The organism is Mesorhizobium sp. WSM3860 (genome assembly GCF_002294995.1).
Taxonomy (GTDB): domain Bacteria; phylum Pseudomonadota; class Alphaproteobacteria; order Rhizobiales; family Rhizobiaceae; genus Mesorhizobium.
This window is the reverse complement of the sequence record NZ_NSGF01000001.1, coordinates 447,874-669,216: the sequence shown is the minus strand read 5'-3', so window position 1 is coordinate 669,216 and position 221,343 is coordinate 447,874. Positions and strand designations below refer to the sequence as shown.

Sequence of the window (221,343 nt, the reverse complement as noted above, 5' to 3'; positions counted from 1 at the left end):
GGCCTGGAGGTGATCGTGCGCGGCGAGGAGCGTTACGCGCGCGTCGGTTCAGGTGCGGCGCGCCAGCAGCAGCGCGCCCGACTCGGCCGCGCCACGCTGCCTTGCCTGCTGCTGCCCGCCGGCACTGCGCTGCTCACGCTCGGCGTGCCCTTTGTGACCGTCGGCCGCTGGCTGCTTGCCGGTGGCGCGGACGTCTGGCGTTGGGACGAGATCAGCCTGGCGCTCGGCCAGACGCTGGTCCTCGCCGTCGCCGGTGCGCTGCTTGCCACGGTCGCCGCGATGCCGATGGCCTGGATCTCGATCCGTGCGCCGGGCCGTTTGCAGCGCCTGCTCGAGAGCTGCAACTACATCGTCGGCTCGCTGCCGGGTGTGGTCGTCGCGCTGGCGCTGGTGACCATCACCGTACGCATCGCCTTGCCGCTCTATCAGACGCTCTTCACCATCCTCTTCGGCTATGCGCTGATGTTCCTGCCGCGCGCGCTGGTCAGCCTGCGCGCCTCGATCGCCCAGGCGCCGGTGGAACTCGAGCGCGCGGCCTCGAGCCTCGGCCGTCCGCCGCTCAGGGCGCTATGGTCGACCACGATCCGGCTGTCGGCGCCGGGTGCGGCGGCCGGCATGGCGATGGTGGCGCTCGGCATCACCAATGAACTGACCGCGACCCAGATGCTGGCGCCGAACGGCACCCGCACGCTGGCGATGGCGTTCTGGTCCTACAGCGGCGAGATCGACTACGCCTCGGCCGCCCCTTACGCCTTGATCATGGTGGCGATGTCGCTGCCGATGACCTGGGTGCTCTACGTCCAGTCGAAGCGGATGGCCGGCCGATGAGCTTCCTCGAACTCCGCGACGTAGCGAAACATTATGGCCCGGTGGCAGCACTTGCCGGCGTCGACCTCACCGTCGAAAGCGGCAGCCGCACCGCAATCGTCGGACCCTCCGGCTGCGGCAAGACCACCTTGCTGAGGCTGATCGCCGGCTTCGAGGCGCCAGACCGCGGCCGCATCGCGCTCGACGGCAAGCTGCTCGCCAATGGCGGGGCGGCGGTTCCGGCGCATCGCCGCGGCATCGGCGTGGTGGCGCAGGACGGCGCCCTCTTCCCGCATCTCACCATCGCCGACAATATCGGCTTCGGCATGCCCCGCAGCGCCGAGAAGCGCGCCGAGCACATCGTCGAGCTCGCCTATATCGTCGGGCTGGACAAGGCGATCCTGAAGCGCCGTCCGCACGAGCTTTCCGGCGGCCAGCAGCAGCGTGTCGCGCTTGCGCGCGCCATGGCGATGAAACCCCGGCTGATGCTGCTCGACGAGCCGTTCTCGGCGCTCGACACCGGTCTGCGGGCCTCGATGCGCAAGGCTGTGGCCGAGCTTCTGGAGGATGCGGGCATCACCACCATCCTGGTCACCCATGATCAGGCCGAGGCGCTGTCCTTCGCCGGCCAGGTGGCCGTCATGCGCGACGGCCTGTTCTCGCAAGTCGGCACGCCGCGCGAGCTCTATTTCCAGCCCAGGGACAGGATGGTTGCCGAGTTCCTCGGCGACGCCATCATCGTGCCGGCCAAGATCGCCGACGGCTTTGCCATATCGCCACTCGGCCGCATCGCCGTCGACACCGCCGAGCGGCGCGACGTCGCCCGTATCATGCTCAGACCCGAGCAGGTGGTGCTTAAACGAACCTCCCGCGAAGGCATGTCGGGGACGCCGGACATGCTGTTCGGCGAGGTGACGGACTCCGAATTCGCCGGCTCGGTCTGCACCATCGCGGTGCGGCTGCTCAATAGCCCGGATCCGCCGGATGCGGCCGCAATCGGCAACACACCGCTCGTCCTGCGCAAGACCGGCATGGACGTGCCGGAGGTCGGCGAGATCGTGCGCCTTACCGTGACCGGCAAGGCGCATGTGTTTGCCTGAAGCTGGGTCAAAAGGAGGGGCTTGCGCTGTCGAGGCGCCTGCCGCCCTGATCGAACCAGTGCAGCTTCTCGGCTGTGGCGGTGATGCGCAACTTGTCGCCGGGCTTTGCCGTCGTGCGGCCGCCAACCCGTATCACGATCCTATTGCCGGCAGCCGAGCAGTGCAGGAAGCTTTCCGCGCCGACCGGCTCCACGGCCTCGACCGTTGCGGGCAGCATCAGCGCCCCGGATCGGTCCTCGGCATCGGCGACGAGTTCGGCGTCCTCCGGCCTGAAGCCCAGCGTCGCGGCCCGCCCGCCGGGCGGGGCAAGCCCAAGCAACTTTCTTTCCAGCTCAGTTGCAGAGCTCCCTGTGCTCAGTGAGAGCAGGTTCATCGGCGGCGCGCCAATGAAGGACGCGACGAATGTCGAGGCCGGCTTCTCATAGATGTCTAGGGGAGCGCCGGTCTGCTCGACCAGCCCGGCATTCATGACGACAAGCATGTCGGCTAGCGTCATCGCCTCGAGCTGGTCGTGGGTCACATAGACCGAAGTCACTCCGAGCCTGCGCTGCAGGCTCTTGATCTCGACCCGCATCTGGCCGCGCAGCTTGGCGTCGAGATTGGAGAGCGGTTCGTCGAACAGGAAGACTTTCGGATTGCGCACGATGGCCCGGCCCATGGCGACGCGCTGTCGCTGGCCGCCGGAAAGCTCGCGTGGGCGCCGGTCGAGCAGTCCCGACAATTCCAGCACCTTGGCGGTCGAACGCACTCTGCTGTCGATCTCGGCTTTCGGCGTGCCGCGATTGCGCAGGCCATAGGCCATGTTGTCGTAGACTTTCATATGCGGGTAGAGCGCGTAATTCTGGAAGACCATGGCGATGTCGCGTTCGGTCGGACCGATGGCATTGACGATCTTGCCGTCGATCGCAATCGTTCCGGACGAGATGGTCTCCAGTCCGGCGATCATCCTGAGCAACGTCGATTTGCCGCATCCGGAGGGACCGACCAGCACGCAAAGCTGCTTGTCCGGAATGGCGATGGACACGCCTTTCACGGCCTCGACGCCGCCGGCATAGACCTTCCTCACATCATTGAGATCAACCGTCGCCATCGCTGCTCACTTCTCGGATTCGACCAGGCCGCGCACGAACCAGCGCTGCATCAGCACCACGACAAGGATCGGCGGCACGATGGCCAGCATCGCGGTGACCATCACAAGGTGCCACTGGGTATCGGCATCAGCGAAGGAAACCATCTTTTTCAGTGCGATGACGATGGTGTTCATGTCGTTGCTGTTGGTGACCAGCAGCGGCCACAGATATTGCGTCCAGCCATAGATGAAGAGGATGACGAACAGCGCAGCGATGTTGGTGCGCGACAGCGGCAGGAGGATGTCGAAGAAGAAGCGCCACGGCCCGGCGCCATCGACGCGCGCCGCCTCGACGAGCTCGCCCGGGATTGTCATGAAGAACTGCCTGAACAACAGCGTGGCCGTGGCCGAGGCGATCAGCGGGACGATCAGACCGGCATAGGTGTCGATCATGCCGAGGTCGACCATCACCTTGTAGGTCGGCAGGATGCGGACCTCGACGGGCAGCATCAGGGTGATGAAGATCAGCCAGAAGAAGGTCATGCGCAGAGGAAAACGAAAGAACACGATGGCATAGGCCGACAGGATCGATATGAAGATCTTCCCGACCGCGACGCCGAGCGCCATGACCGTCGTGTTGAGAAGCAGCCTGCCGACGCTGACGCCGCCGATGCGCCCGACACCGCCGAACAGGGCCTCGCTGTAATTGTTCCAGAACTGGTCGCCGGGCAGCAGCGGCAAGGGCGGCTTCAGGATCGTCTGCAGCGTCTGCGTCGAGGCCACGAACGTGTAGTAGATCGGAAATGCAACGATCAGAATGCCGAGGATGAGCGCGGCATGGGCGATCAGGATACGCAACGGAGACTGGCCGATCATCGCTTGCCTCAGCCGTAGTGAACCTTGCGTTCCACATAGCGGAACTGGATGGCGGTGAGCGCGATGACGATGACCATCAGGATCACCGACTGCGCCGCCGAGTCCCCGAGGATCAGGTTGACGAAGCCGTCATTGTAGACCTTGTAGACCAACGTCTCGGTGGTCTTGCCCGGTCCGCCGCCGGTGACGGCATGGACGATGCCGAACGTGTCGAACAGGGCATAGACCGTGTTGACGACCAGCAGGAAGAAGGTCGTCGGCGCGAGCAGCGGGAAGATGATGGTCCAGAAACGCTTGGTCTCGCGAGCGCCGTCGATCGCCGCCGCCTCTATCAGGGTCTTCGGCACCGCCTGCAGGCCGGCGACGAAGAACAGGAAATTGTAGCTGATCTGCTTCCATGCGGCGGCGGAAACCAGAAGGATCATGGCGTGACTGCCGTTGAGCAACGGGTCCCAGGCTATGCCGAGACTTCTCAGCACGTAGGATAGCGAGCCGATCGACGGGTTGAACAGGAACAGCCACAACATGCCGGCGATCGCCGGCGCCACCGCATAGGGCCAGATCATCAGCGTGCGGTAGAGCGCTTTGCCGCGCACCACTTTTTCCGCCATTACGGCAAGCAGCAACGCCACGGCCATCGCCACGATTGCGGTGGCAAGCGAAAATGCCACCGTTACCTTGATCGAGTTGAGATAGGCCGGGTCGGCAAGCACTTTGCGGAAATTGGCAAACCAGACGAACTTGCTCTTCAGCCCGAATGGATCCTGCCTCAGCATCGACTGGTAGAGCGCCTGCCCGGCCGGCCAGTAGAAGAAAACCAGTGTTATGGCGAGTTGCGGCGCCACAAGCAGGTAAGGCAGGACTTTGTTGGGGAAAACGACGCGCGGGGTCAGCTTGGTTTCCTCGTCAAGCAAGGATCGCCCGCGCGGGTCCGCGCGGGCGACGTTTCATCCTCGGCCAGGTCTAGTTGCCCAACGCGTCCTTGATCGCCGCGTTGCCGCGCGAGACGGCATTGTCGAGCGCCTGCTGGGCCGTTTCCTGGCCGGCCAGCATCTTCTCGAACTCCTCGTTCTGGATATCGCGCACCTGCGGCAGATTGGGCAGGCGCACACCCTTCGAATTTTCGGTCGGCGCCTTGCCGGTCATCTGCAGGATCGGTGTCTCGCGGCCCGGGTTCTTGTCGTAGAAGCCGGACTTTTTGGTCGCCTCATAGGCGGCCAGCGTCACCGGCAGGTAGCCCGACTTCTGGTGCAGATATTCCTGCACCTCGGTCTTGGAGAGATAGGCGAAGAAGGCCGCGACGCCCTTGTACTCCGCATCGGATTTGCCGCTGAAAACCCAGAGGCTTGCGCCGCCGGGCGTCGTGTTCTGCGGCGCACCCTTGGCATCGCTGTCATACGGCAGTTGGCCGATGCCGTAGTTCATGCCCGACTTGACGATATCGCCGAGCCCGCCCGACGACTCGGTAAAGATGCCGCATTCCCCGGCGAGGAAGATCTGCTTGGCCTCGGAGGTGCGCCCGCCATATTTGAAAGTGCCGTCCTTGGCGAGGTCAGCCAGCGCCTGAAAATGGTTGACGAAAATCGGCGCGTTGATCTTGAGCTCGACGTCGCCGCCGGCCAGTCCGTTCTGCTGGGTCGCCCAGGAAACATTGTTCCAGGCGGCAAAATTCTCCAGATGGATCCAGGTCAGCCAGGTCGAGGTGTAGCCGCAAGGGGCCGCGCCGCTCGCCTTGATCTTCTTTGCCGCTTCCCAGACCTCGTTCCAGGTCTTGGGCGGGTTGTTCACGTCGAGGCCGGCCTTCTGGAAGATGTCCTTGTTGTAATAGAGGATCGGCGAGGAGGAATTGTAAGGGAAAGACAACATCGTGCCGTCCGGCTTCGAATAATAGCCGACTATGCCGGGCAGATACTGGCTCTTCTCGAAGGTCATTCCGGCGCCCGTCAAAACTTCGGCGACGGGTTTGATCGCGCTCTCGGCCGCCATCATGACGCCGGTGCCGACGTCGAACACCTGGAGGATGTCCGGCGCCTGGCCGGCACGGAACGCGGCGATGCCTGCATTCAGCGTCTCGGGATAGGTGCCCTTGAAGACCGGAACGATCTGATAGTCGCTCTGGCTGGCGTTGAAGTCCTTCGATATCTTGTCGACGACCTCCGCATTGGCGCCCGTCATCGCATGCCACCAGCTGATCTGCGTGACAGCGAAAGCGGACGTGGTGGAAAGCAGGGTCAAGGTAGCGGCAACACCCGCCGCGAAGCCGAAGAGCTTCATGTTTCATCTCCCGTTGTGATTGGCGAAAGGGGGGCTTCCGCAGAAGCAGTATGTGTTGCGCATGACAATCGGACAACGATTTTGTTATGGGTCGATGAACATCATCTGATCCTAAAGCAACGTGCATCAATCCCGGGCCGGCAAATTGCTTGCCGGCTTAGGATTTGAGTAACTCGGACCGTGGCGTGCGACAGCCGGCCAAACCTTATCCGTCCCTACAACCTGAGACACACGCTTCGGTTGCAGGCCCACTAATCGATTCTTCAGCCGTCGGGCCTTAATCAATCTTAACTTGATTGATGCGGGAAGATCAGGTGAAGCCAAATGTTGACTGTCTATAATTGCATCGTGCACGAGCACGATCTGAGGTTGGTCGCGCTTGCGGCGCTCATCTGCGGAATTTCGTCCTTCTCAGCGGTCAATCTTCTTCGTCATGTCGAGCAATCGACCAGTCGAAATCGCTACGCATGGCTGATGATTGCAGCCACGGCCACCGGATTCGGCATCTGGGCGACGCATTTCATCGCCATGATCGCCTTCACGCCGGGAATACCCAATGCCTATAACGCGGAGCTTTCCGCGCTTTCGCTGGCCGCCTCCGTAGTTTTGACGGCGGCCGGAATGTGGATCGCCACCATTCGCGGCGGAATTGATCACTACCTTGTCGGCGGCGCGGTGCTCGGCGCCGGCATCGCCGTGATGCACTATACCGGTATGGCGGCATTCGAGGTCCAGGGCAGGATCGTCTGGAACGAGCTGCTCGTCGCTCTTTCGCTGGCGGCGGGCATCACGCTTGCCGCGCTTTCGCTGCTTGTCGTACTTCGCCGCCCGTCGACGCTTACGACCATCGCTGCCGCCGTCTTGCTCACACTGGCGATCTGCACACTGCATTTTATCGCCATGGCGGCGGTCTCGATCTATCCGGACACCTCCATAGAGATCTCAAAATTCACCATCGCGCCGATGTCGCAAGCCTTTGCCGCCGCGGCGGCAAGCCTGGTCATCCTGGTGCTCTCGGCCGCGGCGCTCCGCATCGACCTGCGCTTCCGCCGCCACCAGGCGGAAGCGCAGCGCATGCACGGCTTGGCCAACGCGGCGGTCGAGGGGCTGATCGTCTGCGACGGCAGCCGCATCGTCAGCGCCAACGACAGCATCGCGGCGCTGAGCGGAATCGCGCCCGGCACGCTGAACATGATCACGCTTGGCGACCTCTTCGGCGAACGCATCGCCTCAGCCATCGGCGGCGGCAGCGGCCAGGCGCAGGAAGCCGAGCTGCGCAGCCAGGACGGAACACGCATCCCCGTCGAGCTGATCGCCCGCAGCATCGACTATTGCGGCAAGCCTCACGACGTCGTCGCCGTCCGCGACATGCGCGAGCGCAAGAAGGCCGAGCAGGAGATCCTTCGCCTGGCGCATTTCGATCCGCTGACCGGGCTTGCCAATCGCCGCAGCTTCACCAGCCGGCTCGAGGCTGAGATCGCCACGGCGAGCCTCGACGGCAAGGGCGGGCAGCTCGCGCTGATGCTTCTCGACCTCGACCGCTTCAAGGAAGTCAACGACCTTTTCGGTCACGCCGCCGGCGACGCCGTGCTGCAGAGGGTGGCGCAATGCGCTTCGACCGTGCTCCGCCACGGGCAGATGCTCGCCCGTCTCGGCGGCGACGAATTCGCCATCATCGCCCCGAACCTTCCCGACCCGCAGGCCGCCGGCCGCATCGCCGAGGCGGTGCTTTCCAAGCTGCGCCAGGAGAGCCAACTGTCGCCCGGCGGTGAGTTGGTGTCGGCCAGCATCGGCATTGCTCTTTACCCGCTGGATGCCGACGACCAGGCGGCACTGGTCAGCCATGCCGACACTGCGCTCTACCGCGCCAAGGCCGAGGGCAAGGACACTTATCGCTATTTCGAGGCTTCGATGGGCGCCGAGACGCGCGACAGGCGCGCCATGGAGCACGATCTGCGCCAGGCGGTTGCGCGCGGCGAGTTCCGGCTGGTCTATCAGCCGCAAAAGGAGATCAGCAGCGGCAAGATGATCGGTTTCGAAGCCTTGATCCGCTGGCATCATCCGGAGCGCGGCAACATTCCGCCTTCGGTCTTCATCCCGGTCGCCGAAGACAGCGGCGCCATCGCCCAGATCGGCGAATGGGTGCTGGCGACGGCCTGCGAGGAAGCCGTGCGCTGGAAAAATCCGCTGACCATCGCCGTCAATGTCTCGGCAGTGCAGCTCCACAACCCGAATTTCAGTCGCAAAGTGCACGAGATCCTGCTGCGTTCGGGACTTCCGGCCGGACGGCTGGAGCTTGAAGTAACGGAGCCGGCGCTTATCAAGGATATGCCGCGGGCACTGGCGACCCTGCGGCAGGTCAAGGCGCTTGGTATCCGCGTCGCGATGGACGATTTTGGAACCGGCTATTCATCGCTTTCCAATCTCCGCGCTTTCCCTTTCGACAAGATCAAGATCGACGGGTCGTTCATCAAATCGGTCGACAGGAATGGCCAGGTCGCGGCCATCGTGCGCGCCGTGCTGGGTCTGGGGCGCGGCCTCGGCCTGCCGGTGCTGGCCGAGGGCGTCGAGACGCTGGACGAACTGCGCTTCCTCGATGCCGAAGACTGCGAGATCGGCCAGGGATACTATCTCGGCAGGCCAGGCCCGATCGAAACCTTCAGCGAGCTGACCGGCGTGCCGGCGCCGGCGGCCATGGATGCTGTCGAGGCCCGCGGCGGCAGCATCCTCATGCTCGAGCCGGCCGCCGCGCTGCGCTCAGCTTGATGGACCGAGCGCGGCTTCCACCAGCCGCTTGGCGTCGGGGCTCGACCATTCCGCCGGGCCGTTCATATGTGCGATCAGGCAGCCCTCGGCGTCGATCAGCATCGTCACCGGCAGGCCAAGCGCCAGCCCGCGCGTCTTGGCCTCGTTGAACAGGCCCATCGTCGCATCCCGGTAGTAGCCGAGCGTCTCGATGCCGATCTCCTTCAGGAACTTTTTCGGCTTGGCGTCGTCCCCGGTATCGACATTGACCGCGACGACCTCGAAAGCGTTGCCGCCTTTTTCCTTCTGCAATGCGTCGAGCGCCGGCATTTCGGCGCGACAGGGCGCGCACCATGTCGCCCACAGATTGAGCAGCACCGTCTTGCCGGCATGGTCGGCGATCGTCATCGGCTTGCCGTCGGGTCCGTTGAAGGCGAGGCTCTTCATCGATTGCGGCGGATCCGCCGGCTGCAGCGCCGCGACCTGGCCGACCGCCTTTGCCGCAACCTGCTTGGCCCTCTCGGCCTTCGCTTTGCAGGCGACGTCGTCCTTGCTGCTGCCGGCCGCGGCAACCTGATCCGGCGCGTTGTTGCCAGAACCGCTCTCGCTGACATATACCGCGACCGCGCCGGCCAGCACGCCCGCCACAAGCGCGGCGAGGATGAGGCGCGGGGCCGGGAAGAATCTATTGCCGTCTGCCATTTTCTTAAAAACTGCTCCGGAGCACGGGTTATAGCGATGAGCGACAAGAAGGCCAGCAACCAGATGTGGGGCGGACGTTTTGCCTCGGGTCCGGCCGCGATCATGGAAGCGATCAACGCGTCGATCGCCTTCGACCGCAAGCTCTACGCGCAGGACATCCGCGGCTCGATCGCCCACAGCGAGATGTTGGCTGAAACGGGCATTATTTCGGCGGCCGATCAAGAAAAAATCGCTCACGGCCTGAACACGATCCTGAAAGAGATCGAGGCCGGGAAATTCGAATTCTCGACCAGGCTCGAAGACATCCACATGAATGTCGAGGCGCGTTTGGCCGATCTGATCGGGTCGGCCGCCGGCCGCCTGCATACCGCCCGCTCGCGCAACGACCAGGTGGCGGTCGATCTGAGACTCTGGGTCAAGGAGGAATGCCAGCGCGTCGCCCAGGCGCTGAAGGACCTGATCGCGGCCTTCCTCGAGCGCGCCGAGGAGCACGCCGCGACGGTGATGCCCGGCTTCACCCATATGCAGGCCGCGCAGCCGGTGACCTTCGGCCACCATTGCATGGCCTATGTCGAGATGTTCGGCCGCGATCTCTCGCGTGTCCGCGACGCCATCGAGCGCATGGACGAAAGCCCGCTGGGCGCCGCGGCGCTGGCCGGCACCAGCTTTTCGATCGACCGCCATATGACGGCGAAGGCGCTCGGCTTCCGCGAGCCGATGCGCAATTCGCTGGACAGCGTGTCGGACCGCGACTTCGCCCTCGAATTCCTCTCGATCGCCGCGATCTGCGGCACGCATCTGTCGCGGCTCGCCGAAGAGATCATCATCTGGTCAACGCCGCAATTCGGCTTCATCCGGCTGTCGGATTCCTTCTCCACCGGCTCTTCGATCATGCCGCAGAAGAAGAACCCCGACGCCGCCGAATTGGTGCGCGGCAAGACCGGCCGCATCAACGGCCATCTGGTCGGCCTGCTGACGGTGATGAAAGGCATGCCGCTGACCTACGGCAAGGACATGCAGGAGGACAAGGAATCGGTCTTCGACGCCGCCGAAACGCTCGACCTGATGCTGGCGGCGACCACCGGCATGGTCCGCGACATGACCGTCAACGCCATCTCCATGAAAAAGGCCGCCGGTGCCGGCCATGCCACCGCCACCGACCTTGCCGACTGGCTGGTGCGCAACCTGGGTCTTCCCTTCCGCGAGGCCCATCACGTCACCGGCCGCGCCGTCGCGCTCGCCGAGGAGAAAAAGGTCGGCCTGGAAAAGCTCTCGCTGGAGGACCTCCGCTCGATCCATCCCGGTATCACCGACGGCATCTTCTCCGTGCTTGCGGTGCAGAATTCGGTGAAGAGCCGGACCAGCTTCGGCGGCACCGCGCCCTCGGAGGTGAAGAAGCAGATCCGCTATTGGAAAAAGCGGCTCGCCAAGGCGTGATGCCGGGATGCAATGCGCCGAAAACTCGGCTAAAAGCGCGGCTGGACAAAACAGTTTCGAACGGATGGATCGATGACCCGAGGCAGGATTTTGGTGACGCTCGCGCTGCTGGCGGCGGTTGTCACCGTCACGGCCTGCGGCAGGAGAGGCGGCCTCGATACGCCTTACGAGGCTGCCGTGCAGGCGCGCAAGGATGCGGAGCGAGCCAAACAGCCGCTGCCGCCCGAGCCTGAGAAACCGGTCAAGGACAAGAAGTTCATTCTCGACCCCTTGCTCTAGAGCCGACGAGATCATCGGATCTCATCGCGCTCCAATTTTCGGACCTCTCCCCGTGAACCATTTCGACTATCGCGACGGCGTGCTCTACGCCGAGAATGTGGCAATCCCCGATATCGCCGCCAGCCTCGGCACGCCGTTTTACTGCTATTCGACCGCGACGCTGAGCAGGCATTTCCGCGTCTTCAAGGAAGCGTTTGCCGGCCTCGATGCGCTGGTCTGCTACGCCATGAAGGCGAACTCCAACCAGGCGGTGCTGACGACCCTGGCAAGGCAGGGCGCCGGCGCCGACGTGGTGTCGGAAGGTGAATTGCGCCGCGCTTTGGCCGCCGGCATCCCCGCGAGCAAGATCCTGTTTTCCGGCGTCGGCAAGACCGCTCGGGAGATGGATTTTGCCCTCAATGCCGGCATCCTCTGCTTCAACGTCGAATCCGAACCCGAGCTCGAACTGCTGTCGGCGCGCGCCACAGCGCTCGGCAAGGTGGCGCCCGTCTCGCTGCGCATCAACCCGGATGTCGACGCCAGGACCCACAAGAAGATCTCCACCGGCAAGGCCGAGAACAAGTTCGGTATCCCGTGGCAGCGGGCGCGCCAGGTCTATGCCTGCGCGGCGGGGCTGCCGGGCATCCGGGTGACCGGTATCGACACCCATATCGGCAGCCAGATCACCGAGCTGCAGCCTTTCGACGACGCTTTCGCGCTCTTGGTGGAACTCGTCGGCGTGCTGCGCGCCGACGGGCATGCCATCGAGCATGTCGATCTCGGCGGCGGCCTCGGCATTCCGTACCGCATCGACAACAGCCCGCCGCCCCTGCCCGACGCCTATGCCGAGATCGTCCGCAGGCACGTCACCCCGCTCGGCCTGAAGGTGATGTTCGAGCCTGGCCGGCTGATCGTCGGCAATGCCGGCATCCTGGTCTCGGAAGTCATCTATGTGAAGGAAGGCGACGCCAAGAATTTCCTCGTCGTCGACGCCGCCATGAACGACCTGATCCGGCCGACGCTCTACGACGCCTTCCACGACATCAAGCCGGTGGTGCAGCCGCCGGCCGCCACGCCGCGCATGAAGGTCGATATCGTCGGGCCGGTCTGTGAGACAGGCGATTTCCTCGGCCTCGATCGCGACCTCCCCAGGCTGAAGTGCGGCGACCTCATCGCCGTCGGCACCGCCGGCGCCTATGGGGCGGTGCAGGCCGGCACCTACAACACCCGGCTGCTGGTGCCGGAAGTGCTGGTCGACGGCGACCGTTTTCACGTCGTGCGGCCTCGCCAGACCTATGAGGAGCTGATCGGGCTGGATTCATTGCCCGAGTGGCTGAAGTAGAAGCACGATGGTGCGCCCCCGCGCTCAAAGGAGCAAGCCATGCTGGAGACTGGAGCTATCACGCGCGATCGCATCGCCGCGGTGGAGCCGCATATCCGCCCGTTCGTCCGCCACACGCCGGTAATGCGCGTCGACATGGCTGATTTCGGCCGCCCGGCCTTTCCGGTCGACCTGAAACTTGAATGCCTGCAGCATTCCGGTTCGTTCAAGGCGCGCGGCGCCTTCACCAACCTGCTCGAGCGGCAGGTGCCCGAGGCGGGTGTGGTCGCCGCCTCCGGCGGCAATCATGGCGCCGCGGTCGCCTATGCCGCCATGAAGCTCGGGCACAAGGCCACCATCTTCGTGCCCGAGGTCAGCCCGCCGGCAAAGCTCGAGCGCATCCGCGGCTACGGCGCAGAGCTGGTGGTCGGCGGTGCGCGCTATGCCGAGGCGCTGGCCGCCAGCGAGGATTTTGCCGAAAGAACCGGCGCCCTGCAGATCCACGCCTTCAACCAGGAAGAGACGCTCATCGGCCAAGGCACCCTCGGCCTCGAGATCGAAGCCGATCTGCCGGAGATCCACACGCTGCTTGTCGCGGTCGGCGGCGGCGGCCTGATCGGCGGCATCGCCGCCTGGTTCGCTGGCCGCATCCGCATCGTCGCCGTCGAGCCCGAGGGCGCGCCGACGCTTCACCGCGCCTTCGAGGCCGGCAAGCCGGTCGATGCGCCGGCCGAGGGCATCGCCGCCGATTCGCTGGCGCCGAAGCGCGTCGGCGAAATGATGTTCCCGATCGCGAAAGCCTTCGTCGAGGGCTCGATCCTGGTCAGCGACGACGACATCGTGGCGGCGCAGAAAGCGCTCTGGGACCGCACGCGAATCATCGCCGAGCCGGGCGGAGCCGCTGCCTTTGCCGCGATGCTTTCCGGCCGCTACGCGCCGGCTCCCAGCGAGCGCGTGGCCGTCCTGGTCTGCGGTTCCAATACGAATCCCGCGAATTTCTGATCGTAAAGGCGGCGAAACCCTTCACAGATTTTGGAACCCGCCTCGCCTTCGCCGTGTTTGGTGTTATCCTCTGCTCATGAGGTCCGGGCTATCCTTGCCCGGGCAGGAAGGGCCGATGACGGAACGACCCATTTCCAGCGGCGAACGCGGTCTGGCCGGGCGCCTTGCCCTGAGCCGGCTGGCGACGCGGGCCTCGATGATCTTCGAGCGCGGCTGGCCGTTGCTGCTGCCGCTGGCGGTGGTCGCCGGCCTGTTCCTCAGTATCTCGTGGCTGGGCTTGTTCCAGCGCCTGCCGGATCTGGCGCGGATCGGCCTCCTGATCCTCTTCTCCATCTCAGCGCTGGCGGCGCTCTTTGCGCTGCGCTTCTTCCGCATTCCATCCGCCGCCGAGGTCGACCGGCGCATTGAGGCAGCGAACGAGCTGCTGCACAGCCCCGTCCAGGTGCAGACCGACCGGCCGAGCGGCGCAGAGAGCCTCTTCTCGCAGGCGCTGTGGCGCGAGCACCAGAAGCGCATGGCCGAGCGGCTCTCCAGCCTTGGCGCCGACAGGCCGCGCACAAGCGTGCCGGATTACGACCGCTGGGGCCTGCGGGCCGTGGTGGGGCTGCTGTTCGTCACCGCCTTTGCCTTCTCGTTCGGACCTTTCGGCGGCAGGATCAGCGACGGCTTCGTCGCCGGCGCCGCGCGCGATACCGTGCCGCCGCGCATCGATGCTTGGGTGACGCCGCCGTCCTATACCGGCAAGCCGCCGCTGTTCTTGACCGCCGACGTCAACCAGGCCGCGCAGGTCTTCAGCGTCCCGCAGGGCAGCGACGTCTCGCTGCGCGTCACCGGCGGAAGCGGCGAAGAGACGCTGAGCTATGCCGACGCGAACGGCAATGATCGCGCCATCGAGCCGGCTGCGCCGAAGGGCGCCACGCCAGCCGCGGCGCAGCCGGGGTCCCCGGCCGGGCTCAAAGTGCGCCAGTTCTCCGGCAAGCTGAACACCAACGGCACGCTGCGGCTCAAGTCCGGCGAGGACGACCTCGGCCACTGGGCTTTTGCCATCATCCTGGACAAACCGCCGGCGATCCGTTTCGTCGGCGAGCCGAAGCGTGCCGTCAATGGCGCCATCGAGCTCAACTACCAGATCGACGACGACTATGGCGCGGCCTCCGCCAAGGCCGTCTTCGAGCTGTCTGACCCACCGCCGGCCAATGCGCATCCGCTCTATGGCCCGCCCGACATGCCGCTGACGCTGCCGCGCCGCGGCGGCAAAGCGAACGCGGCCAAGACGACCAAGGATCTGACCGAGCATGTCTGGGCCGGCAGCACCATCAAGCTGACGCTCACCGCCACCGACGATGCCGGCCATACCGCCACCAGTGAGACCAAGACGCTGGTGATGCCGGAGCGGCCCTTCTCCAATCCCCTGGCCCGCGCCGTGATCGAGCAGCGCCGCCTGTTGGCGCTCGACACCAACGCCAAGCCGCGCGTGCTCGACCTGATGGACGCGATCACCCTGCGCCCCGAGGATACTTTCGACAACATGTCGCATTACCTCGCGATCATGAGCGCGAGGAGCCGGCTGAAACTTGCCGAGAACGACGACCAGCTGCGCAACGAGGTGGCTTATCTGTGGGAGATCGCGCTCGGCATCGAAGAAGGCAATCTGTCGGCCGCCGAGCGCCGGCTGCGCCAGGCGCAGCAGGCGCTACAGGACGCCATCAAGAACGGCGCCAGCGACGAAGAACTCGAAAAGGCGATGAAGGAACTGCGCGAGGCGATGAACCAGTTCCTGCAGGAATTCGCCCAGCGCGCCCAGCAGAACCCGAACGCGCCGCAGATGCAGCAGAACGGTCGGGAACTGCGCCAGAGCGACATCAACCGGATGATGGACGAGATCGAGAATCTCGCCAAATCCGGCGACCGAGACCGGGCCCAGCAGTTGCTGTCGGAACTGCAGGACATGATGAACAACCTGCAGGCCGGCCGCCAGCAGCAGGCTGGCGAGCAGGACAGCGAGATGCGCCAGCAGATGGACAAGCTGGGCGAGATCATGCGGCGCCAGCAGGAGATGATGAACGATACCTTCCGCCTCGACCAGATGCAGCGCGGCGATCGGCAGCGCGGTGCAAATCGCGACGAGCAGCTGGGCGAGGATGGCGAGCAGTCGCAGGATGGGCAGAAGCCCGGCGATGACCGCGACCCGCTCGGCCGGCCGAAGCAGATGACGCCGCAGGAATTCGCGGATGCGCTGAAGCAGCTGCAGGAGGGTCAGGGCCAGCTGCAGAGCGAGCTCGACAAGCTGAAGAAGGGCCTCGAAGGCATGGGCATGCAGCCCAATGAAGGCTTCGGCGAGGCCGGCAAATCCATGGGCGATGCCGAGCAGGCGCTGGGCGAAGGCGAAGGCGACCAGGCGGTCGGCCATCAGGGCCGTGCGCTGGAGGCGCTGCGCCGCGGCGCCAAGGACATGATGAAGCAGATGCAGGCCATGCAGGGCGACGAGGGCGGCAGCGAACAAGGCGGACGTCAGCAGGACGCCGACCGCGACCCGCTCGGCCGGCCGCGCGCCACGAAGGGCCCCGACGACGGCAACTCGGTCAAGGTGCCCGACGAGATCGATGTGCAGCGCGCCCGCCAGATCCTCGAAGCGATCCGCAAGCGGCTCGGCAACGCGCTCAGCCCGGACATCGAGCGCAGCTATCTCGAACGCCTGCTCGAATTGAAATAGCGCCCACGCCGGTCACCACCGCCATGCCGAAGCTTGGAACCGTCACCCCGATCCTGCGCATGTTCGATATCGTCAAGGCGCGGGAGTTCTACCTCGACTTCCTCGGTTTCGAGGTCCGCTTCGAGCATCGCTTTGACGAAAACGCGCCGCTCTACATGGGCATCGTCCGCGACGGCTGCGAGCTGCATTTAAGCGAGCACCATGGCGACGGCTCGCCCGGTGCGAATGTCCGCATCGAAACGGCCGGCCTCGTTGAGCTGCATCGCGAATTCAAGGCCAAGAACTACCGCTTCAACAAGCCGGGCCTTGAGAAGACGCCTTGGCAGACGAAGGAGGTCACGGTGAGCGATCCGTTCGGCAACCGCCTGACCTTTTTCGAAAGAGACTGAGCCAGCGGGCAGCCGCAGGGCGCTCCCGGCTCACGCATTGCAGGCCGCGCGTCCTGCCGGTATCGTCATCACCGCGAGGACATGGCGATGATCGACTTCTGGTTCTCCATCGGCAGCACCTACACCTATCTTTCGGTGATGCGTCTCGCCGAGGTCGCGGCTGAGACCGGCATCGAGTTCCGCTGGCGACCCTTCAATGTGCGCGCCATCATGATCGAGATGGACAACATTCCCTTTGCCAAGAAGCCGGCGAAGGCCGCCTATATGTGGCGCGACATCGAGCGCCGAGCGGCGATGTACGGGATGGTGCCGAAACTGCCGGCCCCCTACCCGCTGGCCGAGCTCGAACGCGCCAATCGCGTGGCTCTCATCGCGGCGCGCGAGGGCTGGTGCGAAGCCTATGCTCGCGAAAGCTACCGGCGCTGGTTCGAAATGGGTGAGCCAGCGGATAGTGAGCCGAACATTTCGGCGAGCATCGAGAAAGCCGGACAGACAGCGGAGCCGGTCCTTCGGCGGGCCGACAGCGATGACGCCAAGGCCGACCTCGCGGCCGCGACGGAGCAGGCGAAGGCGCTCGGCATCTTCGGCTCGCCGAGCTTCGTCGTCGACGGCGAGCTGTTCTGGGGCGACGATCGCCTTGAGGATGCCATGCGCTGGCTCAAGCAGATGGAGAGCGGACCGCCGGATTGAGCCGACCGTTTTCGTAAGTCAAAGACTGACCGTTGCCTGTGCCTGCCTGGTCAGCATGAAAGCCTCGCGGATCGCGTTCTCCATGCCGTCGATCGCTTCGCCAGTCGCCAGCGGATTGCGGTGCAGCACCACATTCGAGGAATCGATGTCACCGAAGCCGTCGGCGGCGGTCAGCTCGCGGCAGTCGGGCGGGATGTTGCTGCGCGAGATCGGTGCGATCGCCAGGCCGGAAGTGACCGCCAGCGTCAGGCCGCCATTGGTGTCGCTGGTGTAGGCGACGCGGTAGTCGAGGCCGCGCTGCTGCAGCGACTTGATCGCGAAGTCGCGGCACCAGCCGGTGCGGCTGTAAAGCGCGATCGGCACCGGCCGTTCCTCATGCATGTGGTGCAGCATCGACGTCACCCATACCGTGGGGTCGTGCATCAGCACCTCGCCGCCGGAAGAGCCTTCCCACTCGAACACGACGGCGAGATCAAGTTCGCCGGCCGCAAGCGCCCTCACCTGCGAGTCCGAATGGGCGTAGCGCACCGTGACTTCCACGCGCGGGTGGCGTTTGGCGAATTCGCCAAGTGCCCGCGATAAGATCGACCGCCCGTATTCGGCTGGAATGCCGATGCGCACCAGTCCGCCGAGCGGCGGCGCCACCAACGATGCCGCCGTCTCGTCGAGCAGCGAGACGATGCGGCGGGCGTTGGCGATGAGTTCGCCGCCGCGACGCGTCAGCGCCACCCCGCGCGAGCCGCGCTCGAACAGACCGTCGCCTACCATGTCCTCCAGCTTCTTCATCTGCATAGAGACCGCCGACTGGGTGCGCCCGGCCTTTTCGGCCGCCTTGGTGAAATTGCCCGTCTCGGCCACCGCCACGAAGGTGCGCAGGAGGTCGCTGTCGAGGGTGGGCTTCATCGGATGCCGCCATAAGAAATTTTGATTGCTGGTATCATTCCAATTCGTTTGCAACATGTCAAACGCCGCAGGATAGTGCTCTACCCATTGGATATGCGGCCGTGAGATTCGGCCGCGGACCAATTCGAAGAGTCCTCACTCGTGCCCGCTGCCCGAAACGGTAGCGGGCTCTTTTTCGCTGGAACGAACATGCAGAACCGGATGGTGCTTGGCATTGTGAGCCTCTGCCTCGGCGTTCTCGTCTTTTCGTTGCAGGACCCGCTGGTGAAGGCGGTTTCGGGCAGCTACCCGGTGACGGAAGTGATGGCGATCCGCGCCCTCGTGGCGCTGCCGATCCTGATCGTTATCGTCCAGGCCGATGTCGGCCTGATAGCCTTGCTGTCGAAACGAGCGGGCATGCTGACGCTGCGCGGCTTCATCCAATTCAGCTCCTACACCGTCTACTATCTGGCTATTGCCGCCCTGTCGCTGGCCGACGCGATAGCGCTCTATTTCATGGCGCCGCTCTTCATCATGGCGCTTGCAGGGCCCTATCTCGGCGAGCACGTCTCCTGGCGGACGCTGACGACGGTGCTGATCGGCCTGGTCGGCGTGGTCGTGATGCTGCGGCCGGGCGCCGGATTGTTCGACTGGGCAGCACTGCTGTCGCTTGGCTCGGCATCCCTCTACGGCTTCTCGCAGCTGATGGCGCGCCGGATCGGCGAGACCGAATCCTCCACCGTCATGGCCTTCTACCAGAATGGCGCCTATCTCACCGGCGCTGTAGCGGTCGCCGCGATGTTTCATCTTGCCGGCATCACCCATGCGGGCCACCCGAGCCTCGATTTCCTGGTGCGGCCCTGGGTCTGGCCGGCGCTGCCGGATTTCCTGAAGATGGCCGCTTGCGGCTTCGTCGCCTCCGCCGGCATGATCTTGCTGTCGCAAGCCTACCGGATGGCGCCTGCCAACCGTGTCGCCACATTCGAATATACGGGCATCCTCTGGTCGCCGCTGTGGGGCTTCCTGTTCTTCGCCGAAGTCCCGCGGTCAACGACGGTGCTGGGCGCGACGCTGATCATCGGCGCCGGTCTGGTCGCACTCAATGGTGAGCGCCGACGCAGCGCAGCGCCTGCAATCGCAGCGACCGGCGATGCTGTCTAAACAGTCAGGCGAAGCAGCTTAATGCCCGTCCGACGCGGGCGCGTATCTCGGCAAGCGTGAACGGCTTCTGCACGACGTCGAGGATGATGCCGTTCAATTCCTCGGCGCGCTCGCGCTGGTCGGCATAGCCGGTCATCAGCATGATCTTCATCGTCGGAAACTGTTTTGCAGCCGCGGTCGCCATCTCGATGCCGTCCATCTCCGGCATGCGGATATCCGACACCACGAGATCGTAGCTGCCGCGCTGCTGGCGGATCAGCGTGAGCCCCTGCGCGCCGTCGGCGGCGATGGTGACACTGTGCCCGTCACGCTCCAGCGCGCGGGCAGCGAGGGTACGGACGGATTCATCGTCCTCGACGATCAAAAGCTTTGCCATGCCGAGATAGATGCCGCCGAAACGTTGACGTTTTCTGAAAATTTGAAACGCCCGTGCGGCCTTTTCGGTGCGGCCTTACTTGTCCCCTTTCACGATCCCGACAAACGGCAATTCCCGGAACGCATGCGCGACGTCCATGCCATAGCCGACGACGAAATAATCGGGGCAGTCAAAGCCGACATAATCGGCGTTGAGCGTGGTCTGGCGGCGCATGCGCTTGTCGAGCAGCACGGCGATGGCGCAACTCCTGGCGCCGCGCGACAGCATCAGGTCGCGGGTGAAGGAAAGCGTCTTGCCGGATTCGAGGATGTCGTCGATCAAAAGTACGTCGCGGCCGGCGACCTCGTTGTCGATGTCGCGCAGCACCTTGACCTCGCCGCTTGTGGTGCCGGCGCCGTAGCTGGAGATGAAGATGAATTCGACCTCGGGCGACAGTCCGACATCGTGCATGGCGCGGATGAGATCGGCGGCAAACACGAACGAGCCTTTCAGGATCGAGATCACAAGCAGGTCGTGATAGTCGCGTCCGGCGATGTCCTTGGCAAGCTCGAGATTGCGCCGGGCGATCGCCGATGCCGAAAACAGGACCTCGATGTCCTTGCCGCGTACAACTGGCATAGTTTCTTCCTTCAGAATCACCTGCAACGCCGGAACGGTTAGCTGTGTCGAGATTCAGGTTCAGGCCGAGCCCAAAATAGTGGATTCCGAGAACCGGAACGGAGCGAGTACGTGAGCACCCTAAGCGTAGGAAACCACTATTTGCAGGCCGGCATCACCTGAAATATCGATGCACCTACCCGGCGAACGTGACCGATATGGCCTTCACGCCGTTTCTAGGCACATCGAGCCGGCTGGAAAAGCCGAATCTTTCGCCGGGCGCCAGCGAGCGGTTGGATGTCCCCAGCCTGTAGCGGACGACATTGCTGGCATTGTCGGTGACGCGGATCTCGAGCGGCGGCAGCGACTCCGCCCGTGCGCCGTCATTGGCGGCCTCACCGTCGATGAACAGGACGGGCTTCAGCCCCGACGCATCGATTCGCGACGTTACACCGGAAATGCTGAGCGCGCTTGCCGGCTGCGCAGCCGCCCAGAAGGGGCTCTGACGCACCAGAGCATGTCCGCCCGACACCCAGAAAGCCACGAGTACGGCGCCCACCCCGGCGGTCCAGAAGGCCGGACCGCCACGCGAGGCCGGCCGCGCTGGCGCGGCCTCTGGTTTGCGCAGCATGCCCATGCCTTCGATGGAGGGCATCGAGGGCGCCTGCGGCGGCAACGGCGCCCCGATTGGTGCCGAGCGAGCGGCGAATCGCGGCAGCACCACATAGTCGGCATCGACGATATCGGCGCGCGCGTCGAGCATGACGCGCTCCGGCGCCGCATTTGTCGCCGTGCCGGTCATGATTTCGCCGGAAACAGGGCGCGCGGTTCTATCCTCAGCCATTACGGCCCCAGTGCAATCTTCGTTGCTTTTGGGTAAACGCAAATGGTTAACGCTTCCCCACCGGAACGGCTGTTAAACGTCGAAAACGCGCAGAAATTAACCAACGATTAACCATGCCGGCCGATGGTCTTGGCAGAGAACAGGCCGGCGGGATGCCGCCTAAGGTTTCAGGTCGCCGAACGTGATCCGCTTCGAAAATGTCGGCCTCCGCTATGGCATGGGTCCGGAGATCCTCCGCGACATTTCCCTGCACATTCCGGAGCGCTCCTTTCAGTTCCTGAGCGGCCCCTCGGGCGCCGGCAAGACCACCTTGCTGCGCTTGCTCTTCATGTCGCTGAAGCCGACGCGCGGCCTGATCACCATTTTCGGCAAGGATCGTTCGCGCATCTCGCGCGGCGAGCTGCCGCTGCTCAGGCGCCGCATCGGCGTGGTGTTCCAGGATTTCCGCCTGCTCGACCACATGACCACCTATGAGAATGTGGCGCTGCCGTTGCGCGTGCGCGGGCGCGAGGAGGCAAGCTATCGCACCGACGTCACCGAGCTGCTGAAATGGGTTGGCCTCGGCGACCGCATGCATGTGCTGCCGCCGGTGCTGTCGGGCGGCGAGAAGCAGCGTGCTGCGATCGCTCGCGCTCTGATCGAGCAGCCGGAGATCCTGCTTGCCGACGAGCCGACCGGCAATGTCGATCCGCCGCTGGCGCGCCGGCTGCTGAGGCTCTTCATCGAGCTCAACCGGCTCGGCACTGCCGTGGTGATCGCAACCCACGACCTCGGCCTGATGGAGCAGGTCGATGCGCGGCGCATGATTCTCGCCGGCGGAAGGCTGGACGTCTATGACTGATCTTCCGGCCGAACACCTGCACGAGGAAGCCGTCGAGACGACGACTGCCGTTCTGCGCGTCCAGCGCAAGATGGCGCCGATCGTGCCGGCGCACAACATCGCCGGCCGGGCGCTGGTGCTGGTCATCGCCATCATGACGTTCCTGTCCTGCCTGACTTTCGGCGCCGTGACGCTGGTGCGCGACACCGCCTCGGTGTGGGAGAACCAGATCTCGCGCGAGGCGACGATCCAGATCAAGCCGGTCGATGGCCTCGACATGGAAGCAGCCCTCGCGCAGGCCTCTGAGATCGCCAGCGAGTTCTCGGGCGTGAAGGGCGCGAAGATCGTCGACCGCGATGCGACGGCGCGCCTTTTGGAGCCGTGGCTGGGCACCGGCCTCAACATCGATGAACTGCCGGTGCCGCGCCTCATCGTCGTCACCATTGACGAAGCCAATCCGCCCGACTTCGCCGCCATGCGCGCCGCGATTACGCCCAAGCTGCCGAGCGCCGCGCTCGACGACCATCGCACCTGGGTCGACCGGCTGGTCGCAATGGCGCATACGACGGTGACGATCGGCTTTGCCGTGCTGGCGCTGATATTGTCGGCGACGGTGCTGACGGTGGTGTTCGCCACGCGCGGCGCCATGGCCGGCAACGGCCACATCATCGAGGTCCTGCATTTCGTCGGCGCCGAAGCCCGCTTCATCGCGCGCGAATTCCGCTGGCATTTCCTGGTCACCGGCATGAAAGGCGCCGCCGCCGGAGGTGCCGTCGCTATTTTGGTCTTCATCGTCTTTTCCTGGTGGTCGTCGCGCAACATGGCGACGCCTGAGGCCGACCAGGCGACCGCGCTGTTTGGCAATTTCGCGATCGGCTCCGCCGGCTATCTCGGTGTCGGCCTGATGGTGCTGGTGATGGGCGCGCTGACGGCGGCGACCTCACATGCCACGGTCGTCGCCTATCTCAGCGATATCGACATCCGGCAGCCGGAGGCGGGCTGATGATGACGCGAAACCAACGCTGGCGCGAATGCAAAAGGTGGCAACTTGGGTTTCCGATGCGATCCGGACTCCACAAGTGCATGATCACGCAAGGGAAACTGCCGTAACGCAATGTGCGCCGTGCTATCTATGAAAGGCGACGTTTCAGAGTTAACCATTGGATGTTTTCAGGATTAACCTGGGGATGATGGACGCGCGGGACTCGATCGGAACGGCTGGACGGATGCCAGCGGCGCTTGCGCGCGGTGCTGCGTCTGCAAGGACCGGTCGTCTCAGATTTGCGCTTCGTCTCTGCGGTTTCTTCGTGCTTGCGCTGCTGGCGCTTTTCGCCGGCGGCTTCGGGTGGTTTGCCGGCAAGGTCAGCAACATGACGACGCCGGTCAATCCGGCCAGGGCCGACGCAATCATCGTGCTCACCGGTGGCCAGTCGCGCCTCGACGCCGCCATGGAACTGCTGGCATCAGGCAAGGGCGAGCGGCTCTTGATCAGCGGCGTTCACCCCACGGCCAGCCGCCGCCAACTGCAAGCGGCAATGGGCGGCGACAAACAGCTGTTCTCCTGCTGCGTCGACATCGACCGCGCCGCGCTCGACACGATCGGCAATGCCGAGGAGAGCGCCAAATGGGTGGAAAGCCACGCCTATGGCAGCATCATCGTCGTCACCAACAACTACCACATGCCACGCAGCCTGCTCGAGATGGGCCGGCTGCTGCATGGCGCGCGGCTTGAGCCCTATCCGGTGGTCAACACCAAGCTCGGCAATGGCAGCTGGCTGACCAAGCCGGAAGCGCTGCGCGTGCTGCTCACCGAATACAGCAAATATGTGTTGGCGCTGGCGCGCGGCATCGTTCCGCTTCGCCCGACCGCCGAGGGCGTCACGCTCGCCGAAGCCTCTACGGTGAGCAAGAACTAAGCTTCGCCAGACGCGCTGTTGCGCTGGCGTGCGATCTCCTGTTCCAGACCAGCAATGCGCCTATCCCGCTCGGCAAGCGCCGCGGCCACATCCGCCGCCTCGAAGCGCTGCGGGATGTGCTGGGGGCAATTTGCATCCCAGGCCGTCACGCTGAACAGGATCGCCTGCTCCGGCCGCGCCTTGTAGTTGGCCGGCACCAGTCTCGCCGTCAGTTCCGCATTATCTTCGACGACGCGCGCCGTGCCCCAGATCTTGATGCGCTGCCGAAGCATGTAGTCAATCAGGAACAGGAAGGCCTTGCGATTGTCTTGAAGATTGCCCTGGGTGATGAACTGCCGGTTCCCCGAGAAATCGGCAAAGCCGATCGTATGCTCGTCCAGCACCCTGAGGAAGCCGGCGGGGCCGCCGCGATGCTGGATATAGGGCTGACCTGCGCCATTGGCCGTCGCCAGGAACACGCTGGGCTGCGCCTCGATGAAGGCGGCGAGGTCGGGCGTGATCGTTGCCCGCCAGCCGCCGCGCTCCTCGACACGAGCGTAAGAGTCGCGCGAGCCCTTGCGGGACTGGATGGCCTTGACCGTAGGGGTAAAGGCGACATCGCTGGTGAAGGCGTCCATGCGGAGGTCCTCTGCCACAGTGGAACGACATTTTAGCCCCTTCCGAAATCCGGAGGTAGAAGGCATATTTGCAATCTATCCTTCCACATTTCGGAAGAATAAATGGATCGCCTCGACGCCATGTCCTTGTTCGTAGCCACGGTGGAGACCGGCAGCCTTTCCGCCGTTGCGCGGCGCGCCGGCGTGCCGCTCGCCACCGTCAGCCGCAAGCTCTCCGAACTGGAGAGGCACCTCAAGACGCGTCTGCTCAACCGCTCGACGCGGCGCCTTACCCTGACAGACGCTGGTCGTTCTTATCTCGCCGCCTGCCGCCGTATCCTCGATGAGGTGGGCGAAGCCGAGCGCGCCGCCGCTGGCGAATACTTGAGCCCGACCGGCGAGCTGGTAATCACTGCGCCGGTCGTCTTCGGTCGCTTGCATGTGCTGCCGATCGTCACCGATTTTCTGGCCGCCTATCCCGACGTCGACATCCGCCTGACGCTGTCCGATCGGATCACGCAACTCGTCGAGGAGCATATCGATGTGGCCGTGCGCATCGGCGAGCTGCCGGATTCGGCCATGGTCGCGGCGCGCGTTGGCCAAATCCGCCGCATCGTCTGCGCTAGCCCGGCCTATCTTGCGAAGCATGGCACGCCGTTCGAACTTCGCGGCCTTTCAGGCCACAACTGCATCACCTTCGAAGGGCTTGCCTCTCCTGCGACGTGGAGCTTCGGCACGGGCAAGAGCGAAACCGTGGTTCCGGTCCGCTCGCGGCTGCAGGTCAACACCGCCGAGGCAGCAATCGATGCGGCGATCGCCGGCCTCGGCCTGACGAGGGTGCTCTCCTATCAGGCGGACGCCGCGGTGCGCGCGGGCGCGCTTCATGTCGTGCTCGAGCCATTCGAGCCACCGCCATGGCCGGTCAGCTTGGTGCATGCCGGTCAGGGCCTGCTGCCGGTGAAGCTGCGCGCCTTCCTCGATTTCGCCGCGCCCCGCCTGAAGCAGCGGCTGGCGCGCTCGCTATGATGCGGCTCGACCGTCGCGCCGTTTCCTTTTTGCCCGCGCTTGGTGTAACCAACGCTCACTTCCACACCGGGCCCTTTCCCGCATGCTCATTATCCGCTCGCTGGCGTTCAACCTTGCCTTCTATCTCAGCCTGGTCGTCCAGATGATCTTCTGGACGCCCTTCTATTTCCTGTCGCCGCGCCACCACGCCTGGTTTGTGCCGAAATTCTGGTCGCGCACCTCGATGTGGCTTTACGACAAGATCGCCGGCACAAGGAGCGAAATCACAGGCGCCGAGAACCTGCCTGAAGGGTCCTTCATTCTGGCGCCTAAGCATCAGTCCTTCTGGGACGCGATCGCGTTTTTCCCTTATCTCGACGACGCCTTGTATATCCTGAAGCGGGAGCTGACCTGGATCCCCTTCTTCGGCTGGTACATCATGAAGATGCGCATGATCCCGGTCGACCGCGGCAGCCGCTCCAAGGCGCTGAAAGCGGTCGTAGCCGCGACCAGGCAGGAGATGGCGCGCAATCCCCGACAACTCATCATCTACCCGGAAGGCACCCGCCGCCCGCCGGGCGCCGAGCCGTCCTACAAATATGGCATCGTCGAGCTCTATACCCAGCTTGGTGTTCCCGTGGTGCCGGTCGCCCATGTCGCCGGCCTCTACTGGCCGCGCCGCAAGTTCATGCGTTATCCCGGCACCATCAAGGCCCGCTTCCTGCCGCCGATTCCTCCGGGGCTCGACAAGGAGGAGTTCATACAGCGGCTGATCGGCGAGACCGAAGCCGCCTGCGACGAGTTGCTGGTCGACGCCTCGCGCGCGCCGAACCCGCCACCCTTGCCGCCGACCGCGGTGAAGCGGCTTGCTGAGCTCGGCGCTGCAGCGAAGGCCTGAGCTCCCCTTACGGCAGCGCGGCCAGGGCAGTGGTCAGCACCAGCGCCGCCGCGAAGACGAGATTGATGATCCGCGACGCCAATGGATCGCGCAGCAGCCTCGCGAAAACGGTTCCAGCGAGAAGCCAGAGCACATGAATGGCGACGATCATCGCTGCGAGCACCAAAAGCTTGGTCGAAAGCCCGAGCCCGTCGACCGTGGATGAAGCTCCCGCGAATACCGCGCCGATCGCCACATAGGCCTTCGGATTGGCGACGGCGAGCATGAAGCCGCCGAAGAAGGTGGGACGCGCCGCCGCATTTCCACCTGCGGCAAGCGGCGGCGCCGTCGCGATCCTGAAGGCGAGATACAGGATGTAGAGGGCCGAAGCGACCGTCAGCAACGGCGCCAGCCCCGGCACCGAGGCGAGCACGCCGAATATGCCGGCGGCCACAACCAGGAGCACGGCGGTCGTTCCAAGCACGACGCCGGACGTATAACCCAGCGAGGGCCGCAGCCCGAAGGCGGCCCCTACGGCGGTGACGCTGATCGTAGCCGGGCCGGGACTGCCCATGACGACAGTCGCCGCCATGACCAGCACCAGCACCTGCTGCCAGGACTGCGCTTCAGACAGAACGTCTCCGACCATGCCGAACCTCAATTCCTGCCGCGATCGGCCAGGAATTATCGCGAGATTTCGGTAAGGTCTTGGACGATCGTGCGCTGGACCTGCTGCATTAAGGCATGTTGAGATCCAGGTCAGGCCGGCATCGCCTGAATCGACACGCGCCTTAAGCGCTGGCGCGATCGAGCGCTGCGATGTCGTCGGCGGAAAGCTTGAGCGATGCGGCGCGGATCAGGCTTTCCATCTGTGCGGGCGTCGTGGCACTGGCAATCGGCGCGGTTACACCCGGCCGCGCCATGATCCAGGCGAGCGCCACTTCAGCCTGCTTGGCCGAATGGCGCCCGGCCACGGCATCGAGAGCGGAGAGGATGCGCATGCCGCGCTCGTTGAGATACTCGGCCACGCCTCCGCCGCGCGTGCTTTGGCCGAGATCGGCCTTGCTGCGATACTTGCCGGTGAGAAATCCCTTCGCGAGGCCGTAATAGGTGATGACGCCGATATCCTCCGCCTTGCACAGGTCGAGCAGCGGGCCGTCCAGTGAAGAGCGATCGTACAAATTGTATTCGGGCTGCAGAACCTCGTAACGCGGCAGGCCCCGCAGGCTGGCGACATTGAGGGCCGCGCGCAATTGCCCCGCATCGAGATTGGAGCAGCCCGGATACCGGATCTTGCCCTTCTCGAGCAGGCGCTGATAGGCGCCGAGCGTTTCTTCATAAGGCGTGGCCGGGTCCGGCCAGTGCGACAGATAGAGGTCGATGACGTCGGTCTGCAGCCGCCTGAGCGATTGATCGACCGCCTTTTCGATATAGGCTGCGGAGAGGTCCAGCCTGCCCTGTCCCATGTCGGAGCCGACCTTGGTGATGACGACGATGCTGTCCCGGTTGCCGCGGCTCTTCATCCAGTTGCCGATGATGGTTTCGGATTCGCCGCCTTTGTTGCCCGGCGCCCAGCGCGAATAGGCGTCCGCCGTGTCGACGGCATTAAAGCCGGCCTCGGCAAAGCGGTCGAGCAGGTCGAAAGAGGTCTTCTCGTCGGCGGTCCAGCCGAAGACGTTGCCTCCAAGGACCAGCGGCGCGATGGAAAGGTCGGTGCGACCGAGACGTCGTTTCTGCAAGACTGATCTCCGTGATGCTGGGAAGGGCCTGGATGCCCAGAGGATGGATTGCGGCTAAGCTAGGTCGTGCCTCGCCTAGGTCAAAGGCATGGTTTTGCTTTTTGATCGGGCCAGATCTTCACGAAGGCGCGACCTGGCGCCCCACCTCTTCCAGCCAGTGGTCGCGGATGCCGAGCGCCTTCAGATGCTCCACCGTGCTCAAGACATAGTCTTCGTTCCTGCCCGATTGGCCCACGGCGCCGCGCACGACTTTTGCCGCATGCCCGGCGTCGAGCCCGCCGGCATATTGCTCATGCGCGCGGTCGACGATGTAGGCGACCGCTTCGACCGTTCCGCCTTGTCCCGCCCCATCCAGCCGGACGTCGAGGGTGCGCTCGAGATAGACGCTGGTCACCAACTCGCGCTCGCGCAGATAGGAAAGCACCTCATCGCGCAAATTGCCGGGGACACGATAAGCGAGGCCGATGCAGGAGCCGCCGCGGTCGAGGCCGAGCACCAGGCCCGGCCGCTCACGCGTGCCGCGATGGACGAAGGAATAGACGCAGAGCGCCCGGCGAAAGCCGTAAAGACGGGCGCGCCGCGTCTCGACATGTGCGAATCCCGGCCGCCAGATCAGCGACCCATAGCCAAAAACCCAAAAATCGCCCATATCGCCAAGCCTGATTGCATTCGAGTGACGACATCGCACCGGTAAGGTGTTTCTTCAGTCCCCGCTTGTCGTGCGTAAGAACAACAGCCCGTTCGCCGCATGAGGGGTTAACGAGAGCCGCAGCATGACGTCAAGTGACGAGCGATTGCGCAAACCTCGCCGCCGGCTGTTCTGGCTTGCGGCGTTCATCCTGGTGCTGTTCGCGCTATACAGCGGCGGATGGTTCTATCTGGCAGGCCGGGTCAAGGGCGAGGCGGAGCGGGCCGTGGCCGAACTCGGAGGCAAAGGCATCAAGGCCGACTGCGCAAGTCTCGCGGTCAGCGGCTATCCGCTGAGCTTCGCTGTCTCCTGCGACAGCCTGGCCTATCAGGACGATGCCAGGAACGTAGCGGCATCGACCGGCGACTTTAACGCCGTCGCTCGGATCACCCAGCCTCTGTCGCCCGTGGCGAATCTGCGCGGGCCGTTGCGGACCGTGGCGCCGGGCATGCCGCCACTTTGGCTCGACTGGGACAAGCTGCACGCCACGGTTAAGCTATCATGGCCGCTTCCGCGGCGCCTTTCGCTTCAGGCGGAGGGGCTGTCCGGACAGACCGATCCGGCCGACGATACCGATCCCGTGCAGCTGTTCAGCGCCGGCCAGGCGGCCGGCCAGCTGCAGCCGAACGGCCAGGACCTCGTCTATACCGGCAGCTTTGGCGATCTGAAGATCGACGCCGACGCGATCGGCGGACGCGTGCTGCCGGAACTCGACGGCGCCGGCGAAGCGACAGTGAAGAACGGCGTCGCGCTGATCAAGGCGCCGCCGAAAAGCCTGCGCGGCCAGTCGGTCGACATCGCCAGGCTCGACGTGTCATCGGGAGCGGCGCGCGTGACTGTGTCCGGGCCGATCTCGATCGACGCCGACGGCCTGATCGATGCAAATCTGTCGATCAAGCTAAAGGACCCCAAGGCCGTAGCGGCCATCCTCGCCGGGGCGATTCCCGAGCACAAGAGCGAGATCGAGCAGGGTTTTGCCGGCATTGCCATGCTCGGCAACGAACCGTCCATGCCGCTCAAGATCGTGAAGGGCAAGGCTTCGCTTGGCTTCATCCCGCTCGGCAAGATCAAGCCGGTCGACTGAGACTGCGATGGCCGGACCGATCAAACTGCTCAGCGTCGGCGCGTTCACCCTCGACACGATCCTGCGTGTCGAGACGCTTCCCGCGCATCAGGGCAAGTTCATCGCCAGCGACGGTGTCCAGATCGCCTCCGGCATGGCGACGAGTGCGGCCTGCGCCGCGCATCGCCTCGGCGCCAACGTGTCGCTCTGGGCGAGCGCGGGAGACGATGCGGTCGGCGACCGGCTGATCGCCGAGATCGAGGCGGAAGGCGTCGACTGCAGCCTGGTCCGCCGCGTCGCCGGCGCGCGCTCGGCACTGGCCGCGATCCTGGTGGATGCCCATGGCGAGCGCATCATCGTGCCGTTCTATGACAGCAGGGCGCAAGCCGATCCCGACACGCTGCCGCTTGCCGATCTTTCCGCCTTCGACGCCGTGCTGGTGGACGTGCGCTGGCCGGGCGCCGCCGCGCTTGCCTTGGCGGCCGCGCGGGACGCCGGCCGTCCGGCGATCCTCGACGCCGACACCGCGCCGGTCGAAGTGCTGGAGCGGCTCTTGCCGCTGGCCTCGCACATCGTCGCCTCGGAGCCGGCGGCGCGGATCGTCTGCGGCCATGCGCTCGATCCGGAAAGCGCATGCGCCGATCTCGCCTCGCGCACTGACGCCTTCGTCGCGGTGACGGGCGGCGCTGCCGGAACCTGGTGGCATGATCGGGGAGCCGGCCGCGTCCGCCATGTCGAGGCGCCGAAGGTCAAGGCGATCGACACGCTCGCCGCCGGCGACGTCTTCCACGGCGCCTTCGCCGTCGGCCTTGCCGAAGCCATGCCGCCCGAGCTGGCGCTGCGCTTTGCCAGCGCCGCCGCCGCGCTTAAATGCCTGCGCTTCGGCGGCCGGCTCGGCGCTCCGGACAGAGCCGAGACAATGGCTATGATGGCGGCGCACTGGCCTCCATCGGAACAGATCGAGCAAAAGGCCTAGAGCATGATGCCGAAAAGTGTGAAGCGGTTTTCGGACGACATCATGCTCTATCTTTTTGATTTAGAGCCGGATTCAGATTTCAGGCCGATTCGACCTGAAATCATCCGGCTCTAGGGCTTGGCCCCCGGGTGCTCTACGGCCTGACGGCCGAAATCCGGCACATCGATATCCTGGCCGGCCTCGATGATCGAGCGGCGGATGGCGCGCGTGCGCGTGAAGAGGTCGAACAGCTTTTCGCCGTCGCCCCAGCGGATCGCCCGCTGCAACGAGGCCAGATCCTCAGAGAAGCGCGCCAGCATTTCCAGGATCGCATCCTTGTTGTGCAGGCACACGTCCCGCCACATGGTCGGGTCGGAAGCGGCCAGTCGGGTAAAGTCGCGAAAACCGGAAGCGGAATATTTAATGACTTCCGTCTTGGTCACCGATTCCAGGTCGTCGGCGGTGCCGACGATGTTGTAGGCGATGATATGCGGCAGATGCGAGACGATGGCCAAGGTCATGTCGTGATGCTGCGGGTCCATCGTATCGATGTTGGAGCCGCAGCGCCGCCAGAATTCGGAGAGCTTTTCCAGCGCCTCCGGATCCGTGCCCGGCAGCGGCGTGAAGATGCACCAGCGGTTGTCGAAGAGATCGGCGAAGCCGGCATCCGGCCCGGACTTCTCCGTGCCCGCCAGCGGGTGGCCGGGGATGAAATGCACACCGTCGGGCACATGCGGCTGCATTTGCGCGATCACCGAAGCTTTGGTCGAGCCGACATCGGTGAGGATCGCGCCTTTCTTCAGCGCCGGCGCGATCTCGGCCGCGACCTCGCCGGACGAGCCGACCGGAACCGAGACGATGACCAGTTCCGCGTCGCGCACCGCCTCCTTGGCCTCGGCCGTGTAGGAATCGCCGAGACCGAGTTCCTCGGCCCGCTTGAGCGTCGATTGGCTGCGCGTCGCGATAGAGATATGGCGCGCCAGGCCTTCACGGCGGATAACGCGGGCGAGCGACGAACCGATCAGGCCGATGCCGACCAGCGCTATTCTTTCGAACATCGGTGCTGTCATGATGCTTCAGCTTTTCAGGAATGTCTTGAGCGCATCGACGACGCCGCGATTGGCCTCCTCGGTGCCGATGCTCATGCGCAGCGCGTTGGGAAAGCCGTAGCCGGTGACGCGCCGCAGGATGTAGCCGCGCGCGCTGAGATAGTCGTCCGCGACCGCTGCCGCATGCTTTTTTTCGTCGGGAAAATGGATCAGCACGAAATTGCCGACGCTGGGCGTCACCCGCAGCCCGAGCCCGGTCAGTTCCTCGCTGACCCAGGCAAGCCACTTCTCGTTATGCGCCACGCTGCGCTCGATATGGGCGCGGTCCCGGATGGCCGCGATGCCGGCCTCGATCGCGGTAGCATTGACGTTGAAGGGGCCGCGCACCCGGTTGATCGCATCGACGATATGCGCCGGTCCGTACATCCAGCCGATGCGTGCGCCGCCGAGGCCGAGCTTGGAGAAGGTGCGGGTCATGACCACGTTCTCGGAGCTCCCGGCCAGCTCGATGCCGGCTTCATAGTCGTTGCGCCGCACATATTCGGCATAGGCCGCGTCGAGCACCAGGAGCACGCTCTGGGGCAGTCCGGCATGCAGCCGGCGCACCTCCTGGAACGGCACGTAAGTGCCGGTCGGATTGTTGGGGTTGGCGAGGAACACGATCCGCGTCGCCGGCGTCACCGCGGCGAGGATCGCGTCGATATCGGCGCGCTCGTCGGTCTCGTTGACCGCCACCGGCTTGGCGCCGGCGGCTTGGATGTAGATCTTGTAGACCATGAAGGCGTGTTCGGTGAACACGGCCTCGTCTCCGGGCGCCAGATAGGTCTGCGCCAAGAGGCCCAGGATCTCGTCTGAGCCATTGGAGCAGATGATGTTTGCCGGATTTAGGCCGTACACCTCGGCGATCGCCTCGCGCAACCGGCGGGCGGAGCCGTCGGGATAGACGTCGAGCTTCGCCGCCACCTCCCGGGCGGCCTCGATCGCTTTCGGCGAGGGCCCGAGCGGATTCTCATTGGATGACAGCTTATGGACCTTCGTTACGCCGGCCGGCGCGGTGCTTTTACCCGGCACATAGGCCTCGATGTCCATGATGCCCGCGCGGGGCGTCGGACGTGGCTGATCCTGCTTCATGTCACAAATCCGTCGAGAGGCCCTGGTTCGAGGCCGCAGCGGAAATACAGGCCGTGGCCCCGAATGTCGAGTGCCGGTGCGCTCGCGCCAGTAGGCAGACCGTTGACGAAGCGCTGCGCTGGCCCTAGAAGAACAGCCGGATCTCCCGTGGTGATTTGGCCGGTCGGCTTGCAGCCACGTTAAACAATTCGCTAAAGGGCCGTTTGCAACCTGTAACCGGCTTTGCGAAGGCAGGCCGGTTTTTTGTTGTCCGTTGCCGGCCGGACGCCGTATCGCGAGATCGATGCGGACTGGATGGGGAATGCAATGGCCGCTCAGCGCGCTCCAAGGACCAACAACGAAGCCGACCAACCGTCGAGCCCGGTGTTGCAGTTCGGTCCCGACAAGCCACTGAAACTCGATGCGGGGACGGTGTTGTCGCCGTTCCAGGTCGCTTACCAGACCTACGGCGCCCTCAACGACGCCCGCTCCAATGCCATCCTCGTCTGCCACGCGCTGACCGGCGACCAGCATGTCGCCAGCACGAATCCGGTGACCGGCAAACCGGGCTGGTGGGAGGTGCTGATCGGCCCCGGCAGGATCATCGACACCAGCCGCTTTTTCGTCATCTGCGCCAATGTCATCGGCGGCTGCCTCGGCTCCACCGGCCCGGCCTCGACCGATCCGGCGACAGGCAGGCCCTATGGGCTCGACCTGCCGATCATCACCATCCGTGACATGGTGCGGGCGCAGCTGATGCTGGTCGATCATTTCGGCATCGAGAAGCTGTTCTGCGTGCTCGGCGGCTCGATGGGCGGCATGCAGGTGCTGCAATGGGCCGCAAGCTACCCGGAACGCGTCTTCTCCGCATTGCCCATCGCCACCGGCGCCCGCCATTCCTCGCAGAACATCGCTTTCCACGAGGTCGGGCGGCAGGCCGTCATGGCCGATCCGGACTGGCACGGCGGCAAATATCTCGATTTCGGCAGACGGCCGGAAAAGGGACTCGCCGTGGCGCGCATGGCGGCGCATATCACTTACCTCTCGGAAGCAGCGCTGCACCGCAAGTTCGGCCGCAACCTGCAGGATCGCGAGGCGCTGACCTTCGGCTTCGACGCCGATTTCCAGATCGAAAGCTATCTGCGCCATCAGGGCATGACCTTCGTCGATCGCTTCGACGCCAACTCCTACCTCTATCTGACCCGCGCGATGGACTATTTCGACCTCGCCGCCGACCATGGCGGACGGCTGGCCGATGCCTTCGCCGGCACCAAGACGCGCTTCTGCCTGGTGTCGTTCACAAGCGATTGGCTGTTCCCGACCGAGGAAAGCCGCTCGATCGTACATGCGCTGAACGCCGCCGGCGCCTCCGTCTCCTTCGTCGAGATCGAGACCGATCGCGGCCATGACGCGTTCCTGCTCGACGAGCCGGAACTGTTCGCGGCCATCAACGGCTTCATCGCTTCCGCCGCCCGCGCCAGGGGGCTCAGCCTATGAGCGGCGCGCGATCCCTTTGTTTTAGCCGCATTTTTGCGACGCCAAGCGAATTCCGCTTGGCTGCAAATGCTCTAAGGCCGCAGGTGTTCCCATGAGCGTCAATCGTGCCCAACGCGTCGATCTCGAGGTTATCAACGATCTCATCCCGTCGCATTCGCGTGTCCTCGATGTCGGCTCGGGCGACGGCCTGTTGCTGGAGCTTCTCCAGGAGATCAAGCAGGTCGACGGCCGCGGACTGGAACTGTCGCAGCGCGGCGTCAACGAATGCGTGGCGCGCGGCCTTTCCGTCGTTCAGGGCGATGCCGACAAGGACCTCGAATTCTATCCCGACAAGGGCTTCGATTTCGTCGTCCTGTCGCAAACCCTGCAGGCGACCCGCAACCCGAAACTGGTGCTCGACGAGCTGCTTCGAATCGGCAACCGCGCCATCGTCTCCTTCCCCAATTTCGGCCATTGGCGCGTGCGCTTCTCGCTGCTGATCAAGGGCAGGATGCCGGTCACCAAGGACCTGCCCTATTCCTGGTACGACACGCCGAACATCCATTTCTGCACCATCCGCGACTTCGTCAATCTGTGCGAGGAGCTCGGCGCGACGGTCGAGAAGGCGACCGCGCTCGACGCCAACGGCCAGAAGATCGGCCTGTCCATGCCCTGGTGGTTCTGGAACTTCTTCGGCCAGCAGGCGGTGTTCTTGCTGAAACGATGATCTCGATAGATCTCTTTCGCGGCCGGCCGGCCGTGGTTCAAATCCCGTCGGAAATTCTGTCGGAGATAAGCGCTGGAATTCTTGTCTGCACTTCGCCGCGTACCGGCAGCAACCATCTTGCAGGACTGATGGCTTCCGCCGGGCTGGGCAATCCACTGGAGTGGTTTGGCGGGCGCCGGCTGCTCGAACTGCCAGACTATCCGCGCGATCCCCGAGCGCAGCTTCTGAGGGCGCTGACGGAGGGACGGTGCTCTTCCGGAATCTATGCGATCAAGCTTTTTGCGAGTCAATTCGCTCAACTTGCCAAGAAGGTGAACCTGCCCGCCAGCCTTCCCAACCTTCACTATGTGCGCCTGACGCGTAGCGATCTGCTGGGTCAGGCGATCTCATGGGCGCGTGCGCGCCAAACCCGCAGATTCCGCTCTACCGAGGTCAATCGCGCATCCCCACGCTATGATGGTGAGGCTATCGCCGAATCGCTTGAAAAGATTCTGATGGAAAATCTGGCGTGGGATGGGTGGTTCGCGAAAAACGGGCTGCCTTTCCTTGCGCTGACTTACGAGCAGGTCCAGCAAGACCCGAGAGGAAGTCTCGAGAAAATTGCCCAGTTGGCCGGTGTGAAGCCTGTCTGGGGAACGAACCTCGGGTCAGGTCTCGAAGTCCAGCGCGACGCGACCAATGACGAATGGAGAGAACGCTTCCTGTCTGAATATGCCGACCCGTCGAGCTTCCGGCACGGAAAAAAGCGGGGCTTCTTGAAGATTTAAACTGGAGGCTCATGCGATCGAAGCGCAAATTTGCAAATAGAATGGCACCGAGAATCGGTTGACGGCATACTCCGCAGGGCTATAGCGACTGTACCGGCAAAACTGGTGGTGATTATCTATGGCTGAACACCCGATCTATTCGATCATCGTGGAGATGGAGAACGCCAAGTCCATCGACTGGGACGAGATCGGCCTGGGGCTGAAGTCCCTGGCGCGAGAAATCGCGATTGTTTCCGCTGCCGGTTTTACAAGGCCGAAAGTAGTCGTGTCGCATGGCGGGCCCGATTCGGACGCCAGCTTGCTGCAAGCGAGCATTGAAGCGGAAGCGCCTCAGTTAATGCAGGTTGCCGACCTGACAATCGCAGCTTGCCCCGGCGGCCGCTATTACGAGCTCAAGAACAACGGCGTACCTTTGACCGAAGGAGACATCGTCGTTTTCCTGGATTCGGATACCGTCCCTCAGCTAGGTTGGCTTTCAAATCTGCTGCAGCCGTTTCAACAGCCGCAAACGGTCTGCGTGAACGGGCATACCTACCTGTCCTACGACGACTTCTTCTCGAGAACCTTCGCCTTGATCTGGTTCTTCCCGATGGCCCGTGGAGACGAAAGATTCGCCTCCAAGCGGGCGATCAACGCCAACAATGTCGCCTTCCGGCGAGATTGGATCGCCAGCCACCCTTTTCCGGCCCACAACGGCTTCAAGGTGTCCTGCACGCTGCTGATGCACCAGCTTCGGCGCGAGGGCCACAAGATCGTCAACGTCGATGCGCGCGTCTATCACTACTCTCCGCGCGGCTGGCGGTTCTTCTATTGGCGCGCGTTGGTGACCGGCAGGGATGCCGACCGCAAATTCGTCGCGCTTCATGCCCCCAGTCGCAGCCAGCGGATCGTCAAGTCGTTCAGTCGCTGGTGGACCATGTCGTGGCGCACGACGCGACGCGTGCTCAGCCACGCGCCGCAAACGGGTATGCCGCTCTGGCAGATCCCGTTTTCACTGGCGGTAGGCCTGGCCTTTTATACCTTGGCCTTTCTTGGTCATTTCAGCCTCGCTGCCGGTCTCGTGAGCGACGAGATCGAAACCGTGCCTGACTATGTCGGGCATAGTTGAAGGATAAATCGCCGCGAAGTGTGGCTTGCAAACCGCATGACTTTGAGGAAACACGCTCTGAACTTGACCCGGACGCGACGCCTCAGGTGACATAGGCGGCTCTTTTCTGTAGCGTTTGCCGAATCCATCCGGGGGCGGACATGGAGGGCAAGTGGTGCGAGCTTCTTACGGTCATCGTTTATCTGCCCCATAACGAAAGTTAGATGCCGACTGCCTCCGACACAGCTCCGCTGATCACCGTGATCACGCCGACGCACAATCGGCGAAGCCAGGTCGTGCGCGCGGTGGAAAGTGTTCTTGCCCAGACACTTACCCGCTTCGAACACATCATTGTCGACGACGGTTCGACCGACGGAACGGCCTTGGCGCTCGCCGAGATTCGCGATCCCAGACTGATCTATGTCGGCGCGAAATGGCGCGGCGCCAATGCCGCGCGCAACGCGGGCATCGAGCGCGCGCGGGCGCCGATCGTGACCTTCCTTGATTCGGACGATGTCTATCTGCCGGACCGCCTGGACCGGACGCTGTCGCACTTCGACAAGAACCCCTCGCTCGAAGTGCTGATCAGTTCCTTCATCTCGGTCAAGGGCGGCCGCAGCACCAAATGCATCAATCGCCAGGCCTTGCTCGACAAAAGCAGGCTGCAGCGCGCCCTGGTCTCGCAGACGATTTTCATCGCCGGCTCGGCGATCACCGCGCGGCACGAATCGCTGCTTGCGATCGGCGGCTTTGACAGCGACATCACGCGCATGCAGGACCGCGAATTGCTGCTGCGTTTTGCCAACCGCGGCGGCGCCTTGCTGTCGGATGATATCGACTGGAAGAAATACAATTCGGAAAATTCGATTTCCGGCCGGCGCGACGGCTATGTCGAGGCCTACGCCAACCTGATCGGCAAACACCCTTACATTGCCGACCGCTATCCCGAGGTGCCGCCCTACATGATCGCGCGGCAGATCATCGCCGACATATTGAAGGGCAGGCTGCCGCAGGCATTTTCGGGTTATCTCGCCAATCGGTCGTCAAAGGCGCTCGGCTACTCGCCAACCGAACTGCTGCGCGGCTATGTTGTCGGCCGGCGCTGGCGCCGCGATTGCTATGACGAGTTCCGCGCCAAATACGGCGCCCGGGCGGCCTGAGGCACAGCGCGGCGTTCTGGCCGAAACAGTGCAAATTGTACCTCACCGGTCCAGCTCCGGAAAATACGGATCGGAGAACCGCTGCCGCAGCCGTTCGCCAAGCAGACAGTCGATCGGCGCCTCCGCGTCGACGCGGATCTCTCCGGCGTCGCCGATGCCGCTCACCTCCTGGATCAGCTTGCGGCGGATAGCCGTCGAGAATTCCGACGCCGCATAGATCGGCAGCACGAACGAACCGGGGCCGCCGGTGACGCAATCGGCATAGTAGCGGTCGAGACGGGTGACGCTCGGCGACGGACTGATCAGGATCGGCAGGCCGTTGACCACGATGCCCTTGGCCAAAGCCGCATCACGGATCATCGCGACGGGCAGCCCGGCATTGTTGGGCCCATCCCCCGATACATCGATGACCCGGCGCGGCGCCGAATAGCTGTTTTTGTCCAGAAGCCCGGCGCCGAACCCGATAGCGCCGGAAATCGAGGTGCCGCGAAAGCTCCGGAACGGACGACCCGCGACCTTGTCGGCGAAGGCGTTGGCGCTGTCCGCGCCGTCGATCACTTGCCAGCCAATCACGCCGTCGTCGCGCACGACGCCCGCCCATTCGAAATAGGCGAGCGCGATGCGGCCCCTCGGGCCCGAGCGCACGGCGCTGATGAAGTCGGGATGGCGTAGCGCCTCGACATAGCCGGCGCGCTGCAGGGCGAACTCCCCTTCGTCCATCGATTGCGAGATGTCGACGGCCAGCACGAGTTCGACATCGACGGCAGTGCCGCCGATTGCAGGCATTGGCGCGGCCTCGGCGCAGGCAAGGCATGCAAGCAGGCTGAACAGCTTGAGCATGGCAGGCTCCACTACGCCGGGATTCTTCCCGGCGATCGCGGCGAAATAAAGCTATTTCTTGGCGCGCGCGGCAGCAGGCGGGGGTTCGATCGCCCCGGCGCGAAGACGGGCCGGCTTGAGCGCCGATCCGCCGCTGTCCTTGACGATGGTGAGCGCGCGCGGGAAGAACTGGTTGTTGTGCAGACCGCGCCCGATATTGAGGATGGCGGCGTGCGGCAGTCTGGCCTGCAGCATCGCCAGCACGCGCCGCAGCGTGGCGCCGTCGAACGTATCCAGCGCTTCGTCGATGATCACCCAGTTCGGCTTTCTCAGCGCCAGCCGGGCAAAGGCGAGCAGCCGCTGCTCGTCGTCGGCCAGCTCATGCTCCCAGCGCGCCGAGCGGTCGAGCTGGGATGACAGGCGCCCGAGTCCGACTTCGCCGAGCACGGCGGAAATCTCGGCGTCGTCGATCTTGGCGCCTTCGGCATGGTTGAGCACGTCGCGCAGCGTGCCGAGCGGGAAATAGGGCGTGCGCGGCACGAAGAAAGGTGTCTCTCCGGCCGGCATGCCGATGCGGCCGCCGCCCCATGGCCAGAGGCCGGCGATGGCGCGGAAGAACAGCGTCTTGCCGGCGCGCGGATCGCCGGTGATCATGACGCGCTCGCCGGCTTTTATCTCGACCTCCGTCTCGGCAAGCCTGGTGCACCCGTCGGGCGAGGCGACTTCGAGCTTGCCGAAGGTCAGCGTGCCATTCGCGTTTTCGCCGAACGCGATACGCTTTTCCTTGGCATGCAGGATGTCCGTTTCGCCGAGCGCGATGCGGAAGTCGGCGACGCGCATCAGCGTTGCCCGCCAATCGGCGATGGCGCCGATATTGTTGATGAACCAGCGCAGCGAGGAATTCACCTGGTTGAAGGCGCCGACCGCCATCATCAAACCGCCGAAGCTGATGTCACCCGCGAAATAGACCGGTGCCGCGACCAGGATCGGCGCCACCACGGTGATCCAGCCATAGGCGTCGGTAACCCAGGACAGGTTGATCTGGGCGCTGTAGATGCGCCGCATAGCGCCGAGCACGCTGCCGAGGTCGAGCTCAAGCTGCCGCCTGGCATCCGCCTCGCCATGGGCGAGCGCGATGGCGTCGACATTCTCGTTGACGCGGACCATGGAGGAACGCAGCACGGCCTCCCGCGTGTAGCGATCGCTGTTGAAGCGGATCAGCGGCCGGCCTACCAGCCAGCTCAGCCAGGAGGCAATGCCGGCATAGAGGATCGCCGCCCAGACCATGTAGCCCGGTATTTCCAGCGAATGGCCGCCGACATGGAAGACGAAGCCGGAAGAGAGCTCCCACAGCACGCCGATGAAGGACACCAGCAGGATGAAGGATTGCAGCAGGCCGACGCCGAGATCGGTCGACAGGTCGGAGAGATGCCCCGCGTCCTGCTGCATGCGTTGGTCGGGATTGACGCCGATCGCGCCCGCATGGGTGAGCCGGAAGGCACGCGCCGGCCGCATCCATTCATCGATCAGGTCGAGCGTCAGCGCCTCGCGCAACTTCAGCCGGATTGTCTGGTTGAGCCAGGTCTGGCCGACATTGAGCACCAGGAGGCTGCCGGCGATTGCGGCAAACACCATCAGCTGATGCAGGAAGCCCGGCAGGTCGCGCCGCGCCAGGGCATCGTAGAAAGGCTGGTTCCAGCGGTTGAGCAGCACCTGCCCGATCGAGGTCGCGACGATGACGCCGACAATGCCGATCGAGGCCCACAGGAGCCGCCTGCGCACCGGCGATATCTTCAGCCCCAGCCTGATCGCCGCCAGCTGGTCTGAGAGGCTGCTCGACTCGACCGAGAACGCAGCCTGTTCGATACTGGGCGTGTCATCCATATGCGAGATCCCTGCTGTCGGGAACGGTCGTCGGCGTCGATGCCGCACTCCGAACCCGCCCCTGAGATAGGGTGACGATCGCCATGCGACGCAAGGCTTGGCCCCGATCACGAACGCGTCATCCGCCTGCCCGGCGGCACTGGGCCGGCGGCCCGGCGCCCGAGCGTCGTTGCGCCCTGTGGCGAGAACACCGGCACGAAGACGCGGCGCGAGGCGCGCTGCGCGACAGGCACGCCCTGGTAGAGCCGCTTCTGCGCTTCGACGACGATGACCCCGGAAAAGATCGGCCAGAGCCGCCGGCCGGCGCGCTCCAGCACGTTGTGGAACTGCATCATGGAGCGCCGCGGCGATGGCGGGAAGAACAGCGCGTCCGACCATGCGGCCGGCGTGAAATTGGCCTCGCGCAGCAATTCGGTGAGCTGGCCGCGCGAGAACGGCCGGCCGTTGCCGAAGGGTGTGTGCTCGAAACGCGCCCAGACGCCGCGCCGGTTGGGCACGACGATGACGACCCTGCCCGCCGGCGACAGCACGCGCCAGATCTCGTTCAGCGTCTCGCGCGGATTTTCGACATGTTCGAGCGAGTGGACGAGCAGCATGCGGTCGATGCAGGAATCGACCAGCGGCAGCTCCTCGTCGAAGACCAGCGCCGTCGCCGTCGGTCCCGTCGCCGGCCAGACCACCGCCCCTTGCGTCGCCGGCATGAAAGCAAAGACGCGCTCGGCATCGGCCCCGAACCGCTCCAGCCACGGCAGCGTGTAGCCGAGGCCGACCAGGCGTTCGTTCGGAACGGTCGCCCATATCGACGACAGCGACATGGTGATCGCGCGCTCGGCGAGGCGCCCGAGCGTGGTCGAATAGAAGGACCGGAGATCGACGATATCGGAATGCATGCGCCGGACGGTAACCGCGATATCCGGCGAGTTCAACAAAGGCGGATGACAGCGGCGGCCGGGCGCCCTATGTCTGCGGCCATAACGGAGAGCGACGAGATGCCGGTCGAAATCGAACAGTTCATGTGCCGCACCGACAATTTCGGCGTGCTGGTGCATGACCCCAGAAGCGGGCAGACGGCGATCATCGACGCCCCGGAAGAAGCGCCGATCCTGGCCGCGATCAAGCGCACCGGCTGGACCCCGACGATGATCCTGACCACGCATCATCATGGCGACCATGTCGAGGCCAATCTGTCCCTGAAGGAGCGCTTCAAGCTCACCATCGTCGGACCCGAGGCGGAAAAGGCGAAGATCCCCGGCATCGACGAGACGGTCAGCCAAGGTTCCGTCATCCGCCTCGGCGAGGAAGAGATCGAGGTCATCGAGACGCCTGGCCATACCGCCGGCCATGTCTCTTACCATTTGCCGGCCTCGAAGGTGGCCTTCACCGCCGACACCCTGTTTGCCCTGGGCTGCGGCCGGCTCTTCGAATGCAAGCCGCCGGTGATGCACGAATCGCTGAAGAAGCTTGCCGCCCTTCCGGCCGAGACCGTCATCTATTGCGGCCACGAATACACATTGGCCAACGCGCGTTTCGCGCTGACCGTCGACCCCAGCAATTCAGCTTTGAAGGAGCGCGCCGCCAGGATCGAGAAGCTGCGCGCCGACAACAAGCCGACGCTGCCGACGACGATCGGCGAGGAACTGTCGACCAATCCGTTCCTGCGCTCGCATGACCCGGCGATCCGCAGGCATCTCGGCATGGAGAGGGCGAGCGATACGGACGTGTTCGCCGAAATCCGCAAGCGCAAGGATAATTTCTGAGCGCTCCTGTGACCAGCGCCGCCGAAATCATCGCCACGCTCGGCCTCGAGCCGCACCCTGAGGGCGGCTGGTATGCCGAGACGTTTCGCGACGCGGAGGCTGGCACGCGCGGCCATTCGACCGCGATCTATTTCCTTCTGGAGCATGGCCAGCATTCGGCCTGGCACCGGGTCAAGGACGCGGCGGAGGTCTGGCATTTCTATGCCGGCGCGCCGCTGGCGCTCGCCATGCATGAGGAAGGCTCCGGCACCGTCGTCGAACATCTATTGGGCGCGGCACTCGCCGCCGGCGAGCGGCCGCAGATCGTGGTCCCGGCCGGCTGTTGGCAGTCGGCGCGCAGCCTCGGCGAATGGACGCTGGTCGGCTGCACGGTGGCACCGGGCTTCGATTTCGCCGCCTTCGAGCTGGCCGAGCCGGGCTGGCAGCCGAAAACAGCCTAAGCCAGCAGGAAACCAAGCGTGATGCCCAGCTGGGCTGTATAATAGAGCACCCAGACCGCGTAGCGCATCCAGAGGCGATGCGGCGAGATCGCGGCCAGCGGGAAACGCTCTGCCGCCAACAGCCCGTCCGATATGATGAAAAGCACGGCTCCGGCGATGACCCAGGGAAGGAAGGTCGTAAGCGCCGAAACACCCATGGCGAGGATCGCCCCGGCATAGACGGCGACCGGAACGCGCAGGGCAGGTCCGACGCGCCGCCAGAGGGCGCCGACCATCACGATAACGAAAACCGCCAGCGCCAGCGCAATGGCGCCGCGCCAGGACTCGGCGGTGAGAAGACCGATTCCGCCACCGGCGTTCAGCAACAAGGCGACATAGGCGACATGCGCAGCAAGAAAGCTCGCCAGCCCGCCAAGGAAGGCCTTTTCACCGTCTTGCGAGAGGAACGCGTCGCCGGCGGCGCTGAGCGCCAACGCTGCGACGAGCAGCGGCGGACCGCCCTGCATGACGGCGAGCGCCGCCAGCAAGGCGACGGCCAGCGTCTTCGCGGCGGAACGCGCGAGGCGCGGCGACAGCTCGAGCGCAAAAACATAGATCGCGGCGGCGGCGATCGAGAACAAAAGCGTCGCATTCGGATTGGCGTCGATGCCGCCCGGAAACGGCATCATGCGCGCGCTCCGCCGGTCGTCGCCTTGCGCAGCAAGAGCGACTTCGCGGCGAGCGCCGCTCCGCCGGTGATGAGCACGCAGGCCGTGACGATGCGCAGCGACGGCTCGGCAACGCCCGCCGCGATCAGCACCAGTGTCGACAAAAGCGGCGCGGCACAGCTTGCCGCCCCCAGCACCTGGATGTCGATCAGTGTTGCGCGCCCCATGCCTATCCCCGGCGGCGCGCGGTGGCGCCCAACTTATTCGGCTGCTTCGAACCGTCTTGCGCTGATGGTCAACGGGCCGATCTGGGTCCCGACCGTGGCGCGGATCGGCGCATATACGCCGGATTGGCCGACGGGTGCAAATGTCACCATCATGCGGCTTTTGTTCTTCAGGAAGTCCAGCGCCTTGCGGCCCTTGCGATAGCCCGCCACCGGCTCGAAGCCCATCTTGCAGGTGACGGTGTCGCCCTTGTAGCCCGGCACCGAGATCGAGCCTTTCGAGGCATAGGTCAGCGACAGGTTGGCGCGCATCTCGCCATCGTAGAATTTGACGGTCCGCCCGCAGACCTTGTCCAGGCTGTCGGCATGGACGACGGTCGCCGCCATCGGGTCGACCACCGATTTCAGGTCGCCGGAGCCGACCGGCACCCAATTCTTGGGATCGCGCTTGCCGGGCTCCGGAACGACCTTCGTCGAGGAGACGTCGCCATCGGCGAAGCGTATGTCGACCACCGATGCCTTTTTGCCGGAAGTATAGTCGGCCCGGAAGGCCCGCGGCCGCATCTGCTGGCCCGAAATCGTACCCTTCGACGAGATCGTGCCTTTCGTATCGTCGAACAGCTTGGCGATGCCGGCGGCCGAGACGGTGCCGTTGATCGCATAGGTGTCGCCGTCGTAACGGCTCGAAAACGTCGCCCTGGCGACCGAAAGGCCCAGGAACGACACGGTATACTCACCCTTGAAGGACTGCGGCGAGGCAGCGGCGAAGCCGGTCGTAGGCACAGCGACGGCGAGCAGCGCGGCAAGGGCATGGGATGGGCGAAGCATGGCGGCGGCAGGTCCTTGAAACTGGCGGAAACGCAACGGTTCCAGCCTGGCAATCCCTTCGCGAAGGGCTTATACGACGAATTCCGGCCTTTATATGGAGCGAGCTTGGCCGCCGCGTAGGTGCCGGAGCTTGACGTAGTGACGAAATGCAACTAAGGAACGCCAACTTTTCCAAAGGCCGCCTGACCGAGACCGCGCGCCGCCTGGCGCGGGCAGAATGGTTTGGCAGGTTTAGAACTGAAGGTTAGACAAGATGTCCCGCACCTGCGAGCTCACTGCCAAGGCAGTCCAGACCGGCCACAATGTGAGCCATGCCAACAACAAGACCAAGCGTCGCTTCCTGCCGAACCTGGTCAATGTGACGCTGATTTCCGAAGTGCTGAACCAGAACGTTCGCCTGCGCATTTCGGCCAACGCGCTGCGTTCGGTCGAGCATCGCGGCGGCCTCGACGCATTCCTGGCCAAGGCCGACGCCAAGGAGCTGTCGCAGCGCGCTCGCCTGCTGAAGAAGCAGATCGCGAAGAAGCTCGCCGAGCAGTCGGCCGCCTAAAGCACCCTTTCAGGCGGGGGACGACCGCCTTCGAGCACCGGCTCCAAACTGGTGCTCGGACAGTGAGCGCCGTCATGACGCTCAGCTGGTTCCATTACCCAGGATAAAAAAATGAACTTCGTTTCACGATACCTGCCGTTCGTGGCCGCCATGGCGCTTGTCGTCGTCGCATCCAACATCCTTGTCCAGTTCCCGATGCAGGGCCAGATCGGCGGCCTGTCGCTGGCCGACCTGCTCACCTGGGGCGCCTTCACCTATCCTTTCTCCTTCCTGGTCACCGACCTTGCCAATCGCCGCTACGGCCCGGCGGTGGCGCGCAAGGTGGTCTTCGTCGGCTTCATGACGGCGGTCATCTGCTCGATCCTCGTTCCGCCCCTCCTGTTCCGCCACGGTCTGATCGCGTTCGAGACCGCCGCTGACCGGCTGGTGCGGATCGCGGCCGCGTCCGGCGCCGCTTTCCTCGCCGCGCAGCTGCTCGACGTAACCGTGTTCAACCGTCTGCGCCGGCAAAGCTGGTGGCGCGCGCCGATCGTCGGCACGCTGGTCGGCTCTGTCTTCGACACGGTGGTGTTCTTCGGCGTCGCCTTCTCCGCCGCCTTCGCCTTTGTCGGGCCGAACGACGGCTTCGCGCTGGAGACGGCACCGCTGATGGGCGTGCTGCCTGTCGAAACCATGCGCTGGGTGTCCTGGGCGCTGGGCGATCTCTCGGTCAAGCTGATTATCGCGGTGGTGGCGCTGATCCCCTACCGGCTGCTTGCCGCCCGCTGGAGCCAGCCGGCCATCGCCTGACCCTTGGAGCCGCCTTTCGCGGCTTTACGCTTTGTTACGGTCATTGGTGCAGGATCGCGAAAACGATCCAGGACATTGCCATCAGCATGACCATCCAGGGCACCGGTTGGAAACATGACCTTCTGCTTGCGCTCTGCGCGACGCTGCTCGTGCTGGCGATCAATGCGATCTCCGGCTTCCCGACGATCGCGGACCTTGGCGCCGACAATGACAGCATGCTGAGGCTGGTCGAAGTTCGCGACCTCTTGGCTGGACAGGGCTGGTTCGATCTTCATCAGTATAGGATGGGCCTGACCGGCGGCTTCGTCATGCACTGGTCGCGGCTGGTCGACACCCCGATCGCGCTGATCATCTTCACCTTCCATGCGCTGGGCGCCAGCACGGCTGCCGCTGAAAGGGCAGCGCAGATCATCTGGCCGCTTTCCCTTTATGGACTCACCATATTCGTCATCCTGCGCGCCTCCCGGCGTTTCGCCGGTACGGACGTGGGGATGCCTGCGCTGGTCCTGTCCACTGCGGCGCTGTTCTTTCTCGGCATTTTCCAACCTGGCGCGCTCGACCACCACAACGTCCAGCTCCTGCTCACGGCAGCCAGTCTCTGGCTCATGACGGAGGCCCCCTTTCGGCGGTCAGCCGCCCTTCTGTCCGGCCTGTGCGCAGGCCTCACCCTTGCCGTCGGCATGGAGACGGCGCCTTATGTGGCCGCACTAGGCGCCTGCGCCGCCGTGCTCTTCATCTTCGATGAAAGGGAGCGCCAGACCGCGCGCGGCTTCGGCATCGGCTTTGCCGCGATAGCCTTGGTGGTTCTCGTTGCCACCATACCGCCGTCGGCCTGGGGCGTGGCCCAGTGCGACGCCTTCTCGGCTTTCCAGGTCGTCATCGCGGCGCTGTCAGGCTTCGGCCTCGCCGTGATTTCCGGCCTATCCGGACAGTCCACGGCTAAGAGGCGGTTCCTCTCAATGTCCGCGTTGGCCGTTGCAATTGCCGCCGTGGCGCTCCTGTTCTTCCCGCAATGCCTGGCCTCGCCCTATGCCGGCATGGATGAGCGCATTCGCACCTATTGGCTGAACGACGTCGTCGAGGCGCAGCCCTTCCTCAGCGTGGCCGTCAACGAGCCGAAGCTGATGGCGGCGCGCTATGTGACGCCCTTCATCGCAATCCTGTTGATTGGCCTTCAGCTGCGCAGCCGCCGCCTGCGCCGCGAGGAAGCCCTTACCGCCGTGCTGCTGATCGTCGCTTTCATCGTCAGTCTCTGGCAGGTCCGCGGCTCGACCTTCTCGGTTGCCTTCGCGGTGCTGCCGCTCTCGACCTGGATCGCCGGGGTTCGCCTGCAGGCAAGCGCCGCGCAGTCGTGGCGCGTCTCCACCCGCATCGCGGCGGCATGGCTGGTGTCGCTCAACGCGACCTGGGCCGGCGTCGCCGTCGCCGCGCAGTCCGCGGTTCAAAAGGCACCCACAGCGATCAATTCCGATGCCGATCATGCACTGACCTGCGGCAAGGCCTCAGACTTCAGCGACCTGGCCGGCATGCCGGCAACGACGGTGCTCGCGTCCTCCAATCTCGGCGCCGCCATCTTGATGTTTACCGGCCATAGGGCGTTGGCCGGCCCGTATCATCGCAATGTCGGCGGCAATCTCGCCATGCTCGACGCCTTCATGGGAACCTCGGATGCCGCCCGCGCCATCATCGAGCGCGAACATGTCGGGCTGGTCGCCATATGCCGCGGCAATTCGGAAGAGCTTTCCCTCGCCGCCCAAGCTCCCACGGGCTTGGCCGCGCGGCTGCTGAAGCGGGACGTTCCCGCTTGGCTGGAACTGGACAGCGCGACGGCGAGCAAGCCGGTCGAGATCTATAAAGTCCGCTGAGGTGGGCAATTTCGGGAAAATACGCAGCGGTTTTTCCGTCCCGAATTGGACAAAACCAAACACCGCTCAGTCCTGGTGCAGGATGAATTCCAGGTAGAGGTTCCGCTGCAGGATCGATTGGTTGTCGTCCGACACCAGCGACACCATCAGCGCGCCGTCGTCGCGGGTCCATACGTCGAGCCCTTCCATATTGTCGATCTGGTAGCCCATATCGGCTTCGATCAGCACCGGGCCGTCGGCGACGGCGCCCCTCTCGATGCTCTCGCCATAGATACGCCTCAGCCGCATCTTCACCCCGCGCGCCATCGAGAAGCTGCGTTCGAGCAGAAGCAGGTCGCCATCGGGCAGGAAGGCGCCGTCGGTGATGTCGAAACTGCCGTTGCGCTTGACGGTGAAGACGCCCTTCCTCGGTGCCCTCGATGATGGCCGCATAGATGTTGCCGGCCTTGTCGAGGCTCTTTTCCGACACCACGACCAGGCCGCCCTCGTGCTGGCCGTAGGGATTGGCGTGCGTGACCGTCTCGAAGCCACGGTTCTGGCGCAGCTCCCGGGCCGGGACCAGATAGTCGAGCGTCTTGAACGGCGCCTTCATATTGTCCGGCTCGACCTTGAACTGTACGACGCGCTGGTCGCGCTCGAAACCGACGGTGGCGATGCCGTCCTTGACCGCGAGGCCTTCGGCGTCGACCTCCCATTTCTTCTCGATCGGCTGGCCCGAGGCATCGACCATCTGCTGCATGCGGAAATTCGACACGCCCAAGGGGCGCTTGTCGGCATCGTGCGTGATGGTGCCGAAGAACCAGAAGCCGGTATCGGCGACACCGATGAAATCGCTGCCTGATTTGAGGAAGCGGAAAGCCGACAGCGCGCCGAAATCGCGCGACGGCGAGGTCATCTCCAGCCCGCCGACGAACTCGAGCGGCCCGAACTGTTTCCGGTCGCGGCCGATATGGAACTCGGTGATCGGCCGCGCTGAAACTTCGATCGTCTCGACCGCAGCGCCTCCCTCGGAGAAGACCGGAGAGGCGGCCGAACAGACCAGCGCGCAAACAACAGCCGTCCGCCGGAATCCGCCCCGCGAGAAGATCATCCGGCGCGCCGCAAGCCACCGCGCCGCGTGTCGCGCGCGTTCTCCTCGCCGAACAGCGATGCCAATTGCTCCGTCATGGCGCCGGCCAGCTCTTCGGCATCGACGATGGTGACGGCGCGGCGATAGTAGCGCGTGACATCGTGGCCGATGCCGATGGCTAAAAGCTCCACCGGCGAGCGCGTCTCGATGAGGTCGATCACGGCGCGCAGATGGCGCTCCAGATAGTTGCCGGGATTGACCGAGAGCGTGGAATCGTCGACCGGCGCGCCGTCCGAGATCATCATCAGGATCTTGCGCTGTTCCGGCCGGCCGATCAGCCGGTTGTGCGCCCAAAGCAGCGCCTCGCCGTCGATATTCTCCTTGAGCAGGCCCTCGCGCATCATCAGGCCGAGATTGCGGCGGGCGCGCCGCCACGGATGGTCGGCGGACTTGTAGATGATGTGGCGCAGATCGTTGAGCCGGCCCGGATTCGGCGGCTTGCCGTCCTTCAGCCACTTCTCGCGCGCCTGCCCACCTTTCCACGCACGTGTGGTGAAGCCGAGGATTTCCACCGAAACCCCGCAGCGCTCCAGGGTGCGCGCCAGGATGTCGGCGCAGGTCGCGGCAACCGTGATCGGCCGCCCGCGCATCGAGCCCGAATTGTCCAGCACCAGCGACACCACCGTGTCGCGGAACTTGGTGTCGCGCTCCTGCTTGAAGGACAGCGGCTGCATCGGATCGATGACGACGCGCACCAACCTGGATGGATCGAGATAGCCTTCCTCCAGGTCGAAGTCCCAGGAACGGTTCTGCTGCGCCATTAGGCGGCGCTGCAGCCGGTTGGCCAGGCGGCCGACGACGCCGGAGAGATTGGCGAGCTGCTTGTCGAGGAAGGCGCGCAGCCGGTCGAGCTCCTCCTCCTCGCAAAGGTCCTCGGCGCCGACCGTCTCGTCGAACGCGGTGGTGAAGACCTTGTAGTCGATGTCTTTCGGCAGGTTCAGGAAGGGATTGTCGTTGCGACGCGCCTCGCCTGGCGTCTCGGCATCGGAATCATCCTCGTCGGAAAGGTCGTCCGATGTGGCGTCGGTCGCCTCCGTTTCGGCCGACTCTTCCTCGTCTGCGGAAGCCTCCGCGTCCTCGGACTGCGACTGTTCGGAGCCGGAATCGTCCTCGCCGCCTTCCTCGCTCTGCTCCTCGCCCTGCTGCTCGTTTTCCTCGTTATCCTCGGAGTCTTCCGTCTCCTGGTCGTCGCCGAGCTCCTCGGCCATCTCCATCGAGACGAGCATGTCGCGCACGATGCGCGCGAAGGCTTGCTGGTCATCGAGCTTGGACGACAGGCCGTCGAGGTCGCTGCCGGCCTTTTCCTCGACCCAGGGCCGCCACAGATCGACCATTCGCTCGCCGCTGTTCGGCACGGCCCGGCCGGTGAGCTTTTCGCGCACCATCAGCGCCACCGCCTCTTCCAGCGGGGCGTCGGCCTTGTCCTTGACGTCGACGAGATTTGCCTTGGCGTATTTGTCCTCGAGCATCGAGCCGATATTGTCGGCCACGCCCTGCATGGCGCGGCTGCCGATCGCCTCGACACGGGCCTGCTCGACGGCATCGAAAATAGCCCGCGCGAGCTTGCCCTCCGGCGCCAGCTTCGAGTGGATGCGCTGATCGTGGCAGGCGCGCTTCAGCGCCATGGAATCGCCGATGCCGCGGGTGATCGCGATATCGGTGCGGGAAGCCTTCTTCGGCAGTTCGGGCAGGCGGGCGCGGTTGCCCGCCAGCGCCGGCCGATCCTTGGCGAAACCGACCTCGAGATCCTTGTCGCCGGCAACGGCGCGCATGCAGACGGTGACGGCGCGCTTGAAGCTGTCCGCTTCAGACCCGTTCTTCGGCTTGTTGCGCGTATTGTCGCCTGGACCCGCCATCGATCATTCCCTGCGCGTTTTGGTCCGAAAGGCCAAGCCTTCCGGCACGCGCCTAGCCCAGCACCACGTTGGCGGCGCTCTCCGGCAGATCCTCGCCGAAGGCGCGCTGGTAAAATTCGGCGACCACCGAACGCTCCAGCTCGTCGCATTTGTTGAGGAAGGTCAGCCGGAACGCCATGCCGATATCGCCGAAGATCTCGGCGTTCTCGGCCCAGGTGATGACCGTGCGCGGGCTCATCACCGTCGACAGGTCGCCATTGATGAAGGCCGAGCGCGTCATGTCGGCGACGCGCACCATCTTGTTGACGATCTCTTTGCCCTTGCTGTCGCGATAGTGCTTGGCCTTGGCCAGCACGATCGACACCTCGTTGTCGTGCGGCAGGTAGTTGAGCGTGGTGACGATCGACCAGCGGTCCATCTGCGCCTGGTTGATCTGCTGCGTGCCGTGATAGAGGCCGGTGGTGTCGCCCAGCCCCACCGTGTTGGCGGTGGCGAACAGGCGGAAGGCCGGATGCGGGCGTATGACACGGCTCTGGTCGAGCAGCGTCAGCCGGCCCGACGATTCCAGCACGCGCTGGATGACGAACATCACGTCCGGGCGGCCGGCATCGTACTCGTCGAAGCAGAGCGCCACGTTGTGCTGATAGGCCCAGGGCAGGATGCCGTCGCGGAACTCCGTGACCTGCAGCCCTTCCTTGACGACGATGGCGTCCTTGCCGACGAGATCGATGCGGCTGACATGGCTGTCGAGATTGACGCGCACGCAGGGCCAGTTGAGGCGCGCGGCGACCTGCTCGATATGGGTGGACTTGCCGGTGCCGTGATAGCCCGACACCATGACGCGGCGGTTGTAGGCGAAGCCGGCGAGGATCGCCAAAGTCGTCGCCTTGTCGAACAGATAGTCCGGGTCGATGTCGGGCACGTGCTCGGTCGCCGCCGAATAGGCCGGAACCACCATCTTGGAGTCGAAGCCGAATTTCTCCTTCACCGGCACCGTCGTATCGGGCAGGTTGGCGATGTCGCGATCGACCTTGTTCATCTCTATCAACGTCTCCACTGGCGAAACGCCGCGTTTCGCCGGCAATCGATTTTGTTCGGGGGCGGTCTTAGAGCCTTTTCCAACCTTATGAAAGTTGGAAAACGACATGGACCATAGGGTCGCTCAGCACAATCCTGCTTGCTTGAGCACGCGATAGGCCTGCAGCACATCGCGGAACCGGTCTTCCGAACCTCTGTCGCCGCCATTCGCATCCGGATGGTGGCGCTTTACGAGTTCCTTATAGCGCGCCTTGATATCCTTGCCAGTCGCCTTTGTATCAAGGCCAAGCGTTTCCAGCGCCTTGGCCTCAAGCGGCTTTGCCTTGCGCTCGCGCACTTCGCGCGTTCCGCCGCCGAACAGATTGAAGGGATCGCGCATGCGATTGTAGTAGCCTGCACGCCCGGAGCGCTGCTGCGCGAAATCGGGTGCCGAACGCATGCCGCCGCCATTGGCACCCATGCGCCAGGTCGGCCGGTGTCCGGTCAGCGCCTCTTTCTGGAAGCGGGCGATCTCGCTGTCCGACACGCCCGAGAAGTAGTTGAAGCTCTTGTTGTATTCGCGCACATGCTCAAAGCAGAAGCGGAAATACTCGCCTTCCTTCAGGCGCCCGACCGGCGCGCGATGCGTACCGGCCTCGCTGCAACCGTCCCACTGGCAGATCGGCGCGCGCGACTTCAGCTCCGCGTCCTTTTCCGGCCGGATGCGAATTTTCTCGAAATATTTGGGATATGGTTTCATCCTCACCCATTTATGGGCTGTTCGCTACGGCGAAACAAGAATTGACATTTCGCCGATGATCGCCCTAACCGCTGAATCGCGGCTTAAAGCGGTCGAAAGCGCAGATTTGCGGCGGTACCGCAGATGTGGTGAAGGGAAGCCCCGATGTCCATACAGTCGACGATGGAAAACAAGCTGAAGGCGGCATTTTCGCCGGAAAGGCTCACCGTCATCAACGAAAGCCATCTTCACGCCGGCCATCACCACGTCGAGCACGGCCACGAGGGCGTCTTCGACGGCACCGGCGAGACGCATTTCCGCGTCCGTATCGTCTCGCAGAATTTTGCCGGCATGAACCGCATCGAACGCCACCGCGCCGTCAATCAACTCCTTGCCGACGAACTGAAGGCCGGCGTGCACGCGCTGGCGATCGAGCCGGCAGCACCTGGTGAGAAGACGCGCTGGTAAGCTCAGCGGGCCGGGGCCGCTCAGATCACCGCTTCGATAAGGAACGGCCCCGGACGCGACAGCGCGCTGTCGAGCAGCGCGTCGAAGCGCTCGCATGTGTCGGCGCGGGCTGCTTCCACCCCCATGCCGCTTGCCAGCGAAACCCAGTCCAGAGCCGGTTGATCAAGGTCGAGCATTCGCCTGGCATTCTCGCCGATCGCGTTCACCCCGACATTGCGCATCTCGCCGTGCAGGATGGCGTAGGTCCGGTTGGAAAAGACGATCGTCACCACGTCGAGCTTTTCCCGCGACTGGGTCCATAGTCCCTGCACCGTGTACATGCCGCTGCCGTCCGCCTCCAGATTCAGCACCTTGCGGCCAGGACAGGCGATGGCTGCGCCAGTCGCCATTGGAATGCCGCCGCCGATAGATCCGCCTGTGCCCATCATGTAATCGTGCGGGGCGGCAAAGGCCGAGAGCGCAAAATAGCGCCGCGCCGAGGTGACGGCCTCGTCGCACACGATCGCATTCTCCGGCAGCTTCCGCGCTACCGAAAGTGCAATCGCGTCGTCCGTCAGCTTGCCGCGCGGGGCCGGCTCATTGGGAATTGCCGTGATGACGGGCACCGGCTGCGACGGTTCGATGCCCAGTTCGTCGCGAAGCGCAGCGAGTGCCGCCTTCAAATTCTCGCCATGCTCGGCCAGCGACATCACTTCACAGCCTTCGCTCACAAGCCGGCCCGGCTTTCCGGGATGGGCAAAGAACGCCACCGGTTCCTTGGCTCCGACGAGGATCAGGAGATCGATGTCGGCAAGAAGGCTGCGCGCGGAGTCGATCGGATATGGAACGCGGGTAGGCGCAACGCGGCCGCGGCCGCGCTGCATCCGGGCAATCAGAACGTCGCTGAACAGCCGGACGTCCGAAACCGCCGATATCTGTCCGGCGATTTGCAAGGCATCCTCACGCGCGGCCGGCCCACGCAGGATCATGCCGACGCGACCGGGCGCGGCGCGAATGGCTCCGGCAATCTTGCGCACGATAGCTGCGTCGACCGAAGGCGGCGCCGCAAGCTCCACCTTGGCCGACAGGAGCGGACTGGCCTCTCCCCACGCCGCGTCCGCCGGCAGGATCAGCGTAGCGATGCCGGGAGGCGTCAGCGAAGCGCGAAAAGCCGCCTGCGCGGCCGGCGCGATGTCGGCCGGACCGGCGACGCGGCGGACCCAGTTCGACATCGGCGCGGCGAGACCTTCAATGTCGCTGGTGAGCGGCGCGTCCAGCGGCAGGTGATAGGAGGCATGGTCGCCGACGATGTTGATCATCGGCACGCGGGCGCGCCGGGCATTGTGGATGTTGGCCAGGCCATTGGCCAATCCGGGGCCGGTGTGAAGCAACGTCGCGGCCGGCCGGTCGGTCATCCTGGCATAGCCGTCGGCGGCACCCGTCACCACGCCCTCGGCAAGACCGAGCACGCAGCGCATCTCCGGCTTGCGGTCGAGCGCGGCGACGAAGTGCATTTCCGAGGTACCGGGATTGGCGAAGCAGACATTCACGCCATTCGCCAGCAGCACATCGCAAAGCACATCGGCGCCATTCATCGCGTTCCCTCTCGTCCGATTGTCGCCGGACAATTGAGCCGACAAGTGTTCATGCCGCAATGTCCGGTCAACGACTTTGAAGTGATCCAGTTTCAGGAGTGCCGGCGCGTTCAGGCGAGCGTCGCCCTCAGGAAAGCCATGACAGCGGCGGTCAGCGCATCGCCGTCCCCCCGAAGGTGGTGATCGCCATATGAGAATAGGCGCTACCCTGGACCAGGGTTATTTTGGTTCCCCTGCCCGTAGCCGGTCCGCGGGATCGTGGGCCGCGGCTGCATGGGCCGGCGCGCACGCCGACCGGGGGGAGCAGCATGGAACATTTGCCTGATCTGGCGGTTTGATGCAGGCCCAGCCCAATGCTGGGCGGATTGCTAGTCGGACCGGAGAACCGATGCCCTCGGCCGGCGCTTCCGAACGGGTGACCACCAATGAGGACGACGTATCGACCTCCAGCCGCGCCGCCCAATGGGCGCTCAAGCCGTTCAGAACCTCTGCGCCTGTTTGCGGCAATTGCGCTGGCGGTATTTCTTGCGGCTCCGGCGGCTGCCCATCAGGCGCCCAAGGGCTGGCAGTATGACAGCTCATGCTGTTCGGGAATGGACTGCTATCAAGCACCCACGGCCGACGTGAAGGAAACGAAATATGGATACCAGCTCTCAACCGGAGAGCTCATTCCCTACTCCGATAGTCGGATCAAGCGTTCGCGTGACGAGTTCTTTCACGAGTGTAAGCCCGGTGGCGACGCGAATTCTCAGCATTCCTTCTGCCTCTACGTTCCCGACCACGACATGTGAGTGGAAAACCTAAGATTTTCCTTGAAGCTCTCCCGGCCATCACCACCTAATTATCATGGGTGAGCATTCCGTCCGAATCGGGTGCTGTGAGTCGTCAATGCCCGATTGCAGGCGCTCTCTCTCATATGAGGGAACCACAATGCTTTCCGGCAGTTGAATACGAGACGAGCCGACTGGCCGACTGGCAACCAGAGCGGCTCTGAGGGCAGAATATCATGCGAGAGAACCAATCCGACGTCTTCGATCTGTTTTCGGAGATATATTCCAACGCGGCCCAGGAAGAGATGAGCCTCCAGCAGTATCTGCTTGGCTGCCGCGAAGACAGATCCATGTATGCCTCGGCGCCCGAACGGATGGTCGAGGCCATCGGCGAGCCCAATCTGGTCGACACCAGCAAGGATGAGCGGCTCGGTCGCATTTTCTCGAACCGGACCATCAAGGTCTATCCCTCCTTCTCCGATTTCTACGGGATGGAGGATACGATCGAGCGCATCGCCGGATATTTCCGCTATGCCTCCCAGGGTCTCGAGGAGCGCAAGCAGATCCTTTACCTGCTCGGGCCGGTCGGCGGCGGCAAGTCCTCGCTTGCCGAACGGCTGAAGAAGCTTATGGAACAGCGCCCGATCTACACGCTGAAGGTCGGCAATCAGATCAGCCCTATTTTCGAATCGCCGCTTGGCCTTTTCCATCCAGACCGGATGGGCGATCTGCTGGAAGAAAAATACGGGATAGCCCGCCGCCGCCTCAATGGGCTCATCTCGCCTTGGGCGGCCAAACGGCTCGACGAACTCTCCGGCGACATTTCCAAATTCAGCGTGGTCAAGCTGTCGCCATCGCGTCTGCGTCAGATCGCCATCGCCAAGACCGAGCCCGGCGACGAGAACAACCAGGACGTCTCGGCCCTGGTCGGCAAGGTCGACATCAGGCAGTTGGAACATTTCAGCCAATCCGATCCGGATGCCTATTCCTACAGCGGCGGCTTGAACCGGACGACGCAGGGCCTGCTCGAATTCGTCGAGATGTTCAAGGCGCCCATCAAGGTCCTGCACCCGCTGCTGACGGCAACCCAGGAAGGCAGCTATAACGGCACCGAGAATTTCGGCTCCTTCCCCTATCAGGGCATCGTCGTTGCTCATTCCAACGAATCGGAATGGCAGCAATTCAAGAACAACAAGAACAATGAGGCCTTCCTCGACCGCATCCTTGTGGTCAAGGTTCCGTATTGCCTTCGCATCACCGAAGAGAGGCAGATTTACGAGAAACTTCTGCGCGAGAGCGATCTGGCAAACAGTCCCTGCGCGCCTGAAGTGCTGGACATCCTCAGCCGTTTCACCGTCTCGACGCGCCTTGCCGAGCACGAGAATTCGCCGCTTTACACCAAGATGCGCGCCTATGACGGCGAGAACCTCAAGGAGATCGACCCGAAGGCGAAGTCGGTCCAGGAATATCGCGATGCCGCCGGCGTCGACGAAGGCATGACCGGGGTCAGCACGCGCTTCGCCTTCAAGATCCTGTCGCAGACTTTCAACTACGACACCAAGGAGGTCGCCGCCGATCCCGTGCACTTGATGTACATCCTCGAGGAGGCGATCAAACGCGAGCAATTCCCGAAGGAAACCGAGGCCGCGTACCTCGAGTTCATCAAATCGGAACTTGCAGCGCGCTATGCCGAGTTCATCGGCCACGAGATCCAGAAGGCTTACCTGGAATCGTATAGCGAGTACGGCCAGAACCTTTTCGACCGCTACATCGCCTATGCCGATGCCTGGATCGAGGATCAGGACTACAAGGATCCCGATACCGGCCAGATCCTCAATCGCGAGGTCCTGGACAAGGAATTGTCGCAGGTTGAAAAGCCGGCCGGCATCGCCAATCCCAAGGATTTCCGCAACGAGGTGGTCAAGTTCACCTTGCGCGCCCGGGCGCGCAACCATGGCCGCAATCCGTCCTGGACGAGCTATGAAAAGCTTCGCGAGGTGATCGAGAAGCGCATGTTCGGTCAGGTCGAGGATTTGTTGCCGGTGATCAGCTTTGGCTCCAAGCAGGACAGCGTCACCGAGAAGCGGCACAACGAATTCGTGCAGCGTATGGTGGAGCGCGGCTACACTCAGCGGCAGGTGCGCCGGCTGGTCGACTGGTACATGCGCGTGAACAAGGCTGGCTGACCAAAGCCCGAAGGGTTCCATGCCGATCTTCATCGACCGCCGCCTGAATCCGAAGGACAAGAGCCTGAGCAATCGTCAGCGCTTCCTCAAGCGCGCCCGGGAAGAGCTCAAGCGCAGCATCCGCGACCATGTCCGCACAGGCCGCATCGCCGAGGTCGACCGCGAGCATGCCGTTCCGATGCCCCGGAAAGGCACCAGCGAACCGAACTTCAGCGACGCCAGGGACAGCGGGCAGCGCCAGCACATACTGCCCGGCAACAAATCGTTCAGTCCCGGTGATCTGATTCCCAAGCCTGGCGGCGGCGGCGCCGGCTCTTCGGCGCCGGGAACCACGCAATCCGAGGATGACTTTCGCTTCGTGCTGTCGCGCGAGGAAGTGCTCGACCTCTTCTTCGAAGACCTCGAACTGCCCGATATGGTCAAGCTCAATCTCAAGCAGATCCTAAGCTTCAAGCCAAGACGGGCGGGCTTTACGGCAAGCGGCGCGCCGACCAACGTCAATGTCGGACGCACCATGCGAAACAGCCACGGCCGCCGCATCGCGCTCAGGCGCCCCAAGCAGGCGGAGCTGGACGCCATCTCAACGCAGATCGCCGAGTTGGAATCGAAGCCGCCAAACCAGGCAATACGCGAACGAATCGCTGCTCTGCGCGAGGAAGTTGAACGGCTTGAACGCCGGCGCAGGCGGATTGCCTATGTCGATCCGGTCGACATTCGGTTCAACCGCTTCGACCCCCAGCCGGTGCCGAATGCCAGCGCTGTCATGTTTTGCCTGATGGACGTGTCGGGATCGATGGGAGAGCGCGAGAAGGATCTGGCCAAACGCTTTTTCGTGCTGCTGCATCTGTTCCTGACGCGGCGCTACGAAAGGACGGACATCGTTTTCATCCGCCACACCCATGAGGCCAAGGAGGTGGACGAGCACACCTTCTTCTACCACACCGAGAGCGGCGGTACCGTCGTCTCGACGGCACTCGAGGAAATGCATCGCATCATAGAGCAGCGCTATCCGGTCGCGGAATGGAATATCTATGCCGCCCAGGCCTCCGACGGCGACAATTTCGCAACCGATTCCGAGCGCTGCATAGAACTCCTCGATCGCAAGCTCATGCGCCTTTGCCAGTATTTCGCCTATGTGGAAATCATCGACGAACGCGAAAGCCACATTTTCGGCTCTACCGAGAACGGAACGTCGCTCTGGCGCGCCTACAACGCCGTCGACGGCAAATGGCCGAATTTCCAGATGAGGCGCATCGCTGCTCCGGCCGATATCTATCCGGTCTTTCGCGAGCTCTTCGCCAGGCAGCCTGCTCTGCGCAAGAGTGCGTGAGAACGCGGGCGGATGGGACATAGGCCGATGGTCAGTCAGGCGCGCAAATCCGAACTGTTATTTTCCGGATCGGACTGGGATTTCGCGAAACTGTCGCGCGTCTACGATGAGATCGAGGCGATCGGGGTTGAAGAGCTTCACCTCGACATCTATCCGGTGCAGATGGAGGTCATTTCCTCCGAGCAGATGCTCGACGCTTATTCCTCGGTCGGCATGCCGCTGATGTATCGGCATTGGTCGTTCGGCAAGCATTTCCTTTATAACGAGCTTCTCTACCGCAAGGGCGCGCGCGGTCTGGCCTATGAACTGGTCATCAACTCCAATCCTTGCATCGTCTACCTCATGGAGGAAAACACCATGGCCTTGCAGGCCCTGGTGACCGCCCATGCCGCGCTTGGCCACAACCATTTCTTCAAAAACAATCATCTCTTCCGGCAGTGGACGGACGCCGGAGGCATCCTGAGCTATCTGGACTTCGCCAAGGGCTACATCGCCCGCTGCGAGGAACGGCACGGACTGCAGGCCGTGGAGGCGGTGCTCGATGCCGCCCACGCGCTGATGGAGCAAGGCGTGTTCCGTTACCATCGGCCGCCGAAGCTGTCATCGGAGCAGCAGCGCGAGGGCCTTCGCGAGCGCCTCGAATATGAGGAGCGTTCCTACAATGATTTGTGGCGCACGCTGCCGCCCGCGCAGGACAAGAACAAGCCCGAGGCAGGGGACGAAAGCTTGGCCGAGCGGAAGAAATCGCTCAAGCTGCCCGAGGAGAACCTGCTCTACTTTCTCGAGAAGAACAGCCTGGTGCTTGAGCCCTGGCAGCGCGAGATCATCAGGATCGTGCGTGTGATTGCGCAATATTTTTACCCGCAGCGGCAAACCCAGGTGATGAACGAAGGCTGCGCCACCTTCGTCCACTACACCCTGATGAACATGCTTTTCGATCGCGGCCGCATCAGCGAAGGCGCCATGCTCGAGATCTTGCGTAACCATTCGAACGTGGTTTTCCAGCCCGCCTATGACGATCCGCGTTATTCGGGCATCAATCCCTATGCGCTGGGCCTCGGCATGATGCAGGACATCCAGCGCATCTCGACCGAGCCGACCGCGGAGGACCGCGACTGGTTTCCGGACATCGCCGGCCGTGGCGACTGGCGCGACACCTTGCTCGATGCCTGGGCCAACCACCGTGACGAATCCTTCATCCGCCAGTATCTTAGCCCCGCTTTGATCCGGAAATGGCGGCTCTTCGTGCTGGCCGACGGCGCCGACGAGCCGCATTACGAGGTCGCCTCGATCCATAATGAGCGCGGCTACAGCAAGGTACGGTCCGCGCTGGCCCGAAGCTACGATGTGGGGGCGAGCCGGCCCGACATCCAGGTGGTCGACGTGGATCTTCTGGGAGACCGGCATCTGCGTTTGCAGCACAAGGTCAAGGACGGCATCCAGCTAGAGGACGAGAGCCGCGACGCGACCTTGCGCCACATCCGGAGCCTATGGGGTTATGACGTCAGCCTGGCGGCAATGGATGCCGAAACCGGCGCCGTGCTCAGCGAGCGCTCGACGAAGGAACTTTGAGCACCGGCAGGGAGCCGCCCTTTGCAGGCCGGTCTCACCTGAATATCGGCACACCTTAACCTTCGCCGGCGGGCCGGATCCTCAATCTTGCGATGCGGTTCTTGTCGCGCTTCATCACCACGAAACGCTTGCCGTGGAAGGTGAAGGCCTGCTTCTCGTCTGGTATCGTCTGCGTCTCGTGGATGACCAGGCCGGCGATCGTCGTCGCCTCCTCGTCCGGCAGATCCCAGTCGAGTGCCCGATTGAGGTCGCGAATTGCCACCGTGCCGTCGACGACGACCGAGCCGTCGGCCTCCTGCTTGACGCCTTGCATGTCGACATCGTGCTCGTCCGCGATCTCGCCGACGATCTCCTCGATGATGTCTTCCAGCGTCACCAGCCCTTCCATCTCGCCATACTCGTCGACGACGATGGCGAAATGCGCCTTGCGGCGCAGGAAGGCGTTGAGCTGATCCTGCAAGGTGGTGGTATCGGGCACGAACCATGGCTTCGACGCGATTTTTGTGACGTCGATCTTGGAAAAGTCGTTGCCGACCTCGTTGAGCGCCCTCAGCAGATCCTTGGCATGCAGCACGCCGACGATGTTGTCGAGCGAGCCTTTCCAGAGCGGCATGCGGGTATGCGGGCTCTGCAGAATCTCGCGCACCACCATTTCCGGCGGATCGTCGGCGTTGACCGAGCGCATGTTGGTGCGGTGGACCATCACGTCCGACACCTCGAGCTCCTCGAGTTCGAAAAGCGCGCCCAGGCGGTTGCGATCCTCGCGCGCCTGCCCGTTGCGGCGGGTGTCGTCACCGTTCTCGTCCGGCTCATCGTGCTCGGGCGCCGTCGTCTCGATCGGCCGCAGACTGTAGCCGAGCGCCGCGAAGAGCCGCGTGCGCAAGAGAAACGCCAGCACGATGACGGCGGCAAGGACGGCTGCGGCGATCCAGCCGGCGTCAATCATCCGGGATGGCTCGCCTTCAGGAAGGACAGCACTTCGGAGGGCGGCACGTCCTTGGCGATGAAGGCTTGGCCGACGCCGCGAGTCAGAATGAAGGTAAGCGCGCCGCGCGATACCTTCTTGTCCTGTGTGATAAAGCCGAGCAGCGCCTCGGCATCCGGCAGTTGGCCCGATATGTCGGCCATCCGCCAGGGCAGGCCGACGGCACGAAGATGCGCCTCGACGCGCTCCGCGTCGTCCGGGCTCGCCAGATTGAGGCGCGCCGAGAAGCGGTGAGCCAGCGCCATGCCGATGGCGACGCCCTCGCCATGGACGAGACGGGCGCCGTCATAATTCGTCGCGGCTTCGAGCGCATGGCCGAATGTGTGGCCGAGATTGAGCAGCGCGCGGTCGCCGGTCTCGAACTCGTCGCGGGCGACCACATCCGCCTTGGCGCGGCAGGCCTCCGCGATGGCTTCGGTCCGCTCCGGGCCGCCGGCGAACACCTTTTGCCAGTTCTCCTCCAGCCAGGCGAAGAAGCCGGGACGGTCGATCAGCCCGTATTTGGCGAGCTCGGCATAGCCGGCGCGGAATTCGCGCATCGGCAAAGTGTCGAGCACGCCGGTGTCGGCAAGGACCAGTTTTGGCTGGTTGAAGACCCCGACCAGGTTCTTGCCGCGCGCGCTGTTGATGCCGGTCTTGCCGCCGACGGAAGAATCGACCTGCGCCAGCAGCGACGTCGGCACCTGCACGAAATTCATCCCGCGCCGCACGATGCCGGCGGCGAAGCCGGCAAGGTCGCCGATGACGCCGCCGCCAAGTGCCACGACGACATCGCGCCGTTCGAGCTTGGCGGCGAGCACGCCGTCGACGACCTCTTCGAGGTGGGTGAAGCTCTTGGTCTTTTCGCCGGCCGGCAGGGTGATGACGGCGGCCTCAATGCCGCCTTTTTCCAGGCCGGCCTGCAGCGTTTCGAGATGCGCTGCGGCGACATTCTCGTCGGTGACGATGGCCGCGCGCGTGCCGGGAAGGCGGCCTGCGATTTCGGTTCCTGAGCCGGAAAGCAGGCCGGGCCCGATCAGTATGTCATAGGCACGGTCGCCGAGCCCGACCTCGACCTTCACCGGTTCGGTATGGCTCACGGCTCTACCTCGTCGTCGCTGGTGGCGATTGGCGCGATCCCGAGGTAAGAGCAAAGCGCGCATACCACCTCGCTCGCGATGACTTCTTTGCGGTCGTCGCGGGTCGAAACCGTGAGGTCGGCGGTGGCATAGACCGGGTAGCGCTCGCCCATCAGCTTCTCCAGCACGCCGCGCGGATCCGGATTCTTCAACAGCGGCCGGTTCTGCTTTTTCGAAACCCGCTCCATCAGGAGATCGAGATCGGCCTTCAGCCAAACCGAGACGCCATGCGCCTCGATCGCCTCGCGCGTCTGCGCGTTCATGAAGGCGCCGCCGCCGGTGGAAAGCACCTGCGGGCCGTTTTCGAGCAGACGCAAGATCACCCGCTGCTCCAGGGCCCGGAACTCAGGCTCGCCATAACGCTCGAACAGCTCCGGCACGGTCATGCGCGATACGCTCTCGATCTCCTGGTCGCTGTCGATGAAGGGCAGCGAAAGCACGGTCGCCACCTTGCGGCCGATTGCCGTCTTGCCGGCGCCCATCAGGCCGACGAAAACGATCGAGCGGCTGCCGAGCCGCTCGAGCAGCGCGACACGGCCTTCGTCCGGCGGATTTGCTGGCAGCGCGTTCATGCGGAACCCTCTTTGCGCCGTATCGACATCAAAAGCCTGTTTGCGTCAAGCAGGCCGCCGCAGGCAGGCCTGATCGCCCCCTTCCGTCGAGAAGCTTCCTCGACAAATCCTCCGCCCAGACCTTCGTCCTTGAATTGGCCGGAATGGCGTCCCATAAGGGCACAGGGTTTGGAATCGCAGAACAAGAAGACGGGCGAAGACTGAATGCCGACATTGTTTCGCTTTGTCGTGACGCTGGCGGTTCTTGCAGGCGTCGCTTATGGCGCGATGTTCGCGCTGGCGATGTTCGTAGAGCCGAAAAAGGCCGAAATGAGCGTGCGCATCCCCGCGGAAAAGCTCAATCCGAAGAAGAACTGAGCCGGCCAAATGAACAGCGCGGCCCGCATCGAAGCCTTTCTGGAGATGATGAGCGCCGAGCGCGGTGCGGCCGAGAACACGCTTTCCTCCTACCGCCGCGATCTCGAAGACGCCTCCGAAGCTATCGGCGGCGGGCTGGCGGGAGCGGCAGCCGCCGACATCCGCGCCTATCTCGACGACATCGCGGCGCGTGGCTTTGCGTCGACCTCGCAGGCGCGCAAATTGTCGGCGATCCGCCAATTCTTCAAATTCCTCTATGCCGAAGGCCTGCGCGGCGACGACCCGACCGGCACGCTGGACAGCCCGAAGAAGGGCCGGCCGCTGCCGAAGACCATGACCGAAGCCGAGACCGGCCGCCTGCTCGACCGCGCGGCCGAGGAGGCGGGCGGGGCCGCGCCCGACGGCGACAGGCTGGCGGCGCTGCGCCTGCACGCGCTGGTCGAGGTGCTCTATGCCACGGGCCTGCGCGTTTCCGAGCTTGTCGGCCTGTCGGTGACGGTGGCGCTGCGCGACGACCGTTTCTTCATGGTGCGCGGCAAGGGCGACAAGGAGCGCATGGTGCCGCTGTCGGCCAAGGCGCGCTCCGCGATGCGCGCGTGGCTTGCCGCCAGGGCGGAGGTGCCGGCCTATGCCGAGAGCCCGTTCCTGTTCCCAGCCTCATCCGACAGCGGCCATCTCTCCCGGCAGGTTTTCGCGCGCGATCTCAAAGGCTTGGCGGCGCGAGCCGGCATCGCCTCGACCAAGATCTCGCCGCATGTGCTGCGCCACGCCTTCGCCAGCCATCTCCTGCAGAACGGTGCGGATCTCAGGGCTGTGCAGCAACTGCTTGGCCACGCCGATATCTCCACCACGCAGATCTACACTCATGTGCTGGAGGAGCGGCTGGTGCGGCTGGTCAACGATCATCATCCGCTTGCCGACTAGGCTTCATACCGCTATGTGAGGGCGACGTTCCACCGCCCGGAGCCAGCATTTCCAGGGTTCCGCCAGCCATTGCCTTCCGACGGATCGGTCCGCCCCAGCATGTACAATTACCTCGATTTCGAAAAGCCGGTGCAGGATCTGGAGCTCAAGATCCTTGAGCTGAAGAAGCTCGCGGAGAACGGCGAGGCGGTCGATGTCGCCGACGAGATCAGCAGGCTGGAGAAGCGTTCGCGCGATGCGCTGCGCGATCTCTACAGGGCGCTCACCCCTTGGCAGAAGGTGCAGGTGGCCCGCCATCCGGACCGGCCGCACTGCCTCGACTACATCAAGGGCTTGTTCAGCGATTTCACGCCTTTGGCCGGCGACCGCAATTTCGGCGACGACCAGGCGATCGTCGGCGGTCTCGCCCGCTTCCGCGGCGAGCCGGTGGCGGTGATCGGCCAGGAGAAGGGCTCCGACACGGCAAGCCGCATCAAGCACAATTTCGGTTCGGTAAGGCCCGAGGGTTACCGCAAGGCGGTTCGGCTGATGGAGCTCGCCGACCGCTTCAGCATCCCGCTTTTGACGCTGGTCGACACCGCCGGCGCCTATCCCGGCGTCGGTGCAGAGGAGCGCGGCCAGGCCGAGGCCATCGCGCGCTCCACCTCCGCCTGCCTGGCGCTCAAAGTGCCGTCGATCTCGGTCGTCATCGGCGAAGGCGGCTCGGGCGGCGCCATCGCGATCGCTACCGCCAACCGCGTCTACATGCTGGAGCACGCCATCTATTCGGTAATCTCGCCCGAGGGCGCGGCCTCGATTCTTTGGCGCGACACCACCCGTTCCAAGGACGCGGCGACCAATATGAAGATCACCGCCCAGGATCTTCTCGAAATGAAGGTCATCGATGCCATCGTCCCCGAGCCGATGGGCGGTGCCCAGCGTGCGCCGGAAACGGTGATAGCCGCCACCGGAGACCTGATCGCCAAGACGATGAGGGACTTTGCCGGCGCCAACACCGACTTCCGCGAGCAGCGCCGCGAGAAATATCTGGCGATGGGCCGCAGCCTTTAATGCATGTCGCGCAAAACTGTGCAGCGGTTTTGCGAAAAGGACATGCATGAAAACAAAGCACGCGAGTCTGCCTCAGCGCCACCCGCTTTAATCGGCCGCTCGCCGAAACTATGGCGTCAGTTTACAATTTCGCCACAAAAATGCCGCCGCATTCGGCTCAATGAAAATATCCGCGAGGGGTTGGCTATTGCTTGCGGTAAGGAATTTTCAAGGTTAACGGGCTTACGGTCCATTGGTGTTGAGCCTGCGGGCCGGCCATGCCGAGACCGTTGGCCTGAGAGAAAAGACAAAGCCGTAGCGATGTTTGCCAAGCTTGCCCGCACCGGAGTCCTTGTCGCCGCGATAGGCCTCGCCGGCTGCAATGATTCGTCGATGAAGGATTTTGCGCCGGAGGCCAACAAGCCGCTGCCGGATAAGATTCTCGCCGACATGAAGGCCAAGGGCATGGTGCGCACCTCCTCGGTGATGGCGCGCATCTTCAAGGAAGAAGGCAAGCTGGAGATCTGGAAGGCCAAGACCAACGGCCGCTACGATCTCGTCGCCAGCTACGACATCTGCAAATGGTCGGGCAAGCTCGGCCCCAAATACACCGAGGGCGACCGCCAGGCGCCGGAAGGCTTCTACACGGTGCGTCCGTCGCAGATGAATCCGCGCTCGAACTACCATCTGTCCTTCAACATCGGCTATCCCAACGCCTACGACAGGGCCAACGGCCGCACCGGTTCCAATCTGATGGTGCACGGCGCCTGCTCCTCGTCCGGCTGCTATTCGATGACCGACGCCCAGATCGAGCAGATCTATGCTTTCGGCCGCGATGCCTTCCAGGGCGGCCAGACCGAGTTCCAGATCCAGGCCTTCCCGTTCCGCATGACCGCCGCCAATATGGCGCGCTACCGCAACGACCCGAACTACGAGTTCTGGAAGATGCTGAAGGTCGGCTACGACAATTTCGAGATCACCAAGGTGCCGCCGAAAGTCGACGTCTGCGAGAAGCGCTACGTCTTCAATCAGGCAGCGCCCGAAGGCACCACCTTCGACCCGACAGGGCCCTGCCCGGCAATGACACAGCCTGATTCGTTGAAAACGGCCTACGCCGACTACGAAAAGCGCTATGACGCCGCCTTCAACTCCGCGGTCAAGGGAAGCATACTACCGCCTAAGCCGGCCATCGCCGGCATCAAGGAAGCCAGCATCGTTTCCGACTGGTCGAAGCGCCGCGCCCGCGGCGAGCGCGTACCGATCGACCCGCCATCGATGAATGCGGACGGCTCGGTAAGCGAGACGACGCGCATGGGCCGCATCGATTCCCCGCTCGGCCGCAAGATGGCCGCGCTCGACGCCGAGAAGGAGGCCAAGCGCAAGGCCGAGGAGCAGCGGCTTGCGGCGATCGAGGCAGCCAAGGCCGCCAAGGCGCAAGCGCAGGCTGAAAAGGAAGCTGCCAAGGCGCAGGCTCTGGCCGAAAAGGAAGCCGCCAAGCAGGCGGCTCAGCAGCCGGTGGTCACCGCAGGCGTCGAGGCGGCTCCCGCGCAACCGGCGCCCGAAACGCAGCAGGCGGCAAGTGCCGACGAAGGCACGGTCTCGAAGCTGAAGAAGAAACTGCTCGGCATGTTCGGCGGCTGAGATTTCTCGATCTTGGCCGGATCCGCCGCTACCTACGATCTGAAGGGCCTGAATTGCCCGCTGCCGGTGCTGAAGGCGCGCAAGCGCCTGGCCGCGATGCGGCCTGGCAGCCGTCTGTGGCTGGAAACCACCGACCCGCTGGCCGTTATCGACATTCCGGCCTTCTGCGCCGATGCCGGCCACCAGCTGATCGAGACGGCGGCGGTCGACGGCGGCCATCGCTTCCTGGTCGAGCGCGGCGGCGCGGCTTAGGCCAACCGCACCTCTGAGCTACAGCCCGGCGATCGCCAGCGGATTGGCCTCGAGCGCCGCCCGGTCGGGCGTGTCGATCGACGGCTTGTTGGTGAAGGCGGAAAACAGCCTCTGGACATAATCTTCCGGCATGTCGAGCGTGATCAGCACCAGCCGGGTGCCGCGCCGTCCGTCCGGCCACGACGGCAGCCTGGCCGGCGGATGCAGGATCTTCTGCACGCCGTGGATCACCAGCGGCCGTGACGGATCCTCCTGAAGTTCGATGACGCCCTTCATGCGCAGCAGCTTCTCGCCATGCGTCGAGCGCAGCAAATCGAGGAACATCTCGATCGCCGAGAACGGCACCGGCCCGTCATGGACCAGCGAGTGGGAGCGCACGCGGCCGTCGTGGCGGTGGTCGTAATGATGGTGGCCGTGATCATGACCCTCATCGTGGTGATGATGATCATGCGCCGCCTCCTCTCCGAGCCAGCGCCGCACGTCCGCGCTCTTGGTTTCGGGATTGTAGAGGCCGCAATCGAACAGGGACGCTGCCCCGGTAGCGGGATCATTGACGTCGAGCAGGACGGCGCTCGGATTTATCTGATGAAGTCGCGCCCGCAGAGCCTCGACGTCGCTGGCCTCGGCGAGATCGGTCTTGGTCAGCACGATGCGGTCGGCGACGGCCGCCTGCTTCACCGCTTCGACATGGCCATCGAGCGTGGCCTCGCCGTTGACGCCGTCGACCAGCGTGATGACGCCGTCGAGCCGGAAAGCCTGCACCAACGCCGGATGCGCCATGATCGACTGCAGCACCGGTGCAGGATCGGCAAGACCGGTGGTTTCGACCACAACGCGCGCCAGCCTGGCGATGCGCCCGGTCTGCAGCCGGTCGACGAGGTCGGCCAGCGTATCGACGAGTTCGCCGCGCACCGTGCAGCAAAGGCAGCCGTCGGAAAGCTGGATGATGCCGTCTGAGGCTTGCTCAACGAGCAGATGGTCGATCGCCACCTCGCCGAACTCGTTGATGATGACGGCCGTGTCGGCAAGCGCCGGGTCCTTGAGCAGCCGGTTGAGCAGCGTCGTCTTGCCGGCCCCGAGAAAGCCGGTGAGAACCGAGACGGGTATGGGAAAGCCGCTGCGCGTCTGCCCGCTCATGGCTGGTTTGCCGCCTTGGCCGGCTGATCCCCCTGGGCTGCAGTGGCAGCGGTGGCGGCAGGTGTGGCGCCGGTCGGCAGGGGCTTGTCGGGCCGCCAGCTGGGCAGCGGCACATCGGCATAGTTCTGATCGGTCTGGTCGACGAAAGCCTTGGGTGCCGGTCCGGTGGCGCCGCCAAGGCCGACCGCGATCAGCGTCGGGTGATCGAGTTTCACCTGATAGGGCGATTTGGCCTTGCCCTTGGCGGCGGCGACCGGTGCTGCCTCGGACTGCTGTTCCTTCGGCTTCTTCCTGCAGATCTCGTCATTCAGGTCGTTGGGCGACAGCGTGTCGCCATAAGGCTTGAGCGCCGCGAGGGTCGTCGACCCAGTTGTCGACGCGTCAAAACCCTGGTCGAGCAGCCTCGCCGCCGCTTCGGCGCGGCTGATGGCGGATTTTTCGCCAAGCACGACGGCAACCAGTGTGCGGCCATCGCGCGTCGCCGAGCCGATCATGTTGAAGCCCGACGAGCAGACGAAGCCGGTTTTCATGCCATCGGCGCCGGGATAGCGGCCGATCAGCAGATTGTAGTTCGGGATCGCCTTCTTTCCGACGGCAAGGCCCTCGATGGAGAACCACGGCGCATATTGCGGGAAGTCGTTGCGAAGTGCCGTCACCAGGACGGCAAGGTCGCGCGCGGTCGTGTATTGGTCCGGCGAGAAGAGCCCGTTCGGATTGACGAAATGCGTTCCGACCATGCCCAGCCTGGCGGCCTCGGCATTCATGCGGTCGGCGAAGGCGGCCTGCGATCCGCCGATATTCTCTCCGACGGCCATCGCGATGTCGTTGGCCGACTTGACCAGCATCATCTTCAGCGCATTGTCGAGCCGCATGACCGAGCCCGGCTTGAAGCCCATCTTGCTCGGCGGCTCGCCGGCCGAATGTTTCGTCACCTTGATCGGCGAATCGAGCGCCACCTCGCCGGCGGCGATCGCCCGGAACGTTACATAGGCCGTCATCAGCTTGCTCAGCGAGGCCGGGTACCAGCGCTTGAAGGCGTCCTGATGCTCCAGCACCTTGCCGCTCTTCAGGTCGAACAGCACCACCGGATTGGCGCGCGCAGTGCCGGAAAGCATCGGCAGCGCCAGCGCCCCCGCAAGCAATAGGTTGAGGAAATGCCTTTGCCGCATGATCAATTCCGAAATCGCCTCTTGCCGTAGTTGCCGCTGGCTCCGTAAGATTTCGCTACGCGATGGCCAGCATAGTGCGGACCGACCCTCGACCCCGGGCCGCATTATGCGGTGCTATTTACCTTATGTGACGTCAAAATGGCAAAGCGCCAGACGATCACACTTGCCGGGCAGCGGCCCTGAACCGCCTGCCCCAACAAAGAAATGGAACGATTATGCCAATTCTCAACCGTGCCGCGGAAATGCAGGAAGAAGTCGCGGGCTGGCGGCGCCATCTGCACCAGACGCCGGAACTGAACTTCGACGTTTTCCAGACCGCCGCCTTCGTCACCGACAAGTTGCAGGGTTTCGGTTGCGACGAGGTTGTGACTGGCCTCGGCAAAACCGGCGTCGTCGGCATCATCCGCGGCCGCAAGGGCGAGGGTCCGGCCATCGGCCTGCGCGCCGACATGGACGCTTTGCCGATCAACGAGATCACCGGCAAGCCCTACGCGTCGGGCGTTCCCGGCAAAATGCATGCCTGCGGCCATGACGGCCACACCGCCATGCTGCTCGGCGCAGCCAAATATCTCGCCGAAACGCGCAATTTCGCCGGCTCCGTGGCGGTGATCTTCCAGCCCGCAGAGGAAGGCGGCGGCGGCGGCAACGAAATGGTTAAGGACGGCATGATGGAACGGTTCGGCATCTCAAGGGTGTTCGGCATGCATAACATGCCCGGCCTTCCCGTCGGCGAGTTCGCCATCAAGCCCGGCCCGATCATGGCGGCGACCGCCGAATTCACCATCACCGTCAAGGGGCATGGCGGCCATGCGGCGATGCCGCACGCCACGATCGACCCGATCGTAGTTACCAGCCAGTTGGTGAGCGCTTTGCAGACCATTGCCTCACGCAGCACCGATCCGGTCGAGGCCGTCGTCGTGTCGGTGACCAAATTCCATGCCGGCGATGCCTACAACGTGATACCGGAAAAAGCCGAGATCGCCGGCACGGTGCGCACGCTGAAAAAGGAAGTGGCCAGGAAAGCGGAAGAGCGAATCCGCGCCATTTGCGCTGGCCTCGCATCCGCCTTCGGCGCGACGATCGAGGTCGACTACGACCCCAACTATCCCGTCACTTTCAACCATCCGGAAGAGACGGCCTTCGCCAGCGATATTGCCGCCGAAGTCGCCGGCGACGCGAATGTCTACCGCGCCATCCAGCCGGTGATGGGCGGTGAGGATTTTTCCTACATGCTGGAAGCGCGCCCCGGCGCCTTCATCTTCATCGGCAACGGCGACAGCGCCGGCCTTCACCATCCGGCCTATGACTTCAACGACGAGGTCATCCCGCACGGCATGAGCTATTGGGTCAGGCTGGCGGAGACGGCGCTGGCCGCCTGACCGCTTTGCACCGAGGCGACCTCCCCGCGCCGATTGGCGCCATGGAGCAAGGCGCCGCGCCGATCGGCCGGTAACGCCTCTTGGCGAACCGGCCCGAAGCGTTTATGTGTCGGGCGGCGTGGTCCCGTAGCTCAGTAGGATAGAGCGGCAGATTCCTAATCTGTAGGTCACAGGTTCGATTCCTGTCGGGATCACCAACTAAATCAAAGGGTTGGCTGACTTTTGCAATGCTCCCATGTTGCATTTTCTTGCAACTGGGTCCCGTCGCTTTCCGTTCGCTCGAATCGTCAAGCACTCCCCTCGCGGGGGTGTTACTTGCAGACGCGTCGTTGGTGCGCGATGTTTCGGCCGGGAACGGGAGGGGCTAATGACATGTACACACCAGAACAAGCGGCACATATAGAGCGCCTCAAAAAGAAGCGTCCGCAGGCTCTTGGAATTCTTCTGATTGGGCTTCCCTTGGCTCTCTTGCTTGTAAGGTTCTGCAAGGCCGAAGGCTGGAATGGAAGGGTATATGTGCCCATCGTAACCAGCATCGGTATCCTGGTCGGCCGTATCTCTACGGTGATCGTTCAGCGATTGATGGCCAAGAAGTAGGTAAGTCCCTCTTCGCCTGAAATCGTCAAGAACTTCCCTGACGAGCGCCGTGCGCTCTGCATCCGAGATCGCCCAGTAGGAGAAGGCATCGTCGGTCCGGTGGACCAGCAAGAACCCGCCCGCCGCGAGTCGTCCGCCACCGATTTGTCTTCGTTCTGCCAAGGCGCCGCCACCAGGTGATCAGATGTTCATGGTGGCGATAGACCAGCGCCGGAATCGGTCTGTCGCCGATGGCCTCGACGCGGCCGCCGAGGTGAGCGCGCGCGGACAGCAGCAATCAGATGCGCCGGCCGGTCTTGGCGTCGAACAGATGCGCCGAGGCGCGGCCGATCTCGATCCGCACGCTCTCGCCTTGCTTCAACGCCAGCCGCTCGCGGAAAAGGCAGGAGATCACCTCTCCGCCGCAGTCGACCGTGGCGAAGATTTCCGAGCCGGTCGCCTCCATGAGCGTGACTGTGCCGGAGAGACCCTGGCCGGTCACCCGGATATGCTCGGGACGAATGCCGTAGACCAGTTCCCTTCCCGCGGCCTCGCTCGGCCGGATGCCTTCCGGCAGCGGCAGTGTCAGCCCACCGGCGCTGCGGAAGATGCCCTCCTCGATATGGCCGTGGATGAAGTTCATGGCGGGCGAGCCGATGAAGCCGGCAACGAACAGATTGGCCGGGCGGTCATAAAGATCGAGCGGCGCGCCGATCTGCTCGACCAGGCCATCATGCAGCACGACGATCTTGTCGGCCATGGTCATCGCCTCGATCTGGTCGTGCGTGACATAGATGGTGGTGGTGCCGAGCCGCTGATGCAGCGCCTTGATCTCGCCGCGCATCTGCACGCGCAATTTGGCGTCGAGATTGGAGAGCGGCTCGTCAAACAGAAACACCTGCGGATCGCGCACGATGGCGCGGCCCATGGCGACGCGCTGGCGCTGGCCGCCGGAGAGCTGGCGCGGATAGCGGTCGAGCAGCTTCTCGAGGCCGAGAATGCCGGCTGCCCGCTTCACCCGGCTCGCGGTATCGGCCGGATCGGCTTTCTTGATCTTGAGCGCGAAGCCCATGTTGTCCGCCACCGTCATGTGCGGGTAGAGCGCGTAGTTCTGGAACACCATCGCGATGTTGCGGTCCCGTGCCCTGAGGTTGTTCACGGTGCGCTCGCCGATTGCGATCTTTCCGGCCGAGATCGTTTCCAGCCCCGCGATCATGCGCAGCAGCGTTGACTTTCCGCAGCCAGAAGGCCCGACCAGGATGACGAACTCGCCATCGGCGATATCGACGCTCACATCGTGGATGATCCGAGTGGCTCCGAAAGCCTTCTGCACATTGTTGATGCTTACCGATGCCATACGTACCTCCAAAAGAATGAGGCGGATCAGGTCCTCAGCCGCCCTTGACCGCGCCGGCAGTCAGCCCGGCGACGATCTGCCGTTGCGCGAACATGGTCAGCACCAGCACCGGCAGCGTCACCACAAGCGCCGCGGCGGCGAGCGGCCCCCAGCTCACCTGCTCGTAGGACAGCATGTTGTAGACCGCGACCGGCAATGTCCGCGTCTCGCGGCTGGCGAGCACCACGCCGAAGACGAAGTTGTTCCACGAGAAGATGATCGACAGGATGAAGGCGACGACGATGCCAGGCTTGGCGATCGGCAGCGCGACCAAGCGAAACACCTGCCACGAACTGGCGCCGTCGATGTTGGCGGCCTCCTCCAATTCCATCGGTGTCGTCTCGAAATAGCCGATCATCACCCAGACCACGATCGGCACCGTCACCACCAGATGGATGATGATCTGCGGCCAGAGCGTGCCGAGGATGCCCAGCCACTGAAACAGGAGGAACAGCGGGATGAGATAGGAAAGCCCCGGCGTCATCCGCGCGATCATGATGACGATCGCCGAGCGTTCCGCCTTGAGCCTGGCGATGCCATAGCCGGCCGGCACGCCGATCAGCAGCGCCAGCAGCGTCGCCGTGCCGGTCACCAGCACCGAGTTCCAGAGATAGAGCAGGAAATTGTTCTCCTCGAACACCTTTGCGTAGTTCGACCAGGCGAAGCGCTCCGGGATCAGGATCGGCGGATAGGCGCCGTTGTCGATCTCGAACTTCAGCGACAGTGAGATCATCCAGAGGAAGAACAGGATCGCCGGCGAGACCAGCACCAGCGCCGCGAAGAACAGGCCTATCTTATTGAGCAGCCGCGAGCTCATCTATTGCCCTCCGTCTCGACCCATTGCGAGCGCTGGCGCAGCATCAGGAGGATGAAGGACAGGGCCACGATGACGATGAAGAAGACCACGGCCATGGCCGAGCCATAGCCCATGTCGTAGTAGGAGAAGGCAGTGTTGTAGAGATAGATGTTGATCGTTTCCGATGCCGTGCCGGGCCCGCCCTGGGTCATGGCGTAAATGATATCGAAGCTCTTCAGCGCATCGATCGTGCGGATGATGACCGCGATCATCAGAAACGGCGCGATCATCGGCAAGGTGAGGTAGCGGAACTGCTGCCAGGCATTGGCGCCGTCGATCTCGGCGCTTTCGAACGGCTCGCGCGGCACGGATGCCAGCCCACCCAGCACGATCAGCATCACCAGCGGCGTCCACTGCCAGGTCTCGACCGCGACCAGCGAAGGAATGACGGTGTTGGCGTTGAAGATCCACTCCTGCGCCGGAATGCCGATCAGCGACAAGAGATAATTGAGCACGCCGAGCTGCGGATGGAACATCATGGTCCAGACCAATGCCACGGCAACGGGTGTGGCCATCATCGGCATCACGAAGACGCCGCGCAGCAGGCCGCGCAAGGCAAACCTGGCGTCGAAGATGAGCGCGGCTACGGTGCCGAAAAACATCGGCGCGACCACCGACAGGAAAGTATAGATCAAGGTATGCCAGAGCGATTCCCAGAACCGCGGATCGCTCGCCAGGCGCAGATAATTTTCCATCCCGGCAAAGCTTCGCGACTGTCCGAGCGTCCAGCTGTTGACGCTCATCCACAACGTGAAGGCCCAGGGAAAGACGATCACGGCGCCGACGACGACGAGCGCAGGAATGACGAAAGGCCAATAGTTGGGAGCCAGCCGGATCGGCTGGCTCTCTTCGCTGGCTTGCGTCGTCACCCCTGCGCGTTCCGGGGCGATGGCCGACATCAGCCTTGCTCGCTCCTGTCGAGAACCGGCTGGAATTGCTCGGTGGCCTTCTTCAGTTCGTCGGCCGGATCGGCGCCGGCGATCATGTTTGTCAGCGCCACGCCATAGATGTCGCGGAACTCGGTGACCGGGATGATGACCGGCAGCGCCAGCCGGCTGATATTGCCTGAGCCGACCACGGCATCCAGCCAGCTCGGCGGCATGGTGACGCCTTCGCGCACCTTGGGGTCTTCCAGCACCGACTTGCGGAACGGCACGCCGGCGCCGGCCTGCAGGAGGCGCGCGCCCATGGCCGGCGAAACCGCCCACTGGCAGAACAGATAGGCCGCTTCCTTCTTCGTGCTGGCAGACGTGACACCGATGCCGTCGCCGAACGTGCCTGCGGCATGCGCCTTGGGACCCTTCGGCATGACGCCATAGCCGACCTTGCCGACCACCCGCGACTTCTCCGGATTTTCCATCGGCGGTGCGAAGCCCACGCCATCGAACCACATGCCGATCTTGCCCTGCAGGAAAGCGGATTGCGCCTCGGCCCAGTTGAAGCCGGTGACGCCGGGAGGCGCGGCCTTGGTCATCAGCCGCTGATAGAGGCCGGCGGCTTCGATCGCCTCCGGCGATGTGGTACGCAGCTTGCCGTCGCTGCCGAGCGGCGTCATGTCGTAGCCGAGCATCAGCGACGTCCACACCGGCGTGTTGGCGTTCTTGAGGCCGCGTGCGACGAAACCGAAGGTGTTGCTTGAGGGATCCGTCAGCGCTTCGGCTGCAGCCACCAGCTGCTCGAAGCTCTCGGGATATTTTACGCCTTTGGCGTCGAACAGCTCCTTGTTCCAGTAGAGGATCCAGTAGTCGACCGAGAATGGCAGCGAGCGCAGCACGCCTTGGCCGTCCTTGGCGAACTGGATGCCGGCCTCGGCGAAGTCGCTTTCAGTCAGGCCTGGATCGGTGAGGCCCGGATCGGCAAGGAAGCCGGAAATGTCGGCCAGCCAGCCGCCCTTCTCGAACTGGCGCTTCTGCACATGATAGCTCAGATGCACGACGTCGAAGCTCGGCTTGCCGGAACTGAGCTCGATCACCGTCTTCTGGCGCTGCTGCTGTTCGGGTGTAGCCTCCGCATTGACCTTGATGCCGGTCAGTTCCTCGAACTCGGCGAGATTTTTCAAGATGGTGTCGCTGCGCGGGCTCTTGACCAGGTTGACGTCGAGTGTCGTGCCGGCAAAGCGCTTCCAGTCGACGCCCGCGGCGAAGCTCGGACGAAGACCAGCGAGTCCGGCGGCGGCGAGAGCCGCGGTTCCCTGGAGCAACTGCCTCCTGGTTGGACTGAATGGATTGGACGACATTTCTTCCTCCCGGTTGTCGTTGTCGATTACGCCGCGACGATTGCGGCGCGGTTTTGCTTCCTCAAATCTGCAGCGCCAGCCGGCGCGCATTGTCGATGTGCTGGCTGATCGCCTCGACCGCCATCTGCGGATCGCGTTTCTCCAGGGCCTCGATCACCGCAAGATGCTCGCGCATGACCGGCACGACGCGACCGTCGATGCGGAACCGCTCCTGGTGGATGAGCCTGATCTTCACCGAATTGACCAAGTAGGCCTTGGCGATGATCTCGTTGCCCAGCGCGCTGATGAAGGTGTCATGCATGGCCCAGTCGATGTTCTGGGCGTTGCCTTCCATTTCCGGCGTCGGGGTCTGCGCCAGCGCCTGGGCGAGCATGTCCTCGTGCTCGCGCCTGAGACCCGCAATCTCGGCGTCGGACGCGTTGACGGCAAACAGCGCGACCGCCTCGCGCTCCATGAACAGGCGGAACTGGAAAGCCTCGCGGATCAGGCTGATGTCGATATGCGCGATCTGCATGCCGCGTTGCGGTATCGTGGTCAGCAGCCCCTCGGCCTCGAGCCGCGGCACGATCTCGCGGATGGCTCCGAGCGGCAGGCCGGTGAAGGCGACCAGCTCGCGCTGCGAAACGAACTGGCCGGGCCTGAGGTCGCGGGCCAGCAGATGCCGCGTGAAGCTGGCATAGGCCTTCTCCCTGAGGGTTGCCGGTTCGCTCGTGTCGTCCATGGCGATCAGCGCCCTCCCCGGTTCAGGCTGCCTGTGTCGCAAGCAGCCTGTCGTAAGCGGCGCCAAGCTGCTGCCGTTCCTGCAAGGCTACCGGCTCCAGCGGCGGCCGAACCGCCAGCCAGCGTTCGTCGCCGGTCTGGCGCGCAACCATGGCCTTCACCGCCGGGATGACCGGATGCCGGAGCAGTTCGAGGACGAAACTTTCCACGCGGGAGTCGTCGCGTCCGCTCTCGATCATGGCGCGAAGTTGGCCGGCGGCGAAATTGGCCATTCCGGAAATCGCGCCCTGGCCGCCGATCCGCACCGCCGGCGCCAGATGCCGTTCGTCGCCGATGAGGATGATCAGGTCGCCATGCGTCTCGAGCAGCGCTTCGCTGTAGCCCCAGTCTCCACCGGAATCCTTGACCCCGGCGACCACGCCCGGATACGCCTTGCGAAGCCGGCCGATCAGATCGAGCGACAGCTGCACCGTCGTGACCGAGGGGATGTTGTAGAGCAGCATGCCGCGGGCCAGCGGACCGAGCGCGGCGAACACGGCGCCGAACCAGCCGAACAGCCCGTCGTCACCGACATTCTTGAAATAGCTCGGCGGCGCCAGAAGGATGTTGCGGGCGCCGCGCTGCAAGGCCTGGCGGCACTGCTCAGCAGCGTCCTCCGCCGCATCGACCAGCACGCCGGCAACGAGTTGGTCGGCGGAGATGCCCGCCGCAAGCATGGCATCGATGACCGCCTGCCGCTCCGCCGTACCGACCGAAGCGCCTTCGCCGGTGGTGCCGAACAGCGTCACGCTGCTGCAGCCGGCATCGAGACAGGCCCGAGCATGCGCGGTCATCAGTGGGACGGCGATCCGCCCCGCTTCATCAAAGGGCGTTGTGAGCGCAACCGACAGACCAAAGCGCGAACCCACCTGGAATCTCTCCGTTCATCAATATGCAGGCAGACGTAGCATGCTGACATGTTAGCTGTAAACAAAGTTCTCGATCACGCTTGGCTGCGAACGGAAACAATTCACAATGCCTGTAGAGCCAGTCCCGCCAGCGCGGATGCCGCGAGCGTCGGCAGCATGCCGGCCTTCAGCCTGAGCATGGCGACCATCGCCGCCCCCGACAGCAGCGCCGCGCGCCAGTCGAGCGAGGCGACGACCGGAACCTCGACGCCAAAGCCGACGCTCTCGACCTTGCCGAAGACGACATGCAGCGCGAACCACAGCGCAAGGTTCATCACCACGCCGACGACGGCCGCCGTGATCGCGCCGAGCGCCGCCGACAGAGCCTTGTTCTGCCGCAGCTGCTCGATGTAGGGCGCGCCGAGGAATATCCAGAAGAAGCAGGGCACGAAGGTCGCCCAGAGCGTCAGCGCCGCCCCCAGCGACCCTGCAAGCAAAGGGCTGAGCGTGCCCGCATGGCGATAGGCGGCAGCGAAACCGACGAATTGCAGCACCAGGATCAGCGGTCCGGGTGTCGTCTCGGCAAGTCCGAGCCCATCGACCATTTCTCCGGGCGAAAGCCAGCCGAACGAGGTCACCGCGGCTTGCGCGACATAGGCGAGGACCGCATAGGCGCCGCCGAAGGTGACGACCGCCATCAGGCTGAAGAAGCCACCGATCTGCGCCCATACGCTCCCCGGCCCTGCCAGCGCCGCGATCAGCGCTATCGGTCCGAGCCAGACCGGCAGCCAGATGGCGATGGTGCGGGCCGCGTGCCATCTGGTCGGCACGGTGTGGTCGAGCTCGCCGCGCTCGAACATCAGGTCGACCACGCCGCCGCTGTCGGCAGCGGCGCCGCCTTTTCCATGCGCCGAGGCCGAAAACAGCCCTGGCGCGAAGCGATTGCCGATCCAGCCGATGAGGCCTGCAGCAAGCACGATCAGCGGGAACGGCAGCTTGAGCACATAGATGGCGAGGAAGGCCGCCACCGCGATCGTCACCATGGCCCGGTTCTTCAGCGCTCGCTTGCCGATGCGGATCACCGCCTCGACGACGACCGCCAGCACCGCCGCCTTGACGCCGAAGAACAGCGCCTCGATGACCGGCGCGTCGTTGTAGAGCATGTAGAAGCTGCTCAGGGCGAGCATGACCAGTGCGCCCGGGAGCACGAACAATGTTCCGGCGACGAGGCCGCCGGCCGTCCGGTGCAGCAGCCAGCCGATATAGACGGCAAGCTGCTGCGCCTCGGGCCCCGGAAGCAGCATGCAGTAGTTGAGCGCATGCAGGAACCGCTCCTCGCCGATCCAGCGGCGCTCCTCGACCAGTTCCTTGTGCATCAGCGCGATCTGCCCGGCCGGCCCGCCGAAAGAGAGCAGGCCGATCTTGGCCCACAGCCGCGTCGCTTCACTGAAGGTCGGCACAGCCGGGACATCGGCCGGCTGCGCAGCGCTGTCTTTGGCAAGCACGGTCATTGTTGCTTGCCCCCGGCCGGCCAGTTATGCGTCTCGTCCGTGGCGTCGCGGCACCAGCGGAAGAAAGCGTCGTAGACCAGCATGCCGGCTTCGAGCTGTTCCAGGTCGTCGCGGAACATGCGCGACAGGCCGAGTGACGCGGCGAGGAACCCGGCCGCCTGCGGCACGAGGTCAAGCCGTGCCGTGTCCGCTCCGCGCACGATCAGCGCCAGGCGATCGAGCGCCTCGCTGCGCAGGCCGAACTCCTCGATCATCGTGTCGAAAGTGCAATGATCGCCGCGATGGCTCCAGAACACACCTTCGATGTCGAAAGGCACCGCGGCGAAGCGATCCGCGACCAGGGGCACCTCGGCCGGGTCGACGAATAGGAACACCGCATCGGGATCGACGAAGCGGCGGATCAGCCAGGGGCAGGCGATGCGATCCACCTTCGGCCGGGAACGCGTGACCCATACGGTGCGGCCCTTCCCATCGCGGGGCGGAATCGCGCCGGCCGCGACCAACGGCGCCTTGGCGGCGACCCAGGCCTCGAAGCCGCCTTCGAGCGACTCCGCCGCAATGCCCTCGTGGCGCAGCCACGCGGCGACGCCTTGTGAGAGCTTCGCGCCCCGCTGGCAGATGACCACCACTTTTGATCCGGAAAACTCGGCCGCCCAGGTCGAGACGGTTCTGAATTCGCGCCGGTAAGAAGCCGGCAGCAGCCGCGGATCGGCTTGAAAGTCGTCGTCGATGCGCACGTCGACGAGACGAGGTGCATCCGGCAGCCCGACGAGCCGGGCAAGCTGCGGCACTGTGATCTGAGTTGTTGATGGCATGGCGTCCACCTCCTGAATGAAGAGAGTTTGGACGCGATCGTTGGGCTGACGCCTCACGGGGTCGTCGCGGGGAACCCCTTAGCCAGGATGCTCTATCGGCCTCTGCAAATTGTCAAGCAAGGCTCGCACAATTGGACAGCGCCATGATACCTTACCCTCGGGCGAAGGGGCGAAACAATGACGCAAGCGAGCTCAAGCAAGCCTTTGCCGTGGACGGCGTTCCGGTTGTTCGTCGCCCTGCTGATGGTCAACTTCGTTTGGCACCTGTGCCTGCCCGGCAATAAACATGATCCCCATGGCGCCGTGATGGCCGACACACTGATCACCGTCGGCCTGCTCCTGAACCTATACGTCACGAAGCGCACGCTCAGCCAACGTGCGCCTGGCGATGTTCGTTGGAAATTGGGAGCGCCGCTCTATTGGGCAGCGCTGATCTCCGGCGTTGGCGTTCTTCTCATCCGCTTCTGGTCGATTGCCCGTTGATGGTCAGCTAGCCGGCTCCGCCGGGACTGACAAGGCCCGGCTTGCGCGCCACGAACAAGCCGGCCTTACTGCGCCGTCCAGCCGCCATCCATCGGCAGGGTCGTGCCGGTCATCTGCTTGGCGGCATCCGAGCACAGGAACAGCGCCAGTGCCGCCAGTTCCTCGACGGTAACGAACTCTTTGGTTGGCTGCGCGGCAAGCAGCACATCGTGCTTTACCTGCTCCTCGGTCATGCCGCGCGCCTTCATCGTGTCGGGGATCTGCTTCTCGACCAGCGGCGTCCAGACATAGCCGGGCGCGATCGCATTGACGGTGATACCATCCTGCGCGACTTCCAGCGCCACCGTCTTGGTCAGGCCGGCAATGCCGTGCTTGGCCGAGACATAGGCCGACTTGAACGGCGAGGCGACCAGCGCATGCGCCGAGGCCGTGTTGATGATGCGGCCCCATTTGCGGCTCTTCATGCCGGGCACCGCCGCCTTGATCGCATAGAAGGCGGCAAGCAGGTTGATGCGGATGATCGCTTCCCACTTCTCATCGGGAAATTCGTCGATCGGCGCGACATGCTGGATGCCGGCGTTGTTGACCAGGATGTCGAGGCTGCCGAACGCCTCCTCGGCCTCGCGGATCATGGCGGTGACCGCCGCGCCGTCCATCATGTTGGCGTCTGAATAGCGGCATTTGACGCCGAATTCCCTCTCGATGCCGGCGCGCTCCTTTTCGATCGCCGCGGCATCGCCCAGGCCGTTGATGGTGACGTTGGCACCCTCGGCGGCAAAGGCGCGGGCGATCGCAAGGCCGATGCCGCTGGTCGAGCCGGTGACGAGCGCATTCTTCGAAGACAGGGAACCCATGGCAGATCTCGCAACAGCTGGAAAGGAGGACTATGGGGCAAATAGTTTGTGCGTCGCAACATAACAATGCCATGGCCGTATTTCGGTGCGATTACAATGTTGTGATGCAGTTTGAGCGACGGGAAGCTGGCGGTCGTAGGACGTACATGGCACTGTCATGGTGCCGTGCAACATAGTCCTCCTGCGCGTGTCGCGTGTGTCATTTCTGAAGGGTGAACAGCTTGGAAATCGCCGACGTCGTGAAACGCGCCTATGCGATGCCGCTTACCAACCCCTCTTTCCCGCCAGGCCCATACCGTTTCTTCGATCGCGAATACATCATCATCACCTACCGCACGACACGCGAGGCGCTGGAAGCCGTCGTGCCGAAGCCACTCGAGATCGATGAGCCGCTGGTCAAGTATGAGTTCATCCGCATGCCGGATTCGACCGGCTTCGGGGACTATACCGAGACCGGTCAGGTGATCCCCGTGCGCTTCGGCGGACAACACGGCGGCTACGTCCATTCCATGTATCTCGACGACGACGCGCCGATCGCCGGCGGCCGCGAGCTCTGGGGATTCCCCAAGAAGCTGGCCAGCCCCAAGATCGTGCATGAGGGCGAAGTGGTGGTCGGCACCCTCCACTATGGCAGCGTGCTCTGCGCCACCGGCACCATCGGCTACAAGCACCGCGAGGCCGACCACGACCAAGTGCTCGCATCGCTCGCCGCGCCCAATTTTCTGATCAAGATCATCCCGCATGTCGACGGCAGCCCGCGCATCTGCGAGCTGGTCCGTTACTACCTCACCGACGTGACGCTGAAGGAAGCCTGGACGGCGCCGGCCGCGCTCGACCTTCGGCCGCATGTCATGGCCGACGTCGCGAAGCTGCCGGTGCTGGAGGTGGTCTCGGCCGTCCACTTCACCGCCGATCTGACGCTCGGACTGGGCGAGGTCGTTCACGACTATCTCGACGACCGGTCCGCGACCAGTGCAATCCAGCCGGAGAAGGCTCGTGCTTGAACGCACCCCACAAAAGGCGGCAGCCGCCACCATCGAGGAAATAACGGCGCAATACGACCGCATCGCCCTGGTGTTCCAGGGGGGCGGCGCGCTGGGCGCCTATCAGGCCGGTGTCTATCAGGCGCTCTCCGACGCCGGCTGCGAGCCGACTTGGCTGTCCGGCGTCTCGATCGGCGCGATCAACGCATCGATCATCGCCGGCAACGAGCCGAGCCGTCGCCTGCAGCGGCTGGAGCAGTTCTGGCAGACGGTCTCAGGCCGCAAGATCTGGGCCTATACGCCCGAAGGCGACATCTATCGCGACATCCGCAACCGCACTTCTTCGTGGATGACGATGACTATGGGCCAGCCCGGCTTCTTCAAGCCGCGCAATCCCAATCCCTGGTTCCAGCTGTCGGGGGCGGAAGGCGCTACCAGCTTCTACGACACCGCCGAGCTGAAGGACACGCTGGAAAGCCTGATCGACTTCGACATTCTGAACGACGGCAAAAAGCGGTTGAGTGTCGGCGCCGTCAATGTCAGGACCGGCAACTTCGCCTATTTCGACACCGACAAGGTGCGCATCGGACCGGAGCACATCATGGCGAGCGGCGCGCTGCCGCCGGCTTTCCCCTCGATCCGCATCGAGGGCGAGTACTACTGGGACGGCGGCATCGTCTCCAACACGCCGCTGCAATATCTGCTTGACCAGGAAGAGGACCGCACCTCGCTGGTCTTCCAGGTCGATCTGTTCAGCGCTCGCGGCGTGCTGCCGCGCGGCATGGCCGACGTGCTGTCGCGTCACAAGGACATCATGTATTCCAGCCGCACGCGCCAGAACACCGACAATTTCCAGCGCATCCATGCGCTCAAGATGAAGCTGCTCGATGCACTGAAGCGCGTTCCGCCGGAACTTCTGATAGAGGGCGAGAAGGAATTGATCGCCGACTATTCCGACGCCGGCGTGGTCAACATCGTCCACCTGATCTACCAGCACAAAGGCTACGAAGGCCACGCCAAGGACTATGAGTTCTCGGGCACCTCGATGCGCGAGCACTGGGAGATGGGCCTCGAAGACACCGAACGCACGCTGCGCCACAAGCAGTGGCTGATGCTGCCGACCAATGTCGAAGGCGTCGCCATCCACGACCTGCATCGCGAAGACCCGACCTGATAACCTTTCCTCGGCAAAAAGACCCGCCGTCGGAAACGCCCGGCGGGTCTTTTTGCGTGAGCGCTCGCTCCACGCACTGGATACAATGAAAACTGCGCCGTGAACGCCGCCGTCTTTGTCTCAGCGTGTTTGCCGCCCCTGGTGTGACGCCTGCAACCTATCCGGCTATCTTCAGAAGCGAGGAAACCAGGAGCTCGCGCTCCTCCGGCGCGAGCACGTCGGAATCGAAGAGATTCATGCTGCGCAGGCCTTCGATGGCGAGGAAACAGATCAGCAGTGAGCCGAGATCGTCCGTTTCCGCCTTTAGCCGTTCGAACAGCTGCCGCTTGAACGTTTTTATCGGCGTCAGGAAGTCCGGGTCCTCGGCGATCGCCGAGAAAATCCATGACGCCGAGGGCTGCGGCTCCTCGCATTCGTCAGCGGAAAGCCTGACATAGGCTGAGAGCGCATGTTCGTGACCGGTCTCGGCGATGCGCGCTTCGAGCGCCTGCTCGAATTCGTTGAGATAGTTCTCGACCAGCCCCTGCATCAGCTTGGCCTTGGTCGGGAAATTGTAGAGCAGGCCGCCCTTCGACACGCCGGCGCGGTTGGCGACGGCGTCGAGCGAAAGGCTTCCAGGGCCCGCTTCGCGCGCCACGTCGGCTGCCGCTGCAAGTATCCTGTCGCGCGAGTTTGCCCTGCGAGCTTTCATCACGCCTCCCCTTACATTAGCCCTTATGGAATTGACAAGACCGTCCAGACGGTACAGTAAAGCGCCCGCCATTTGAAATCGGGATTTATCGTCGATATGTGTCCCGGCAATTGACGTTGCCGGTTGCCGGCTCGAGGGGAACTATCCGTGAAGCGCTTCTTCATCATCACCGGAATTCTGCTGCTGCTAGCCGTGGTGTGCGCCGGCATCGTCGGCTTCAACCTGTTTCGCGACAATGCGATCAAGCAGTTTTTCGCCACCATGAAACCGCCGGCGGCGACAGTGTCGACCATCGTGGCGAAGCCTTCGAACTGGACGCCTGGTGTAGAGGCGATCGGCACCGTCAACGCCGTGCGCGGTGTCGACCTGACCGTCGAGACGGCCGGCATCGTCAAGGACATCCTCTTCCACGCCAACCAGAAGGTCGCGGCCGACGCTGTGCTTCTGCAACTCGACGACGCCGTCGAGAAGGCCGATCTGGTGGCGCAGAAGGCGCAGGCCGCATCCGACCAGGCGGCGCTGACCCGCGCGCTGGAATTGCAGCGGCGTGGCGTCGGCACCGACGCTACGCTTGATGCCGCGCGTGCGGCGGCGACCGCATCGGCCGCTCAAGTGAACAAGCTGCAAGCCGTGCTCGACCAGAAGCAACTCGCGGCGCCCTTCACCGGCACGGTCGGCATTCCGAAGATCGACATTGGCCAGTATCTGGCGCCCGGCAACTCGGTTGTGACGATCCAGGATCTGGACACGATGCGGGTCGACTTCACCGTGCCCGAGCAGCAGTTGCCGCTGCTGAAGATCGGCCAGACGGTGCGGATCGGCAGCAATGCTGCCGATATGTCCTTTGCCGGCTCCATCCGCGGCATCGACCCCAAGATCGACCCGGCAAGCCGGCTGGTTTCGATCCGCGGCGAGGTCGCCAACCCGGAGGGTAAGCTGACGCCTGGCCAGTTCGTGCAGATCCGCGTCGAGTTGCCGGAGGAAAGCAACGTCATCTCGGTGCCGCAGACGGCGGTCACGTCAAGCCTCTATGGCGACTATGTCTTCGTGGTGGTGCCGGCCAAGCCCGCTGATGCCGGCGCTGCCGCGCCCGCAAAACCGGAAGACCAGACGGCCGGCGCGGAGAAGCCTGCCGACGATGCAGCCAAGCCGCAAGCCGATGCCTCGAAGCCGGCCTCCGCTACGGCAAAGGCCGCCGACAGCACCAAGCCGGCTGACAACGCTCAAAAGCCGGCCGAAACCGGCCAGCAGCCGGCGCCCGTTCTGTCGCAGGTCTTTGTCAAGCTCGGCCGCCGCAATAACGGCATGGTCGAGATCGTCGAAGGCCTGAAGGCCGGCGACCAGGTCGTCACCGCGGGTCAGAACCGGCTCTTCAACGGCATGTCCGTTGCCGTCGACAACACCGTTGATCCCAGCAAATCGGCGAACAAGCAGGTTCAGCAATGAGCTTTTCCGATATCTTCATTCGCCGCCCCGTCCTCTCGACGGTGCTGGCCTGCATGATCCTGCTCCTGGGTTTCCAGGCCATCTTCAACCTGTCGATCCGCCAGTATCCGAAGGTTGACGAGACGGCGATCACCATCACCACGGCCTATCCTGGCGCCAGCGCCGACCTGATCCAGGGCTTCATCTCCGCGCCGATCGCGCGCGCCGTCGCGTCGACGGAAAACATCGACTACGTCACCTCGTCGAGCCGCCCGTCTTCGAGCACCGTGACCGTGCAGATGAAGCTCGGTTCCAATCCCGATGTTGCGTTGACCGAGGTGCTGTCCAAGGTTCAGGGCGTGCGCGGCACCTTGCCGGATGCCGCCAAGGATCCGGTGATCGTCAAGGGCACCGGCCAGCAGTTCGCGATGATGTATATCTCGATGCAGAATCCGAACATGACGAAGGAGCAGCTGACCGAGTACATCGAGCGGGTCGTACGGCCGCGCATCTCGACGGTGGAAGGCGTCGCCGACGTCCAGATCTTCGGCGCCGAGGAATATTCGATGCGGGTCTGGATCGACCCGGTCAGGCTCGCCGCCCGCGGCGCCACGGCCGCCGACGTGCTGACTGCGATCAACAATTCCAATTTCCTGTCCGCGCCCGGCAACACCCAGAACGAGTATGTGGTCTCCTCGATCGCGGTTCACTCGACCCTGCAGACACCGGAAGCCTTCGCCCAGCTCCCCATTCGTTCGACCGATGGCCAGGTGGTGCGCCTCCGCGACGTGGCGCGCGTCGAGCTTGGCGCCGCCAACACCGACACAAGGGTGAGCTTCAATGGCAAGCCGGGCACCTTCCTCGCCATCTTCCCGACGCCGGCCGCCAACCCGCTGACGACGGCCGAGGCGATCCACAAGATCGTGCCGGTGATCCAGGATACCTTGCCGAAGGGCATGACGATCGAGATCGTCTACGATTCCACCGAGCAGATCAGCGCCTCGATCGAAGAGGTGTTCAAGACCATCGGCGAGGCTGTCGCCATCGTTATTCTCGTCATCCTGCTCTTCCTCGGATCCTTCCGCTCGGTGATGATGCCGATCGTGACCATTCCTCTGTCGCTGATCGGCGTCTGTTTCATTCTGTTTGCGGTAGGCTATTCGATCAACCTTCTGTCGCTGCTTGCCATGGTGCTGGCGATCGGCCTCGTCGTCGACGACGCCATCGTGGTGGTGGAGAACATCCATCGCCACATGGAAGAAGACCACATGTCGCCGATGCAGGCAGCCTTCAACGGCATGCGCGAGATCTTCTCGGCGATCGTCGCCATGACCATCACGCTGGCCGCCGTCTTCGCGCCGCTTGCCTTCACCGGCGGCCTGACCGGCGCGCTCTTCCGCGAGTTCGCGGTCACGCTGGCCGGCTCCGTGGTGCTGTCCGGCCTGATCGCGGTGACCATTACGCCGATGATGTCGGCTCGCCTATTGAAGGCCGGCGCGCACGGCCGCTTCCAGCGCATCGTCGACGGCACCTTCAGCCGTGTCGAACGCGTCTACGAGCGAGCCGTGACGGCTTCGCTCAGAAACAGGCCGGTTACCTTTATCATCGTCGTCGCGCTGGTCGCGCTCACCGGCTTCATGTTCACCAAGACCTCGACCGAACTGGCGCCGGAAGAAGACCAGGGCTTCCTGCTCTCGATCGTAACCGCCCCGCGCTACGCAACCTCGGACTACACCGAGACCTACGTCAACCAGATCCTCGGTCTTGTTAAGGACATTCCAGAAACGCGGGCACAGTTCTCGGCGGTCGCCTTCGGCGGTGCCACCAACGGCGCCTTTGTCGGCTTCGCCTTCAAGGACTGGGCTGAACGCCAGCGCAGCTCGAAGGAGATCCAGGCCGACATCACCGGTCGCTTGGCCAAGGTAGCCGGCGTCGAGGCTTTCGTCTTCGCGCCACCGACACTGCCCGGCTCGGGCGGCGGCCTGCCGATCTCGATGGTGGTTCGCTCGACCGGCGATCCCTCGGAAGTCTTCGACCAGGCCGAGAAGATCAAGAACAAGGCGCAGGCTTCCGGCCGCTTCATCGTCGTGCAGAACTCGATGTCCTATGACGCGCCGCAGGTCACCGTCACCATCGACCGCGAGCGCGCGGCGGCGCTGAACCTGCCTATCGCTGACATCGGCAACACGCTGACGCTGCTGGTCGGCGGCGCCGAAGTGGCGCAGTTCGATCGCGACTCCAACAGCTATGACATCATCCCGCAGGTACCGCAGGAGTTCCGCGACAATCCGGCGAAGCTCGGCGAGTATTTCGTGCGCAGCGTCGATGGCAAGATGGTGCCGCTGTCGGCGGTGGTGCATATCTCGACCAACGCCTCGCCGGCAGCGATCGAGCAGTTCAACCAGCTGAACTCGGCCACGATCTCGGCCCTGCCCTTGCCAGGCGTGACCACCGGCGACGGGCTGAAAGTGCTGGAGGATCTTGCCAGGGAAACGCTGCCCGACACCTTCTTCATCGACTATTCCGGCCAGTCGCGGCAGGAAAAGGAGCAGGGCAACACCATCCTGATCGCCTTCGCGGCCGCCGTGATCGTGATCTACTTGGTTCTGGCCGCTCAGTTCGAGAGCTTCCGCGATCCGCTGATCATCATGATGGCGGTGCCGCTTTCGATCTTTGGTGCCATCGTGCCGCTCAATATCGGCCTCGGAACGCTCAACATCTACACCCAGGTCGGACTGATCACGCTGATCGGCCTCATCACCAAGCACGGCATCCTTTTGGTGGAATTCGCCAATCAGCAGCGCGAAATTCATGGCATGCGGCGCCGCGATGCGATCATCGCCTCGGCCAAGGTGCGCCTGCGGCCGATCCTGATGACGACGGCGGCGATGGCGCTGGGCGTCGTGCCGCTGATCGTCTCCAGCGGCGCGGGCGCCGCAGCCCGCTACTCGATGGGCCTCGTCATCTTCACCGGCATTCTGGTCGGCACGATGTTCACGCTGTTCGTCGTGCCCATGTTCTACACCTTCATCGCCAGCAAGGATGTGCCGCATCTCGCCGAGAAGCCCGATCCGAAGCTGATGCCGGCGCTGCCGACCTGAAGCAATCACGGACTGCTCCAAAAACAAAAAAGAGGCCGGAACATCCCGGCCTCTTTTTTAGGCGGTCGCCCCACGGCTTCGGCGCCAGAGCAATTCCAGGGAAAGTGTAGAACGGTTGGGCTCGGCGACTTTGCCGTGGCCTTCCGTCCGGAATTGCGTCAAACTTGGCCCGGAGGCGGCAATCCGCCCGCTACTTGACCCTGCCCGTTACTTAACGATGAGGATGCTGGTGTTGCCCGGGCCGAAGGCCTCGACGAGCTGATAGAAGTCGGCCGCGGCATCGGGATGCAGGCGCACGCAGCCATGCGAGGCCGGCCGGCCAAGATGCTTGATGGCATAGGTAGCATGCACCGCATAGCCGCCGCTGAAGAAGACCGAATGCGGCATCGGCGCATTGTCGTACTTCTTCGAATACCACATCTCATGCATGCGGGTCGGCTTGAACGACCCTGTCGGCGTGATGTGCCCCCTGTCGCCCGTCGACACTTTCCAGGTGAAGGTCGGCCGGCCATCGACCGTGACTTCCATGATCTGCTGCGAGAGCGAAACGCGGGCGACGACCTGGTTGGCATGAGCGGCGTTGCTGCCGAAGAGCAAAGCCGCACCGGTGAGCGCGGCGGCGGCGACGTTGATGAGCTTGGCTGAAATGGCGGTATGCATGACGATCCCTCTCTCTTTGCCGGTCGGGCCGGCTTCAATTTCGATGGGTCGTTTTATCGGGATGACCTGTTTCCGGCCTATTTCGCTTAATACGCGTTAATGTTTCGATTTTGTTTCTCTAAGTTAACGGCCTTCTCCGAGCGACCCCTGTCCTTAGACCGCTGTCGGCGACGCCAAGTAGGCGAAAATCGGCGGACCAGAGCGCAGATAGCTTTGATATGAAAGCGTTTTTCCTGATCTGGAAACCGAACTGCAACAAAACGCGACTTGCGCGGCATGATGCGGATACAGGCCCGCAGCAATGTCGTGGCCACGGGAACAGACATCAGCAAACGAAAATGGGCAGGAAATCGAAAGTTCGCACCTGGTTTCTCAGGATCGGCGTCTCGGCAGTCATCCTAGGTGCTGCCGGCTCTGTCGCCGGCAACCCTGCGGCGGCGCTTGGCGCCATGCATTCCGGCGAGGTTTCGACACTGCACACTGCACTGTTCATCGCCACGGTCTGGATTGTCTCCAGCCTGCGCGTCAATCGGCTGAGGGCCCTCTGGCGGGTCGGTCTTCGGCTGATAGCGATGCGCGGCCCCTCCGGCTACTTGCTGCCGAGAGGACCGAAGGCCCGCGCCGCAGCGGGGGGCTCCGTCAGCGGCGCGGGCGCTTCGGGAGTTTCCTGAAGCATCGACGACCATCGAATTGGGGATTGAGTTATGAAGACGAAATTTGCCGCTTCGGTGCTGTCCGCACTGCTTTATGCCCAAGGGCTGCTTGGCTTTGCTGCGCTTGCAACGGTGCTGCTCAAGGAGCGCGCCCACGCCGAGATCGCCGCCAGCGCCGAAATGCCGTCCGGCCCCTCGGTCCTCGTGGTGCGCTAAGCACTGGCGTCGGATCCAAAAGTGCGAAGCGGTTTTGGAAATCCGATGCAAGATCGAGGCAAAGACCTGGTGCCCCTCGCCTCAGTCGGTGCGCGGCGTCGGCGGATCGAAGCGATAACCGGCACCCCTAATCGTGGTGATGGTCTCCGTATCGAGCTTACGGCGCAGCCTCACAATGCGCGAATCGATCGAGCGGTCGAAAGCGTCGGCATTCTCGGCGGGCGCGGCGGCAATGATGTCGTCGCGCGTCAGCACCTTTCGCGGGCTCGCCAGAAACAATCTCAACAGCGCCACCTGCCCCGGCGACAGCTGATCCTCGGCGCCGGAACGATGCATGACCATGGCCGACCTCAAGTCGACGGTCGCATTCTCCAGCACGATCAGTTCCTGGGGGTTGCGGCCGCGCCGCGTCAGCAGGCCGCCGATGCGCGCCGCCAGCTCGCGCACATTGAGAGGGCTTTCGATCACGTCGGCAGCGCCGAGCTCCAGCGCCAGCACCTTGTCGACGAGATCGGCGGGCCGGCAGATCAAGATGAAGTCGGAGCCACCCTCGCCGCCCCCGCCTTGGCTGCCATAGCGCTTGAGCAGTTCGCGCCCCTCCGCCTGGGTCACGTCGTCACCGACGACCACGACGTCGATACCGCCTGCCGAAAGCAGCGACTCAGCTTCCCAGGGCTGGCGCGCCCTACGCACATCGTGCCCACGCCGCTCAAGATGGTCGGCCAGGTCGCCGGCCACCACTTCGGCAACCGACACAAGCGCGACGACGGATCGTGCTGCCATTTTCTCCACTCCGTCACAGACAACTCAAGATGAGCGCTGGACATCATGTTTATACCCAATCTACTTTCCGCTGAAAGCGGGAGCGAGACCATTGTGAAGGCGCGCATCATTGTCGTCGAGGACGAGCCGGATCTGAGGGAAGCGGTGGCCGAGTATCTCGGCGCCAGCGGCTATGACGTTGCCACGGCCGAGAATGCTTCGGCGGCGCGGAGCCTGCTTGAGGCGCAACCCTTCCACCTCGCCATCCTCGACATCGCCATGCCCGGCGAGGACGGCCTGTCGCTCGGCCGCTGGCTGCGTTCCAAGACGCAGATCGGCATCATCTATGCCACCGCCGCCGGCACCGCGCTCGACCGCATCGTCGGGCTGGAGCTCGGCGCCGACGACTATATCGTCAAGCCCTATGAGTTGCGCGAAGTGCTGGCGAGGGTCCGCAGCGTGCTGCGCCGCGTGCCGCAGCCGGTCGCCCCGCAGGCCGCGAAGCCCGAGACCGGCACGCGCCGCTTCATGAATTTCGGCAGCTTCCAGGCCGATTTCGACGGCAGGCTGGTGACCGGCGCCAATGGTGCGGTCATCGAGATGGCCAAGAGCGAGTTCGACGTGCTGGAAGTTTTCCTCACCCGCGCCAACCGGCTCTTGACGCGGGCGGCGATCTCGGAGGCGATCGGCTTCGTGGAAGACCCGGAATCGTCGCGCGCTGTCGACATCCGCATCATGCGTCTAAGGAAGAAAATCGAGGCGGACCCCGCCAATCCGAAATTCCTGCGCACGGTACGCGGCGAAGGCTATATCTTCTCGCTGCCGGCTGGCGATGGCAACTGACTCCCGCGCCGCGCATCCTTCCGGATACGCGATGGACGCTGTAGCATTCTGGTCGGGCGCATGACCCCCAGAAAACCGTCGTCGATTTTCGGGCTTGTGTGCTGGATTTCATGGTTTACCGATATGGCCCGGGGATGACGATCGACGATGACAGCTGAGGCCGCACGGACGGAAATGCACGGCTCCCGCCAGGGCGCCGCGATGGCGGCCGTCCATGTCGTTCGCCGCCTGCGCGAAGCAGGCGACTGGCAGCGCGAGATGGACAGCATACTGGAGGCACTGTGCCGTTCGTTGGACTGCCAGCGCGGCATTCTCTTCCGTCTGCGCGAGTTGCCGGGCGAGGGCTTCGCCCAGTCGGTGGCCTCCTACTGGATCGACCCTGCTTTTGGTGGCGAACTCGCATCGCCTACGGTGATCATGCAGTCGATCATCAACTCCGATCCGCTGCTGGAGCAGTTGCAGGAGGATGAGCGCCAGGGCAAGGTCTTCGCCGGCCACACGCGCGACCTCGAGGGTTTCCTGCGGGCCGATTTCGAGAAGCAGAGCATAAAATCCTTCATTTCGGTGTCGGTCTTCGCCCACGGCCATCTCTGGGGCACTCTGGCAGTCAATGACTGCGCGACCGAACGCGAATGGACGGATGAAGAGGAGGCGACGCTTCACATCATCGCGCTCGCCATCGGCGACGCCATCGAGCGCTCGCCCTCCGAGGCGCATGCCAGCGAGGTCATCCGCCGCACCATGCTGCAGGCTTCGCTCGACGCCATCATCGTCATCGACGAGGCGGGCTCCATCATCGAATTCAATCCGGCCGCCGAGAAGATGTTCGGCTTCAAGCGCAGTGACATCCTCGGCAAGGATCTGATCGACACGATCGTGCCGCACTATTACCGCAAGGGTTATGCGTCGGGCGCCGAATACATGGCCGGACGGGGCGCGCCGATGGTTGGCCAGCGGCTGGAGACAGTGACCCAGAACGCGGCCGGCGAGATCTTTCCGATCGAGCTGACCGCAACGGAGATGCGGGTTGCCGACCGCCGGCTCATCTTCGGCTCGATCCGCGACCTGCGCGAGAAGCTGCACGCCGAAGAAGAGATCAACCGCCAGCGCGAGAAACTGCACCAGAATGAAAAGATGGCGGCAATGGGCTCGCTGCTCGCCGGCGTCTCGCATGAGCTCAACAACCCCCTGGCGGTGGTGGTCGCGCAATCGACCCTGCTGCATGAATTCGCGGCCGACCCGCAGACCAAGGTGCGCGCCGAAAAGGTGCGCGCGGCCGCCGAACGCTGCGGTCGCATCGTCAAGAGCTTCCTGTCGATGGTGCGCCTGCATCCGACCGAGCAGGCCGAAACCGACCTTAACCAGGTGATGCGCTCGGCGCTCGAAGTGACCGCGTATGGTGCGCGCTCCAGCGGCATCATCATCGACACCGACTTCGCCAACGGCCCGTTGCTTGCCATGGCCGACGCCGACCATGTCACGCAGGTCGCGGCCAATTTCCTCATCAACAGCCAGCACGCGCTGGCCGGCATCACCGGCGAGCGGCGCATCAAGGTGCGGACCTTTCGCAGCGAGCGCGGCAATCCCGGCTTCTCCGTCGAGGACAACGGACCCGGCATTCCCGATGCGATCCGCTCACGCATCTTCGAATCCTACTTCACCACCAAGCCGGTCGGCGTCGGTACCGGCATCGGGCTCTCGATTTCGAAATCGATCGTCGAGCGCCACAACGGCAACATCTGGTTCGAAGAGGTGCTGCCGCACGGCGCGCGCTTCGTCGTCCAGTTGCCGGCGATTACCGGCGATGCGGCAAAGGCCGGCGAAGGTCCATCGCGATCGAGCGGGCTGCGCCATGCGCTGATCATCGACGATGAGCCCGACGTCGCCGGTTCGCTGTCGGACATATTGGAGCTCATGGGGCTCAAGTCGCGTCTCGTGCCAAGCTGGACGTCCGCCGGCGAGGTGCTGAGCGGGCAGATGCCGCCGGACATCGTGTTTTCCGACCTGCGCATGCCGGGCACCAGCGGCATATCGATCTACCGTGAATTGCTGGCGGAACGGCCGGGGCTGGCGCAGCGTTTCGTGCTGGTCACCGGCGACCTTATCGGCGCCAAGGCGGAGATCGAGGCCCTGCCGCCGCAGCAGCGGCCGCAGATCCTGGAGAAGCCCTTCTCGACGCTCGACGTCCGCGGCATCCTCGCGATTGTGGCCGATGTCGCGGCGGCCGACAACGGCGCCCACATCTGAAATTGCGCCCTCGCCGGCTTCGAAAAAAGAGGCTCCCGACCGACTTTGCGGCGGGAGCCTGACTGGAGCGCGGAGGGTGCGCTCAGGGGAGCCTTAAAAGACGTTGGGGGTGTTGGTCAGCGGCGCGGCATTGGCGATCATGCGCACAGCTCGGGCCCGGTGCTGACCGGACTGTTCGGCAATGGCACGCAGGCATTCGGCGTTCTCGGCGCCCCAGTTCTGCCCTTTGCAGGCGAACTCGACCTGCGACTGCGGCAGGCGCGCGGTTTTGAGAGTCGTCAGCGCGCCCTCCACGACATTGGCCGGAGGATTGATCGAAGCGAAAGCGGGACCCGCGGTTGGCGCAAGCACCATGCTGGCGAAGGCGGCTGCGCTCAGCAGCATGAACATCGCCATCGGATGGTCGCTGGCGCGCTGGCGCAACGCCAGCTTCGGACGGCGATCATTGCGCTCGGGACCGTGTGAGCGGCGGCTGGCTTCGGCGATCCGGACTTTGGCAAACATCGGCTGTTCCCTTCGTTATCTTTCTTTCCTTTGAAACGAACTTAACCGCACCACGTAACGGCCGAATGATCGGGCGCGATGGCCCATGTAACAGGACTGAAACCGGGATCGCTTCTGTCCCTTTTGCTCCTGTCGGATGCGGCGGACTGTAAGCGACCTCACACAGGCGCAGAATTGGCATGGCTGTCGCGATCGTCCGATGCGCGAAGCGCGTCGAAACGGTGCCCTCACAAACTGCGAATCCGAAGCTGGACCGCCGCTGGTTAAGGCTCGGATTTTCCGGGATTTTCTCGGCTCGGATTGCTGCAACCCGCTCGCCATGAATTTTCCACACTTTCGCAAGCCATTGCATTTTAATGGAAAATGTGCTTTTATTGAATGAGCATTCAACAAAACGAGAGCATTTTATGAACCCGCACCTCCGTGACGTGGCGATCCCCAACGATTGGGACCGGCGAGGTTTGCCGGGGTGGAGTTACCACTCCAACGCCCTGCTTGAGCTTGAGAAGGAATACGTCTTCCGCAATCACTGGCAGATCGCCGGCCATGTCGCCGACGTGCCAAATCCGGGCGACTATCTGACCATGGACGTCGTCGGCGAGCGGGCGCTGATCGTGCGCGGCAAGGACGGCGTCGTGCGTGCCTTCAATAACATGTGCCGCCATCGCGGCAGCCGCGTCGTCGCCGACAGCCAGGGCACTTGCAAGAACGCGCTGATCTGCCCTTTCCACGGCTGGGTCTACAATCTCGACGGCACATTGCGGGGTGCTGCCCGTCCGCGCTCCTTCCCGGAACTCGACAAGACCGAGTTCGGCCTGATGCCGCTCGACCTCGAAATCTGGATGGGCTTCATCTTCATCCGCTTCCGCAAGGGCGGCCCGCAGCCTTCCGTGGCCGAGCTCTTGAAGCCGATCGAAGCGGAGATCGCCCATTACAATGTTGCCGACATGGTGCCGTGCTGGGGCATCTGGACCCAGAAATCACCCGTCAACTGGAAATCGGTGCGCGACGTGGACAACGAGGGCTATCACGTCGCCATGGCGCATCCGGCGCTGCAGGATCTCTACGGCGCGACCTATTTCGACGAACCCTTCGTCAACGGCGTGTCGCGGTCCTTCGCCACCTATAATCCGCACGCCGGGCGGCGCTGGAGCGTCAACCGGTACATCAAAATAGCGCCCGAGCCGACGCATCTGCCGGAGCATCTGCGCAAAGCCTGGATCTATTACGGCATCTTCCCCAACAACGCGCTGTCGATCATGCCGGAATCGGTGCAGTTCTATCAGGAGTTCCCGCTGTCCACCGGCGAGACGCTGCTGCGCGGCGCGATCTATCGCTATAAGGACGAGACGCGGGAGCAGGCGGCGGCGCGCTACCTTGCCTACCGCATCGACCGCGACACCATGAACGAGGATGTCAAGCTCTCCGTCTGGTCGAACGAATCCATGCTCTCTGAGGCGTTCGGGGGCTTCTACCTCTCGGATCTCGAATATGGCGTGCGCACCCACCACGACCATCTGCGCAGGCAGGTGCCGGTGCTGAACTTGGAGACCGCACCGCAGGAAAAGGACATGTGGGGATTGAACGACGCGCTGCGGTCGAGGGGATAGGTGAGGCGCTGGAACTGCCAATCTCCCCCCTCGTGGGGGAGATCAGCAAATCACCCCCGCCAAACCCCTTCCTTGCGCAAATCATCCATCGTCCTTGAAATCCCTTCGCGCAGGATCGCGACCATGTCGTCGACCTGCTCGCGGCTGATGATGAGCGGCGGCGACATCACGCACATATTGATCAGCGGCCGCACCAAGAGACCGAGCTCGTGGCAATGCGCGTCGATACGCTTTCCCACATCCTTATCGAGCTGCAGCGGATCCTTGCTCTCGCGGTCGGCGACGCATTCGACGCACGCCATCAGGCCGGCGCCGCGCACCTCGCCGACCAGAGGCAAGTCCTCGAGGCTCTTCAGCCGCGCCTGGAAATAAGGCGCGATCTCGCGCGCATGCTGGAGCACGCCCTCTTCCAAAAGATCGAGGTTCTTCAGCGCGACGGCGCAGCCGATCGGGTGGCTGGTGTAGGTGAGGCCATGGCCGAACAGGGCGCCGGGATGGTTGGAGCGGCGCAGTTGCTCCAGCAGCCGCTCGGAGATGATGACGCCGCCAAGCGGGAAATAGCCCGAGGTCACCCCCTTGGCGAAGGTGATCATGTCCGGGTCGAGGCCGAACACGTCGCCCGAGGCAAAGACATGGCCGAGCCGTCCGAAGCCGGTCACCACCTCGTCCGAGACATAGAGGATGTCGTTCTCGCGGCAGATCTCACGGATGCGGTTCAGGTATCCGTCCGGCGGCAGGACGACGCCGCCCGAAGCTTGCACCGGCTCGCCGACAAAGGCGCCGATGCGATCGGCGCCGACGCGCGCGACGGTGTCGCGGAACTGGTCGACGAGGAAATCGGTGAAGGCGTCGATGCTCATCTCCTTCGGCCGCCGGAACGGATCGGGCGAGGAGAGCTTGATCACCAGCTCGTCGGCGCCGTCCATCCAGTGCCGGTCGCGCGGGCGGCCGTTGAGCGAAGCCGACAGGTAGGTCGAGCCGTGATAGGCGCCGCTGCGGCTGAGGATCAGCTTCTTCTCCGGCCTGCCGCGCACATTGTTGTAGAACTGCATGAAGCGCAGTGCGGTCTCCACCGCCGACGAGCCGCCGGTGGTGAAGAAGGTGTGGCTGAGATCGCCCGGCGCGGCATCCGCGATGCGCCTCGCAAGCTCGGCCGAGGGCGCGTTCATTGTGTACCAAGGCGTGTTGTAGGACAGCGCCATTGCCTGGTCGTACATCACCCTTGCCAGTTCCTCGCGGCGATGCCCGACATTGATGCACCACATGCCGGCCGGACCGTCGATCAGCCGCTTGCCGGATGCGTCGGTTATGTAGATGCCCTCGCCCTCGCCGATCAGCGCCCGCGCCTCGGCGCCGACCGAACCGGCATAGGGCCAGGGCTGGATCAGATGGCGCTTGGCCAGCTCGACCGCATCGTCGTCCGCGGGCTCGACAATTTCCCTCGCCTTGATCTCTCGTGCAGCCGCCATCTTAGCCTCGCATCGTCCGGTTGCGGTATTTTCCAGAGACATGAAACGAAGCGGAAGACCATGAAAATTCGGCTTTTCGTCACTTCATTCTGAATGTCCATTCAATCAATATTGCAGAAACAGCGCTTGATTTCAATCGGCGGATGCGCTCATGATGAAAGAAAGCCGGCAAGTCTGGAGTGATCGCTCCAGGCACGCAAAATGGGAACAGGCAGTCGGCGCCAATCAATGGGAAGGCCGCATGGCGGGACAGTCCGAGCCGGCAACTGCAATCACGCGCGGAGCGCTGCAATGACGGCCGCCGCGGAAGGGTCGCCCCCGCTGCGCATGGCGGGGGGCAGACGAAATGCCCTTCTGCAATCGGAAGCCGTCCAGGGCGTTGCGCTGATCAGCCCGACCTTCCTCTACGCGCTCATCCTTCTCGTCCTGCCGATCCTGGTCGTTATCGCCCATTCCTTCTGGACGCAGGACTACCTCACCATCGATCACACATTTACGCTGGAGAATTATCGGATCGCGCTGACCGAGCCGATCTACCGCGACCTGCTCTGGCGCTCGCTCTACATCTCGCTGACGGTCAGCCTGCTCACCGTGCTGCTCGCCTATCCGATCGCCTATTTCATTTCCTTCCATGGCGGCCGCCACAAGAGCCTCTGGCTGTTCCTCATCACCATCCCGTTCTGGACCAGCTACCTGCTGCGCGTGATGTCGTGGAAGGTGATCCTCGGCTACAACGGCGTGCTCAATTCCGGCCTGATGGGCCTCGGCATCATCGACGAGCCGTCGACCGCGCTGCTCTACAATTCCAGCGCCGTCATCATCACGCTGACTCACGCCTGGGCGACCTTCGCCGTCCTGCCGATCTTCGTTTCCCTGGAGAAAGTCGACCGCACCCTGGTCGAAGCGGCGACCGACCTCGGCGACGGGCCGCTGCGCTCCTTCCTGCGCGTGACCTTGCCGCTGTCGGCGCCGGGCGTCATCTCGGCGGCGCTGATCGTCATGATCCCGACCGTCGGCGACTATGTCACGCCGAAGCTGGTCGGCGGCAAAGACGGCGTCATGATCGCCAACGCCATCCAGGCGCAATTCGGCAAGGCGTCGAACTGGCCGCTCGGCGCAGCACTCTCTGTCACCACCATGATCATCGTCTCGCTGATGGCCGGCGCCGCGGTGCTGGTCATCCGCGCGCTGCAGAGGCTGGCGCGATGACGGCGATCAGACGCTACCTGCCAAGCTGGCTGTCGAGCTACGCCGCGCTCTACATCCTCTTCCTCTATTTGCCGGTGATCTTCCTGCCGATCTTCTCGATCAACACCGCGGCGACGCCGAAATTCCCGCTCTCCGGCGTCACACTGCATTGGTATGAGGACTTGCCGCGCACGCCGGCGCTGATCGACGCCACCTGGAACAGCTTGGCTGTCGGCGTCTCGGCCGCAATCCTGTCGACCGTGTTCGGCATTCTCGCCGCTCGTTCGATCACCCGCTACCGCTATCCCGGCCGCCGCACCGTCAACGGGCTGATCATGGCACCGCTGGTGCTGCCCGAGGTCATCGTCGCCATCTCGATGCTCTTGGTGATGCTGCAACTGGGCTTGAGCCTGTCGCTGTTCACCGTCGTGCTTGGGCATGTGCTGGTCTGCATCCCCTACTCGATGACGGTGCTGACCTCCGGCTTCGAAGGGTTCGACCGCAGCCTCGAGGAAGCCTCTGCCGATCTCGGTGAAAGCGCCTTCGGCACCTTCCGGCGGGTGACGCTGCCGATGGTGGCGCCGGCGATCATCTCCAGCCTGCTGGTCTGCTTCACCATCTCGCTCGACGAGTTCATCATCGCCTTCTTCCTCACCGGCACCGAGGCGACGCTGCCGATCTACATCTGGGGTCAGTTGCGCTTCGCGGCCAAGCTCCCCGGCGTGCTGGCGCTCGGCACCCTGCTGCTGGTGGCGTCTTTCGTGCTGATGACCGTTGCCGAAATCCTGCGCCGCCGCGCGGCGAGACGCACCCAGAACCAGGGAGGCCTCTATGCTTGAGCGGGTCCAGTCCGAGCGCATCCAAACCGATTGTACCATTATCGACATCCGCGACGTCACGCGCAGCTACGGCGCATTCAAGGCGCTGGACAATGCCTCGCTCAGCATTGGGAAAGGCGAGTTCTTCTCGCTGCTCGGGCCGTCCGGCTGCGGCAAGACCACGCTTTTGCGCATGATCGCCGGGTTCGATACGCCGACCAGCGGCTCGATCGCCGTCGACGGCCAGCCGATGGACGGCATCCCCGCCAACCGGCGTCCGACCAACATGGTCTTCCAGAGCTACGCGATCTTTCCGCATCTCAACGTCGAGCAGAATGTCGCCTATGGGCTGAAGCGGCTGAAACTCCAAAGCGGCGAAGAAAAGCGCCGCGTCGAGGAGGCGCTGGAGCAGGTGTCGCTGACCGGCCTGGGCAAGCGCCGCGCCACCGAACTCTCCGGCGGCCAGCGTCAGCGCGTGGCGCTCGCCCGCGCGCTGGTCATGCGTCCGAAGGTGTTGCTGCTCGACGAGCCGCTTTCGGCACTCGACAAGAAGCTGCGCGAGCAGATGCAGGTCGAGTTGCGCCGGCTGCAGCAGGCGGTCGGCATCACCTTCGTGCTTGTCACGCACGACCAGTATGAGGCTTTGGCCATGTCGGATCGCATCGCCGTCATGTTCGGCGGTCGTATCGCGCAGGTCGCCTCGCCCAAGGAAATCTACCAGCGCCCGGTCAACCGCCAGGTCGCCGACTTCCTCGGCGGCATGAATTTCGTCAAGGCCGAGATCGTCGAGGAGAACGACGCGTCCTTGGTTGTCGACACGCTTGGCTTCGGGCGTGTGAGGACCGACAAGCCGAAGGCCTTCGTGCGCAACGGCGGCGCGGCGACGCTTGGCATCCGGCCGGAGCGGCTGCGCGTGCTCTGGGACAATGCGACGGCGAAGTTCGAGGTCGCCGGCAAGGTGGTCGAGCGCCACTATTTCGGCGAGATCACGCATCTGATCGTCGAAATACCGGGGCTGGAAAAGCCGCTCTCGGTGACCGAGACCAATGATTTCGGCGCCGACGACATTCCGGTCGGCGCGCCGATCCGCCTCGCCTACGACCCAGAGGCTCTGGTGGCGATGGCGGACTGAAGCCGCGCCAAGATCTTCCCGGCGGCGATGCGCCCGGCCACGATCGCGCCCTCGACATAGGCAGGGAAGGACGGCGACAATTCCGAAGACGCAAAATGGATCGGCGGCGCGCCGGCAAGGATCGTGCGCTCGGCATCTCTTGCCGTCACGTCGACGATGAGATCGCTATAGGCGCCGCCGCTCCAGCGGTCATCCGCCCAGTCGCGCTGGTTGAAATCGAGGATTTCGGCCGCGTCCGGACCGAGCGCATCAGCGAGTTTCGCCGTGACCTCGGCGCGCAACGCCGCAGCGCTCAGCTTGCGGCAGCGCAGCGCCAGCGGCCCACCGATGAAGACGACGAGCGCTGCATGCTCAGCATCCCTGCTGGCGTCGCAGGCAAACAGGCCCGGCATGTCGCGCCACATCACCATGCCGCTCAGGTCGCGCTCGCGCCAGAACGGCCTGGCATAGCGGACGAGGATCTTGACCACCGCGCCGCTCTCCCAGACGCCGAGCGCCTTCTTCAAGGGCGCCGGCAAGGCAGGCCGAAAGTCTAGCCTGTTGGCCGTCGCAGGCGGCAGCGCGACCAGGACCTCGCGCGCCTCGACGGCGCGGCTGCCGGACACAACACGAACGCCAGACGGCCCGCGCTCGATGCGAATGATCGGCTCGTTCAGCCGCAGCCGGTCACCGAGATCGCCCGCCAGGTCCTCGGCCAGCGACTGCATGGTCTCGCGCAGAGAATATTGCAGTTCCGGCACTTCGTTGGTGATGCGGCGATCATTGTCGATCAGGTACCAGAGCGGCACCTTTTCCAGCGCCAGGCACCACAGTCCTTCGATCATCGAGCGGAAGGCGGCCTTGGCATCGACCGGGTCCGTCTGACGTTCGAGCCAGGAGGCGACGGTCAGCCCGGAGATCGCGGGATCGTCTGGCTCGATCCAGTTCATGCGGTCGCGGATCGCCATCGCGGTCACATAGGTCCGCCCGGCCTGGTCGACCGACATCGGCGGATGGGTGATGAAATCGCCATCGACATAGGTTTTGACGAAGGTCTTGCCGCGCGCCCTGGCGAGCGCCATCAGCTCCGGCATGTCCTCGCACAGGAATTGGCCGCCGCTGTCGATCAGTTCGCCGAGCCCGTTTCGCATACCTTCCACACGGCCGCCGACGCGGTCGCGTGCCTCCAGGACAAGGAAATCGACGCCGGCGCGCTTCAATTCGAGCGCGGCCGACAGGCCGGTGAAGCCGGCGCCGACGGTTGCGACGTCGGTTCTTTCGATCTTGCTGTTCAATAGCCGGCCTTGATCTTCTCGAACTCGGCGATCATCTTCAGCTTGAGCTCGGAAGGCAGCGGCTGCTGGAACAACGTCTTGTCGACCCATTTTTCCACGTTGTCGTAGCCCTTTTCCTTGAGCACCGCCTGGTCGACACCGGCCATGCCCTTGGCATTGGCTTGGCCGTAGCCCCAGTCCTTGACCAGCACCTTGGCGACCTCCGGGTCATTGACGGCGTTGAGATAATCATAGGCCTTGTCAACGTTGCCGGGCGCGTCCTTGAACAGCACATAGCCACATACCCAGGTCGAAATGCCCTCGTCGGTATCCTTCTTGGACTTGATCGGCACGCCAGCGGCCTGCGATTGCACCGCCGCGTCGTTCCAGGCCCAGGCCAGATCGACCTCGCCGCCGGAGAGCAGTTGCACGATGTCGGTGGTGTCGGTCCAGTAGGAGCGCACGTTCTTGTGCACCTGGCGCAGGAAATCGGACGCCTGCTTGAACTGCTCGTCCGTCATCTTTGTCCAGTCTTTGAGCCCGATGGCGAGACTGGCCAGCGCATAGGCGTCGTCGACATTGTCGCCGATCGAGACACGTCCCTTGTACTTGGGATCGGCGAAGGCCTTCAGCGACTGCACATCCTTCTCGGCGATCTTGTCGGAGTTGAAGGTGAGCTGCGTGTCACCCCAGTCCCAAGGCATGAACCAAGCTTTGCCGTCAGGAGTGGTGGCAAGATCCTTCATCGCCATGATGCCGGGGTTGAGGTCCTTCCAGCCGGCGATCCTGGAGGTGTCGAGCGGCTGCAGCAGTCCCGCCTCGCGCCACTTCACCACGCTTTGCGAGCAGGGATGGCCGAGGTCGGCCTTGAAGCCGGAGCGGATCTTCTCGAATGCCTCGTCCTCGTCGCCGAAGAAGGCGAAGGTCGGCGAGTCGCCGTCCTTCTCGACATATTTGCCATGGAAGCTCGGGTCCTCATAGCCGGACCAGTCGAACACGATGAGGTCGTTGTCGGCGGCAACGGCGAACGCCGCCGCTGAAGCCGCCAGCGCGCCGGCGAGCGCCAATGTCAGTGTCAGGCGTCGGCTGAGTTTCTTCATGCTGTTCCATCCTCTTGGTCTTGCCGGTCTTGCTGGCCGGCTGTTGCGAACCCCGGGCTGTCGTTAACCGTAGTGTTTCGGAAAGGCGGCGGCCAAGAACGCGTTGGCCGCCTGCAGCGCGGTCTCGCGGGTGGTGTCTTCTGTGCCCATCATCAACCGCAGCCACAGGCCCTCGAGCATGGCCGATAGCGCCAGCGCCATGACCTGCGGCTCATAGGCATAGCCGCCGCTTTGCTTGAGCGTCGCGCAGAGGTCGATGAACACCTGCTGGTAGTAGGCATCGCGCGAGCTGCTCAGAGCCTGGTAGGTCGGCCGCGATTTGGCCTCACCCCAGAAGGCGCACCAGGCGGCGAGCTTGCGCTTGTTGCAGATCGAGCGGTCGAAGTCGGCCCACACCAGCGCCTGCAGCTGCCGCGCCGGATCGTTGCCGGCCTTCTGCAACGCGGCGCGCCAATGCGCCGAATACTCGTCATACATATATTGCAGCGTGGCGACGAGCAGCTTCTCCTTGCTTTCGAAATGGAAGTTGACGATGCCGCGCGACAGGCCTGCGCCGTCGGCGACATCGGCCATCGTCGTTTCCGCATAGCCGCGCTTGGCCAGTGAATCGATCGTCGCCTCGATCAACTGGAGCTGCCTGACTTCTTTCGAAGCCTTGCGGCCGCGCTTCTCGGCGTCTCCTTTTCGTGCCGGTTCGGGCAAGGCTTCCCTGGCCTCTGCGTTCTTCATGAGCGTGACGGTCTCCAGCATTGCCGGCTATCCGACCGGCTTCCAACCGCGCAGATGAGTGGGGCGGTGCTCACCACTGTCAAGCACCTTCTGCATCGCCTCCCAGGTCCAGATGTTCTTGTCGACATAGGCCGCGCCGACCGCGGCGGCGACCGCTTGATAGAGTGGCCCCTTCAGGCGCTCCAGTTCCTCCCGCGCCACCTCGCGGTACCATGCGTTGCGGTCGCGGACGCTGATGTCGCGGAAGCCAGCACAACGCATCGCTTCGGCGTAGCGCGCCGGTGAAGCCATAGCAAAGGACAAGTCTTCCGCCGCGAGATAGGCCTTCATGTCCGCAGACGGCTCACCGTCATGCGAGATCATCCAGTTCGACGCGGCGAAGACGCCGCCGGGCTTGAGCACGCGGAAGATCTCGGCGAACAGCGCATCCTTGTCCCGCACATGCAGCAGCGCGTCCTTGGAGAAGACGACGTCGAAGGAAGCATCCGCGAACGGCAGCGGTCCAGGCGGCGCCTGAACGAAGCTGACGCGGTCTTCGAGCTTTTGCGTGATGGCGCGTCGCCTTGCCGTCTCGATCACCGGCCTCTCGACATCGAAACCGGTCGCAAGCGCCGCACCATGGCGCGCGACCAGATGCAGCGTGATGCCGCCAGCGCCGCAGCCGATATCGAGGATCGTCTTGCCCTTGAGCGAGAGGCCTTCGACCACGCGGTCCACTTCGTCCGGGCCGCCCGGCGACAGGTAGCCATTGCCCCAGAGCGCTTCGAGGAAGCGAATGGCCGCGTCGTCATATTCCGGCTCGGCGTTAGCCGTTTCGATCATCGGATCTCAGCCTCAAATGCCGAAGTGGCCCTGCGCTAATGAAGGGCCAGAAATGCGGGGCAAAGCCTAGCGCATCAACGCAAAAACGCAACACCATTTGTTGAACATTCATTCAAAATGGCTGGACAAAAAACCGTGGCCCGTGCCAAATTCGGCTGATCAGGAACAAATCGCACCCAAAATCGGGCGGCCGGAGGGAGGTTGAGCGCACATGAAGGCATGGGACGCGATCGTCATCGGCGGCGGCCACAACGGACTGGTTAACGCCTGCTATCTGCAGCGCGGCGGGCTCGACGTGCTGGTGGTCGAGAAGAACGACTGGGTCGGCGGTGCGGCTACCAGCCGCGAGCTGACGCCGGGCTTTCTCTACTCCAACTGCTCCTATGTCTGCTCGCTGTTCCGGCCCGAGATCATGCGCGATCTGGAACTGCCGCGCTTCGGCCTGCAGGTGATCTCCTATGAAGGCGGCGCGGTGTTCACGCGCGACGGCGATTATCTCGCCAACTACCGCGACCACGATGCGCATCGCCGCGAATTCGCCCGTTTCTCCAAGCGCGACGCCGAGGCCTACGACCGCTACGCGCGTGACGTCAGCCGGCAATGCCGCTTCATCCAGCCGCTGTTGATGCGCACCGCGCCCGATCCCACCAGCTTCAAGCCGCGCGATCTTGGCGAGTTGCTCTATCTCGGCAGGAAATTCGCCGGTCTCACCGCCGAGGAAATGGCGCTGACCCTGCGCTTCTGGACGATGTCGATCTCCGACTTCCTCGACGAGTATTTCGAGACCGACGTTATCAAGGCGAACTTTGCGCTCTCCGGCATCATCGGCACGGCGCTTGGGCCCATGTCGCCCGGCACGGCCTATGTCCTTCTCCACCACTATATGGGCGAGGTCGATGGCTCGGTGGGCGCCTGGGGCTATGCGCGTGGCGGTATGGGTGCCGTGACCAAGGCGCTCGCCGCCTCATTCAAGGCCTCCGGCGGCACGATCCGCACCGGCGCCGAGGTCGAGCGCGTGCTGATCAGGAACGGCAGGGCCAAGGGCGTCGTGCTGGCCGGCGGCGACGAGATCCACGGCAAGCTCGTCGTCTCAAACGCCGACGTGAAGCGCACCTTCCTGAAGCTGGTCGAGGAGAAGGAGCTGCCCGACATCTTCCTTCGGCGCGTCAGGAACTTCAAGATCAGGGGTTCGTCCGGCAAGGTCAACATCGCGCTCGATTCGCTTCCGGAATTCCCGGCTCTGCCGAAGGACCCGCCGGTCTACCGCGCCGACATGCACTTCACCGATTCCATCGAGCGCATGGAGCGCGCCTACGACGACTGGAAGGCCGGACGCTGGTCGGCCGATCCCTTCCTCGACATGGTGATCCCGACCACGCTCGACCCGACCATGGCGCCGCCGGGCAAGCATTTCATGAGCTGCTTCGTGCAATATGCGCCACCCAAGATCGCCGGGCGCGACTGGACCGACGCCGACCGCGACGGCTTCGCCGAAAGCGTGATTGCGCAGATCGCCGAATATTCGCCCGGCTTCCGCGACCGCATCGTCCATATGGAGGTGCGCACGCCGCGCGAGATCGAGGCCGAGGTCGGCCTCACCGAAGGCAATATTTTTCATGGCGAGCTGACCTTTGATCAGTTGCTCTTCAATCGCCCGGTGCCGGGCTACGCGCAATACCGCTCGCCGGTCGGCGGGCTCTATATGTGCGGCTCCTCCACTCATCCGGGCGGCGGCGTCATGGGCGCGCCTGGACGCAACGCCGCCGCCGAGATCCTGCGCGACCTCGCCAAGCCAACTTTGCATATGAGCCCGGCCCATGACGTCATCTAATCTGAACTGGGACGCGATCGTCATCGGCGGCGGCCACAACGGCCTGGTTGCCGCCGCCACGCTGGCGAAATCGGGACGCAAGGTGCTGCTGCTCGAGGCCGGCAACGAGGTCGGCGGCGCGGCGCGCACCGAAGAATTCGCGCCGGGCTTTCGCGTCTCCTCGGTCGCTCATCTGCTCAATCGCCTGCATCCCGATGTGGTGAAGACGCTGGAGCTCGAGCGCCACGGGCTGAAGATCGAGCGCGGCGATTTCGTGCCGTCGGTCGCATTGTCGAAAGACGGCCCGCTGGTGCTGCACGGCGCCTATGGCGAGGCGCTGACCGGCGCCAGCCCGTCGGAGCAATCGGCTTGGCGGGACCTGCGCGCGCAGCTGTTGCGCTACGCCGGCGTGCTGAAACCCTTCCTGTCGCGCCGCCCACCGGACCTTGCCGGCATGTCGCTCGCCGAAATGACCGGGCTCGGCCAGACCGCGCTGGCGCTGAAAAAGCTCGGCAAGGAGGATATGCGCGACTTCCTGCGCATACTCTTGATGAATGTCTACGACCTGCTCGACGAGCAGCTTTCCGACGACAGGCTGAAAGGCCTGCTCGCTTTCGACGCGACACTGGGCAGCCATCTCGGGCCGCGCTCGCCGACATCGCTGCTCGGCCTCTACTATCGGCTGGCCGGCGAGATCGGCGGCCTCGCCGGCGCGCAGATACAGCCCAAAGGTGGCATGGGCGCGGTCGTTGCCGCCATCCGCTCGGCGGCCGAGAAAGCGGGCGTTTCGATCCGCCAGGCTTCGCCGGTCGCCAACGTCATCGTCGAGACGGGGCGCGTCGTCGGTGTCCTCACACAGGACGGCGAAGCGCTGCGCGCAAAAAGCGTCGTCTCGGCCATCAATCCCGCAACCACGATCCTCGATCTGGTCGGGCCGCGCGAGGTCGACACCGGTTTCATGCGCAAGGTGAAGAATATCCGCATGAAGGGCGATGCGGCGAAGCTGCATCTGGCGCTGGACCGGCCGCCGCAATTCGCCGGCGTCGACGACGCTGGCCACGAGGGGCGCCTCGTCATCGCGCCCTCGCCCGACCATGTCGAGCGCGCCTTCAATCCGTCGAAATATGGCGCGTTCTCGCCCGAGCCGGTGATGGAAATCACGCTGCCCAGTCTTGCTGATCCTTCGCTCGCGCCGTCCGGCGCCTGCGTGCTCTCCGCGGTGGTGCAATACGCGCCCTATGCGCTGAGAGAAGGCTGGGCCGCCGGCAAGCCGCGATTCCTCGAGGCGATCATGGCGCAGCTCGAGGCGTATGCGCCTGGCATCGGCGCCACGGTGCGCCATGCCGAGTTGCTGACTCCGGCCGACCTCGAGGCACGCTACCGCATGCCCGGCGGCCACTGGCACCACGGCGAATTGCAGGCCGACCAGATGCTGATGTCGCGGCCGGTCTCCGGCTGGTCGGGCTACGACACGCCGCTCGAAGGGCTGTTCCTTGCCGGCGCCGGCTCGCATCCGGGCGGCGGCATCTCCGGCGCCCCCGGCCTCAACGCCGCCCGCCGCATCATCGCGATGAGGGCGTAGAGATGTTTTTGCAAATCGCTGAATTCACGCCCTACGGCGCCCCCCTCTGGCCTGCCGGCCATCTCCCCCACGAGGGGGGAGATCAGCTGTCCACACGCCTGGCCCACCCCTTGCAACGTTGGCGATTGGTGAAAGCTGGCGTGACGGCCGATCTCCCCCCTTGTGGGGGAGATGTCCGGCAGGACACAGGGGGGCGCGAAGGAACGCCGTCATGAATCGTCATGTGAAAATCAATTCCGCCCGCACGCTTGCGCAAGCCCACTTCCGCACGCTGCGGCTCGGCACACCTTTCCAGCCGCGCATCGACGCGCTGGCGCTGACAAACGACTGGTACAACTGGGCCGGCTACCGCGCGCCGCATTCGCTGTGGGACGAGGAGCTGGAATATTTTGCCATTCGCAGCCAGGCGGCACTCTTCGACATCTCGCCGATGACCAAATACCGGATCGAGGGTCCGGACGCCGAAGCCTATCTCGACCGTGTCACGCTGCGCGACGTGACGAGGCTGAAGCCTGGCCGCGTTCACTACACCGCTTGGTGCGACGACGAGGGTTTCGTGCTCGATGACGGCACGCTGTTCCGGCTGTCGCCGACGCGCTTTCGGCTGTGCTCGCAGGAGCGGCATCTGCCCTGGCTGCTCGATAGCGCCATCGGCTATGAGGTGAGCGTCGAGGAAGAAACCGAAGCGGTCGCCGGGCTCGCGCTGCAAGGCCCGACCTCCTTCGCCATCCTTCGCCACGCGGGCTTTGCCGGCGTCGAGCGGTTGAAGATCTTCGACCTTGCCGAATTCGCGCATGACGGCGCTGCCGTCACCATCTCGCGCACCGGCTTCACTGGCGATCTCGGCTACGAGCTGTTCGTGCCGGCGGACAATGCGTTGAGCCTATGGGACCGGCTGATGGCGGCGGGCGAGCTGCGCGGCATCCGCGCCATCGGTTACACGGCGCTGAACGGGGCGCGGCTCGAAGCCGGGCTGATCGTCGCAAATGCCGACTTCACCACCGCCGAGCATGCCATCCGTGCCGACCGCCTGCGCATGCCGGACGAGATCGGCCTCGGCTTCATGATCGATCCGGACAAAGGCCACTTCAACGGGCGCCGCGCAATCTTCGAAGCGCGCGCGAAGAAGAAGCTGCGCCATGTGCTGGTCGGGCTGGAGATCGAAGGCAACATTCCGGCCGAGCACGCCATCGTCTACTGCAAGAAGAGCCGGGAGGTCGGGCTGGTCAGCGCGGCGATGTGGTCCCCCATGGCCAAGCGCAACGTCGCCATCGCCTCCTTGCAACGGCCCTACGGCGATACGGTCGTCGACGACCTCTGGGTCGAGATCTATGCCATGCGCGAGCTGCAGTACCAGAAGCTGATGAAGCGGGCGAAAGTGGTGCCGCGGCCTTTCATCAAGCTCGACCGCCGCACCGCCAACCCGCCGGCGGATTTTTGACGTGGAAGGGGATGCGGACAGGCTGGACGCGGAGGCGGAAGCGGCCGAGCAGTGGAGCTGGTCAACACGCCGCTCGGCGAGATGTGGTCCGGCCGCACCCGCTATGCGGCGGCGATGTTCTTCTTCAAGCGCGGCGAGATGGATGCCGAGACGCTGGAGGTCTACCGCATCTGCGCCCGGCTCGACCATGAAGACCCCTTGCCGATCATCCGCGACCGCGGTGTCGGCAGGGAATGGCTTAAGCGGATGGGCTACGGCTGACAGCGCGCCAAGCCCTGTCGAGATTCAGGTCAGGCCAAGTCGAAAACAGTGGCTCTCGAGAACCGGAGCGGAGCGTACTTAAGTACGTGAGCACCGGAAGCGCAGAGAGCCACTGTTTGCAGGCCGGCATCACCTGAATATCGACAGGGTCTCAACCGATCGTCCTTTCAAGGACACTCAGCCAATTCCGATAAGCGATCTTCTCGATCAGCGCGCGCCCGAAGCCGCGAGCGGCGAGGGCGTCGAGGAGCTTCGGCAAGCCTGCCACGTCGCCGATCACGGCAGGGATCATGGCACCGTCGAAATCGGATCCGAGACCCACGCCGTCCTCGCCCAGCGCCTGCAACAGAGACTCGATGTGGCGCAGCATGATGTCGAGGCTGGTGTCGGCATTCATGCGGCCGTCCTCGCGCAGGAAGCCGGTGGCGAAATTCAGGCCCACCATTCCGCCCGTTTCGCGGATCGCACCGAGCTGCCAGTCGGTGAGGTTGCGCGAATGGCCGCAGATCGCATGGACGTTGGAGTGGGTCGCGACCAGCGGCGCATCGCTGAGCGCGGCGACATCGCGAAAACCCTTTTCGTTGAGATGCGAGAGGTCGATCATGATCCTGAGCTGGTTGCACGCCTTGACCAGCGCCTTGCCGGCGTCGGTCAGGCCCGGCCCGGTATCGGGCGACGAGGGAAAGCGGAACGGGACGCCGTTGCCGAAGGCGTTCGGCCGGCTCCAGACGATGCCCAGCGAGCGGAGCCCGGCGGCATGAAGCACGTCGAGCATGGCAAGCTCGGGATCGATCGCCTCGACGCCTTCGATATGGAACACCGCGGCGATCGAGCCATTCGCCATCGCCTTGCGCACATCACCGGCACTGCGGCAGACGGTCAGCGCGCCGGCGCGCTCGAGCCTGAACAGGATCGAGGCCATGCCGATGGTCGAAGCGACCGCCTCGGCGCGCGGCAGTTCCGGCGGCAGCGGTTCGTTGTCGCTCGGCGCCGGCGGCACGGCGCTGCGCTTGGTCTTTTCGATCGGCGGCGGAAAGATCGCGAACATGCCGCCGGCAAAACCGCCCTTTTTGGCGCGCGGCATGTCGATGTGACCGCCCGGCGTGCCCTCGATGAACAGCTTTTCGACATCCGCTTCCTTCGACTGGTAGAGCCTAAGCAGCGTGTCGTTGTGGCCGTCGAAAACGGGTATGAGGTCGGATTCGGTCATCAAGCCATTCGCTTTTTGAGGTGGCGGATCGGGGCGGGAGAATCCCAGGTGATCTGTCAAATTAGGCAAGATGGCCGAACTGCGCAAATGCCAGACGCGTGTTCGCATTTATGGCTGGGCGGCTCTCTTCCTTCTCCCCTTGCGAGAGAAGGTGGATCGGCGCGCAGCGCCGACGGTTGGGGGATGCTTCAGCGCAGTGAGACGTCGGTTTTCCCTGAAACTCCCCTCATCCGGCCGCTCCGCGGCCACCTTCTCCACGGGGGAGAAGGGGCAGACGGTCCTACTGTTTCAGCACGTCGGCCCATTCTGGATGGCGGCGAAACTGGGCGTTGGCGAAGGGGCAGAGCGGGATGATCTTCTTGCCCGCCGCGCGCGCGTCCTCGACGGCGCGGGTTACCAGGCGAAGCCCGGCGCCCTGGCCGCGAAAGACATCCGGCACCTCGGTGTGATCGATGATGAGCTGGTGCTCTCCGATCTTGGTGAAGGTCATTTCGGCCTCGGCGCCGCCCGGTCCGCGCAGCAGGTAGCGACCCTTGGAGCCGCGATCTTCCAGTTCGATCTCGGGCAGTTGGTCAGCCATTTCTTGCGCCTCCTTCGCCGGCGGGCGAGAGAGCAAAGAGCCGCCGCGCCCCTTCGATTTCATTCGGCCTCACCTCGTGCCCGCCATCGTGCCATTCCACTGTGACATCGGCCCCGACGGCGCGCAAATAGGCTTCCAGCCGCGTTGTCAGGTTCGGCGGGCAGATCGGGTCGCGCCTGCCGGCCGTGATCAGGATGCGGCGCCCGGCAAGGCTGCCCTGCACCTGCGGCTCGAACGGGATCAGCGGATGCATCAGCGCTGCGGCATCGAACAGGGCCGGCTCCGCGAACACCACCGATGCCAGGATGTTGGCGCCGTTGGAATAGCCGAGCCCCAACACCGCCGAGGGCTTTGCTGCCTCGACATGCGCCTTGACGAAGCCGGCCATCTTGGCCGTCGCCCGCGCGAGGTCGTCCATGTCGTAGACGCCCTCGCCGGTGCGGCGGAAGAAGCGGGCTGCACCTTGCTCAGACACATCCCCGCGCGGCGAGATTATCGTCCCCGAAGGCGCGAGCTCGCGACCGAAGGACAGAAGCTGGTTCTCGTCGCCTCCGGTCCCGTGGAAGACGAACAGCAGCGGGCTGCCCGGCGAACCGGGCAGCACTTTGTGGATGTAGGCGTCCTTGCTCATGGCGTCAGTCTTCCAGCTTCTGCAGGTGCTGTTCGAGATAGGGTCTCAGATGCTGATGCTGCGTCGGCAGCTTCAGCGCCTCGCCGAGATGCGCGGTGTCCTCGTCGCGGTTGAAGCCCGGCTCGTTGGTCGACACCTCGAACAGCACGCCACCCGGCGTGCGAAAATAGATCGCCCAGAAATAGTCGCGATCGATGACCGGCGTCACGCCGTAACCCGTGTCGACAAGCGCCGTGCGCACTTCGAGCTGCCGCGCGCGATCCTCGACCGCGAAGGCGACATGGTGCACCGAGCCGGCGCCGAGATTGGCAAAGCCGGCGCCCGGCAGCGATTCGATGTCGACGATGTCGGCGCCGTTGCCGTTCTTGATCGCCATCCGGCGGATGTTGCCGGACTTGTCGACCTCTTCGTAGCCCATGAAGTTCAGCAATTCCTCGGTGGCGCCGCCGTCCTTCAGTCTCAGCGCGACCGAGTGAAAGCCGCGGATCGCCTCATCGGCGGGGACGCCGCCCTTCACCCAGGGGGCTCTGCTGTCGGCCTTGTCTTCGACCAGCGCAAAACTGTCGCCATCAGGACCGGTGAAGGCAAGCCGTTTCTCACCGAAGCTTTCGCTGCGGGCAACACCGCCCACGCCCTCATCGGTGAAGCGCTTTTCCCAATAGCCGAGCGTGCCTTCCGGCACCGAGAAGACGGTGGTGCCGACCTCACCCACCCCATGCCGGCCCTTCCCGATGTCGGGGAACGGGAAATAGGTCATCACCGAGCCAGGCGTGCCGAACTCGTCGGCATAGTAGAGGTGATAGACGTCCGGTGCGTCGAAATTGACGGTCTTCTTCACCCGGCGCAGGCCGAGCTTCTTGGTAAAGAATTCATTGTTGCGGCGCGCATCGCTTGCCATCGAGGTGACGTGATGCAGGCCTTTGAGCTGATTGAGCATGGTCTTGCTCCTTCCCTGTCCTTGCTGCGGCCCTTGCCGCTGTCCACCGCAATATGAGGATAGCGCCTGGCCAGGCAAAGCGGCCAAACTCAGAATGGACTGTATCATAAAAGTGAACGTCTATAGGGCCTATGTTCACCAATCGATGTAGCTGCCCTCCTTGCGCCGATCGGGAATTTCGGCTCCATGAGCGGCGCGCCGTCTTGAGGAGAAGAGTTTTGGACAACCGAGTGAGCCGCCCGAATGTTCTTCTCATCACCTGCGACCAGTGGCGTGGCGATTGTCTGTCGGCGGCGGGCCATCCGGTGGTGAAAACGCCGAATGTGGATGCGCTTGCCGGCGAGGGCGTGCTGTTCCGGCGTCACTACGGCGGAGCGGCGCCCTGCTCGCCGGCGCGTGCCTGCCTCTATACCGGCCTCTACCAGATGAACAACCGTGTCTGCCGCAACGGCTCGCCGCTCGACGCCCGCCATGGCAACGTCGCGCTCTCGGCACGCGCGGCAGGTTATGACCCGACGCTGTTCGGTTATACCGATGTGGCGCCGGACCCCCGCCGGCTTGCGCCCGACGATCCGCGGCTCAGGAGTTATGAAGGCGTGCTGCCCGGCTTCAGCCTACGGCAGTTGCTGCCCGAACATCAGAAGCAGTGGCTGTCCTGGCTGCGCACGCAAGCCATCGACACCGGCCTCGGCAGCCCTGGCATCCATTATCCGGCGAACGCGCAAGGCAAGGTCGGCGATGATGTAAGCAACGCGCCCCCGGTCTATTCGAAGGACCAGACACCGGCGGCTTTCCTGGCCGGCGAATTCATCCGCTGGCTCGGCGAGCAGGAGAACAGCGCACCGTGGTTCGGGCACATCTCCTTCATCAGCCCGCACCCGCCTTTCATCGCGCCGGAGCCCTACAACACCATGTACGACCCGGCCGACGGCGCCGCCTTCCGGCGCGCGGCGAACTGGCAGGCCGAGGCGCAAAGCCACCCCTACCTCGCTTATGATCTTGGCTTGCAGAAGCGGACGAAGTTCGTTCCCGGCATCGACGGCAACGTGCGGGATTGGAGCGAGGAGAATTTCCGCCGTATCCGTGCGCTCTATTACGGCATGATCTCCGAGCTCGACGCGCAGCTCGGCCGCATCTGGGAAGCGCTGAAGGCGGCCGGCAGTTGGGATGACACTGTGGTTGTGCTCACCTCCGACCATGCCGAGATGATGGGCGACCATTTCATGCTCGGCAAAGGCGGCTTCTTCGACGCCAGCTACCACATCCCGCTGATCGTCCGCGATCCGCGCCGGCCGAGAGCGGCCGGTTCTTTCGTCGACAGCTTTACCGAGGCTGTCGACGTCTTTCCGACCTTGCTCGACCTGATCGGCGCAGCACCCGAACCGCACCTCGACGGCAGGTCGCTAGCGCACTGGCTCGACGGCGAGGAGCCGGCGGACTGGCGCGACGCCGCGCATTGGGAATTCGATTTCCGCTCGATCGCCGACGGCGAAGCCGAGCGTCATTTCGGGATCGGCTCACGCGACTGCAACCTGGCCGTCCTTCGCACCGAGGAGTTCAAATATGTCCATTTCGGCGGCGGCCTGCCGCCGCTTCTGTTCGACCTGGCTGAGGATCCGGACGAGTTGAGCAACGTTGCGCACGACCCCGCCTATCTGCCGGTGCGCCTGGAATTCGCCGAGAAGATGCTCGCCTGGCGCGCCAACCATCTCGACCAGTCGCTGGCGCTGGCGGAGCTGACAAAGGACGGAGTCGTCGGCCACGTGAGCAAGACAGCAGGCAGCAGGGAATAGCGACACGCGTATTCCCTGCTGCCTGCTGCCCGCTGCCTGATCCCTTACTGCAGGATCATCCTCTGCTTGTCGCGGTTTGCGGCATAGGTGCTCTTGTCGTAGGCCGCCTGCGACTCCAACTGCTCCTTGGTGAAGTTGGTGTAGAGATATTTGTTGCCGTCCTTGTCGGTCATGAACTTCAGCTTATCCATGCCGAGGGCCACTTCCTTCTCGCCGATGCCGAGGAAACCGCCGACATCGATAACCACCGCATCCGGCTTGTTGTCGGGCGTCAGCACGACGTCGCCAATCTCGCCGATTTCGGCATCGTTGGCCCCGTAGACCGTGGTGCCCTTCAGGTCGTCGACTCTGATGTTGCCCATCGGCATTTCGTTCAACGTCGATTTGTCGATCGAGGCTGTCTTGGTCGTGTCGGTGGTTGCTGTGCCGGTATCGGCCGGCTTGTTCTCAGCCGTATTCGCGGCCGGCGCCGCAGGCTTGTTCTCAGCCGTCGTCTGGGCCGGCTCAGCTGGTTTGGCTTCCTTGTCGGCCGTGGTGTCGGACGAGGCCACGGCAGGGGTGGTCGTTGCCGGAGCGTTGTTCGATGCCGCGGTGGCTGCCGCCGGCGCCGGATCGTAAGCCTTACGGTCGAAGTCCGGCTGGGCTTGCAGTTGTTCCTTTGTGGTCTCGGCGATCAACCAGCGATCGCCATTCTTCTCCGCCCATTTGGCCTTGGCGAAGTCGAAGGTAACATTCTTCTCGCCAATGCCCAGGAAGCCGCCGACGCCGATCACGAGGGACTCGGCCTTGCCGTCCTTGGCAAGCACGATGTCGTTGACGTCGCCGATCTTTTGGGCGTCGTCGGCGGTGCCGTTATAGACCGACTCGCCCATGATGTTGGTGGCGAGATTGCCTTCAGCCTTCTCTACCGGCTGGGCCGGCTGGGCCGGCTGCGCGGGCGCTTGCGCCGTTCCACTGTCGGTGGTCGCAGGCTGCGTGGCATCCGTCGTTTGCGCCGGGGCCGGATCATAGGCCTTGCGATCGAAGGCCGCCTGCGCGTTCAGCTCGTCCTTGGTCGTCTTCGCTACGAGCCAGCGGTCGCCGTTCTTTTCGGCCCATTCCAGCTTGCTGTAATCGAAGGCGACATCCTTGGTGCCGACGCCAAGAAAGCCGCCGACGCCAATGATGACAGACTTTACGTTGCCGCTTGCATCGAAGACGACATCGTCGACCTTACCGATGTCTTCGGCATCGTCGCCGGTCCCATTATAGACGGACTCACCGATGATGTTGGTCATCAGCGCCCCGTCCGCGCGCACTACTGGAGCTTGGGTCTCGGCCGCGGGCGCGGGGTTTTCGGTGGCGGGCGCCTGCGCCGGTGCAGGCGTTGTGTTCTGCGCAAAGGCCCCGGTTGCAAGGAGTGTCGCAAGCGCGGTCGTTGCAAAAAGAGTGCGGATCATGATCGTCTCTCCTCGTGCCTGATTTCGTACACGCCGCGTTCGCGGCCTCGGACAAGGCAAGGGCGAGCGCGGCAATATTCCACGATTTCACAACGTCGTGAGGGGAGCCTTGTTCCAAACAGCCCGTCCACGGCGGTTGAGTTGCGCGCTGGCGCGGAACCTTCGGCGGCCCCTTTCCGTTTCAGCCTCCGGCTGAGAGTTCGTTTTTTGGCCTAACAATAGCAGGACGGAGAGGGGTATGCGGTTTGCTGCGGTGCTGAACAAGGACGGGGGCACCTTGCGCACGACCGATGTTCCAGCCTTTGCCGACCGGGTCCGCGAGCTTTTGGAGGGCGCCGGTCATTCGGTTCAGATCGACATCGTTGCGGGCAGCGAAATCGCCACGGCTTTGGAAAAGGCCATAGCCAGGCGCAACGTCGATGTCCTGCTGGCCGGAGGCGGCGACGGAACAGTTTCCACCGCCGCCTCCCTTCTCATGAACAAGAAGAAGGCGTTGGCCATATTGCCGGCCGGTACGATGAACCTCTTCGCGCGCAGCCTTGGCATTCCCCAAACACTGGAGGCCGCCCTGAAGGCCTTTACCGAGGGCGAGGTCAGGTCGGTCGATATGGCCACCGCGAATGGCCGTCCCTTCGTGCATCAGTTTTCAATCGGTATGCATGCCAGAATGGTCCAGCTCCGCGAGAAGATGGATTTTGGCTCGCGGCTGGGAAAGATGCAGGCGTCGGTTCGCGCCGCATGGGCAACGATCAAGAACCCGCACACCCTCAAGGTGACCTTGACTATCGGCAAGACCGACATCATCACCCGCGCGACCGGAATTGGCATCAGCAACAATCTGTTCGGCGAGGGTCATCTGCCTTACGCGGACAATCCGGCGGGCGGCGTGCTTGGCATCTATGTCAGCGTTGCGCGCCGGCGCCGTGACTTGGTGAAATTGCTGCTTGCCATGCTGCGCGGCCGGTGGCGCCAAAGCGAACATGTCGAAATCCACCAGGCTGACAAGGCCGTGCTGAAAATTCATTCGTCGCCCGCAAAATTCAAGGCGGTGATGGACGGAGAGTTGGTCAAGTTGGAACGCGAAACTACGGTCGAGATCCATCCAGCGACCCTTAACGTGCTCGTTCCCAGAAGCAGCGCGCAGGCAAAGGCAGCCTGAAATGGCGCGCGGACTTCAAAACTACTGCGTCTGACCGCTGGGAGCAGGCGCCTGCTCGGTCCCTGGAGGTTGTGGGACGTGCTGCTGCTCAGTGCTCGGCTCTTTGATCAACACGCCATAGATCTCGGCTACGCCCCAGGCGATGAATACCAGCAGCAGCCCGGCGATGAGAATCCTGAGCGCATGCCAGCCCCAGTGCCCCTGGCGGGCTTCGTTTTCAGGAACGGTCTTGGGCATTTTCGGTCTCCAGTGTGGGGCGGGCACGCCAAGCACGGCATGGTCGGGTAACGGACCCTTTCCGCGAAAGTTCCCACCTACGGCGTTTCGCTGCGATCCTTGTCTCGAGGCCCGCTCTTCATATTCTCGCGGTAGATGGCGTAGGCGGTGAGCGCGATCGCGGGCGCGAGAAGCGTGCCCAGGCCGCCCTTGCTTTTCGCGAGCGCGGGGAGCAGCGCGAGCGCCGCGGTAACGCCAACCGCCGTCATGTCGGCCTTTCGCCTTCGCGCGCGCCGCCGCGCCCGCATGCTGCTGGTCAGCTTGTGGATCACGACAATCAGCCCGGCGATCACCAGGGAGCCGATGCCGAAGCCGAAGCTGGTCGCCAACGGCCCGTAGCGCGCCGCCAGCCAGATATAGGCCGCGCCGATGAGGAAACCGACGCCGCACAGGGCAAAAACACCGGCAAGCCCGTAGAGGATTGCGGTCAGCCGCGCTCTTTGCAAAGCCGCCACCGCCTCGCCGGAGGCAAGGGCGGAAATAAGCGAAACCAGCGTCCCCATATGAGGACTAGCGGCGCGAGAGCAGCGCGAACAGGAAGCCCACTCCCGCGGCAATCGCCAGCGACGTCACCGGCTTTTCGCGAACGCTGGCTATCAACTGCGCTTCCAAATCCTGAGCACTTCCGCGCATGCTTTCGAACGCTGCCTCGCCGTGCGCGCGCAGCTGCTCGACGCCTTCGGCGGCCGCGCGACGCGCTGCGCCGTAGCTGTCGTCGCGGGTCTTGGCCAATTGCCTGGTGAGCTCTTCGATATCGGCTTTCAATTGCCGGATGTCGGCTTCGAGGTCGGCGCTGGGGGGAGTATCTGTTGCGGATCTGCCTGCGGCGGTCGCCATTGCGTAACTCCTTAAGTTTGCTTCCATTTCAACGCTTGGGCGAGACCGGGGTTCCGTTCTCCCGGTCGGGCTCCTTGTCAGATCAGCGGTCTGAGCTCCTCACCCAAACCTTGCCAGCCAGCCAGCTCCGTCAGCCCCTCATGGCTGATAACTTCGCAACCACCGTCACGCCATACAATCAGCTTGCGGTCCATCAGCTTTCGGATCGTCTTGTTGGTGTGCACCAGCGACAGGCCGAGCGTATCGGCGATGTGCTGCTGCGTGATCGGGATCTGCACCGGCCGCTTGCCGTTCAGGCCTGCGCTCCGGGCACGGCTGGAGATGAAGGCGACAAGATAGGCCGTGCGCTCCAGCGCGGAACGGCGACCGATGCTGAGCAGGTTTTCATCGAGCATGCGCTCCTCGCGCGATGCCAGCCAGGTGATGTCATAGGCCAGGCCAGGGTAGTTGCGGTAAAGCTCGTGCAATTGGTCGCGCTCGAAGACGCACAGCAGCATCGGCGACAAGGCCTCGACGGAATGCTGCATCTCGCCCATCAAGCTGCCTTGCAGCCCGATGAGATCGCCCGGCATGGAATAGTTGAGGATTTGCCGCCGCCCGTCGGGCAACAGCTTGTAGCGGAATGCCCAGCCTGAAAGTATGGTGTAGAGATGCGCGCTGTGGCTGCCTTCGACCAGCACGGTCGCCCCCTTGTCGACCGCAAGCTCTCCTTTCTTGAAGCCGCTGACGAACAACAGCTCCTGGCTCTCGAATTCGCGAAAGACTGGCAGCGGCCGCAGCGGGCATTTGCCGCAAGGGTATTGGCGGTTGGCAACGGAATATGCGCTCTGGCCGGACATTTCGACCCCTCTTCGAAACCGCCTGCCCCGATCGGGCGAATAGAAACGCTTCACCCGGACCGAGGTTCCGCCGGTCACGGCAATGCATCGCCGGTCATGTCTTTTTTAAATGACAGAGGGCCAAATACCGCGCATGACTGCGGTCTTATAGGAGTCGCCGACACGTGCCCCCATTGCTAGACGGATTGCGTATCCTGGTCTTGGAAGACGAGTTCCTGATAGCGATGGATGTCGAGCAACTATGCCGCGACCAGGGCGCCGCCGAGGTCACGATTGTTTGCGATCTGGCCGAAATGGACCTGCGTGATGGGTTGTCGTGGTTCGACGCCGCTATCGTCGACCTGATGCTCGGCGGCACCTCGACACTCGACTTCGCCGAGCGGCTGCGCAGCGCCGGCATTCCATTCGTCTTTGCGTCTGGCTACTCCGACGCCGAGGATCTCGAGGGCTCTTTTCCGGAGATTCAGCTGGTCACCAAACCCTACTCGGGAGACGATCTGATCGAGGCCCTGGCGCGCGCCTGCAGGCGCGCGAAAGCGGCGTGACGACGTGGTTTCGAAAGAGCCGGAGGTCGGTGTCAGGCGGCGTTTGATCCGGTCACCTGGGCCGAGATCGCATCGGGGCCGTACTCGTCCTCGCCGGAAATCTTCAGGATGTCCTGCAGCCGGGCGCGCGCGCGGCTGACCCGGCTCTTGATCGTGCCGACCGCGCAGCCGCAGATCTCCGCCGCCTCTTCGTAGGAGAAGCCGGACGCGCCGATCAGGATGATGGCTTCGCGCTGATCCTCCGGCAACTGCTCCAGCGCGCCGCGAAAATCCTTGAGGTCGAGCTGGCCATGCTGGGCCGGGTGGACAGCAAGCCTGGCAGTCATGATGCCGTCGCTGTCCTGCACCTCGCGGCCGCGCTTGCGCATCTGCGAATAGAATTCGTTGCGCAGAATGGTGAACAGCCAGGCCTTGAGGTTGGTGCCCAGCTGGAAACTCTCATGTTTGTCCCAGGCCTTGACCAGGGTTTCTTGGACGAGGTCGTCGGCCTTGTCGGCATTCTGCGTCAGTGACACCGCAAAGGCGCGCAGGCTCGGGATCGCGCCGAGCAGCTCGGTCTTGAAGCTCTGGGAGACCGCCGCCATGTCTCAGTCCTTTTTCTCGGCGGGTTCGGCCTTTTCCAGTTGGCTGAGCAACTGAGCGAATCGATCCGGCACCTGATCGGAGACCAGCTCGTCGTAATATTGCTTAAGTTTGCGGGCGATTTCGGAGTTCGGTCCGAGCGGATTGCCACCCCCGTTCCGGTGCCTGCTCGGGGCGCCAGTTATTGAATTCTTTGACATTTCTTTCATGTTTGCCCTAAGTCCCAGCACCCGAAACCGCTTAAAAACCATAGATCGCGACGCAAGCGGCACCCTTGTCTGGTTGCCCATCCCAAAGCCGGAAACGCCCGCTTCCTAATTTAGTTCCCTGCCCGGCGGAACTTTTTCAGAAAGCCGACGTTGGTTTTGCCGGGACTTCCAGTGAGTCTAGCCTTTGCAACAACGTCATCTGAGGGAGACGTCAAATATGAGCCTGTCCGCAACCATCGCTCCTCACCTGCCTTTCCTTCGCCGTTTCTCGCGCGCCGTGTCGGGATCGCAGGAAAGCGGTGACGCTCTGGTTGCTGCGATGCTGGAAGCCATCATCGCCGACACCGAAGTTTTCCCCAAGGCATCGAGCGATCGTATCGCACTGTACAAGGTCTTTGCCAGGCTTTTCACCTCGATTGCCATCCGCGTGCCGCAGGAGCATGCGCAGACAGCCTGGGAGCAGCGGGCGGCCGCCAATCTGAACGCAATCGCGCCGCGGCCGAGGCAGGCTTTCCTGCTGGTCGCCGTAGAGGGTTTCAGCGAGGATGAAGCGGCGGAAATCCTCGATGCCGACGAACAGGAGTTCTCCGAATTGCTTGCCCAGGCAAGCAGCGAGATTTCCCGCCAGGTCGCGACCGACGTGCTGATTATCGAGGACGAGCCGCTGATCGCCATGGATATCGAGGAGATGGTCGAAAGCCTCGGCCATCGCGTTGTCGGCACCGCGCGCACGCACGCCGAGGCGGTCGCCGTTTTCGGCAAGACGCGTCCGAAAATGGTCCTCGCCGACATCCAGCTCGCCGATGGCAGCTCGGGCATAGAGGCGGTTAACGAGATCTTGTCCTCGACGCCGGTGCCGGTGATCTTCATCACCGCTTTCCCTGAACGCCTGTTGACCGGCGAGCGTCCCGAACCGGCGTTTCTGGTGACCAAGCCGTTCAATCCAGACATGGTCAAGGCCCTTATCAGTCAGGCGCTTTTCTTCGACCGGCAGGCGAAAGCCGCGGCCTGACCGCAGCAACGTCCGATGAGTTCTCATGCGAGGCTCCAGGGCCACGCACGATGCGCCGCGGAATCCGTTTTCAATCCGTTTTCAGGGGATCGTCTTTTTCGGCAAATGGTGGAACAAACGCTATCCAGCCACGTTTTTTCCAAGACGTTAGAAGGAGAGATATCATGCTGTACTGGGCGCTCGTTTTTCTTGTGGTCGCGATCATCGCCGGCGCGCTTGGGTTCGGCGGCATCGCCGGCACATCGGCTGGCATCGCGCAGATATTGTTCTTCGTCTTCCTTGCTTTCCTGGTGATCTCACTCATCGCCGGCCTCGTCAGGAGAACCTGACGCGGGGGAGTGCCGAACACTGGAAGCCGCACCCCTCAAACGGTTTCCAGCCACCGCCGGGCGATGTCCCCAAAAGGATGTCGTCCGGCGGACCGCTTTTGGGCTGCGTAAGCCCCAGTAGGCCAAGACCGGGCAGCAATCCATCGTAAGCATTCGCGCCTGGATGCGGGAAATATCGGATGCGTTCCAAAGTCTCAGAGAAGGACTATACGCAAGAACGCAGCGACGAGGTGATCGCAATGCATCCGGCGGAAAGCGGGATGCAGGTCGGGCGCGCGTTGCTCCACGCGCTTCACAATGCTGGAATTTCGGTCCTCTACCAGGATCGTGAAATGAAGACCGTCTGGGCGCGCAACATGCGCTCCCCGTGGGCCTGCGAAACGGCCGACGGCAGCGATCTGCTTTCCCCCGCGCAGGCCGAGCGAATAGGCGCAGCCAAGCGCACGGCGATTGAAACCGGCAACCCGGATCGCCTCGAGCTCGGCATTCCCGACAGTGACGGCGTGCGCTGGTTCCATATCTGGATCGATGCCGATCGCAGCGACTCCGGTGAGGTCCAGGGCGTCGTCACCACCATGGTCGAGACGACCGAGCAGAAGCGCCGCGAGCAGACGCTGAAAACGCTGCTGCGGGAGGTCAGCCATCGCTCGAAGAATCTTCTGGCCATCATTCAGAGCATAGCCACCCAGACCGGACGCTACTCGGAGACGCTCGGCGATTTCCTGACGCGCTTTCGCGGCCGCATCCAATCGCTCGCCTCGTCCCAGGATCTGGTGACATCCTCCAACTGGCGGGGAGCAGCGCTTCGCGAGCTCGTGTCCGGCCAGGTCGGCCGCTACAGCGCCGATCCAAGTCGCAGCTTGCGTTTCGATGGGGAGAACCCTTACCTCAACCCGAACGCCGCTCTTCATGTCGGGCTGGCCATGCACGAGCTGGCCGTGAACTCGGTAAGCTACGGCGCCCTGTCGCAGCCTGACGGACGGGTCAAGGTAAGCGCCAGGATCGCCGCCGGCAGCGAGGCTTCGCCTGGCCTCTTGCTGATTTGGACAGAAAGGATCGGCGCCGGTCGGCGCACCGAAAATCGCTTTGGCAGCGTCGCCCTCGAACGCGTCGTGCCGACGTCGCTGAACGGCTCTGCCAGTCTCGATATCGACGAGGATCGCCTCGAATATCGCCTCACCATTCCGCGCGGCAATTTCGAGATAGAATGAACAACCACGTCTCGGGCAACGGACAGCCGTCGGCGAGGCGCTTAACCTGCTGTTCACCATAAAGTCCGATTCTGTTCCCCGTTGAAAGGAACTCCAGGACAGCGCGCAACGCCCTTCCGAGTTGCGTAAACCTTGGAGCTGATCGGCGGTCCCGTCAGACGCTGAACCGCTCGCGACGGCGCGAACCCAGCCGCGCAGTCACACGATCTGACATGCGATTTGCGAGGAACCGAATGATGATTGCCGAGATGAACAGGCTGGAGCAGGCCGCCCGCGTCTCGATGAGCGTCTTCCAGGACGCCGAAGCGCCACCCTCGCCCCGTTCCTTTCATCTGTCGCTTCGCCTCGGCGCCGTCGCGCTCGGTGCCGCTCTCGTGCTGGCGGCGGCCTGGCAATTGACCTGATCTTGCCGATCGAGCAATTCGGCCGGCGCCAGGGGCTCGCGCCATTGAGCCGACTCGAGCAGGAACTTTTGAGCGGCAACAATCGTTCTTTGCGGCGGGAGGATTCACCCGTGGAACACGTCGCCGCTTTGCTTCTCGTCATTGGCTGCTCGGACACCATGACTGATTGCCGCGAACTGTCGGTGCCGGTCAGCGTCTTCGAGACCTTCGAGGCTTGCCTCGCCGAACGGCCGTTTGCGCTGGGCGACCTGCAGGGCCGCACGCCGCGTGTCATGGGCGAGTGCCTTGCCGTCGATCCGGCGCTTGAAGACGACTACGATCAACTGCTGTGGACCGTGCGTCCCGACGGCAGGCTCGTCGCGTCGCTGGAGATCTCCGGCGCGCTTGTCGCGTCAAACGGCGCACGCCCGGAAAAACCCTATCTTCAGCAATAATAAGATCGGACAGGCAAAGCCCGTTTTTTCGTGCTAAACGGCGGTTGGCACTGCCAAAAGTGAGGACAAACTGAGGAGCAATTTATGCGGAAGATGATCATTGCAATGGTTGCTGTGGTCGCCGTCAGCGGCTGCACCACGACCGAGCAGGATGTCGTCGGGGGCGGCCTGATTGGCGCCGGCGTGGGCGGCTTGGTCGGCGGCGGCAGGGGCGCGCTTATCGGCGCGGCTGTCGGCGCCGGGTCGGGCCTGCTGGTCCGCAACCTGCGCAATGGCCAGTGCGTATATCGCCGCTCTGACGGCACGCACTACAAGGCCCGCTGCAACTGATCTCGCGACAGAGCAATCCAATGGAGGCCGGCCTGCCGGCCTCCATTTCTTTGCCTGAACGGCCCGCCGCTGCTCATCCGGTGAGCGGAATCCTTATTTCCACCTTCAGCCCGTCGGCCTGAAAATCGCGCTTGATCGTGCCGCGCAATTCGCGCGTGACGTTGAGATCGATCAGCTTGGTGCCGAAGCCAGTCCTCGCCGGCGCCTCAAGTTTTTCCTGCCCTGTCTCGCACCAGGTGAGCACAAGCGTTCGGCCTTGTTCTTCGACCCTCCAGTCGACCTTCAGGGCGCCGACCGAGTTGCCGGCCTCGCCATATTTCAGCGCATTGGTGGCAAGCTCGTGGAAGGTCAGGCCGAGCGCCTGCGTCGTCGTCTCGTCAAGCAATACCTCCGGCCCGGACAGTATGCCTTCGGGAAGCTCCTTGCCGAACACCTGCCCGAGCTCGGTGTGCAGGAGGTCGCCAAGGTCCGCCTTCTGCCAGCGCGAGCGTGTCAGCATATCCTGCGACGCAGCCATCGCCTGCAGCCGCGCCGAGAACGATGCCGAGAACTCCTTCACGTCGGTGGCCTGGGAAGCCGTCTGGCGCGCGATCGCCAGCACCCTGGTGATCGAATTTTTGATGCGGTGCTTCATCTCCTGCAGGATCAGCTCCTTTTCCAGCAGGCTCTTCTCCGTCGCCTCATGCAGCAGCGACTTCGCCTCGTAGGCGCGCTCCTGATAGCGGGCCACCAGCGCGATCGCCCCGGCGAGCAGCAGGCCGAACAGACCGAGCATCACCGGAATGGCGCGCGAGGAAGGCAGCGCAAAGGCGCTCGTCGGCCGAAACAGGACAGTCCAGGGTCGGCCGGCCACGACGATATCTCGACGCGCCAAAAGCCTTCCGCCGAGCGATTCGGCCGGCGGCGCCTCCGAGCGGAACAGGAGATTGTCGGCTCCCGGCTCGCCGTCGAAGATCTCGACGTTGACCGGCAGCAGCGGAGCCTTGCTGAGCGCCACCTGGAACAAATCGCGCGCGCGGAAGGAGGCGTAGAGGAAGCCGGCGGTCGAGGACCGGCTGGCATTGATGACGTCCGGAGCGGTTTCCACGTTCAGCCGCACGAAGACCAGGAAACCGGGGAAAGTCTGCTCCAGCCCTTGTCCCTGGCCAAGTTGAACGAGCCCACTGGCATGCTGCTGGTCGTCGGCCATTGCCTTCTCGATCGCCGCCCGCCGTACCGGGTCGGTGAACATGTCGAAGCCTATGATCGACTGGTTGGATGTATCGAGCGGCTCGAAAAGCACGATTGGCGTGCGCCATTGCTGCTGCGTGATGGCCGGATAGACCGGGTGGGCCGAACCGTGATCGCGCAGGATGTCGCGCTCGAGCGTGGCCTCGTCGCCGGTCTTGGCCAGCCTCAGGAAGCCGATCCCGCGCAGTCCGGCGAAATTGTCGTCGATGTCGAGCGCGGCGAAGAAGGCCTTGAACTCGCCGCGCGTGATATCGCCGTTACGGGCATCGAAAAGCGCCTGGGTCGAGCGCAGCAGCGACAGATGCAGGTCGATGCGGCTCTCAATCCGGTTGAGCGCATCGTCGGCGGTTCCCTCGAACTTGATGCGTGCCGCCTCTTGGGTCGCGAAATAGGCGAACCCCGCCATCGTCAAGCTGATGAGCGCGACGGCGATGAAGGCGACGATCGGAAAAAGCTTTTTCAATGCAGGGTGCGGCCCATGGATGGTTGGCCACCTTTATGAGCAAGTCTCCGCGCCAATACAATGGCAAGGCCAAACCAACGCCGCGATTGGCTCATCATCCCGTCGCAAATTAGCCAACTAATTTATGGTCTTAGGCCGCGATTTTCAGCGCTCCCGGACCTGGCGTGGCGCCCGGCGGGCACTTGCCTAGAATGATCATGCCGAGCACCTCGTCCTGGGTCACGTCGCTGGTGCGCGCCGTGCCGACGACCTGACCGTTCTTCATCACACAGACCCTGTCCGCCAGCTCGAACACGTCATGGATGTCGTGGCTGATCAGGAAGATGCCGATGCCGTCGGCCTTGAGCTGCCGCACCAGTTCGCCGACCTGGGCCGTCTCCTGAGGGCCGAGCGCCGCCGTCGGCTCGTCCATGATCAAGATTCGCGCGTTGAACAGGATCGCACGCGCGATCGCCACCGACTGCCTCTGTCCGCCGGACAGCTTGATCACCGGCTCCTTGAAGCGCTGGAAGCGCGGATTGAGACGGCCCATCACCTTGCGCGCATCGGCCTCCATGGCGACATCGTCGAGCGTGCCCCAGGCGGTCATCAGCTCGCGGCCGAGGAAAAGATTGGCGGCGGCGTCGACATTGTCGGCAAGCGCCAGCGTCTGATAGATCGTCTCGATGCCGTATCTCTTGGCGTCGCGCGGGTTGGAGATCGCTGCCTCCTCGCCGTTGACGAAGATCTGCCCGGCATCGCGCTTATAGGCGCCGGACAGTATCTTGATCAGCGTCGACTTGCCGGCGCCGTTGTGGCCGAGCAGCGCCACCACTTCGCCGGGGAAGAGATCGATGGAGGCGTCGTCGACGGCGCGGATGCCGCCGAAGGCGATCGAGATGTTGCGCATGTCGACCAGCGGGGCGCCGACGGGAGCGTTCTTGTCTGCCATGATGCTGCCTCCTTCAGACCCGCTTGCGGTAGATGGTGTCGAGCCAGACCGCGATGACCAGCACGGCGCCGACGACGATGCTTTGGAGCGGCGAATCGACGCCGAGGAGCACCATGCCGGACTGCAGCGACTGCATCAGCAGCGCCCCAAGCATGGCGCCGAGTACGGTTCCCGAGCCGCCGGCGAGCGAGGTGCCGCCGATGACCGCCGCGGCGATGACCAGAAGCTCGTCCAGCGTGCCCAACGCATTGGTCGATGAATTCTGCCGCGCTGACGATATCGCCGCGGCGATCGTCGCCAGCACGCCCATGATCATGAACACCTTCATGGTGATCCAGCGCGTGTTGATGCCGGCAAGATTGGCCGCTTCCGGGTTGCCGCCGATGGCAAAGACATAGCGGCCGAATCGGGTGCGCTTGGTGATGAAAGTCATGACGAGGCCAACCGCGATCGCCATCAGCACCGGAATGGCGATGCCGTGGGCGATGAACAGGCCGCCTTCGGGGACTGTGATGTTGTTGGCGGCGGCGTAGCGGTTCACGATGCCGACCGGCCAGGGATAGGAATTGGCCAGCCACACCGCGCCCATGATGACCGCGCAGGTGACCGCGCCGAGCAGCGTCTCGGCCCAGATCGGACGCAGCGGGAAACGGAAGCGCTTGCGCTGCACCCTGCCGTTGAACAGCGCAAACACCACGGCAAGGCAGGCGACGATGCCGACGATCCAGCTCCATCTGGCGCCGATCGAGCCGGCCGGTCCGCCCCCCATCAGCTGGAAGGTGGCGTCGAGCGGCGCCACCGTCTGGCCGCTGGTGACCCACCAGGCGGCGCCCCGCCAGACCAGCAGCCCGCCCAGCGTCACGATGAAGGCCGGCACTTCGAGATAGGCGATGACGAAGCCCTGGAAGGCGCCGATCAGCAGACCGAGCGCCAGGCCGATCAACAGCGCCAACACCCAGATCCAGGGATTGCCAAGCTCAAGCCCAACCATCCGCACCAGGAAATGCACTTGGGCAAAGCCCATGACCATGCCGATCAGACCCTCGGCGGATCCGACGGAGAGGTCGATGTTGCGCATGACGATGACCAGCACCATGCCGGAAGCCATGATGGCCACGGCCGAGGTCTGCACCGAAAGGTTCCACAGGTTGCGCGGCGTCAGGAACGTGCGGCTGTCGAAATCAAGCGGATTGACGCCGAGCCGCAGGCTCGAGATGACATGCAGGCCGATCCAGATGATCAGCAGCGCGCCGACCATGCCGAGCATGCGAGTGTCGAGTTCGGTCGCCTTGAAGAAGCGCCCGATGGCGCTGAGTTCGGATGCACGCGCGCGATCCGCGGCCGGGTTGGCCGGCGTATCAGAGGTCGTATCGGTCATGATCTCCTCCACCGGCTTGCCGTCTGGCGCGGATGCCGGACCACGATGCTAGAGCAATTCCAGGAAAAGTGTGTAGCCCGCCTGGAATTGCGCGGAAACAAACGGCTGGAGCGGTTCGGCGATCCTGCCGGACGATCAACTGCCCCAATGGTCTCCGGCTTCAGTACAGTCGAAAGCCTTTGGAGAAACGCCGCGGCTGTTGGGCCGCGGCGCTGCCTTTGAACTTGACGGCCAGCCTAGTTGCAGACCGCGACGCTGCCGGCGGCAACGCCCGCGCAGACTTCGTCCTTCTTGATCCAACCCGCGTCGATGACGACGTTGAGATTGTCCTTGGTGATCGCGACCGGCGTCAGGAACAGCGACTTGACGGTGTTGCCGCCAGGCGTCGTGAAGTCCTTGGCGCCCGCGATGTCGGTCATCTTCTTGCCGTCGGCGAGCTGCGAGGCGATGTCGGCGGCGTTCTTGCCGAGCTCGCGCGCGTCCTTCCACACCGACACCGTCTGGGTGCCGAGCGCGATGCGGTTGAGCGCGGCATGGTCGCCGTCCTGGCCCGAGACCGGAACGGTGCCGGCCAGGCCTTGCGCCGTGAGCGCCGCGACGACGCCGCCGGCGGTGCCGTCATTGGCCGCCACTACGGCATCGACCTTGTTGTCGTTGGCGGTCAGGAACTGCTCCATGTTCTTCTGCGCATTGGCGGGCAGCCAGCCGTCGGTATAGGCCTCGCCGACATTCTTGACCTTGCCGCTGTCGATGGCTTCCTTCAGCACTTCCATCGAGCCGGAGAACAGGAAGTCGGCATTCGGGTCGGCGCCCGAGCCCTTGATGAAGACGTAATTGCCCTCGGGCTTGGCCTTGAACACCTCGCGGGCCTGCATGCGACCGACTTCCTTGTTGTCGAAGGTCAGATAAAACACATCCTTGTTCTCGATCAGGCGGTCGTAGCCGACGACCGGAATGCCTTCGTCGAGCGCCTTCTGCACCGCCGGCCCGATCGCCGAGGCGTCCTGCGCCAGGATGATCAGCGCATTGGCGCCCTGCGAGATCAGGCTTTCGACGTCGGTCAGCTGCTTGCCTGGATTGGACTGTGCGTCGGCGGAAATGTACTTGTCGCCGGCGGCCTCGATCGCCTTCTTCATCGCCGCTTCGTCGGTCTTCCAGCGCTCTTCCTGGAAATTGGACCACGAAACGCCGATCACCTTGTCCTTCGCCTCGGCGACCGACGCCAACGTCAGCGACATGGCGACGCCCGCCAGCATGGCGGCTGCGAATCTCTTCATGATTTCCTCCCTGCGCCCTCGCGGCGCGACCCAAACTGGCCCGAAGGCCATATAGAGGCTTTTTTTCGAGCCTCGAAAAAATACTGGTCGAACGCTAAAGCGCTGTCAACTGCAATTCTGATGGTTTTCGAGGTGTCGCGGACTTTTTTCGAGACCCGCAATAAATAATGACAGTGCCGACCGCTTCTGCCACTATCGCAGAACAGTTCGGAGCAAGCGCAGACCGCGTCACCGAAATTGTAAAAAACCAGGACGGCTCGGGTGCCCGTGTCCGGAACTTAACCGATCTGGCGCGTCGCCGAGGCCCATGAATTATCTAGAGGCCGCGCTGACCGGGAGGAGACAAGATGTCGGTCGGAATCCGTCACGACGATCTGCGCCGCCGCAACCGCGCCATGGTGCTCTCGGCCGTGCGCCGGACCGGCCAACCGTCGCGGACGGAAATCGCGGCGACCACCGGGCTCAGCCATTCGACCATTTCGGCGATCTCTTCCGACCTGATCCAGGAAGGCATCCTGGCCGAGAGCAAGCCGAGCGAGACCGCGTCTCTGAAGCGCGGTCGGCCACAGGTCGGCCTCGCGCTCAAGCCGGAGGCGGCGGCGGTGGTGACGGTGGTGCTGTCGCTGAATTTCCTCTCGGTCGCAGTTATCGATTATGCCGGCCAGGTCATCGCCGAGGAGCAGCGCCGCCTCGACACCCTTACCATGCCACGCGACGAACTGATCGGCGAATGCACGGCGATCGTCCGGCGCCGGCTGGACGATCCTGACCTCGATGTCGGCAGCGTCGCCCGCATCGCCATGGGCATCCAGGGCATCACCGATTCCCATGCCCGCGCCATGCTGTGGTCGCCGATCACGCCGCTCACCGACATTCCCTTCGCCGACATCCTGGAAAAGGAATTCGGCATTCCGGCCACCATGGAGAACGACTGCAACATGATGGCGGTGGCGCTGCAGTGGCGCGATCCCGAGCGCTATCGCGACAATTTCATCGCCATCCTGCTGTCCCACGGCATCGGCATGGGCCTGGTGCTGAAGGGCGAGTTGTTCACCGGCACACATTCTTCGGGCGGCGAGTTCGGCCACATGATCCATCGCCCCGGCGGCGCGCTTTGCCGCTGCGGACGCCGCGGCTGCGTCGAGGCCTATGCCGGCAACTACGCCATCTGGCGCAGCGCCATGAAGATGAGCGAGGACGCCGAGCCGGTCGATGTCGGCGACGCCGACATGCGGGCGCTCGCCGCCAAGGCGCGCGAGACAGACGGCGCGGAGCGCGAGGCCTATCGCCGGGCGGGCGAAGCGCTGGGTTTCGGCCTCGGCAGCCTGTTCGCGCTCATCGACCCGGCGCCGGTCGCCATGGTCGGCGTCAGCGCCGCCGCCTTCGACCTGATCGAGCCGGCTCTGCGCGAGGCCATCGCCCAGACCGCCGGCGGCCAGCATTCGAAGTCGATCTCCTTCGACACCGAACCCAACGAATTGCCGCTGATCCGCGAGGGCTGCGCCATTCGCGCGCTGACCTTTGTCGACCAGGAGATTTTCGCCTCAGGCGTCCAGGCGCGAGCAGGCGGAAAGAACGTCGCCTGATCAATCTTCCCTGATCGCGTATCCCGCCCCGCGGATGGTGCGGATCACATCGGGCATGCGGCCGTTGTTGACCGCCTTGCGCAGGCGTCCGACATGCACGTCCACGGTGCGCTCGTCGATATAGATCGTCTCGCCCCAGACATTGTCGAGCAGCTGGCTGCGCGAGAACACCCGGCCGGGATGCCGCATCATGAATTCGAGCAGCCGGAACTCGGTCGGACCAAGCCGGATCTCGCTCTTCTTGCGGTAGACGCGGTGCGATTCGCGGTCGAGGACGATGTCGCCGACCTTGAGCACGCTGGACAGCACCTCCGGCTTGGCGCGGCGCAGCAGCGCCTTGACCCTGGCCATGAATTCCGGCGTCGAGAACGGCTTGACCAGATAGTCGTCGGCGCCGGTCGAGAGGCCGCGCACCCTGTCGCTTTCCTCGCCGCGCGCGGTCAGCATGATGATCGGCAGCCGCTCGGTCTCGGGCCGCATCCGAAGACGCCGGCAGAGCTCGATGCCGGACACCGCCGGCACCATCCAGTCAAGGACTAGCAGGTCGGGCACATTCTCCTGCAGGCGGATTTCGGCCTCGTCGCCGCGGGTCACCACCTCGACCTGATAGCCCTCGGATTCGAGGTTGTAGCGGAGCAGCACCCCCAGCGGCTCCTCGTCCTCCACCACCATGATGCGTGGCGCGATCATATAGCAGGCACCTTCGCTGTCAGGCCGCCGGCGCCGACATCGCCGTCTCGTCCTGCTTAGGACGATTCGCGGGCAATTGCGTGCCGGTCAGCACATAGTAGGCGTTCTCGGCGATGTTGGTGACGTGGTCGCCGATGCGCTCCAGATTCTTGGCGCAGAACAACAGATGCGTGCAAGCCGTGATGTTGCGCGGATCCTCCATCATATAAGTCAGGAGCTCGCGGAAGACGGAGGTGTATTTGACGTCGATGCGCTCGTCGTCGTTGCGGAGCTTGGCGAGCGCCGTGGCGTCGCCGGCCGCGTATTCCTCGATCACGCCCTGCACCTGGATCAGCACCAGCTGCGCCATCGAGTCGATTGAGTGCGAAAGGTCGCGCGGCGCGGCGCTGACGCCGACCGAGCCGACGCGCTTGGCGATGTTCTTGGCAAGGTCGCCGATGCGCTCGAGATCGCCGGCCATGCGGATGGCGCCGACCACGCTGCGCAGGTCGTCGGCCATCGGCTGGCGTTTGGCGATCAGCGTGATGGCGCGATCGTCGAGCTCGCGCTGGCGCGCGTCCATGATGGCATCGTCGGAGACCACGCGCTGCGCCAAAGCGTTGTCGGAATTCAGCAGAGCCTTTGTCGAGGCGCCGACCATCGAGCCGGCAAGGTCGCCCATGTCGCGGATGAGCTGGCTGATCTGCCTCAGATCCTCGTCGAAGGAAGCGACCGTATGGGCCATGGTTATGTCCTCGTATGAACTCAGCCGAAGCGGCCGGTGATGTAGTCCTGCGTGCGCTTCTCGCGGGGCGAGGTGAAGATCTTTTCGGTCCGGTCGAATTCGACCAGTTCGCCGAGATACATGAACGCCGTCTGCCGCGACACGCGCGCCGCCTGCTGCATGTTGTGGGTGACGATCACGATCGTGTAGTCGGCCTGCAACTCGTCGATCAGCTCCTCGATCTTGGCGGTCGACAGCGGATCGAGCGCCGATGCCGGCTCGTCGAGCAGGATGACCTCCGGCTTCACCGCCACCGTGCGGGCGATGCAGAGCCGCTGCTGCTGGCCGCCGGAAAGGCTCTGGCCGCTGGCGTTGAGCTTGTCCTTGACCTCGTTCCACAGCGCCGCGCGCTTCAGCGCCTGTTCGACCCGGTTGTCCATCTCGGCTTTGCTGATCTTCTCATACAGCCTGACGCCGAAGGCGATGTTCTCGTAGATCGACATCGGGAACGGCGTCGGCTTCTGGAACACCATGCCGATCTTGGTCCTGAGCAGGTTCAAGTCCTGCGAGCGGTCGAGGATGTTCTTGCCGTCGAGCAGCACCTGGCCTTCGGCGCTCTGCTTCGGGTAGAGCTCGTAGATGCGGTTGAGCACGCGCAGCAGCGTCGACTTCCCGCAGCCCGAAGGTCCGATGAAGGCGGTGACGCTGCGCTCGGGCAGCGACAGGTTGATGTCCTTCAGCGCCTTCGACTGGCCATAGTAGAAGTTGAGGTTCTTGACCTCGATCTTGGCCTTCTCGACGGCCGTCTCGGCTACGTTCAGGTCGGTGGACAACATCGGTTTCATCTGTCCTCTCTGCGTCCGGTAAGGCTGCGGGCGAAGATGCTCAGCCCGAGAACCGTCAGGGTGATTATGAGTGCGCCCGTCCAGGCCAGTTGCTGCCATTCCTCATAAGGGCTCAGCGCAAACTGGAAGATCGTCACCGGCAGGCTGGCCATCGGCGCGTTGAGATTGCTCGACCAGAACTGGTTGTTGAGCGCGGTGAACAGCAGCGGCGCCGTCTCGCCCGAAATGCGGGCGATCGCCAGCAATATGCCGGTGACGATGCCGGACAGTGCGGCGCGATAGGCGACCGAGCGGATCACCACCCAGCGCGGCGCGCCGATGGCGGTGCCGGCCTCGCGCAGTGCGTTGGGCACAAGGTTCAGCATGTCCTCGGTGGTGCGCACGACGACGGGGATCACCAGGATCGACAAGGCCACCGCGCCGGCGATCGCCGAGAAATGACCCATCGGCCGCACCATCAGCTCATAGACGAACAGGCCGACGATGATCGACGGCGCCGACAACAGGATGTCGTTGATGAAGCGCACCACCGTCGTGAGACGCGAGAAGCGCCCGTACTCGGCCATATAGGTTCCGGCGAGCACGCCGATCGGCGTGCCGACGACGATGCCGATGATGGTCATCACGATGCTGCCGTAGATGGCGTTGAGCAGGCCGCCGGCGTCGCCGGGCGGCGGTGTCATTTCCGTGAACACCGAAAGCGAGAGACCCGAGATCCCCTTGTAGAGAAGGGCGCCGAGGATCAGCGCCAGCCAGACGAGGCCGATGCCCGCCGCTATGGTGCACAGTGCCATCATCACGGCGTTCTTGCGCTTGCGGCTTCGGTGGAGCGATGCGGCTGTCGACATCGGTCAGGCTCCCGTGCGGCTATCGATGCGCAACAGCATGTAGCGTGCGAGCGCGAGGATGATGAAGGTGATGATGAACAGGATCAGGCCGAGCGCGACCAGCGAGGACGTGTAAAGCTCGCCGTCGGCCTCGGTGAATTCGTTGGCGATGGTTGCCGAGATCGTCGTGCCGGGCGCAAACAGCGAGGCGCTGATGCGGTGCGCGTTGCCGATGACGAAGGTGACTGCCATCGTCTCGCCGAGCGCGCGGCCGAGACCGAGCATGACGCCGCCCATGATGCCGACCCGTGTATAGGGGATGGTCACGCGGCGGGTCACTTCCCAGGTCGTGCAGCCGATGCCGTAGGCCGATTCCTTCAGCACCGCCGGCACCGTATCGAACACGTCCTTGGTGATCGAGGTGATGAAGGGCAGCACCATGATGGCGAGGATCAGCGACGACGTCAGCAGGCCGATGCCGTAGGGCGGACCGGCAAACAGGCTGGAGAGGCCCGGTATGCCGTGGAAAAGCTTGATGATGAACGGCTGTATCGTCGTCTGCAGGAATGGCGCGAAGACGAACAGGCCCCAGATGCCGTAGATGATCGAGGGAATGCCGGCGAGCAGCTCGACCGCGATGCCGATCGGGCGCCTGAACGGGCGCGGGCAGAGCTCGGTCAGGAACACGGCGATGCCGATGCCGATCGGCACGGCAATGAGGATGGCGATGGCGGAGGTGACGATGGTCCCGTAGATGGGCGCGAGCGCGCCGAAATTCTCGGTGACCGGATTCCACGATTCGGTAGTCAGGAAGGAGAAGCCGAACTTCGACAGCGCCTCCCACGAGCCGGCGATCAGCGAGACCGCGACGCCGCCGAGAAGAACCAGCACGAGTATGGCGGAAAGGCGCGTGGCCGTTCGGAAGATCGTGTCGGTCAGGGCGAAGCGGCGCACTGTCGCTTCCCTGGTCCGCATGGCGGACGATGTCACGGCTTCGGAAACGGCTGTCATTTCGCCCCTCGCATTTCGAAAGAGACAGGAGGGCGCCGGATGCGCCCTCCCTATTCCCTAGGAATTACATGCCGGAGTAGAGCGGCTTGCCGTTCCCGTCGACGATGTCCTTGCTCCACATTTCCTCGACGCTCTTCACGACCGCGTCGGGCATCGGAACATAGTCCAGCTCGGCGGCCATGTCGTCGCCCTTGGCGTAGGACCAGGCGAAGAACTTGAGCGCTTCGGTGGTGGCCGCCGCATCGTCGGGCTTTTGGTAGACGAGGATCCAGGTCGCGGAGGTCATCGGCCAGCTTTCAGCACCAGCCTGGTTTGCCAGGATGACGCCGTAGCCAGGCTTCGAGCTCCAGTCGGCATTGGCCGCAGCAGCGGAGAACGCGGCAGCGGTCGGCTCGACCTTCTTGCCGTCCTTATTGATCAGGTCGGTATAGGTGAGCTTGTTCTGCTTGGCGTAGGCATACTCGACATAGCCGATCGCGCCACCGGTCTGCGCCACGTTGTTGGCGACGCCTTCGTTGCCCTTGGCGCCGATGCCCACCGGCCACTCGAGCGCGGTATTGACGCCGACCTTCGACTTCCAGTCGGCGCTGACGTCGGCCAGATAGTAGCTGAAGTTGAACGTGGTGCCCGAGCCGTCCGAACGGTGGACGACCGCGATCGCCTGGTCGGGCAGCTTGACGTCGGGGTTGAGCTTCTTGATCGCCTCGTCGTTCCAGTTGGTGATCTTGCCGACGAAGATGTCGGCCAGCGTCGGGCCGTCGAGCACCAGTTCGCCCGGCTTGACGCCTTCGAGGTTGACGACCGGAACGATGCCGCCCATCACCATCGGGAACTGCGCGAGCCCGGTCGACTTGAGATCGTCGCCCTTGAGCGGCGCGTCCGAGGCGCCGAAGGTCACGGTCTTGGCCTTGATCTGCTTGATGCCGCCGCCGGAGCCGATCGACTGATAGTTGAGACCGATGCCGGTCTCCTTTTTGTAGGCGTCGGCCCACTTGGCATAGATCGGATAGGGGAAGGTAGCACCGGCGCCGGAGATGTCGGCCGCCATAGCGGCGGAGAGGGAAAGCGTGGATGCCGCAGCCATTGCAATCGCAACGGCCGCCGAGCGGATGAAATGTCTCATGTGGCCTGCTCCTGTTCGGAATATGGTCTCTCGGCACCCTTTTTTAGTGGCGCCTGGTGAGCGCAATAGACTTCGATTATTACAGTCGCATGACAGTTTCGTGTCAGCCCGGTAACGCCTGAACGGGGATGACTGGGGGCCTACGGCCGCCATTTGCGGACCAAGCCGAAGTTGCCGCGGGAATCAGTAGCTTGTCTGACTTTTGAATCAAAAATTATCCCGGCGGCCGGATCTCCGGCCGCCGGGAAATAAAATCCGGACGAGAGCGCGTTGCCTGTGCGCCAGAGCGGATCATGGCCTGGCCATCGCCGAAAACAGGTCCGTTGGGGTAGAGTCGACGCTGTTCCTTGCCGGCGGTCGCTGCTCCCGCCCGTAACCGAAGGGCGGAATCGACAGCAACCATTGTCCTGACCTGGCCTTCGTTTTGTATGGTGCGATCACACCATATGTCTGCGTTGGACGCAGACAACGGACCTCGTCGACGACGCCGTGAACGGCCGCGCAGAAAGGCTGTTATCCGACGCTGCGGCGGACTTCCGCACCGGACCCGAGCCATCTTTCAAGCTTCTCGAGCAGCGCCTTCGGGCTGATCGGCTTCGGCAGGTAATCGTCCATGCCGGCTTCCAGGCAGCGCTCGCGGTCGCCCTTCAGCGCATGCGCGGTGACGCCGACGATCGGCACATGCGTGCCCATCTCGGCTTCGAGCCGGCGGATGGCCGCGGTCGCCTCCAGGCCGCTCATCTCGGGCATCGACACATCCATCAGGATCATGCGGGGGTTGAGCTTGCCCAAGGCGTCCAGTGCCTTGCGGCCGTTGCCGACGATTTCGAACTGATAGCCGGTCTCGCCCAGGATTTGCGTGAACACCATCTGGTTCACTTCGTTATCCTCGGCGACGAGGATGTCGAGCCCGCGCTCCGCGCCGGCCAGGCGTGGACGGGCACGTGCCGGCGGCGGCTGCAGCAGGACGCGATCCGCCGCCGTCGCCGGCGCGGTGGACGCTTGCGGCGCGCCGGAGCCGGTCTCGACGCCGCCGGTCAACGGCGGATGGATGGCCGCCGTGCTGTGGCGATGACGCTGGATGGTGGCGACCAGCGTCTCCAGCAAGATCGAGGAGCGCGCCGGCTTGATCAGCTGCGCGTCGATGCCGAGATTGCGGTAAGCGGCGCTGGCGAGCGACTGGTCGACCGAGGTCAGCATGATGATCGGCGTGTGCGCGAGGCCGGCGGTGTCGCGCACGATGCGCGCCATTTCGGCGCCGGTCATGACCGGCATCTGGTAGTCAAGCACGACGCAGTCGACAGGCACGCCGTAGGCGGCAGCCGCAATCAGCACCTTCAGTCCCTCGGCGCCGCTTTCGGCCGCGCAGGAATCGAAGCTCCACGAGGCCATCTGCTCGCTGAGGATCGAGCGGTTGACGGCATTGTCGTCGACGATCAGCACGCGCGCGCCGGTCACGTCGACCGGCATGATCCGCTGCCCGCCTCGCTCGGCCCGCGGCAGCGTGACGGTGAACCAGAAGGTCGAGCCCTTGCCCTCGGCGCTGTCGACGCCGATCTCGCCGCCCATCAGCTCGACCAGCCGCGAGGTGATGGCAAGGCCGAGCCCGGTGCCCTCGTGCCGTCTTGTCGAGGAGGTATCGACCTGGCTGAACTTCTCGAACACCAGCTTCAGCTTGTCTTCCGGAATGCCGATGCCGGTATCGGTGACCGAGATGGCGAGCTTCGTCCCCGACGGAACGCGCTCGCCGGTCACGTCGACGAGCACATGGCCCTCGTCGGTGAACTTCACCGCATTGCCGAGCAGGTTGGTGACGATCTGCCGGATCCGGCCGACATCGCCGACGAACTGCCCGTCGAGCCCGGGCTGGACGCGAACGATGAGCTCGAGGTCCTTTTCCTTGGCGCGCGTCGACACCAGCGTCGCCACATCCTCGATCGCCTCGGCAAGGTTGAAGGGCGCCGGGTCGAGCACGAGCTGGCCGGCATCGATCTTGGAGAAGTCGAGGATGTCGTTGATGATGGTGAGCAGCGCGTTGCCCGATTTGACGATGATGTCGGTGAACGTCTTCTGCTTTGGGTCGAGATCCGACTTGGCGAGCAGCTCGGCCATGCCGAGCACGCCATTCATCGGCGTACGGATCTCGTGGCTCATATTGGCGAGGAACTCGGACTTGGCGCGGTCGGCAAGCACGGCGCGCCGGCGCGCCTCGCTAAGCTCGGCCTCGCGCTGTTTCAGTTCCGTTATGTCCGTGGTCGACCCGATCAGATAGAGCGAACCGTCGGACGCGATCATCGCGCCCTTGCGCGCGAACTGGTGACGCACGCTGCCGTCGGGCAGCGTCACCTGTTCTTCGATCTCCTGCGTCTCGCCGGTGCGCAGCACCGCCAGGTCGCCGGCGACGAAAGCTTCGCCGTCCGCGCCGAAGATCTCGACGTCGGTCCTGCCGATCGCCTCTTGCTTGCTGAAGCCGGTGAGATCGCACCAACCCTTGTTGACGTAGAATTGCCTTAGATCCGAACGCTTCGCGTAGATCGACACCGGCACGTTGTCGATCAGGTTGCGGAACACCTCGTTCTCGCTCATGCTTTCCTTGAGCACCCGCTCGCGCGCCTTGACCTCGGTGATGTCGGTGCTGGAACCGACCAGATGCACCGATCCGTCGGTCGCGACGAGGCGGCTCTTGCGCGTCATCAGCTGCCGCACCGTGCCGTCGCGATGGGTGACAGGCTCCTCGACTTCGCGCCCCTTGCCGGTCGCGATGACCTCGGCGTCGTCATGGCTGTAGGTTTCGGCGTCCTCGGCGCCGAAAAGCTGCCGGTCCGTCTTGCCGATGACGTCTTCCTTGGCAATGCCGGTCAGCGAGCACCAGGCCTTGTTGACGAACTCGATCGTAAGATCCTCGGCCTTGATGAACGCCGCCACCGGCAATTCGTCCATGACATGCCGGTAAAGGTCGATCTGCCGCATCGAGTCGCGCAGCGCCTCCTCGCGGGCCTTGATGTCGGAAATGTCGACGCGCACGCCTATGAACGTGCCGTCTTCCGCTCTCATATCGTAGACCTGGGACCAGCGACCGTCGGGATTGAGCCGCTCATAGGACGAATTGGGCAGCTGGTAACGCTTCAGCATGGCGTCGAGCCAGCGTTCTTTGTCGACAGCGTAGAGATTGTCGATCTCGACGTCGCCGCTCGTCCGGAAATAGCCGGCGGCATGACCGAGAGCGAGCGCCTCGCGCAACGTGACGCCCGGCTGCCAGGCCGGCTTCAGCGCCGGCAAACTGTCATGCAGCTTGCGGTTGGCGAAGACGAATCTATCGTCGCGGTCATAGATGATGACGCCGGCCGGCAGCGACTCCAGCACGGTGGCGAGATTCTTGCGCGCATCCTCTGCCTCGGTCTCGCGATGCTTCATGTCGGTGATGTCGACATAGGAGATCAGACGCTTGCCGCCGGCAAGCGGTGCCAGCGAGGCGATCAGCATGCGGCCGTCATTGCGCGGCAACTGCCGGGAACCGGCAACGCCTGCCCGAATTTCCGCCTCGCGCTCGGCGATGTGGCGTTGCCAGCGCGCCTCGTCGGCACCATAGGGGTCGGCGTCGCGGCTGGCCTCCATCAGCTCGCGGAAGCCGCAGCCGGCAGTGGCGCGGCGCGGATCGATCTTCCAGAAGTCGTAGAAGGCGCGGTTGATGATCTCGGCCCTGAGGTCGGCATCGAGGACGATGACGCCGATCGGCATCGAATCGACCATCAGGCGAAGATTGGCGAGCGCTTCCGAAGTCGCCGCCGCATGCTGATCGGGGGCGCGAGGGACCGCCGCCTCGCCGCGCTCGACCGCGCCTTCGAAATAACGGGCGGCGCCCATCTCGAAAGTACCGTCCGTATCCGCCATCCCTACCCCCAGGCCGAACCCTCCCGGTTCGTCGGCGGAATGTGCCCGACAAGCATTAACGATCGGCTAACCTTAACGATTCGCAACCGAACACGCCCGATGCCGTTAACGGACGCCGGTCCGATCTCGCTGCGGTAATCCGTCCGTTGGCGAACCCACCGCTGCCGGGCTATAAAATCGGTGGGGGTATAGCTGATGCTTGGTCGAATGCTCGCTTTTGTTCTCTGTCCGGCGCTGCTCGCGACAAGCGGCTGCACGCGGAGCGACGACGGAACCGTCATCATTCCCAGCCGGATGGACGTCAGGCGCATTTGGGACAAGGCCCCGCCAGGAACAACAGCCTCGAGGCAGGTTGCAACGGACGTGTTTCCTCAGCCGCCGAGCGCGCCGGTGAGTTCCCCCAGCCGAAGACGGGTTTCGACGGCCCCTTCCTTTCAGCCGGATTTGGCCGATGCGTCCTCCCAGCCGCAGAAGGCGCTCGCCTGCCGGAATGTCAGCGAACCCGGCAAGCGCTATCGCGTCGTCTGCGAGTAGAGTCGCGACTAAGATCAAGATCGCGTGTTTTCTCATTGCGCGCGTGAAACCTTTGTGTGGCGTCTGGCGTTATCGGCGCAGCACGAAGGGGAGCGAAGATGTCTGTTCATTTCACCGTCTCAGGCCTGACCAGAAACCTGATCCATTCGCTTGGACTGGATCACGAGCGGGCCCCGAGGCGTCTGACACCCGAGCAAAATCTGCTGCTGGAATGCTATCTGGCCGGACAAATTCCGGAATCGGCCTGGAGCGACTACATCTTCGAGATGCCGCAACTGGAAAAACACGCCAATGCCCGCCGCGGGCGCAATCCGGCGTAACGCGGCCCGGCCACAGAACGCCCCTTAGAAAGCATAGCCAAAGGCGAAGTTGAGCAGTTCGGCAGTTCTACTGCTGAACTCCTTTGGCGTTGTCCTTCGGCGAATTGAACTGAAGCGTAAAGATCTTCCCGGGAATTCCTTTGGCGAGGTCCGGCGAAAAGCTGAGCGGCAGGCAGTTCCGCAGGGCGGCGGTCGCCGCGTCGACATAGGCCTGACGCGCCTTGTCATCCCCGTTGACCTTGATGGCCGTTGGCCTCGGCGGGCCGATCAGCGTGCCGTCGCGCTTGAAGCTGAAGCTCAAGGTGACCGAGGCAGTTCCGGAATCGGCCGGCGGCGTCCAGCACGCCTGCAGCGCGGCGCCGACCTCGTTCATCGTGTTGAGCGATGTGGCATCTGCCGGAAAAGGCATCGCCAGCAGCGCGCCTGCGATCGCTGAAAGTCTAGCCGTGCTTCTCATGGCTCTGTCCTCGCCGCTTTCGCCCGTTCGCATGGTACGATCAACGACGCGGATGACAATAGAATTCCAACCGCGCCGGCACCCGACAAAATCAAGGTGTCGTGACGCTGGCGCGCCACCGGAAAGCAAAAAGGCCGGCGTTGAGCCGACCTTTCCTTCGCCTCGGCAATCGCGCCAGTACATCCGTGGTCGCAGCGAGGACCGAGACACTAGACAAGGCTTTGGTTAACGAAACCCTAACCTCGGATTTCTTAAGCCGTGGCCTGGGCCTTCACATGGGCGATGTAGCCGCGCACGTCGTCGGCCGGCTCCGCGTAGGCCTTGCCGAGCTTCTTCTCGATCGCAGCCATATAGTCCTTCGCCCATTTGGGCAGCGCGTAGTCGATGACCGCGAGGAACTCGAGTGTCGCCGCCAGGCGGATGTCGGCGATCGACGGGTTGTTGCCGCCGATGAACGGCTTGCCGTCCCTGAAGAAGCTATGAAAGACCTCCAACGGCTCGGCGATTGCGGCGATGGCAGCCTTCTGCGCCTCCGATTTCTTGTCGGGATGGGCATCGCTGTGGCCGACCTCGCCGGCATATTGCGGAAAGCCGAGTGCCGGATAAGTGGCTCTGGCCACATAGGGATAGAGCGTTCCGACCAGGTAGAACATGGCGCTGTCGACCATCGCCCGCTTGGCCGGCGCCTTTGGATAGAACTTGTCCAGCCCGTGCTTGTTGGCGAGGTACTGCATGATGGCGCAGCTTTCCCAAAGCACGCCTCTGGGAAGTCCCTTGTCCTCGATCATCGGCGTCAGATGCGCCGGGTTTCGTGCCAGGAATTCGGGCGTGCGCGTCTGGCCCCAGGCGTCGGTCTCGGCATGGTCGAGCCCGGCCGCTCGCGTGAACACCCGGACCGTCATGTTGTTGACGCTGGGCCTCAGCATGCTGAGCTTCACGGCGGGTCTGTTGGCCGGCCTCGGCTTGGCTTTAAGCGCGGCCTTTGCCGTCGCTTTAGGCGCGGCTTTTGCCGTCGCTTTAGGCGCGGCTTTTGCCGTCGCTTTAGGCGCGGCTTTTGCCGTCGCTTTAGGCGCAGCCTTTGCGGCCGGCTTGACTGCCTTGGCCGACATCTTGGCGGCAGTCACCTTTGCTGCCGGCTTTGCCATCTTCGCTGCCGGCTTGGCGGCGGCCTTGTTCGTTCCCTTCGTTGCAGCCTTTGCCATCTGATCCTCCCTCTGACCTGTTCAGTATGGATTTTTCGCCGCCCGGTTCTCGGACAATGTCTCGCGCGATCGCTCGACCAGCGCCTGGATGGCGTCGGCAAGGTGCGCCTCGGCGATATTGTAGTCGCCGCGCGCAACGCGGATCTTGTGCGCCGCCATCAGCACGTCGGCATGACTGAAGCCCGCAGGCGGCTCGAACCGGTAGTAGGCAAGCTCGATCAGCAGCCCAAGCGGATCCTCGAAATAGATCGAATCCATGAAGCCGCGATCTTTGACGCCGCTGTGCTTGATGCTGCACTCGTCGAGCCGGGCGACCGCCTGCAGGAACGTCACGCGCGACACCGAGAACGCGATGTGGTGGACACAACCCGTATCGGTCGGCGTGCGCCGCTTGACGGGGCTGCGGCTCTCATCGGTGAAGACCGTGATCAGCCGGCCATCGCCGGGGTCGAAATAGAGGTGGCTTTCGCTCGCCTTGTCGAGATTGGGCTGCTCGAAGATGAATGGCATGCCGAGCACGCCTTCCCAGAAATCGATGGAAGTCTGGCGATTGGCGCCGACCAGCGTGATGTGATGGACACCTTGCGACTGCAGTTTTTGCATTGGCTCCTCCCGACCCCGCCGCGCCTGCCGCCGGACGACATGGCCAGGTTCCGTTAAATCGGCGCCGGGCAGGCGACCGCCGCACGGCTTCGCTCCCCTGGGTTCCGCATTCCGCATCCTGCCGGATCGCGGCCGAAACCTTGATTATCGGATGCTAATTCAATCCGAGGCGTTGCGCCAGAAGCGGCGACACGGCATCGCACCAGCACGTCATCGGCGGCCGCAAGGAGGATGCGCAAGACTCTGTTCACCATGCTTGATGGCCGACCGGGCCAGCGGAACCGCCTGCCCGGCACCACCGTTTACAACCATGGCATTGGCCGACGACATCCAAATGGCGGAACGCCATGTTCTGCAGGCCGAGCAGCACATCAAGCGCCAGCGCGCGCGCATCGCTGCGCTAAAGCGCCGTCGGTTGCCGCGAGGCAAGGCGTCCAGCTTTCTGCAGTTGCTTGAAGACGCCCAATCGACGCACCTGAATCATCTGTCGCTGTTGCTGGAGAGGGCGTCCCGTGAACGGACCCGAGCCGGCATTTAGACTTGGACGCCTGGTTCAGCGCCGGCAGCCTACCGAAGCCTTGTTTGTAGGCCATCGTGCCGTCCTTGAGGACGCCCGAAATGGCGACAGCGCTACGCTTTACGTCGCCGATGAGCGCGTATTCGGCTACCTGCTGATCGATAGCTTCTCAGCGATAGCGGCGACGTTCACGCTGTCCTCGCGCAGCATGGCTCTTCACGATAGCCGGCTTTCGGGTGTTACTACCCACAGCGCGGACTCTCTAGAAATCTCGTTCTACCCTCGAAGAAGAAGCACTACTCCGCCTTCGCCGGCGTTTCTTTCTTGATTTCCGTCGATGTCGACGTGTCGGCCTTGTCAACGCTCGCCGTCTGCTGCGCGTCGACTGAGGCCTGATCCTTCGCGTGTGCGGGGCAATTGGCTGATGCTGCAGAGACCGACAGGCCCAGCGCGAAGATCGTTGCGAGGAAGGCTTTCATCATCATCCTCCTTTTGGCAAGTGACATAGCGTAACCCGCTCGTTGCGCGCCGCAAAATCACTTTTCACTCCCCGGATCACAGCTGGGTCGCGCGCCGAGGCGGCAGAGAACCTTACTGACGGCTAACGGGACGCTTGCTCCCATGCGATATTGAATCAATTCGAGGTGTTGCGTTGGGTTTCGAATGCGCAAGCCCGGGACGACGTGATGACTGGGTCCGTGACCTGAAAGACAGCGTCTCTACGCTGCATGAGCGGATGGACCGAACTCCGTTGCTCCGGCAGTAGGCGCTGTCTAGGCGCCAGAGCGTGAAGCCCCCAGGCCTTTCGCCTGGGGGCGATATGGTCAAACGCGGTTTGCGTAGCGCGCTCGATCGCGCTCGATCTCGTCGGCGGTGTAGTTTTCGGCGCCAGCGTCAAAACTCGTCCAACCGTCCGCTTCGTAGGCGCTGCGGCGATCTTCCAAGTTCACTGATCTTGATTGCCCGAGGATTCTCTCGGCTTCGCCGGCCAACGCGTCGCCGACCCTCGCCGTGACCAACGTCCCGCCGCGGCGCACACCCTCGGCGTAGACATGAGCATCCTTTTCCGGGACCCCGGAGTCGGTAAGGGCTCCGACGATGCCGCCGGCGGCCCCGCCGACGACTGCGCCTCCCAATGCGCCTGCAGCAGTAGCGGCGAGCCACCCTGCGGCGACAACAGGGCCCACGCCTGGGATAGCCATGATCCCAAGCCCCGTCAGCAACCCGCCGGTGCCGCCAATGAGGGCACCCACACCGGCGCCGCCAGCCGCATCTTCGGCGGCATCCGAGCGGTCGTCTTGGTACCAGCCGGTCGAATTATTGGCGACGATGCTGATGTCGGAATGCGGAACGCCGATGGCTTCAAGTTCACTGACGGCATCGGAAGCGTTGTCATAATTGTCAAATAGTCCGGTCACGGTTCTCATGGTTGAACTCCAATCCGTTTCAGTTGCTGCCGGCAACGACGTTGCCTTGATAATCGAGCGCCACGGTTGTCTTCTTTCCATCCTTAGTGGCTTGACCGCGCCAGATGCCTTGATCGTCCTTGGTTAGCGCTGAGACATCCGAGAAGCCGGCATCCTGGATCCGGCTCTTGGCCTGGTCTTCCGTGAAGCTATTGGCGCCGGGCACCGGAGCGGCCGGATTTTTGGTGTCGGTCGTGGTGACGGCCGGAGTTGTCGAACTCGTCGTCGTGCCGGATTCGTCGTCCATGGTGGAAGCGATCTTCTCGATCATTTCCTTATGCATTTTGAGTGTGGGCAAGGTCTCCGATGCGAACGCCTTGAGCTGAGCATTGTCGCCCCCCTTGGCATAGCTCTCGAACAGCTTCACGGCGTCCGCGTGGGCATCACGCTGCATCTGCACATAGGTCTTTTCGACCGGATCCTTGCCATTCTGAAGGGCGTCGAGGTCGCTCTTGTGCTTGGCATCCGTCTCGGCGGGCACTTTGAGCTTCTGCTCGCCGGCAATCGTTTCGAGCTTTGCATTGGCCGCCCCATGATCGTCGATCATCTTTTGGGCGAAGTCTTTGACCGCCTGATCCTGGGCTTTTCCTTGGGCGATCTTACTCGACTCGACCTCGAACATGCCCGCGTTGGCAGCCTTGTCGACGAATCCCTGGGCATCCTCGGCGCCAAGGGCAGGCACTGCAAATGTGATGGCGGCGGCTGTGGTCAGCGCAACCAGTAGATGGCGATTTTTCATGGAGAAGTTCCTAGTTGGGCACAGATCGTGCTGCAAACCCAACAAGCGTCCGACACCTTTGTTCCGAGCGCGGTTTGATTTAGCGAGGAGTACCGGCAGTCTCTTCACTAGGACCCAGGTGCCGGCTTTTCAGTCCCGGCACGCTCGGTCCTATGAGCGGAACAAAAGCCGACAGGGATCGAGGCCAGCAAGGTTCCTTCAGCATGGCTTGTCGCCAGTGGCAGGCGGGTCGAGGAGGTGCCACCCGCGATTTTTGCGGCTTTTCGAGCGGCCTTCGTCATGGATCTCATGCGTCTAAATCAAGCGGCTAGTGAGCCAGCTGTTGATGCCAGATGACTTGGCGCAAGTCGCGTGATCGGCACAGATGGAAATGATCGACCCTCGCTCGCCGGCTCACCCCTATCCCATTTCCGACAATTGGCGGGCCCAGATCTGAAATCCTTGGCGCTTCATCGATCCTTGCTGGCCTCCCGGCAAACTTTTCACGTTAGACGGAACCTTTGTGATTACCGGCTCTTCCCTTGTAATTGCTGGGAGGAAATCAATGGCAAATCTGGGAAGACTGGCTGTCGCCATATTGGGCATTCTCGCCTACCAAAATCGCGACAAGATCGGAGAGCTGCTCCGTGGTGCGGGAAATCGCGATCCAAGCAATCCGCAGGGAGGGATCTTGGATCAGCTGTCCAAAGGCGTATCGGGGACGGCGCTTGGAGATATTGTCGACCGCTTCAGAAATGCGGGAGCGGGTTCCAAGGTGGATTCTTGGGTTAGTTCCGGACCCAACCAGCCGATCGAGCCGAAAGAGGTCGAGGCGGCAATAGACGATGAAACGCTCGCTTCTCTTTCGTTGCAGACCGGCTTGTCCCGCGATGAGCTGATAGCCAGGATAACCAGGGACTTGCCCAAGCTGACGCCAAATGGCGAACTGCCACCCGCGGGCCCCGACGATGTCACCCTTCTCGATCCGGCGCCACCACAGCGCTAGTGCCGTCGCTGCAAGGCCACACTCCAAGTCCGTCGCTAATGTACGATCACTTGATATGTCCCGAAGGGCTTGGCACCTCCAAGATCATCGGGGGATGCGAAATGAAGAAGATCTACGAGAGCCTGTCCTGAGAAAGCGCGCGGCACCGATGTCAGCCGACGAAAGGTGGCGCATAGACTTGCCCCTTGCCCACATGGGGTAAAAGGCCGGTCTGTCTGCCTAGGTCCCCCGATACCGCACAGGCCGGGCGCCCTCATCGCTAGGCTGCACTGTTCCGCGCCGCCTTTTCTAGCAAGCGCGATAGATGCACGTCGTGAAGCTCCTGCATGCTTTGAAGAGGTTTCGAGGGATTCAGGCGCCTTGCGGTGGGCAATTCGAGGCGCTGTAGTTCGGCTGGGGAGGAAAGGGGCGTTAGCCCGCATGGTGGAGGTCACTGAACAGGCGAGGGGCTAATCCGTCTTTGCGCCTACTGCACATAGATGAGCCGCTTCTCCGATCGATACGATGAAACCCATCATTGCCCGATGCTACTTTGAGGAGGCAACCGGTTTTGCAGCCCTAGCAGCCAGTAGGCTTGAGGGGTTGGATATGAGCAGAACGACTCTCGTTGCGATTGCTTTCCTCGTCATCAGCATCGGCCCGACCGAAGCCAAGGGCCATAAAGTTTCGCCGGTTTGCACCGCGTCGAGCTCACTGTCCGAGGTCTTGCATGGCAAGTGTTTTCTCGTCAAAGGCTCGATGATCTATGGCGACATCGCCGATCTTTCCCAAATAGTCCAATTGGGATGGTAGCCAAGGCCAAATCGGTGCCTACGCTATCCCATGACTGAGCCACGCCCGTTTCTTACCGGGAAATAGCGGAGCGCCACTGCTCATGGTACAGCGGGGAAACAGTGGCTTCAAAGCCCATGGGCGAAAAGCGCCACTCCGATAACATCAAGTATAACGCCAGGCGCGCGCCAGTGGCGGATTCGTGCGGTTATCTTCCATCGCGGCGCGTGACGCGTTGCCGCCGCAACTGGCGCAGTCATCCTGGCCGCGATCCCTAGGTGGGTGCCTGGTTGCAGTCCAGCCTGGAGGCTGCTGTATCAACCGAGAATTTCGCCAGTATCAAGCACGAATATCGCGGCCGACGGCGTCCTGTCGCGATCCGCCCCTAAAGGTCGACCTTGGCGACATTCTCCGTGTATTCCTGCTTCGGGTCATATCCGAGCAGCATCTTGATGCCCGAGACCACGCTCGACGCATCGAGCCAGATTTCGGCTCGGTCCGGATCGAAGCGCAACAGAGTGAGTTTCGGATCATCTTTGCCGCCCTCGAACCATGCTTCGACATAGGGGTTCCAGAGCCGATCGATCACAGCCCGATCATTGTCGACGCGAAGCTTGCCCTGCACCGTTGCGAAGAGGTCATGTCCCTTCGAGACGAAGGTGGCCGTTGCCTGGTCGCCGCCGGAAAGGCCCATCGGAAGCTCCGTGTCCTTCGCCGTGAAGAACCAGATCGGACCGGTATCGTCCTTCTCCAGCTGTGCCGTCATGGGCCGAGGGATGATGTTGGAGCCGTCGAGGCCGATCATCATCGTCATGTCAGATTTCAGCGCTTTCCAGAATTTCGCTTCGAGCTCGGCGGGTCTCGGCATGTCTCATCCTTTCACTGAAAGAAAGGCAAACGGCCGACGGTGCCGTGTGTTCCTTCGCGCGGGTTCACCCGCGACGGGCGACTTGCCTGGCCAAGGCCTATTCGATCGTTATTCGACGCGCCGTCGTTCAAAGCAGCTAAATTATTGGGATCATTGGTACGCCCAAGGGGAATCGAACCCCTGTTCCCGCCGTGAGAGGGCGGTGTCCTGACCGCTAGACGATGGGCGCGCTCAAGAACCGGCTACATAGGATGAAGGCCGGGAAAAAGCAACTGGGCTTTCGGACTGTTCGCGGCCTTTGCGGACTGCCCTCGTCAGCCCCGCCGTTTCGGCTCGATAAGATCCCAGAGATTGCCGTAGAGATCGGCAAACACCGCCACCGTGCCATAGGGCTCGAAGCGCGGCGCCTCACGGAATTCGACGCCCTTGGCAAGCATCGCCTGGTGGTCGCGGGCGAAGTCGTCCGTCTCAAGGAAAAGAAACACCCGGCCGCCGGTCTGGTCGCCGACGCGGCTTGCCTGCCTCTCGCCGGAGGCTTCCGCCAACAGCAGCCGCGCGCCCTGCCTGTTTGCCGGCGTGATCGTCACCCAGCGCTTGCCGCCGCCGAGATCGACATCCTCGCTCAGCACAAAGCCAAGCCGCTCGACATACCAGCCTATCGCCTCGTCATAGTTTTCGACGACGAGCGCCACTGTCGCAATGCTGCGGTTATCGGCAAAGCCGCTCATTTGTTGCGAATCGCGAACTGGCCGATCACGCGGCGCTCGGCAATGTCGTAGAGGAAGATGGACCGGCTGCCGTCCGCGAGCTCGGCATCGATTGACAGGCGGTTGCCGGATAGTGCCTGGCTGACCACCTTGGCGCCGACCGGCAGCACGATATCTCCGGAGAGCGGCGCGCCGCCCGCAGCTTGGACTTCATCGGCAGGCACCGATCCGGCGCCGGGCGCATTGCGGGCTTTGTAGACAAGGGCTCCGATCACCACCATAAGGGCGAGAAACAAGAGGCCAAGATTGACGATCATGAAGCGGATGAGCTTCCGGCGCACCTTTTCGGCCGCAGGGTCGAGCGGCTTCTCCTCATCCTCTTCGGCGATCGGCCGGACCATGGCTAAACATTCCGCAACGGGTTTCGATGAGCGCTCATAACGAAGAGACCTCGATTTTGATAGGGCCCCGATTTTGATACAGGATGAATTGCCGGATGAGTTGGATGGAGCGGTCGAGCTGGAAGCCGGCGCCGATGCCGCAGGCCAGCGCCTCGACCAGTGGCTCACCGCCCAGCTCGGCCCGGAGATCTCACGCAGCCGCGTGCAGGCCCTCATCAAGCAGGGTGCGGTTTCGATCGCCGGCAAGCCGGTCGAGGAGGCAAAGCGCAAGATGGCGCCGGGCGAGCGCGTCGCGGTCGTCATGCCGGAGCCGGAGCCTGCCGAGCCGCAAGGCGAGGCCATTGCTCTCGACATCCTTTACGAGGACGACGAGCTGATCGTCATCAACAAGCCGGCGGGGCTGGTCGTCCATCCCGGCGCCGGCAACTGGAGCGGCACGCTGGTCAACGCGCTGATCCATCATTGCGGCGACAGTCTTTCCGGCATCGGCGGCGTCAGGCGACCGGGCATCGTCCACCGGCTGGACAAGGAAACCAGCGGCGTCATGGTGGTGGCCAAGACCGACCGCGCCCACAAGGCGCTGTCCGAAGCCTTCGCCGATCATGGCCGGACGGGCGACCTCGAACGCGCCTATCTGGCGCTGGTCTGGGGCATTCCGCAGCGGCCGACCGGCACCGTCGAGGCCGCGCTCGGCCGCGCCGCCGATCGGGTGCGGCGCGCGGTGGTTCCCGAAGGCCGGGACGACGCCCGGCATGCCGTCACCCATTTCACCGTCGTCGAGCGTTTCGGCGAGCGACAAAAGGAATTCACCACCGCAAGCCTGATCGAATGCCGGCTGGAGACGGGCCGCACGCACCAGATCAGGGTGCACATGGCGCATATCGGCCATCCGGTGATCGGCGATCCGGACTACGGCCAGGCCTTCCGCACCAAGGCCAACCGGCTGCCGGAACCGCTGAAAAGTGAGGTCAAGGCATTTTCCAGACAGGCGCTCCATGCCTGGCTGCTTGAATTCCGGCACCCGACCACCCATCTTTCGATGAGGTTCGAGGCGCCGATGCCGAGGGATCTGGAGGAACTCGTCGGCGGCTTTCGACAGCTCTAAACCGCCATCAAGACGCTTCAACCAGCCATCAAAAAACCTGACTGGCGTTGTTCACTTCAGCGTGACACACTGTTTCGTGTTGAACAAATGCCTGTCCTTTCTGGTTTTGTTCCTATATACAGCAGTTGCCGCGAATGAGCCGATTGGCATTCGCGTCACATGCCCGCCGCGTTACGGGGGCATCACTCCAATAGAGAGGGGGCGCTATCATGGCCCAGTCACTACCCAGTATCGTTTCCGGTGAAGGCGGTCTCGCCCGTTACCTGGAAGAAATCCGTCGCTTTCCGATGCTTCAGCCCCAGGAAGAGTACATGCTCGCCAAGCGTTATGCCGAGCATCAGGACACTTCCGCCGCGCACAAGCTCGTCACCAGCCATTTGCGGCTCGTCGCCAAGATCGCCATGGGCTATCGCGGCTACGGCCTGCCGATCGGCGAGGTGATCTCGGAAGGCAATGTCGGCCTCATGCAGGCTGTCAAGAAATTCGAACCGGAGCGCGGCTTCCGGCTCGCCACCTACGCGATGTGGTGGATCAAGGCCTCGATCCAGGAATACATCCTGCGCTCGTGGAGTCTCGTCAAGATGGGCACCACCGCCAACCAGAAGCGCCTGTTCTTCAACCTGCGCAAGGTGAAGGGCAGGATCCAGGCGCTCGACGATGGCGACCTCAAGCCCGACCAGATCGCCGAGATTGCCACGCGCCTCAACGTTTCCGAGGCCGAAGTGGTGTCGATGAACCGCCGCCTCTCGGGCGACGCTTCGCTCAACGCCCCGATCAGGGCGAGCGAAGGTGAGTCCGGCGAATGGCAGGACTGGCTGGTCGACGACCACGAAAGCCAGGAAGAGATGCTGATCGAGCAGGACGAGCTGGAAAACCGGCGCTCGATGCTGTCGGGCGCACTATCGGTGCTCAACGATCGCGAGCGGCGCATCTTCGAGGCGCGTCGTCTGGCCGAGGAGCCGCTGACGCTGGAAGAGCTGTCGGCCGAGTTCGACATCAGCCGCGAGCGCGTGCGCCAGATCGAGGTGCGCGCCTTCGAGAAGGTGCAGGATGCGGTCAAGGCCGCGGCCAAGCGCCAGAGCCAGGCGCTGCGCACCATCGAAGCGCAGCCGGCGGCTTAGCAAGCTCGAGGCATTACGCAAAAGACAAAGGGCGGCGCCAGGATCTGGCGCCGCCGTTTTTGTTTTAACGCTGCAACGCCTGCGATTGGCGAAGGCGGCGAACCAGCCCTTTCTCCCTCACCATACGGGGGGAAATGTCCGGCAGGACAATGAGGGGTAGCGCCGAGACTGCGTGATCGTCGTCTCAAGCGGCAGTTGAATCTGAGGATTTGGCGCGATCGTCGCCGAACGCGGCGCCGCCCCTCATCCGCACTTCGGGCACCTTCTCCCCGTGAAACGGGGAGAAGGTAGGCTCACGCCGTTGGCTGCTTGGTCTTGCGCAAATACGGCAACACCGTCTCGTAGGCGCCGAAGCGCTTGATCGCGTCCTCGTTGGAGACGGCGGCGGTGATGATCACGTCCTCGCCCTGCTTCCAGTTCGCCGGCGTCGCCACCTGGTGTTTGGCCGTCAGTTGGATGGAATCGATGACGCGCAGGATCTCATCGAAGTTGCGGCCCGTGGTCATCGGATAGGTTAGCACCAGCTTGATCTTCTTGTCTGGACCGATGACATAGACCGAGCGCACCGTGGCGTTGTCGGCAGGCGTGCGGCCTTCCGAGCTCTCGCCGGCGCCCGCCGGCAGCATCTCGTAAAGCTTGGCGACCGCGAGATCCTTGTCGCCGATCAGTGGATAGTTCACCGTCTGGCCGGTGGCTGTCTTGATGTCGGCCTGCCATTTGTCGTGGCTTGACACCGGATCGACGGAAATGCCGATGATCTTGACGTTTCGCTTTTTGAATTCGCCCTCGAGCCCGGCCATCGTGCCGAGCTCGGTCGTGCAGACCGGCGTGAAATTCTTCGGATGGCTGAAGAGCACTGCCCAGCCGTCACCGATCCATTGATGGAAATTGATCGTTCCTTGCGTGGTCTCGGCCGTGAAATCCGGCGCGATATCGTTGATACGAAGGCTCATCGCGTGCTCCCTCCCTGTGACATGGCGCCGGCATGGGCCAACCCCATCGGCGCGTGTCAGCTTCTATACCGCCGGAAGGTCCGGTTCAAAAGGCTTGTGTCTGCAAGCGTGATCGGAGCGATGGAAAAATTTCGTCTTTTCCTGGAAAAGACAGCAGAATTTCCGTCGCTCGACGCTAGCGGATTGGCGGCTTAAGCCTTCTTCACCGCCAGCGTCGTCGCAAGGTCTTCCATGCGCTGCGCGAGTGCTGCAAGCGCGGTGGTCAGCACGCTGTCGCTCTTGTCGGCCTTGGTCAGCGCCTCGTCGCGCGTCTTGCGCAGCGTCAGCACCTCGCTCTCCATGCCTTTGACCCGCTTGTTGAGCTCCGAAAGCTCATCCATCACCATGATGCCGGCCATGACGGTCAGCCGCTGGTCGCCGATCTCGCCGAAGGAATCCTTCAAATGCATGACATACCGGTCGAAGCGCTCGGCGAGGTCGATCAGATGCTCTTCCTGGCCCTCGTCGCAGGCCATCCGGTACTGCTTGCCGTCGATGGAAACCGTGACCTGTGCCATTGGCTTACCTGTCCAGTACCGCGCGGATGGTTTCCATGGCGGTCACCAGCCGGCGCGACACTTCCTTGTTGGCATCTTCCAGCCGTTCGGCGCGCGCCTCCGAATTGTCGAGCTCCTGCGCCAGCCGCGAGCGGTCGGCATTCATGCGCTGCACCTCAGCCTCGGCTTCGGAATAGTCGCGCTCATGCTCGAGCCGCGCCGCCACGGCGTTTTCCAGTCCCTCCATGGCTTTGCCGAGCCTGGCGATGACTTCCTTGAGGGTCGTTTCCCCGGTCATGGCCTTCGTCCTATGCCCTGCCCGTCACCGAATCGCTCGCGTTCAGAACGCGTTATCTCCGAAAGATTAGGCGCCGGGTGAAGCGCGCGTCAATAAAGCTCTCGCGACTGTCCCCCGCTAACGCTAATGTAGCGTCGCCGGCGCCTTCACAAGGCCGGCAAAAAAGCACCGATTTGTTGACTCAAGGGCCGCGCCTGCTATGTGTCGCGCACCCTTTCCACGGGCTCTCCCAAGGCTCCAACCCCTATTCCGGAGGAAGCATGACCTCGCGTGAACACCATGATCGGATGGCCAATGCGATCCGTTTTCTTTCCATGGACGCCGTCGAGAAGGCCAATTCCGGCCACCCCGGCCTGCCCATGGGCTGCGCCGACATCGCTACGGTGCTGTTCACCCGCTTCCTGAAATTCGACGCCAAGGCCCCGCACTGGGCCGACCGCGACCGTTTCATCCTGTCGGCCGGCCACGGCTCGATGCTGCTCTATTCGCTCCTGTACCTCACCGGCTACGAGGACATGACGATCGACGAGATAAAGCATTTCCGGCAACTCGGATCGAGGACCGCGGGCCATCCCGAATACGGCCATGCCGCCGGGATCGAGACCACCACGGGTCCGCTCGGCCAGGGCCTCGCCAACTCGGTAGGCTTCGCGCTCGGCGAGCGCATCATGAACGCCGCCTTCGGCAACGACCTGGTCAACCACTACACCTATGTGCTGGCCGGCGACGGCTGCTTGATGGAAGGCGTCTCCCAGGAAGCGATAGCCCTCGCCGGCCATCTCAAGCTCAACAAGCTGATCGTCTTCTGGGACAACAACAACATCTCGATCGACGGCCCGGTCTCGCTCGCCGACAACACCGACCAGGTCGCCCGCTTCCAGGCCAGCGGCTGGAACGCCAGCCACATCGACGGCACCGATCCGGAAGCCATCGCCTATGCCATCGAAGCCGCCCGCCATTCCGACAAGCCGACGATGATCGCCTGCAAGACGACCATCGGCTTCGGCGCCCCGACCAAGGCCGGCACCAACAAGGCGCATGGCTCGCCGCTCGGCGCCGAGGAAATCGCCGGCGCCCGCAAATTCTTCAACTGGGAATCGCCGCCCTTCGAGATTCCGGCCGACATCCTCGACGCCTGGCGCGGCGTCGGCACCGCCGGCGCCAAGGCGCGCGCCGATTGGGAAGGCCGCGTTGCCAAGGCCGACGCCAAGCTGAAGGGCGAATTCGAGCGCCGCCTCGCCGGCAAGCTGCCGGGCAATTTCGACGCCGTCATCACCGAGTACAAGAAGAAGCTCTCGGCCGACAAGCCGAAGGTCGCCACCCGCAAGTCCTCGGAAATGGCGCTGGAAGTGATCAACGGCGCGGTTCCCGAAACCATCGGCGGCTCGGCCGACCTCACCGGCTCCAACAACACCAAGACCAGCCAGACCAAGAACATCACTCCGGACGACTACGGCCAGCGCTATGTTCATTACGGCATTCGCGAGCACGGCATGGCGGCGGCCATCAACGGGTTGACGCTGCATGGCGGCCTGATCGCCTATGGCGGCACGTTCCTGTGTTTCTCCGACTATGCCCGCCCCTCGATGCGCCTTGCCTCGCTGATGGGCATCCGCTCGATCTTCGTCATGACCCATGACTCGATCGGCCTCGGCGAGGACGGCCCGACCCACCAGCCGGTCGAGCATCTGGCCGCACTTCGCGCCATTCCGAACCACAACGTCTTCCGCCCGGCCGACGCGGTGGAGACGGCGGAATGCTGGCAGCTGGCACTGCAGTCCGAAAAGACGCCTTCGACGCTCGCGCTGACCCGCCAGAACCTGCCGACCGTGCGCAACGAACACAGCGAGAAGAACCTCAGCGCCTCCGGCGCCTATGAGCTTGCCGCGGCAAACGGCGAGGCGGCCGTGACGATCTTCGCCACGGGCTCGGAGGTCGAGGTTGCCCTCGGCGCCCGCGAGCTGCTCGAAAAACACGGCCATCCGACCCGCGTCGTGTCGGTGCCCTGCTTCGAGCTGTTCGACCAGCAGAGCGAGGACTATCGCAGCAAGATTATCGGCAACGCCAAGGTGAAGGTCGCCATCGAGGCCGGCATCCGCCAGGGCTGGGACCACCTGATCGGCACCGACGGCATCTTCGTCGGCATGACGGGCTTTGGCGCCTCCGGCTCGATCGAGCAGCTTTATCCGCATTTCGGCATCACCGCCGAAGCCGCGGCGAAGGCCGTGGAGGCCCGCCTGCACGGCAAGTGAGGCATTGCATGTCGCTCAAAAGCGCGCAGCGGGTTCGAGCGGCGTGTAGAAAACAGCAAGGCCCCGGTCCGGCGAAGCCCCTCAAGGACGTCGCAGGACTGGACCAACCTAATCGATTTAAATTCCGGCTTCTGCGGCTGGATTCTTTGCACGCCCGCCGCTATGAAGCAGCGGACCCATCCGCTTTCCAGCCCCAAGGAGAGAAACATGACCGTCAGAGTTGCCATCAACGGATTCGGCCGCATCGGCCGCAACATCCTGCGCGCCATCCATGAATCCGGCCGCAAGGACATCGATGTCGTCGCGGTCAACGACCTCGGCCCGGTCGAGACCAACGCGCACCTGCTCCGCTACGACAGCGTGCATGGCCGCTTCCCGCATGAGGTGACGGTCGACGGCGACCAGATCTCCGTCGGCAAGGAGAAGTTCAAGGTCACCGCCATCAAGGATCCGACCCAGCTGCCCTGGAAGGAGCTCGGCATCGACATCGCGCTCGAATGCACCGGCATCTTCACCGCGCGTGACAAGGCGGCCGCGCATCTGACTGCCGGCGCCAAGCGCGTCATCGTCTCGGCCCCGGCCGAAGGCGCAGATCTTACGGTCGTCTACGGCATCAACCACGACAAGCTGACGAAGGACCACGTCGTCATCTCCAACGCGTCCTGCACCACCAATTGCCTGGCGCCGCTTGCCGCCGTGCTGCACGAGACCGTCGGCATCGAGAAGGGCATGATGACGACGATCCACTCCTACACCGGCGATCAGCCGACGCTGGACACCATGCACAAGGACCTTTACCGGGCCCGCGCGGCGGCGCTGTCTCAGATCCCGACCTCGACGGGTGCCGCCAAGGCGATCGGCCTGGTGCTGCCCGACCTCAAGGGCAAGCTCGACGGCATCTCCATCCGCGTGCCGACCCCGAACGTTTCGGTCGTCGACTTCAAGTTCATCGCCAAGCGCTCTACCACCGCGCAGGAGATCAACGAAGCGCTGATCGCAGCCTCCAAGGGCAAGCTGAAGGGCGTGCTCTCGGTCACTCATCACCCGAACGTCTCGATCGATTTCAACCACGACCCGCACTCCTCGATCGCGGCGCTCGACCAGACCAAGGTCATGGACGGCAACTTCGTCTCGGTGCTCTCCTGGTACGACAACGAATGGGGCTTCTCGAACCGCATGGGCGACACGGCTGTCGCGTTCGGCAAGACCATCGCCTGACCTCAGGCTTCCTTTTTGATCGTGTGAAACGCCCGGCTTCGGCCGGGCGTTTTTCGTTCGACGCAGCGGCATGGGGCAAAAAAGCCACGCCGCCGCCTTGCACTGGTCATGTCTTCGCCCCACTCTGCCGTAAAGCGGGAGGGACGCGGATTTGAGGGGCAATTCCGGATGGAGCATGCGATCTATCTCGTGACGCTGGTCGGCACAGCGCTTGTTGTCGCCGCCGCCTTTTCGAGCCTGATCGCCTTCCGCTTCGGCGCGCCCCTGCTGCTCCTCTTCCTCTGCATTGGCCTTGCCACCGGCGTCGACGGCCTTGGCATCGAATTCGACAATGCGCGGCTGGCTTATTTCGCCGGCTCGCTGGCTTTGGCCATTATCCTGTTCGATTCCGGTTTCGGCACGCCGCTCAACGCCTTGCGCCAGGCGGCCGGGCCGGCGCTGTCGCTGGCCACGATCGGCGTGCTCCTGACCACCGGCATTTTCGGCGTCGCCGCCTACTACCTCCTCAATCTCAGTTGGTTGGAATCCTCGCTGCTCGGCGCCGCCGTCGCCTCGACCGACGCAGCCGCGGTGTTCTTCCTGCTGCGCGCCGGCGAGATCCATTTGCGCGAGCGCGTCCGTTCGACGCTCGAGGTTGAATCCGGCACCAATGATCCGATCGCCATCTTTCTCACCATCACTTTGGTCGAGATCATCGCCGCGCATGCCAACCCGGAGGCGAACGTTCTCGCCACCAGTTTGGTGATCGGCTTCTTCATCAACATGGGACTTGGCGCCATCATCGGCGTGCTCGGCGGCTTGGCAATCGTGCGCCTCGTCGAGCGACTGAACCTCGACCATGGCCTGCTGCCGATCTTCGTGCTGACACTCTCGCTGATGGTGTTCGCCGCAGCCGGCGCCATCGGCGGCTCGGGCTTCCTTGCGGTCTATCTCGCGGGCCTCGTCGCCGGCAATTCCGACATCCGCGCTGTCACCATCCTGAAGCGCTTCCAGGACGGCATGTCGTGGCTGGCGCAGATCATCATGTTTTTGATCCTCGGCCTGTTTGCAACGCCCTCGCAGTTCCCTGCGATCCTGGTGCCGGCGATCCTGCTCGGCCTGTTCCTGATCTTCGTGGCGCGGCCCTTGGCCGTCTGGCTCTGCCTGATGCCGTTCCGCCTGCCGCGTCCGGAGGTCGCCTTCGTTTCCTGGGTCGGGTTGCGCGGCGCCGTTTCGATCCTGCTTGCCATCACGCCACTGCTCGGCGGCCTCGCCAACGGTCGCCTCATCTTCAATGTCGCCTTCATCATCGTGCTGGTCTCGCTGGTGGTGCAGGGTTGGACGGTCGGTCCGCTGGCGCGCCGCCTCGGCCTCATCGTGCCGGCACGGCTTGGACCGCTCGACAAGGTCGAGCTCGAGCTGCCGGGTTCGGCCCATCACGAGCTGCTCGCCTATCGCGTCGCGCCCGGAAGTCCGGTGGCGCGCGGCGAGCGCATCCCGCGCTGGGCGAGGCCTTCGCTGGTGCTGCGCGATGGCCGCTCGATGCGCTTCCAGGACATGGGCCGGCTCGCCGCCGGCGATCAGGTCTATATCTTCGTGCCGGACCGCTATCCGCGCCTCCTCGACAAGCTCTTCGCCAGCCGCGCCGTGGTCGACCCCGAGGATGCCGACTTCTTTGGCGCCTTCGCCGTCGATCCGGCCCGCTCCGCCGCCGAGCTCGAAGCCGCCTATGGGCCCGGCCTCACCGAGGCCGAGCAGAAGCTCACCGTCGCGGCACTGGTCACGGAGCGGCTCGGCGGCCAAGCCGAATATGCCGACCGCGTGATGATCGGCCCGATCGAGCTGATCGTGCGCGATGTCGACGAGAAGGGCCGGATCACCGGGCTTGGCCTGTCCTTCGAGCCGACCGCGCCGGTGGCGCGCGTGCCGGTTTTCCTGAGCGCCGGCGAGATCGCCGACCGCGTCGCCGCCTTCATCCGCAGCTGGCGCAAACCGGCGCCAAGCCAGACCGCCGAAAGCCAACCGGACGAAAGGGCGACGTCCGAACCCGTAGCACCAAAATCAGCCAGCGAGAGCTGACGTCACACAACGACATCATTTTTGCGCGCGCGCCGTAACGCAGCCCTTGCATAGTCCCCGATGCCGGGTAAGGTCGCCGCGTTTTTGGCGGAAAGGAACGACCATGGCCGGCTTCAAGACACTCGACGATATCGGCGCCGTCAGCGGCAAGCGCGTCCTGGTGCGCGTCGACCTCAACGTTCCCGTCGCCGAGGGCAAGGTGACAGACGCCACGCGCATCGAGCGCATCGCGCCGACCATTTCCGAGCTCTCCGGCAAGGGCGCCAAGGTGATCCTGCTCGCGCATTTCGGTCGTCCGAAGGACGGCCCGTCGGCCGAATTCTCGCTGGAGCCGATCGCCCGGGCGACGGCGGAAGTGCTCGGCCGCCCGGTCGGCTTCGCCTCCGACTGCATCGGCGACAAGGCCGCCGACGCAGTTGCCGCCATGAAGGATGGCGACGTCCTGCTTTTGGAAAACACGCGCTTCCACAAGGCCGAGGAGAAGAACGATCAGGCCTTCATCGACAAGCTTGCCGCTAATGGCGACATCTATGTCAACGATGCCTTTTCCGCCGCGCACCGCGCGCATGCGTCGACCGAAGGCCTGGCGCACCGCCTGCCGGCCTATGCCGGCCGGACCATGCAGGCCGAGCTCGACGCGCTGGAACAAGGTCTCGGCAACCCGGTGCGGCCGGTCGTGGCCATCGTCGGCGGCGCCAAGGTGTCGACCAAGATCGATCTTTTGATGAACCTGGTGAAGAAGGTCGACGCGCTGGTCATCGGCGGCGGTATGGCCAACACCTTCCTCGCCGCGCGCGGCACCGATGTCGGCAAATCGCTCTGCGAGCATGACCTGGCCTCCACCGCCAAGCAGATCATGATCGAAGCGGCCGAAGCCGGCTGCGCCATCATCCTGCCCGCCGACGGCGTCGTGGCGAAGGAATTCAAGCCGGGTGCTGCGAGCCAAACCGTCGCCATCTCCGACGTGCCCGCAGACGGCATGATCCTCGATGTCGGCGAGAAAACGGTGAAGAGCGTCACCGACTGGATCGACCGTGCTGCCACGCTGGTCTGGAACGGCCCGCTCGGTGCTTTCGAGATCGAGCCCTTCGACCGGGCCACGATGGCGGCGGCAAAGCACGCCGCGGCCCGCACAAAAGAGGGCAAGCTGGTTTCGGTCGCCGGCGGCGGCGACACGGTGGCCGCGCTCAACCATGCCGGTGTCGCCGACGATTTCACCTATGTCTCGACCGCCGGCGGCGCCTTCCTGGAATGGATGGAAGGCAAGCCGCTGCCGGGCGTCGAGGTGCTGAAGCGCTGAGTCCTTCAAGACTCACGGAGCGGACGCAGCTATCGAGACTTTCAATCGATTCGAGCTTTTCGGCCTCATTCCTTTGGCGGTAGTGTTCTGCTAGCGCGGAGTAAACCCATCTTAGGAGAGCACCATGAGCGAACGTCTCGAAGACATTGCCGCCGCGATCGTGGCCGATGGCAAGGGCCTTTTGGCCGCCGATGAGAGCTCCGGCACCATCAAGAAGCGCTTCGACGTCATCGGCGTCGAATCGACCGCCGACAATCGGCGCGACTATCGCGAGATGATGTTCCGCGCCAAGGAGGCGATGACCAAGTATATTTCCGGCGTCATCCTCTATGACGAGACCATTCGTCAGAAGGCTGCCGACGGCACGCCGCTGGTCGACATCATCAAGGCCTCCGGCGCCATTCCGGGCATCAAGGTCGATGTCGGCGCCAAGCCTCTCGCCGGCTTTCCCGGCGATACCATCACCGAGGGTCTCGATGGCCTGCGCGAGCGGCTGGCGGACTACCATAAGCTCGGCGCCCGTTTCGCCAAATGGCGCGCGGTGATCGACATCGATACCGCCAAGGGCGTGCCTTCGGCCACCTCGATCGCCTCCAACGCGCACGCGCTGGCACGCTACGCCGCGCTCTGTCAGGAGGCGGGCATCGTGCCGATCGTCGAGCCGGAGGTGCTGATGGACGGCGCCCACTCGATCGACACCTGCTACGAGGTGAGCAAGGCGACCCTGCTGAAGCTCTATGGCGAGCTTTATGCCGCGCGGGTGGTGCTCGAAGGCACCATCCTCAAGCCGAACATGGTCATCTCCGGCAAGAAATCGGGCAAGAAGGACAGTCCCGAAGCGGTCGCCGAGAAGACGATCAAGCTGTTTCGCGAAACCGTGCCCGTGGCGGTGCCCGGCATTGCCTTCCTGTCGGGTGGCCAGGACGACGAGGAAGCGACGGCCAACCTTAATGCCATCAACGTCATCGGCCCGCATCCGTGGAAGCTCTCCTTCTCCTACGGCCGCGCCCTGCAGGCGGCCGCGCAGAAGGCCTGGGGCGGCAAGGCGTCGAACGTCGCCGCCGGCCAGGCCGCTTTCATCCACCGTGCCCATATGAACCATCTGGCGGCGCTCGGACAATGGCAACCGGCGCTGGAAAAAGCCGCCTGATACTAATGCATGTTCCCAGAAGTGTGCAGCGGTTCTGGGGCAACGACATGCATCAACAACGGCTTGAAGCGCATCGAGGCGCTTTGAGCTTTCCCAAAACCGCCGAAAACCCGGGCCTTGGTCCGGGTTTTGTTTTTGCCGGCCGCACTCCTGCCTGATCCAACGAATCTGCGCCTGCGATGTCGGGTCGCGCCGATGTCGAACGTCCTTGGCAGGAGAGGACAGGAGATGGCCATGCAGCGCAATGCCGTGGTGTCGCGGGACGACTGGTTCGAGGCGCACAGAAGGCACCTCGAGCGCGAGAAGGAGCTGACGCGTTTTCGCGATCGCATCGCCGCCGAGCGGCGGCAACTGCCCTGGCTCAAGCTGCGCAAGGACTATGTGTTCGAAAGCGAGCAGGGGCCGAAGCGCCTCGCCGAACTGTTCGCCGGCAAGAGCCAGCTGATCGTCTACCATTTCATGATGACCCCGGGCTCCGCCCATCGCTGCGAAGGCTGTTCGTTCCTGGCCGACCACATCGACGGCGCCGACCAGCATCTCAAGCACCATGACGTGTCACTTGTCGTCATCTCGCGGGCGCCGCTGGCCGAGGTTTTGCCTTACAAGCAGCGCATGGGCTGGAAGTTCGACTGGGTGTCGTCCTACGCGTCCGATTTCAATTTCGACATGCAGGTCTCCTTCGCCGACAGGCAGATAGCGGCGGGCGACACCATCTACAATTTCGAGAAACGTCCGCTCCAATCGAAGGACCTGCCGGGCACCAGCGTCTTCTACCGCGACGAAACCGGCGACATCTTCCTCACCTTCATGTCGCGAGCCCGTGGCGGCGACGCGCTGATCGGCGCGTACCACTACCTAGACATGACGCCGAAGGGCCGCAACGAGACCGGCCCCTATCACGGCCTGATGGACTGGGTGCGGCTCCACGACGAATACCAGGTCAAAGGCAGGGTCCGGCCGGACTGCTGCGAGTGACCGGCTTCGTTCGCCGGAAGCGCCGCCTTTCGCAGGCCGTTCTCACCTGATATCGACGTGCTCAAGCCCAATGCCCAAGCACGGCCGCCAGCGAGATCGCGGCCATCGCAAGCAGCGCCAGCTTCCAGAAATCGCTGCGGCGCTTCAGCCCCGGCCAGCCGAGCGGCTTGATGATCTGGATGAGCATGATGCCGATGATGACAAGGGCGAGCAGTTTCGTCATGCCGCCTTTGACCAGCATCTTCGGCGGCTGTCAAAGCGGTTCTTGGCCCGTTCGGCAACTGCATCGGTCCTGACAAATAGGCGGTCGCCATAGGACCGCGCTGATTTTGCGGGCGGCGGCTCCGGCTACCTGCCCCCTGCTGACAGACTGCTGTCAGCAGGGGTGTGAGATACTCCTCTCGTCAAAAAGAGGAGCTCGGTCATGAACGGTTTTACCATCCTGCGTAGCGTGCAGCACTATGTCGGCAAGATCCGCACCGTGCGGAACGAGATCCGGACCCAGCGTTTCCTGAACACTTTGCCGGCGGACATTCGCAAGGACATCGGTTGGCCCGACCTTTATAACGGCCGCGTGCGTGAGAACTGAAATTTTTCGGCGCATGACTTTGATAGCGGCCGTGCCTCGCCCAGATGTAATATCGGTTGAAACGCTGGGTTTCAGGAAAGACGCCGTTGTCCCGTGGTGGAGTGGCCGCAGCCTCCTGACAGTATGTTGTCAGGAGGGCTGCGTTATTGAAGCAGCCTCGAACCTGCGGGAACCGGTTTTGGGACCGCGGCATGCGTAGAGCCGAAGCCAAGGGGTCAAACGATGCGCCGCGCCGACAGACTTTTCCAGATCGTGCAGCATCTGCGCGGAGGCAGACTGGTCACCGCGCAGAAGCTCGGCACGTGGCTCGAGGTGTCCGAGCGGACCATCTACCGCGATATAGCCGACTTGCAGTCGACCGGCGTGCCGATCGACGGCGAGGCGGGTGTCGGCTACATGATGAGGGAGGGTTTCGACCTTCCGCCGCTGATGTTCACGCGTGACGAGATCGTGGCGCTGGTTGCCGGCGCCCGCATGGTGCGCGCCTTCGGCGGCGCGGCGATGGCAAGGGCCGCCGACGAGGCGCTGGTCAAGATCGGCGCCGTGCTGCCCGACACGGAAAAGGACCGCATCGCCCGCACCGAGATTCACACGCCGATGTGGGTGGTGAGCGACGCCGCGCGCGAGGCGATCGACCTCATTGAGCGCGCCATCGAGAAGCGCCAGGTGCTCACCATCGATTACTCGGACGAAGCCGGGCGCGGCACGGCGCGCGACATCCGGCCGCTGGGCCTGTGGTTCTGGGGCAAGGTCTGGACCCTGGTCGCCTGGTGCGAGATGCGCGACGATTTTCGCGCCTTCCGCATCGACCGCATCGCCTCGGTGGTGATTGCCGGGCGTATCTACAAGCCGGAGCGCGGCAAGCAGCTCGCCGATTTCTACCGCGCCGTGGAACGCAGCGAGGATTACGGCATGGCGCCCGACCGAGCGGCGCGGACCTGACCTCCCCAGGTCACCGCCGACAAAAAAGCCCGCGCGAAGCGGGCTTTTTTGTCGGGCTGGGAGACCTTACTCCTCTTCCCCGTCTTCCTTCTTGTCCTTCGACTTCAGCGCCGAAAGCTTGGCGAACACGGCGTTGGCGTCGAGTTCCTGATCCTCGTCCTTCGGCTTCTCCGGAGCCGGCGTCAGCCTTTCGGTCAGCGCCGCCGGCAGCAGCGTGTCGCCGGCGACCGGCTGTGCCTGCTCGCGGCCGCGCGAGGCGCGATTGACTTCCATGTCGAGGTCGATCTGCGAGGTCAGGCCCAGCGTCACCGGATCCATCGGCTGCAGATTAGCCGAGTTCCAATGCCGGCGCTCGCGGATCTGCTCGATCGTCGACTTGGTCGTGCCGACCAGCCGCGCGATCTGCGCGTCCTTGAGCTCGGGATGGTTGCGTACCAGCCAGAGGATGGCGTTCGGCCGGTCCTGGCGCTTCGACAGCGGCGTGTACCGCGGGCCCTTGCGCTTCGATTCCGGCACCCGCACCTTGGGGTCCGACAGCTTCAGCCGGTGGTTCGGGTCCTTCTCGCCGCGCGCGATCTCGTCGCGGGTGAGCTGGCCGGTCATGATCGGGTCCATGCCCTTGATGCCCTGCGCCGACTCACCGTCCGCGATCGCCTTGACCTCCAGCGGGTGCAGCCCGCAGAACTGCGCGATCTGCTCGAAGGAGAGCGCGGTGTTGTCGACCAGCCAGACGGCGGTGGCCTTGGGCATCAGCAGCGTATTGGCCATATCAAAAATCCTTCTCGTTCGCCCGCGTTCCCGCGCGGGCGGTGGTTTTAGAGCCACCAAAATGGGAAATTCGCGGCCTGTATAAACGCTCCGTCACGATTTCGCAATGTTTTTGGGAGGGGAGCAGCTGGACCCAAAAAGACAAAACCCGCTGGACGGAGTCCAGCGGGTTCGGAACCGGAGACGAGCAAGCGTCTGCGACGGCTCTGGCTTCGAGACTGCGGCCCGGCCTTGCGGCCGGATCGCGTTTCAAATCAAAGAGCCTGGCGGGCGATACGCTCGATGTCGCCACGGTTGATGCCGAGGTCGTTCAGCTGGCGGGCGTTCAGCTTGTTCAGCTCACGCACGGTCTCGTTGTAGAGGCGCCAGTTGCGGAAAGCGCGGATCGGGTTCATTTCAGTCCTCCATTCGTGGAATCAGTTGTTCGTGCCGCGTAAATAGGCACCCTTGCTCACGAATTGAACGGACGCTTTTGCATGGCGGCAATGCATTTTGTGCATTGCAGCATTAAGCCTTTGTTGAGTCTGTCGTCAGGGATCCGAACGCCCAGGATGCGTCGAGGATTGAGGTCAGGCCGAGCCGAAAACGGTTGGGTCCGAGAACCGGAGCGGAGCGTATTTAAAGTACGTGAGCACCGGAAGCGAAGGACACAATTGTCTGCAGGCCGGCCTCACCTGAATATCGGCGCATCCTAGCCGACGTCGAGGACGATCTTGCCAATATGCTCGCCCTCTTCCATCCGCTCATGCGCCCGCCAGGCCTCCGTCAGTGGGAAGATCATGTCCATGACCGGAGCGACCTTGCGGGTGCCGAGCAACGGCCAGACCTGGGCCTCGAGCGCCACCGCGATGGCTGCCTTGAATTCGACAGTGCGCGGCCGAAGCGTCGAGCCGGTATGGACAAGGCGCTTGACCATGAGCTTTGCGAAGTCGGTGCTGGCGACAGCACCGGCCTGTACGGCGATCTGGACGATGCGTCCTTCGACCGCCGCGGCATCGTAGTTGCGCGCCACATAGTCGCCGCCCACCATATCGAGGATGACGTCGGCGCCGCGGCCGCCGGTTGCGTCCTTGACCTCGGCAACGAAGTCCTGCTGGCGATAATTGATCGCCCGGTCGGCGCCGAGCCTAAGACAGGCGTCGCACTTCTCCTTGCTGCCGGCCGTGGTGATGACATAGGCACCGAATGCCGAGGCGAGCTGTATGGCCGTGGTGCCGATGCCGGACGAGCCGCCATGGACAAGCAGCGTCTCGCCTTTCTTCAGCCCGCCGCGCTCGAACACGTTGTGCCAGACGGTGAAGTAGTTCTCCGGCACGGCGGCGGCCTCGGAATAGGTAAAGCCCGCCGGGATCGGCAGCACGCTGCCGGCGTGGACCTTGACATATTCGGCATAGCCGCCGCCCGGCGTCAGCGCGCAGACCCGGTCGCCGATGCGCCAGCGCGATATCTCGTCGCCGAGCGCCGCGATCTCACCGGCCGCCTCAAGACCGGGCAGGTCCGAGGCGCCAGGCGGCGGCGGGTAGGCGCCTTTGCGCTGCTGCACGTCGGGCCGGTTGACGCCGGCGGCATGGACGCGGATGAGGACCTCGCCGGGGCCGGGCGCGGGCACGTCGCGCGTCTCCGGCTTCAGCACCCTGGGACCCCCGGGCTGCGAGATTGCGATGGCCGTCATCTTTGCCGGAATCTTCTGTCCGCTTGCCATGTACTGTCCCGTCTCCTCATGCCGTTGACCGGCTGTTTGCATCGGCACCCTTGCCCTATGTATGCTCATTACCAAATCAGGCAAATGGTGAAACCAGGGAGGAGCGACGATGGCGATCTTCGACGACGAACCCAGGAAGAAGCCCCGCCCACACGAGATCGGACAGGATCTGTCGCTGCTGTCCGTCGATGATTTGGCCGAGCGCATTGCCCTGCTGCGCGAGGAGATCGCGAGGCTGGAAGCCGAGCGGGCCGCTAGGGGCGCCACCAAATCCGCCGCCGAGGCACTGTTTCGCCGCGGATAATCCTGGCTGCATCGCCGGCCGCCCCGCAAAAGCCTGAAAGCGACTGCCAGAGCTGTACTCTCAAACAGACCTGCGCTTCGAAATTACCAGCCGGATCAGCCTATGTTCGCAACCTACCGACCGATCCTCTCGCTGCTGCGCGGCACCGCGTTCCTGCTGGCGGCCTCCGGCCTGCATGGCCTGCTTTTGCCGCTGCGCGGCCAGGTTGAGGGGTTCTCGACCGCCTCGCTCGGCCTGATGGGCACGGCATGGGCCGGCGGCTTCGTCACTGGCTGTTTCTTCGCGCCGCGGCTGGTGCGCCGCGCCGGCCATGTCAGGGCGTTCGGCGCCTTCGCCGCCTCCGGCGCAATCATTGCGCTCCTCACCGGCCTCATCATCGACGAGTATTTCTGGATCCTGCTGCGCGCCTTCACCGGCTTCACCATGGCCGGCGCCTTCATGGTCATCGAAAGCTGGCTGAATGAGAAAGCCACCAACGAGAATCGCGGCACCGTCTTCGGCCTCTATATGATGGTCACCTATGCTTCGATCATGGGCGGCCAGATGATCGTCGCCGGCGGCGATGTGAAATCGGCCTCGCTGTTCATGATCACCGGCATCCTGTTCTGCCTGTCGCTCATTCCGACTGCGGTGTCGACCCAGTCGCATCCGAAGCCGCTGCAGGATGTCAAGCTCGACGTCAAAGGCCTCTACGCCAATTCGCCGGTGTCGGCAGTGGCCTGCCTTCTGATCGGCATAGCCAATGGCGCCTGGGGCACGCTCGGCGCAGTCTATGGCGCCCGCATCGGCATCTCTACCGCCGAGATCGCGCTGATGATGAGTCTGGTGGTCATCGCCGGCGCGGCCATGCAGCTCCCCGCGGGTCGGCTATCCGACACCACGGACCGCCGTTTCGTGCTGGCGGGCGCAGCTTTCGGCGCGGCACTGTTTGCCGTGCTGGTCTTTCTGGTCGAGCCGCGTTCCGGCGTTTTCGTCATCTTGCTGACGGCCGCCTACGGCGCCTTCGCCTACACGCTCTATTCGATCGCCGTGGCGCATGCCAACGACCACGCGCGGGCGGAGGATTTCGTCAAGGTTTCAGGCGGCCTGCTTTTGCTCTATGGCTTCGGCACCATGATCGGACCGCTGCTGGCCGCCGCTTTGATGGGCTGGCTGCGCCCCGAAGCGCTATTCCTTGCGACCGCGCTCGCGCACCTCTGCCTTGCCGGCTACACGCTGCTCCGCATCCGCGCCCGCGCGCCGGTTCCAATCGAGAACCGCGATGCCTTCAAGACGCAGCCGGCCGACCGCGCCGTCACCCCGGAAGCCTTGCGGCTCGACCCGCGCACAAAGGTTGAAACCGATGGTTGAGATTTGGAGAACTTTGCCCCACAAATAAGGCATGATGTTTTCCGACGCTTTCGTGGCGATAGCCGATCCCAACCGGCGCTATCTCTTGGAAGAGCTCCGGCGCGGTCCCAAGACGGTGAATGAGTTGGCGGCCGGTTTGCCGGTTTCGCGTCCGGCCGTTTCCCAGCATCTGAAAGTCCTGCTCGACGCCGGTCTGGTCAAAGCCAGGGCCGAGGGTACCAGACGCGTATACGCGGTCAGCACCGCCGGCTTCCTCAGGCTGAATGTCTGGCTGGATCAGTTCTGGGAACTCTCCCCTGGAGAGTGACCGCTGGCCACCAGCCGGAGGCCTCAGTTCGCTGCCTGCAGCGCCGCGCCAAGCGCGTCGAGCAGTTCGCCCGTTCCATGCTGGCGCGTGGCCGGCGAGTCGATGCCGTCGAAGAAGGCCCCTTGCTCCGTAAGAATCAGTCGCGTTCCCTTGCCTTCCGCGATGAGCTCGATCGTCGCAAGCGAAACCGAGACTCGGGTTTCGCCGAACAGCAGCTCATAGCTGTAGACGATGCGTTTGTTCGGTACGATGTCCTGGTAGACGGCGTTGAAGAAATGCATCTGCCCGTCGCTCGGGCAGCCGGCATTCACCTCCTTGCCGCCGACGCGAAAGTCCATTTCATGCCGGCTCGGCATCGGGTTGTCGGGATCGAAAAACCAGCACTTCTTGGCCGCTGGATCGCTGAGCGCGAAATAGACCCTTTCGGTCGGCGCCGGATAGAGGCGTTCGATGACGAAGGTGGAATGGACGACTGATCGTTCGGTCATGACGGGCCCCTTCAGGTTTGGTCGTTGATGTCCGTGAGAAAATCGCCGAGCCGGTCGAGCCGGCGTTCCCAGGCCAGTCGCCGCTCGTTGATCCAATGCTCGGCTGCCCGCAATGCGTTTGGCTCGATCCGGCAGGTGCGCACTCGGCCAAGCTTCTCGGTGCTCACCAACCCGCTCGTCTCGAGAACGGCGAGATGCTGGACGACGGCCGACAGCGACATCGCCAGCGGCTCGGCCAGCTGACTGACCGATGCCGGTCCGCGCGATAGGCGTTCCACCATCTGGCGCCGGGCGGGGTCGGCAAGCGCCTGGAACATCAGGTCGAGCTGGGGGGGATCGTGCAGCATCGAGGCCTAGCCATTATTGTAGGGGAAGAACTTGAAATAGGGCTGCGCCTCCTCGATCACGCGGGCGAAGCTCGGCCGCTCGAGCAGACGGTCGTGATAGCGTTTCACGGCGGGGAATTTGTCGCCGAACGGCTCGACCTTGTTGGCGTAAAACAGCGCCGGCGAGGCGGCGCAGTCGGCCATGGTGAAGTGGTCGCCGACCGCCCACGTTTTTGCCTGCATCTCCTGTTCCACGATGGCGTAGGAATTGCGCAGCTGCTCGCGCGCCTGCTCGACTCCGAACGGATCGGTCTTGTCTTGCGGCCGCAGCCGGTCGCCGACGATCTTCTGCATCGGCTCCTGCACGTAGAAGTCGTAGAAGCGGTCGGCCTGGCGCACCCTGATGGCAAGATCGATGTCGGCCGGAATGAGTTCGACCGGCCCGGGACAATAGGCGGCGAGATATTCGATGACGATGGTCGATTCCAGCACCGTGCGGTCCCGTGCGTCATCGCGCAGGGCCGGCATCTTGCCCGTCGGCGAAACCTTCAGGAAAGCCGCGCGCGACTGCGCATTGCCGAGATCGACGATCTCCGGCGCAAATGGCGTGTTGTTTTCGTAGAACGCGATCAGCGGCTTCCAGCAGAAGGAAGCGAGCGGATGGAAATACAGCGTCAGGGACATTTTTTCTCCTTATCGGCGGAGGTCGAAGGAATACTGAAGTGATCACTTAACTATTTTCGCAGATCGCCGGAGTCAACCCTGAGCCCCGCCGGCTAGCGATATGCGGCGATGGCTTCGAGCATTTGCGGCCAATCGTTCCGGTGCAGCTCGTGGCCGCCGCCTTCGATCCGCACCAGCCTGCCGCTGGGAACCGCGCCGGCAAGCGCCTCGCCATGCTCGATTGGGAAGAGCGGATCGGCAGTGCCGTGGATGACGAGCAGCGGCACGGTCAAATCGCTTATCCGCCGCCCTGGGCCGCCGCTCTTCAGCAGGAAGTGGTTGCCGGCGCTGGCGAGACCGCCGGACCGGTCGTAATCCTCCTCGATCATCGCGCGTATCCGTTCACTGTCGAACGGATGCAGGGTGCTGGCGATTGCGCGAGCGTCCCTGACCATGAAGTCGACCACCTGATGCCGGTCCGACCAATCGACATCGGCCCCTTCGGCGGAATGCTCTCGGTAGGCCTTGCTCGTCCCCGGCAAACCGGACGTATCGACACCGAGCGGCGAGCTGGAGATCACGGTGAGCGCGCTGACGCGTTCGGGATATTTCAGCGCCACGATCTGCGCGATGATGCCGCCCATCGACATGCCGACGACCTGCGCCTTGGCGATATTGTGGTCGTCGAGCACACGGGCGGCATCGTCGACCATGTCCTCGAATGTGTAGGGCGGCGCGCCCGGCGTATACTTGGTCGAGAGACCAGTGTCGCGATTGTCGTAGCGGATCACGAAACGGCCGCGCCCGGCAAGCGCCCGGCAGAAGGCTTCCGGCCACCAGAGCATCGAGGCCATGGCGCCCATGATCAGAAGGATCGCCGGGTCGGCCGGATCGCCGAAACTTTCCGAATGGATTTCAGGGCGTGGCAAGACAGTCATCCTCCTCTCCTCCATTTCCCGATCTGATTGCATTATGCAATCAGTTGCACGATAAGCAAGCTGATATCATAGTGCAACCGGTTTTTTGGAGACTGGCATGAACACCGAGCACCGCTCCGGCTGCCCGATCAATCTGTCGCTGGAAGTTTTCGGCGACCGCTGGAGCCTTATCATCCTGCGCGACATTATCTTCGGCGGCAGGCGTCATTTTCGGGAATTGCTCAACGGCTCGATCGAAGGCATTGCCTCCAACATCTTGGCCGATCGCCTGAAGCGACTGATGGAGCTCGGCCTCCTGACCAAGGCCGACGACCCCAGCCACAAGCAGAAGGCGATCTACAGCCTGACCGAGATGGCAATCACCCTTGTGCCGATCATGGCGCATCTCGGCGCCTGGGGCCGCGTCTGGCTGCCGGTCAGCGAGGAGCTGTCGATCCGCGCCGAGCTGCTCGAAAAAGGCGGCCCGCCGTTGTGGGATCAATTCATGGACGAATTGCGCCACGAACATCTTGGAGCGCCGGTGAAGACGCCCCCAGGCACGCCGACCGTCCGCCGGCAGCTGCAGACCGCCTATGAGGCGGTTGTCGCCCGCAAGCCTCAGGCCGCCGCAGGTTGACGGCGTTTTGGGCCGCGGGTCGCCGGGTGCATCCTAGTTTAAGTTGATATCCCGGCTTGCCGACCGCATCGACACGGAGAAGCCGGCCAGCACATCGAACAGCGCGATGATCATCAGCGTGAAGAACACCGAATGCGCGGCGCCCTTCACCAGCAGGAATTCGACCAGGAAGGCGATGAAGACCAGCGTCGACAACAGATGATCCAGGATCGAGGCATTGGTGGTGCGCACCGATTTCGATATCTCGACGAAGAGGAACATCAGCCCGATCAGCACCATCAGGTCGCCGAGCGTCATCGAGAAGACGCCGCCCGACATCATCCGGAACGAGAACATTTCGGTCATCCACGGATCATCGCCGCCGCCGAACAAGCCGAGCAGTCCGAGATTGTAGAGGACGAAGGGCACGATCAGCAGCGGGATGGCACCGAACATCTGGGCGTCTCCAATGAGGCACCTTTTGTAAAAGACGCGGCGGACACGCCGTCAAGGCTTTTCGGCGACAGCGCCGAACACGCTCTAAAACCTAATGAAATAAGGATGTCAGCCCGGTTGCCCGCTGCCTTTTCGGCGGCTCGTGCCCAGCCAGCGCGAGGACCTTCATCCGGTCGCCAAAAGCAAAAAGACCGGCCAGTGGCCGGTCCTTTGAAACGTCACAACCGCGGAAGCTTCTCAGCTTTCCTTCGGCTCCAGCACCTGGCGGCCGCGATACATGCCGGTCTTCAGGTCGATGTGATGCGGCCGGCGCATTTCGCCGGAATTCTTGTCCTCGACATAGGTCGGGCTCTTGAGGGCGTCGGCCGAGCGGCGCATGCCGCGCTTCGACGGAGAGGTTTTTCTTTTTGGAACGGCCACGGATATGCTCCACTACATGGTCAAAATGCCCCGGCAACCCTCGCGAAAGGGCCGCATCGAGGCCATAATCTGAGAAAGTCGGGTGCCTATACACGCCTTGCGCCGTTTTGGCCAGCACTGGCGCGAATTTTTTTGAGCCGGCGACGCTTCACCTTAGTCGAGGCAACCGACATAGGCGCCTGATCGCCCGGCGCGCCGCTCGATCAGATTGGCGAGCCGCCGCAACCCCGGCCCGGGCCTGGCCGGATTGCGCGCGATCGGATTGGGCAGGCTGACGGCGAGCAGCGCCGCCTGCCGGCGCGACAACTGCTTGGCCGAGACGCCGAAATGGTGTCGCGCGGCGGCCTCGATGCCGTAGATGCCCGGCCCCCACTCGGCAATGTTGAGATAGATCTCCATGATACGCCGCTTCGACATCACGGCGTCGAAATAGACGGCCAACGGCAGCTCGACCACCTTGCGCACGCTGCCCAGCGGCCGCGACCACAAGAACAGGTTTTTCACCGTCTGCATGGTGATGGTGGAGGCGCCGCGCGTCGCCTCGCCGGCCAGCGCATCGTCGACCACGCCGCGCAATTCGCCGAGATCGACGCCGCGATGGAAGCAGAACTGCCCGTCTTCCGACATGATCACCGAATGCATGAGCACCGGGGCCACATCGTCGATCGAAACCCAGCGCCGGTCGTAACCGGAGAAGGTGACAAGATCCTTCAGCATCAGCGTCGAAACCGGATGCACGAAGGGCGGCAGATAGAGAAAGGTGAGCACGACCGGCATCGCGGCCAGCACGATCGCCGCGACCAGGCAGCGCCGGCCAAGCCGCTTGAGACCGGCGCGGTTCAGGCGCCGCGGCCGTGCCATGTCCAGCCCTTCGCTTTCATGTTCGACGATCGGTTCCGTCAAGTCGCCCCACCCGCGCCACCCGCTACTTCGGCATAATGGCGCGAGGCTGCTTGCGCAACGTCTGAGTGTCGGCTACCGGTCCCGGCCATGATGAAAGACGACCGGATGGCCTTCGAATCCGCGCTTTTTTCGCGCGCCGCAGCAGTCGAGATCCTGCTGCGGCAGATCTTCGATGCGCCTCTGCTTTCCGGCGAAATCGCCCGGCCGGAACGCCTGATGGCGGCGATGCGCCATGGCGTGCTCAACGGCGGCAAGCGGCTCCGCCCTTTTCTGGTGATGGAAAGCGCGGCGCTGTTTTCGGCAGATGACGAGGCGGCGCTGCGCGTCGCCGCCGCGCTCGAATGCGTGCATTGCTATTCGCTGATCCATGACGATCTTCCTGCCATGGACGACGACGATCTGCGCCGCGGCCAGCCGACGGTGCACAAAGCTTTCGACGAGGCAACCGCGATCCTTGCCGGCGACGCGCTGCTGACTTTGGCCTTCGACATCATCGCCGACGAGGCGACCGCGTTGCGGGCCGAGCGGCGGGCCGGACTGGTGCTGGCGCTTGCCCGCGCCGCCGGAGCCGGCGGCATGGTCGGCGGCCAGACGCTCGACCTCGAGGCCGAGCGCAAGCGGCCGGACGAGGCCGGCATCATCCGTCTGCAGGCGATGAAGACGGGAGCCTTGATCCGCTTCGCTTGCGAGGCCGGCGCCATCGTCGCCGGCGCATCCGCCGCCGATCGTGAAAGGCTGGCGGAATTCGGCTCGGCGATCGGCCTCGCCTTCCAGCTTGCCGACGACCTGCTCGATCTCACCGCCGACGCAAAGCAGATGGGCAAGGCGACCAAGAAGGACGCCGCCGCCGGCAAGGCGACGCTTGCCGCGCTGCACGGCACCGACTGGGCGCGCGAGCAGCTCCACGGCCTGATCGACCAGGCGCATGCGCTGCTGGAGCCCTATGGCGAGCAGGCGGATTTGCTGAAGGCGGCGGCAACGTTTGTCGCCACGCGCAGCAGCTGAGACCGCAGCCGACGCCGCGGACCTCAGATCGCGGCTTTCACCCCCGCCCCGCCGCGTTCGCCACGACGAACGCCGCGTAGAGCGACTGCCGCGCCGTGATGAACAAGCGATTGCGCTTTGGACCGCCGAAAGTCAGGTTGGCTACGGTCTCCGGGATGCAAATCTTGCCGATCAGCGTGCCGTCTGGATCGAAGCAATGGACGCCGTCGCCGGCGCCAGCCCAGACGCGGCCGGTCGTGTCCACCCTGAACCCGTCGAACAGACCCGCCGTGCAGATGGTGAAAACGCCGAGTTCGCGCAGATTGTTGCCCTCGACAGCGAACTTGCGGATGTGCCTTGGCCCGTCCTTCTGATGCGTGACGCCTGTGTCGCCGACATAGAGGATCGTCTCGTCAGGGGAGAAGGCGAGGCCATTGGGTTTTGCCATCGTCGAGACAACTCGCGTTACCTCACCGGTTGCGGGATCGGCACAGTAGACGTGACAGCCGTCGATCTCTTGCTCGGCGCGGTCGCCCTCGTAGTCGGTGGCGATGCCGTAGGGCGGGTCGGAAAACCACACCGTGCCATCCGAGCGCACCACCACATCGTTGGGCGAGTTCAAGCGCCTGCCTTCGAAGCGGTCGGCGATCACCGTGATCGAGCCGTCATGCTCGGTGCGGGTGACGCGCCGCGTTTGATGCTCGCAGGTCACCAGCCGCCCCTGCAAATCGACGGTGTTGCCGTTGGCGTTGTTTGACGGCGAGCGGAAGACCGAGACCGCGCCGCTGGTGTCGTCGTAGCGCATGATGCGGTCATTCGGGATGTCGGAGAAAAGGAGATACCGGCCGGCCGCAAACCACGCAGGGCCCTCGAGCCAGCGCCCGCCCGTCCACAGCCGCTCGACCGCAACGTGACCGACGAAACACCCCTCGAACCGCTCGTCGAGAACTTCGAACCCGGCGCCTTCAATGTCTCCGAACATGGTACTTCTCCGCGAAAACCGGCTCATCGATAACCGGCGCGTTGAGCCATTTTCAAGACTTGACCTGCAAAAATGTTAGCGATAACATCGATCCAATTCAGTCGTCTGCTTGGCTTGGGAGGAGGCCGAAAAATGCGGCCCAGGCTTATCGAATTCATCGACATCTCCAAGCGCTTCGGCGGCACCCTGGCGCTGAAGTCGGTCTCGCTCGACATCCATGAGGGCGAGATCGTCGCCCTGCTCGGCGAGAACGGCGCCGGCAAGTCCACGCTCATCAAGACGCTCGCCGGCATTCACAAGCGCGACCAGGGCACGATCCGCTTTCGCGGCGAGGATTATCATCATCGCCCGCCCCGCCCCAATCAGCCGCAGAAGGTCGCCTTCATCCATCAGGACCTCGGCTTGATCGAATGGATGACGGTGGCCGAGAACGTCGGCATGGCCCAGGGCTTCTCGCGCCGCATCAGCCTGATCGACTGGCAAGACACCGAGCGCCGCGCCGAGCGCGCGCTGGCGCTGGTCGGCTGTGCCTTCGATCCGGCGACGCGAGTGCAGGACCTCTCCCGCACCGAAAAGTCTCTGGTGGCGATTGCCCGGGCTTTGGCCACCGAGGCCGACGTCTTGGTTCTCGACGAGCCGACGGCGAGCCTGCCGGCGGACGAGGTCGAGCGCCTGTTCGAGGCGCTGCGGCCGCTGCGCGAGCGCGGCGTCGGAATGATCTATGTCTCGCACCGGCTGGACGAGGTGTTCCGCATTGCCGACCGCGTCGCCGTCATGCGCGACGGCCGCATGGTCGCGGTCAAGCCGGTCGCCGAGACCACGCCGCAGGAACTGGTCGATCTCATCGTCGGCCGGCCGGCGCACCAGATGTTTGCCAAGTCGCATTGGCAGGACGGGCCGGAGCGGCTCAGGGTGGAAAATCTCACTTGCGGCAGTGTCGGTCCGGTTCGCTTCGAGGCACGGTCCGGCGAGTTGCTTGGCCTGGTCGGCCTGCGGGGCGCCGGCCAGGAAGCTGTCGGCCGCGCGCTGTTTGGTGCCGAAGCTTTCGACGGCTTGGTCTGGCTCGACGGGAAGCGCCTCGACCTGTCCTCGGTCCGCGCCGCTCTTGCCGCCGGCGTCGGACTGATTGCGCGCGACCGCACCGAGGAATCCGTGGCGCTGCCGCTCTCCGTGCGCGAGAACATGTATCTCAACCCCTCGGCCGTCGGTCGCGGGCTCTTCTCCTTCATGAAGCCGGCCCGGGAAAGCGAGTTGACGCGGGAGCTCGGCGCGCGGCTGGGGCTGCGGCCCAATGACCCGCATCTGCCGATCGAGGCGCTCTCCGGCGGCAACCAGCAGAAGGTGGTCGTCGGCCGCTGGCTGGCGACGGGCCGCAAGCTTTTGATAGCCGAGGATCCGACGGCGGGCGTCGATGTCGGCGCCAAGGCCGAGATCTACCGGCTGATCGCCGCCGCGGTTGAAGCCGGGCTGGCAGTGATCGTCGTCTCCACCGATTTCGAGGAAGTCGCCCATATCTGTCACCGCGCGCTCGTCTTCTCGCACAATCGCATCGTGCGCGAGCTTGCCGGCGATGCCTTGACGACGGCGGCGCTCATTCGCGCCGCTTCCGTGTCCGAACCCGCCTGAGGAGGATCCATGAACTCGATCAAATCGACCGCGCTGGAGCCGACCCGTTCGGAGCTCGCCGGGCTGAGCTACGGCCAGAAGGCGGCGCGCTATCTGCCGGTCTACGGCCTGCCGATCCTGACGCTGCTCCTGATCCTGCTCTTCTCGCTGCTCCTGCCGCGGACGTTCCCGACGCTGCTCAATTTGCGCTCGATCGTTTCCGACAAGGCGATCATCGCGCTCTTGTCGCTGGCGGCGATGATTCCGATGGCTTCGGGCCGCATCGACCTCACCGTCGGCTATGGCATCGTGCTCTGGCACATCCTCGCCATCAGCCTGCAAACCGCCTTCGGCGTGCCCTGGCCGCTCGCCGTGCTCATCGTCATCCTGCTCGGCGTGCTCACCGGCTTCATCAACGGCCTGCTGGTCGAGGTGGCGCGCATCGATTCCTTCATCGCCACGCTCGGCACCGGCACGGTGCTCTACGCTTTGGCAATGTGGTATACAGGCGGCCGCCAGGTCGTCGGCATGCTTCCCGAGGGCTTCCTCTCTCTTAACGGCACCATGCTGTTCGGCCTGCCGATCACCGGCTACTACGTCGTCGTGCTGGCGCTGGTGATGTGGCTGGTGCTCGAATACATGCCGCTCGGCCGCTACCTCTACGCCATCGGCGCCAATCCGAAGGCGGCCGCGCTCAACGGTATTCCTGTGCAGAAATTCGTCATGGGCGCATTCGTCGCCTCCGGCGCGCTCACCGCCTTGGGCGGCGTGCTGCTGGCCTCGAAACTCAGGATCGGCCAGGCCAGTGTTGGCCTCGAATACCTGCTGCCGGCCCTGGTCGGCGCATTCCTTGGATCGACCACCATCAAGCCGGGCCGCGTCAATGTCTGGGGCACGATCGTCGGCGTCGTCATCCTCGCCGTAGGCATTTCCGGCATCCAGCAGTTCGGCGGGTCGTTCTGGGTAGAGCCGCTGTTCAACGGCGTCACCCTGCTCGTCGCGATCGGCATTGCTGGCTACGCGCAGCGCCGCCGCGGCGCGGTGGTGCCGCCATCCGCGCCCACCACCCAACCAGCCACCAGCCAATTCAGAAATACAACCGACAACGCTTAATGGGAGAAACGATATGCAGCGCAGAACAGTCCTACAACTCGGCATCGCCTGCCTCGCGCTTGGCATCGCCTCGCCGGCCTTGGCCGACCCGATGGCCGACGCCAAGGCGGTCGTCGATAAATATGCCAGCAAGGTCGAGAAGTGGGACGGACCGACGACGGGACCGAAGGGGGCTGCCGGCAAGACCATCGTCGTGCTTGGCGCCGACATGAAGAACGGCGGCATCCTCGGCGTCACCAAGGGTGTCGAGGAAGCCGCAGCCGCCCTTGGCTGGACGGTCAAGACGCTCGACGGTGCCGGTTCCATCGGCGGCCGCACCGCGGCCTTCGGCCAGGCGCTGGCGCTCAATCCCGATGGCATCATCATCAACGGCTTCGACGCCGTCGAGCAGAAGCCGGCGATGGAGCAGGCCAAGGCGGCCAAGATCCCGATGGTGGCCTGGCACGCCGCGCCGACCGTCGGCCCGATCGACGATCTCGGCATCGTCGCCAACGTCTCGACCGATCCAATGGAAGTTTCGAAGGCGGCGGCCGACTGGGCCTTCGTCGACGCCAAGGGCAAGCCGGGCGTCATCATCTTCACCGATTCCACCTACCAGATCGCCATCGCCAAGGCGGACCGGATGAAGAAGGAGGTCGAGGATCTCGGCGGCAAGGTGCTTGAATATGTCGACACGCCGATCGCCGAGACCTCGCAGCGCATGCCGCAGCTCACCACCTCGCTGCTGCAGAAATACGGGGATGAATGGACCCACTCGCTGGCGATCAACGACCTCTATTTCGACTTTATGGGGCCTTCGCTCGCGGCGGCCGGCAAGTCCGGCACCGATGCGCCGATCAACGTCGCGGCGGGCGACGGTTCGGAATCGGCCTACCAGCGCATCCGCTCCGGCCAGTTCCAGAAGGTGACGGTGGCCGAGCCGCTGAACCTGCAGGGCTGGCAGCTGGTGGACGAGCTCAACCGCGCCATGGCCGGCGAGAAATGGTCGGGCTACATCTCGCCGCTGCATGTGGTGACTTCGGACAATGTCGAGTTCGACGGCGGCCCGGACAACCGTTTCGACCCGGGCAACGGCTACCGCGACCAATACAAGAAGATCTGGGGCAAATAGACGCCATCCAGAAGGATCAGCGAGCGGCCGGCGATCATCCCGCCGGCCGTTTGTTTTTTCCGACGCTTCAGGCCGTGTGTCGCACAACAACCCTGGGCGTCATGCCGACCACCACGCGATCGTCGAGCGCTCGCCGCCCGTTGAGCAGGTCGAGCACCAGCTCGGCGACGCGGATGCCGATCTCATGCGCGCCGACGTCGATCGTGGTGATCGAAGGCACCGACTGCTCGGCGAGATCATAGGCGCCGAAGCCGGCAATCGCCACGTCGTCCGGCACGCGGATGCCGCGTCGAACGCATTCCATCAGGGCGCCGAAGGCGGAGAGGTCTGACACGCACATCACCGCCTGTGTGTCCGGCCAGCGCGAGATCATCTCGACCATGGCGGTCGCGCCCTCGCGCATCGAGATCGGCGGCACGCCGGAGGCAATCACGCGCGAAGCGTCGAGGCCGCGGTCCTCCAGCGCCGCGACGAAGCCGCGCCGGCGGTCCAGACCGCGGGTGTCCCGCGAGGTGTCGCCACCGATAAAGCCCAGCCTCGAATAGCCGCGCTGGACGAAATGATCGACCATCAGCCGCCCTGCATCTGCATTGGAAAAGCCGACGACGTGGTTGATGGGGTCGGCCGGCAAATCCCAGGTCTCCACCACCGGAACGCCGGCATTGGCCAGCATCTTGCGGCAGCGCGGCGTGTGCCGGCCCCCGGTGACGATGATCGCTTCGGGGCGCCGCTGCAGCAATTGCCCGACCAGGCGTTCCTCCTCCTCGACATTGTAGTCGGTGAAGCCGAGCAGGATTTCCAATCCGCTGTCGCGCAGGCCCTCGGTCATGCCGCGCACCGTGTCGGCGAAGTTGGCGTTGTTGATCGAAGGGATAGTCACCGCGACGAAGCCGGAGCGCCGCGACGACAGATTGGCGGCGATGCTGTCGAAGACATAGCCGAGTTCTTCAGCCGCCTTGAGGATGCGGTCGCGCGTGTCGGCGCTGACCGAAGCGTCGCGCTTGAAAGCGCGCGACACGGTCATCGTCGAGACGTTGGCGCGATGCGCGACATCGGCCATGGTCGGCCGTTTGGGCGAAGATTGCATGGCCGTACGTTATCGATATCACGGCGGAATGCAACGCGCCGTTGCAGCTCACGCAAACGCGATCTGGACCTTCATCGCCTGGCTGCGGTCGTTGGCGAGCTCGAAGCCGGAAAGCGCCTCGTCGATCGCCACCGAGTGAGTGATCAGCGGCTTCACGTCGATCAGCCCCTTGCGCATCAGTTCGACGCCGACGGTGAATTCGGGATGGAAGCGGAACGAGCCGTTGATCGACAGTTCCTTGGCGGTCACCGCCGACATCGGCAGTGCCATCTCGGCGCCGCCGAGGCCGAGCTGGACGATGGTGCCGCGCGGACGCAGCGCCGCGATGCCTTGCGCCAGCGCCGCCGCAGCACCCGAACATTCGTAGAGGATGTCGAAGGTTCCCTTGTCGGCAAGGTAGGGCGCCAGTCCTTCCGGCTCGCTTCGGCTATTGATGGTCTTGTCGGCGCCGGCGCGCATGGCCATCGACAGCGTGAAATCGGCTATGTCGACGGCGACGATCTCGGCGGCACCCGCGCGGCGCGCGCTGATGATCGACAGCAGGCCGATCGGCCCGCAGCCGGTGACCAGCACGCGCTTGCCAAGCATCTCTCCGGCCCGGCGCGTCGCGTGCAGACAGACGGCCAGCGGCTCGGCCATCGCCGCCTCGCCGGCGGTCAGCCCGTCGGCCGGGATGCACTGAATCGCGTCCGCCACCAGCATTTCACGAAACGCGCCCTGGATATGCGGGAACGGTATGGCGCTGCCGTAAAAGCGCATGTTGAGGCACTGGTTGTGCATGCCCTCGCGGCAATAGCGGCAGCTGTAGCAGGGCCGCGACGGAGACACGGCGACAAGCTGTCCCGTCTGCAGTCCACTCACTCCCGGCCCGAGCCTCTCGATCACGCCGGAGACTTCGTGGCCGAGGATCATCGGCTCCTTCAGGCGCACCGTTCCGAAGCCGCCGTGATTGTAGTAGTGCAGGTCGCTGCCGCAGATGCCGCCGGCGGCGAGACGCAACAGCACCTGGCCCGGCCCCGGCTCCTCGACCGGACGGTCCTCGATGCGCAGGTCTTTGGCGGCGTGGATGACGATCGACTTCATGGCAGGCGAACTCCTCGGACTGTGCAGGCAGGCTTGCGTGCGTAAAACAATTTCACAGCACCGGCGTCAGCAACGGCTGGCCAGCAAAATGGGCGGCAAGGTTGTCCCGTACCAGCTTGCCCATCGCCTTGCGCGTCTCGATGGTGCCCGACGCATGGTGCGGCTGCAAAAGCACGTTGTCGAGCGCCAGGAACCTCGGATTGAGCTTCGGCTCGCCCTCGAAAACGTCGAGCGCGGCGGACCCGAGCGCCTTCTTCTCGAGCGCATCGAGCAGCGCATCCTCGTCGATATTGGAGGCGCGCGAAATGTTGATCAGCATGCCGTCCTCGCCAAGCGCCGCGATCACCTCGCCATTGACGATGTGGCGCGTGGCGGCCGACGCCGCGAGCGTCACGAACAGGAAATCCGAACGGCTGGCCAGGGCGACGGGATCGGCGACGAACTCCCAGTCCGCGGCGAAATCCTTCGGCGCGACGTCGCTGTAGGCGATGTCCATGCCGAAGCCGGCCAGACGCTTGGCCACCTCATAGCCGATGCGGCCGAGGCCGAGCACGCCGGCGCGCCGGCCCCAGACCCGGCGCTTCAGCGGGTAAAGGCCCTTGGAGGCCCAACTGCCGTCGCGCACCCAGCGCTCGGCGCCGATCATGCCGCGCGACAGGCACAGCATCATGGCGATGCCGAGATCGGCAACGTCGTTGGTCAAGACGTCAGGCGTATTTGTGACGCGAACGCCCCGCTCCCGGCAGGCAGCGAGATCGACCGCGTCGAAGCCGACGCCGTAGACGGAGACGACCTCGAGCGCCGGGCACGCCTCGATCATGGCGCGGTTCGCGCCGAGTTCGCCGCGGGTGGCGATGGCGCGGACCTGCGGCCCGACGTCGGCGAGGAAGGACGGCTTGTCGTCGGCGGCGAAATAGCGATGCACCACGAAGGCTTCGTTGAGCGGCACCTCGTCCCACGCGGGATAAGGTCCAACCTGAAGGATGTGGGGCCGCTGCATCGGTTTTCGCTCCATTTGACTTGACAGTTAATGTTATCGATAACATAAAGCGGACAGCGACGAGAGGCAATCGAGAAAATGTCGTCCACCTTGTTCGATCTCACCGGGCGCACCGCGCTCGTCACCGGCTCCTCGCAAGGCATCGGCTTTGCCTTGGCAAAGGGGCTCGCCGACGCCGGGGCCAAAGTGGTCCTCAACGGCCGCGACGAGGCAAAGCTCGCCGTTGCGGCCGCGAAAATCCCCGGCGCTGCGACGCTCGCCTTCGATGCGACCGACCATGATGCCGTTCGCGCCGCCGTCGACGCCTTCGAGCAGGCTCACGGAGCGATCGAAATCCTCGTGAACAATGCCGGCATGCAGTTCCGCACGCCGCTCGAGGACTTTCCCGCCGACGCATTCGAGCGCCTGCTGCAGACCAACGTCGCCAGCGTCTTCCATGTCGGCCAGGCAGTTGCGCGCCACATGATCCGGCGCGGCCGCGGCAAGATCATCAATATCGCCAGCGTGCAGACCGCGCTCGCCCGGCCGGGTATCGCGCCCTATACGGCGACCAAGGGCGCGGTCGGCAATCTCACCAAGGGCATGGCGACCGACTGGGCGAGGCACGGCCTGCAGTGCAACGCCATCGCGCCAGGCTATTTCGACACGCCGCTCAATGCCGCCCTCGTCGCCGACCCGGCCTTCAGCGGCTGGCTCGAAAAGCGCACGCCGGCTGGCCGCTGGGGCAAGGTCGAAGAGCTGGTCGGCGCCTGCGTCTTCCTGGCGTCCGATGCCTCTTCCTTTGTCAACGGACATGTCCTCTATGTCGATGGCGGCATCACAGCTTCGATCTGACCTGCCGCCGCGCATGGTCGTCATGGGCGTCACCGGTTCGGGCAAGACCACGGTCGGCGAGGCGCTGGCCCGTGCGGTCCACGCGACGTATGTGGATGGCGACAAGCTGCACCCCAAGGCCAACATCGCCAAGATGAGCTCAGGCATTCCGCTTGACGACGCCGACAGATGGCCGTGGCTTGCGAAAGTCGGCGAAACGCTGAGGCAGACCAGCGCGCCGGTCATCGTCGCCTGCTCGGCGCTGAAGCGCGCCTATCGCGATTTCATCACCGAACAGGCCCGCGCGCCGGTGCTGTTCATCTATCTCGATGGGTCGCGTGAACTGATTTCCCGGCGCATGCGCGAGCGCACCGGCCATTTCATGCCGACTAGCCTGCTCGACAGCCAGTTCGCGACGCTGGAAGTGCCAGGCGAGGACGAGAATGCGATCGCGGTGGCGATCGACGCGCCGCTACACAATATCGTTGCGGACATAACGACAAGATTGGAGGAGCGACAGTCATGACCAACTTAGTCGCGCTGATCGGCGCCGGCGCCATGGGCGGAGCGATCGGCGAGCGCCTGCTCGCCACCGGCAATCGCCTCCATGTCTTCGATCCTGACAAGGCCAAGGTGGAGGCACTGGTCGTTAAGGGCGCCAGCGCAGCACCCAGCGCCGCCGAGGCCGCAGCCGTGGCCGACTACGTCATTCTCAGCCTCAATTCGGCGCCGATCGTCCGTCGTGCTGTCTTGGGCGAGGCCGGCGTCGCGGCAGGGGCAAAGCCCGGCACGCTGATCATCGACATGTCGTCGATCGATCCCGACGCGACCCGGCAGCTCGCAGCCGAGGCCCGCGAGAAGGGTCTGCGCTGGGTCGACAGTCCGCTGTCCGGCGGCGCGCCGAAGGCGCTCGTCGGCGAGTTGACGCTGATGGCCGGAGGCGAGGAGCAGGATGTCGAGGATGCCCACAACGTCCTGCGTGACGTGGCGGCCAACTACACTCATATGGGTCCGGCCGGCGCTGGCCAGACGACCAAGCTGATCAACCAGGTTTTATGCGCCCTGAACTTCATGGCCGTGGCGGAAGCAACCAGGCTGGCGCTCGACGCCGGCGTCGACGCGCTCAAAATCCCGCAGGCGCTGAAGGGCGGCCGCGCCGACAGCGCCATCTTGCAGGAATACCTGCCGCGCTTCGCGACCCTCGACTACCGCCGAACCGGCCGCATCGACAACATGGTCAAGGATCTCAACGCCGCGCAGGACCTGGCGCGGCGCACGCACACCGCAATGCCGCTGACGGCCCTCTGCGCCGAAGTGCACCGGCTGTTGACGGCCGCCGGACTGGGTGGCGAGGACCAGGCCGCATTGATGGAATTTTTCCAACGCAAGGACGAGGAGCCCGGAGCATGATCACACGCTATGCGCTGTTTGAAGGCAAGGTGAAGGACGGCCAGACCGAAGCCTTCCGCGAGGATGTGATCAGAACCATCCTGCCGAAATGGAAGGCATTCCCCGGAGCGCTCGACGTGCGGGTCAGCTTCGCCGAGAAACGAGACGACGGCGCGCCGGAATTCCCGATGATCCTGGCAATCAACTATCGCGACATGGCCGCGGTCGATGCGGCTCTTGCCAGCCCCGTCCGCGCCGAATCGCGGGCAGCGACCGAGGCTGTCCTGGGCAAATATTTCGAGGGCCGCATTCACCACCACGTCACCATCGCAAACGAGTTTCCGCTGTCGACGGATTGACGTGCTTAAATCTGCCCCTGAGCCCTAAATGCTCAGGCAAGACAGGCAGCCGCACCAACGAAATCTTAATGTAAATCAAGCGTAATCCCGACCGTTAAAATTGTGCGTTTGGGTTGGGGTTGCGCATGCCGGAGTATTCCTCCTTCATCCGGTCGATCCGGGTCCGCTATATTTCGGGATTGCTCGTCTTTGCGCTGGCCTCGGCGGCCATCATGTTCGCGCTCAACCGTGTGAACTCATACCGCCACGAAGTCGATGCCTTAAGCGCCAATTTCGTCATCTTCTCGCGCGACCTGCGCAACGCCACCAATTTCGCCGAGACGACCGGAACGGCCTGGCGGGCCGAAACCCGCGATGGGCTGACCGCAGCCGCGCGCGGCCATTCCGAACGGCTGATGGGCGAGATCGAAATCCTGAACGCGCAGCTCGCGGCAATCAGGCCACGCCTGTCGAAGAATACGCTCAACGCGCTCGAATCCGCTTCGGTGAACGGCGATCTGTTCTGGTCGGCGCGCGACATGGTGCGCAACTTCAACCTGATGTCGGTGGCCCAGACAGTGGACGAATGGAGCTACCGCGAGATCCGCAACCAAAACGATCTTTTCGCCCAGCCGATGCTGGTGCGCGTGCGCACCGCGCTCGATGACGAGCGCCGCCTCGCCGACGACGCCAGCGACCGGCTGCTCTTATGGGCAAGCGGCCTGCTGATCGCCGTCATCGCCATCGCCGCGGTTCTGATCTTCCGGCCGATGGAGAACGCGATCCGCCGCGCCTTCGCCGAAACCGCCGCATCGTTGTTCAAGGCGGAGGCGGCCGACCGGGCCAAGTCGGAATTCCTCGCCAATATGAGCCATGAGATCCGCACGCCGATGAACGGCGTGCTCGGTATGGCCGAGCTTCTCGCCAAGACCGAGCTGACGCCGCGCCAGAAGACCTTCACCGACGTCATCGTCAAATCCGGCAACGCGCTGCTCACCATCATCAACGACATTCTCGATTTCTCGAAGATCAATGCCGGTCAGCTGACGCTCGACCCCGCCCCGTTCCGCCTGGCCGAAGCGGTCGAGGACGTGGCCACGCTGGTCTCGGCCCGCGTTGCCGAAAAGAACCTCGAGCTCATCGTGCGCGTCGACCCGCGCCTGCCTGGCTTCGTCGTCGGCGACGCCGGCCGTTTCCGCCAGATCGTTACCAACCTGCTCGGCAACGCGGTGAAGTTCACCGAGAAGGGGCATGTGCTGATCGATGTCGGCGGCGATGTGGTTGACGGGACCGTCCAGCTCAAGGTCCGCGTCGAGGACACCGGCATCGGCATCCCCGCCGAGAAGCTGCAGAGCGTGTTCGAGAAATTCGCCCAGGTCGACGGCTCGTCCACCCGTCGTCACGAAGGCACCGGGCTCGGCCTTGCCATCTCCGCCCGCCTTGTCGACCTGATGGGCGGCAAGATCGGCGTTGAAAGCGAGATCGGCCGCGGCTCGGTCTTCTGGTTCGCCGTACCGCTGCCGATGCACAAGCAGGAAGCGCGCGACGAGATCGTGCCGGTCGACGTCACCGGCGCCCGCGTCCTGGTCATCGACGACAATCCGGTCAATCGCGAGATCTTGCTCGAGCAGCTGCGCAGCTGGAGCTTCGACTGCGCCGCGGCCGAAAGCGGCGCCGTCGGCCTCGCCTTTCTCGACCGCGCCTGCCAGCTCGGCGCTTCGGTAGACTGTATCATCCTTGACTACCAGATGCCCGGCATGAACGGCGCCGATGTCGCCAAGGCGATTGCCGCCGATAGCCGCCTTTCCTCCATTCCGGTCGTGCTGCTCACCTCGGTCGACCAGGTCGATTTCGGCCGATTGGTGATCGATTTCGGCATCGTCGCGCATCTCACCAAGCCGGCGCGTTCGGCGGTGCTGCTCGGCACCGTGATCTCCGCCATCCAGAAGGCGCGCACGCAAGGCGGCAAGGCGCATTTCGTGCGCGATCCGGTCGTCGTCCAGTCTCCGCCGGCCTTCACCGTCATCCGCGGTCCAGCCGTGCCGGTCCCAGCGGCGCTCGAATCGGCGGTGGCGCCGAGCGGTCCGATCGATATCCTGATCGCCGAGGACAATGACGTGAACCAATTGGTCTTCGGCCAGATTCTCAATGGCCTCGGTCTCAGCTACCGCATTGCCGGCAACGGCCGCACCGCGGTCGAGATGTACCGCTCGCTGCGCCCGCGGCTGGTGCTGATGGACGTCTCCATGCCGGAGATGAACGGTTACGAGGCGACGCGTGCCATCCGCGCCATTGAAGGACAGAACGGCAGCCATACGCCGATCATTGGCGTCACCGCGCATGCGCTGAAGGGCGACCGCGAAAAATGTATTGAGGCCGGCATGGACGACTACCTGCCGAAGCCGGTCTCCCCCGACCGTCTCGGCGCCAAGATCGGCACCTGGCTGAGCGAGACGGTGACGGCGAAGACGGCCTGAGCTATCGGTTTCGCATAACCAGGCACGCCCCGCCGACGCTTTGCAGCTTATTGCAGATGCCGTTGGCCTCGGCGCGCGAGTCGGCGCCGATCCTGACCGCATAGATGCCGCGCCGGCCGATCGGCGTGCGCACGCGGCTGACCACAGGATCATGGCTGGCGAGCAGGGAAGGGAACCGGCCACGAACCCTCAGCCACTGGCTGATCGCGGCGGAGCGGCGGAAATTGCCGGCCACCTGGACGCCCCACGGCTTGACGTTGATCGAGGCCATGGCGACCGTCCGCGACATGATGACCGGCAGCCTGCGACAGGCGACCGCGAAACTGGTCTTCGGATCGAGCGGCTGGATCGTGCCGGCGTAAGCCGTGTCGGAAAATTTATCGACCGACTCGCCCATGACGTCGAAGACATAACTCTCGGTCTCCATCGGCAGGAAGCCGCCGGAGGAGAGCCAGCGCGACACTCGGTTCTCGCCCGCATTGTAGGCGGCCGCCGCCAAGCCGAGATTGCCGTAGCCCGCCTTCATCTCGGCAAGATATCTCGCTGAAGCTGGAATGGCCTGTCCGATGTCGAAGGGATCGGCAAGCCCGCGCAGCTTGGCCGTGCCCGGCATGAACTGCGCGATGCCTTCGGCGCCCACGGGGCTCACCGCATTGGGATCGAAGCGGCTCTCCTTCCAGATCAGCCGGGCGAAGAAATCCTTGGGCAGGCCATTTTGCTCGGCCTGGGTCTCGATCAGGTCACAGACGCGATTGATCAGCCGTTTTGCGGCCGATCGCGACTGCGGCGGATCGGCGAATGCCTGACCGGCAGGGATCAGCGCGCAAATCAGGATCAGTGCCGTCCTGAGCAAGCGCTGCATGGCTCATTCCGCGGCGGCTTTGCCGTGTCCGTACCGCTGCTCGATATAGTCGGCGACCATCTTTTCGAAGTCCTGCGCGATCGAGGGGCCACGCAGCGTCGCCGCCTTCTTGCCGTCGATGAACACCGGCGCCGTCGGCGTCTCGCCGGTTCCGGGCAAAGATATGCCGATATCGGCATGCTTGGATTCGCCGGGGCCGTTAACGATACAGCCCATCACCGCGACCTTGAGGTTCTCGACACCCGGATATTTCTCGCGCCACACCGGCATGTTCTTGCGGATGTCGGCCTGGATGCTCTGGGCCAGCTCCTGGAAGACGGTGCAGGTCGTGCGGCCGCAGCCGGGGCAGGCCGCGACGATCGGCACGAACTGCCGGAAGCCCATCGTCTGCAAAAGCTCCTGCGACACCTGCACCTCGCGCGTGCGGTCGCCGTTCGGTTCGGGCGTCAGCGAGATGCGGATCGTGTCGCCGATGCCCTGCTGTAGAAGAATGCCCATGGCAGCGGAGGAAGCGACGATGCCCTTCGTGCCCATGCCGGCCTCGGTCAGGCCGAGATGCAGCGCATGGTTGGAGCGGGTCGCAAGCTCGGTATAGACGGCGACCAGGTCCTGGACGCCGCTGACCTTGGCCGACAGAATGATCTTGTCGCGGCCAAGCCCGACCTCTTCCGCCATCTCGGCCGACAGGATCGCAGACTGCACGATCGCCTCGCGAGTGACTTCCTGGGCGGTGAGCGGCGAGCCCTGGGCCTGGTTCTCGTCCATCAGCCGGGTCAAGAGCTCCTGGTCGAGCGAGCCCCAGTTGACGCCGATGCGCACCGGCTTGTCGTATTTGATCGCCATCTCGACGATCGCCCCGAACTGGCGGTCTTTCTTTTCCTTGAAGCCGACATTGCCGGGGTTGATGCGGTATTTCGCCAGCGCCTCGGCGCAATCCGGGTGATCGGCGAGCAGCTTGTGGCCGATATAGTGGAAGTCGCCGACCAGCGGCACGTTGACGCCGAGCCGCGCCAGCCTCTCCCGGATGCGCGGCACAGCGGCGGCGCTCTCGTCGCGGTCGACGGTGATGCGCACGATCTCCGAGCCGGCGCGATGCAGCGCCGCCACCTGGGCAACGGTTTGATCGATGTCGGCGGTGTCGGTGTTGGTCATCGACTGCACGACGACGGGCGCGCCGCCGCCGACCATCACACCGCCGACATCGACGCCGACCGATGCGCGGCGCGGGAAAGGAGAAGAAAAATATCCGGTCATGCCGGCCGCCTTCATCTGGAAGTTCCGGGCATGAGGTGGCGGAGCAAAGATGGCTTGTCAATGGCCAGTGAAAGCCACGCTCCGCAAATCGGCTGCGCTTGGTTGGCGGCCGTAGGGTTCAGCAGCCCACATCGGGCTGCGGTTGCACTCCGGGAAGGGTCTGGGAATTTCAGCGTAAACTCACCAGACCGGCGGCATTCTTGCCACCGGTTGGGTTGCACCACGACGGGTGCGGTGATGTTGCCTAGAGGAGTTTCAGTGTGCCGTCGGTTTCGCCTTCAGCTTTTCAATCTCGTCCTTGATTGCCAGCTTGCGCCGCTTGAGAGTGGCGATCTCGAGGTCGTCTACCGAAGGATGATTCATCGCGTCGATAAGCTCACGCTCGATGTCGCCGTGCTTCCGCTGCAGCTCATCAAGATGGGATGCAAGAGACATGATTGGTTCTCCCTTTCATGGATTCCTCGATTGCAGCCGTCTCAGGCACGTCCACCGCAGGTCGCTACTGTGACGGCACGATGACAGTTTGCCACCAACCAATCTCGATGTCGAATGCCGCGTGGTAGCATTCCACGACAATGTGAAATGTGATATCAGCGGCGCGCCGGTCACAAACCCAACCGGCCCCGCCCAAAGGCCCATCCCCGGGCGACGCATACGCAGACGGTAGATAATGTCCGAACAGGAACAGGCTGAGATACGCCTCGAATATTCCCGGCTCAAACAGGAACACGCCGATTTCGACGCCGCCATCAATGCGATGATCGCCATGGGTTGCGACCCGCTGCAGATCCAGCGCATGAAGAAGAAGAAGCTGATGCTGAAGGACCGGCTGATGGCGCTGGAAGACCGCATCATCCCCGACATCATCGCCTGACCCGGCAGCCTCCTTCGCTCGGCGGCTACGGGATCGAAAGCCGCGCGGCGCGGTCACGCAGCAGCGCGACCAGTTCGCCTGTCCGTTCGTCCGACGTGTCGATCGGAACCACCAGGCACATCGTCGCCTCAATCTTCCCCGGCGCTGAAAAGACCGGCGCAGCCAGGCATTTGGTGTAGGCGTCGACAAGGCCCGACGTCACGCAATAGCCGGTGACGCGGGCTTTTGCGATGTCGTCGATGAAGTCGTCGAGGTCGATCTTGCGGCCGTCCGGCAGCACGAGGTCGTCCCGCGAGATCATCGCCTCGATCCGGTTGCGGTCCAGGCCGGCGAGCAGCAGCCGGCCCGACGCGGTCCACGGCAGCGGGATCTGCAGGCCGGTGGCCGAACTGATGCGGAACGGCCTGGTGCCCGGGCTCGAATGGACGATCGTGTAGCGGCCGCTCTGCAGCATGCACAGCTCCGAGGTCTCGCCCGTCTCGCGCGACAGCGTGTCGACCTCCTGCCGCCCGCGCCTGAGCAGGTCGTTTCCGCGCATATAGGCCATTCCGTAGAGGTAAAGCTTCTTGCCGAAATAGACGCGGTTGCCGTCGCCGGCCATCTCCAGGAGACCGGCACCGACCAGCTCGCGCACCAGCGTGTAGGTCGTCGAGCGGGGGGCGTTGAGTCCCTTGGCCAGCTCGCCGATGCCGATCGCGCGCTGCGTGGCATGCAGGAACTCCAGAATGTGCAGCGCGCGGTTGAGACCCTTCTCGCGAGAGTTCGCAGGCCTCTCTTCGTCCGAACTTGCGGCCTGCCACTCGGTCAGTGCTTCGCCATCTTGCATTGTCGATTCCCGGTGTTAGTATCTGTCTTGTACAGGATACATACGTCTCTTGTAAGAGACAATCGTTTTGTCGATTGCTGACGCGTGTATTCATGGGGAACACCACACCAAAGGAGGTCGCCGTGAACGACACATCCGGAAGACGTGATTTTCTGAAACTGGGAATGGCCGGACTTGCCACCGCCGGTGCGCTCACCGCGGTCAGCGCCGAGAAGGCCGCCGCGCAAGCTGCAGCCGATAGCGTGCTGCGCACCGCGCTCGATCGCGGCAAGCTGATCGTCGGCACCGGCAGCACCAATGCGCCGTGGCATTTCGAGAACGATGCCGGCGAGCTGGTCGGCATGGACATCACCATGGGCCGCATCCTCGCCAAGGGCCTTTTCGACGATCCGACCAAGGTCGAATTCGTCATGCAGGATCCGGCGCAGCGCATTCCGAACGTCACCACCAACAAGGTTGACATCACTATTCAGTTCATGACCATGACGGCGCAGCGCTCGCAGTTGATCCACTTCTCGCGCCCCTATTATGTCGAAGGCGTCGCGCTGCTGACGCTGCCCGGCTCCGAGAACAAGACCTTCGACAAGCTGCTGGCGAACGGCTCCGCCACGCGCATCTCGATCCTGCAGAATGTCGATGCCGATAACTCGGTACACTTTGCCCTGCCGCAGGCGCAGGTGATGCAGATCGACACCCAGGCCAACGTGCTGCAGGCGCTGGAATCGAAGCGCGTCGACGCCGCCGCGGTCGACCTCTCCACCGTCCGCTGGCTCGCCTCGCGCAACCCGGACAAATATTTCGACGCCGGCAAGAGCTGGTATTCGATGCTTTACGGCGCGGCCGTCAGGCAGGGCGACCTCGACTGGCTGACCTATGTCAACCAGACCTTCACCATCGCCATGTTCGGCCATGAGACTGCGCTCTACGACGCCGCCTTCAAGGAATATTTCGGCCAGGAGCCGCCGCCGCGCCACCCGGGCTTCCCGGTCATCTGACGAGGCCTGTCTGACTTTAGCCGGCGGAGGGACGCAACAAGCGCCCTTCCGCCTCTTCTCCTCGACACCGGCTCCTGCAGTGACGGATCCTGGATCGTCACCACAGGCCATTGAGACGGACGCATGGGCTATACGCTCAATTTCAACCTGATCTGGCGCCATTTCGACAAGCTGTGGGGCGGACTGCTGCTCAGCCTCGAGCTTGCCGTGATCTCGATAGCCATCGGCATTATCATCGGGCTGGTGCTGGCCGTCTGGTATGTCTCGGCCGGGCGCGTCGTGCGCGGCATCATCGCGTCTTACGTCGAATTCATTCGCAACGTGCCGCTGATCCTCTTGGTCTATCTGGTCTTCTATGGGCTGCCGACCGTCATCGACCTTGCCTACAGCGCGCAGACGTCCTTCGTCGCCACGCTTGCCGTTTACAGCGGCGCCTATCTGGTCGAGGTGTTCCGATCCGGCCTCGAAGCCGTGCCGCGTGGCCAGCTCGATGCCGGCAAGGCGATCGGCCTTACGCCATGGCAGCGGCTTGTCCATGTGCGGTTGCCGACGATGATGCGCATCACCCTGCCGGCGCTTTCGAATACCTTCATCTCGCTGTTCAAGGACACGTCCGTCGCTTCCGTCATCTCGGTGCCCGAGCTGACCTATGGCGCGCAGTGGATCAACTTCAACACCTTCCGCATCGTCGAGGTCTATCTCGTAGTGACGGCAATGTATCTGGTGACAGGTTACGCCTTGCTCTTCGCGCTCCGGCTGGTCGAGCGCTGGTATAGGACGGCGCGCTGATGCTTGGCCAGATCGCTTACGCCCTGCCGTTCCTCGCCGAAGGCTTCGCGCTGACGCTTTGGGTGTCGCTGCTGGTCGTGGTGCTGTCGCTGATTGCCGGCGTTGTCCTCGGCGTCGGCCTGGTCTACGGACCGGCACCCTTGCGTTGGGCGGTGCGCATCTTCAGCGACACCATTCGCGGCATCCCGATCCTCGTGCTGATCTTCTTCGTCTATTACGGCCTGCCCGCCGTCGGCGTCCATCTCCAGTCCTTCTGGGCGGCGGTGCTGGCGTTGACCTTGTTCAAGATCGCGCAGGTCGTCGAATATCTGCGCGGCGCCGTCGCCTCGATCCCGAAAGGCCAGTCCGAAGCGGCGATGGCGATCGGCCTGACCTTTCGCCAGCGGCTTACCTACGTGATTTTCCCGCAGGCCTTCCGCCGCTTCCTGCCGCCTTGGATCAACGGCGTCACCGACGCGGTCAAGGGCAGCGCGCTGGTCTCGCTGCTCGGCATCACCGATCTGATGCAGGCCATCAACCAGGTCATCGGCCGCACCTATGAGGCGATGCCGCTCTATATCCTCGGCGCCCTTCTTTATTTCGCCGTCAACTACGCGCTTTCGCTTGCCAGCCGACGGCTGGAGCAGCGCTTTGCCTTCATCCGGGAATAGCACGATGGCCGCCACTTCCAACAACAGCCCTGCGCTTCTCGATATTGCCGAGGTCTCGAAATCCTTCGGCTCGGTCGAGGTGCTGCGCTCGGTCAGCCTCAAGGTGGCGAAGGGCGAGGTGGTCGCCGTCATCGGGCCGTCCGGCAGCGGCAAGACCACGCTGCTGCGCTGCGTCAACTTCCTCGAAAGCTACGACAGCGGCTCGATCCGCATCGACAGCAAGGAGGTCGGTTTTCGCCCCGGCCCTGCTCGCGACTCCGGCGCGCGCCAGCGCCGCAGCGAGCGCGACTTGGCCGCCATGCGCGCCGAGACCGGCATGGTGTTCCAGAGCTTCAACCTGTTCCCGCATCTGACGGCGGCCGGCAACATCATGCTCGGCCTCACCAAGGTGCGCGGCAAGAGCAACGCCGAGGCGCGCTCGATCGCCGAGCACTGGCTGGGCCGTGTCGGTCTCGCCCATAAGGCCGACAGCCTGCCCGCCGAGCTTTCCGGCGGCCAGCAGCAGCGCGTCGGCATTGCGCGTGCGGTCGCCATGGAACCAAAGATCCTGCTGCTCGACGAGATCACCTCGGCCCTCGATCCCGAGCTCGTCGGCGAAGTGCTGGCCGTGGTGCGCAGCCTCGCCGAGGAGGGAATGACCATGGTGATGGTGACGCACGAAATGGCCTTTGCCCGCGATGCGTCGAGCCGCATCGTCTTCATGGCCGATGGCGGCGTCTCGGCTGTCGGGCCGCCAAAGGAGGTGCTGGCCGCGGAGACCACCAACGAACGCCTCCGCACCTTTCTGGCGCGCTTCCGCGCCTCGCATTTCTGAACTCGGATGGCTCGAACCCATTCATCTTCGACATCGGATGGCCAAGGCCATCCAAGGGAGCCTTCTTCCATGACGCCTTACGCCCGGCTCGCCGAACTCGGCCTAACGCTGCCCGAGCCGCCAACGCCCATCGCCAACTTCGTCACCCATGCCGAGAGCGGCCGACTGATCTTCCTCTCGGGCCAAGGGCCGCTGCGCGCCGACGGCACGCTTTGCACCGGCAAGGTCGGCGAGGACGTGACCGTCGAACAGGCCTATGAGCATGCCCGGCTCACCGGTCTCAACCTGCTTGCGGTCATGCACGCGGCGGCGGGCGACCTCGGGCGCATCGTGCGCGTGGTGAAGCTGCTCGGCTTCGTCAACGCGACGCCGACCTTCAGCGATCACCCGAAAGTGGTCAATGGCTGCTCCGATCTCTTCGCCGATGTCTTCGACAAGATCGGCGGCCACGCACGCTCGGCGATTGGCGTCGGCTCGCTGCCTGGAAACATCACCGTCGAAATCGAAGCGGTCGTCGAGATCGCCGCCTGACATTAGGATCTGCTGTCATGAAAACCTATTCCGAGACCGGCTCCAACACCACGATCCGCGAGCGGCTGGGACTGCGTCCGATCATAAACGTCTCCGGCACGATGACGACGCTCGGCGCCTCGATCATGGTTCCGGAAGCGATCAGCGCCATGGCCGAGATCGCCTCGCAATGGGTGGAGATGGACGATTTGCAGCGCGCCGCGAGTGCGGTTGTCGCCCGCCTCACCGGCGGCGAGGCCGGCTTCATCACCGCCTGCTGCGCCTCAGGCATCACCATGGCGATCGCCGGCGCGATGACCGGCACCAATCTGCTGGCCATCGAACGGCTGCCCGACGACACCGAAGGGCTGAACTCGGAAGTCGTCATCCAGCTCGGCCATATCGTCAATTACGGCGCGCCGATCGACCAGTCGATCCGCGTCGCCGGCGCCAAGGTCATTCCGGCGGGCACCGTCAGCGTCACGCAGGATTACCACGTGCGCGAGGCGATCAACGAGCGTACGGCGGCAGCGCTTTACGTCGTCGCCCACCACACGGTGCAGTACGGCATGCTTTCGCTGGAGGAGTTCTGCGAGATCTGTCACGCCAAGAACGTGCCGGTGATCGTCGATGCCGCTTCGGAATACGATCTGCGGACCTTCCTCGCGCGCGGCGCCGACATCGTCGTCTACAGCGGCCACAAATTCCTGAGCGGCCCGACCAGCGGCATCGTCACCGGCCGCAAGGATCTGGTGCGGGCAGCCTATCTGCAGAACCGAGGCGTCGCGCGAGCCATGAAGGTCGGCAAGGAAAGCATCGCCGGCACCATGGCTGCGCTCGACGCCTGGGAAAAGCGCGACCATGCCGGCAACCGCCGGCGCGAGGAAGCGGCGCTCCATCTGTGGAAGGACGCGCTGCAGGACATTCCCGGCATCGGCGCCGAGATCATCCCCGATCCGACCGCCAATCCGCTCGACCGCCTGCAGGTCTTCGTGCGTCCGGAAAGCCGCTTCAGCGCGGCTGGCCTCGCCTCGGCGCTCGCTGCCGGCTCGCCGCCGGTCATCGTGCGCAACCACGAGGTCGAGCGCGGCCACTTCTTCCTCGACCCCTGCAATCTGCATCCTGGCGAGGCCGAGATCGTGGCCGAAAGGCTGCGCGCCGTGCTGACCGCCAAGGACAGGCCCACGGATGCGATGAAGGTCGCCCGTAAAGAATCGTCGGGCTCGCTGCGCTGGCCGGACTAGGTTCGGGGCGTCCAATCGACTACTTACGGAGGCGACTCACCACCGGGGGATAGCCGTCTATCTCTATTTGAGTCTTGTCGGGAGGAGCGCAGAAAATGGAAATTCCAGGGCTTGGCAAATGCAGGTTTGATGAAGACCAAGGCTGCTATATCAGCAAGCCTATCTCTCTGGCGGTTCTAAGTGGAAAAAAGTGCGCGGTACTTGTTGAAGGATACGACGAAGAGCCTCCCGTGGAAGATTTCCATGAGGCAATCGCCAACTTCCTGGGATCGCCGAATACCGTCCTTACGTCAGCGGAGCCCCACATCTTTAGGTATTATCTAGACGTCAAGGAAAGCATTGAACCGGAAGACGATTTCCCGTCTATCGGTTCGCCCTCTGAGATATGGAAATTCGTTCAGCTTGGCGAAGAGGCCCTCGTCATCCGTCGGGCCGAGGGTGATAACGGCATATACGTCTCACTTGAGTGCAATTGTGACTGGGAGCCTGAGCACGGCCTTCAGATCGTTTTCAAGAATGGCGCCGTCGTCAACAAAATAGGCCCCTATGATGGGCATCTTACGAACTCGGATGCCTACGCCGACAGCACCCTTGAAAGCGTTGTCTATCGCTGATTGCGGCAAGCCGGCGGGAGCGCTGTCATCACCGCAATCCTTGCGGCCTTTAGCGAATTCCGCTAAGGCGCGCCTTTGCCGCCGCGGAGCCATACCTTGACCGATCAGCGTGCCGACGTCGCCATCATCATGGGCAGCCAGTCCGACTGGGCGACGATGCGCCAGGCGGCGGAAACGCTGGACGCGCTGGGCATCCCGCACAAAAGGCTGATCGTCTCGGCACACCGCACGCCGGACCGCCTCTATGAATTCGCCAAGGGCGCCAAGGCGGCCGGCTACAAGGTGATTATCGCAGGTGCCGGGGGCGCGGCGCACCTGCCCGGCATGACCGCTGCGATGACGCCGCTGCCCGTCTTCGGCGTGCCGGTCGAATCCAAGGCGTTGTCCGGCCAGGATTCGCTGCTCTCCATCGTGCAGATGCCGGCCGGCATTCCGGTCGGCACTTTAGCCATCGGCAAGGCCGGTGCTGCCAACGCGGCCCTTCTCGCCGCGGCCGTCCTGGCGCTGAGCGATGAAAAGCTCGCCGCGCGCCTCGATGCCTGGCGCACCGCACAGACCGCCAAGGTCGCCACCGAGCCGGCGGATACCCCGTGAGCCTGGCCCCGGGATCGACCATCGGCATCATCGGCGGCGGCCAGCTCGGCCGCATGCTGGCGATGGCCGCCGCCCGCCTCGGCTATCGCACCATCGTCCTGGAGCCACAGGCCGACAGCCCGGCGGCGCAGGTCGCCAACCGGCAGATCGTCGCCGCCTATGACGATTCGGCGGCCCTTGCCGAACTGGCCGGCGCCAGCGCTGTCGTCACCTACGAATTCGAGAACGTCCCGGTTGCGGCAGCGGAGATCCTCGCGTCGCGCGTTCCGGTTTATCCGCCGGCGCGCTCCCTCGAAGTCGCGCAGGACCGCCTGACCGAGAAGAATTTCCTGAACGGCATCGGCGTTCCCACAGCCGAATTCTGCCCGGTCGATACTGACGACCATCTGACGGTGGCGCTGAAGAAATTCAGTGGCAGCGGCGTGCTGAAGACGCGCCGCATGGGCTATGACGGCAAAGGCCAGCGCGTCTTCCGCAACATGGAGGCCGGCGGCTTTGCCGGCACCTGCGAGGCGATGGGCAATGTGCCGCTGATCCTCGAATCGCTGGTCGCTTTCGAGCGCGAGATTTCGGTGATCGCCGCGCGCGGGCAGGACGGCTCGGTTGCCGCCTACGATCCGGCCGAGAATATCCATCGCGAAGGCATATTGCGAACGTCGACATTGCCGGCCGCCATCGCTCCCGACACCGCATTGGCGGCGAAGGAAGCGGTGGCAAAAGTTCTTGCGGCGCTCGACTATGTCGGCGTCATCGGCGTCGAGTTCTTCGTCCTCGCCGACGGTTCGCTGCTCGCGAACGAGCTGGCGCCACGTGTCCACAATTCCGGCCACTGGACGGAGGCCGCCTGCATCGTCTCGCAGTTCGAACAGCATATCCGCGCCGTCGCGGGCCTGCCGCTGGGCTCGCCTGCCCGGCATTCCGACTGTGTCATGGAAAACCTGATCGGCGACGACATGCTGAAGGTTCCGGCGCTGCTCGCCGAGCCCGACCTGATGCTGCATCTCTACGGCAAGGCCGAGTCGCGACCCGGCCGCAAGATGGGCCATTTCACGCGCATTGAGCGTCGGCGCTAACGCCGACTACTGCATGTCTTCGTCCTCGTCCGGGCTGGCGCAGCTAGGATCGCCTTCCTGGCAGTTGGGGCCGGAGGTGAGTTGCTTGGTGCGCTCGGTGGTCAGCTCCGTCAGGCATTGCGAAACCTCCATCGGGTGGATGGAACCGCCCTCGCTGTCGGCGGTCGAATAGGCGCATTCGGCGTCGCGGAAGGCGATCCAGGCGCGCTGCGCGGTCTGCAGCAATTTGTTGGCCTTCTCGTCGTTGCGGCCGACAATATCCTTGTAGGTGGCGTTGAGCTTGGCATCGGCCGCCTGATAATCGGCATTGGCGCAGATAGTCATCATCGACTGGCTGTCGTCGCTGCGGTCGCAGTCCTCGGCCCATGCAGCCGGAACCGTCGCGATGAGGACAAGGCATGCGGGCAGAAAGAGACGGCGCATGGTAGAACTCCGTTTCGCTGAGAGCATCTTGCAGCCACGGGAATCGCTTGGCGTCGCAGAAATGCGGCTAAAACAACTAGACATCGCTGGAGGGGACCTGTGTCCCGCTCCGGCGTGGCCCGCAACATTCCAGCCGCCTCTGAGTCGCGCAATGCCGCGCGTTTGCGATGGCGAATATTTGATCAGCGCACCATTTGCGGCATAAGAGCCGCCCGCTTGCGGTTGACACGGACAAGGCTCCTCGTTTATGAGCCACGCAAGTTCAAGGCGCGCTTTTTTCGGGCGCGCCTTTAAAATTCGGCCCGGGATCGGGCCCCCGACCGAACAGGCAAGACCATGAAGATCAAGAATTCGCTCAAGGCGCTCAAGGCGCGTCACCGCGACAACCGGCTGGTTCGCCGCAAGGGACGCATCTACATCATCAACAAGACGGCTCCGCGCTACAAGGCGCGCCAGGGCTGAGACTTGCGCGCGGCGCTAGGCGCCGCGCCAGCGATGTCGACTGCCGGTTCGCCGGCCCTCTCACGCTAAAATCATTTTGACGATCCGCCCTCCGGGACTAGATTCCGGACATGCGGATTCTTTTTGCAGTCTTCACTGCCTTCATCTTTTCCGGCACGGCCTGGCCCGCTTCGGCGCAGGATGAGGCTACGCCGCCCGCCGCTTCGCCGCCACCCGCCATCACGCCGCCGCCGGTCGCCTCGACCAGGCAGGGACGGCTCGACCAGCTCTTTGCCGATCTCAGACGCGAGCGCAACGAGAAGGCCGCCGAACGCATCGCCGGCCGCATCTGGAATGAGTGGAACCAGTCCGGCAGCGCCTCGATCGACCTGATGATGCGATGGGCGCAAAAGGCGGCGGAAGACCAGAAATTCGACGTCGCGCTCGATTTCCTCGACCAGGTGGTGACCTTGCAGCCCGATTATGCCGAAGGCTGGAACCGCCGCGCGACGGTGCATTTCCTGATGAAGAACTATGGAAAGTCGATGTCGGACATCGACCACACGCTGCGTCTCGAACCGCGCCATTTCGGCGCGCTCTCGGGCCTCGCGCAGATCATGGCCGAGACCGGCCACAAGCAGTCGGCGCTGGAAGCCTGGCAGAAGGTGCTCACCATCTATCCGATGATGCGCAGCGCCCAGGACCAGGTCTCGACGCTGTCGGAAGACCTGGCGGGCGAGGGCATTTGAGGGGCAGCTCTTCGTCATCCTTGGGCTTGAGCCAGCGACCTATGCCGTGACTTCGATGCGCTGCGACGGTGCAGAACTCGCTCCGCTGCCCTTCGCGCAAGGTAACGGCGTGGATGCCAGGGGCTTGGCGACGGAGCTTCGCTCCTGCTTCGCCCTGACGTTGACAGGCCCGGCCAAGCCGAACGTTTGCGATACTCCACCGAAGCGGGCAATAATTTGGGCTGGCAACAGGCCGCCTACTTGCCAAAATCACCGTTCTGCTAACCTAAACCCACTCGCCCTCGTACTTCCCGCATGTACCTCATCTGCGTCGCGCTCCTCCTCCTCGTTGCGTTCCTCCTCGCCCTTGCCGGCCTTACCCGCGCTGGCGTCTGGCTGATCGAGCGCCGCAATCCGCCCATCGGCGCATTCGCCGACATCGACGGTGCCCGCATCCATTATGTCCACGTCCCCGCGCCTGCCGGCGCCGGTCTGCCGCCTATCGTCTTCATCCATGGCGCCAGTGCCAACCTCAAGGACCAGATGCTGCCGCTGAGGCCTCTGCTCGAGGGCCGCGCCGAAATGCTGTTCCTCGACCGACCGGGCTTCGGCTGGTCGGAACGCGGCAACAACGAAACGCTGGTGGCACAGGCCGACACGATGGCCGCGCTGATGGATCGGCTCGGCATCGCAAGGGCGATCTTCGTCGGCCATTCCTTCGGCGGCGCGGTCACCACCGCCTTCGCGCGCCAGCATCCGGAAAAGACGCTCGGCCTCGTCTTCCTGGCGCCCGTCAGCCATCCGTGGCCGGGCGGCGCGACCGCCTGGTATTACAAATTGACGGCTGTTCCGATGGTCGGCTGGCTGTTTTCCGAGACCATTGCTTACGCCGCTGGCATGCTGCGGATCGGCAATGCCACGGCCTGCGTGTTTTCACCGAACAATGTGCCGAAGGGCTATATCGGCAAGGCTTCGATCCCGCTTGTGCTGAGGCCGCCTGCCTTCCGCGCCAACGCCCGCGATGTGGCCCAACTTTACGACTATGTGCGCGCGGCCTCGCCTGGCTACCGTGAAATCAAGGCGCCGACGTTCGTCATCTCCGGCGATCGCGACAAGGTGGTCTATGCCACGGTCCATTCCGTCGGCCTCGAACGCGACATTCCCGGCGCCGAGCTGGTCTGGGTCGCAAATCTCGGTCACAAGCCCGACTGGATCGCCCCCGACCTCGTCGTCGGCGCCATCGAAAGGGCGGCCGGCGGGCCGGTCGACTTGCAGGCGATGGCGAGCGTCGTGGAAAGCCGGATCGCCGGTGACGCGCAAGGCGCTGACAGGTACCCGGAACTCAAGGTGCCGGACGCCGAGCTGGCGCCGGGCTAAGCTCGGTACCCTTAGTGCGTCTCCGACCCGACATAGGCGATGCGCAGCATGTTGGTCGAACCGGGCGTCCTCAGCGGCACGCCCGCCGTGATGATGACGCGGTCGCCCGGCTTGCCGAAGCCTTCTTCGAGGGCAATGCGGCAGGCGCGGTCGACCATATCGTCGAGGTCGATAGCGTCCTCCGAGACCACGCAATGAGTACCCCACAGAAGCGATAGCCGGCGCGCCGTGTTGACGATCGGCGACAGCGCCACGATCGGTACTTGCGGCCGTTCGCGCGCGGCGCGCAGACCAGTCGTTCCCGAGGCGGTGTAGGAAATGATCGCCGACAATTTCAGCGTCTCCGCGATCTCGCGCGCGGCGAGCGAAATCGCGTCGGCCCCGGTCGCTTCCGGTTCCGAGCGCTGGGCGTTGATGATGCCGGCATAAGTCGGGTCGGCTTCGACCTTGGTGGCGATGCGGTTCATCATGGCGACCGCCTCGACCGGATAGGCGCCGGCGGCGGATTCGGCCGAAAGCATGATTGCGTCCGCGCCTTCGAACACGGCGATCGAGACATCCGAGACCTCCGCGCGGGTCGGCACGGGCGCGGTGATCATCGATTCCAGCATCTGGGTCGCGATCACCACCGGCTTGCCGGCGCGGCGCGCGGCGCGCGTGATCTGCTTCTGGATGCCGGGCACGGCCTCGAGCGGCATCTCGACGCCGAGATCGCCGCGCGCGACCATCAGCGCGTCGGAGAGTTCGATGATCTCGGCCAGGCGCGCCACCGCTTGCGGCTTCTCGATCTTTGCCATGATCAGGGCCCGGCCGCGCGCGATCTTGCGCGCTTCGGCCAGATCCTCCGGTCGCTGCACGAAGGACAGCGCCACCCAGTCGACGCTTGCCGCCAGCACCGCGTCGAGATCGGCGCGGTCCTTCTCGGTCAGCGCGCCGACCGGCAGATCGGTGTCGGGCAGGCTGACGCCCTTCTTGTCGGAGATGCTGGTGCCGGCGACGACCGTGCAGGTGATCGACTTGCCGTCGCTCTTGACCGCCTTGAGCTCCAGCTTGCCGTCATCGATCAAAAGACGGTGACCGGCCTCGACCGAGCTCAGGATTTCCGGATGCGGCAGGTAGACGCGCTTCGACGTGCCGGGTTCCGGATTGTCATCCAGCGTGAAGGTCTGGCCGACGGTCAGTGCTTCCTTGCCATTGGCGAACTTGCCGACCCTGAGCTTCGGCCCCTGCAGATCGGCGAGAATGCCGATCGGCCGCCCGACCGCCGCCTCGACCGTGCGGATGCGGCCGACAAGCGTGCGCATCAGCTCATGGTCGGTATGGCTCATATTGATGCGGAAGACGTCGGCGCCTGCCTCGAAGAGCTTTCGCAGCATCTCCTCGGAGGAGGAAGCCGGACCGATGGTGGCGAGGATCTTGACCTTGCGGTTACGTCTCATTGATTGTTTGTTCCCGGAGCGGGGGCCGCTGGCGCGCCGCCCGTTGCGGGCTCGTCAGTCAGCTGGACCATCCAGCTTGCCTGCTCGCCCGTGTCATATTCCTGAAATCCGGCGCGCTGAAAGCCCCGGGCGACGCAATCATTCACGCCGGCAATCTTGAACTCTTTTTCGGCGACGCACATGTTGATCGGGCCGTCCCAACGCCCGCCGCGCTCGGCGTCTTCTGCATAAAGATAGTAAAACCTTGATGACAGTGGCCCCTCGATGAGCGTCTTGCAGGTCGACCCCTCGATGTGCCACCAGCCCTCGGTGATCCAGCCGGCCTTCGCCCGATAGCCGATGCCGACGCCAACCAGGTTCTGCGTCGCGTTGCAGACGCGGAAATCGGCGCGCGCCGGCGAGGTCGCGGCTAGCGTGCACAGGCTCGCGCCAAAGATCAGGAGCGGCAGGGTCAGGCGCTTGCGCAGCCTGCCGGCGAAACCCAATCCAAAACCCTTGGCGAACCACATCTGCATCTCTCGAAGCACCTTTTCAGCAAACTCCGGGCGCATGTCAACGCGCCGTTTTGTTCAATTCCAATCGATTTAGAAGGGTCCGGCGGACGATTTGGCGTCCGATCCGGGATTCTTTGCAGAAACCGTGGCCAAACAACGGCATTGCGCCTCAGTCCTCTTCGTGGAATGACGATACCACCCCGCCCGGACACCAGCGAACAGACCCTTTTCAGCCGATGACCCGATCCACAGCTTTCGCGCCCTTCGACATCGTCGAGGGCGACCGTAAGAAGGGCATCGTGCTTCTGGCCGATCACGCCCGCCGCGACCTGCCGGAAGAATATGGCAGCCTCGGCCTGCCGGCTGCCGAGTTCGAGCGCCACATCGCCTATGACATCGGCGTCGAAACGATAACGCGCGAGCTGGCGGCGGCTCTTGACGCGCCGGCCGTGCTGGCCGGCTTCTCCCGCCTTCTGATCGACCCCAACCGGGGCGAGGACGACCCGACGCTGATCCGCCAGCTCTATGACGGTACCGTTGTGCCGGGGAACTATCCCATGGCCGCCGAGGAGCGGGAGAGACGGCTCGACCGCTTCTACCGGCCCTATCACGACGCCGTCGGGGCGATGATTTCCTCGGTGGCGCACGCCTCCGGCAAAGCGCCGTTCATCTTCTCGGTGCATTCCTTCACCCCTCGCATGCAAGGCTTCATCCGCCCCTGGCATGTCGGCATCTTGTGGGACCGCGACGACCGCGTTGCGCGGCCGCTGATCGACATGCTGGCCGAAGACAAGGCGCTCATCGTCGGCGACAACGAGCCCTATGACGGCGCGCTGCGCGGCGACACGATGTTCCGCCATGCCATTGTCAACGGCTATGCCCATGCGCTGCTCGAGATCCGCCAGGACCTGATCGCCGACCGCGCCGGTGCTGTTCAATGGGCAGAGCGATTGGCCCCGATCGTTGACGCCATCGACCGCCGAGCCGATATACACGAGGTGAAGATGTTCGGCTCGCGCACCGGGCCGGTTTGAAACCGGGGACCACGAAATGACCGAACTCAGCGAAGAACTGAAACGCGATTTCGAGGCCGCCGCCTTCCGCCGGCTGGTCGAGCATCTGCGCGCACGCGGCGACGTCCAGAATATCGACCTGATGAACCTGGCCGGCTTCTGCCGCAACTGCCTCTCGAACTGGTATCGCGAGGCGGCCGAGGCCGACGGCATTGCGCTGTCCAAGGACGAATCGCGCGAGATCATCTACGGCATGCCCTACGCCGAATGGCAGGCGCTCAACCAGACCGAGGCGTCCGAGGCCAAGAAGGCCGAGTTCGAGGCCAGGCGGCCGAAGGATCACTAGTGATGCCCATCGCCTTCGATGCTTCGTCATTCTAGGGCGAAGCAAGGAGCGAAGCGACGCGCGCAGACCCTAGAATCCATGCCGTAACGGCTGCCGAAGAATGCCGCGGTGCAGAAAAGAGGGCGTGTACCCTGGCGCTCTGGTGCTAGGTCTGCACCGCTGCGACGCATCGAAGTCACGGAATGGATCCTCGGGTCTGCGCCGCGTCGCTTCGCTCCTTGCTCCGCCCGTGGATGACGAAAGGAGGGGTGTCTCGGCCAATCTCCCAAGTCGGCCCATGCCTCGGAGGTCTGCTTCGCAGCCTTGGTCCAAACATTGCTTTTCGGCGGTTCTTGACTGCTGATTGAATCGATCTAATTTGCCCCGCAAAGCCACCTGGCAAAACGGACAGACATTGAGCACACAAACCACAAGGCAAGCCGCGACGCGCGGCCGCTGGGCCGTTGCCGGCATTTTCCTGGCCAATGGCTTTCTCACCGGCAGCTGGGCGCCGCAGATCCCGGTGTTTCTGACCCGACTGGACATCTCGAAATTCACGCTCGGTCTGCTGATCCTGTTGTTCGGTGTCGGCGCGGTGATGGCGATGACCTGGTGCGGCCATCTCATTTCCAGGCACGGCTCCCGCCCCGTGCTGCGCTGGTTCGGCATCTGCGGCAGTTTCGGCCTGCTGGTCGTGGCACTTGCGCCCAACGTGCCGCTCGCGGCCATCGCCATGCTCGCCTTCGGCGGCTCGATCGGCGGCATGGATGTTGCCATGAATTCCAACGCGGTGATTGTCGAACGACGGCTCTCCCGCGCCATCATGTCGTCCTCGCATGGCTTCTGGAGCCTTGGCGGCTTCGCCGGCGGCGCGCTTGGTGGGTATTCCATTCAGAACTACGGCTATCTCGCGCATGCGATTGCGGTGACGGCGCTCGCCTTCGCCGTCATTGCCCTTGCTGTTCGCTATCTCGTCGCCGACGACAGACCGCAGGCCGCCGGGCATCAGAGATTCAGGTTGCCGCGGCATACAATCGTCTATCTGGTCGGGTTGATGGCGCTGCTCACCATGGTCTCAGAGGGCGCCGTGCTCGACTGGGCGGCACTCTACCTCCACCAGGAGCTCGGCGCCGACCTTGCGATTGCCGGCCTCGCCTATGCTGCCTTCTCCGGCGTCATGGCTCTGATGCGTTTCCTGGGCGACGGCGTGCGCGACCGCTTCGGCGCGGTGGCGACGCTGCGCGGCTCGGCGCTTGTCGCTGCCGCCGGCATGTTCGTGGCCGGCCTGTCCCCCTCGCCCTGGCTTGCCATTGCCGCCTTCGCCTTCTGCGGATTCGGCATCGCCAATATGGTGCCGATCCTGTTTTCGGCCGGCGGCAACCAGGAAGGCATGTCTTCCGGCACCGGGATGAGCGTCGTCACCACCATGGGCTATTCTGGAATTCTGGTGGCGCCGTCGGCGATCGGCTTCGTCGCCGAGCATTCGAGCTTCGGCCCGATCTTCATCGCGCTTTCCGGCCTGCTCGTCGTCGTGCTGTTGATGGCGAGCCTGGCTCACCGTGCCGAATTCGCCGCCGAGCCTGCGCCGGCGGAGTAGCGCTTCAGCTCTTCATGCAGGAAATCCGCCACGCGGCGGATGCGCATGCTGGTGCGCACGTCGCGGTGCATTGCAAGCCACACCGGTAGCACGGGCAAGGGAACCTCCGGCAACAGCTTCTCCAGTCGAGGATCGCGGCTGGCGAGCGGCTCCTGGCCGATGCCGATGCCATTGCCTGCCCGCACCGCTTCCCACAGCACGATCTGGTTGTCGGTCCTGAAGCGGAAGTTGCTGCGGCTGACCGGGATGCCAAACGCAGTGAAGCCGCGAATGATCTCATCGCTGCGGTCGAATCCGACCAAAGGATGGTCGGCAAGATCGCTCGGCTTCTCCGGGCGTCCATGCCGGTCGAGATAGGATTTCGCAGCACATATGCAGAGCGCAATATCGGTGACCTTGCGCGCCACCAGTTCGTTCTGCGCCGGCCTGACCATGCGGATTGCGATGTCGGCGTCGCGCCGCAGCAGGTTCTCGACCTGGTTGGAAGCGACGATCTCGACCTCGATGCCCGGCTCTTCCTCGCCAAGGCGCGCCGTCATCTGCGGCAGCACGCAGGCCGCAACCACCTCCGAGGCAGCGATGCGCACCGTGCCCTCGATCGCCTCGACCGAGCCCAGCGCCAGCAATGAGAACGCATTGGCTTGCTCGCTGACTGCCTTTCCGCGCCCGTAGAGTGAGCTGCCTGCCTCCGTCAGTTCGTAGCCGCGCCGCCCGCGCCGGAACAGCGTGACGCCGAGCACCTGCTCCAGCTCGGCGATGTGGCGGCCGAGCGTCGGCTGGCTTGATGCGAGCTTGCGTGCAGCGGCCGAAAGGCTGCCGGCCTCGGCCACCGCGACGAAGCTCTTGATCAGGTTCCAGTCGAATTCATTCATTCGATTTTGAATAACAGGTTGCCGATCTCAGTCAATTTCCATTCGGTTGTGAAGGCGTCAGGTTAGCTGCGCAAACGCAAGCAACGGAGACGAACAATGATCAAGATCGCAATTCTGGGCGCCAATGGCCGGCTCGGACGCGCGGTTGCCAAGGCGTTCATCGACGCTGGATTCGACGTCCGCGCCGTCACCCGCACCGGCAAGGTGCCGGCCGAGCTCAAGGGCGCTATTGCCGTCTCTGGCGACGCTCTGGATCGCCCGTCGCTGATCCGCGCCACGCAAGGAGTCGACATCATCTTCAATGGCCTGAACCCGATCTACACCGACTGGGGCAAATGCCTGCCGATGGCCGAGAACGTCATGGCAGCCTGCCGGGCGAACGGCGCGCTGCATCTGTTCCCGGGCACCGTCTACAATTACGGCTCGCCGATGCCGCAGGTGATCACCGAGGATACCCCGTTCCATCCGACGACCGAGAAGGGCCGCATCCGCTGCGCCATGGAAGAACTGTTCCGCCGCGAGGCTGATGCCGGCCGCGTGCGCACCCTTCTGCTTAGGGCTGGCGACTTCTTCGGCGGCACCGGCAGCGGCGGCTGGTTCGACCTCGTCGTCGCCGCCAAGATGGAAAAAGGGGTCTACACCGCCGCCGGCCCGGCCGACCTCGTGCACGAATGGGCCTATCTACCGGACTTTGCGGTGGCTTTTGTCGGACTGGCGCGCAATCTTGACAGGCTCGGCTTTTATGAGGCCATCAACTTCCCCGGCCACGCCGTCACCGATCTCGACATCAAGGTCGCCGCCGAAAAGGCGCTCGGCCGCAAGCTGAAGCTCACCTTCATGCCCTGGTGGGTGTTGCGCGCCGGCAGCCCGTTCGTGGCCATGTGGCGCGAGATCGCGTCGATGTCCTACCTGCGCTTCGAGGCGCACCGGCTGGTCTCGGCGCGGCTGGAAAAGGTCATCGGCGAAATCCCGCACACCCCGCTCGACCAGGCAGTGGCGGAAGCCATGCAGGCCATCGGCATAGCCGTCGCGCCGACGCGTCAGGCCGCCTGAGCAAACGAACAACTTCAAGATGAAACGGCCGGACCCCAGGGCCCGGCCGTAAATCGTCGTCGGTTCAGATCCTGCCCATCAAAAGCAGGATCAGCAACACTACCAGAATGACTCCCACAATCCCCGAAGGCCCATAGCCCCAGGACCGCGAGTGCGGCCATGCCGGCACGGCGCCGATCAGGATCAGGATCAGGATTATTACGAGAATTGTACCGATCGTCATGAAAACCCTCGCCGTCTGGTTGAACTTCGAGGGAACAATGCAAAAAGCCGCCTGGTAGTTCCCGAGCGGCTTTTATGTGCCTGACTTGCGAACTCGCTCTATTCGGCGGCTTTCGGGAAGGCGATCGCCGGCTCAGCATTGGCCTCCGCCGCCGGCTCGCCTGTCGAGAACTCGCCCTTGCCGCGGCGGAACAGGCGGCTGAACCAGCCGCGCCGGGCGCCCGGCTTCACTTTGGCACGGGTGAATACCATCAGCATCGAGGGCGTCACCACCAGCGTCAGCAAGGTAGCGAAGGACAGGCCGAAGACGATCGCCGAGGACAGCGAAATCCACCATTGGGTCGACGGCGCGTTGATCGTCGTCTCGTGATGGAAGATTTCGAGACCTAGGCCGAAGGCGATCGGCAGCACGCCGAGGATTGCCGACACCGCGGTCAGCACCACAGGGCGCGCGCGCTCGCGGCAGGTCTGCAGCACGGCATCCATCTTGTCCCAGCCTTCCTCGCGCAGCCGGTCATAGGTGTCGATGAGCACGATATTGTTGTTCACCACCACGCCGGCAAGCGCAATGACGCCGATGCCCGACATGACGATGCCGAAGGCCTCGCCTGTCAAGAGCAGCCCGAGGAACACGCCGATCGTCGCCATAATCACGCAGGATAGAACAAGCCACACGCTGGTGAACTTGTTGAACTGCGCGAGCAGCACCAGGAAAATCAGGAAGATTGCCGCGCCGAAGGCCTTGCCGAGGAAGGCGCTGGCTTCCGCGCTGTCCTCGTTGGAGCCCGCGAGCTTCCAGCGTATGCCGCTGCCGAGATCCATGTCGGCGACGGCCTTGGTGACTTCCGCCTGCACCGCCGCCACCTGCGCCCCGGCGCTGACATTGGCTTGCACCACCACGGTGCGCGCGCCGTCGATGCGGTTGAGGATGCCGACCGTCGGCTCGGGCTTCCTCACCACGAAGTTCGAGATCGGCACCGAGCCTTGCGAGGTCTGCACCCTGAGCTCGTCGAGCGTCGAGAGCGTGCGCCGGTCTTCCGGCAGACGCAGGCGAATGTCGACGGCGTCGTCAGCGCCGGCCGGCCGGTACTCCGACAGCTTGAGGCCGTTCGTCACCAGCTGCACCACCGTGCCCACCGAGGTCGGGCTGATGCCGTATTGCGCCGCCTTGGCGCGATCGACCTCAAGCGCCCAGTCGACGCCGGGCGGCGGCAGGCCGTCGGAAACATCGATCACGTTGGGGATCTTGGCGATGCGCGCGGCGACGGCGCGCGCCTTGTCGTCGAGCCCGGCCGGGTCGGCGGCCGAAAGCCTGATCTGGATCGGCTTGCCGGTCGGCGGGCCGGCCTCCGGCACACGCACTTCGACATCAACGCCGGGAATGCCGGCCATGACGCCACGCAGATCATCGAGGATCTGGTTGGCGGACCTGCGCTCGCGCCAATCGACGAATTCGTACTGGATCACCCCGACCACGTCTTCCGGGATGTCCTGGCCGCCGCCTTGCGTCTTGCCGACGCGCGTATAGACCGATTTCACGCCCGGCCATCCGAGCAGGCGGCTTTCCGCCGCCTTGGTTGCGGCGTCCATTTCGGCCAGCGAAAGGTTGCCGCGTGCATGCACATAGAGCAGGCCGTAGTCCGGCTCGACGCTGGGGAAGAACTCGACGCCGGCACCGTATTTCGAATAGGCGAAGCCGACGCCGACCAGCAGACCGACGGTGAGCAGGATGACCGTGATCGGGAAGCGCACCGCCTGCTTGACCAGCGCCATATACCAGCCGTCCCGATCGCTCTCCTCGTGATGCGCCGGCGCCTTGGCGAAGATGGCGCCGAGCGTCGGCGCGAAGACCAGCGCATAGAGCATCGAGGCCGACAGCGTCACGATCAGCGTGATCGGCATGTACTTCATGAAGTCGCCGATGATGCCGGGCCAGAAGAGCAGCGGCGAGAAGGCGGCGATGCGCGTCATCGTCGCCGCGATCACAGGGCCGGCCATGCGCTTGGCGGCGAGCGCGAAGGCATCGGCCTTCGGCATGCCCTCGCTCATGCGCCGTTCGGCGAATTCGGTGACGATGATGGCGTCGTCGACCAGCATGCCGACCGCCAGGATGAGGCTGAACAGCACGATCATGTTGATCGTGTAGCCCATCATCGCAAGCAAAAGGATGCCGATCAGGAAGGACGACGGAATGGCGAGACCGATGAGCAGCGAGGCGCGTCCCGACAGCGCGTAGAGGATGACGATGAACACCAGGATCACCGCGATCATCACATGGTTCTGAAGGTCGCCGAGCAGCTGGTTGACGAAGACCGACTTGTCCTGCGTGTAGGTGACGTGCATGCCTTCCGGCATCGTCTTGATGAAGGCGTCGGACACTTCCCTGACATGGTTCAGCGTGTCGATCAGGTTGGCGCCGATGCGCTTCTTCACCTCGATGGCGATCGCCGGCTTGCCGTCGAGGCGGGTCACCGTCTCGGCGTCCTTGAAGGTGGAGCGGATGGTGGCGACGTCCTTGGCCTGCACCACGGCATTGGGCGTGGCGACGACCGGCAGATTGGCAACATCCTCCGGCGTCTCGATGAGCGACGGCACCTTGACCGCGTACTTGCCCTCGGAGCCTTCGAGATTGCCGGCCGCGACCAGGCTGTTGGAGGCGCCGACGCCCTGGATCACCTGATCGAGCTGCAGTCCGTAGGAAGAGAGCTTCACCGGGTCGATAACGACCTCGACCAGATCGTCTCGTGCGCCCTGCAGCGAACCTTCGAGCACGCCTGGCACCTCCTCGATGCGGTCGCGCAGCTCGCGCGCCGCCGCCGTCAGCACGCGCTCCGGCACGTCGCCGGAAAGCGTGACGACGAGAACGGGGAATTCGGAAACGTTGACTTCGGTGACGGTCGGCTCTTCCGCCGCCTGCGGCAGGTCGGCCTTGGCGTCCTGCACCTTGCTGCGGGTGTCCTGCAGCGCGGTGGCCAGGTTGGTCTGCGGCTGGAACTCGACCAGCACGTAGCCGCCGCCCTGGAAGGCAGCCGAGCGCATCTCCTTGAGCCCCTTCAGGCTCTTGAGCTTGCTTTCCATAGGCCTGAGCAGCAGCCGTTCTGAGTCCTCCGGCGAGATGCCCTGGTAGATCAGGCTGACATACATCATCGGAATCGGAACGTCCGGCTCCGCTTCCTTCGGCGTCGACTGATAGGCGACCCAGCCCGCGACGAGCAGGAACATCAGCGCCGATATCGTGAGGCGGGCGTTGTGAATGGCGAGTCTGACGATGTCCATGACTTATGCCTGCTGTTTCCCTGGAAGCCGCGACATTGGCCAGCGGCGCCGGTCGAGCCGGCGCGGCGGCCGCGCTATTGCGTGCCCGCGGAGGCTTCGCTGATCAGCTTGTTGATGGTCGCCTGGTCGGCCTCGACCGGCTTCACCAGATCGCCTTCCTTAACCAGCTCCTGGCCGGCGACGATGATGCGCGCGTCCTGCGGAATGCCGCCGAGCACCAGTCCCTTCGGCGTGTCGTCGACGAGGTCGATCGGGAAGAACGCCACCTTGTCGTCCTTGCCGACAGCGCGGATGCCGAGGTCGCCCTTGTCGCCCAGCGTCACCACCGAGCGCGGCAGCATGACCGCATCGGTCGGCTGGGCGCTGAGCGTGATCTCGGCCGTCATGCCGGCGGGGATGGAGCCGTCCGCATTGGGGATTGCCACCTCGACACGGAAGGTGCGGGTCTGCGCCGAGGCATCGCGACTGATGTAGCGCACCGTGCCGGTGACCTTCTGGTCGTTGACAAGGCGCACAGAGGCCTGGTCGCCGATCTTGATGTAGCGCAGGTCGCGCTCGCTGATCTCGCCGCGCGCGATCACCGGGTCGAGCTTGAGGATGGTGGCCACTTCGCCGCCCTGCATCACCGAGCTGCCGAGCTCGACCGGCACGCGGTCGATGACGCCGTCGAAAGGCGCCTTCACTTCGTTGCGGTCGAGTTCGGCCTGCGCCGTCTCCAGCATGGACTGCGCCGCCGTCAGGTTCGAGCGGGCGGTGTCGAGCTGCAGCTTGGGCAGGTTGCCGGTCTTGGCCAGCCGCTCGGCTGCGTCGAGTTCGGCCTTGCGCTGCGCCAGCAATTGCCTGGCATTGTCAACATTCGAGAGCTTCTCCTCGGCGGCCAGCATCAGCACCAGGTCGCCGGTCTTGACGCGATCGCCCTGCTTGACCGGCAGCTTGTCGATGACCCCGGCGACGCGGACAGCAAGCACCGCGCGCTTGTCGGCTTCGGTCAGGCCCGAGATCCGTATCGCCCGCGCGAAGGTTTTGCGCGGCGGCGTCACCACGGCGACGGTGCGCAATGCTGCCTTCGGCTCGGCCTGCGCCTTCTTCGGCTTTTCGGCGCCGGACTGCGCGGCTTTGCCTGCTTCTCCTGTCTTCTGGTGATCGGCGGCGCTGCCCACGGACGAGAACTCGCCCGTTGCCATCCAGGCAGCGAATCCGATGAGCACAGCAATGGCTGCAAGCTTGTGAAACCTGATTTTCGGCATCGTCATTTTTCCGTTGCAGGCTTGGCGAGGTCGGCGTTTTCGCGCGCGGCCGATATGGGGGCGCGCAAAGCCATCTTCAATTTGCCGTGATCGGCGAAGCGCGCTTCTACCGCAAAGCGGTGGCGCAAAATAGTCAGAAACTTTGATGGATTATTGCGCCGCCGCGCCTGGAGCGCTGGTTTTCCGCCTTTTCTACATGCTCGACTGCCTGGCTTTTCTCAATCGGGGCGGTTTTCGGCCGATCGGACACTCAATGGCAGCAGGCGTCAGTATGATGAAGAATTTTTTTGCGAAATGACCTGTTGCATTGGCACGAGACAATCAGAGGACGCGCCCACTCCGAAAAAAAATCCGATCAGGTGATCAGGTTCAGCAAGCGGAACAGCCACTCGAACGTCCTGCCATAGGGTGGCCTGAGCAGGACACCGGCACTCAGCCTGGACTGGACGAAGATCGGCTTTTCCTTGCTGAAAGTCCGGAAACCCCATTCGCCGTGATAGGCGCCCATGCCGCTCTCGCCGACCCCGCCGAATGGCTGCCGTTCCTGCACCAGATGCATCATGCAGTCGTTGACCGTGACGCCGCCGGCGACGGTTTCCCGCTTCATCCTTTGGCGAATGGCGCCGTCCTTGCCGAACCAATAGAAGGCGAGCGGACGCTCGCCGCGGTTCACGTGATCGATCGCCTCATCGACCGTGCCGTATTCGATGATCGGCAGAACCGGCCCGAAGATTTCCTCGCGCATCAGCCGCAAACTCTCGCCGGCGTTCCTGACCAGGACAGGCGCCATCTTGCGGTCGCTTACGCCAAGCTTTTCGTTCGCCGGATTGACCTCGGTGACATCGGCGCCGCTTTCGCGTGCCTCGGCGATCATGTCGCTCAGCCGCCGATGGTGCCGGTCGCTGACGATCGCCGTGTAGTCGCGATTGTCGCCCAGCCTCGGATAGAGCCGCGCCATCGCGGCGGCAAGTTTTGCGGCGATCGCCGCGCCTTGCCCTTGCGGGACCATCAGATAGTCGGGTGCGATGCAGGTCTGGCCCGCATTCAAGAGCTTGCCGTAAGCGACGCTCGCGACCGCAGCGTCGAGATCGCAGGATGCATCGAAGATCGCCGGCGACTTGCCGCCAAGCTCGAGCGTCACCGGCGTCAGATTGGCGGCCGCGGCTAGCGCCACCTGCCGGCCGACCGCGGTGGAGCCGGTGAACAAGAGATGATCGAAAGGCATTGACACGAATGTCTTGCCGACCTCGGCATCGCCGACCACAACGCTCATCTCGTCGGAGGAAAAATGCTCTTCGACCAACCGGGCAAGCAGGTCCGAAAAGTTCGGCGTCAGTTCGGACGGCTTGAGCAGCACCCGGTTGCCGGCGGCTAGAGCGGCAGTTGCCGGCGCGATGGCAAGCTGGAACGGATAGTTCCAGGGCGAGACGATGCCGATGACGCCGAGCGGCTGCGGCAGAAGGCGGTTGCGCCCCGGCAGGAACGGCAGGCTGGTGGCGACGCGGCGCTCGCGCATCCAGCCGCGCAGATGCCGGATGGCGTGCTTGATGCCAGCGCGGACGACGAACAGTTCCGCAAGCCGCGTTTCCTGCGCCGCCCGTCCAGTGAAATCGCTGTCGATCGCCGTGCAGATCTCGACTTCATGCTTTTCGGTCAGCGCCAGCAGCCGCTTCAGCCGATCCTTGCGCACTGCGAGGCCAGGAAAGGGTTCCTTCTCGAAGGCCCTGCACTGCGCTTCAAACTTGACCCCGAGAGAGTTCCGTCTGGTCTGCAGCATTTGCTACCTCCCGTTTACGTCGAGGTAAACTACTCGCGCGACGGAGGTGAATCCAGCATATCGCCGCTTCCGCAAGGGAAACTTCAGCGCTTGCTGAAACGTGCGGAGGGTTGGGCATCTACGCTCGCCGGCGTGCTGACTCTGGCTTGATGCGCGCGGCGAGGAATTCCTTCACCCGCCGGCCCGGCGCCGGACCGCGCATCGGCTTGAAGCCGTCGTCGAGCTCGCCCGACAGGTCGAGCGTCGCTCGGCTGCCGACCGCGTCGTAGTTCTCCTCCAGCCAGTCGCTGGCCGCACTGCGGCCAAGGTCCCGCAGATAGGCGAGGAAGGCCCATTCGGCGTTGACCTTGGACGAGGCCGACAGATCCTTGAAGGCCTCGTCGGCATCGATCCTATGCATCCGGATGTCGCGGTATTCGCCATGCGGCAGGCGTCCCGCCGCGATCAGTTCCTTGACGAAGGCGATCGAGCGGAATTCGCGCAGCAGCCCGGCATTGAAGGTGATCTCGTCGATGCGGTTCTGGATCTCGTTGGCGCTCTTTGGCGTGCCTTCGCGCACCACCGGGTTGATCTGCACGAGCAGCACATCCTCGGTCGCCGCAGTCTTGAAGAAGGGATAGAGCGCCGGGTTGCCGCCATAGCCGCCATCCCAATAGGGCACGCCCTTGATCTCGACGGCGCGGAACAATTGCGGCAGGCAGGCCGACGCCATCACCGTATCGAGGTCGATCTCGCCATCCGAGAAGACGCGCAGCTGCCCGGTCTCGACATTGGTCGCCGAGATGAAAAGCTCCATCGACTTGCAGGCGTGCACGTTGCCGAAGTCGATCTCCTTCTCGACCACGTCGCGCAGCGGGTTGAGGCCGAGCGGATTGGCGACGTAAGGCGAGAATACCCGCGACATGGTGTCGAAGAAGAAATAGCCGGGGGTGTTCTCGATCGACCAGTTCCCCCAGACGACGTCCCACGGCATGCGTTGAACCGGGCTGAAGCGGCCCTTCGAGGCGACGGCACGCCAGAAATCGTCGAGCTTCTTGCGCGCGCCCTCGACGCCGCCGCGCACGAAGCCGTCGGCCAGCGCTACCGCGTTCATCGCGCCGGCGCTGGTGCCGGACACGGCAGCGATCTCGAGCCGCCCGTCTTCGAGCAGGCGATCGAGCACCCCCCAGGAGAAGGCGCCGTGCGAACCGCCGCCCTGGAGCGCGATGTTGATCTTCTTGTTCTCCGCCTTGCCGTTCTTCGCCATGGCGTTCCTTGTCTCGATGTGCCGGCCTGCCCCTCTGTCATTGGAGCGGGACCGCTGCCGTCAGCCTATGTTGCGGTGCAGCATATAAGGACGGACCAAGGCAAGAACACGAGCATACAAGCGTGATCGGTTAAAATTTTCATGAGAAAACTTCCCGCTCGCCGGGAGCGGAGAATCGCATCTAGGCCTGCTCGCGGCGTCAGGCGACGAGATCGGGCACCGGCCCGACATAGCGCGACTGCGGCCGGATCAGGCGTCCGGTCGCCTGCTGCTCGCGCGCATGCGCAATCCAGCCGGCGACGCGACCGGCAGCAAAGACGTTGGAGAACGCTTCCTTCGGGAAGCCCGCAGCTTCGAGCAGGAGCGCGGTATAGAATTCGACATTGGTCTCGATCGAGCGTTGCGGCTTGGCGACCTTGAGCACCTCGAGTGCCGCCTGTTCCACCGTCTCGGCGTAGGCCAGCCGGCTGCCGGTCTTATAACGTGTGCCCAGCCGCCGCACGACGGCTTTCAGCACGTCGGCGCGCGGGTCGCGCACACGGTAGATGCGATGGCCGAAGCCCATGATGCGCTCGCCGCGCGCGATCTCGTTTCGCAGCCAGGCGGCGGCGTCGCCGCTCGCCTCGATCGCGTCGAGCATCTCGATCACCGGTCCCGGCGCGCCGCCATGCAGCGGGCCTTTGAGCGCGCCGAGCCCGGCCAGGATCGCCGAGGTCAAGCCCGCCTGCGTCGAGGCCACCACCCGCGTTGCGAAGGTCGAGGCATTGAGCCCATGGTCGCAAACCGTCACCAGATACGTATCGAGCGCCTTGGCAAGCGCCGGCGACGCCGTGCCGGAGAGCATTCGCAGCATGTCGTTCGCATGATCGGCGCGTGCGTCCGGAGGAACAGGCTTCTCGCCGCGTCCGAGCCGCAGCAGGGCTGGCGTTAGCACCGCCGGCGCCACGATCAGCCGGAGCGAGTCGGCAAGTGAGTCGCCGTCGGGCAGAAGGGCGATGCCGGCGCGCATACCGCTGTAGATTTCGAGCGCTGGAAGTTCAGCGAGCATCGGCTGCAGCCGTTCGAAAACCTCGACACGCGCGCTGCCGATCGCCTTCTCCAATTCGCCGTCGCCGGGAAGCTCATCGAAGAACCCGTCGAACAAGAGGCGGACCACCTGGCCGTAGCGCCAGTGCCCGGCGAGTTCCGTCAACGAATGGCCTCGGATGGTGAGATGGCCGCCCGCGCCGTCGACATCGGAAAGCACCGTCTCCGCCGCCACAACATCATCGAGCCCGTTTGCCATGACCGTCTCCTTGACCCTTTGTGCACTGCAATTAATGCTCTACATTCAATGCATCAATCTTGATCAACTGAATCAATATGAGGCGTACGGACATGTCCGAATGGCTGACGCGGGAGGAAGCGCTGGCGCGGCTGAAGGTCCGGCCGCAGACGCTTTACGCCTATGTCAGCCGCGGCCGCATCGGCATGCGTCCCGACGGCGCCGATCCGCGCCGCAGCCAGTATCGCGCCGACGACATAGCCGCGCTCGCCACCCGCCGGGCGCGCGGACGCAGCCCCCAGGCAATCGCCGAAAGCGCCATCGCCTGGGGCGAGCCGGCGATCACCACCGCCATCTCGACCGTGCTGCATGGCCGCCTCGTCTATCGCGGCAAGGATGCCGTTGCGCTTGCCGCGATAGCGACGCTGGAGGAGGCAGCAAGCCTGCTTTGGGCATCCGGCACCCCGATATCCTTCGCGTCGCTGACGCCTTCGATCGTTCGCGAGAGCGGTACCCCGACGGCCTTTGCAAGATTGTCGGCGCTTGCCGCGGCAGGCCGGCCTTCGCTCGGCCGCAGGCCTGCCATGCTGGAGCAGGACGGCGCCAGCGCCACCAGCGTGCTCGCGACATCACTCGGTGCAAGCCCAGGGGCGGAGCCGGTGCATGAAAGGCTGGCGCGCGGCTGGTCGGTCGACATCGCCGGCGCCGACCTCGTCCGCAGGGCGCTGGTGCTGCTTGCCGATCACGAGCTCAACGCCTCGACCTTCGCCGCGCGGGTCGCGGCTTCGACCGGCGCGCCAATCGCGGCCTGCCTGCTTGCCGGGCTTGCTACCCTTACCGGCCCGCGTCATGGCGGCGCCGGCGCCGCGGCCATCGCACTGGTCGAGGATGCCGAGCGGCTCGGGCCGGACGAGACGATCGCGCGCTGGCTCGCGCACGACCGGCCGCTGCCCGGCTTCGGCCACCAGCTATACCCTGAAGGCGATCCGCGCGCGGAGGCTCTGCTGCCCGACCTCGATATCGATGACGGTCTGCTGCATCTGCGCGACGCCGTCCTTGCCGCGACCGGTATGCATCCGAATATCGACTTCGCGCTGGCCGCGCTGACGCGCAGCCTCAATCTTCCCGCCGATGCGCCGTTCCGCCTGTTCGCGCTCGGCCGCAGCGTCGGCTGGACGGCGCATGCCATCGAGCAGGTGAGGAGCAACAGGCCGATCAGGCCGCGAGCCCGCTATGACGGGCCCGCAGGAAACACCTGACGGCCAGCCGTCACGACATGGTGTCGAGCTTGCGCTGCATGGCGGCGATCTGCGCCTTCAATTCCTGCAGGTCGTCGGATTTCTCGTCCTTCTTCGGCGGCTCGGCCGGCGCCGCGGAATTAGGGCCGCCTGACGGGAACGGCGTGAACATGCGCATGGCATTCTGGAACATCTCGACGTTGCGCCGCGTCTGTTCCTCCAGCGCCTTCATCGGCGTCTTCATCATGTCGATCGGCGTCTTGCCGAAGGCGCCCTTCAGCTGCTCGCGGAAACGCTCCTGCTCCTTGGAAAAGGCGATCATCGACTGTTCGAGGAAGCTCGGCACGATCATCTGCATCTGGTCGCCATAGAAGGAGATCAGTTGGCGTAGGAACGGGATCGGCAGCATGTTCTGCCCGTCCTTGTTCTCCAGCTCGAAGATGATCTGGGTCAGCACCGGATGCGTTATGTCGTCCCCGGTCTTGGCGTCCTGCACCGTGAACTCCTCGCCCTTCTTGACCATCTCGGCCAGATCCTCGAGCGTCACATAGGTGCTGGTACCGGTGTTATAGAGCCGGCGGTTGGCATATTTCTTGATGACGATCGGGTCGTTTTTTGCGGCCATCCGTATCCTCCCCAGGATACCGGCGCGTTCACAGTAAGCGGCCGGTAACGATTGCGCCATTTTGTCGAGGATATGCGCAAAAGCGTCACAATTCCAAGCGGTTTGTGCAGTGCGGCATCATTTAATGCCGAATGGCCGGAGCAAATTGTGCTGCAGCGCGATGGCCGCGCCGTCACGATAAGCGCTCGACTTGCTTGCCGCGCATGGCGGCCATGCCGATTTCCGGTTTGACTCAGGTGCTTGAACGGGCAAGAAAGTCTCCAAGGATAGCCTCACGACACCTCGAAGCCTGGAGAAGAAAATGTCCGCTTCCAATTCAATCGTCGTCGCCAGCGCAGCCCGCACAGCAGTCGGCTCCTTCAACGGCAGTTTCGCCGCCACGCCCGCGCACGAGCTCGGCGCGGTCGTCATCAAGGAATTGCTCGCGCGGGCCAAGGTCGACCCGGTGGAGGTGGACGAAGTCATTCTCGGTCAGGTGCTGACCGCCGCTCAGGGCCAGAACCCGGCCCGCCAGGCTTCCATCAATGCCGGTCTGCCCAAGGAGACGACTGCCTGGGGCCTCAACCAGGTTTGCGGCTCGGGCTTGAGGGCCATTGCGCTCGGCATGCAGCAGATCGCCACCGGCGACGCCAAGGTGATCGTCGCCGGCGGCCAGGAATCGATGTCACTGTCGCCGCACGCCCAGCACCTGCGCGCCGGCGTCAAGATGGGCGACTACAAGATGATCGATACCATGATCAAGGACGGCCTATGGGACGCCTTCAACGGCTACCATATGGGCAACACCGCCGAGAACGTCGCTCGTCAGTTCCAGATCACCCGCGACGTCCAGGACGAGTTCGCGCTGGCCTCGCAAAACAAGGCCGAGGCAGCGCAGAAGGCCGGCAAGTTCAAGGACGAGATCGTCGCCGTCACTATCAAGGGCAAGAAGGGCGACACCATCGTCGACCAGGACGAATACATTCGCCACGGCGCTACGCTGGATGCCATGACCAAGCTCAAGCCGGCCTTCGACAAGGACGGCACCGTCACCGCCGCCAATGCTTCTGGCATCAATGACGGCGCCGCCGGCGCGCTGCTGATGACCGAGGCCGAGGCTGCCAGGCGCGGCATCACCCCACTGGTCCGCATCGCCTCCTGGGCGACCGCCGGCGTCGATCCGGCGATCATGGGCACCGGCCCGATCCCGGCCTCGAAGCGGGCGCTGGAGAAGGCCGGCTGGTCGGCCAAGGACCTCGATCTCGTCGAAGCCAACGAGGCCTTCGCCGCGCAGGCCTGCGCCGTCAACAAGGGCATGGGCTGGGATCCCTCGATCGTCAACGTCAATGGCGGCGCCATCGCCATCGGCCATCCGATCGGCGCTTCGGGCGCCCGCGTGTTCAACACGCTGGTCTACGAGATGCGCCGCCGCGGCGCAAAGAAGGGCCTCGCGACGCTTTGCATCGGCGGCGGCATGGGCGTTGCGATGTGTGTGGAAGCGCTCTGAGAAGTGAACAGTGAATGGCAAATGGTG

At 63.9% G+C, this 221,343-nt stretch carries 223 protein-coding genes, 2 tRNA genes, 3 pseudogenes and 1 riboswitch (1 of these 229 only partly in view); of the genes and pseudogenes, 114 read left to right on the top strand and 114 right to left on the bottom strand.

Going from position 1 to position 221,343, the window contains the following annotated elements:
- Together CK220_RS03480 and CK220_RS03475 are read left to right on the top strand one after the other, a co-directional pair.
- A protein-coding gene (locus tag CK220_RS03480; protein WP_245428942.1) for an iron ABC transporter permease crosses the window boundary here: on the top strand, nucleotides 1-828 show its 3' portion. Its footprint begins 744 nt before the window's first position; 828 of the gene's 1,572 nt are visible here — the last part of the coding sequence; its start codon lies off the left edge, out of view; the stop codon is at nucleotides 826-828.
- A complete protein-coding gene (locus CK220_RS03475) occupies nucleotides 825-1,907 on the top strand; it encodes an ABC transporter ATP-binding protein (RefSeq protein ID WP_095810154.1) in 1,083 nt (360 codons plus the stop codon). Before CK220_RS03480 ends, CK220_RS03475 begins: the two co-directional genes overlap by 4 nt.
- Before the next feature lie 7 nt (nucleotides 1,908-1,914).
- Here CK220_RS03475 and CK220_RS03470 read toward each other — a convergent pair whose 3' ends face one another.
- The 4 genes from CK220_RS03470 to ugpB all read right to left on the bottom strand — a co-directional run bounded on the left by CK220_RS03470 (nucleotide 1,915) and on the right by ugpB (nucleotide 6,126).
- Complete coding sequence (locus CK220_RS03470) at nucleotides 1,915-2,997, bottom strand: sn-glycerol-3-phosphate import ATP-binding protein UgpC (RefSeq protein WP_095810153.1); 1,083 nt, start codon at nucleotides 2,995-2,997, stop codon at nucleotides 1,915-1,917.
- A 6-nt stretch (nucleotides 2,998-3,003) separates the two neighbouring features.
- Entirely contained in the window at nucleotides 3,004-3,852 is an 849-nt protein-coding gene (gene ugpE, locus CK220_RS03465) for a sn-glycerol-3-phosphate ABC transporter permease UgpE (protein ID WP_095810152.1), read from the bottom strand.
- 8 nt (nucleotides 3,853-3,860) lie between these two features.
- Complete coding sequence (gene ugpA, locus CK220_RS03460; protein ID WP_095810294.1) at nucleotides 3,861-4,745, bottom strand: sn-glycerol-3-phosphate ABC transporter permease UgpA; 885 nt, start codon at nucleotides 4,743-4,745, stop codon at nucleotides 3,861-3,863.
- Between the two features lie 70 nt (nucleotides 4,746-4,815).
- Nucleotides 4,816-6,126 (bottom strand): sn-glycerol-3-phosphate ABC transporter substrate-binding protein UgpB, encoded by a 1,311-nt coding sequence (gene ugpB / locus CK220_RS03455; protein WP_095810151.1) that lies wholly within the window; start codon nucleotides 6,124-6,126, stop codon nucleotides 4,816-4,818.
- A gap of 324 nt (nucleotides 6,127-6,450) precedes the next feature.
- On the opposite strand from ugpB, the gene CK220_RS03450 reads away from it, so the two are divergent.
- Nucleotides 6,451-8,892 carry an EAL domain-containing protein gene (locus CK220_RS03450; RefSeq protein WP_095810150.1) on the top strand — a complete coding sequence of 814 codons (2,442 nt, stop codon included), beginning with the start codon at nucleotides 6,451-6,453 and terminating at the stop codon, nucleotides 8,890-8,892.
- Here the strand turns inward: CK220_RS03450 and CK220_RS03445 are convergent.
- Nucleotides 8,884-9,573: a TlpA disulfide reductase family protein gene (locus CK220_RS03445; RefSeq protein WP_095810149.1), complete on the bottom strand. Its 690-nt coding sequence runs from the start codon at nucleotides 9,571-9,573 to the stop codon at nucleotides 8,884-8,886. The two genes, CK220_RS03450 and CK220_RS03445, sit on opposite strands and share 9 nt — an antisense overlap.
- Nucleotides 9,574-9,609: 36 nt before the next feature.
- Here CK220_RS03445 and argH point away from each other — a divergent pair, with 36 nt between their 5' ends.
- The 7 genes from argH to CK220_RS03410 all read left to right on the top strand — a co-directional run bounded on the left by argH (nucleotide 9,610) and on the right by CK220_RS03410 (nucleotide 17,383).
- The gene (gene argH / locus CK220_RS03440) at nucleotides 9,610-11,010 is read left to right on the top strand and encodes an argininosuccinate lyase (protein ID WP_095810148.1); all 1,401 of its coding nucleotides are present in this window, start codon (nucleotides 9,610-9,612) and stop codon (nucleotides 11,008-11,010) included.
- Between the two features lie 72 nt (nucleotides 11,011-11,082).
- The gene (locus tag CK220_RS03435) at nucleotides 11,083-11,289 is read left to right on the top strand and encodes a lipoprotein (RefSeq protein WP_066990222.1); all 207 of its coding nucleotides are present in this window, start codon (nucleotides 11,083-11,085) and stop codon (nucleotides 11,287-11,289) included.
- Nucleotides 11,290-11,341: 52 nt separating this feature from the next.
- Nucleotides 11,342-12,610: a diaminopimelate decarboxylase gene (gene lysA, locus CK220_RS03430; RefSeq protein ID WP_095810147.1), complete on the top strand. Its 1,269-nt coding sequence runs from the start codon at nucleotides 11,342-11,344 to the stop codon at nucleotides 12,608-12,610.
- 39 nt (nucleotides 12,611-12,649) lie between these two features.
- Nucleotides 12,650-13,591 (top strand): threonine/serine dehydratase, encoded by a 942-nt coding sequence (locus tag CK220_RS03425; RefSeq protein WP_095810146.1) that lies wholly within the window; start codon nucleotides 12,650-12,652, stop codon nucleotides 13,589-13,591.
- A 115-nt stretch (nucleotides 13,592-13,706) separates the two neighbouring features.
- A complete protein-coding gene (locus tag CK220_RS03420; protein WP_095810145.1) occupies nucleotides 13,707-16,304 on the top strand; it encodes a TIGR02302 family protein in 2,598 nt (865 codons plus the stop codon).
- A 23-nt stretch (nucleotides 16,305-16,327) separates the two neighbouring features.
- Nucleotides 16,328-16,693, top strand: coding sequence for a glyoxalase superfamily protein (locus tag CK220_RS03415; RefSeq protein ID WP_095810144.1), 366 nt, complete (start codon nucleotides 16,328-16,330; stop codon nucleotides 16,691-16,693).
- Nucleotides 16,694-16,780: 87 nt separating this feature from the next.
- A complete protein-coding gene (locus tag CK220_RS03410) occupies nucleotides 16,781-17,383 on the top strand; it encodes a DsbA family protein (protein ID WP_245428939.1) in 603 nt (200 codons plus the stop codon).
- A gap of 18 nt (nucleotides 17,384-17,401) precedes the next feature.
- On the opposite strand, the gene CK220_RS03405 is transcribed toward CK220_RS03410, so the two are convergent.
- The gene (locus CK220_RS03405) at nucleotides 17,402-18,286 is read right to left on the bottom strand and encodes a LysR substrate-binding domain-containing protein (RefSeq protein WP_095810142.1); all 885 of its coding nucleotides are present in this window, start codon (nucleotides 18,284-18,286) and stop codon (nucleotides 17,402-17,404) included.
- Between the two features lie 189 nt (nucleotides 18,287-18,475).
- Between CK220_RS03405 and CK220_RS03400 the strand changes: the two genes are divergently transcribed.
- The gene (locus tag CK220_RS03400) at nucleotides 18,476-19,426 is read left to right on the top strand and encodes a DMT family transporter (RefSeq protein ID WP_095810141.1); all 951 of its coding nucleotides are present in this window, start codon (nucleotides 18,476-18,478) and stop codon (nucleotides 19,424-19,426) included.
- A gap of 4 nt (nucleotides 19,427-19,430) precedes the next feature.
- Here CK220_RS03400 and CK220_RS03395 read toward each other — a convergent pair whose 3' ends face one another.
- From CK220_RS03395 to CK220_RS03385, 3 genes are all read right to left on the bottom strand, one after another.
- Complete coding sequence (locus CK220_RS03395; RefSeq protein WP_095810140.1) at nucleotides 19,431-19,802, bottom strand: response regulator; 372 nt, start codon at nucleotides 19,800-19,802, stop codon at nucleotides 19,431-19,433.
- 75 nt (nucleotides 19,803-19,877) lie between these two features.
- A complete protein-coding gene (hpt, locus tag CK220_RS03390; protein ID WP_095810293.1) occupies nucleotides 19,878-20,420 on the bottom strand; it encodes a hypoxanthine phosphoribosyltransferase in 543 nt (180 codons plus the stop codon).
- A 175-nt stretch (nucleotides 20,421-20,595) separates the two neighbouring features.
- Nucleotides 20,596-21,243: a hypothetical protein gene (locus CK220_RS03385; protein ID WP_095810139.1), complete on the bottom strand. Its 648-nt coding sequence runs from the start codon at nucleotides 21,241-21,243 to the stop codon at nucleotides 20,596-20,598.
- A gap of 181 nt (nucleotides 21,244-21,424) precedes the next feature.
- Here CK220_RS03385 and ftsE point away from each other — a divergent pair, with 181 nt between their 5' ends.
- The 3 genes from ftsE (at nucleotide 21,425) to CK220_RS03370 (ending at nucleotide 23,979) form a co-directional block, all read left to right on the top strand.
- A complete protein-coding gene (gene ftsE, locus CK220_RS03380; RefSeq protein WP_027167480.1) occupies nucleotides 21,425-22,084 on the top strand; it encodes a cell division ATP-binding protein FtsE in 660 nt (219 codons plus the stop codon).
- Nucleotides 22,077-23,066: an ABC transporter permease gene (locus tag CK220_RS03375; protein ID WP_095810138.1), complete on the top strand. Its 990-nt coding sequence runs from the start codon at nucleotides 22,077-22,079 to the stop codon at nucleotides 23,064-23,066. Before ftsE ends, CK220_RS03375 begins: the two co-directional genes overlap by 8 nt.
- A 223-nt stretch (nucleotides 23,067-23,289) precedes the next feature.
- Entirely contained in the window at nucleotides 23,290-23,979 is a 690-nt protein-coding gene (locus tag CK220_RS03370; protein ID WP_245428937.1) for a YdcF family protein, read from the top strand.
- On the opposite strand, the gene CK220_RS03365 is transcribed toward CK220_RS03370, so the two are convergent.
- Nucleotides 23,976-24,596: a pyridoxamine 5'-phosphate oxidase family protein gene (locus tag CK220_RS03365; RefSeq protein ID WP_095810136.1), complete on the bottom strand. Its 621-nt coding sequence runs from the start codon at nucleotides 24,594-24,596 to the stop codon at nucleotides 23,976-23,978. The two genes, CK220_RS03370 and CK220_RS03365, sit on opposite strands and share 4 nt — an antisense overlap.
- Nucleotides 24,597-24,698: 102 nt before the next feature.
- Between CK220_RS03365 and CK220_RS03360 the strand changes: the two genes are divergently transcribed.
- Together CK220_RS03360 and CK220_RS03355 are read left to right on the top strand one after the other, a co-directional pair.
- Nucleotides 24,699-25,601 (top strand): LysR family transcriptional regulator, encoded by a 903-nt coding sequence (locus CK220_RS03360; RefSeq protein WP_095810135.1) that lies wholly within the window; start codon nucleotides 24,699-24,701, stop codon nucleotides 25,599-25,601.
- An 82-nt stretch (nucleotides 25,602-25,683) separates the two neighbouring features.
- A complete protein-coding gene (locus CK220_RS03355) occupies nucleotides 25,684-26,478 on the top strand; it encodes a 1-acyl-sn-glycerol-3-phosphate acyltransferase (protein WP_095810134.1) in 795 nt (264 codons plus the stop codon).
- Nucleotides 26,479-26,485: 7 nt separating this feature from the next.
- On the opposite strand, the gene CK220_RS03350 is transcribed toward CK220_RS03355, so the two are convergent.
- The 3 genes from CK220_RS03350 to CK220_RS03340 all read right to left on the bottom strand — a co-directional run bounded on the left by CK220_RS03350 (nucleotide 26,486) and on the right by CK220_RS03340 (nucleotide 28,845).
- Nucleotides 26,486-27,106 (bottom strand): LysE family translocator, encoded by a 621-nt coding sequence (locus CK220_RS03350; protein ID WP_095810133.1) that lies wholly within the window; start codon nucleotides 27,104-27,106, stop codon nucleotides 26,486-26,488.
- A gap of 142 nt (nucleotides 27,107-27,248) precedes the next feature.
- Nucleotides 27,249-28,196: an aldo/keto reductase gene (locus CK220_RS03345; protein ID WP_095810132.1), complete on the bottom strand. Its 948-nt coding sequence runs from the start codon at nucleotides 28,194-28,196 to the stop codon at nucleotides 27,249-27,251.
- A 118-nt stretch (nucleotides 28,197-28,314) separates the two neighbouring features.
- Nucleotides 28,315-28,845 (bottom strand): gamma-glutamylcyclotransferase, encoded by a 531-nt coding sequence (locus CK220_RS03340; protein WP_095810131.1) that lies wholly within the window; start codon nucleotides 28,843-28,845, stop codon nucleotides 28,315-28,317.
- 124 nt (nucleotides 28,846-28,969) lie between these two features.
- Here CK220_RS03340 and CK220_RS03335 point away from each other — a divergent pair, with 124 nt between their 5' ends.
- Complete coding sequence (locus CK220_RS03335) at nucleotides 28,970-29,968, top strand: DUF2125 domain-containing protein (RefSeq protein ID WP_095810130.1); 999 nt, start codon at nucleotides 28,970-28,972, stop codon at nucleotides 29,966-29,968.
- Nucleotides 29,969-29,975: 7 nt separating this feature from the next.
- Nucleotides 29,976-30,923: a sugar kinase gene (locus CK220_RS03330; protein ID WP_095810129.1), complete on the top strand. Its 948-nt coding sequence runs from the start codon at nucleotides 29,976-29,978 to the stop codon at nucleotides 30,921-30,923.
- A 110-nt stretch (nucleotides 30,924-31,033) separates the two neighbouring features.
- Here the strand turns inward: CK220_RS03330 and CK220_RS03325 are convergent, their stop codons facing one another.
- Together CK220_RS03325 and hisC are read right to left on the bottom strand one after the other, a co-directional pair.
- On the bottom strand, nucleotides 31,034-31,972 hold the full coding sequence (locus tag CK220_RS03325) for a prephenate/arogenate dehydrogenase family protein (protein WP_176478972.1): 939 nt from the start codon (nucleotides 31,970-31,972) through the stop codon (nucleotides 31,034-31,036).
- Between the two features lie 6 nt (nucleotides 31,973-31,978).
- A complete protein-coding gene (gene hisC / locus CK220_RS03320; protein WP_095810127.1) occupies nucleotides 31,979-33,082 on the bottom strand; it encodes a histidinol-phosphate transaminase in 1,104 nt (367 codons plus the stop codon).
- 137 nt (nucleotides 33,083-33,219) lie between these two features.
- Nucleotides 33,220-33,297, top strand: a riboswitch (SAM riboswitch).
- A gap of 91 nt (nucleotides 33,298-33,388) precedes the next feature.
- Between hisC and CK220_RS03315 the strand changes: the two genes are divergently transcribed.
- The 5 genes from CK220_RS03315 to CK220_RS03295 all read left to right on the top strand — a co-directional run bounded on the left by CK220_RS03315 (nucleotide 33,389) and on the right by CK220_RS03295 (nucleotide 38,278).
- A complete protein-coding gene (locus CK220_RS03315; protein WP_095810292.1) occupies nucleotides 33,389-34,558 on the top strand; it encodes a homoserine O-acetyltransferase in 1,170 nt (389 codons plus the stop codon).
- Nucleotides 34,559-34,649: 91 nt separating this feature from the next.
- Nucleotides 34,650-35,264, top strand: a complete 615-nt coding sequence (gene metW, locus CK220_RS03310; protein WP_095810126.1) for a methionine biosynthesis protein MetW — start codon at nucleotides 34,650-34,652, stop codon at nucleotides 35,262-35,264.
- Nucleotides 35,261-36,031, top strand: coding sequence for a Stf0 family sulfotransferase (locus CK220_RS03305; protein WP_095810125.1), 771 nt, complete (start codon nucleotides 35,261-35,263; stop codon nucleotides 36,029-36,031). Before metW ends, CK220_RS03305 begins: the two co-directional genes overlap by 4 nt.
- Before the next feature lie 118 nt (nucleotides 36,032-36,149).
- Nucleotides 36,150-37,139 (top strand): glycosyltransferase, encoded by a 990-nt coding sequence (locus CK220_RS03300; RefSeq protein ID WP_095810124.1) that lies wholly within the window; start codon nucleotides 36,150-36,152, stop codon nucleotides 37,137-37,139.
- Nucleotides 37,140-37,342: 203 nt separating this feature from the next.
- Nucleotides 37,343-38,278: a glycosyltransferase family A protein gene (locus CK220_RS03295; RefSeq protein WP_095810123.1), complete on the top strand. Its 936-nt coding sequence runs from the start codon at nucleotides 37,343-37,345 to the stop codon at nucleotides 38,276-38,278.
- 42 nt (nucleotides 38,279-38,320) lie between these two features.
- Here CK220_RS03295 and CK220_RS03290 read toward each other — a convergent pair whose 3' ends face one another.
- The 3 genes from CK220_RS03290 to CK220_RS03280 all read right to left on the bottom strand — a co-directional run bounded on the left by CK220_RS03290 (nucleotide 38,321) and on the right by CK220_RS03280 (nucleotide 41,871).
- Nucleotides 38,321-39,118 carry a DUF1194 domain-containing protein gene (locus CK220_RS03290; protein ID WP_095810291.1) on the bottom strand — a complete coding sequence of 266 codons (798 nt, stop codon included), beginning with the start codon at nucleotides 39,116-39,118 and terminating at the stop codon, nucleotides 38,321-38,323.
- Nucleotides 39,119-39,169: 51 nt separating this feature from the next.
- Entirely contained in the window at nucleotides 39,170-40,981 is a 1,812-nt protein-coding gene (locus CK220_RS03285) for an ABC transporter ATP-binding protein/permease (protein WP_095810122.1), read from the bottom strand.
- A 107-nt stretch (nucleotides 40,982-41,088) separates the two neighbouring features.
- Nucleotides 41,089-41,871, bottom strand: a complete 783-nt coding sequence (locus CK220_RS03280; protein ID WP_095810121.1) for a methyltransferase domain-containing protein — start codon at nucleotides 41,869-41,871, stop codon at nucleotides 41,089-41,091.
- A gap of 99 nt (nucleotides 41,872-41,970) precedes the next feature.
- On the opposite strand from CK220_RS03280, the gene gloB reads away from it, so the two are divergent.
- Both gloB and CK220_RS03270 read left to right on the top strand, forming a co-directional pair.
- A complete protein-coding gene (gene gloB / locus CK220_RS03275; RefSeq protein ID WP_095810290.1) occupies nucleotides 41,971-42,738 on the top strand; it encodes a hydroxyacylglutathione hydrolase in 768 nt (255 codons plus the stop codon).
- 8 nt (nucleotides 42,739-42,746) lie between these two features.
- Nucleotides 42,747-43,178 (top strand): cupin domain-containing protein, encoded by a 432-nt coding sequence (locus CK220_RS03270; RefSeq protein ID WP_095810120.1) that lies wholly within the window; start codon nucleotides 42,747-42,749, stop codon nucleotides 43,176-43,178.
- Here CK220_RS03270 and CK220_RS03265 read toward each other — a convergent pair.
- The 3 genes and pseudogenes from CK220_RS03265 to CK220_RS03255 all read right to left on the bottom strand — a co-directional run bounded on the left by CK220_RS03265 (nucleotide 43,175) and on the right by CK220_RS03255 (nucleotide 44,877).
- Nucleotides 43,175-43,846 (bottom strand): lysoplasmalogenase family protein, encoded by a 672-nt coding sequence (locus tag CK220_RS03265; RefSeq protein ID WP_095810119.1) that lies wholly within the window; start codon nucleotides 43,844-43,846, stop codon nucleotides 43,175-43,177. The two genes, CK220_RS03270 and CK220_RS03265, sit on opposite strands and share 4 nt — an antisense overlap.
- Nucleotides 43,843-44,031, bottom strand: a pseudogene (locus CK220_RS03260) (EamA family transporter); the annotation flags it as partial. The pseudogene CK220_RS03260 and the gene CK220_RS03265, both read right to left, overlap by 4 nt.
- A gap of 54 nt (nucleotides 44,032-44,085) precedes the next feature.
- Nucleotides 44,086-44,877 (bottom strand): DUF3108 domain-containing protein, encoded by a 792-nt coding sequence (locus CK220_RS03255; protein ID WP_095810118.1) that lies wholly within the window; start codon nucleotides 44,875-44,877, stop codon nucleotides 44,086-44,088.
- Nucleotides 44,878-45,130: 253 nt separating this feature from the next.
- On the opposite strand from CK220_RS03255, the gene rpmB reads away from it, so the two are divergent.
- From rpmB to CK220_RS03240, 3 genes are all read left to right on the top strand, one after another.
- Complete coding sequence (gene rpmB, locus CK220_RS03250; protein ID WP_066990317.1) at nucleotides 45,131-45,427, top strand: 50S ribosomal protein L28; 297 nt, start codon at nucleotides 45,131-45,133, stop codon at nucleotides 45,425-45,427.
- A 111-nt stretch (nucleotides 45,428-45,538) separates the two neighbouring features.
- Nucleotides 45,539-46,216: a queuosine precursor transporter gene (locus CK220_RS03245; protein ID WP_095810117.1), complete on the top strand. Its 678-nt coding sequence runs from the start codon at nucleotides 45,539-45,541 to the stop codon at nucleotides 46,214-46,216.
- Between the two features lie 86 nt (nucleotides 46,217-46,302).
- Nucleotides 46,303-48,081 carry a polysaccharide biosynthesis protein GtrA gene (locus CK220_RS03240; RefSeq protein WP_095810116.1) on the top strand — a complete coding sequence of 593 codons (1,779 nt, stop codon included), beginning with the start codon at nucleotides 46,303-46,305 and terminating at the stop codon, nucleotides 48,079-48,081.
- Nucleotides 48,082-48,147: 66 nt separating this feature from the next.
- Here the strand turns inward: CK220_RS03240 and CK220_RS03235 are convergent.
- From CK220_RS03235 to CK220_RS03220, 4 genes and pseudogenes are all read right to left on the bottom strand, one after another.
- Nucleotides 48,148-49,171: pseudogene (locus tag CK220_RS03235) on the bottom strand (esterase-like activity of phytase family protein).
- On the bottom strand, nucleotides 49,168-51,066 hold the full coding sequence (gene cobT / locus CK220_RS03230; protein ID WP_095810115.1) for a cobaltochelatase subunit CobT: 1,899 nt from the start codon (nucleotides 51,064-51,066) through the stop codon (nucleotides 49,168-49,170). The pseudogene CK220_RS03235 and the gene cobT overlap by 4 nt, the downstream one beginning before the upstream one ends.
- A 52-nt stretch (nucleotides 51,067-51,118) precedes the next feature.
- Nucleotides 51,119-52,105, bottom strand: coding sequence for a cobaltochelatase subunit CobS (gene cobS, locus CK220_RS03225; RefSeq protein ID WP_066990333.1), 987 nt, complete (start codon nucleotides 52,103-52,105; stop codon nucleotides 51,119-51,121).
- A 123-nt stretch (nucleotides 52,106-52,228) separates the two neighbouring features.
- Complete coding sequence (locus CK220_RS03220; RefSeq protein WP_066990335.1) at nucleotides 52,229-52,843, bottom strand: J domain-containing protein; 615 nt, start codon at nucleotides 52,841-52,843, stop codon at nucleotides 52,229-52,231.
- Between the two features lie 144 nt (nucleotides 52,844-52,987).
- Here CK220_RS03220 and CK220_RS03215 point away from each other — a divergent pair, with 144 nt between their 5' ends.
- The gene (locus tag CK220_RS03215; RefSeq protein WP_095810114.1) at nucleotides 52,988-53,290 is read left to right on the top strand and encodes a BolA family protein; all 303 of its coding nucleotides are present in this window, start codon (nucleotides 52,988-52,990) and stop codon (nucleotides 53,288-53,290) included.
- A 20-nt stretch (nucleotides 53,291-53,310) separates the two neighbouring features.
- Here CK220_RS03215 and CK220_RS03210 read toward each other — a convergent pair whose 3' ends face one another.
- Nucleotides 53,311-54,864, bottom strand: a complete 1,554-nt coding sequence (locus CK220_RS03210; protein ID WP_095810113.1) for an acetolactate synthase large subunit — start codon at nucleotides 54,862-54,864, stop codon at nucleotides 53,311-53,313.
- Between the two features lie 425 nt (nucleotides 54,865-55,289).
- Between CK220_RS03210 and CK220_RS31260 the strand changes: the two genes are divergently transcribed.
- The 4 genes from CK220_RS31260 (at nucleotide 55,290) to CK220_RS03190 (ending at nucleotide 60,722) form a co-directional block, all read left to right on the top strand.
- Nucleotides 55,290-55,655 (top strand): hypothetical protein, encoded by a 366-nt coding sequence (locus tag CK220_RS31260; RefSeq protein ID WP_141245086.1) that lies wholly within the window; start codon nucleotides 55,290-55,292, stop codon nucleotides 55,653-55,655.
- Between the two features lie 215 nt (nucleotides 55,656-55,870).
- The gene (locus CK220_RS03200) at nucleotides 55,871-57,820 is read left to right on the top strand and encodes a PrkA family serine protein kinase (protein ID WP_095810111.1); all 1,950 of its coding nucleotides are present in this window, start codon (nucleotides 55,871-55,873) and stop codon (nucleotides 57,818-57,820) included.
- 19 nt (nucleotides 57,821-57,839) lie between these two features.
- The gene (locus tag CK220_RS03195) at nucleotides 57,840-59,150 is read left to right on the top strand and encodes a YeaH/YhbH family protein (protein WP_095810110.1); all 1,311 of its coding nucleotides are present in this window, start codon (nucleotides 57,840-57,842) and stop codon (nucleotides 59,148-59,150) included.
- A 27-nt stretch (nucleotides 59,151-59,177) separates the two neighbouring features.
- A complete protein-coding gene (locus CK220_RS03190) occupies nucleotides 59,178-60,722 on the top strand; it encodes a SpoVR family protein (protein ID WP_095810109.1) in 1,545 nt (514 codons plus the stop codon).
- A 55-nt stretch (nucleotides 60,723-60,777) separates the two neighbouring features.
- Here CK220_RS03190 and CK220_RS03185 read toward each other — a convergent pair whose 3' ends face one another.
- From CK220_RS03185 to CK220_RS03175, 3 genes are read right to left on the bottom strand one after another with little or no spacing between them, the layout of a single operon-like run.
- On the bottom strand, nucleotides 60,778-61,668 hold the full coding sequence (locus tag CK220_RS03185) for a transporter associated domain-containing protein (protein ID WP_095810108.1): 891 nt from the start codon (nucleotides 61,666-61,668) through the stop codon (nucleotides 60,778-60,780).
- Nucleotides 61,665-62,786 (bottom strand): 3-dehydroquinate synthase, encoded by a 1,122-nt coding sequence (gene aroB / locus CK220_RS03180; protein WP_095810107.1) that lies wholly within the window; start codon nucleotides 62,784-62,786, stop codon nucleotides 61,665-61,667. The genes CK220_RS03185 and aroB overlap by 4 nt, the downstream gene beginning before the upstream one ends.
- Nucleotides 62,783-63,397 (bottom strand): shikimate kinase, encoded by a 615-nt coding sequence (locus CK220_RS03175; protein ID WP_095810106.1) that lies wholly within the window; start codon nucleotides 63,395-63,397, stop codon nucleotides 62,783-62,785. Before CK220_RS03175 ends, aroB begins: the two co-directional genes overlap by 4 nt.
- Before the next feature lie 204 nt (nucleotides 63,398-63,601).
- Between CK220_RS03175 and CK220_RS03170 the strand changes: the two genes are divergently transcribed.
- From CK220_RS03170 to CK220_RS03150, 5 genes are all read left to right on the top strand, one after another.
- Entirely contained in the window at nucleotides 63,602-63,754 is a 153-nt protein-coding gene (locus CK220_RS03170) for a histidine kinase (RefSeq protein WP_066990358.1), read from the top strand.
- Nucleotides 63,755-63,763: 9 nt separating this feature from the next.
- The gene (locus tag CK220_RS03165) at nucleotides 63,764-64,678 is read left to right on the top strand and encodes a site-specific tyrosine recombinase XerD (RefSeq protein ID WP_095810105.1); all 915 of its coding nucleotides are present in this window, start codon (nucleotides 63,764-63,766) and stop codon (nucleotides 64,676-64,678) included.
- Between the two features lie 99 nt (nucleotides 64,679-64,777).
- Nucleotides 64,778-65,728 (top strand): acetyl-CoA carboxylase carboxyltransferase subunit alpha, encoded by a 951-nt coding sequence (locus CK220_RS03160; RefSeq protein ID WP_095810104.1) that lies wholly within the window; start codon nucleotides 64,778-64,780, stop codon nucleotides 65,726-65,728.
- Nucleotides 65,729-66,028: 300 nt separating this feature from the next.
- Nucleotides 66,029-67,348 (top strand): murein L,D-transpeptidase family protein, encoded by a 1,320-nt coding sequence (locus CK220_RS03155; RefSeq protein ID WP_095810103.1) that lies wholly within the window; start codon nucleotides 66,029-66,031, stop codon nucleotides 67,346-67,348.
- 12 nt (nucleotides 67,349-67,360) lie between these two features.
- Nucleotides 67,361-67,600, top strand: coding sequence for a sulfurtransferase TusA family protein (locus tag CK220_RS03150; RefSeq protein ID WP_066990371.1), 240 nt, complete (start codon nucleotides 67,361-67,363; stop codon nucleotides 67,598-67,600).
- 18 nt (nucleotides 67,601-67,618) lie between these two features.
- Here the strand turns inward: CK220_RS03150 and CK220_RS03145 are convergent, their stop codons facing one another.
- Both CK220_RS03145 and CK220_RS03140 read right to left on the bottom strand, forming a co-directional pair.
- A complete protein-coding gene (locus CK220_RS03145) occupies nucleotides 67,619-68,737 on the bottom strand; it encodes a GTP-binding protein (protein WP_095810102.1) in 1,119 nt (372 codons plus the stop codon).
- Nucleotides 68,734-69,906, bottom strand: coding sequence for a D-alanyl-D-alanine carboxypeptidase family protein (locus tag CK220_RS03140; protein ID WP_095810289.1), 1,173 nt, complete (start codon nucleotides 69,904-69,906; stop codon nucleotides 68,734-68,736). The genes CK220_RS03145 and CK220_RS03140 overlap by 4 nt, the downstream gene beginning before the upstream one ends.
- 215 nt (nucleotides 69,907-70,121) lie before the next feature.
- Here CK220_RS03140 and CK220_RS03135 point away from each other — a divergent pair, with 215 nt between their 5' ends.
- The 3 genes from CK220_RS03135 (at nucleotide 70,122) to CK220_RS03125 (ending at nucleotide 71,882) form a co-directional block, all read left to right on the top strand.
- Nucleotides 70,122-71,285, top strand: coding sequence for a M20 aminoacylase family protein (locus CK220_RS03135; RefSeq protein WP_095810101.1), 1,164 nt, complete (start codon nucleotides 70,122-70,124; stop codon nucleotides 71,283-71,285).
- Nucleotides 71,286-71,405: 120 nt separating this feature from the next.
- A tRNA-Arg gene (locus tag CK220_RS03130) sits at nucleotides 71,406-71,482 on the top strand.
- Between the two features lie 175 nt (nucleotides 71,483-71,657).
- Complete coding sequence (locus CK220_RS03125) at nucleotides 71,658-71,882, top strand: hypothetical protein (RefSeq protein WP_141245085.1); 225 nt, start codon at nucleotides 71,658-71,660, stop codon at nucleotides 71,880-71,882.
- 277 nt (nucleotides 71,883-72,159) lie between these two features.
- On the opposite strand, the gene ugpC is transcribed toward CK220_RS03125, so the two are convergent.
- The 8 genes from ugpC to CK220_RS03085 form a co-directional block, all read right to left on the bottom strand.
- Complete coding sequence (gene ugpC, locus CK220_RS03120) at nucleotides 72,160-73,218, bottom strand: sn-glycerol-3-phosphate ABC transporter ATP-binding protein UgpC (protein WP_095810099.1); 1,059 nt, start codon at nucleotides 73,216-73,218, stop codon at nucleotides 72,160-72,162.
- Nucleotides 73,219-73,252: 34 nt separating this feature from the next.
- Nucleotides 73,253-74,074: a carbohydrate ABC transporter permease gene (locus CK220_RS03115; RefSeq protein WP_082953638.1), complete on the bottom strand. Its 822-nt coding sequence runs from the start codon at nucleotides 74,072-74,074 to the stop codon at nucleotides 73,253-73,255.
- Complete coding sequence (locus CK220_RS03110; RefSeq protein ID WP_095810098.1) at nucleotides 74,071-75,012, bottom strand: sugar ABC transporter permease; 942 nt, start codon at nucleotides 75,010-75,012, stop codon at nucleotides 74,071-74,073. The genes CK220_RS03115 and CK220_RS03110 overlap by 4 nt, the downstream gene beginning before the upstream one ends.
- Entirely contained in the window at nucleotides 75,012-76,349 is a 1,338-nt protein-coding gene (locus CK220_RS03105) for a sugar ABC transporter substrate-binding protein (protein ID WP_095810288.1), read from the bottom strand. The genes CK220_RS03110 and CK220_RS03105 overlap by 1 nt, the downstream gene beginning before the upstream one ends.
- A gap of 61 nt (nucleotides 76,350-76,410) precedes the next feature.
- Entirely contained in the window at nucleotides 76,411-77,070 is a 660-nt protein-coding gene (locus CK220_RS03100) for a GntR family transcriptional regulator (RefSeq protein ID WP_095810097.1), read from the bottom strand.
- 22 nt (nucleotides 77,071-77,092) lie between these two features.
- The gene (locus tag CK220_RS03095; protein WP_095810096.1) at nucleotides 77,093-77,977 is read right to left on the bottom strand and encodes a dihydrodipicolinate synthase family protein; all 885 of its coding nucleotides are present in this window, start codon (nucleotides 77,975-77,977) and stop codon (nucleotides 77,093-77,095) included.
- Nucleotides 77,978-78,078: 101 nt separating this feature from the next.
- Nucleotides 78,079-79,467 (bottom strand): chromate efflux transporter, encoded by a 1,389-nt coding sequence (gene chrA / locus CK220_RS03090; RefSeq protein WP_095810095.1) that lies wholly within the window; start codon nucleotides 79,465-79,467, stop codon nucleotides 78,079-78,081.
- The gene (locus CK220_RS03085; RefSeq protein ID WP_095810094.1) at nucleotides 79,464-80,282 is read right to left on the bottom strand and encodes a sulfurtransferase/chromate resistance protein; all 819 of its coding nucleotides are present in this window, start codon (nucleotides 80,280-80,282) and stop codon (nucleotides 79,464-79,466) included. Before CK220_RS03085 ends, chrA begins: the two co-directional genes overlap by 4 nt.
- Before the next feature lie 177 nt (nucleotides 80,283-80,459).
- On the opposite strand from CK220_RS03085, the gene CK220_RS03080 reads away from it, so the two are divergent.
- On the top strand, nucleotides 80,460-80,765 hold the full coding sequence (locus CK220_RS03080; protein WP_141245084.1) for a hypothetical protein: 306 nt from the start codon (nucleotides 80,460-80,462) through the stop codon (nucleotides 80,763-80,765).
- A 65-nt stretch (nucleotides 80,766-80,830) separates the two neighbouring features.
- Here the strand turns inward: CK220_RS03080 and CK220_RS03075 are convergent, their stop codons facing one another.
- Nucleotides 80,831-81,619, bottom strand: a complete 789-nt coding sequence (locus CK220_RS03075) for a 3-hydroxybutyrate dehydrogenase (protein ID WP_095810092.1) — start codon at nucleotides 81,617-81,619, stop codon at nucleotides 80,831-80,833.
- A 221-nt stretch (nucleotides 81,620-81,840) separates the two neighbouring features.
- Between CK220_RS03075 and CK220_RS03070 the strand changes: the two genes are divergently transcribed.
- Nucleotides 81,841-82,623 (top strand): acetoacetate decarboxylase, encoded by a 783-nt coding sequence (locus CK220_RS03070; RefSeq protein ID WP_095810091.1) that lies wholly within the window; start codon nucleotides 81,841-81,843, stop codon nucleotides 82,621-82,623.
- Nucleotides 82,616-83,776, top strand: coding sequence for a patatin-like phospholipase family protein (locus CK220_RS03065; protein WP_095810090.1), 1,161 nt, complete (start codon nucleotides 82,616-82,618; stop codon nucleotides 83,774-83,776). Before CK220_RS03070 ends, CK220_RS03065 begins: the two co-directional genes overlap by 8 nt.
- A gap of 157 nt (nucleotides 83,777-83,933) precedes the next feature.
- Here the strand turns inward: CK220_RS03065 and CK220_RS03060 are convergent, their stop codons facing one another.
- Complete coding sequence (locus CK220_RS03060; protein ID WP_095810089.1) at nucleotides 83,934-84,467, bottom strand: TetR family transcriptional regulator; 534 nt, start codon at nucleotides 84,465-84,467, stop codon at nucleotides 83,934-83,936.
- Nucleotides 84,468-84,614: 147 nt separating this feature from the next.
- Between CK220_RS03060 and CK220_RS03055 the strand changes: the two genes are divergently transcribed.
- Complete coding sequence (locus CK220_RS03055) at nucleotides 84,615-85,913, top strand: efflux RND transporter periplasmic adaptor subunit (protein ID WP_095810088.1); 1,299 nt, start codon at nucleotides 84,615-84,617, stop codon at nucleotides 85,911-85,913.
- Nucleotides 85,910-88,993, top strand: a complete 3,084-nt coding sequence (locus CK220_RS03050) for an efflux RND transporter permease subunit (protein ID WP_095810087.1) — start codon at nucleotides 85,910-85,912, stop codon at nucleotides 88,991-88,993. Before CK220_RS03055 ends, CK220_RS03050 begins: the two co-directional genes overlap by 4 nt.
- Before the next feature lie 207 nt (nucleotides 88,994-89,200).
- Here the strand turns inward: CK220_RS03050 and CK220_RS03045 are convergent, their stop codons facing one another.
- Nucleotides 89,201-89,653, bottom strand: a complete 453-nt coding sequence (locus tag CK220_RS03045; protein ID WP_095810086.1) for a L,D-transpeptidase — start codon at nucleotides 89,651-89,653, stop codon at nucleotides 89,201-89,203.
- A gap of 338 nt (nucleotides 89,654-89,991) precedes the next feature.
- Between CK220_RS03045 and CK220_RS03040 the strand changes: the two genes are divergently transcribed.
- Nucleotides 89,992-90,324 (top strand): hypothetical protein, encoded by a 333-nt coding sequence (locus tag CK220_RS03040; protein ID WP_095810085.1) that lies wholly within the window; start codon nucleotides 89,992-89,994, stop codon nucleotides 90,322-90,324.
- Nucleotides 90,325-90,357: 33 nt separating this feature from the next.
- Complete coding sequence (locus CK220_RS03035; protein ID WP_095810084.1) at nucleotides 90,358-90,522, top strand: hypothetical protein; 165 nt, start codon at nucleotides 90,358-90,360, stop codon at nucleotides 90,520-90,522.
- Between the two features lie 81 nt (nucleotides 90,523-90,603).
- Here CK220_RS03035 and CK220_RS03030 read toward each other — a convergent pair whose 3' ends face one another.
- On the bottom strand, nucleotides 90,604-91,305 hold the full coding sequence (locus CK220_RS03030; RefSeq protein ID WP_095810083.1) for a response regulator transcription factor: 702 nt from the start codon (nucleotides 91,303-91,305) through the stop codon (nucleotides 90,604-90,606).
- 45 nt (nucleotides 91,306-91,350) lie between these two features.
- Between CK220_RS03030 and CK220_RS03025 the strand changes: the two genes are divergently transcribed.
- Together CK220_RS03025 and CK220_RS03020 are read left to right on the top strand one after the other, a co-directional pair.
- Entirely contained in the window at nucleotides 91,351-92,127 is a 777-nt protein-coding gene (locus CK220_RS03025; RefSeq protein ID WP_176478971.1) for a response regulator transcription factor, read from the top strand.
- Nucleotides 92,128-92,274: 147 nt separating this feature from the next.
- Nucleotides 92,275-94,374, top strand: coding sequence for a sensor histidine kinase (locus tag CK220_RS03020; protein WP_176478970.1), 2,100 nt, complete (start codon nucleotides 92,275-92,277; stop codon nucleotides 94,372-94,374).
- A 93-nt stretch (nucleotides 94,375-94,467) separates the two neighbouring features.
- Here the strand turns inward: CK220_RS03020 and CK220_RS03015 are convergent, their stop codons facing one another.
- Nucleotides 94,468-94,878: a hypothetical protein gene (locus CK220_RS03015; protein WP_095810081.1), complete on the bottom strand. Its 411-nt coding sequence runs from the start codon at nucleotides 94,876-94,878 to the stop codon at nucleotides 94,468-94,470.
- A gap of 407 nt (nucleotides 94,879-95,285) precedes the next feature.
- Here CK220_RS03015 and CK220_RS03010 point away from each other — a divergent pair, with 407 nt between their 5' ends.
- Nucleotides 95,286-96,488: an aromatic ring-hydroxylating dioxygenase subunit alpha gene (locus tag CK220_RS03010; protein ID WP_095810080.1), complete on the top strand. Its 1,203-nt coding sequence runs from the start codon at nucleotides 95,286-95,288 to the stop codon at nucleotides 96,486-96,488.
- A 50-nt stretch (nucleotides 96,489-96,538) separates the two neighbouring features.
- Here the strand turns inward: CK220_RS03010 and CK220_RS03005 are convergent, their stop codons facing one another.
- A complete protein-coding gene (locus CK220_RS03005; RefSeq protein ID WP_095810079.1) occupies nucleotides 96,539-97,957 on the bottom strand; it encodes an aminotransferase in 1,419 nt (472 codons plus the stop codon).
- Nucleotides 97,958-98,248: 291 nt separating this feature from the next.
- On the opposite strand from CK220_RS03005, the gene CK220_RS03000 reads away from it, so the two are divergent.
- From CK220_RS03000 to CK220_RS02990, 3 genes are read left to right on the top strand one after another with little or no spacing between them, the layout of a single operon-like run.
- Nucleotides 98,249-99,166, top strand: a complete 918-nt coding sequence (locus tag CK220_RS03000) for an ABC transporter permease (RefSeq protein ID WP_095810078.1) — start codon at nucleotides 98,249-98,251, stop codon at nucleotides 99,164-99,166.
- A complete protein-coding gene (locus CK220_RS02995; RefSeq protein ID WP_095810077.1) occupies nucleotides 99,163-99,984 on the top strand; it encodes an ABC transporter permease in 822 nt (273 codons plus the stop codon). Before CK220_RS03000 ends, CK220_RS02995 begins: the two co-directional genes overlap by 4 nt.
- A gap of 37 nt (nucleotides 99,985-100,021) precedes the next feature.
- Nucleotides 100,022-101,095, top strand: a complete 1,074-nt coding sequence (locus CK220_RS02990) for an ABC transporter ATP-binding protein (protein ID WP_095810286.1) — start codon at nucleotides 100,022-100,024, stop codon at nucleotides 101,093-101,095.
- On the opposite strand, the gene CK220_RS02985 is transcribed toward CK220_RS02990, so the two are convergent.
- The 4 genes from CK220_RS02985 to CK220_RS02970 all read right to left on the bottom strand — a co-directional run bounded on the left by CK220_RS02985 (nucleotide 101,059) and on the right by CK220_RS02970 (nucleotide 104,999).
- Nucleotides 101,059-102,369, bottom strand: a complete 1,311-nt coding sequence (locus CK220_RS02985; protein ID WP_095810076.1) for a flavin monoamine oxidase family protein — start codon at nucleotides 102,367-102,369, stop codon at nucleotides 101,059-101,061. The two genes, CK220_RS02990 and CK220_RS02985, sit on opposite strands and share 37 nt — an antisense overlap.
- The gene (locus tag CK220_RS02980; RefSeq protein WP_095810075.1) at nucleotides 102,366-103,448 is read right to left on the bottom strand and encodes an ABC transporter substrate-binding protein; all 1,083 of its coding nucleotides are present in this window, start codon (nucleotides 103,446-103,448) and stop codon (nucleotides 102,366-102,368) included. The genes CK220_RS02985 and CK220_RS02980 overlap by 4 nt, the downstream gene beginning before the upstream one ends.
- 63 nt (nucleotides 103,449-103,511) lie before the next feature.
- Complete coding sequence (gene betI / locus CK220_RS02975) at nucleotides 103,512-104,198, bottom strand: transcriptional regulator BetI (protein ID WP_095810074.1); 687 nt, start codon at nucleotides 104,196-104,198, stop codon at nucleotides 103,512-103,514.
- A gap of 6 nt (nucleotides 104,199-104,204) precedes the next feature.
- Entirely contained in the window at nucleotides 104,205-104,999 is a 795-nt protein-coding gene (locus CK220_RS02970; RefSeq protein ID WP_095810073.1) for a class I SAM-dependent methyltransferase, read from the bottom strand.
- Nucleotides 105,000-105,210: 211 nt separating this feature from the next.
- Here CK220_RS02970 and CK220_RS02965 point away from each other — a divergent pair, with 211 nt between their 5' ends.
- The 4 genes and pseudogenes from CK220_RS02965 to CK220_RS02945 all read left to right on the top strand — a co-directional run bounded on the left by CK220_RS02965 (nucleotide 105,211) and on the right by CK220_RS02945 (nucleotide 110,093).
- The gene (locus CK220_RS02965; RefSeq protein ID WP_095810072.1) at nucleotides 105,211-106,830 is read left to right on the top strand and encodes an NAD(P)/FAD-dependent oxidoreductase; all 1,620 of its coding nucleotides are present in this window, start codon (nucleotides 105,211-105,213) and stop codon (nucleotides 106,828-106,830) included.
- Nucleotides 106,817-108,391 (top strand): NAD(P)/FAD-dependent oxidoreductase, encoded by a 1,575-nt coding sequence (locus CK220_RS02960; protein ID WP_095810071.1) that lies wholly within the window; start codon nucleotides 106,817-106,819, stop codon nucleotides 108,389-108,391. Before CK220_RS02965 ends, CK220_RS02960 begins: the two co-directional genes overlap by 14 nt.
- A 211-nt stretch (nucleotides 108,392-108,602) precedes the next feature.
- Nucleotides 108,603-109,832, top strand: a complete 1,230-nt coding sequence (locus CK220_RS02950) for an aminomethyltransferase family protein (RefSeq protein WP_095810070.1) — start codon at nucleotides 108,603-108,605, stop codon at nucleotides 109,830-109,832.
- Nucleotide 109,833: 1 nt separating this feature from the next.
- A pseudogene (locus CK220_RS02945) lies at nucleotides 109,834-110,093 on the top strand (hypothetical protein).
- A 151-nt stretch (nucleotides 110,094-110,244) separates the two neighbouring features.
- Here the strand turns inward: CK220_RS02945 and CK220_RS02940 are convergent.
- The 4 genes from CK220_RS02940 to CK220_RS02925 form a co-directional block, all read right to left on the bottom strand.
- Nucleotides 110,245-111,303: a dipeptidase gene (locus CK220_RS02940; RefSeq protein WP_095810285.1), complete on the bottom strand. Its 1,059-nt coding sequence runs from the start codon at nucleotides 111,301-111,303 to the stop codon at nucleotides 110,245-110,247.
- A gap of 280 nt (nucleotides 111,304-111,583) precedes the next feature.
- A complete protein-coding gene (locus tag CK220_RS02935) occupies nucleotides 111,584-111,883 on the bottom strand; it encodes a GNAT family N-acetyltransferase (RefSeq protein ID WP_095810069.1) in 300 nt (99 codons plus the stop codon).
- Nucleotides 111,876-112,514, bottom strand: a complete 639-nt coding sequence (locus tag CK220_RS02930; protein WP_095810068.1) for an alpha/beta hydrolase — start codon at nucleotides 112,512-112,514, stop codon at nucleotides 111,876-111,878. The genes CK220_RS02935 and CK220_RS02930 overlap by 8 nt, the downstream gene beginning before the upstream one ends.
- Before the next feature lie 4 nt (nucleotides 112,515-112,518).
- Nucleotides 112,519-113,451: a VOC family protein gene (locus CK220_RS02925; protein ID WP_095810067.1), complete on the bottom strand. Its 933-nt coding sequence runs from the start codon at nucleotides 113,449-113,451 to the stop codon at nucleotides 112,519-112,521.
- Between the two features lie 230 nt (nucleotides 113,452-113,681).
- Here CK220_RS02925 and CK220_RS02920 point away from each other — a divergent pair, with 230 nt between their 5' ends.
- A complete protein-coding gene (locus CK220_RS02920; RefSeq protein WP_245428933.1) occupies nucleotides 113,682-115,244 on the top strand; it encodes an alkaline phosphatase family protein in 1,563 nt (520 codons plus the stop codon).
- A 44-nt stretch (nucleotides 115,245-115,288) separates the two neighbouring features.
- Here the strand turns inward: CK220_RS02920 and CK220_RS02915 are convergent, their stop codons facing one another.
- Complete coding sequence (locus CK220_RS02915; protein WP_095810065.1) at nucleotides 115,289-116,683, bottom strand: PRC-barrel domain-containing protein; 1,395 nt, start codon at nucleotides 116,681-116,683, stop codon at nucleotides 115,289-115,291.
- A 238-nt stretch (nucleotides 116,684-116,921) separates the two neighbouring features.
- Here CK220_RS02915 and CK220_RS02910 point away from each other — a divergent pair, with 238 nt between their 5' ends.
- On the top strand, nucleotides 116,922-117,842 hold the full coding sequence (locus CK220_RS02910; RefSeq protein ID WP_095810064.1) for a diacylglycerol kinase family protein: 921 nt from the start codon (nucleotides 116,922-116,924) through the stop codon (nucleotides 117,840-117,842).
- A gap of 21 nt (nucleotides 117,843-117,863) precedes the next feature.
- Here CK220_RS02910 and CK220_RS02905 read toward each other — a convergent pair whose 3' ends face one another.
- From CK220_RS02905 to CK220_RS02890, 4 genes are all read right to left on the bottom strand, one after another.
- Complete coding sequence (locus CK220_RS02905; protein WP_095810063.1) at nucleotides 117,864-118,079, bottom strand: hypothetical protein; 216 nt, start codon at nucleotides 118,077-118,079, stop codon at nucleotides 117,864-117,866.
- A 77-nt stretch (nucleotides 118,080-118,156) separates the two neighbouring features.
- Nucleotides 118,157-118,621, bottom strand: a complete 465-nt coding sequence (locus tag CK220_RS02900) for a phage holin family protein (protein ID WP_095810062.1) — start codon at nucleotides 118,619-118,621, stop codon at nucleotides 118,157-118,159.
- A 7-nt stretch (nucleotides 118,622-118,628) separates the two neighbouring features.
- Nucleotides 118,629-118,955 (bottom strand): DUF883 family protein, encoded by a 327-nt coding sequence (locus CK220_RS02895; RefSeq protein ID WP_095778215.1) that lies wholly within the window; start codon nucleotides 118,953-118,955, stop codon nucleotides 118,629-118,631.
- 77 nt (nucleotides 118,956-119,032) lie between these two features.
- Nucleotides 119,033-119,794, bottom strand: coding sequence for a Crp/Fnr family transcriptional regulator (locus CK220_RS02890; RefSeq protein WP_095810061.1), 762 nt, complete (start codon nucleotides 119,792-119,794; stop codon nucleotides 119,033-119,035).
- 164 nt (nucleotides 119,795-119,958) lie between these two features.
- Here CK220_RS02890 and CK220_RS02885 point away from each other — a divergent pair, with 164 nt between their 5' ends.
- Nucleotides 119,959-120,339: a response regulator gene (locus tag CK220_RS02885; RefSeq protein WP_095810060.1), complete on the top strand. Its 381-nt coding sequence runs from the start codon at nucleotides 119,959-119,961 to the stop codon at nucleotides 120,337-120,339.
- A 32-nt stretch (nucleotides 120,340-120,371) separates the two neighbouring features.
- Here the strand turns inward: CK220_RS02885 and CK220_RS02880 are convergent, their stop codons facing one another.
- Both CK220_RS02880 and CK220_RS02875 read right to left on the bottom strand, forming a co-directional pair.
- Entirely contained in the window at nucleotides 120,372-120,923 is a 552-nt protein-coding gene (locus CK220_RS02880; protein ID WP_095810059.1) for an RNA polymerase sigma factor, read from the bottom strand.
- 3 nt (nucleotides 120,924-120,926) lie between these two features.
- Nucleotides 120,927-121,130: a NepR family anti-sigma factor gene (locus CK220_RS02875; protein WP_095810284.1), complete on the bottom strand. Its 204-nt coding sequence runs from the start codon at nucleotides 121,128-121,130 to the stop codon at nucleotides 120,927-120,929.
- 217 nt (nucleotides 121,131-121,347) lie between these two features.
- Here CK220_RS02875 and CK220_RS02870 point away from each other — a divergent pair, with 217 nt between their 5' ends.
- From CK220_RS02870 to CK220_RS02850, 6 genes are all read left to right on the top strand, one after another.
- On the top strand, nucleotides 121,348-122,142 hold the full coding sequence (locus tag CK220_RS02870; protein WP_067002122.1) for a response regulator: 795 nt from the start codon (nucleotides 121,348-121,350) through the stop codon (nucleotides 122,140-122,142).
- A 164-nt stretch (nucleotides 122,143-122,306) separates the two neighbouring features.
- A complete protein-coding gene (locus CK220_RS02865) occupies nucleotides 122,307-122,471 on the top strand; it encodes a DUF1328 domain-containing protein (protein ID WP_067002119.1) in 165 nt (54 codons plus the stop codon).
- Between the two features lie 179 nt (nucleotides 122,472-122,650).
- Entirely contained in the window at nucleotides 122,651-123,682 is a 1,032-nt protein-coding gene (locus tag CK220_RS02860; RefSeq protein ID WP_095810058.1) for a sensor histidine kinase, read from the top strand.
- Between the two features lie 233 nt (nucleotides 123,683-123,915).
- Nucleotides 123,916-124,086, top strand: coding sequence for a hypothetical protein (locus CK220_RS31775; RefSeq protein ID WP_176478969.1), 171 nt, complete (start codon nucleotides 123,916-123,918; stop codon nucleotides 124,084-124,086).
- A 110-nt stretch (nucleotides 124,087-124,196) separates the two neighbouring features.
- Complete coding sequence (locus tag CK220_RS02855; protein WP_095810283.1) at nucleotides 124,197-124,520, top strand: hypothetical protein; 324 nt, start codon at nucleotides 124,197-124,199, stop codon at nucleotides 124,518-124,520.
- A gap of 84 nt (nucleotides 124,521-124,604) precedes the next feature.
- Nucleotides 124,605-124,850, top strand: coding sequence for a YMGG-like glycine zipper-containing protein (locus tag CK220_RS02850; protein ID WP_095810057.1), 246 nt, complete (start codon nucleotides 124,605-124,607; stop codon nucleotides 124,848-124,850).
- Between the two features lie 73 nt (nucleotides 124,851-124,923).
- Here CK220_RS02850 and CK220_RS02845 read toward each other — a convergent pair whose 3' ends face one another.
- The 4 genes from CK220_RS02845 to xylF all read right to left on the bottom strand — a co-directional run bounded on the left by CK220_RS02845 (nucleotide 124,924) and on the right by xylF (nucleotide 130,129).
- Entirely contained in the window at nucleotides 124,924-126,543 is a 1,620-nt protein-coding gene (locus tag CK220_RS02845; protein ID WP_095810056.1) for a CHASE domain-containing protein, read from the bottom strand.
- Nucleotides 126,544-126,673: 130 nt separating this feature from the next.
- Nucleotides 126,674-127,474, bottom strand: a complete 801-nt coding sequence (locus tag CK220_RS02840) for an ATP-binding cassette domain-containing protein (protein WP_095810055.1) — start codon at nucleotides 127,472-127,474, stop codon at nucleotides 126,674-126,676.
- 13 nt (nucleotides 127,475-127,487) lie between these two features.
- The gene (locus CK220_RS02835) at nucleotides 127,488-128,852 is read right to left on the bottom strand and encodes a sugar ABC transporter permease (protein WP_095810282.1); all 1,365 of its coding nucleotides are present in this window, start codon (nucleotides 128,850-128,852) and stop codon (nucleotides 127,488-127,490) included.
- 236 nt (nucleotides 128,853-129,088) lie between these two features.
- A complete protein-coding gene (xylF, locus tag CK220_RS02830) occupies nucleotides 129,089-130,129 on the bottom strand; it encodes a D-xylose ABC transporter substrate-binding protein (RefSeq protein ID WP_095810281.1) in 1,041 nt (346 codons plus the stop codon).
- A gap of 347 nt (nucleotides 130,130-130,476) precedes the next feature.
- Here xylF and CK220_RS02825 point away from each other — a divergent pair, with 347 nt between their 5' ends.
- Entirely contained in the window at nucleotides 130,477-131,715 is a 1,239-nt protein-coding gene (locus tag CK220_RS02825; RefSeq protein WP_095810054.1) for an ROK family protein, read from the top strand.
- On the opposite strand, the gene phoB is transcribed toward CK220_RS02825, so the two are convergent.
- The 7 genes from phoB to CK220_RS02790 form a co-directional block, all read right to left on the bottom strand.
- Complete coding sequence (phoB, locus tag CK220_RS02820) at nucleotides 131,716-132,405, bottom strand: phosphate regulon transcriptional regulator PhoB (RefSeq protein ID WP_010911896.1); 690 nt, start codon at nucleotides 132,403-132,405, stop codon at nucleotides 131,716-131,718.
- A 19-nt stretch (nucleotides 132,406-132,424) separates the two neighbouring features.
- Nucleotides 132,425-133,129 carry a phosphate signaling complex protein PhoU gene (gene phoU, locus CK220_RS02815; RefSeq protein ID WP_067002096.1) on the bottom strand — a complete coding sequence of 235 codons (705 nt, stop codon included), beginning with the start codon at nucleotides 133,127-133,129 and terminating at the stop codon, nucleotides 132,425-132,427.
- A 20-nt stretch (nucleotides 133,130-133,149) separates the two neighbouring features.
- Nucleotides 133,150-133,953, bottom strand: coding sequence for a phosphate ABC transporter ATP-binding protein PstB (pstB, locus tag CK220_RS02810; RefSeq protein WP_095810053.1), 804 nt, complete (start codon nucleotides 133,951-133,953; stop codon nucleotides 133,150-133,152).
- Nucleotides 133,950-134,801: a phosphate ABC transporter permease PstA gene (gene pstA, locus CK220_RS02805; RefSeq protein ID WP_095810052.1), complete on the bottom strand. Its 852-nt coding sequence runs from the start codon at nucleotides 134,799-134,801 to the stop codon at nucleotides 133,950-133,952. The genes pstB and pstA overlap by 4 nt, the downstream gene beginning before the upstream one ends.
- Nucleotides 134,802-134,804: 3 nt before the next feature.
- Entirely contained in the window at nucleotides 134,805-135,791 is a 987-nt protein-coding gene (pstC, locus tag CK220_RS02800) for a phosphate ABC transporter permease subunit PstC (protein WP_095810051.1), read from the bottom strand.
- A 64-nt stretch (nucleotides 135,792-135,855) separates the two neighbouring features.
- Nucleotides 135,856-136,914, bottom strand: coding sequence for a phosphate ABC transporter substrate-binding protein PstS (pstS, locus tag CK220_RS02795; protein ID WP_095810050.1), 1,059 nt, complete (start codon nucleotides 136,912-136,914; stop codon nucleotides 135,856-135,858).
- A gap of 513 nt (nucleotides 136,915-137,427) precedes the next feature.
- Entirely contained in the window at nucleotides 137,428-140,805 is a 3,378-nt protein-coding gene (locus tag CK220_RS02790; protein ID WP_245428931.1) for a response regulator, read from the bottom strand.
- Nucleotides 140,806-141,437: 632 nt separating this feature from the next.
- Here CK220_RS02790 and CK220_RS02780 point away from each other — a divergent pair.
- Entirely contained in the window at nucleotides 141,438-141,659 is a 222-nt protein-coding gene (locus CK220_RS02780; protein WP_095810048.1) for a hypothetical protein, read from the top strand.
- A 67-nt stretch (nucleotides 141,660-141,726) separates the two neighbouring features.
- Here CK220_RS02780 and CK220_RS02775 read toward each other — a convergent pair whose 3' ends face one another.
- The 3 genes from CK220_RS02775 to CK220_RS02765 form a co-directional block, all read right to left on the bottom strand.
- Nucleotides 141,727-142,068: a hypothetical protein gene (locus CK220_RS02775; RefSeq protein ID WP_245428962.1), complete on the bottom strand. Its 342-nt coding sequence runs from the start codon at nucleotides 142,066-142,068 to the stop codon at nucleotides 141,727-141,729.
- Nucleotides 142,069-142,367: 299 nt separating this feature from the next.
- On the bottom strand, nucleotides 142,368-143,225 hold the full coding sequence (locus CK220_RS02770) for a glutathione S-transferase family protein (RefSeq protein WP_095810278.1): 858 nt from the start codon (nucleotides 143,223-143,225) through the stop codon (nucleotides 142,368-142,370).
- A gap of 114 nt (nucleotides 143,226-143,339) precedes the next feature.
- Complete coding sequence (locus tag CK220_RS02765) at nucleotides 143,340-143,921, bottom strand: VOC family protein (RefSeq protein ID WP_095810047.1); 582 nt, start codon at nucleotides 143,919-143,921, stop codon at nucleotides 143,340-143,342.
- Nucleotides 143,922-144,237: 316 nt separating this feature from the next.
- Between CK220_RS02765 and CK220_RS02760 the strand changes: the two genes are divergently transcribed.
- A complete protein-coding gene (locus CK220_RS02760; protein ID WP_141245083.1) occupies nucleotides 144,238-144,459 on the top strand; it encodes a hypothetical protein in 222 nt (73 codons plus the stop codon).
- 275 nt (nucleotides 144,460-144,734) lie between these two features.
- Here the strand turns inward: CK220_RS02760 and CK220_RS02755 are convergent, their stop codons facing one another.
- The 3 genes from CK220_RS02755 to CK220_RS02745 form a co-directional block, all read right to left on the bottom strand.
- A complete protein-coding gene (locus CK220_RS02755) occupies nucleotides 144,735-144,917 on the bottom strand; it encodes a hypothetical protein (RefSeq protein WP_095810277.1) in 183 nt (60 codons plus the stop codon).
- A gap of 345 nt (nucleotides 144,918-145,262) precedes the next feature.
- Nucleotides 145,263-145,865 carry a hypothetical protein gene (locus tag CK220_RS02750; RefSeq protein WP_095810045.1) on the bottom strand — a complete coding sequence of 201 codons (603 nt, stop codon included), beginning with the start codon at nucleotides 145,863-145,865 and terminating at the stop codon, nucleotides 145,263-145,265.
- 19 nt (nucleotides 145,866-145,884) lie between these two features.
- A complete protein-coding gene (locus CK220_RS02745; RefSeq protein WP_095810044.1) occupies nucleotides 145,885-146,643 on the bottom strand; it encodes a DUF4142 domain-containing protein in 759 nt (252 codons plus the stop codon).
- A gap of 544 nt (nucleotides 146,644-147,187) precedes the next feature.
- Here CK220_RS02745 and CK220_RS02740 point away from each other — a divergent pair.
- Nucleotides 147,188-147,628, top strand: a complete 441-nt coding sequence (locus tag CK220_RS02740; RefSeq protein ID WP_095810043.1) for a YidB family protein — start codon at nucleotides 147,188-147,190, stop codon at nucleotides 147,626-147,628.
- Nucleotides 147,629-148,132: 504 nt separating this feature from the next.
- Nucleotides 148,133-148,420: a hypothetical protein gene (locus CK220_RS02735; RefSeq protein WP_245428928.1), complete on the top strand. Its 288-nt coding sequence runs from the start codon at nucleotides 148,133-148,135 to the stop codon at nucleotides 148,418-148,420.
- Between the two features lie 364 nt (nucleotides 148,421-148,784).
- Here the strand turns inward: CK220_RS02735 and CK220_RS02730 are convergent, their stop codons facing one another.
- The 4 genes from CK220_RS02730 to CK220_RS02715 all read right to left on the bottom strand — a co-directional run bounded on the left by CK220_RS02730 (nucleotide 148,785) and on the right by CK220_RS02715 (nucleotide 150,375).
- Entirely contained in the window at nucleotides 148,785-149,267 is a 483-nt protein-coding gene (locus CK220_RS02730) for a pyridoxamine 5'-phosphate oxidase family protein (protein ID WP_095810041.1), read from the bottom strand.
- Between the two features lie 154 nt (nucleotides 149,268-149,421).
- Nucleotides 149,422-149,496: transfer RNA gene (locus CK220_RS02725), tRNA-Glu, on the bottom strand.
- A gap of 85 nt (nucleotides 149,497-149,581) precedes the next feature.
- Complete coding sequence (locus CK220_RS02720; protein WP_095810040.1) at nucleotides 149,582-149,995, bottom strand: VOC family protein; 414 nt, start codon at nucleotides 149,993-149,995, stop codon at nucleotides 149,582-149,584.
- Nucleotides 149,992-150,375: a fimbrial protein gene (locus CK220_RS02715; protein ID WP_095810039.1), complete on the bottom strand. Its 384-nt coding sequence runs from the start codon at nucleotides 150,373-150,375 to the stop codon at nucleotides 149,992-149,994. The genes CK220_RS02720 and CK220_RS02715 overlap by 4 nt, the downstream gene beginning before the upstream one ends.
- 88 nt (nucleotides 150,376-150,463) lie before the next feature.
- Here CK220_RS02715 and CK220_RS02710 point away from each other — a divergent pair, with 88 nt between their 5' ends.
- Both CK220_RS02710 and rpoH read left to right on the top strand, forming a co-directional pair.
- The gene (locus tag CK220_RS02710) at nucleotides 150,464-151,480 is read left to right on the top strand and encodes an RluA family pseudouridine synthase (protein WP_245428926.1); all 1,017 of its coding nucleotides are present in this window, start codon (nucleotides 150,464-150,466) and stop codon (nucleotides 151,478-151,480) included.
- A gap of 209 nt (nucleotides 151,481-151,689) precedes the next feature.
- On the top strand, nucleotides 151,690-152,601 hold the full coding sequence (gene rpoH / locus CK220_RS02705; RefSeq protein WP_095810037.1) for an RNA polymerase sigma factor RpoH: 912 nt from the start codon (nucleotides 151,690-151,692) through the stop codon (nucleotides 152,599-152,601).
- A 293-nt stretch (nucleotides 152,602-152,894) separates the two neighbouring features.
- Here rpoH and CK220_RS02700 read toward each other — a convergent pair whose 3' ends face one another.
- The 3 genes from CK220_RS02700 to CK220_RS02690 all read right to left on the bottom strand — a co-directional run bounded on the left by CK220_RS02700 (nucleotide 152,895) and on the right by CK220_RS02690 (nucleotide 154,388).
- Nucleotides 152,895-153,554, bottom strand: coding sequence for a peroxiredoxin (locus CK220_RS02700; protein WP_095778154.1), 660 nt, complete (start codon nucleotides 153,552-153,554; stop codon nucleotides 152,895-152,897).
- 191 nt (nucleotides 153,555-153,745) lie between these two features.
- Complete coding sequence (locus tag CK220_RS02695) at nucleotides 153,746-154,111, bottom strand: cell division protein ZapA (RefSeq protein ID WP_067002048.1); 366 nt, start codon at nucleotides 154,109-154,111, stop codon at nucleotides 153,746-153,748.
- A 4-nt stretch (nucleotides 154,112-154,115) separates the two neighbouring features.
- Nucleotides 154,116-154,388 carry a DUF4164 domain-containing protein gene (locus CK220_RS02690; RefSeq protein ID WP_040973690.1) on the bottom strand — a complete coding sequence of 91 codons (273 nt, stop codon included), beginning with the start codon at nucleotides 154,386-154,388 and terminating at the stop codon, nucleotides 154,116-154,118.
- Nucleotides 154,389-154,648: 260 nt separating this feature from the next.
- Between CK220_RS02690 and tkt the strand changes: the two genes are divergently transcribed.
- The 6 genes from tkt to CK220_RS02660 all read left to right on the top strand — a co-directional run bounded on the left by tkt (nucleotide 154,649) and on the right by CK220_RS02660 (nucleotide 163,341).
- Nucleotides 154,649-156,640 carry a transketolase gene (tkt, locus tag CK220_RS02685; protein WP_095810036.1) on the top strand — a complete coding sequence of 664 codons (1,992 nt, stop codon included), beginning with the start codon at nucleotides 154,649-154,651 and terminating at the stop codon, nucleotides 156,638-156,640.
- Nucleotides 156,641-156,847: 207 nt separating this feature from the next.
- Nucleotides 156,848-157,858 (top strand): type I glyceraldehyde-3-phosphate dehydrogenase, encoded by a 1,011-nt coding sequence (gene gap / locus CK220_RS02680; protein ID WP_095810276.1) that lies wholly within the window; start codon nucleotides 156,848-156,850, stop codon nucleotides 157,856-157,858.
- A 168-nt stretch (nucleotides 157,859-158,026) separates the two neighbouring features.
- Nucleotides 158,027-159,916 (top strand): potassium/proton antiporter, encoded by a 1,890-nt coding sequence (locus CK220_RS02675; protein WP_095810035.1) that lies wholly within the window; start codon nucleotides 158,027-158,029, stop codon nucleotides 159,914-159,916.
- A gap of 103 nt (nucleotides 159,917-160,019) precedes the next feature.
- On the top strand, nucleotides 160,020-161,216 hold the full coding sequence (locus CK220_RS02670) for a phosphoglycerate kinase (protein WP_095810034.1): 1,197 nt from the start codon (nucleotides 160,020-160,022) through the stop codon (nucleotides 161,214-161,216).
- A gap of 124 nt (nucleotides 161,217-161,340) precedes the next feature.
- Nucleotides 161,341-162,366, top strand: coding sequence for a class I fructose-bisphosphate aldolase (locus tag CK220_RS02665; protein ID WP_095810033.1), 1,026 nt, complete (start codon nucleotides 161,341-161,343; stop codon nucleotides 162,364-162,366).
- Nucleotides 162,367-162,600: 234 nt separating this feature from the next.
- Nucleotides 162,601-163,341, top strand: a complete 741-nt coding sequence (locus CK220_RS02660; RefSeq protein ID WP_095810275.1) for a thioredoxin family protein — start codon at nucleotides 162,601-162,603, stop codon at nucleotides 163,339-163,341.
- Nucleotides 163,342-163,402: 61 nt separating this feature from the next.
- Here the strand turns inward: CK220_RS02660 and CK220_RS02655 are convergent, their stop codons facing one another.
- A complete protein-coding gene (locus CK220_RS02655) occupies nucleotides 163,403-163,564 on the bottom strand; it encodes a hypothetical protein (RefSeq protein ID WP_082953665.1) in 162 nt (53 codons plus the stop codon).
- A 201-nt stretch (nucleotides 163,565-163,765) separates the two neighbouring features.
- Here CK220_RS02655 and CK220_RS02650 point away from each other — a divergent pair, with 201 nt between their 5' ends.
- Both CK220_RS02650 and CK220_RS02645 read left to right on the top strand, forming a co-directional pair.
- Nucleotides 163,766-163,930, top strand: a complete 165-nt coding sequence (locus CK220_RS02650) for a hypothetical protein (RefSeq protein ID WP_082953649.1) — start codon at nucleotides 163,766-163,768, stop codon at nucleotides 163,928-163,930.
- A gap of 222 nt (nucleotides 163,931-164,152) precedes the next feature.
- On the top strand, nucleotides 164,153-164,872 hold the full coding sequence (locus CK220_RS02645) for a YafY family protein (protein WP_059189944.1): 720 nt from the start codon (nucleotides 164,153-164,155) through the stop codon (nucleotides 164,870-164,872).
- 66 nt (nucleotides 164,873-164,938) lie between these two features.
- Here the strand turns inward: CK220_RS02645 and CK220_RS02640 are convergent, their stop codons facing one another.
- The 3 genes from CK220_RS02640 to CK220_RS02630 form a co-directional block, all read right to left on the bottom strand.
- On the bottom strand, nucleotides 164,939-165,640 hold the full coding sequence (locus CK220_RS02640; RefSeq protein WP_067319324.1) for a DUF1013 domain-containing protein: 702 nt from the start codon (nucleotides 165,638-165,640) through the stop codon (nucleotides 164,939-164,941).
- Between the two features lie 254 nt (nucleotides 165,641-165,894).
- Nucleotides 165,895-166,035, bottom strand: coding sequence for a DUF1127 domain-containing protein (locus tag CK220_RS02635; protein ID WP_067002031.1), 141 nt, complete (start codon nucleotides 166,033-166,035; stop codon nucleotides 165,895-165,897).
- A 296-nt stretch (nucleotides 166,036-166,331) separates the two neighbouring features.
- Nucleotides 166,332-167,342, bottom strand: a complete 1,011-nt coding sequence (locus CK220_RS02630; RefSeq protein WP_095810274.1) for an NAD(P)H-quinone oxidoreductase — start codon at nucleotides 167,340-167,342, stop codon at nucleotides 166,332-166,334.
- Between the two features lie 109 nt (nucleotides 167,343-167,451).
- Here CK220_RS02630 and CK220_RS02625 point away from each other — a divergent pair, with 109 nt between their 5' ends.
- From CK220_RS02625 to CK220_RS02615, 3 genes are read left to right on the top strand one after another with little or no spacing between them, the layout of a single operon-like run.
- The gene (locus CK220_RS02625) at nucleotides 167,452-167,646 is read left to right on the top strand and encodes a DUF1192 domain-containing protein (RefSeq protein WP_095810032.1); all 195 of its coding nucleotides are present in this window, start codon (nucleotides 167,452-167,454) and stop codon (nucleotides 167,644-167,646) included.
- Between the two features lie 6 nt (nucleotides 167,647-167,652).
- Entirely contained in the window at nucleotides 167,653-168,996 is a 1,344-nt protein-coding gene (locus CK220_RS02620) for an MFS transporter (RefSeq protein ID WP_280952702.1), read from the top strand.
- 31 nt (nucleotides 168,997-169,027) lie between these two features.
- Nucleotides 169,028-169,303 carry a metalloregulator ArsR/SmtB family transcription factor gene (locus tag CK220_RS02615; protein WP_067319326.1) on the top strand — a complete coding sequence of 92 codons (276 nt, stop codon included), beginning with the start codon at nucleotides 169,028-169,030 and terminating at the stop codon, nucleotides 169,301-169,303.
- Nucleotides 169,304-169,326: 23 nt separating this feature from the next.
- Here the strand turns inward: CK220_RS02615 and CK220_RS02610 are convergent, their stop codons facing one another.
- The 4 genes from CK220_RS02610 to CK220_RS02595 all read right to left on the bottom strand — a co-directional run bounded on the left by CK220_RS02610 (nucleotide 169,327) and on the right by CK220_RS02595 (nucleotide 171,718).
- Nucleotides 169,327-169,791, bottom strand: a complete 465-nt coding sequence (locus tag CK220_RS02610; RefSeq protein WP_095810030.1) for an SRPBCC family protein — start codon at nucleotides 169,789-169,791, stop codon at nucleotides 169,327-169,329.
- An 11-nt stretch (nucleotides 169,792-169,802) separates the two neighbouring features.
- Entirely contained in the window at nucleotides 169,803-170,138 is a 336-nt protein-coding gene (locus tag CK220_RS02605; RefSeq protein ID WP_095810029.1) for a metalloregulator ArsR/SmtB family transcription factor, read from the bottom strand.
- A 6-nt stretch (nucleotides 170,139-170,144) separates the two neighbouring features.
- Nucleotides 170,145-170,801: a glutathione S-transferase family protein gene (locus CK220_RS02600; protein ID WP_095810028.1), complete on the bottom strand. Its 657-nt coding sequence runs from the start codon at nucleotides 170,799-170,801 to the stop codon at nucleotides 170,145-170,147.
- Between the two features lie 92 nt (nucleotides 170,802-170,893).
- Entirely contained in the window at nucleotides 170,894-171,718 is an 825-nt protein-coding gene (locus tag CK220_RS02595; protein WP_095810273.1) for an alpha/beta hydrolase, read from the bottom strand.
- Between the two features lie 97 nt (nucleotides 171,719-171,815).
- On the opposite strand from CK220_RS02595, the gene CK220_RS02590 reads away from it, so the two are divergent.
- The gene (locus CK220_RS02590) at nucleotides 171,816-172,334 is read left to right on the top strand and encodes a helix-turn-helix domain-containing protein (protein ID WP_095810027.1); all 519 of its coding nucleotides are present in this window, start codon (nucleotides 171,816-171,818) and stop codon (nucleotides 172,332-172,334) included.
- Nucleotides 172,335-172,367: 33 nt separating this feature from the next.
- On the opposite strand, the gene CK220_RS02585 is transcribed toward CK220_RS02590, so the two are convergent.
- The 3 genes from CK220_RS02585 to CK220_RS02575 all read right to left on the bottom strand — a co-directional run bounded on the left by CK220_RS02585 (nucleotide 172,368) and on the right by CK220_RS02575 (nucleotide 174,050).
- Nucleotides 172,368-172,769, bottom strand: coding sequence for a hypothetical protein (locus CK220_RS02585; RefSeq protein ID WP_095810026.1), 402 nt, complete (start codon nucleotides 172,767-172,769; stop codon nucleotides 172,368-172,370).
- Between the two features lie 237 nt (nucleotides 172,770-173,006).
- A complete protein-coding gene (gene rpmF / locus CK220_RS02580; RefSeq protein WP_095810025.1) occupies nucleotides 173,007-173,189 on the bottom strand; it encodes a 50S ribosomal protein L32 in 183 nt (60 codons plus the stop codon).
- Between the two features lie 153 nt (nucleotides 173,190-173,342).
- Nucleotides 173,343-174,050 (bottom strand): transglycosylase domain-containing protein, encoded by a 708-nt coding sequence (locus CK220_RS02575; protein WP_095810272.1) that lies wholly within the window; start codon nucleotides 174,048-174,050, stop codon nucleotides 173,343-173,345.
- A gap of 129 nt (nucleotides 174,051-174,179) precedes the next feature.
- On the opposite strand from CK220_RS02575, the gene CK220_RS02570 reads away from it, so the two are divergent.
- Entirely contained in the window at nucleotides 174,180-175,097 is a 918-nt protein-coding gene (locus CK220_RS02570) for a polyprenyl synthetase family protein (protein ID WP_095810024.1), read from the top strand.
- A 37-nt stretch (nucleotides 175,098-175,134) separates the two neighbouring features.
- Here CK220_RS02570 and CK220_RS02565 read toward each other — a convergent pair whose 3' ends face one another.
- The gene (locus tag CK220_RS02565) at nucleotides 175,135-176,058 is read right to left on the bottom strand and encodes an SMP-30/gluconolactonase/LRE family protein (RefSeq protein WP_095810023.1); all 924 of its coding nucleotides are present in this window, start codon (nucleotides 176,056-176,058) and stop codon (nucleotides 175,135-175,137) included.
- A 132-nt stretch (nucleotides 176,059-176,190) separates the two neighbouring features.
- Here CK220_RS02565 and CK220_RS02560 point away from each other — a divergent pair, with 132 nt between their 5' ends.
- Genes CK220_RS02560 through CK220_RS02550 form a run of 3 tightly spaced genes read left to right on the top strand, consistent with a single transcriptional unit; the run spans nucleotide 176,191 to nucleotide 179,887 of the window.
- Nucleotides 176,191-177,684, top strand: coding sequence for a sugar ABC transporter ATP-binding protein (locus CK220_RS02560; protein ID WP_095810022.1), 1,494 nt, complete (start codon nucleotides 176,191-176,193; stop codon nucleotides 177,682-177,684).
- A 9-nt stretch (nucleotides 177,685-177,693) separates the two neighbouring features.
- Complete coding sequence (locus CK220_RS02555; RefSeq protein WP_095810021.1) at nucleotides 177,694-178,776, top strand: ABC transporter permease; 1,083 nt, start codon at nucleotides 177,694-177,696, stop codon at nucleotides 178,774-178,776.
- A 13-nt stretch (nucleotides 178,777-178,789) separates the two neighbouring features.
- Nucleotides 178,790-179,887, top strand: coding sequence for a substrate-binding domain-containing protein (locus CK220_RS02550; RefSeq protein ID WP_095810020.1), 1,098 nt, complete (start codon nucleotides 178,790-178,792; stop codon nucleotides 179,885-179,887).
- Between the two features lie 67 nt (nucleotides 179,888-179,954).
- On the opposite strand, the gene CK220_RS02545 is transcribed toward CK220_RS02550, so the two are convergent.
- Genes CK220_RS02545 through CK220_RS02535 form a run of 3 tightly spaced genes read right to left on the bottom strand, consistent with a single transcriptional unit; the run spans nucleotide 179,955 to nucleotide 183,057 of the window.
- On the bottom strand, nucleotides 179,955-180,974 hold the full coding sequence (locus CK220_RS02545; RefSeq protein WP_176478968.1) for a LacI family DNA-binding transcriptional regulator: 1,020 nt from the start codon (nucleotides 180,972-180,974) through the stop codon (nucleotides 179,955-179,957).
- A gap of 48 nt (nucleotides 180,975-181,022) precedes the next feature.
- On the bottom strand, nucleotides 181,023-182,057 hold the full coding sequence (locus CK220_RS02540; RefSeq protein ID WP_095810019.1) for an L-idonate 5-dehydrogenase: 1,035 nt from the start codon (nucleotides 182,055-182,057) through the stop codon (nucleotides 181,023-181,025).
- Nucleotides 182,058-182,109: 52 nt separating this feature from the next.
- The gene (locus CK220_RS02535) at nucleotides 182,110-183,057 is read right to left on the bottom strand and encodes a 2-hydroxyacid dehydrogenase (protein ID WP_095810270.1); all 948 of its coding nucleotides are present in this window, start codon (nucleotides 183,055-183,057) and stop codon (nucleotides 182,110-182,112) included.
- A gap of 78 nt (nucleotides 183,058-183,135) precedes the next feature.
- Between CK220_RS02535 and CK220_RS02530 the strand changes: the two genes are divergently transcribed.
- From CK220_RS02530 to CK220_RS02510, 5 genes are all read left to right on the top strand, one after another.
- Nucleotides 183,136-183,891, top strand: coding sequence for an SDR family oxidoreductase (locus CK220_RS02530; protein ID WP_095810018.1), 756 nt, complete (start codon nucleotides 183,136-183,138; stop codon nucleotides 183,889-183,891).
- Nucleotides 183,860-184,396: a gluconokinase gene (locus tag CK220_RS02525; protein ID WP_095810017.1), complete on the top strand. Its 537-nt coding sequence runs from the start codon at nucleotides 183,860-183,862 to the stop codon at nucleotides 184,394-184,396. Before CK220_RS02530 ends, CK220_RS02525 begins: the two co-directional genes overlap by 32 nt.
- Complete coding sequence (locus CK220_RS02520) at nucleotides 184,393-185,280, top strand: NAD(P)-dependent oxidoreductase (protein WP_095810016.1); 888 nt, start codon at nucleotides 184,393-184,395, stop codon at nucleotides 185,278-185,280. The genes CK220_RS02525 and CK220_RS02520 overlap by 4 nt, the downstream gene beginning before the upstream one ends.
- Nucleotides 185,277-185,618 (top strand): hypothetical protein, encoded by a 342-nt coding sequence (locus CK220_RS02515; protein ID WP_095810015.1) that lies wholly within the window; start codon nucleotides 185,277-185,279, stop codon nucleotides 185,616-185,618. The genes CK220_RS02520 and CK220_RS02515 overlap by 4 nt, the downstream gene beginning before the upstream one ends.
- 125 nt (nucleotides 185,619-185,743) lie before the next feature.
- A complete protein-coding gene (locus CK220_RS02510; protein ID WP_095810014.1) occupies nucleotides 185,744-188,074 on the top strand; it encodes a response regulator in 2,331 nt (776 codons plus the stop codon).
- Nucleotide 188,075: 1 nt separating this feature from the next.
- Here the strand turns inward: CK220_RS02510 and CK220_RS02505 are convergent, their stop codons facing one another.
- The 3 genes from CK220_RS02505 to CK220_RS02495 form a co-directional block, all read right to left on the bottom strand.
- A complete protein-coding gene (locus tag CK220_RS02505) occupies nucleotides 188,076-188,936 on the bottom strand; it encodes a lytic transglycosylase domain-containing protein (RefSeq protein WP_095810013.1) in 861 nt (286 codons plus the stop codon).
- Nucleotides 188,937-188,939: 3 nt separating this feature from the next.
- On the bottom strand, nucleotides 188,940-190,190 hold the full coding sequence (ispG, locus tag CK220_RS02500; protein ID WP_095810269.1) for a flavodoxin-dependent (E)-4-hydroxy-3-methylbut-2-enyl-diphosphate synthase: 1,251 nt from the start codon (nucleotides 190,188-190,190) through the stop codon (nucleotides 188,940-188,942).
- A 255-nt stretch (nucleotides 190,191-190,445) separates the two neighbouring features.
- On the bottom strand, nucleotides 190,446-190,625 hold the full coding sequence (locus CK220_RS02495) for a YdcH family protein (RefSeq protein ID WP_040998838.1): 180 nt from the start codon (nucleotides 190,623-190,625) through the stop codon (nucleotides 190,446-190,448).
- Between the two features lie 235 nt (nucleotides 190,626-190,860).
- Here CK220_RS02495 and CK220_RS02490 point away from each other — a divergent pair, with 235 nt between their 5' ends.
- Nucleotides 190,861-191,064 carry a DUF465 domain-containing protein gene (locus CK220_RS02490; protein ID WP_067001951.1) on the top strand — a complete coding sequence of 68 codons (204 nt, stop codon included), beginning with the start codon at nucleotides 190,861-190,863 and terminating at the stop codon, nucleotides 191,062-191,064.
- 25 nt (nucleotides 191,065-191,089) lie between these two features.
- Here CK220_RS02490 and CK220_RS02485 read toward each other — a convergent pair whose 3' ends face one another.
- A complete protein-coding gene (locus tag CK220_RS02485; protein ID WP_095810012.1) occupies nucleotides 191,090-191,890 on the bottom strand; it encodes an IclR family transcriptional regulator in 801 nt (266 codons plus the stop codon).
- A 122-nt stretch (nucleotides 191,891-192,012) separates the two neighbouring features.
- Here CK220_RS02485 and CK220_RS02480 point away from each other — a divergent pair, with 122 nt between their 5' ends.
- From CK220_RS02480 to CK220_RS02440, 9 genes are all read left to right on the top strand, one after another.
- Nucleotides 192,013-192,885 carry a transporter substrate-binding domain-containing protein gene (locus CK220_RS02480; RefSeq protein WP_095810268.1) on the top strand — a complete coding sequence of 291 codons (873 nt, stop codon included), beginning with the start codon at nucleotides 192,013-192,015 and terminating at the stop codon, nucleotides 192,883-192,885.
- A gap of 123 nt (nucleotides 192,886-193,008) precedes the next feature.
- Nucleotides 193,009-193,674, top strand: a complete 666-nt coding sequence (locus CK220_RS02475; protein WP_095810011.1) for an amino acid ABC transporter permease — start codon at nucleotides 193,009-193,011, stop codon at nucleotides 193,672-193,674.
- Nucleotides 193,674-194,324 carry an amino acid ABC transporter permease gene (locus CK220_RS02470; RefSeq protein ID WP_095810010.1) on the top strand — a complete coding sequence of 217 codons (651 nt, stop codon included), beginning with the start codon at nucleotides 193,674-193,676 and terminating at the stop codon, nucleotides 194,322-194,324. Before CK220_RS02475 ends, CK220_RS02470 begins: the two co-directional genes overlap by 1 nt.
- A 4-nt stretch (nucleotides 194,325-194,328) precedes the next feature.
- On the top strand, nucleotides 194,329-195,138 hold the full coding sequence (locus tag CK220_RS02465; RefSeq protein ID WP_095810009.1) for an amino acid ABC transporter ATP-binding protein: 810 nt from the start codon (nucleotides 194,329-194,331) through the stop codon (nucleotides 195,136-195,138).
- A gap of 69 nt (nucleotides 195,139-195,207) precedes the next feature.
- Nucleotides 195,208-195,669 carry a RidA family protein gene (locus CK220_RS02460; protein WP_095810008.1) on the top strand — a complete coding sequence of 154 codons (462 nt, stop codon included), beginning with the start codon at nucleotides 195,208-195,210 and terminating at the stop codon, nucleotides 195,667-195,669.
- A 17-nt stretch (nucleotides 195,670-195,686) separates the two neighbouring features.
- The gene (locus tag CK220_RS02455) at nucleotides 195,687-196,892 is read left to right on the top strand and encodes an aminotransferase class V-fold PLP-dependent enzyme (protein WP_095810007.1); all 1,206 of its coding nucleotides are present in this window, start codon (nucleotides 195,687-195,689) and stop codon (nucleotides 196,890-196,892) included.
- Nucleotides 196,893-196,987: 95 nt separating this feature from the next.
- Nucleotides 196,988-197,506, top strand: a complete 519-nt coding sequence (locus tag CK220_RS02450; protein ID WP_095810006.1) for a hypothetical protein — start codon at nucleotides 196,988-196,990, stop codon at nucleotides 197,504-197,506.
- A gap of 96 nt (nucleotides 197,507-197,602) precedes the next feature.
- Entirely contained in the window at nucleotides 197,603-198,100 is a 498-nt protein-coding gene (gene purE / locus CK220_RS02445; RefSeq protein WP_095810005.1) for a 5-(carboxyamino)imidazole ribonucleotide mutase, read from the top strand.
- Complete coding sequence (locus CK220_RS02440; RefSeq protein ID WP_095810004.1) at nucleotides 198,097-199,173, top strand: 5-(carboxyamino)imidazole ribonucleotide synthase; 1,077 nt, start codon at nucleotides 198,097-198,099, stop codon at nucleotides 199,171-199,173. Before purE ends, CK220_RS02440 begins: the two co-directional genes overlap by 4 nt.
- Nucleotides 199,174-199,179: 6 nt before the next feature.
- On the opposite strand, the gene CK220_RS02435 is transcribed toward CK220_RS02440, so the two are convergent.
- On the bottom strand, nucleotides 199,180-199,596 hold the full coding sequence (locus CK220_RS02435) for a lysozyme inhibitor LprI family protein (protein ID WP_095810003.1): 417 nt from the start codon (nucleotides 199,594-199,596) through the stop codon (nucleotides 199,180-199,182).
- 336 nt (nucleotides 199,597-199,932) lie between these two features.
- Between CK220_RS02435 and ykgO the strand changes: the two genes are divergently transcribed.
- The 3 genes from ykgO (at nucleotide 199,933) to CK220_RS02420 (ending at nucleotide 202,142) form a co-directional block, all read left to right on the top strand.
- Nucleotides 199,933-200,058 (top strand): type B 50S ribosomal protein L36, encoded by a 126-nt coding sequence (ykgO, locus tag CK220_RS02430; RefSeq protein WP_040974291.1) that lies wholly within the window; start codon nucleotides 199,933-199,935, stop codon nucleotides 200,056-200,058.
- A 110-nt stretch (nucleotides 200,059-200,168) separates the two neighbouring features.
- Nucleotides 200,169-200,786, top strand: coding sequence for a hypothetical protein (locus tag CK220_RS02425; protein WP_095810002.1), 618 nt, complete (start codon nucleotides 200,169-200,171; stop codon nucleotides 200,784-200,786).
- A gap of 294 nt (nucleotides 200,787-201,080) precedes the next feature.
- Nucleotides 201,081-202,142, top strand: a complete 1,062-nt coding sequence (locus CK220_RS02420) for an alpha/beta hydrolase (protein WP_095810001.1) — start codon at nucleotides 201,081-201,083, stop codon at nucleotides 202,140-202,142.
- A gap of 11 nt (nucleotides 202,143-202,153) precedes the next feature.
- Here CK220_RS02420 and pyk read toward each other — a convergent pair whose 3' ends face one another.
- Nucleotides 202,154-203,581 (bottom strand): pyruvate kinase, encoded by a 1,428-nt coding sequence (gene pyk, locus CK220_RS02415; RefSeq protein ID WP_095810000.1) that lies wholly within the window; start codon nucleotides 203,579-203,581, stop codon nucleotides 202,154-202,156.
- Nucleotides 203,578-204,132, bottom strand: coding sequence for a DUF1036 domain-containing protein (locus tag CK220_RS02410; RefSeq protein WP_176478967.1), 555 nt, complete (start codon nucleotides 204,130-204,132; stop codon nucleotides 203,578-203,580). The genes pyk and CK220_RS02410 overlap by 4 nt, the downstream gene beginning before the upstream one ends.
- Before the next feature lie 179 nt (nucleotides 204,133-204,311).
- On the opposite strand from CK220_RS02410, the gene CK220_RS02405 reads away from it, so the two are divergent.
- The 3 genes from CK220_RS02405 (at nucleotide 204,312) to CK220_RS02395 (ending at nucleotide 207,010) form a co-directional block, all read left to right on the top strand.
- Nucleotides 204,312-205,109, top strand: coding sequence for an N-formylglutamate amidohydrolase (locus CK220_RS02405; protein ID WP_095809999.1), 798 nt, complete (start codon nucleotides 204,312-204,314; stop codon nucleotides 205,107-205,109).
- Between the two features lie 16 nt (nucleotides 205,110-205,125).
- On the top strand, nucleotides 205,126-205,434 hold the full coding sequence (locus CK220_RS02400) for a DUF1244 domain-containing protein (protein WP_095809998.1): 309 nt from the start codon (nucleotides 205,126-205,128) through the stop codon (nucleotides 205,432-205,434).
- 394 nt (nucleotides 205,435-205,828) lie between these two features.
- Nucleotides 205,829-207,010, top strand: coding sequence for an MFS transporter (locus CK220_RS02395; protein ID WP_095809997.1), 1,182 nt, complete (start codon nucleotides 205,829-205,831; stop codon nucleotides 207,008-207,010).
- On the opposite strand, the gene CK220_RS02390 is transcribed toward CK220_RS02395, so the two are convergent.
- Nucleotides 206,968-207,882, bottom strand: coding sequence for a LysR family transcriptional regulator (locus CK220_RS02390; RefSeq protein WP_095809996.1), 915 nt, complete (start codon nucleotides 207,880-207,882; stop codon nucleotides 206,968-206,970). The two genes, CK220_RS02395 and CK220_RS02390, sit on opposite strands and share 43 nt — an antisense overlap.
- Nucleotides 207,883-207,978: 96 nt before the next feature.
- On the opposite strand from CK220_RS02390, the gene CK220_RS02385 reads away from it, so the two are divergent.
- Nucleotides 207,979-208,935, top strand: coding sequence for an SDR family oxidoreductase (locus tag CK220_RS02385; RefSeq protein WP_095809995.1), 957 nt, complete (start codon nucleotides 207,979-207,981; stop codon nucleotides 208,933-208,935).
- Nucleotides 208,936-208,999: 64 nt separating this feature from the next.
- Here CK220_RS02385 and CK220_RS02380 read toward each other — a convergent pair whose 3' ends face one another.
- The 6 genes from CK220_RS02380 to CK220_RS02355 all read right to left on the bottom strand — a co-directional run bounded on the left by CK220_RS02380 (nucleotide 209,000) and on the right by CK220_RS02355 (nucleotide 217,988).
- On the bottom strand, nucleotides 209,000-209,158 hold the full coding sequence (locus CK220_RS02380) for a DUF3309 family protein (protein WP_040991775.1): 159 nt from the start codon (nucleotides 209,156-209,158) through the stop codon (nucleotides 209,000-209,002).
- 98 nt (nucleotides 209,159-209,256) lie between these two features.
- Complete coding sequence (locus CK220_RS02375) at nucleotides 209,257-212,433, bottom strand: efflux RND transporter permease subunit (protein WP_095809994.1); 3,177 nt, start codon at nucleotides 212,431-212,433, stop codon at nucleotides 209,257-209,259.
- Between the two features lie 74 nt (nucleotides 212,434-212,507).
- Entirely contained in the window at nucleotides 212,508-213,680 is a 1,173-nt protein-coding gene (locus tag CK220_RS02370; protein WP_095810266.1) for an efflux RND transporter periplasmic adaptor subunit, read from the bottom strand.
- A gap of 355 nt (nucleotides 213,681-214,035) precedes the next feature.
- A complete protein-coding gene (locus CK220_RS02365; RefSeq protein WP_095809993.1) occupies nucleotides 214,036-215,457 on the bottom strand; it encodes a coniferyl aldehyde dehydrogenase in 1,422 nt (473 codons plus the stop codon).
- A gap of 118 nt (nucleotides 215,458-215,575) precedes the next feature.
- Nucleotides 215,576-216,703: a patatin-like phospholipase family protein gene (locus CK220_RS02360; RefSeq protein WP_095809992.1), complete on the bottom strand. Its 1,128-nt coding sequence runs from the start codon at nucleotides 216,701-216,703 to the stop codon at nucleotides 215,576-215,578.
- A 199-nt stretch (nucleotides 216,704-216,902) separates the two neighbouring features.
- Nucleotides 216,903-217,988 (bottom strand): citrate synthase/methylcitrate synthase, encoded by a 1,086-nt coding sequence (locus CK220_RS02355; protein ID WP_095809991.1) that lies wholly within the window; start codon nucleotides 217,986-217,988, stop codon nucleotides 216,903-216,905.
- 92 nt (nucleotides 217,989-218,080) lie between these two features.
- On the opposite strand from CK220_RS02355, the gene CK220_RS02350 reads away from it, so the two are divergent.
- Nucleotides 218,081-219,226 (top strand): citrate/2-methylcitrate synthase, encoded by a 1,146-nt coding sequence (locus CK220_RS02350; protein WP_095809990.1) that lies wholly within the window; start codon nucleotides 218,081-218,083, stop codon nucleotides 219,224-219,226.
- Nucleotides 219,227-219,236: 10 nt separating this feature from the next.
- Here the strand turns inward: CK220_RS02350 and phaR are convergent, their stop codons facing one another.
- Nucleotides 219,237-219,830 carry a polyhydroxyalkanoate synthesis repressor PhaR gene (phaR, locus tag CK220_RS02345; protein WP_095809989.1) on the bottom strand — a complete coding sequence of 198 codons (594 nt, stop codon included), beginning with the start codon at nucleotides 219,828-219,830 and terminating at the stop codon, nucleotides 219,237-219,239.
- 301 nt (nucleotides 219,831-220,131) lie between these two features.
- Between phaR and CK220_RS02340 the strand changes: the two genes are divergently transcribed.
- A complete protein-coding gene (locus tag CK220_RS02340) occupies nucleotides 220,132-221,316 on the top strand; it encodes an acetyl-CoA C-acetyltransferase (protein WP_095809988.1) in 1,185 nt (394 codons plus the stop codon).
- Nucleotides 221,317-221,343: the final 27 nt, after the last annotated feature.

Coding starts and splice junctions, on each gene's coding strand:
- CK220_RS03475 (WP_095810154.1), top strand. CDS start 825: ATGAGCTTCCTCGAACTCCGCGACGTAGCGAAACATTATGGCCCGGTG.
- CK220_RS03470 (WP_095810153.1), bottom strand. CDS start 2,997: ATGGCGACGGTTGATCTCAATGATGTGAGGAAGGTCTATGCCGGCGGC.
- ugpE (WP_095810152.1), bottom strand. CDS start 3,852: ATGATCGGCCAGTCTCCGTTGCGTATCCTGATCGCCCATGCCGCGCTC.
- ugpB (WP_095810151.1), bottom strand. CDS start 6,126: ATGAAGCTCTTCGGCTTCGCGGCGGGTGTTGCCGCTACCTTGACCCTG.
- CK220_RS03450 (WP_095810150.1), top strand. CDS start 6,451: ATGTTGACTGTCTATAATTGCATCGTGCACGAGCACGATCTGAGGTTG.
- CK220_RS03445 (WP_095810149.1), bottom strand. CDS start 9,573: ATGGCAGACGGCAATAGATTCTTCCCGGCCCCGCGCCTCATCCTCGCC.
- argH (WP_095810148.1), top strand. CDS start 9,610: ATGAGCGACAAGAAGGCCAGCAACCAGATGTGGGGCGGACGTTTTGCC.
- CK220_RS03435 (WP_066990222.1), top strand. CDS start 11,083: ATGACCCGAGGCAGGATTTTGGTGACGCTCGCGCTGCTGGCGGCGGTT.
- CK220_RS03425 (WP_095810146.1), top strand. CDS start 12,650: ATGCTGGAGACTGGAGCTATCACGCGCGATCGCATCGCCGCGGTGGAG.
- CK220_RS03420 (WP_095810145.1), top strand. CDS start 13,707: ATGACGGAACGACCCATTTCCAGCGGCGAACGCGGTCTGGCCGGGCGC.
- CK220_RS03415 (WP_095810144.1), top strand. CDS start 16,328: ATGCCGAAGCTTGGAACCGTCACCCCGATCCTGCGCATGTTCGATATC.
- CK220_RS03410 (WP_245428939.1), top strand. CDS start 16,781: ATGATCGACTTCTGGTTCTCCATCGGCAGCACCTACACCTATCTTTCG.
- CK220_RS03405 (WP_095810142.1), bottom strand. CDS start 18,286: ATGAAGCCCACCCTCGACAGCGACCTCCTGCGCACCTTCGTGGCGGTG.
- CK220_RS03400 (WP_095810141.1), top strand. CDS start 18,476: ATGCAGAACCGGATGGTGCTTGGCATTGTGAGCCTCTGCCTCGGCGTT.
- CK220_RS03395 (WP_095810140.1), bottom strand. CDS start 19,802: ATGGCAAAGCTTTTGATCGTCGAGGACGATGAATCCGTCCGTACCCTC.
- hpt (WP_095810293.1), bottom strand. CDS start 20,420: ATGCCAGTTGTACGCGGCAAGGACATCGAGGTCCTGTTTTCGGCATCG.
- CK220_RS03385 (WP_095810139.1), bottom strand. CDS start 21,243: ATGGCTGAGGATAGAACCGCGCGCCCTGTTTCCGGCGAAATCATGACC.
- CK220_RS03375 (WP_095810138.1), top strand. CDS start 22,077: ATGACTGATCTTCCGGCCGAACACCTGCACGAGGAAGCCGTCGAGACG.
- CK220_RS03370 (WP_245428937.1), top strand. CDS start 23,290: ATGCCAGCGGCGCTTGCGCGCGGTGCTGCGTCTGCAAGGACCGGTCGT.
- CK220_RS03365 (WP_095810136.1), bottom strand. CDS start 24,596: ATGGACGCCTTCACCAGCGATGTCGCCTTTACCCCTACGGTCAAGGCC.
- CK220_RS03360 (WP_095810135.1), top strand. CDS start 24,699: ATGGATCGCCTCGACGCCATGTCCTTGTTCGTAGCCACGGTGGAGACC.
- CK220_RS03355 (WP_095810134.1), top strand. CDS start 25,684: ATGCTCATTATCCGCTCGCTGGCGTTCAACCTTGCCTTCTATCTCAGC.
- CK220_RS03350 (WP_095810133.1), bottom strand. CDS start 27,106: ATGGTCGGAGACGTTCTGTCTGAAGCGCAGTCCTGGCAGCAGGTGCTG.
- CK220_RS03340 (WP_095810131.1), bottom strand. CDS start 28,845: ATGGGCGATTTTTGGGTTTTTGGCTATGGGTCGCTGATCTGGCGGCCG.
- CK220_RS03335 (WP_095810130.1), top strand. CDS start 28,970: ATGACGTCAAGTGACGAGCGATTGCGCAAACCTCGCCGCCGGCTGTTC.
- CK220_RS03330 (WP_095810129.1), top strand. CDS start 29,976: ATGGCCGGACCGATCAAACTGCTCAGCGTCGGCGCGTTCACCCTCGAC.
- CK220_RS03325 (WP_176478972.1), bottom strand. CDS start 31,972: ATGACAGCACCGATGTTCGAAAGAATAGCGCTGGTCGGCATCGGCCTG.
- hisC (WP_095810127.1), bottom strand. CDS start 33,082: ATGAAGCAGGATCAGCCACGTCCGACGCCCCGCGCGGGCATCATGGAC.
- CK220_RS03315 (WP_095810292.1), top strand. CDS start 33,389: ATGGCCGCTCAGCGCGCTCCAAGGACCAACAACGAAGCCGACCAACCG.
- metW (WP_095810126.1), top strand. CDS start 34,650: ATGAGCGTCAATCGTGCCCAACGCGTCGATCTCGAGGTTATCAACGAT.
- CK220_RS03305 (WP_095810125.1), top strand. CDS start 35,261: ATGATCTCGATAGATCTCTTTCGCGGCCGGCCGGCCGTGGTTCAAATC.
- CK220_RS03300 (WP_095810124.1), top strand. CDS start 36,150: ATGGCTGAACACCCGATCTATTCGATCATCGTGGAGATGGAGAACGCC.
- CK220_RS03295 (WP_095810123.1), top strand. CDS start 37,343: ATGCCGACTGCCTCCGACACAGCTCCGCTGATCACCGTGATCACGCCG.
- CK220_RS03290 (WP_095810291.1), bottom strand. CDS start 39,118: ATGCTCAAGCTGTTCAGCCTGCTTGCATGCCTTGCCTGCGCCGAGGCC.
- CK220_RS03285 (WP_095810122.1), bottom strand. CDS start 40,981: ATGGATGACACGCCCAGTATCGAACAGGCTGCGTTCTCGGTCGAGTCG.
- CK220_RS03280 (WP_095810121.1), bottom strand. CDS start 41,871: ATGCATTCCGATATCGTCGATCTCCGGTCCTTCTATTCGACCACGCTC.
- gloB (WP_095810290.1), top strand. CDS start 41,971: ATGCCGGTCGAAATCGAACAGTTCATGTGCCGCACCGACAATTTCGGC.
- CK220_RS03265 (WP_095810119.1), bottom strand. CDS start 43,846: ATGATGCCGTTTCCGGGCGGCATCGACGCCAATCCGAATGCGACGCTT.
- CK220_RS03255 (WP_095810118.1), bottom strand. CDS start 44,877: ATGCTTCGCCCATCCCATGCCCTTGCCGCGCTGCTCGCCGTCGCTGTG.
- rpmB (WP_066990317.1), top strand. CDS start 45,131: ATGTCCCGCACCTGCGAGCTCACTGCCAAGGCAGTCCAGACCGGCCAC.
- CK220_RS03245 (WP_095810117.1), top strand. CDS start 45,539: ATGAACTTCGTTTCACGATACCTGCCGTTCGTGGCCGCCATGGCGCTT.
- CK220_RS03240 (WP_095810116.1), top strand. CDS start 46,303: ATGACCATCCAGGGCACCGGTTGGAAACATGACCTTCTGCTTGCGCTC.
- cobT (WP_095810115.1), bottom strand. CDS start 51,066: ATGGCGGGTCCAGGCGACAATACGCGCAACAAGCCGAAGAACGGGTCT.
- cobS (WP_066990333.1), bottom strand. CDS start 52,105: ATGAACAAGGTCGATCGCGACATCGCCAACCTGCCCGATACGACGGTG.
- CK220_RS03220 (WP_066990335.1), bottom strand. CDS start 52,843: ATGAAACCATATCCCAAATATTTCGAGAAAATTCGCATCCGGCCGGAA.
- CK220_RS03215 (WP_095810114.1), top strand. CDS start 52,988: ATGTCCATACAGTCGACGATGGAAAACAAGCTGAAGGCGGCATTTTCG.
- CK220_RS03210 (WP_095810113.1), bottom strand. CDS start 54,864: ATGAATGGCGCCGATGTGCTTTGCGATGTGCTGCTGGCGAATGGCGTG.
- CK220_RS31260 (WP_141245086.1), top strand. CDS start 55,290: ATGAGGACGACGTATCGACCTCCAGCCGCGCCGCCCAATGGGCGCTCA.
- CK220_RS03200 (WP_095810111.1), top strand. CDS start 55,871: ATGCGAGAGAACCAATCCGACGTCTTCGATCTGTTTTCGGAGATATAT.
- CK220_RS03195 (WP_095810110.1), top strand. CDS start 57,840: ATGCCGATCTTCATCGACCGCCGCCTGAATCCGAAGGACAAGAGCCTG.
- CK220_RS03190 (WP_095810109.1), top strand. CDS start 59,178: ATGGTCAGTCAGGCGCGCAAATCCGAACTGTTATTTTCCGGATCGGAC.
- CK220_RS03185 (WP_095810108.1), bottom strand. CDS start 61,668: ATGATTGACGCCGGCTGGATCGCCGCAGCCGTCCTTGCCGCCGTCATC.
- CK220_RS03175 (WP_095810106.1), bottom strand. CDS start 63,397: ATGAACGCGCTGCCAGCAAATCCGCCGGACGAAGGCCGTGTCGCGCTG.
- CK220_RS03170 (WP_066990358.1), top strand. CDS start 63,602: ATGCCGACATTGTTTCGCTTTGTCGTGACGCTGGCGGTTCTTGCAGGC.
- CK220_RS03165 (WP_095810105.1), top strand. CDS start 63,764: ATGAACAGCGCGGCCCGCATCGAAGCCTTTCTGGAGATGATGAGCGCC.
- CK220_RS03160 (WP_095810104.1), top strand. CDS start 64,778: ATGTACAATTACCTCGATTTCGAAAAGCCGGTGCAGGATCTGGAGCTC.
- CK220_RS03155 (WP_095810103.1), top strand. CDS start 66,029: ATGTTTGCCAAGCTTGCCCGCACCGGAGTCCTTGTCGCCGCGATAGGC.
- CK220_RS03145 (WP_095810102.1), bottom strand. CDS start 68,737: ATGAGCGGGCAGACGCGCAGCGGCTTTCCCATACCCGTCTCGGTTCTC.
- CK220_RS03140 (WP_095810289.1), bottom strand. CDS start 69,906: ATGCGGCAAAGGCATTTCCTCAACCTATTGCTTGCGGGGGCGCTGGCG.
- CK220_RS03135 (WP_095810101.1), top strand. CDS start 70,122: ATGCCAATTCTCAACCGTGCCGCGGAAATGCAGGAAGAAGTCGCGGGC.
- CK220_RS03125 (WP_141245085.1), top strand. CDS start 71,658: ATGTACACACCAGAACAAGCGGCACATATAGAGCGCCTCAAAAAGAAG.
- ugpC (WP_095810099.1), bottom strand. CDS start 73,218: ATGGCATCGGTAAGCATCAACAATGTGCAGAAGGCTTTCGGAGCCACT.
- CK220_RS03115 (WP_082953638.1), bottom strand. CDS start 74,074: ATGAGCTCGCGGCTGCTCAATAAGATAGGCCTGTTCTTCGCGGCGCTG.
- CK220_RS03110 (WP_095810098.1), bottom strand. CDS start 75,012: ATGTCGGCCATCGCCCCGGAACGCGCAGGGGTGACGACGCAAGCCAGC.
- CK220_RS03105 (WP_095810288.1), bottom strand. CDS start 76,349: ATGTCGTCCAATCCATTCAGTCCAACCAGGAGGCAGTTGCTCCAGGGA.
- CK220_RS03100 (WP_095810097.1), bottom strand. CDS start 77,070: ATGGACGACACGAGCGAACCGGCAACCCTCAGGGAGAAGGCCTATGCC.
- chrA (WP_095810095.1), bottom strand. CDS start 79,467: ATGACCGTGCTTGCCAAAGACAGCGCTGCGCAGCCGGCCGATGTCCCG.
- CK220_RS03085 (WP_095810094.1), bottom strand. CDS start 80,282: ATGCCATCAACAACTCAGATCACAGTGCCGCAGCTTGCCCGGCTCGTC.
- CK220_RS03080 (WP_141245084.1), top strand. CDS start 80,460: ATGACGCAAGCGAGCTCAAGCAAGCCTTTGCCGTGGACGGCGTTCCGG.
- CK220_RS03075 (WP_095810092.1), bottom strand. CDS start 81,619: ATGGGTTCCCTGTCTTCGAAGAATGCGCTCGTCACCGGCTCGACCAGC.
- CK220_RS03060 (WP_095810089.1), bottom strand. CDS start 84,467: ATGAAAGCTCGCAGGGCAAACTCGCGCGACAGGATACTTGCAGCGGCA.
- CK220_RS03050 (WP_095810087.1), top strand. CDS start 85,910: ATGAGCTTTTCCGATATCTTCATTCGCCGCCCCGTCCTCTCGACGGTG.
- CK220_RS03045 (WP_095810086.1), bottom strand. CDS start 89,653: ATGCATACCGCCATTTCAGCCAAGCTCATCAACGTCGCCGCCGCCGCG.
- CK220_RS03040 (WP_095810085.1), top strand. CDS start 89,992: ATGGGCAGGAAATCGAAAGTTCGCACCTGGTTTCTCAGGATCGGCGTC.
- CK220_RS03035 (WP_095810084.1), top strand. CDS start 90,358: ATGAAGACGAAATTTGCCGCTTCGGTGCTGTCCGCACTGCTTTATGCC.
- CK220_RS03030 (WP_095810083.1), bottom strand. CDS start 91,305: ATGGCAGCACGATCCGTCGTCGCGCTTGTGTCGGTTGCCGAAGTGGTG.
- CK220_RS03025 (WP_176478971.1), top strand. CDS start 91,351: ATGTTTATACCCAATCTACTTTCCGCTGAAAGCGGGAGCGAGACCATT.
- CK220_RS03020 (WP_176478970.1), top strand. CDS start 92,275: ATGACAGCTGAGGCCGCACGGACGGAAATGCACGGCTCCCGCCAGGGC.
- CK220_RS03015 (WP_095810081.1), bottom strand. CDS start 94,878: ATGTTTGCCAAAGTCCGGATCGCCGAAGCCAGCCGCCGCTCACACGGT.
- CK220_RS03010 (WP_095810080.1), top strand. CDS start 95,286: ATGAACCCGCACCTCCGTGACGTGGCGATCCCCAACGATTGGGACCGG.
- CK220_RS03005 (WP_095810079.1), bottom strand. CDS start 97,957: ATGGCGGCTGCACGAGAGATCAAGGCGAGGGAAATTGTCGAGCCCGCG.
- CK220_RS03000 (WP_095810078.1), top strand. CDS start 98,249: ATGACGGCCGCCGCGGAAGGGTCGCCCCCGCTGCGCATGGCGGGGGGC.
- CK220_RS02995 (WP_095810077.1), top strand. CDS start 99,163: ATGACGGCGATCAGACGCTACCTGCCAAGCTGGCTGTCGAGCTACGCC.
- CK220_RS02980 (WP_095810075.1), bottom strand. CDS start 103,448: ATGAAGAAACTCAGCCGACGCCTGACACTGACATTGGCGCTCGCCGGC.
- betI (WP_095810074.1), bottom strand. CDS start 104,198: ATGCTGGAGACCGTCACGCTCATGAAGAACGCAGAGGCCAGGGAAGCC.
- CK220_RS02970 (WP_095810073.1), bottom strand. CDS start 104,999: ATGATCGAAACGGCTAACGCCGAGCCGGAATATGACGACGCGGCCATT.
- CK220_RS02965 (WP_095810072.1), top strand. CDS start 105,211: ATGAAGGCATGGGACGCGATCGTCATCGGCGGCGGCCACAACGGACTG.
- CK220_RS02960 (WP_095810071.1), top strand. CDS start 106,817: ATGACGTCATCTAATCTGAACTGGGACGCGATCGTCATCGGCGGCGGC.
- CK220_RS02950 (WP_095810070.1), top strand. CDS start 108,603: ATGAATCGTCATGTGAAAATCAATTCCGCCCGCACGCTTGCGCAAGCC.
- CK220_RS02940 (WP_095810285.1), bottom strand. CDS start 111,303: ATGACCGAATCCGACCTCATACCCGTTTTCGACGGCCACAACGACACG.
- CK220_RS02935 (WP_095810069.1), bottom strand. CDS start 111,883: ATGGCTGACCAACTGCCCGAGATCGAACTGGAAGATCGCGGCTCCAAG.
- CK220_RS02930 (WP_095810068.1), bottom strand. CDS start 112,514: ATGAGCAAGGACGCCTACATCCACAAAGTGCTGCCCGGTTCGCCGGGC.
- CK220_RS02925 (WP_095810067.1), bottom strand. CDS start 113,451: ATGCTCAATCAGCTCAAAGGCCTGCATCACGTCACCTCGATGGCAAGC.
- CK220_RS02915 (WP_095810065.1), bottom strand. CDS start 116,683: ATGATCCGCACTCTTTTTGCAACGACCGCGCTTGCGACACTCCTTGCA.
- CK220_RS02910 (WP_095810064.1), top strand. CDS start 116,922: ATGCGGTTTGCTGCGGTGCTGAACAAGGACGGGGGCACCTTGCGCACG.
- CK220_RS02905 (WP_095810063.1), bottom strand. CDS start 118,079: ATGCCCAAGACCGTTCCTGAAAACGAAGCCCGCCAGGGGCACTGGGGC.
- CK220_RS02900 (WP_095810062.1), bottom strand. CDS start 118,621: ATGGGGACGCTGGTTTCGCTTATTTCCGCCCTTGCCTCCGGCGAGGCG.
- CK220_RS02895 (WP_095778215.1), bottom strand. CDS start 118,955: ATGGCGACCGCCGCAGGCAGATCCGCAACAGATACTCCCCCCAGCGCC.
- CK220_RS02890 (WP_095810061.1), bottom strand. CDS start 119,794: ATGTCCGGCCAGAGCGCATATTCCGTTGCCAACCGCCAATACCCTTGC.
- CK220_RS02880 (WP_095810059.1), bottom strand. CDS start 120,923: ATGGCGGCGGTCTCCCAGAGCTTCAAGACCGAGCTGCTCGGCGCGATC.
- CK220_RS02875 (WP_095810284.1), bottom strand. CDS start 121,130: ATGAAAGAAATGTCAAAGAATTCAATAACTGGCGCCCCGAGCAGGCAC.
- CK220_RS02870 (WP_067002122.1), top strand. CDS start 121,348: ATGAGCCTGTCCGCAACCATCGCTCCTCACCTGCCTTTCCTTCGCCGT.
- CK220_RS02865 (WP_067002119.1), top strand. CDS start 122,307: ATGCTGTACTGGGCGCTCGTTTTTCTTGTGGTCGCGATCATCGCCGGC.
- CK220_RS02860 (WP_095810058.1), top strand. CDS start 122,651: ATGCGTTCCAAAGTCTCAGAGAAGGACTATACGCAAGAACGCAGCGAC.
- CK220_RS31775 (WP_176478969.1), top strand. CDS start 123,916: ATGATGATTGCCGAGATGAACAGGCTGGAGCAGGCCGCCCGCGTCTCG.
- CK220_RS02850 (WP_095810057.1), top strand. CDS start 124,605: ATGCGGAAGATGATCATTGCAATGGTTGCTGTGGTCGCCGTCAGCGGC.
- CK220_RS02840 (WP_095810055.1), bottom strand. CDS start 127,474: ATGGCAGACAAGAACGCTCCCGTCGGCGCCCCGCTGGTCGACATGCGC.
- CK220_RS02835 (WP_095810282.1), bottom strand. CDS start 128,852: ATGACCGATACGACCTCTGATACGCCGGCCAACCCGGCCGCGGATCGC.
- xylF (WP_095810281.1), bottom strand. CDS start 130,129: ATGAAGAGATTCGCAGCCGCCATGCTGGCGGGCGTCGCCATGTCGCTG.
- CK220_RS02825 (WP_095810054.1), top strand. CDS start 130,477: ATGTCGGTCGGAATCCGTCACGACGATCTGCGCCGCCGCAACCGCGCC.
- phoB (WP_010911896.1), bottom strand. CDS start 132,405: ATGATCGCGCCACGCATCATGGTGGTGGAGGACGAGGAGCCGCTGGGG.
- phoU (WP_067002096.1), bottom strand. CDS start 133,129: ATGGCCCATACGGTCGCTTCCTTCGACGAGGATCTGAGGCAGATCAGC.
- pstB (WP_095810053.1), bottom strand. CDS start 133,953: ATGAAACCGATGTTGTCCACCGACCTGAACGTAGCCGAGACGGCCGTC.
- pstA (WP_095810052.1), bottom strand. CDS start 134,801: ATGTCGACAGCCGCATCGCTCCACCGAAGCCGCAAGCGCAAGAACGCC.
- pstC (WP_095810051.1), bottom strand. CDS start 135,791: ATGACAGCCGTTTCCGAAGCCGTGACATCGTCCGCCATGCGGACCAGG.
- pstS (WP_095810050.1), bottom strand. CDS start 136,914: ATGAGACATTTCATCCGCTCGGCGGCCGTTGCGATTGCAATGGCTGCG.
- CK220_RS02790 (WP_245428931.1), bottom strand. CDS start 140,805: ATGGCGGATACGGACGGTACTTTCGAGATGGGCGCCGCCCGTTATTTC.
- CK220_RS02780 (WP_095810048.1), top strand. CDS start 141,438: ATGTCTGTTCATTTCACCGTCTCAGGCCTGACCAGAAACCTGATCCAT.
- CK220_RS02775 (WP_245428962.1), bottom strand. CDS start 142,068: ATGCCTTTTCCGGCAGATGCCACATCGCTCAACACGATGAACGAGGTC.
- CK220_RS02770 (WP_095810278.1), bottom strand. CDS start 143,225: ATGTCGGCCAAGGCAGTCAAGCCGGCCGCAAAGGCTGCGCCTAAAGCG.
- CK220_RS02765 (WP_095810047.1), bottom strand. CDS start 143,921: ATGCAAAAACTGCAGTCGCAAGGTGTCCATCACATCACGCTGGTCGGC.
- CK220_RS02755 (WP_095810277.1), bottom strand. CDS start 144,917: ATGAAAGCCTTCCTCGCAACGATCTTCGCGCTGGGCCTGTCGGTCTCT.
- CK220_RS02750 (WP_095810045.1), bottom strand. CDS start 145,865: ATGAGAACCGTGACCGGACTATTTGACAATTATGACAACGCTTCCGAT.
- CK220_RS02745 (WP_095810044.1), bottom strand. CDS start 146,643: ATGAAAAATCGCCATCTACTGGTTGCGCTGACCACAGCCGCCGCCATC.
- CK220_RS02740 (WP_095810043.1), top strand. CDS start 147,188: ATGGCAAATCTGGGAAGACTGGCTGTCGCCATATTGGGCATTCTCGCC.
- CK220_RS02735 (WP_245428928.1), top strand. CDS start 148,133: ATGAAACCCATCATTGCCCGATGCTACTTTGAGGAGGCAACCGGTTTT.
- CK220_RS02730 (WP_095810041.1), bottom strand. CDS start 149,267: ATGCCGAGACCCGCCGAGCTCGAAGCGAAATTCTGGAAAGCGCTGAAA.
- CK220_RS02720 (WP_095810040.1), bottom strand. CDS start 149,995: ATGAGCGGCTTTGCCGATAACCGCAGCATTGCGACAGTGGCGCTCGTC.
- CK220_RS02715 (WP_095810039.1), bottom strand. CDS start 150,375: ATGGTCCGGCCGATCGCCGAAGAGGATGAGGAGAAGCCGCTCGACCCT.
- rpoH (WP_095810037.1), top strand. CDS start 151,690: ATGGCCCAGTCACTACCCAGTATCGTTTCCGGTGAAGGCGGTCTCGCC.
- CK220_RS02700 (WP_095778154.1), bottom strand. CDS start 153,554: ATGAGCCTTCGTATCAACGATATCGCGCCGGATTTCACGGCCGAGACC.
- CK220_RS02695 (WP_067002048.1), bottom strand. CDS start 154,111: ATGGCACAGGTCACGGTTTCCATCGACGGCAAGCAGTACCGGATGGCC.
- CK220_RS02690 (WP_040973690.1), bottom strand. CDS start 154,388: ATGACCGGGGAAACGACCCTCAAGGAAGTCATCGCCAGGCTCGGCAAA.
- tkt (WP_095810036.1), top strand. CDS start 154,649: ATGACCTCGCGTGAACACCATGATCGGATGGCCAATGCGATCCGTTTT.
- gap (WP_095810276.1), top strand. CDS start 156,848: ATGACCGTCAGAGTTGCCATCAACGGATTCGGCCGCATCGGCCGCAAC.
- CK220_RS02675 (WP_095810035.1), top strand. CDS start 158,027: ATGGAGCATGCGATCTATCTCGTGACGCTGGTCGGCACAGCGCTTGTT.
- CK220_RS02670 (WP_095810034.1), top strand. CDS start 160,020: ATGGCCGGCTTCAAGACACTCGACGATATCGGCGCCGTCAGCGGCAAG.
- CK220_RS02665 (WP_095810033.1), top strand. CDS start 161,341: ATGAGCGAACGTCTCGAAGACATTGCCGCCGCGATCGTGGCCGATGGC.
- CK220_RS02660 (WP_095810275.1), top strand. CDS start 162,601: ATGCAGCGCAATGCCGTGGTGTCGCGGGACGACTGGTTCGAGGCGCAC.
- CK220_RS02655 (WP_082953665.1), bottom strand. CDS start 163,564: ATGACGAAACTGCTCGCCCTTGTCATCATCGGCATCATGCTCATCCAG.
- CK220_RS02650 (WP_082953649.1), top strand. CDS start 163,766: ATGAACGGTTTTACCATCCTGCGTAGCGTGCAGCACTATGTCGGCAAG.
- CK220_RS02645 (WP_059189944.1), top strand. CDS start 164,153: ATGCGCCGCGCCGACAGACTTTTCCAGATCGTGCAGCATCTGCGCGGA.
- CK220_RS02640 (WP_067319324.1), bottom strand. CDS start 165,640: ATGGCCAATACGCTGCTGATGCCCAAGGCCACCGCCGTCTGGCTGGTC.
- CK220_RS02635 (WP_067002031.1), bottom strand. CDS start 166,035: ATGAACCCGATCCGCGCTTTCCGCAACTGGCGCCTCTACAACGAGACC.
- CK220_RS02630 (WP_095810274.1), bottom strand. CDS start 167,342: ATGGCAAGCGGACAGAAGATTCCGGCAAAGATGACGGCCATCGCAATC.
- CK220_RS02625 (WP_095810032.1), top strand. CDS start 167,452: ATGGCGATCTTCGACGACGAACCCAGGAAGAAGCCCCGCCCACACGAG.
- CK220_RS02615 (WP_067319326.1), top strand. CDS start 169,028: ATGATGTTTTCCGACGCTTTCGTGGCGATAGCCGATCCCAACCGGCGC.
- CK220_RS02610 (WP_095810030.1), bottom strand. CDS start 169,791: ATGACCGAACGATCAGTCGTCCATTCCACCTTCGTCATCGAACGCCTC.
- CK220_RS02605 (WP_095810029.1), bottom strand. CDS start 170,138: ATGCTGCACGATCCCCCCCAGCTCGACCTGATGTTCCAGGCGCTTGCC.
- CK220_RS02600 (WP_095810028.1), bottom strand. CDS start 170,801: ATGTCCCTGACGCTGTATTTCCATCCGCTCGCTTCCTTCTGCTGGAAG.
- CK220_RS02595 (WP_095810273.1), bottom strand. CDS start 171,718: ATGACTGTCTTGCCACGCCCTGAAATCCATTCGGAAAGTTTCGGCGAT.
- CK220_RS02590 (WP_095810027.1), top strand. CDS start 171,816: ATGAACACCGAGCACCGCTCCGGCTGCCCGATCAATCTGTCGCTGGAA.
- CK220_RS02585 (WP_095810026.1), bottom strand. CDS start 172,769: ATGTTCGGTGCCATCCCGCTGCTGATCGTGCCCTTCGTCCTCTACAAT.
- CK220_RS02575 (WP_095810272.1), bottom strand. CDS start 174,050: ATGGCACGGCCGCGGCGCCTGAACCGCGCCGGTCTCAAGCGGCTTGGC.
- CK220_RS02570 (WP_095810024.1), top strand. CDS start 174,180: ATGATGAAAGACGACCGGATGGCCTTCGAATCCGCGCTTTTTTCGCGC.
- CK220_RS02565 (WP_095810023.1), bottom strand. CDS start 176,058: ATGTTCGGAGACATTGAAGGCGCCGGGTTCGAAGTTCTCGACGAGCGG.
- CK220_RS02560 (WP_095810022.1), top strand. CDS start 176,191: ATGCGGCCCAGGCTTATCGAATTCATCGACATCTCCAAGCGCTTCGGC.
- CK220_RS02555 (WP_095810021.1), top strand. CDS start 177,694: ATGAACTCGATCAAATCGACCGCGCTGGAGCCGACCCGTTCGGAGCTC.
- CK220_RS02550 (WP_095810020.1), top strand. CDS start 178,790: ATGCAGCGCAGAACAGTCCTACAACTCGGCATCGCCTGCCTCGCGCTT.
- CK220_RS02545 (WP_176478968.1), bottom strand. CDS start 180,974: ATGCAATCTTCGCCCAAACGGCCGACCATGGCCGATGTCGCGCATCGC.
- CK220_RS02540 (WP_095810019.1), bottom strand. CDS start 182,057: ATGAAGTCGATCGTCATCCACGCCGCCAAAGACCTGCGCATCGAGGAC.
- CK220_RS02535 (WP_095810270.1), bottom strand. CDS start 183,057: ATGCAGCGGCCCCACATCCTTCAGGTTGGACCTTATCCCGCGTGGGAC.
- CK220_RS02530 (WP_095810018.1), top strand. CDS start 183,136: ATGTCGTCCACCTTGTTCGATCTCACCGGGCGCACCGCGCTCGTCACC.
- CK220_RS02525 (WP_095810017.1), top strand. CDS start 183,860: ATGTCGATGGCGGCATCACAGCTTCGATCTGACCTGCCGCCGCGCATG.
- CK220_RS02520 (WP_095810016.1), top strand. CDS start 184,393: ATGACCAACTTAGTCGCGCTGATCGGCGCCGGCGCCATGGGCGGAGCG.
- CK220_RS02515 (WP_095810015.1), top strand. CDS start 185,277: ATGATCACACGCTATGCGCTGTTTGAAGGCAAGGTGAAGGACGGCCAG.
- CK220_RS02510 (WP_095810014.1), top strand. CDS start 185,744: ATGCCGGAGTATTCCTCCTTCATCCGGTCGATCCGGGTCCGCTATATT.
- CK220_RS02505 (WP_095810013.1), bottom strand. CDS start 188,936: ATGCAGCGCTTGCTCAGGACGGCACTGATCCTGATTTGCGCGCTGATC.
- ispG (WP_095810269.1), bottom strand. CDS start 190,190: ATGACCGGATATTTTTCTTCTCCTTTCCCGCGCCGCGCATCGGTCGGC.
- CK220_RS02495 (WP_040998838.1), bottom strand. CDS start 190,625: ATGTCTCTTGCATCCCATCTTGATGAGCTGCAGCGGAAGCACGGCGAC.
- CK220_RS02490 (WP_067001951.1), top strand. CDS start 190,861: ATGTCCGAACAGGAACAGGCTGAGATACGCCTCGAATATTCCCGGCTC.
- CK220_RS02485 (WP_095810012.1), bottom strand. CDS start 191,890: ATGCAAGATGGCGAAGCACTGACCGAGTGGCAGGCCGCAAGTTCGGAC.
- CK220_RS02475 (WP_095810011.1), top strand. CDS start 193,009: ATGGGCTATACGCTCAATTTCAACCTGATCTGGCGCCATTTCGACAAG.
- CK220_RS02470 (WP_095810010.1), top strand. CDS start 193,674: ATGCTTGGCCAGATCGCTTACGCCCTGCCGTTCCTCGCCGAAGGCTTC.
- CK220_RS02465 (WP_095810009.1), top strand. CDS start 194,329: ATGGCCGCCACTTCCAACAACAGCCCTGCGCTTCTCGATATTGCCGAG.
- CK220_RS02460 (WP_095810008.1), top strand. CDS start 195,208: ATGACGCCTTACGCCCGGCTCGCCGAACTCGGCCTAACGCTGCCCGAG.
- CK220_RS02455 (WP_095810007.1), top strand. CDS start 195,687: ATGAAAACCTATTCCGAGACCGGCTCCAACACCACGATCCGCGAGCGG.
- CK220_RS02450 (WP_095810006.1), top strand. CDS start 196,988: ATGGAAATTCCAGGGCTTGGCAAATGCAGGTTTGATGAAGACCAAGGC.
- CK220_RS02435 (WP_095810003.1), bottom strand. CDS start 199,596: ATGCGCCGTCTCTTTCTGCCCGCATGCCTTGTCCTCATCGCGACGGTT.
- ykgO (WP_040974291.1), top strand. CDS start 199,933: ATGAAGATCAAGAATTCGCTCAAGGCGCTCAAGGCGCGTCACCGCGAC.
- CK220_RS02425 (WP_095810002.1), top strand. CDS start 200,169: ATGCGGATTCTTTTTGCAGTCTTCACTGCCTTCATCTTTTCCGGCACG.
- CK220_RS02420 (WP_095810001.1), top strand. CDS start 201,081: ATGTACCTCATCTGCGTCGCGCTCCTCCTCCTCGTTGCGTTCCTCCTC.
- pyk (WP_095810000.1), bottom strand. CDS start 203,581: ATGAGACGTAACCGCAAGGTCAAGATCCTCGCCACCATCGGTCCGGCT.
- CK220_RS02410 (WP_176478967.1), bottom strand. CDS start 204,132: ATGCGCCCGGAGTTTGCTGAAAAGGTGCTTCGAGAGATGCAGATGTGG.
- CK220_RS02405 (WP_095809999.1), top strand. CDS start 204,312: ATGACCCGATCCACAGCTTTCGCGCCCTTCGACATCGTCGAGGGCGAC.
- CK220_RS02400 (WP_095809998.1), top strand. CDS start 205,126: ATGACCGAACTCAGCGAAGAACTGAAACGCGATTTCGAGGCCGCCGCC.
- CK220_RS02390 (WP_095809996.1), bottom strand. CDS start 207,882: ATGAATGAATTCGACTGGAACCTGATCAAGAGCTTCGTCGCGGTGGCC.
- CK220_RS02385 (WP_095809995.1), top strand. CDS start 207,979: ATGATCAAGATCGCAATTCTGGGCGCCAATGGCCGGCTCGGACGCGCG.
- CK220_RS02380 (WP_040991775.1), bottom strand. CDS start 209,158: ATGACGATCGGTACAATTCTCGTAATAATCCTGATCCTGATCCTGATC.
- CK220_RS02375 (WP_095809994.1), bottom strand. CDS start 212,433: ATGGACATCGTCAGACTCGCCATTCACAACGCCCGCCTCACGATATCG.
- CK220_RS02370 (WP_095810266.1), bottom strand. CDS start 213,680: ATGCCGAAAATCAGGTTTCACAAGCTTGCAGCCATTGCTGTGCTCATC.
- CK220_RS02365 (WP_095809993.1), bottom strand. CDS start 215,457: ATGCTGCAGACCAGACGGAACTCTCTCGGGGTCAAGTTTGAAGCGCAG.
- CK220_RS02360 (WP_095809992.1), bottom strand. CDS start 216,703: ATGGCGAAGAACGGCAAGGCGGAGAACAAGAAGATCAACATCGCGCTC.
- CK220_RS02355 (WP_095809991.1), bottom strand. CDS start 217,988: ATGGCAAACGGGCTCGATGATGTTGTGGCGGCGGAGACGGTGCTTTCC.
- CK220_RS02350 (WP_095809990.1), top strand. CDS start 218,081: ATGTCCGAATGGCTGACGCGGGAGGAAGCGCTGGCGCGGCTGAAGGTC.
- phaR (WP_095809989.1), bottom strand. CDS start 219,830: ATGGCCGCAAAAAACGACCCGATCGTCATCAAGAAATATGCCAACCGC.
- CK220_RS02340 (WP_095809988.1), top strand. CDS start 220,132: ATGTCCGCTTCCAATTCAATCGTCGTCGCCAGCGCAGCCCGCACAGCA.